We start from the raw sequence: 230,686 nt of genomic DNA on the forward strand, positions 1-230,686 counted from the left end.
GCCTATGCGCTGGACGAGTCAAAGACGAAGCCGTTGTTCCTCTGCGAATACAGCCATGCGATGGGCAACGGTCCCGGCGATCTGCGGGATTACTGGAACGTCATCTACGCTCAGCCAAAGCTGATGGGCGGCTGTGTATGGGAATGGTGCGATCACGGCATTGCGGTCAAAACGCCGGACGGAGAAAATTATTTCGCCTACGGCGGCGATTTCGGCGACAAGCCGAACGACGGCAACTTCTGCATCGACGGCTTGGTGTCGCCGGACCGCAAGCCGCATGTCGGCCTGCTGGAGCTGAAGCAAATTATCGCGCCGGTCGTCTTAGAGGCGGACGATGTGAACGAGGGCATCGTGCGGGTTACGAATCGCTACGACTTTATCGATCTGTCGCATCTGTCGTTGCGCTGGAAGCTGGAGCGCCTCGGCGCATTGATCGACCAGGGTTCGGCGGGGGCTTTGGAAGCGGCGGCAGGAGAGACGCAAACGCTGAAGCTCGGTTATCGCCAGCCGATTGCCGAGGGAGACGGCTGCGTGCTGACGTTATCGATCTGGCAGCATGGCGAGACGGTCTGGGCGGCTCCGGGGCACGAGATCGCGTTCGCGCAGTTCGAGACGCCGGCGGCTGAGGTTGCTGTTAGCGGCGGCGAGACTGGAGCGGGGGGAGAGGAGACGGCTGGCGCAGCGGCTTCCTACCGCTCGGAATTTATGAAAGCCGTAGAAAGCGGCGGCGTTCTGACGGTAAGCGGGTTCGATTTCGAATACAAATTCGACCTCGGCAAAGGTGTGATCGCATCCATTAGGCGTCACGGCGTCCGCATGATCGACGAGCCCGTCCGCTTTAATGTGTGGCGAGCGCCTACCGACAACGACATGTATATCCGCAAGGAGTGGGAGAGCGAAGGGTTCGATCGCGCCGTCATGAAAGTATACGGCTGTTCGTGGGAGTCGTTATCCGACTCGTCCGTGCAAGTGAAGGTTGAATTCTCGCTCGGGAGCTATATCCGCAGTCCGTTCTTGCGGGGAGAGGCTGTATGGTCGTTCTTGCCGAGCGGCGAAGCGAAGGTGTCCTTCGCGGCGGACGTACGGGAGGATCTGCCTTATTTGCCGCGCATCGGGCTGGAGCTGGTTATGCCGAAAGGGACAGAAGAGGTCGAATACTACGGCTATGGTCCGCATGAGAGCTATATCGACAAACGAGCGAGCGTGCGCAAGGGCCATTATCTGCTGACGGTGGACGAGATGGCGCAGAAGTACGTCATGCCGCAGGAAAACGGCTCGCGTTACGGAACGGAATGGGCGATGGTGACCAGCGAGCTCGGCATGGGACTGCGCTTCGACGCGCCGGAGCCGTTCTCGTTCCAGGCGCTTCATGTTACGTCTGCCGATCTGGCGGCCGCGAAGCATACGCCGGAGCTGGCCCGCCGAGATCAGACGATCGTGAACATCGACTACAAGATGAGCGGGGTCGGCTCGAACTCCTGCGGCGCGCAGCTGCTCGATCAATATCGATTGGATGAGAAGCGGATCGCTTTCGAGTTGTCGCTGAGTCCGGTATTCAAAGAAGAATAAAGCGCCCTTCGGGGCGTTTTTTTCTTATTTATAGAATTTATCAACGTTTCCATCCCTTTGAAAGCGGCGACTGGATGTCAAACTTCCGGTGAGCTTCAAAACGGGCAAGTGCGTCGGCGGAGAGGTCGGAATATAAAGGACATTCTCGACTCTTAGCCGTCTGTTTTTCTTTAATCGCGATTGTAACGGACAAACGCGACTCTTAGAAGCCCGAGTTGGGAGAATTGCCCTTGATTTGAAGCTGTAAGAGTCGCCAATGTCCATTAGAATTTCAATTCGTTCGATTTCTCGCTCTAAGAGTCGCTGGTGTCCATTACAATTTCGGCAGCCGCAACCGGGCGTGGACTTCGTACGGGGCAAACAAGATCGCTGACAGGCATTTTTCTCGAAATATAGACGGCGACAGCCGTTTCACCTTCGGCTTTAATATATGTACATATTTCATCACTATGCCTTCATTCCTCTTATTTCTTGTGCTATAATGCTCGAAAATACGGAAGGCGGTAGAAGAGTGGAGGACCTCGTTTATGAGAATGCTGCCGGCACATTCATAGTCTCTCATCGCAAAGCATTAAGTCATCATATGCCGGTCAGCCATTTCCACAGCACCTACGAAATTTATTGTTTGCTCTCAGGCATGCGAGAGTTTTTTATTCGGGATCGGACGATCACGCTGAGCGAGGGCGATGTAGTCATCATTGCGCCGAATGTTCTGCATCGTACGACCAATGCGCAGAAGCCGAAGCATGAACGGCTTATAATCAATGTGCACGAGGGGATGTTATCGCCGGACGGCTCCCATAAGGAAGCGCTTCAGCTTCTGCTCGAACGGGATTTTTTGCTTATAAGAGGCTCCTTGCGCGCAAGAATGGCGATCGAGCCGCTCTCCAGGGCAATCCTGCAGGAGGTGCAAGAGCAGGGAAACGGATTCGGGTTATTCGTTCAAACGCTTGCCGTACAACTGCTCATTACATGCTGCAGACAGATGAAACAGAACGATATGGGGCTGCTGGAGGCGTCAAGTCCTATGCACGAGCGGATATCGGAGATTGTCCGTCACATCAATACTCATTATATGGAGGAGTTATCGCTGCATGTGCTGGCGGACAAGTTTTATATCAGTCCGTATTATCTGAGTCGTTCTTTCAAAGAAGCGACGGGTTTTGTTTTTGTGGAGTATGTGAACAGCGTTCGTGTCAAGGAAGCGAAGAAGCTGCTTGAGCACTCATCCATGAAGGTGAATCAGATCGCCAGGAAGGTCGGCTTCGGGAGCGTGACACACTTTGGCCGCGTGTTCAAGATGGTTACGGGGCAGGTTCCATTATATTATAGGAAAAGTCATTAACTTGCGGTTTCGGAGCTGATTTTTCCGGCGGCTCCATTAGCTAGCGAAGCATGTTACGATGTTTACAAACGAGAGGAAACGGCGGGGGATATTCATGCACTATGAATTTTTTGAAGGCTTTATGCCGCGAATAAGCGAAGTGACGAATCGCAGCCTTCCGCTTTGGGAGCAGACGAATTATCAGATCAAGCGTGATCGGACGGCGCTTCATTCTCTCGGATACGTCTATAGCGGGGAGGGAGTGCTGGAGTATGCAGGGACGAGCCGGCTTCTTGTCCCGGGCGAACTGTTCCAGCTTTGGCCGGGACATCCGATGAGAGTTGTTTCGAGCAGGGAGAAGCCGCTGGCTTTCTATTCCTACTTATTCCGTTATCGTGTCGCGAACTGGGAGCAGGGCACTTTGTCGAGCGAGGAGAGCAGTGGTCCTTTGCCGCTCAAACTTGGTTCGGCAGGGGGGAGGAAACAAGAGGTGGAGGCCGAATTTCGCAAAACCTATGAGTTTTGGTCAGCCAAGGAAAGCGGCTACGACTGGCATGTCAAGCTGCAATTGCTGAATACGCTCAGGCTGCTGCAGTCGCTTGAGACGAGTCGCGACACGGATTCGAGCGGCAAGCAAGCCGTGCAGCGGGCAATTGAGCGCATGAAGGCGGATTTCGCACAGCCTCTGACACGAAGTGATCTAGCTGAAGCGGCGGCCGTATCGCCCGGCTACTTCTCCTCTTTGTTCAAGGCGCACACCGGTATTAGCCCGATTCCATATTTGAACAAAATTCGAATTGACTATGCGAAGCAGTTGCTTCGCGACACTTCCGTTCCCGTTAAAGAGATTGCGGAGCAATGCGGCTTCGAGGACTCCTTCTATTTCTCTAGATTATTTCATTTGGATACAGGAATGTCGCCTAGAGACTATCGAAATTCAATCTGATAATTATCCAGAATTCTATTCTTTTTCTTCATGTACCGCAAAGAGCGCAGCGTTGTAAAGTAAAGCTAAGCAAGCGGTCATCCCAGTTGAAGAAGAGGAGATGTGAACAATGGCCAAACCTCGTATTATTGATGCGGACGTGCACAATGCCATCGCAAACCCCCAAGAACTGCTGCCTTTCCTGCCTCGCTCTTGGCATGAATATTGGCTGTCGGCAGGACCGGCTTATGGCGGAGGGTGGGTGTCTCCGATCAACGTCCTGCGTTCGGACGCCCGGACGGATGAAGGAGGTACGCCGGGAAGCGATCCCTGGTTTATGCTCAAGCATCATTTTGAGAAATACGGCATCGATTACGGCATTTTGACCGGCTCGAATATTCTCGGCATATCTATCAATCCGAACCCGGATTATGCCAATGTCGTTGCAAGCGCTTATAACGATTGGTTGGTCGAGAAATGGCTGAAGGCAAGCACGGTGTACAAGGGCTCCATCCTGATTAATCATTCCGATCCGCAGGCTGCTGCGAAGGAGATCGACCGGATGGCGAAGTTCAAGGATATGGTGCAGGTCATTATGTGCAGCGCGTCGCGGATGCTCTACGGACAACGGTTCTTCCATCCGATCTATGAGGCGGCGGAGCGCAACGGATTGCCGGTCGCCTTCCATCCCGGCACAGAAGGACGGGGCATATCGGGGCAGCCGACGCCGTCCGGTTATCCAACCACCTATTTCGAGTGGCATAACATTCTGCCGATCAATTATATGGCGCATGTCAACTCGCTTGTATGCGAAGGCGTGTTCGAGAAATATCCGAAGCTGAAAGTTGTTGCCATTGAAGGCGGCATTGGTTGGCTTCCCCATCTGATGTGGCGGATGGATAAAAATTATAAAGGCTTGCGCGATCAGGTGCCTTGGCTGAAGCGGCTGCCTTCCGAATATATTCTGGAGCATGTCCGGCTGACGACCCAGCCGATTGAGGAGCCGGCGAATAACGAGCACCTTAATCAAATTCTGGATATGGTCGATGCGGGCCGCACCGTCATGTTTTCATCCGATTATCCGCATTGGGACTTCGATAATCCGCGCATGGCGCTGGCACCGATACGCAGAGACTTGCGGGGACGCATTCTCGCGGACAACGCGATCGAGCTGTACGGCCTGCAGGACGCTCCGGCATCGGAAGACGCGACTGTCACAAGCGCCGAAGGAGGCGTTCAGGCATGAGCAAACCGGCCATTCGGCACCACGTCTGCGCGGCGGAGGAGTTGAAGTTGCAAGGCCGTCGAATTGCAACGGTCAAGGGACAGGAGATCGGCATATTCGTCGTGGGAGACCGCTATTACGCCTGGCGGAATATGTGTCCCCATGGGGGCGCTCCAGTGTGTGAAGGCGTCGTATGCGGCACAAGGCTCCCGTCACTCGTATATGAATACGAATATGGGAAGGAACGCGAAATTTTAAGATGTCCGTGGCATGGCTGGGAATTCGATCTGCTGACGGGCATGCATCTGGTGGACGAGAGCGTCAAGCTTCGGGAGTATCGGGTGGAAGAAGAAGACGGCGAGCTGTATCTGATTATGTAAACGCAATACCATTATATGCGGCATCGGAGGCAATCCATTGTGACCAGCACGATTGAAGCGACGACTGATTTCGTCAATGAAGCTATTCATGAGACGGCAGACTTTATCATTATCGGAGGAGGGCCGGCCGGTCTGTTCGCGGCCTACTACGGGGGCATGCGCCAGGCATCGGTGAAGCTTATAGAAAGCATGCCGCAGCTTGGGGGACAGCTGGCGGCGCTGTATCCAGAGAAATTTATTTACGATGTGGCGGGTTTCCCCAAGGTTACGGCAGGGGAACTGATAGACCGATTGAAGGAGCAGCTGTCCGAATTCGAGACGCAGATCGTATTAGGGGAGAAGGCGCTGTCCGTATCCAAGCTTGCGGAGCGGCTGTTCCGAGTCGAGACGGACAAGGCGATCCATTACGCGAAGGCTGTCATTATTACGGGCGGCGTAGGCGCATTCGAGCCGAGAAGACTGGAACTTCCGGAGGCCGCCGGACACGAGGGGCGCGATCTGCATTATTTTGTGGGCGATCTCGGGAAGTTTAAGGGAAGGAGCGTGCTCATCGCCGGCGGCGGAGATTCGGCGGTCGACTGGGCGCTGATGCTGGAGCCGGTGGCAAAGTCTGTTACCTTGATTCATCGAAGAGACAAGTTCCGCGCTCATGAGCATAGTGTGGAAACCTTGAAGCGATCCTCCATTCGGGTTATGACTCCCGTAGAACTGATCAAACTGCATGGAGAAGAGAGAATAGAAGCGGTGACGCTCAAGGATATCAAGTCAGGCGCGGAGAGCAGTCTCGATGTCGATGACGTTATCGTCAATTACGGTTTTGTGTCCTTGCTCGGGCCGATCGCCGAGTGGGGGCTGGACATTGAAGGGGGATCCATCGCGGTCGATACCCGGATGCAGACAAACATACCCGGCATCTTCGCCGCCGGAGACATTACGACATATCCAGGCAAGCTCAAGCTGATTGCTGTCGGATTCGGCGAGGCGCCTACCGCGATCAACAACGCGAAGGTGTACGTCGACCCGGAGGCGAAGCTGTCGCCCGGGCACAGCAGTCATCGCAAGCATGGCTAGTTGCATGAATTCGAACGAAAGCGAGGCGGATTGTCTGTCATTGCAGTCGAGCTATCCATTCGTCAGACCGTTTCCCGTACAGAACCGCTGGTGCGTGCACAGCTATTATACGATTAGCCCTTATGCTCCCGACGGCTCGGGCCGACTGCTCCTGGCAGGCGCGTATCGTGCGCAGGGAACTCGCCTGAGGCGAGGAACGGTCTATGGAAGGAGATATGGAAGGCGCTCCACCGTTCGGCGAGCCTATTCTCTCCGGCCTGCTAGGCATGTTGTATGCGGTTGGTTATGGAGACGGCTTCTTCAGGCCGGAGGAAGCTCCCGTTCCCTTCATGCAGAGAGAACGACATGGCTTATTCAGGCATTCGCCGGATCGCGGGGAGAGCGATCTTGTTCTTAGCACAGCCGATATTCTGGCGATCATCCGCCAGCTGCATCTGCCGCGGGTGCTTGGCGACACTGAGGCGCCGGGACGCAACCGTTACCGGGTCTGTCATCATCCGGTGTTCTCTCGCGATGGCGGCAAGCTGCTCGTCAATACGCTTGAAGGCAGGGATGCCGTCGTGTGCGAGATAGACATGGCGGCGGCTCTTGGAGACTAGATATATGCGCTGTAAATCAGGGGAAGGCTGTCCGCGGTTCAAACCGTGGACAGCCTTCTTCACGAATAATTTAGTGCTCCACTGCGCACTCTGTTGCCTGAACGAAACATACTGCGGGAATTTCGGCCCTAGTAAACCTTGAATTCGTCGAAATGGAAGATGCCCGTATCCGGCGTCGCGGAATTCACATAGAGGTCGTCCAACGAAGCTACGGCGTTCCTAAAACTTTGATTAAAAACAACTTGCGTATTATTAATGTAAAGATCGAACGTATCGTTCGACGGGCGCGCAACAATTTTGAAGTCGTACAATGTATTTGCAGCGTGGGCTGCCGAGGAGTTCTCCAGCACTGTAATGTCGGGATGGCTTGCATAGCTGGCGACCTGTGTACTTGTAGTCCCCGGCAGAAGCACATAGGAGTATGTCTGGCCGGTTGGGTTGGTGCCGTGATCGAACACGATTGATAGCTCCTGGTATGATTGGCGGTCGATTCGCTGCTGTTGATGGCGTTCCATTTTACCAAGAAACGGTTTCTTTTTGTTTTACAAAATGAAGAAGGGGAGTCCCTCAGTCATCTATGACTTTCGGACAGCCCCCTCTCACAGAACCAAGACGTGCGGGTCATCGTATCAATTCGCCTAACATCCAACTTATCCGTCTCTTTAAAATTAAGACAAATACTTCCTCGTCAATAACCTTAATCTCATAGCCTCGCAGCCGCATGCGGGCATACGTTGCGCCACGCAAACCACTTTCCCCTGATATGGAAAACCCCGAGTTCCATCCCCTTGACTTCCACAATTTTACGAGCACCTTCCGGTATCTCATGAACAGCGCACACTGGATACAAGGTTTACTTTTTGCTTTGCCGTCTCCATCGCTCTGCTTCCCTTACGATACCAGTTGACAATGTTGTCTGCTTGCGCTCAAACAGTCGGTACAAGTTCATTGCATTCTCACTTAAAATCTTCTGACGCAGCTCTTTACGAATAGGCTGTAAGACAACTCTAGGATTATCAAAATCCCAATGCGGGTAATCCGATGAGAACATGATGTTATTATCTGCCCCCCATGCTCCGCGATATGTACAACGCGTCTTATCAGCGCACATACGGCGGCTAAGGTGCAGCAGCGTAGAATTATTCGTGCAACCAAGCAAGGGGCTGTCCGTGAAGTCATCCTTTTGTCCTGATAGCCCAACCGCAAACCCCGAGAATGCTGCATGATTGACATTCTCGGGGTTTTAGCATTGGCGTCAAACAAACGAAGCGCTAACACCACGACGGTTGACAGCAGCCGTCCACACTAGGGGAAAGGAAATGAGTAAATGATACATGATGGAATTTTGTTTTATAACGTAGAGCAATTGGAGGAATCGCCCCTGCTGCCAGGTTTACGTTTGAACCGTTTCCCTAGTGAAGTGAGGGAAAGTCTGGAGGGAGGAGGCTACGAACGGGGGAGACTGGTCGGCCGGGCATCGACCGGCTGCGAGCTTCGGTTTGTTTCCGAATCGCCCTGTATACGGATTGGTTTGTCGGCGGTAGATCAGGACGGAGACTTACTGGTCTACCGCGGCGATTATTTTCATTCCGTTATTAGACTAAAGCCGGCATCATCCGATTCATACAATTAGAGCGCCGCCGGAATTTGTTAAGGTACGGAGAGCGGAGCTAGCGGCTGGAAGGAGGTTTTCACCGGATGTGTGGCTGCTCCAGTTCAGCAGGAGCGCTGATGGAACCACTTTGTATCAAGCGGCCTATCACGGCATCGATGCATTCGGACATGAGGTGAGACCGCCGACCTCGGACGAGCTCCCCAAGGAAGCGATTATCGCATATGGCTCCTCCATTACCCAGGGAGCGGGAGCGACCGTGCATTCCTCTTCCTATATTCAGCAGCTAGGCCGAAGAACGGGAATGGACATCATGAATAAAGGACTAAGCGGCTCTTGCTTTTGCGAGCGGGGAATGGCGAATTACTTGCGACGAGCGGAAGGCTGGGGGACGGCGCTGCTGGAGTTGGGGGTCAACATGAGGGGCCGCGTCCCGCTTGATGAATGCGAGAAGTGAATCCGATACTTGCTGGAAGCTCTTGCCGAAGACCATTATTGTCCTGTCCATTTTGACTAATGGCGGCTACGTAAGGGCAGAGAAGGAGGAAATGGCTGCACCGACAAATGAAGACATGTCGGAATTGGTAGAAAAGCTGTGTCTTGCTTCTCGTCATCCTCGGCTTGTTTACATAGACGGGAGGAGTGTCTTAAACGATCTTTGCGGACTTACGACCGATCTGCTGCACCCCTCCGATTACGGTCATATGCTCATTGCCGATCATATAGCGGCGAGACTGGCAGCCGGCAATGGTATAAACGTTCGCGTTGACACTTTGCCGGGCGTGGAAAGCCCCATAGCTAGCTACAGTGGCGTCCACGCCAGCCATAACCCGAAAAAAGTCGGGTTATGAAGCCAGTAGCGGCGCTTTGGCCAGCGATAGCCCGAGAAAATCGGGCTAAAGAGCCGCGCGGAGCGGCTTTGTTTGCGATAGCCCGAGAAAATCGGGCTAAAGAGCCGCGCGGAGCGGCTTTGTTTGCGATAGCCCGAGAAAATCGGGCTAAAGAGCCGCGCGGAGCGGCTTTGTTTGCGATAGCCCGAGAAAATCGGGCTAAAGAGCCGCGCGGAGCGGCTTTGTTTGCGATAGCCCGAGAAAATCGGGCTAAAGAGCCGCGTGGACCGGCTTTGTTTGCGATAGCCCGAGAAAATCGGGCTAAAGAGCCGCGCGGGGCGGCTTTGTTTGCGATAGCCCGAGAAAATCGGGCTAAAGAGCCGCGCGGGGCGATTATGTACTCGAGCCCGAAAATTCGGGCTATCGGTCGTCCCGAGCAGCAGAGCCGCCACTCTCTCCAAAGTATGTGCATTTCTACGATACCCGCCTCGCCTTACCTGCAAGCCCATAGAATCGGCTACACTGAAAGCGCTGTATCCATGCTATAGTACAGAGAGAGCGGGAGGTGCGACAGGTGGGCAGATCCGTCATGAATCCACTAACGAAATTAAATATGAAGCAGCAGCTTATTTTGTTGTTCCTGCTTATGGTGAGTCCCGTCTTCCTGTTGCATTGGTACGGCAATCTCAAAGCGGAGGATTTGCTCAAAAATCAGGTGACGAACGCCTACGCCGAGCTGATCAAGCAGAATCACGCGCTGATTAACCGCGATATCGATACGATCGACAAAGTGACGGCGACGATTATCCAGCATCCTTCTACGCAGAAACTCGTGCCGAGCGGAGCAGAAGCGGTCATCGAGCGCGTACGCAAATACGATGCCGTCGACAAGCTGCTGGCGAGCCTGTCCATCCCGGTCAACGGCGGCGAAGCCGTCTACTATTCGTTGTACGTGTACGATCCGGAGGACTATTACTTCTTCGCTCCGAAGCGGCAGGTGTTGCAGACGGGCGTCTACTTCTTTAACGACAGCACGAAGCCGGAGTGGTTCGACGAGGCGGTAAGCCATAAGGGCAGCGGCTACATGGAACTCATCGACGGAAACAAAAATTTGTCTCGCGTCCAGACGCTGGCCTTCATTCGAGCGGTCAATAACACGGGAAACGGAGATCGGATTATCGGCGTACTTGTCGCGACAAACATGGAGAAGAAGGTGAGAGAAGCGCTGCATTCCGTGTCCCTGCCACAAGGACATCTTATGATGTTTACCGATTGGACCGGCCGGATTCTGACCTCAACGCAGCCTGAATTGGCAGGTACGATTGCCGAGATGCCTCCGGAAGCGAGCGTGGATATCGACCATGCGTCCTCCGGCACGATCGAAGCAATGACCAAGGATTCCATCTATATCGTCAACTATAGCCGGGTGATGAACCAGCGACTTATTTATCAAATTCCGGTGGGTTCGCTGCTCAAGCAGCAGAACGAGCTTAAGCGCGTCATTCAGTTCATTACCATTGCATATATGCTGTTGGGCAGCATATTCCTGCTCTACTTCTGGCGTTCGCTTATGACGCCGCTTCAGAAACTCGCGCAGTTCGTGCGCAAGTACGAGCCGGGAAGGCTCGTGCCGGAGACGCCAAGCCGGCGCAGGCACGACGAAGTCGGCGTCCTGATGGCCGCCATGTACGATATGGCCAGACGGCTAAATGCTCTTATTCATTATAAGTATCATATGGATCTCAAGCAGAAGGAGTCGCAGCTGCAACTGCTCTATCAGCAGATCAATCCGCATCTCCTTTACAATACGCTGGAAAGCATCTATTGGAAGAGCACGCTGGAAGGGAATACGGAGTCGGCGGAGATGATCAAGGAGCTGTCGAAGCTGATGAAGATCGGCCTCAGCCGCGGCCGCGAGCTAATTCGGCTCGAGGAGGAGCTGGAGCATGCCGGAGCCTACGTCAACCTGCAGCAGAAGCGGTATTCTTACGAGTTCAAGGTGATCTGGAGGGTGCAGGATGCGGCGAAGGGTATCCGTATTCCGAAAATTACGCTGCAGCCGCTGATCGAAAACGCCATAATCCATGGCGTCAAGCTGATGGGCGATGACGGGGAAATCATGATCACGGCCGCCGTCGAAGGGGAGCGCGTAACGATCAAGGTAGAGGATAACGGCTACAAGCAAGCCGACATTGAGAACATGGAGCGGCTGTTGTACGAGGAAGAAGCCGACCACACGCTGGGGTACGGCATCCGCAACATTCATCAGCGCATTCAGCTGCATTTTGGCCATTCATACGGATTGAGCTACCGAAGACGTGAGGAAGTCGGGACGGCTGCCATTCTTGTCTTGCCCGCCACGTACGAGGACCCGCTGCCCGGCACGGAATCATAAATAGAGTGAAAGGATGATTGCGGATGTACAATATTCTCATCGTGGACGACGAACCTCTTATCTGCGAAGGATTAACCCAGCTGCTCTCGACTTCGGGCATTGCGATCAAAGGGCTCTTTAACGCGCACAGCGGGTACGAGGCGCTGGATTATATTCGCATGGAGGATATCGATCTGCTCGTTACGGATATTCAGATGGGGTCGATGAGCGGCATCGAGCTGATGCAGCAGGCCAAGATCATTAAACCATGGGTACAGGTCATCATCATTTCGGCGCATGAAACCTTTCAGTACGCGCAGCTTGCCATCAGGTTCGGCGCCAAAGACTATCTCATTAAGCCGCTGAATAGCGAGCAGTTTCTAAGCTCCGTGCGGCATGTGCTGCTGCATATGGACAAAACGGCAAGAGATTCGGAGCGGATGCTGTCCGATCTTAACGACGGTTTTCGCATGCGGGAGCCCCTGCCCGTCCGAATGGAGCTGCTCAAGTCGCTGTTGGAGCCTCATACGGGCAATCGGGAAGCCATCATTGCCGAGCTTGCAAAAGGACACGGCATCGATCTGTCCGGGCCCTATTATGCCGTCATTAAGGCAAGGCTCGACTTGGAATCCGGCGGACGGACGTTGACGAAGAAGGATGACGAGCTGCTGCAATACGCGGTGCTCAACATAGCCGGGGAGCTGCTGGGCAAGGAGTGGGACTATCAGTCGTTCTACGATTCCGGCGGCACCGTCTGCATCATCATTCAGTGGACGGAAGCAAAGTACGGCGATTCCAGCGTCGACAAGGTCAATCAGCTGGAAATGATCGGGCGGAGCCTTCATTTTAACGTCGACAAGTTTCTCGGGTTCGGCTGCGTCGTCGGCATCAGCCAGATTCTCAAGGGGGCGGACTTTCTTGGCGTTACGAACGAACAGGGAGACAAGGCGATGCGCTGGAGCCGCCAGTTCAAGGATCATTACGTCTTTTATTATGGAGACTTCAAGTGGGGCGTCTATTCGGAGGAGGAGCCGACGGAGGAAGAGATCAACGCCCACAATAATCTGATCGTGGAGCGGGCAACCAGGTATATTAACGCGAACTACGCGCAGAAGGGGCTTACTTTGAACGAGGTCGCGCTCAAGAACCATGTCAGCCCGAATTATCTCAGCTATCTGTTCAAAAAAAACACGGGCTGCAACCTGTGGGAATACGTCATCAAGCTGCGGATGGAGGAGAGCAAGCGGCTTATTCAGACTACGGATTTAAGGCGCTATGAAATTTCCGAGCTAGTCGGGTATGAATCTCCGGAGCATTTCAGCAAAATTTTCAAAAAGTATTTCGGGGTGAGTCCGAGCGAGATGAAGAAGTAAGATCGCCTATCATACGCATAGATACGCACATGTGCAGGGGGACCGGGTTTCTCTACAATGGGGGTAGATTACCTATAGGAATGAGGGACCACTGCACATGGAGCAAACAACGGCAGTTCCAATGAACGGGCAGCACCAGCCTAAGACAAGGCAGGGGACGCAGCGTACGGGCAAGTATAAACGGTACTTATGGGGGTATCTGTTCCTTCTCCCGGCCGTTATCACCTTTACGCTGTTCCTGTGGCTGCCAATCTTCAAGGGCGTATTAAACAGCTTCTACATCGTCGATTTCGTCAAAGGCAATTCCTTTGCGGGCTTCGACAACTACAAGACGATCTTCGCCGACCGGGATGTCACGACAGCCGTAAAAAATACGCTCTATTATATGGGGCTCGCGCTTGCCATCGGTTTCTGGGTGCCGATCTTTATCGCGATCGCGATCTCCGAGATGCGAAGATTCCAGGGTTTCGCGCGCGTAGCGGCTTACTTGCCGTATGTCGTGCCGTTCGTCGTCCTGTACGGCGTATGGCGATGGCTGTACGATCCCGTCGGACCGATCAACGCCGTACTTAAGGCAGTCGGGATCGGGGGAATCAGTTTTATGGTCGACCGCAGCTGGTCGATGATCTCTATCGTCATTATGGAGACTTGGCAAAGCTTCGGCTCCGCGATGCTGATCTATCTGGCGGCTATTCTCAGCGTCCCCCGAGACTGGTACGAAGCGGCCGAGATCGACGGGGCCGGCATCTGGAGCCGCATACGCCATATTACGCTGCCCGCGATCAAGGGCCAGATCCTTCTGCTGCTCATGCTGCAACTGATCGCGACCTCGCAAGGGTTCCAGACGCAGTACGCGATGCTGGACGGCGGTCCCAACAACGCAACGTTGACTTACGCGCTTCTCATTGTCAAATATGCCTTCGTCAGGCTGGATTACGGCGTTGCCTCCGCTCTCGGAGTGCTCATGTTCCTCGCTCTCAGCATTCTGGCCATCCTTCAATACCGCATCAACAACAGAGGGGGCGTCGGCCAATGAAATCTTTTGATCGGGGCATAGTGTCCTCCTACGACCTCAAGAAGGGGAAGGTCAAAGTCGCTTACGCGGGCATGAATCTCCTAATCATCGCCATGATGTGCTGCATGGTCTATCCCATCCTGATTTCCTTGTTCAATGGTCTTAAGCTGAACACCGAAGTGAATTCGTTCCCGCCGACCTTCCTGCCGGAGGAATGGCATTTCGAGAACTACGCGAAGGCGTGGAACTACATCGATCTCCCGTTCTATTTTAAAAATTCGATGCTTCTTTTCGCCGGCAACATGGTCGTAACGATTCTGGTTCTTGGACTTGCCTCTTATGCGCTATCGAAGATGAACATGCCCTTCAAGTCGGGCATTCAATATTATTTCCTGATGACGCTGTTCATTCCGGCGACGACCTATATGATTCCGAACTTCATTAACCTGAAGGATCTGGGGCTGATGGGCTCGTTTGCCGCGGTATGGCTGCCGGCAGGCGCCAACGCGTTTTTCCTTCTTCTGCTCAAGACGTTCATGGATGGCATCCATATGGAAATATTCGAGTCGGCGCGCATCGACGGAGCTTCGGAGCTAAGGTGCTTTTTCCAGATCGCCTTCCCGCTGTCGATTCCCATCTTTGCGACATTGTCGATCTTCGTCTTCGCGACGGCATGGAACGACTGGTTCTGGCCAAGCTTTATTCTGAGCCAGGAGAACAAGCCGTTGTCCGCGGCCATTCGGGACTTCGTCCTGAACGCGCGCCGTCTGGATTTGAATATCCGGTTCGCTATATTGTCGATCGTAATGGTTCCTCCGGTTATTATCTTCTTATTCTTCCAGAAATTTATATTAAGAGGATTATATCTCGGAGGAGTTAAAGGGTGAATTTCATCAAATTACATGATGTGGTGGAATTATCAATGCGTAAATCTGCACATGATCGCAATAGGAATGCACATCGCCGACACGAACCTGCCTCCATTATGATGAGCATGTAGCCACAACAATCCAAATGAAGAGGGGATACACAACATGCGTAAATTGCAATTAACGCTTGCCACGCTCCTTACGCTCAGCTTCGCGCTGGTCGCTTGCAGCGGCAACGGCGGCGGAGGCGCCAAGCCTGCCACTGACCCGACAACCAAGCCTACCGATTCCGCCAGTACGAAAACGCCGGAAGAAGATATCAAATCGAAGAAGGTATCCATCAGCATCTACTACCCGACGCCGGATCGCGTGGAGGACCGCGCGCTGGAGGATGACAAGATCAGAAGGTTCAACGAGGTTTATCCCAATGTCGAGATCATCAAAAGCGATTGGCAGTACAACCCGAACGAAATCGGCATCAAGATGGGCGCGAACGAGGCGCCGACGTTGTTCAATACGTACGCTTCCGAGGGCAAATTTCTGGCGGAGAAAGGTTGGGCGGCCGACATTACAGAGCTGTTCAACAACTACCCATTCAAGGATCAGATGAATCCGGCGCTGCAGGATTTATTTACGGTGAACGGCAAAGTGTACGGAATCGCGCAGCGCGGTTATCCGACGGGCGTGGCCGTCAACAAAAAAATGCTGGAAGCGAAAGGCGTGACGCTGCCGGGCTTCGACTGGACCTGGGACGACATGCTAAACGCGGCTAAAGCCGTATCGGATCCCGCCGCAGGCATCTCCGGCATCGCGCCGATGGGCAAAGGCAACGAAGCGGGCTGGAACTGGACGAATTTCCTGTTCACGGCTGGCGGAGACATTCAAACGGCGCAAGACGGCAAAATAACGGCGATCTTCAACTCCGACGCGGGCGTCAAGGCGCTGGAATACTATAACAAGCTCAAGTGGGAAGCCGATGCGATTCCGCAGGACTGGGCGCTTGGCTGGGCCGATGCTGTAGGGGCGTTCGCGCAAGGCAGAACGGCGATGGTTATCGCGGGCCCCGACGGTCCGGTCGACCAAGGACTCAACCAAGGCGGCATGGCTCCGGAGGACATTCTCGTCTATCCGATTCCGGCTTACGAGAAAGGCGGCAAACATTACGGCGTATTGGGCGGAGACTACCTCGTCATTAATCCGAACGCTTCGAAAGACGAGCAGGAGATCGCGTTCTATTATGCAACATTCGACTATTTCTCCGACAAAGGATTGGAGTCGCTGGAGAAGAACATTCAAGAGCGCAAAACGGATAACAAGTACTATGTGCCAGCCGTGCTGCAATACTTCAAAACGGATTCCGAATACGGACAGAAGGTTAACGATCTGTTCAACAAATACGACAACGTCTACCAATACGGCCGGGAAACGCTTGATCTGATCGACGGCAAGCCGGAATCCCCGTACAACACGCAAGACTACTACGCGCAGATGACGAACGTCATTCAGGAGGTCTTCTCCAAGAAGGGCGTCGACATGAAAGCGCAGCTGGATCTGACGGCGAAATACGTGCAGGAGAAATATTACGATACGATCCAGCAGTAACACAACTATAAAGACAGCGGCAGCCCGGGGCTTTATTTCTTCCTAGGCTGCCGTTTTTTCATAAATTCGAAGGAGTTATTGCGGGCGGATGCCGCTCCAGCCGCTTACATCGCATTGCCCATATTTTTTGTCGCCCACAGCAACCACCGTGCCGTCGGATTTAAGGCCAACGGCATGACGACGGCCTGCCGCTATAAAAGCTTTGGGAATTGTCCAATTGACATTACTTATTAGAATCAACTCCATTTCGTTTCTGGATTCATTCGGACTAGGTTCAAACGTTTCTCGACATATCTTATGGCACTAGACATGCACCAATCCCTTGCGCATGCGCCCCGCGACGAAATATGATTTAATTATACTAAAGGAGCGTGATGCAATGGACATCAAATCGTTTTTATATCCCAAAAATGAGGTCTCTTACCTTATGACATCCTCTAATATGAAAGAAGCCATGGATAAATTGGAGGCGAGCCACTATACAGCTATTCCGATCTTGGACGAGAAGGGCTTATATTTCGGAACGTTATCCGAGGGAGATTTATTATGGAAGCTAAAAGACACACCGGGTCTCGACTTCGATACGATGCACGAAATTCCTGTCATCTCCATCAAAAAACGAATGAAAGTCGAATGCGTTGAAATCAACGCCGACTTGGACGATATGCTGGCGCTGGCGGCCGATCAGAACTTCGTTCCGGTCGTTGACGCCGATCGCGTTTTCCTCGGTATTATTCGCCGCAAAGATATAATCGCATACTATACCAGGAATATTGTGGATTAGTAGTGAAAAACTGAACTTGCGAATAAAAAGGCTGCTGTTCGACCGGCAGTCTTATTTTTGTTCTTAGTAGCGCGGATAAAACTCAGGGGATGTTCAACCATATTCGGACGGAAACGACTCCATGCGGACTTCCGTACAAGCAGCTCGCCAGGACGATGCATTAACTGATAGGGGGAATTACGGGGTTTAGTATGTGATCGGAATCGAGAGGGGGTTTGGAAGAATATGTCAACATTGTACATCAAGGACAGTCCGTTCATGGAGGGGTTCTCTGCGTATTTAGCCTCGCAAACGGTTTCCACAAGCGCGCAGCTTACGAACTGGGACTTGACGGCACCGTTTTTCGGCAGCCCTGACTTCAACGCAACTAGCGGCAATTATACAGTTCCCGTGACGGGCCGCTATTGGATTGCCGCTACGGTGAACTACTCGCTTAACAACCCCGTTACGCTGGGTATCGGCGGCTCAGTATACCCGAATTTTCAGGTCAGACGTTCTTTGCCGGTCTCTACTATATTGGTCAGCAGCCTTCTTCCGGTGCTTAATCTTAATGTTACGCTTTTGAATATTAGGGCGGTGTTGGGCAACGCCGGCGTTACGCTGGCGGGAGAGGCCGATCTGACAGCCGGAGACGTCATCGGATTATATTACGCGGCCAACGGCTTGACGCTTACGCTGAGTATCGGCTTGGGAGCCGTTAACGGAGTGATGTGGATCGTTCAGCGATTGACGTAGTCATTCTTTTGAGAGCGACTGTAAGTACAGGATCGGCGGTAGAAGGTGCAAAAAAAAACGAAAGCTTGTCGTTAGACAAACCTTCGCTGTACAGGAATATATAGGTTAGGCTCCAGCGGCAAGCTCCGACTTTGCTTTCTCCAGCATGGATGGCCAGTCCGCGAACTTCGTCTCGCGAGCAACATGGCGATTAAGCAGCTCCTCGGGGATCAACGACATATCTTCCGTCGACCAAGCCTGAAAGTTGCCTTTCTCCAGAAACTCTTGTATCGTTTTGCAATTCGAATATTGACTCATGAATGTTTCATTGAACAGCTTCCCCAGCGAGGCTTGTTCCTCCGGGTTTGCACGCTGGTCTTGCAGTTCCTTCAGCAGATCGTCGAACGACATAGGGGCTTTTCTTCTCAAATATGACCACTCCAATCTTCAATTATTTTCCGTCCGTATTGTCGGTTTTTTTCGTGCCTTTACTCTTGTATGGTTTGGGGGCGCCTGCGGCTCTGCGCTCGCCTGCCTGCCACCTGTTCCAGCCCTTCTTGCCGGTGCCTCGTCCGGTACCGCCTTTTCCCTTAGCTTTGCTCAGACCAATCACTCCGTATTCTGGCTGCCTTGACCAATCATTCGCTTCATTATATGTTATTGCTTCGAAATTAGCTATGTATACGTTGAGAACCTTCCTATCGGCGCCTAATATCAAAAAACTCGCAGCCTGCCCGCTCATGATACATAAGATCGCTGACGCTGGATTGCGTTACGACGGTTGTATCGTCAAACCGGACGATGACAGAGCTTCCGTCGACGATAAGATTGTCGCGGAAGACGCGAATGCGAGTGCCCTTCTCCAGTGCCTCGTCGAAGTCGGCATCGGTCAACAATTTACGGTTTAGCGACATGTTATCTCCTCCTCCAATCGCTGTCAATGTTCCGTTGTCCGCCGTGATCCGTTACACAGCTCCGTTCTGCCTCTAGTTTAATAGTGTACATGATCCGGCTTGATGGAACAACCTGTTTGTCATAGGTTCTGTCATTGCTTCTTTTTGTTTCGTTGGTGTTCGGAGGAAACGTCGTAAGGGCGGGTAAGGGACAATCCGTTTCTTTTTTGGGCGGGTTTTGCATAAGCTTGGGTATGGAGAAGGACAGGACGGGGGGATGGCGATGGCAAGATGGGGAAGAAGGAGTTGGTGGCAGCGATTCGGAGACGGGCTGTCAGGGCTTGGTACGGGCAGTTCATTCCGGCGCACGAAGACGGTAAGCTGGGGAAACGGGAAGGGCAGAATCGGGACGACCAAGCCGGGCCCAGGGAGCGGCGGCATCAAGTGGGGAGCAAGACCCGCAGCCGGGAAGCCGGCCTCAAGCTGGAAGCGGCGGAGGTCAATCTTTACATTCAGCTTGGGCGGTGCTGCAGGATCCAAGCGCCCCTCGCAGCCAACCGTATGGGGGACAAGGCCCAAAGAACCGCGGAGTCGCCCGCGTCTTCGCAAAAGGATGATTCTGTTATGGCTCCTTCTGTTCATGATCGTCTTCTCGATACCTTCGTTCGTGTTCATAGAACGCAATCTGCGACCTCCGCTTATGAACATCGCGAAGGTCAGGGTGAAGCAGGTAGCCACACAGGCGATTAACAAAGCAATCACGGACCAGGTGGCGCACAAGTCAGAGGCCGATAAACTTATCGATTGGAAGATGAACGCGGACGGCAAAGTATCCGGCTTCATGCTGAATTATGCGGAGCATATCAGCATTACGTCGGAGACGGTGCAGACGGTTCAGGCGGCGCTTAGCGAGATCAAGCATATTCCGGAACATATCCCGATCGGCCATGCCCTCGGCAGTGCGATCATCTCGTCGTTCGGTCCTACGGTCCCCGTTAAATTCGAGCCGGTCGGAGCGACGAAGGTGGAGCTAAATACCCGCGAACGGGGCGCCGGCATCAATATGGTTTTGGTGGAGGTGTATATTAGAGTCGTCGCCGAGGTATCCATTATTATTCCGTTCGATACTGAACCCGAGGTGGTCGAAACCGAAATTCCGATCTCGTATCTGCTCGTCGTTGGCGATGTGCCGATGTATTATTACGACGGTACGGGCAAGCCGGTTGGCGAATCCGCCGCTCAAGCGCCCAACATATCTGTCCCTCTGCAGCAAGGAGCGGGGGGCGTTACGGCCAAGCCGGGTGAAAGTGAAGGGGGTGCGGCAGATGAAGGAGCATTGCCAGGAGAACCTTCGGCTCCGGGAGGCCATAGCAACGGCGACTCTTCCCAAGGAAGTTCGTCGATTCAGCTGCAGTCGGAATAAGGGCGCTACCCGAAGGCATTGAACGCGAAAGGGCTTCCCATCAAATCATTATTGACTTTGATGGGAAGCTTGTTTGCGTGTGAAATATGAGCGACGTGAAGCCACTGTTGCTGCTTGCCTCACCACTGTTTCGGCTATCCGGCTTTTAAGCATTATCGTCAATCTGTAATGCCAGCGAGAAATTACTTCCCGCTCCGACGTCGTTGCCATTCCGCTTGTTCCCAGCGCTTAAGCATCGGATAAGGGTCGAAAGCCCATTCCAGAAGGCCGCGATCGCTGTAGACGCCGTAATGGAGGTGGGGCGGGAACTTGCCGGACGTACCTGGCTTGCCATAGCCGGAGCTGCCGACCCAGCCAACCACTTGACCGGCTTCGACGATGTCGCCGACATTAAGCTTTTTGTCGAAGCCGGAGAGATGCGCGTAATAATGGTAATGGTTGTTCAGATCACGAATGCCGATTCGCCAGCCGCCGTACTTGTTCCAGCCCTTGATCTCGATAATGCCGTAGCAGGTGCTTCGCACCGGGGTGCCGTGGCCCGCGAACAAGTCCGTTCCTTCATGGCTCCGTCTGCCGCCCCAGCCTCTGCGATCGCCCCATGTATCCCTGTAGGAATACGAAGTTCCGAGCGGAAGAGGGAAGGCGTGCTCGAATAGATCAAGCTTGCCGTAATGCTTGTAGATGGCAGCGAATTGCTCCACCCGTTGAACGGCGCGGTTATTATGGTAATAATCCCATACGCCAGCCGGAAATCGCATATCGACCGTGCCTTTTGCTCCCATAAAGGTAATGAGCGAATACAGCAGGTCGATGTCGCTCGTCCGTTCCGCGAGACCGTTGCCGTCTCCGTCCTTGCCGATCCCTTCGAAGAAACGAATGGAAGCAGGGGAGCTGTCATCGGAGTCAGGATTAAGCGGTCCTGCCCATCGCTGGGGCTCCACAAAAACTCCGGCTATTTGTCCTAACAGGGGGCGTGCCTTTGGCTTCGCTTTGGACATGGATCGTTCGTATTGATCAACCGCAGCAATCCAATACCATTCGACGCCGGTAACGTTGCTTAGTTGATCGTAGAGCTCCCTGCGTTGGTCGAAGAGATTGGCAGCGAGTTGTCCTTCCGCCGCCGCGCCTGCTGCCTGAGATTGGATGACAGCAGTGCCGGAGGGTTGTGTTTGTTTTACTGGGGCTGCCGCCGCGGCTCCCGTCGCGGGCACAGCCTGCAGCAATGCGGCCGCAATCAGCGCTGAGAGCGGGATGATGGCTTTCAATTGCGTCTCACCCTTTCGATAAGCATGAGGTCATAACGATAGTTTTTGCAGAACTGCCGTTTTTATCCCCCAACCCCAGCCTTCCGGATGGTTTGTTGCTGGAAATTACGAACATATGTGTGGTATAATGGCGAAAAATGACTTGGGAGGCTGATGGATCATATATGGCGAGCCGAAGGATAAACCGCTGCTCTGGAAGGAATCCGGCTGGACGGTCGAGGATTATTACAAGCTGCCGGAGGACGGCAATCAGTACGAAATCGTCGGGGGCATTTTAGAGCTTAAGCCTTCCCCAACAACGACCCATCAGCGGATCAGTCATCAATTAGAGCGTGTCATAACAGACTCTTGCGAGCTGGAGTATATCATATTGGACTCCCCTATCGACGTTATTTTATCGGAGAGCGAGACCAGACAGCCGGATATTCTTATGATTCACAGAAGCAGGGAACATATTATTGAAGAACACGCCATTGTAGGTCAGCCAGATCTTGTGGTCGAGATTCTGTCGCCGAACAGCGCGAAGCGCGACCGGACGATGAAGAAGGAATCCTACGCAAGATTCGGCGTCCCGGAATACGGGATTGCCGATCCAGCCAATTTGACGATCGAGCAATACGTGCTGAAAGAGCCGGGCAAGCCTTACGTTCTGCAGCAAGTATTTGGACACGATGATACCGTGACTTCGGAGCGGATCCCATGCGTGTCATTTTCTGTAGATCATGTGCTGAAGCTGGACAAGGGCAGACCTTAACGATATACAAAACGGAAGGAATCGCCGCCGACTTATATCGTTTTGCGATGGATCGCATTCGTATTAACTATGAATCAACGATCAATCTTGGAATGCTTGTCATTACTTTTTGCCAGCAGAGCGTGTTATAATAATGGCAATGCCGTAAACTTATAACGTAACGTGAAAGCAGGGAATGGATATGAGCGAACGCAACAAACGCGAGAAATTGCCAAAGCCGGACTGGCTTCGCATAAAATTAACGACCGATGGCAACTATGCCGAAATTAAAAATATGATGCGGAACAAGACGCTGCATACCGTGTGCGAAGAAGCGCGTTGCCCGAATATTTACGAATGCTGGTCGAACAGGACCGCTACGTTTATGATTCTTGGCGATATTTGCACGCGTGCATGCCGATTCTGCGCGGTCAAGACGGGTATGCCGACTGAGCTGGATCTGCAAGAGCCTGAGCGCGTTGCGGAAGCGGCGGAGCAGATGGGGCTGATGCACTGTGTCGTAACATCCGTAGCACGCGACGATCTAGCCGATGGCGGCGCGTCCATCTTTGCGGCCACAATTTCGGCTATCCGCAAGCGGCTGCCGTTCTGCCGGGTTGAAGTGCTTATTCCGGATTTTATGGGCAATTGGGATGCCCTGCAAGTTGTTATGGATGCCAATCCGGATATCTTGAATCATAATATCGAAACCGTAGCAAGGCTGTCGGATCGCGTCCGCGCGAAGGCGAAATACAAACGTTCTCTGGAGTTGCTGCGCCGGGCCAAAGAGATGAAGCCGAAGATTCCGACGAAGTCCAGCATCATGCTGGGCGTTGGAGAGCAGTATGACGAGATTATTCAGGCGATGGACGATCTCCGCGCCGTGGATTGCAATATTCTGACGCTGGGCCAATACCTGCAGCCTACGCCTAAGCATATGCCAATCGAACGTTATGTTCATCCAGACGAATTCGCCCAGCTTAAGATCGAGGGCAAAAATCGCGGTTTCCGCCATGTCGAATCGGGACCGCTCGTACGCAGCTCGTATCATGCGCACGAACAGACGGATTCCGCTCATGCGGCAATCGCCGCAGAAGAGAAGGGCCAGGCTTTGGAAGACAATATGGGACTGGGTCTGGATTCCTCATCGGGTTCCTGCGCAAGCGCAGCTTCGGGAGCGCTGGCCTGAGCCAATTAATCGTTAATCGACGCTGAAGCGGGGGGTAACAATGGCATTGATTCATATCGGGGGCAAATCGTACGAGCTCATGCACGAAAATCGCAATGGGTGGAATCCCGAGGCGTTTCGTAACAGGTATAGCGAAGTATTAGAGCGTTACGATTATATTATCGGCGACTGGGGTTACAACCAGCTCCGATTAAAGGGTTTCTTCCGCGATGGCCATCAGAAGGCGGCCAAGGAGAGCAGCTTTTCGGGCGTATCCGATTACATTAATGAATATTGCAATTTCGGCTGCGCGTATTTCGTTCTGGAGAAGAAGCAAGGGGGTAATCACGAGCCGGATGCGGATGATCTGGATCTTAACGTGGATCCCGAGGCTCCAAGGCTGGCGGGCTACGATCTTCGTGCAGCGGTGGAATCCGCAGCTGCTTCTTCTACTTCGGAGGCCGATCAGAGTCATGAGATGGACAGACAGGTCCCTGTGAGAAAGGATCAGCATGGCGGAGCCCGGCATCGGAGTCATAATGGCCACAACAATCACCATGGCCAAGGCGGCAAGGGACAGCCTTCATCCCGCGGAGGACAAGGGCAGGAGAAGGATTCTTCTACCGAGCCGGGAGAGAACAAGCGCCGTGACCGCGATCAGTCCTTTAGGAAAAACAATCGCAATCGGCCTAACGATCACCGCGGCAAGAAGCCGGTTAAGGTTGCTGGGAGCGAATCAGCCGTTATATCGGAAGGCCAGAACCACAAGCCGCAGCAGCCATAGAATAAAAAGATAAAAAGACGCCGGGTATCTCCTCGAAGGAGAGTACCCGGCGTCTTTTTAAGTCATGTCTATAAACGCTTCGCGTACGCGGTTCCAGAAGGTGAAGGCGCGGTATCGCGGGAACGTCACCTTGCGAGTCGATACGCTGCAACGGATGGAGCGAATGTCGCTGTGCATCATGTTGACGTGGTCCACGCTGAGTTGAATTCGCTGCTCCTTCTTGGATATGATGTCGCAATGATGGTGCTTGGGCAGCATGACGGAGGAGCCGAGCGTCCGGAATACCCGATTATTGATGGAAGCAATCTCCGCAATCTGAAGCGATTCGATGGACGGATGGACGATGGCGCCGCCCAAGCTCTTGTTATAAGCAGTGCTGCCGGATGGGGTTGAGATGACGATGCCATCGCCCCGGAACATCTCGAACAGCTCGTCGTTAATATTGATTTGCGCGACGAGGGTGCCGTCTACGCCCTTCAAGGTAAATTCGTTAAGCGCTACGTAATGAAGCGTCTCGGTGTTTGTTTCCACCTCGATCTGAGCAAGGGGATAACGAACGAGCCTGGGAGTCTCCTCCGCCATTAATCTGACGAGCTCCTCGATTTCATCCGCGTTCCAGTCTGCGTAGAAGCCGAGGTGCCCTGTATGTATGCCGATGAAGGCGACGTCCGCGATATGATCCACGTGCTTGTGGAAAGCCTGGAGCAGAGTGCCGTCTCCGCCGATGGAGATGACGAATTCGGGTCTCTCTTCATCCAGGACGAACCCTCTTGCGGCGGCAAGTGCATGGAATTGTTGGACCAGCGATTTGGATAAAGGGTCCCCTCTGTCGATTACGGCGTATTTCAAGTCGCGTTCTCCTTCCGAACTGTCAGTACTTTGATGATAGCGGAAATCGCCCTTTATTTCAACGATATGACAGGTTATTCGAGATGATTCGCCGCGTTAAAGCGAGGGGCCGAGGAAACCCCAAAGCAGATAGACCATAATGGCCGCCAGGAATGCATGGAGCAATCGCGCTATAAGGAACGGCCGGTACCTCATGGTTGTCCGGCTTACGAGGCTGGCAACCTGTGCATGAACCGATAGTCCCGCCCAGGATAACACCCAGGCCGCGATCGCGGCCTGATGCAGCAGACCGGTTCCGGCCATGCCTGCCGCACGCGCGCCGAGCGTCACTTCGAATAAACCGTAGACGACTGCGTCCGCGAGGGCGGGAGGCAGACCTGCCAGTCCCAGGACAAGTCGGAGCCCTTCGGACAGCGCGGAGACAAGTCCCGCATGCGTAAGCATCTCCATCACAACCGAAAAAAACACGACGAGTCCGCCTACGACGATCATCAGCTTGAGCGCGGATTGCACGGCATCCTGCAGCAGTCTGCCCATGTCGCGGCCGTCGAGCAGACGAGCCTCATGCATAGCGTGAAGGGCAGAATAGAATCGGCTTCTTTGCCTTGTCTTCCCTCCTGCGACAGAAACAGAGGGCGACGGATCTGAATCTCCCCTTGCGGATGAAGAGGACGTAGAAGCGGAGACGATGGGTTTCTCGGCGTAGGGCTCGGATGACCCATGGCGCTTGCTGCCGATCTCCTCGCTCCTGCCGTGAAACCGCATGAGCAAGCCGACCGCGAAGCCGCTGCCGTAATGCGCGGCCGCAAGCACCGGCGCCAAGGCGACATTATGGAAGAAGCCGACCGATACGGCCCCTATGAGGAAGATGGGATCCGAGGTCGTCGTGAATGCGACAAGACGCTCGCCTTCGATGCGCGTAATAAGTCTCTGTTCCCAAAGTTGGGAGGTTAATCTTGCTCCGACCGGGTAGCCTGACATATACCCCATCGCAACGACGAATCCCCCAATGCCGGGAAGTCGGAACAAAGGGCGCATCAGCGGATCCAGCAGCTTGCCAAGAAAGTGAACGATACCCAGTCCAAGCAGCACCTCGGAAATCACGAAGAAGGGGAAAAGGGCAGGGAACAGCACTTGCCACCAAATCGACAAGCCACGCAGGGAGGCATATATAGTTTCGTTGGGAAAGACGGCCATGAGCAACGCGATGAACAAGGCTGACATCGCGGTCAAGGACAGCGGGTGGATCATTGAGCGCAGCATCGTGTGTCTCCTTCCGACGGGAGAGCCTGTACGGACTCCATACCTACATATATGTTAGGAGTGGGACATCCATAACTATTGCAGAATGTTACAGGAATATTACAGTTTGTAAACGCTTGCGATTTTGGTTTTAAACAGCGTTTTTTATGGTACAATAGAATCATCCTGACACGCTTGGAGTGATGATCATGAGTATTATCGCCGGCATTCTCGTCTGCGCTTTTGTCTACGTCATCAGGGAGTCCATTGCGGCACCGGCAGAAGAAGAGTACGAATCGTATCAATGAGATGCTGATCCACATAAGTCTTAAGTCCCGCGGACGCGGGCTTTTTTTTGTCCTTTTTTATTTTTGATGTGTTATAATACTAATTACCTACAGTTTGGAGATGGTTTTGACGATGAAGAGGAATATTAGCCTCTATGAGGCGGTAGGCGAAGCAGAAGGTATTAGGACTATAGTCGAGTTGTTTTACCCCAAGGTGCAGGCCCATCCACTGATAGGACCGCTATTTCCGGAGGATATTAATCCCGTCATAGACAAGCAGTATATGTTTTTATCCCAATTTCTCGGGGGCCCAAGCCTGTATTCCGATGAGCACGGCCATCCGATGATGCGAGCAAGGCATATGCCATTTCCTATTACACGTCGCCATGCGGAAGCGTGGCTGAGCTGCATGCGCAGCGCGCTGGAAGAAGCCGGACATACGCAAGAGCTGCGGGATTTACTGATCGAGAGGCTGTCGGGACCCGCGTATCATTTTGTAAACACATCAGAAGAGGAGACGTGAATTCTCATGGAACCGCTATATGAATCCAAGGTAACTTGCATTTGCTGTGAAACGACTTATACAACATCCAGAGTTCGACCGAGTTTCAAGAGGGCATCTCGCATGGATTCAGATTTCTGCGGTTATTACGAGAAGGGCGTCAACCCGGACTTTTATGTCGTAAAAGTATGTCCGAGCTGTGGTTATGCATCGACGGATAATGGCTTTGAGCGTCTAAGCGACAAGCAGAGGAAAAGCTATTACGATGTAATCGGATCGAACTGGAAGGGACTTCAATACAGCGGTGAACGGACCGGCAGACAAGCGATGGAGACGTACAAGCTGGCTTTGCTGGCTGCGCAGGCTACAGGAGCTCCTGACCGTATTCTGTCGGGCTTGCTGCATCACATCGCGTGGTTATACCGTTACGAGGGGAACGTCGCGCAGGAGAAGAGGTTCCTCGCATTCGCGCTGGAATCCTACATCAAGGTGTACGAGTTGGAAGGCAACAGCCTGAACAATGCCAGACTGATGTTTCTAATCGGAGAGCTGAACCGGAGAATCGGAGAGTGGAACGAAGCGGTTAAGTGGTTCTCGCGCGTCGTCAGCGACAAACGAATTATGGACGCTGCCATGATTCGGGCATGCCGGGAGCAATGGCAGCTTATTCGCGAGGAGATGGGGCAGCATGACGGAATCAAATCCGAGGCGGTTGTATAGACAACCACGGCAGCGGCTTCATCGCCTTAGCTGCGGAGACAGCCTTGCGCCGTCAGGACCCTGATCGGCGCAAGGGACTGTCCGCGAGCAAGTAGTCTCTGTCCGCGTCAATAATGGTCATGCTGCCATGGCAGCAAGGAAGGATCATCAGCCTTTTTTTGCCGTCGCGTATGAGCGGCAGTTCGCTTGGCTTAAGCAGCAGCAGCACGTTCTCGGCGTCGCAGAACGGACATTCGGCAACATACAGGTCGCCCATCATGTTCTCGTAGGGCCATGTGTTCTCAAACGGAATCATCACTGCGGCTTGGTCTCTCCTTTGTCCGCTTCGGACTTGGCCAGCTCGGCAAGCTTCTGCAGCAAGATATGCCTTGGCATATGCATCAGATTCTCGATCGGGACATTTAGCTCCTTGGATAGCTTTATCGCCGTGTCAGGTGATATTTGCAATGGTTTAGACATAGTTTTATTTATCCTCCAATTTGATATATTACTGTTATACACCGACGGGCATGCTTCTAGCAAATGAATTGCAGAGGCCGCCCGTTTTTTTTGTGTTCAATAGGATGATCCTGCGAACGGGGTGTCATCGTTTTTGTCATGCCTGTCATGGAATGTTGGAATCCTCTATACGATTTCCCATGTGTTTGCTACACTTTTGAGAATAGCATCGAACAAGGAAACGATAAGAGGTGACTGAGCCCGTGATATCCATTATGATCGTCGACGACCAGCGTTTGCTGAGAGAAGGGCTGCAGACGATACTTCAATCGGAAGAAGATTTGGACATCGTCGGCTTATGCGAGAACGGAATGCAAGCAGTGGAGCTGGCGTCGCGGCAGCAGCCGGATGTTGTGCTTATGGATATTAAGATGCCCGTCATGGACGGCATCGAAGCGATGAAAAGATTGAAGCGCGAACATCCTTCCATAGTGGTGCTTATGCTGACGACCTTCGCCGAAGACCGCTTCATCATCGACGCGATGGCCGGCGGAGCGGATGGCTTTCTCCTCAAGGACATGCCGTCCAAAAAAATCGTGCAGACGATACACGAGGCAATGAGCGGCGCCGTTATGCTTCCGGCGCCTATCGCCTCGAAGCTGGCCGCCAAGCTGTCCGTCTTGTCGGACAGCAGAGCGGACTCATTCGACGAAGACAAGCTCAAGGCGAGCGGATATTCGTTCACGGAGCGAGAACGCAAGATCATTATGCTTATGATCGACGGGTACAGCAATAAGCAGATATCCTCCGGCTTGTTCATGAGCGAAGGAACCGTAAGAAACTATATTAGCGTCATCTACAACAAGCTCGGTACGAGCGATCGTCAGGCAGCCGTTGCGCTGCTAAGGAAAATGCTGCTTGAGGATTCGTACTGAATGTTGACGCAAAGCGACAAGCAAACCGTTTATTGCGGCTGCGCGCCCAATCGCAACTCGCTCAGGTCAAGAAGGGCGGCAAAAAACGCCGCATAAGGAGCTAACTTTGCATGCAATTACTAAGGCAACGTCTATCCTTTCTGCCATGGCTGCTTGTTTGCGCCGTTGTCATAGGCACATTCCTGCCCATGGTGCTATTGAGCCAGTCGAGCCGGATTGATGGGGGAAGAGAACCTTTCACTGTACTGTCTCTGCACTGGGAGGTCGCTTTCGGGGAGTCATCGCCGGAGAAGGCCGAGTGGGTGCCATTTGATGAAGCCGCCAAAGCCAAGCTCGACAATTATGAAGGCACGGTGCTGTTGCAGCGGCCCTTGCCCGATCTGCATTGGAACAATCCCTATCTGTACTTCTCGATGATGAATAGATTCGAAGCATTCCTGGATGGCGAATCTATCTACCGGTTCAATATGGATGGCAAACTTCGTTATATGAGTCCCACGCGAATGATACATGCGGCAAGCATACCATCGGATACTCCCGGCAGGCATCTGCTTATTCGGGCGGAATGGGAAAAGGCAGGGTTGCTGGGACACGACCTCGTCATGATGGGCGAGCTGGATCAAATTTTATTCATCTCCATTGTGTCGGAGCTCGCATTCATCGTATATTCCATGCTGGGAACTGCGGCCGGAGTTACGGGACTCGTGCTGTTTCTCAGAAGGAGGGAGCGTATCTACGGGTGGTTCTCGCTCTTCTGCCTGGCTTCCAGCTGGGGGCTGCTGCTAACTTGCCGTACTCTGCAATGGTTCGTTCCTATGAGCAGTGCCTACCATTGGGGGCTGCTGCTCACTCCATTAGCGATTTGGGCGTGCATGGGGTTCTATACGAATGCGCTTAACGCTGGAAGCTTCCGTTATGTCAAGTTCGCGCATTATGCGATGGGTTTTTATTCGGCTGCAGCGATCTTGATCGCGGCTGCTGCACCAAGCATCTTCCACCAATGGGTCGGGATGGGCGAACTCTTTATTGCGCTCGTCGGCTTCGGCACGGTGACTTATGCACTGGCGCGTCATGCTTACGGATCGCGAGGGGAAACGACACGGCTGGAGAAACGCTGGCTGCTGCGCGGGTATTGGACGTTTACGATGGGGTCGATCGTCAGTATTATTGCGTTTATCTTCCCCCTGCCGCTAACGAGACTTATGATGGAGTTCCCCTATCTGTACAGGGTGGTGGAGGGCATGCTGCCCAATGTATTTTTTTTGTTTCTGATCTGTACGGTCATGGTCATCGTGGTCCGCGTGCGTCAGGTGCATTTGGAGTCGGAGTGCAACGCGGCTGAGCTGCTGGTGAAGAACAGGGAGTTGGAGCAATTCCATCGTAATCTGGAGAAGCTGGTGGATACCCGAACCTCCGAGCTGGAGCGGGCGAACCGGACGCTTGCCGTTACATTGCGGGAGAAGGCGGAGACGCTCGCGGAGATCTCGGTGCTTGAGGAGCGCAATCGTATCGCTTATGAAATGCACGACGTCGTTGGTCATACGTTAACCGCCGCAATCGTTCAGTTGGAGGCGACCCGCAAGCTGACCGACCGGCAAGGCGGAGTTCCTCAAGAAAAGCTGGATTTGCTTGATGAGTTGGTGCGCAAAGGGTTAAACGATATCCGCAAGACGGTTCGGCTGATGAAGTCGGACGAAGAACAGCCGCTGTCGCTGGAGGCTTCTCTTCGCGAACTCATTCAGTATGCGGAGGACACGATGGAGGTTAAGGTGGAGAGCGATATTTCGCTGCCTCGCGAGCTGTCGCTGGGCAAAGTAACGGAAGGAGTTTTATGCCATGCGCTGCAAGAGGGACTGACGAACGGCATTCGCCATGGCCGAAGCTATCGCTTCCGCTTCCGTATCGCGTGCGAGGAGAACGAGCTCCGGTTCTGCCTCTCCAACGATGGCGAGCCTTACGAACAGAGCACCCCGGGCTTCGGGCTCAGCTCCATGATGGAACGGGTGGAGCTGCTCGGGGGCAGCGTGTCTGTACGGGCATCCGCTGGTGCGGACCGCTTGCCTGCAGGATGCGAACTCGTCATTACCATTCCTCTGAGCTGATTTTGGGCTGGTTGGAGCATGTTAAATAATGTTTGATGTTGACGACAGCCGCTGGCTGGCTTCCCGGGATGGGATGCCGACCGGCGGCTGTTGCGCGTTTAGGAGAGTGATCGAGACTCGGCATAGCAAGCCACTTCGTGACACGTATGACAAAAACGATGACGGATTGTAACTACTGGGATTCCGGCGATTCTTTTACACTGTGATTGATCAATCCAAGACTTGCCAGTGAAAAGGAGAATGAACATGGAAAGAGGCATAAGAACCAAAGGGATCAGGGCCATCGCGCTTGCGTTAATGGCGGCGCTGCTGCTGGCGCAGATGGCTATACCGGGAAGTCGAACCTTCGGCTCGGGGAAGGCCTTAACCGTATTTGACGATCGTTTGGGAGAGGGATTTAGCAATAACAGCTGGTCTGGCGTCAATCTGGAAGAGACGGGAACGGTACGGGAAGGGTCTAGATCGATCCGGTTTTCGGCTGGCCATGGAGAGGCGGTCTACCTTTACAAGGATCGAATCATGAATGCCAGCGAATTCGAGGAATTTAGCTTCTGGGTGCATGGCGGCGGAAGCGAGGGGGCGGCGTTCAAGCTCGTATTTACTCTGGGCGGCGGAAGCATCGCCGAGATGGATTCCGCCAATTTGCTGCCGGAAGGTGTGCCAGGGAACGAATGGGCCAAGGTTACTGTGCCGCTCGCGGCTTCGGGCGTAACAGGCTGGATGGACGGCATTTTGATCTGGGGCGGGGGAGCGCAGAGTCCGATTTACTTGGACAGCATGGCTTTCACCGGCACGGGCACTGGCGGCGGAGGACAACAGACGGGTCAAGAACCCGGCGGCGGAACTGGAGGTGGAGAACCTGGCGGGGAAGAGCCGGGGCCGGTGGAGCCTGTCGAGCCCATTCAGGGGGTCTATCTCTATGATGATAGGCTGGCCGACTTCATGGTGAACTACAGCTGGGGCGAGGTTGTACTGGAGCAGCAAAAGGTCAGACGCACGGGCGAAAACGCTATTCGGTTTGTCCCGGACGGAGATCGGGCTCTGTACCTGTACAGCGGCAATTTGCTGACGGTCAACGAATATGAGAAGCTGCGCTTCTATGTTAACGGCGGCGCGGAGGGCGGCCAGTCCGTTAAGCTGGCGCTAACGGCAGGAGGAGTGGCGGCGGCCGAATATCCTCTGGAACGCTGGATTCCGGAGGGCATTCCGGCGAATGCCTGGACAGCGGTGGAGATTGATCTGGCGGAATTGCAGCTGGAGCACCGCCTGTTCGACGGCTTCCGTCTGACAGGAGGAATTGCAGGGGGGCAGCCGGCCGTGTATATCGACGACATTGGCGTCACGTCAAGGCAAGCGGCGCAGGCCGTTGTGGCCGAACTGCGGCTGAGTCATCCTCAAGTCGTGATGATGCCTGGCGAAGAACGCCAAATCCATGCCGAGACCTTCTCCATTTCCGGCGACACGTCGATCGTGACGGATGACGCGGAATGGTCCGTTGATCGACCGGATCTCATGACAATCGACAATGGCAAGCTGACGGCGCTGGGTGAAGGCATTGTAAAGGTGAGCGCAAACTATCGGACTTTTACGGCCGAAGGTTATGTGCAGATTACCGAAGTCGAGTCGCGGCCCTTGTATACAGATGGATTGGCAGAGGGATACCGCAACTACAGCTGGCATGAAAAGGACTTCGCCAATACGGAGCAAACGCATAGCGGCAGCCGTTCGATCAAATTCGAGCCGGACGGCTGGGACGGCGTCTGGATCAATCGCGAGCAGAAGCTGAACATGGAGCAGTATTACGGCTTCGAATTTTGGCTGCATGGCGGCGAAGAAGGCGGGCAGGCGCTTATGTTCCATGTATACGACGGCGGACAGTCGCGAGGCGTCGTACATCTGGGAGAATTGCTGCCGGACGGCGTTCTGACAGCGGGGCAATGGACGAAGGTGACGGTGAACCTGGCAGATCTGGGACTGGATTCCGGCACGTTTGACGGTCTTATCCTGCAAGCGGCCACCGAAGCCGACCAAGGAACGGTTTATATCGATGATATCGCGCTGCTGGCCAATCCGAATCCGGGACAATTGCCGGAGCCGGAATTGCCGCGCATCTCGATAGACATCGACCAGTCCTCGGAGCGCAAGCCGATCAGCAACGATATCTACGGCATTAATTTTGATGATAATTATCCAACGGACTCTGCGCTGTCCTTCCCGATCGAACGGTGGGGCGGCAACCAAACGACGCGATACAACTGGCAGCTTGATACGGCTAACCGCGCGGACGACTGGTTCTATATCAACTACCCTTATGACAACGACGAACCAGAACTGCTGCCTCATGGCTCGACCTCGGACAAATTTATCGATCGGGTGCTGGGACGAGGCGATAATGTGCTCATTACCGTACCTACCATCGGCTGGACGCCGAAAGACAGGACGGTGAGCTATGGGTTCTCGCAGCATCTGTACGGCAATCAGATTCGCTGGTCTCCCGATCTGCGGGATGCGGGCAATGGCGTGTTGGCAAGCGGAGAGCATGTCACGGGCAACGATCCTGGCGATACGTCCGTTCAGGTAGGACCGGAATTCGCGACAGGCTGGATTAACCACATCGCGGGCCGCACGGATGACAAAGTGCGCATGTATGCCCTCGACAACGAACCGGAAATTTGGCATGTGACGCATCGCGACGTGCATCCCGAGGCTCCGACCTATGACGAGCTGTGGGACAAAACGGTGCAATACGGCTCGGCGATCAAGGCAGCCGATCCCGATTCGTTGTTGTTCGGCCCGGTAGCATGGGGCTGGTGCGGCTACTTCTATTCCTCCGCGGATATGTGCGCGGACGGTCCGGACCGTCAGGCTCACGGCGGCAAGCCGTTCCTGGAGTGGTATCTCGATCAGGTTAAGCAGCACGAAGCGGATACAGGGACAAGATTGATCGATTATCTCGACATTCACTACTATTCGCAGGAGCAGGCCGTGCCTTCCGAGGACGAAAGCCCTCTTGCGGCCAAACGGCGCTTCCAGGCGCTTAAGACGCTGTACGACGATAATTTCGTGGATCAATCCTGGATCCAGCAGCCCGTTCGCCTTATACCGCGGATGAAGGAGATTATTGCGGGAAGCATGCCGGACTTGAAGCTGGCGATTACGGAATACAACTTCGGCAATGGAGTGGGCATCACGGCCGGTCTCGCGCAGGCAGAGGCGCTTGCCATCTTCGGCAGGGAAGGCGTTGATCTGGCTACGCGCTTTGGCAACTTCCGCGCAGGCACGCCGATCGAAGATGCGTTCAAGCTGTATTTGGACTACGACGGCAAAGGCTCCTCCATTCAAGGCAGCAGCGTAAAGACAGGTTCTTCTTTGTACGATGCCGTAGGCGCGTACACGATTGAAGGGGAGGATGGCAAAACCTATATGCTGCTTTTTAACAAAGACACCTTGTCGAGAGATATCGAGCTGAATACCGGCATCAGCACAGGAGCCCAGGGCGAAATCTATTCCTTCAGCGCTTCTCAGAGGCTCGGCAAAACGGGAGATATTGTGATCGGCGGAGAAGGCATGCTGTCTCTGAAGCTGCCAAAGCGGTCCGCCACGCTGATTGTCATTGAACCATCCTGATCAGAAGGAGAGCGATATCATGCAAGCATACGATGTCATTATTGCGGGGGCCCGAGTAGCGGGCTCCACGCTCGCCTACGAGCTGTCCAAGTCAGGTTATAGCGTTCTGTTGCTCGACAAGGCGACGTTTCCGAGCGATACGTTGTCCACGCATAATTTTCTGACGCACGGCATGGCGATGCTGGAGGAGATGGGGGTGCTGGATTCGTTGCTCGCATCGGGCACGCCGACCTACAGCCGAGCTGTCATTCAGTTCGATGATGCCGTTATCGACGGCCAGTTCCCGGAGGTGAAGGGACGTCACGACTGTCTTTGTATCAGAAGGACGGTACTGGACGATGTTTTGTTCCGCCATGCTTCGAACAGGCCGCGAGTATCCACGCTGGAGGGTTTCCGAGTGACGGGGCTTCTGTGGGAAGGCGGTGCGGTTGCCGGCGTGGAAGGAGTTACTCGCGCAGGAGAGCGCATGAAGTTTCCCGCCAAGCTGGTGGTCGGAGCCGACGGACGCAACTCCGCGGTCAGAAAGCTGGCAGGAGCCGAGACGCTGATCTCCGTGCCCACCGATTTCGCTTCATACATCGGCTATTACGAGAACTATCGGCAGGAAGGCGAATTACACACCGAGCTGTACAAGGTCGGCGACAAGCTGGGAATCGTGTTCCCGACCGGCGACGGTCTGCATGTGGTGGGGATCATGTTCCCGCTTGCCGACGAATACTGGATGTCACGATTTAGGCAAGCGCCCGGGGAAGCGATGAGCGCAATCGTTCTCGACAGCTTCCAGGGCACGGCGATAGGGGGCAGGCTTCCTAAAGCATCGCTTCACGGACACGTGAAGGGGCTGCTGGGTTATGACAATGACTGGCATCGAGGCATGGGAGAAGGATGGGCGCTTGTCGGAGATGCGCTCACTTTTAAGGATCCCGCCGTTGGGCAAGGGATGCCGGATGCCATGCTCAGCGCGCGCCTTTTGGCGGGAGTGCTAAATGGGTATGAGGGCCGCTGGGAGGGACATTGGGACGTTATGTCGGAAGCTTACCAGAAGCAGACGGAGGAGGCCATGATGTCCCGCTTCCGTATGGCGTGCCAATTCACCAAAAACGTGCCGTTTACGCCGGAGGAGCATGATGTGAACGGGCTGATCGCTGCCAATCCCGATGCGACCGCGGCATTCCTCGGCATTTATAATCATGCGGTGGAGCCGGAACAGTTCCAGGGACATGTGATGCGGTTAATAGAGCAGAATCGATGAAACGCAAGTGGGTTTATATTTTGAAGATAAGCGTAGACATTACGATAGTTGAATTTGCATAGTGCTGGGCGTTTACGCCTCTGGAGCTGCTCGATTGAGAGCGGGGCCGGGGGCGTTTTTGTGTTTCAACCATAGGAAAACATCCTTCACATTGAAAAATCTAACAGACACCATCGACGCTATTTGTCCGATTTTCGACCTCTCCCCAATCTAAAGGACAGGAACGACGTTATTTGATCATTATGGAGCCAACTTGCTCAATGATAATTCCAATAAGGTCGTATAGGAGGACGTCGATTCATTGTGTGCAAAACTGGAAATTAAGCTGCAATCAATCGCCGGCAACCTGTTAACGGAAATGAGGGCCCTTATATCGAGCGATTGGCGTGATTTTAAAATCCAACGGAACTCTGCGACGTTATTCGTGAGAAATCCAGGCAAATCGCGAGCTTTTGCCCATCATAAGGGCTGTCAGTTCCATTAGATTTGCGAAGTGCGGCTTTTTGCTGAAATAACGCCTCTCATTTCCGTTGCAGTTCAGTTGCTCCCGTTCATTTCTTTCCGGACACTCGCCCACAATTTCACCTTTGCACAATTAAATAGATAACCTCTTTATGTCCTTTAGATTTTCGAAAACCTAAATAATCGAAGAAAAACGTCATTTATGTCCAATAGGCGGTGAGTGATGGGACGTTTTTGGGGTTTTTGAATCACCTTCAGGTGATTTTGTTCCTCGTATTGTGCGGTAAAAGAATATATGATATATTATTTCAAGTTAATTAAGACACAAATATAGTTAATGTGACTCATAATAGGGAAGAAGGGGAGAACGATTCAGCTTACTTCCAGACAGTTAGAGCTTCTGGATCTCGTCAAAAAACATTCGCCTGTTACAGGCGAACAGCTTGCGGAATATTTGGGCGTGAGCCGGCCGACGCTTCGATCGGACTTGTCGCTGCTTGTCATGCTGGGCATGCTGGACGCGAAGCCCAAGGTTGGTTATTTCCTCGGAAATACGTTAAGGACGGCCGGAGAACCGCTGCCGAGATTCAACTCGATGAAGGTGAAGGACGTGCAAGGGGTGCCGGTAAATATTCCGGATACGTTATCCGTTCACGATGCCGTCATTATGTTGTTCACGGAGAATGCGGACACGCTTCTCGTTGTTACGGAGAACAAGCGGTTTGCGGGCATCATTACCCCCAAGGATCTGCTAAAGATCACGCTTGGCAATGCCGGTGCGGCCTCTATTCCCGTCAGCATGGTCATGACGCGATATCCAAATATCGTGACGCTGTCGCCGGACGATTCTGTGCTCGACGCCATTCGCAAAATGTCGCTTCATCAAGTGGACTGCCTGCCCGTTACCGTCGAATCGGATGATGGCGCAGGACAACCAATCGTAACGGGCTGGGTGTCCAAATCGAATATTATTCGCTTGATGGCGGAACACGCGACATCTCAGGAATTGGGGGAGCCTGGTTTATGAAGCAACCATACATCTATGTCTGTTCGGACGCGGTGGGGGAGACGGCGGAAGCTGTTGCCAAGGCGACGCTCAGACAATTTTCGACCGAACATGTCAAAATAAAACGTTACGCACATATTCGCACGGAAGACGAAATATTGCGTATTATTGCGGAAGCCTCGCTGACGGGCGGCTTTATCAGCTACACGCTCGTGCAGCCGGAGCTGCGGGAGCTGATGCGGGAGGAAGCGGTGAAGGTGGGCATCCGCGCGGTCGATGTCATGGGCCCTATGATGCAGGCGTATGTCGACACCTTCAACGATCTTCCGCGCAGGCAGCCTGGGCTGCTCCACTCGATCGACGCAGAATATCATAAGCGGATGGAAGCCATTGAATTTGCAGTCAAATACGACGACGGCAAGGACGTATTCGGTCTGACGCAAGCGCAGGTTATTCTCATCGGAGTGTCGCGTACCTCGAAGACGCCGCTTAGCGTATTCCTGTCGCACAAAGGCATCAAAGTGGCAAACCTGCCCCTTATGCCGGAGGTGACGCCGCCCGAGGAGCTGAGGCAGGGGCCGGGGAGAATCATTGTGGGGCTTACCATGCAGCCGGATCATCTGCTGCATATTCGCACAGAGCGGCTAAAGGCGCTGGGCTTGCCGTCTACGGCGCAATATGCCTCGCCGGATCGGATTCGGGAGGAACTGGATTATGCGGCTGGCGTTATGGAGTCGCTGGATTGCCCGATCATCGATGTGACGAACAGAGCCATCGAAGAGACGGCCGGCATTATTTATGAATGGCTTGCGAAATAAATGTCAATACCTATGAATAAAGATGGAGGGGTAGCAATGGATCGAACATTTGTGATGGTAAAGCCGGATGGAGTTGCCCGTGGATTGACGGGTCATATTGTTTCGAGATTCGAGGAGAAAGGGTTCAAGCTGGCCGCGGCGAAGCTTATGCAACTGGATCGTATGGTGGCCGAAGAGCATTACGATCATCTGCGCTCGAAAGTATTTTTCGATGAGCTGGTAGATTTTATTACATCCGGTCCCGTATTCGCGATGGTGCTCGAAGGGAAGGACGCGGTTAAAAACGCGCGGTCGCTTATCGGCGCCACCAATCCTTCCGATGCGCTGCCGGGCACGATCCGCGGCGATTACGCTATTGATGTGGCCAGCAATATTGTCCATGGCTCCGATAGCGAGGATAACGCGGAAAGAGAGATCAGCCTCTATTTTCATTGATCATAAAAATGAAAATAGTTGACGTATCACACTAGTATATGGTAGATTCTTAATCAAAGTTCAATACCACCAGCGGAAGCACCGCAATGTTGCAGCAATAGGCTGCATGCATTGCGGTGCTTTTTGTGTTGCAGCGGAGTTTTGGCGGTGATAGCGCTGGAGAAGAGGAGAGGATGGGATGAACAAGCTGCAATTGGCCGTTGCGGTCAAGGAGAAGGAGTATCTCAGAAGGCTCGCTGACTACATCAGAGGGAGCGTCTATGCGGCGAGATGGCAGATAACGGCATTCACGAGCGTTAACTCGTGCAAGCGGTATATGAAGCAGGGCTTCAGTATCGACATCATCGTCGCGGAGCGGGAGTTCGCGGATGAGTTGCGTCGCTCAGCGCAAGGCGTGCCGGTTGTTTTGCTGAGCGATCGACCGGCTTCTGGCGAAGGAGAACTGGAACTGTATCGTTACCAAGCGCTTCCGCAGTTGATGAATGCACTGGAGAGAATATGTATCGACGGTGCAGGAATAGAGCGTTCAGTTAGTCTGGCAGCTAATGGCTTGAGGGGCTTGGCGGGAACGGAGCGAACGCTTGTCGCAGCCGTGCATTCGGCAGCAGGCGGCGTTGGCAAGACGACGGTTGCGCTCCATCTTGCGGCTGCGGCCGGAGCCGCTGGCATGCGTGCTTGTTATGTCAATCTGGAATGCTGGGACACCACACGGGTCTGGTTTGGAGACGGCAGACGGGAGGAAGCTGGCGCGGGTCTATCCGATCTTCTTTATCTTGTGAAGTCGGGCAATGCCGTGACACGCGAACAGTTGGAGAGCTCTCGCAGGTACAACGCCGTGCTGAAGTGCGATTATATGCCCGGTTTCGCCAATCCGGAGGACAGGCTGACGCTAGGCGGCGAGGATTATGCCGGGCTTGCTGCGGCAATATCATCGAGCGGAGGCTATGATCTGCTTGTTCTGGATATGGATGCCGGATGGTCGGAAGCGCAAGTTTCATTGTTGCGGAAGGTCGATCTCGTCTACGAAGTCGTAAGGAATGATCGTTCTGTTATCGACAAGCAGCGGCAGGCCATGTCCTACTTTCGGCAAGATTCAGAGGGACGTTGCGGAGACCTGTGGAAGAGATGTCTTCTCGTATGCAATGGCGGCTCGCGAGCAGTAGAAGCCGACGCGTTCGGGGGAATGACAGGACTGCTAAAGGAATCTTCCGCATGGCTGCCAGAGGTGCCGGAATGGCGCTCACAGGGCTGCTCGCCCCTTGCATCCTCGTCTTATCTGGCCGCAGCCAGTCTGCTGGTAAAACGATTGATGTCAGAGGGAGATCGCAGACGTGCCGCCGGATGAAAGTATTGCGGAGCTGCGCAGCCGTATTAGAGCATCGATCGACTTCACCGCTTCCATTACGGATGAAGAATTGCTTCGCAAAACCGAAAGCGTCGTTTTTGAGTGGCCTGAGAGCCGATTCCTTTCCGCGGCGGACAAGGTCAAGCTGGTCAAGCGGCTCTACCATTCCTTTCGCGGACTTGATCTGCTGCAGCCGCTGATGGAGGATCCGCTCGTCAACGAAATCATGATCAATGGCCATAAGGATATTTTCGTAGAGCGGCAAGGGGAGATGACGAAGCTGCGGGAGAGCTTCGAAAGCGAGGAGCGGCTTCAGGATCTCATTCAGCGTATCGTGGCAGGGGTCAATCGGATCGTAAACGAATCCTCGCCCATAGTAGACGCAAGGCTGCCCGACGGCTCGCGTGTTCATGTCGTGCTGCCGCCAGTCTCGCTCAGCGGTCCATGTGTGACGATCCGAAAGTTCCCGGAACGCCCCATGAGCATGAAGGAACTGGTAGAGAAGGAGTCTCTTACGACGGAAGCGGCTTTTTTCCTGCAAGAGCTGGTAGAGGCCAAATACAACATCTTTATTAGCGGAGGCACCGGCACGGGCAAGACCACATTCCTTAACGCCTTGTCGCAACATATTCCGAGCGAGGAGCGGATCATCACAATCGAGGATTCCGCCGAGCTGCAGATCGCTTCGGTGCCTAATCTGGTCTCGATGGAGACAAAAAATTCGAATACGGAAGGGAAAGGAAGCGTCACGATTAGGGAGCTTATACGCGCATCGCTGCGCATGAGGCCGAACCGAATCATTGTAGGCGAGGTTCGCGGCGAGGAGGCCATCGATATGCTGCAGGCACTCAACACCGGGCATGAGGGTTCTATCTCCACCGGTCACGGAAACAGCGCGCTGGATATGATGGGACGCTTGGAGACGATGGTGCTTGGCGCCGCCGAGCTGCCTCTGCCCGTCATTCGGGGGCAAATCGCTTCCGCGATTGACATCGTCATTCATCTAAGCCGCGGCAGAGACCGCAGACGCCGCGTGATGGAAATTTGCGAGATGGGTGGCGTCGAGGAGGGCAGAATTACATTAAATCCACTATTCGTAAGAGGGGAACCTGAGGAAGGCGCATCTGCCGGACATTTGTTGCGGACGGAAGTTCCGCTTGCGAGGACGAATAAGCTCAGGGCCGCAGGGAAGGAGGCGGGTCTGATCTGAGTATATCGGCGAGAAGCAAACCCCGGAATCTAGTTAATAAGATCATGAGCTGGTGCGGATGGAGGGACGCCAGCGCGCGCGAACAAGAATGGAATCAACACGATAGAAGGACGATTATGACGGATTATACGGAATACGAGATGAACAGAAGGGAGGTAGTAACGTCCGTCCTTGGAGGTTCGGCTATGCTGTTCGTCGCTTTATATTTGTTTTATCATTCCGTACTTTTATCCCTGATAGGAGCTTTGGCTGGTGCCGCGGCTCCAAGATGGCGGCGCGGCTTCCTGCTTCGCAGGCGGAGAGAACGGTTGAAGATGCAATTCAAGGAGCTGTTGTTTTCCTTAACGTCTTCGCTCGCCGCGGGACGTTCGGCAGAGAATGCGTTCCGGGCTGCTTGGGAGGATTTAAGTCTGCTTTATACCGAGCCGAACGCGGATATTCTGAGAGAGCTGCGAGTAATCGGCCATCTGTTGGATCAATCGATTCCGCTTGACGAAGCTGTCCGAGACTTCGCGAGGCGTGCCGGCATCGACGAAATAACGATGTTCGGCGATACGCTGAACGCATGCAAACGATCCGGCGGCGATCTGCTGGAGGTTATGAGACGAACGTCGTCGATGATTGGCGAGAAGATGAGCGTCGACGGAGAGATTGCCGTGCTGCTGGCGCAGAAGCGATTCGAGGCGCGGATCATGATGGCGGTTCCTTTTGTTTTTCTCGGTTTTCTGGGATGGGCTGCTCCTGATTATATGGCCCCGCTGTACAGCGGCTTCGGGTATGTTCTCTTAACGATTGCATTGCTGCTGTTAGGCGGATGCTTCTGGCTTATACATCGTATTATGTCTATCGAAATGTAAGGAGTGGATGGCATGCTGGCAGCATCAGCGACAGGTATGGTCGCGATATGGTTATATCTGATCGGTGCGGCGGCGATAAAGCAACTTTTGAGTGCGATCCGATTGAGAAGAGATCCCTCCGGGGGGTGGCAGGAGGTCCTGCTGGCAAGACCCTTCCTTCGTGTTCTTGCATTGGCGGAGCGTCCCGAGGTGGCGAGACTCCGCGTCGAGACGCTTCATCGCCAGCTGATGGTGCTAAAGGGTGTCTCGTGGTCGGTAGAGCAGACAAGATCAGCGGCGGCGCAGTCGCTTGGACAGGCATATGGAGCTTTGACGGCAAGTTTGATCCTGGCAGGGTTCACGGGCGAACCGGTAATGTCCATGATGGGAGCCGTCGTGGCCATTGTGCTGGTGCTGCGTCGATTTGTGGAAGCGGATCGCGAAGTAGAGCGCAGGAGGCGAGCCATCATAGCGGCGCTTCCGGATATGCTGGCCAAGCTGACGCTGCTCGTCGGCGCGGGGGAGACTGTGCAGGGCGCATTCGCGAAATGCCTTAATGGCGGGCCTGGATACGGGGACAGTCCGTTGCATAGGGAATGGCGGCATGCCGTCCTCTCGCTCCAAAACGGGCAGTCGTTCGGCATAGCGATCGAAAGGCTGGGCAGAAGCTGCGGCGTTCAGGAGGTTGCCATATTTTCGACGGTTATCCTGCTGAATTACCGCAGAGGAGGCGATCGCTTCGTGCTGGCGTTGAGAGAATTCTCGTATTCATTATGGGAGAAGCGTAAGACTGCTGCGCGTACAAGCGGCGAGGAGGCTTCGTCGAAGCTGGTATTTCCGCTGGTCGGCATCCTGTTTATTATGATGGTGGTGGTCGCTGCGCCTGCGTTTCTACTCATGTCCTGAGATCGAAATAGGGGTTGTTCAAAAAGTCCGCTTTTGATCACGAAGTATGCCACGAAGTGTACTCGACATCGAATATTGAATTCAGGCGAAACTTCCGGTGCTCACGTAGCTTCCACTACGCTCCGCTCCTCAGTTTCTACCTTCAATCAATCTTCTCGGTGCTGAAAACCGAACTTTTTGAACACGGTCTAAGGGGTTTTACATTTAATCAAGATAAGAGAGGGATGAGATCGAATGAAAAAGCTGACAGCGGGATGGAGATCGTTCTGGAGGAATGATCAGGGGCTGGGTACGCTCGAGATCATATTGATTATAGCCGTCGTCATTATTATCGCACTGTTGTTCAAGGACTGGATTATCGAGCTGATCGAGAACCTGATGGGCAAAGCGGACGATGAAGCCAATCGCATCTTCGAGAATTAACAGGCTATGGCGACGTGAGGAGGGAAGCTTCAGCTTGGAGTCGGCGATGGTGTTTCCCATGCTGTTCATTCTGATTTTCCTATTCCTCTTTATGGGCATGTTCGTCTACCAGAATGTCGTTGTGAGTTATACGTCCGCCGTTACGTCGGAACGGGCTGCTTTCGCTTGGGACAACAGTCATCGGGATCCGAGATCGGGAATATTGACGGAGGCAGCCTATGACGGGTTGTATACCGAGCTTGGAAGCGATGGCGTAACGGGGAGCCTGTTCGGATTGATCGGTCATTCGGAGACGGTATCCGTGTCGTTGCCATCCGGGCGAACGGAGGGAGCAGGGAGTGCCCTTGCCGTAACCAAGCTGTACCTGGCTTCGGATTGGATTGCTGCAGCAGGGCTTTCGTATTCGGGCGAGGTGACGCGGGTCAACGACGGACTGTTTAGGCTGGTGCGTACGAAGTTGGAGAAGCCGATCGGTTCCAACGTATTTCGTTCATGGGGCAAAGGCGAATTTGTTGATCCGACGGGACAATCGAACGCTCTGATTACGGCTCCTGTCGATTTCGTACGTCATGTCGATTTGGCGCGTTATTATGCGAAAAAATTTTCTGGCTCGTCAGCAGGCAAGGCGACTTCGAAGAAACAGGCAGGGAAAGTGCTGTCATCCTATGGGGGAGGCAGCCAGCCTTAAGAGAATAGGAAGCGGTTGGAGGATGGAAGCGGGTATGCGACATACGATATGGCGATATTTAATTGACAGGGAAGATGGCACGATCACGATATTTGCCGTTATTGTCCTATCATCGCTGTTGTTGTTCTTCGGCACTTTGATCGATTACGCGCGAATTGCGGCAATGGGGCTTATGTCCGAGAACGCGGCCAGAACAGGCGTCCGTTCCGTTTTGTCGGCATACGATTCCTGGTTATACGAACGATATGGATTGTTCGGACGTGGCGGCAGCGAAGGCGAGGAAATATTCCGGGAGGTTCTCGAAGGCAGTCGCGGAGAGGAGGCGGCTGCTGGAGGTTTTGGCCTGGTCCGTACTCGGCTTGAGGATGCCAAGCTTCATACGTCGCATGTGCTGGGAGATCATGACGTATTCGCAAGACAAGTGCTGGAAGAGATGAAATATAAGGCTCCAGTCGATATGACGCTGGAAGTTGTGGCCAAGCTTGTTCCGCTGGGAGATTCGCTGCGGGAGAGCGGCGAGACGTTCCATACGCTCGACGAGCTGCGCAAGCTGTACGAGAAGCGAGAGAAGCTGCTGGAAGATGTACTGCTGTTGCAGGAGCAGGCGGCGGACATCGTAGCTGGAAGCGAGGTTCTTCCGCTTGTGCCTGCCGGGAAGGCTGCTTTGAAGCTAGGCAGTAACTCCGTCCATAAAGGAACGGTCCAGTCGCTGCTGGAGCGATTTGCCGCTTATGCCGGACAGGTTGGACAGGATGACGGAGCAGATGAGCCGGAGAATGGGGACGAGATCGCCTCATTCGAGGAAGAGGCTGCTTCGTTGGCTGGGCGGCTTCGCTCGGCAAGCGCGGCATTGGAGCAAAAGCACGCGGAGCTGTTATCCCGTGCGCGACGACAGCTGGAGCAGTCGGAGGCCGTCAACGACGAGATGATCCGCATAAATAGCCGTACTGTTTCTCCAAGCGGGTATGACGGAGTTCGCGGGAAGGATGTGCCCGGCGCAGAGCCATACCCAGACGCAGGGACGGCCGCTTCCGAGCTGGAGGAGGTACGCAGCAGCGGCGATAAACTCATACGGAATGAAGGCTGGTGGAGTTCGTACCGGCAGGAGCTGGTTGATCAAGAGACGAGCGGCAAGGGGATCGCAAGCCAGGTCGAGCAACTGCTGTCCAGGCTGTCCAGTGCGATGGCTTCGCCGGGATCTGCCGCAGCGACAAGGCTGCTGAATGAAGGCGTGACGGAGATACAGTTGGCCGTTAAGCACTATGAATCGGTCTATGCCGGACAAGCTTCGTTATTGGCAAAACGGAAGACGGAGCTTGCGGATGCGGATATGAAGAAGCAACTGAAGGAAACGGAAGCCAAGACCGCTGCAGCTTGGCAGAATGCAGGCAGGCTGTTGAACGGTCTGGCCGGCATGCGGGATTTGCCGGAGCATCGGGAGCTGTTCCAATCGGTGAAGTCGCGTTACGAGGACAGTCTGCTCTTTAATCAGAAGCAGCAAGAGGACGGGAATAACGACGGAACCGGATGGTCGCAAGCCAAGGATGCGAATCAAGCGGTGGAGCGCTCGACAGGGCAAATGGAAGGATTGTTTGCAGGGATGTCTGACTTGCTGGCAAAGAGCCGCGATATGTTCTACTACGGGGAATACGCTTCGGACAGATTCAGCCACTTTGCCCCTCAACAGCTGCTGGATCTAATGGAGGATCGGGACATCGAAGGGATCGCGGAAGCAGCCTCCTTCCACAATCAAGAGATGGAATATTGGCTGTATGGATTCCATGATCCTATAGGCAATCTGATTGCCGCATATGGAGAGCTGTTCGGCGTCAGACTGGCTGTTCGTACGATGGAAGGCTTGATCGTGAGCAAAAATCTGGGGCACCCGCTGTTAATATTGTCCGGGGCCATACTCTATGGGTTGGAGAAGACGGCGGAGGATATGCTGAGCTTCGCCCGCAAAGGAAGCGCGCCATTATCGAAATATGCGAAGGTAGAGCTCGGCTATCTGGATTATTTGCGATTGTTTGCTCTTCTGCATGGAGGCAAGGAGGAGGAAAGGCTGTCCCGAATGATCGCCGTCATCGAGCAAAATAGCGATCTGGTGCTGGCGCAGGTACCGTCAGGCGTTACAGGCGAAGCGTCGATCTCTATAAAGCTATGGTTTTTACCCGGAGCAACGAAGCTGATTGGCAGGCTTGGTTTGTTGAAGGGGAGGGTGAACGATGGTCGCTTCGAAAGCTCCGAGACGGTGGGTTGGTCGTACTGAACAAGCGAAGATTTTGAAGCTGTTTCTCGAATTGAGGGGCAGAACGAATGGCTCCATCGTTGTCGAGGCGGCGATCGTGCTGCCGCTTCTGATCTTTTTATTGATGGCTTTCGCGCTGCCCATCATGCTTTGCACGGCACAGATGGCGTTGCATGAGACGGCTTCGCAGACAGCCCGCAGTCTGGCTTCGCATATATATCCGGCTGAGCTTGCCGTAGATGGAATCGCCGGCAGCGTAACGGGAGCAGAACCGTCGCATCCGGCGCCGGCTGCTTCTAAGGATGAGCTGCCGAAGTGGAACGAAGTCGCGGCCGAGGCGGCGGAATGGCTGCCTGGGCCGGCTGGCGAGCTGGCAAGCTCGGCGCTTCGCGGCGATTGGGGACCGCTTGTAGATCTTGCTGCGACAGAGCTGGGACGCGGCACCATCGAGCCGCTTGCCCGAAGGTTTGCGGCGGAGACGGTCCTTCGTCCGGAACGACTGAGATTGGCCAAGCTTATGCTTCCCGATCTGGTTAACAAGGATGACGCTTATCTAACCGTTGTTATTCAATATGAATTCCCTGTCAGGATGCCATTGCTGGGGAAGAAAATCGTACTGAAGGAACAGGTTCGCGAGCGGGTTTGGATTAGCGATGCGGTGGCGGCTGCCTATGGCTCGAAGATCGGTGGAGACGGTAATGAAAGCCCACATCTGCAAATCGTCTCCATTACGCCGACTCCGCTTCGCCCCGGTCAGAAGGCGACCGTGACCGTACTGACGAATCCCGGCCAACCGGTGTCATTAGGCGTTATGTACAAAAGCGGCGCCAGCAAGGCGAAGCATCTTGGAGATGCCACCGCGGATGGAGAAGGTTTTGTGTCCTGGACTTGGCATGTGTCGGGCAATACAACGCCAGGCATTTGGAAATTGACCGTGACTGCGGAAGGGGAGCATGCGGCATCCAATGTGTCGAAACATTTTCTGGTCGAGAAACGAAACCTGGGCGATTAGTTTCATTTCCTTCGTTGTACAAGAAAGGAGGGCCGACATGAGCACAAGCTTTGCTTTAGCAGCCTTTTTGTTGCTGCTGCTTGCGGCGTTTATAACCGACATGAAGTGGAGAAGGATTCCGAATTGGCTCACGTTTACCTTCTTCGTTGCAGGCTTGTTGTATCATGTTTCGATAAACGGTGTTGCAGGGCTCGCTGCCGCGAGCTGGGGGGCAACGGCGGGATTTTTGCCTTTGCTGCTGCTATATGCACTTGGAGGCATAGGAGCAGGAGATGTCAAGCTGTTTGGCGCGGCAGGCGCTTGGATTGGCGTCGGGACCGTTCTGCAGCTTATGATGGCCTCCATAGTGTGCGCAGGGATCATTGGTCTTCTGTTGCTCGCAGGACGAATGCTCCCTTCGGTTGCGATAAAAAAAGCGATCCGTTATTTGACCGAGTCGGATGCTGTTGAGTCAGGCGTTGGCGTTGATGATTCAGGTACTGATTCAGGCGTTGCCGAGAAAGCCGGAGCAGTTCGAATTGGCGAATCGGCCATTGCCTTAAGTCATGAGAAGAGCTCCAGGAAAGTCCGCTCACGCCTGCGGATGCCCTTCATGCTTGCCGTTCTGCCAGCTGTTGCGCTGGTCTGGCCTTCGCTTGCGTAACATCATGTTATTGAAGAAAGGGGGGATCGTGTTGAAGCCGTATCGCATTGATTTCGTCAACGGGCGAGGCCACGAGATGACGCTCGACAAGGATGGTGGCATTCGCAGATCCGAGCTGGACGAGCTGGAAATCAACATGCTGAGATCGCAAAACGTGCCTTGCCTGCTGCCAATGGAATGGATGGAGATGGACGGGAACGTCACGTTCCGTTATGCGCTGAACGGCAAGAAGATGCTGATCCACAGGCTGCAGCAGCAGCCCCTCGCGATGGATCAATTCTATGGTTTGCTGCACAAAGTCGTTTCCGGATTGTTGGAATGCAGAGATTATATGCTTCGGCCGGAAGGATGCATGCTTGGCGATACCTTTCTATTTGTCGGGGAGAATATTGAAGACGTTTCGTTTGTTTATGTGCCGCTGCATGCCCGCGAGGAAGAGAGTGCGGCTGGTGATGATTTATTAGCGATGGTAGCCAGATGGTCTGCTTACATCGAGCATGTGGACGGAGAAGGCTTGCAGGAAGTGCTGAAGATGTTCGGCGGCAATCGATGGCCGCTCGAAGAGCTTAGGGAGCTGATGATGGAGAAGCTCGGCAGCAAGCATCTGTTGCCAGAGGCGGCGTCCGGCAATGATGGGATAACAAGAGGACATGAATTTAAACAACACTTGGATGATATGGGCGGCAGCACCCGTAACCGAATGCAAGCTTCCCGTATATTCGAGGACAGCGCTCCTGAACGGGAGGATTCAATGCACGGGCGGGGACGCGGCTATTCATCCATTACAACTAATGAATCTATTGAATCTTGCGATCAAGGCGAGGAGAGTTTTATTGAAAGCAGCGAAGCGGCCGCCAAGAAATCAGGAAGCCAGCGCTGGCTGATTGCATCGGGCGGGGTACTGGGCACGGCATGTATTTGGCGATTCGTTTATCTTGGTTATAGCACAACGCAGACGATGCTCGTAAGCCTTGGCCTGACCGTCCTGCTATTGGCCGCCGTGGTATGGATGTGGAGAAGGGGAGCCGGCATGCTGCTGGAACCGTCTGCACCTGTGCCGGAAGGGGAGGACATGTCAGCCTCGTTCGAGCTGCATTCTGGTCCTTTGCGTACGGGAGAACGTTGGCGGACAGGCGACTCGCCTCGCGAGTCATGGAGCATGCAAGACGAAAGCGATCGCAAGGACGGCGTGACGACCAGTTCGCTGGGAAGCTATGCATTGCCTCCTCAAGTGAAAAAAGCGGAGGACGAGCAGCGGAAAATGGACGATCTGCTTGCCCCGACGACTGTCCTGGGCGGAAAGGATGCCGACCAAGCGAATGATGGCGGAGGCTACGCTGCGGAAGATGTGCTGCTAAGACGGCGGTGGAATGGCAAGGAAGAGGTGATTCCGATCTCGTCGGAAGTGTTTCGAATCGGGCGAGGCAGCGGAGGCGATGGCTACGAAGAGAAGGCGGACGGGGTATCGCGCTTGCATCTGGAGATTGTGAAAGAGCAAGGCTGTCATGTTGCCAAGGATTTGGGGTCAAGGAATGGGAGCCTGCTTAATGGGACGATGATGGTGCCTTACAAATCCTATCCGTTAGCTGTCGGAGATACGATACAGTTAACGGGAAACAAAGGACCTGCCTATCAGTTCGGCAAGGGCTAGAAAAAGCCAGCCCAGGGAGGGCTGGCTTATTGGGAAACGAGAAGCTGCGTGAGCGCCTGTTCCAGCTTGGGATACCGAAAGCGGAAGCCCAGCTTGGTCGACTTGACGGGAAGCGCGCGTTGTCCGTCAAGCAGAAGCGTAGACATCTCGCCGAGCCCGACTCGCATCAGTCCTGCCGGAAGCGGAAACCAATGCGGCCGTCCGATCGTTTTTCCGACTGCCCTGCCGAATTCGTCGTTGCTGACGGGTTCGGGAGCAGAGGCATTGACAGGACCTTTTATGTCGTCATTATCCAGGCAGAACAGGATGAGCCCGATCATATCGTCGATATGAATCCAGGAGAGGCCTTGTTTGCCGGAACCGACGCGGCCTCCAACGAACAATCGGTAAGGAAGAAGCATCAACGGGAAGGCGCCTCCCTTGCGGGCGAGAACCAACCCTATTCGCAGCTTTACGAGACGTTTCGCGGGAATGGCGTCTGCCGCCTCTTCCCAACTGCGCACGACCTCCGATAAGTAGTCGGTCACGGCCGTCGGGCTGTCTTCCTCGAAAACTAACGTTTCCGAGCTGCCGTAGGCGGATATGCCGGAAGCATTAACGACGACGGAGGGGCCATCTTGGAGCGAACGGACGAGACGTCCGACTCGCGCCGCAGCCCATTTTCGGGAATCCATGATACGGGCTTTGGCCGACTTCGTCCAACGTTGGTTAATACTCTCTCCTGCCAGGTTAACGATGGCGTCTATTCCTTCCAGGATGGAAGGGTCCCGCTCCAGCATATCCCAGGTTGCGTAACTCGGTCCGGAGTCGGCGGGTTGCTTCGCGGCAGCACGCCGTGTAATAATCCATACCGTATCGCCACGCCCAATCAGAGCATTGGTCAAACCTTGTCCGATAAACCCCGTCCCGCCCGTTATTGCAACCTTCATCCCCCGTCACTCCCCGGCCGTTATTTGGCTTCGATCTTCGTCAGCCACAGCTGCTTGATGCCTTGTTCGCTGTCAATGACCTTCTCCGTATATTCGAATGCGACGGGCGCTTCCGATTCAAGCTCATTGATCGCGGGAGAAAGCTCTTCCGTAATGCGGTAAGCTGCAGCTCCCTCATCGGTTCTGATTTCAATGGAATTGGAATCGATCAGGCCGGTATAGATTCCCTCGTTGCTAATAATGATATCGGCCGGAGCGTCCGGATCCGTGCCGGCCCCTGTAGTAGGAGCGGACTCTTCGGGCTGCTTCGTCTCATCGTCGTCGCCGATAGAGCCTGGATCCTGAATCCCGCTCTCCTCAGGCAATTGGTCATTAATACCGGGCTCGGGCGAGCCGTTCACGTTTTGACCTGCGTTGCTATTGTTGGCGCCGCAAGCCGATGCAGTAAGCATGACGGCCATTAATAATGCGGCTGCTCCAGCGGTCTTTGTTCTGCGTTTGTTCTTCATGGTTGAACCACCTCCTACGATAGTAAGACGAACGAGCGGGTGGCGGGGTTGCATAAATATGTCTAACCGGACATGACGACACTGAAACAATACATCTATTGGCGGTTAGTCGCCAAGTGCGTCAGCACTATTTGTTAATCAAATGTTCGTAAGGTCTGTAGTCGATGCCTTTGCGTTCCATGAACGACATAAGGATCCGATAATCGCGCTTGGGCGTTGCGCGTATGTAGCCCTCAATACAATGCTCGCGCGTAACGGTCTTCGCTCCGTGTTCGATTGCGACTTGACCGATCTTGGCCGCGATGGAATGTTTGGCAATGTCGCGGAAGGCATTAGGCACCGGCGATACCAGCTCATCGAGGAACTGCTTCGACTCTTCGCCCCACATGCTGCGGCTGCGCTCGACCCAATAATTCTGCCAATCCAGCTTGGACTTTCCGTCCCTCATCGGGAGCACCTTCAGGAACTTCCGGAACATGAAGAAGCCGCCAACGGACATGGCTATAACCATCACGATCGCCCAGAAAACGATAAAATACATAAACCAGCTTGGCGTTCCGTTCATACCTTATGTCACCTCAATAATGAATTATAGCGTATTCGTAGATTTATTTCGACATTCCTTGTAAAATAAGGTTTGATCAACCGAAAGGGGCGTTCAAGCCAATGTTGAAAATAGGTTCTCACGTTTCATTCTCGGACAAGGGTCTGTTGACTGCAGCCGAAGAGGCAATCTCGTACGGTTCCAGCACGTTCATGATTTACACGGGGGCGCCGCAGAATACGCGCCGCAAACCCATCGACACATTATACATCGAAGAAGGCAAGGCACGGATGGAATCAGCCGGGATCGGCGAGATCGTCGTGCACGCGCCGTATATTATCAATCTAGGCTCCTACAAGGATGATACGTTCGAGCTCGCCGTAAACTTCCTGCAAGAAGAGATTCGCCGTACGGACGCGATCGGCGTCCGCAATATCGTCCTTCATCCAGGTGCTTACACAGACAAGGATGCGGAGTTTGGCATCAACAGGATTGCCGAGGGATTAAACGAAGTACTCGCGGGAACAAGCGGCACGGCTGTCAATATCGCGCTCGAGACCATGGCCGGCAAAGGAACGGAGATCGGCAGAAGCTTCGAGGAGATTGCCGCCATTATCGAGAAGGTAAAGGACAACCATCGTCTGACCGTCTGCATGGATACTTGCCATATGCACGACGCAGGCTACGACCTCGTCCATGATCTGGACGGCGTTCTGGAGACGTTCGATCGAATCGTGGGACTGGATCGCGTCGCCGTCGTACACGTTAACGACAGCAAAAATCCGCGGGGAGCGTCCAAAGACCGCCATGCTCCCATCGGCGCAGGCTGGCTGGGGCACGAAGCGATCTCGAACATTATCCGCCACGACGCTCTGAAGGGACGGCCGTTTATTTTGGAGACGCCGTGGATTGGCAAAGTCGACAAGAAGGAACGGCCGATGTACGAAGCCGAGATTGCGCTTTTGCGCGGTGATGTGAAGGCGCGCTTTGGCGAAGGTTTTCTTGAAGACGTCGAAAAGCTACATCATTATTTCGGCAAGCACGAGATCGATCCCAGATCGTATATCATCGATACGTGGACGCTGCTCAAAAATGACGCAAAGGCGAAAAAAGCCGATCCGCGCGAGCCGATGGAGCGCTTGTACGACATGCTGGAAGTAGACGGTCCATTATCTTCCGAGCTGTCGGAGGAGCAAGTGAACCAGCGCTTGACGGCATGGTTTGCAGGGAAAGATCTGCTCGTAAAGGCTTAAAGAGGTTGTTCAAAAAGTCCGATTCCCATTACGAAGCATGTCTAGAAGCTTACTCGACATCGAATATTGAACGCAACCGAACCTAAGCATATGCTTACGAAGTATGTTTCCTTCGGAAACATTGCAGGTGCTCACGTAGCTCTGCTACGCTCCGCTCCTCAGTTTCTAGTTGCCTTCAATCTTCTCGGTACTGATAACCGAACTTTTTGAACACGCATTTAAGGTTTGGAAACAAAATTCATTGTAGAAAAGGAAGATTTATCCGATGTCATCTCAAGTAACCAAACTATCGAAAGGACAAGGAGGACGAGCCCGGATGCTGATCTCCTGTCCGGACCGTCCGGGCATCGTCGCGGCGGTGTCTCATTTTCTCTATGAGCATGGCGCGAATATCGTCTCCTCGGACCAATATACGATGGACCCCGAAGGCGGCATGTTCTTTATCCGCTTCGAATTCGACTTAAACGACATGGACCGGGAGCTTCCCGTTCTTGTGGAAGATTTCGCGAGGGTCGCCGACCGCTTCCAGATGAAGTGGCACACGTTTCGAGCCAGCCGCAAGAAACGGATGGCGGTCTTTGTATCCAAGGAAGATCATTGTTTGATGGAGCTGCTGTGGCAGTGGCGCGCAGGAGAGCTGGATGCCGAGATCGCCATGGTTATCAGCAACCATCCCGATTTGCGGGAGCTTGTGGAATCGTTCGGCATCCCGTACCATCATGTCCCGGTTACCGCGGAGACGAAGGCGGAAGCGGAGCGCAAGCAGATGGAGATCGTCGCGGACAAAGCGGACATTATCGTGCTTGCCCGCTATATGCAGATTATTTCGCCGAAGTTTATCGAGCAGTTCCCGAACCGCATCATAAATATCCACCACTCGTTCCTTCCTGCTTTCGTAGGGGGCAAGCCGTATGCGCAAGCCTACAACCGGGGCGTCAAAATCATCGGAGCAACGGGGCATTACGTTACGGAAGAGCTGGATGGCGGTCCTATCATCGAGCAGGACGTTCAGCGCGTCACGCATCGCGATAACGTCGAGGATTTAAAGCGAATCGGCCGGACGATCGAACGCGTCGTGCTTGCGCGCGCCGTGAAGTGGCATATCGAGGACAGGGTTATCGTACACGGGAACAAGACGGTTGTATTCAATTAATGCCGGGTGATACAATATTCAAAGCTTTTAACCTGGCTTTGGATAGGTACAGAGAATGACAAATTAGGAGGAACACAAATGTCTGTCACGCAAAAATCTATCGATCAGCTGTCGATCGACACGATCCGTACGCTGGCGATCGACGCCATCGAAAAAGCAAAATCCGGTCATCCGGGCATGCCTATGGGCGCGGCTCCGATGGGTTACCAATTATTCGCCAAGGACATGGTCCATAACCCTTCCAATCCGGAGTGGGTCAACCGCGACCGCTTCGTATTATCCGCGGGCCACGGTTCCATGCTGCTGTACAGCTTGCTTCATCTGTCGGGTTACGCGCTTCCGCTGGAAGAACTGCAGAACTTCCGCCAGTGGGGCTCGCTAACGCCGGGTCACCCTGAGTTCGGCCATACGGCTGGCGTAGACGCCACAACGGGTCCGCTTGGCCAAGGCATCGCGATGGCGGTAGGCATGGCAATGGCAGAAGCGCATCTGGGAGCCGTTTACAATAAAGAAGGTTTCAACGTCATCGATCACTATACGTATTCCATCTGCGGCGACGGCGACCTCATGGAGGGCATCTCGCATGAAGCGGCTTCCCTGGCCGGTCACCTGCAGCTGGGCAAGCTGGTCGTGCTGTACGATTCCAACGATATTTCCCTGGACGGCGAGCTAAGCCTGTCTTACTCCGAGACGGTACAAAAACGTTTCGAAGGTTATGGCTGGCAGGTGCTACGCGTTTCCGACGGCAACGATCTCGGCGCGCTGACGAAAGCGATCGAGGAAGCCAAAGCGGACGCCTCCAAACCAACTTTGATTGAAGTGAAAACGGTCATCGGCTTCGGCAGCCCGAACAAAGGCGGCAAAGGCGGACATGCCGGTCCTCACGGATCGCCGCTTGGCGCAGACGAGACGAAGCTCACGAAGCAAGTATACGGCTGGGATGAGAACCATCAGTTCCACGTGCCGGACGAAGTGCGCGCGCATTTCGCAGAGGCAAAAGCCAAAGGCGAACAAGCCAACGCGGCTTGGAATGAGCTGTTCGCAGCTTACAAGGACGCCTATCCGGAGCTTGCCAATCAATTCGAGCTGGCAACGGCTGGCGACCTGCCCGAGGGCTGGGACGCGGAGCTTCCAGCGTACACGACCGAGGACAAGCCTTTGTCGACGCGCGTTGCTTCCGGCAACGCCCTGAACGGTCTAGCGAATCGCGTGCCGAACCTGGCCGGCGGCTCCGCCGACCTGGAAAGCTCCACGATGACCCACCTGAAGGGCCTGACGCAATTCAAACCGGGCAGCTACGACGGACGCAACATCTACTTCGGCGTTCGCGAGTTCGGCATGGCGGCGGCGATGAACGGAATCGCGCTGCATTCGGGCATCAAAGTTTTCGGCGGCACGTTCTTCGTCTTTACGGATTATCTGCGTCCGGCAATCCGTCTGGCCGCGCTGATGAATCTGCCTGTCGTCTACGTCTTGACGCATGATTCCATCGCTGTAGGCGAAGACGGTCCAACGCATGAGCCGATCGAGCAACTGGCTTCCATCCGCATTATCCCGGGCTTGACGGTTATCCGTCCTGCAGACGGCAACGAAACTTCCGCAGCATGGGCTTACGCGGCAGAGAACAAGGGCAATCCGATCGCGCTTGTGCTGACTCGCCAGAACCTGCCGATTCTCGAAGGCACCGTAACGGGCGCCCGCGAGAACTTGAGCAAAGGCGCTTACGTAGTCTCCGACGCTGCCGGCGAGCCGCAAGCGCAGCTGATCGCAACGGGCTCCGAGGTGCAGCTGGCGGTAGCCGCTCAGAAAGCGCTGGCGGAAGAAGGCATCCAGGTTCGGGTCATCAGCATGCCGAGCATGGATCTGTTCGAGCGCCAGCCTAAGGCTTACAAAGACTCGGTTATTCTGCCAGGCGTGAAAGCTCGTCTCGCGATCGAGATGGCGCATCCGTTCGGCTGGGAGCGTTACACAGGCGATCAAGGCGACATTTTGGGCATCGACCGCTTCGGCGCATCCGCTCCCGGCGACCGCGTGATCAAGGAATACGGCTTCACGGTCGAGAATGTTGTAAGCAAGGTAAAAGCATTGCTGTAATAGCCATATGAGAGGCTGGGAAGGGCTTCGTTCGTTGGAACGAATTCCTCCCCGGCCTACTTGGATTGTATGAAAACGCGCTGCATCTAAGGAGAACGGCGTCGACCGCTTCGCTTTGCCATTATTCAAATACTACGCCTGCTGAGGACTAAAGGAGATTGGATCAATCATGTCGCAATTCGAGAACGTAACCGTAATCAAAAAAGCAAACGTCTATTTCGACGGCAAAGTAACAAGCCGCGCGGTTGTATTCGCAGACGGAACAAAGAAAACGCTTGGCGTCATGCTGCCCGGCGACTATGAATTCGGCACGGACTGCCTTGAAATTATGGAAATTCTGGGCGGCGATCTTAAGGTGCTCCTGCCAGGCGAAACGGAATGGATCCATATCCAAGGCGAGGGCGAATTCAAAGTTCCCGCCAACACGAAGTTCAAGCTTCAGGTTGCCGAAGTGACGGACTACTGTTGTTCGTACATTTACGAGTAATCGCGTCAGCCGATGAGGCCGCATCGTTATAGCGATGCGGCCTTTCGCGTTGTCGGAGCAACGCCACCGAACAAGCCAGGCCGCTTGTGTACGGAATTTCAGCTACAATGGCCCGTCCATCCGAGCATAAACAAGCCCCCTCTAATTGTGGCGCCGCAATTTCACATAAACGTCAACACTCCGACATTGTATTCCCTTATGAAAATGGGCTAAAGTTAAAACAATCACTACCAACTTGCAATAGGGGGATTCCAATCCATGAAGGAAAGAAATTACACGCCGCTGGTGGCGGTATTAACGGTCGTCATAGTGGCGTTGGTCGCGATCCTGTTCTTTTTGCCGGCCTACGACGGCGAAGTCGGTTTCGACGTTAAAATGCTGCCGCTGCTGAACGCGATTTTCAACTGCTTCACGTTTCTGACGCTTGTCGTAGCGCTGGTAGCCATCAAGCGCAAAAATATTAAAATGCACAGGGCGTTTATCGGTCTGGCCTTCTTGTCCACAACGCTGTTCCTCGTCTCTTACGTAACCTATCACTACTTGACGGAGTCGACCAAATACGGCGGCGAAGGCATACTTCGGGGGATTTATTTCTTCGTGCTGCTTACTCATATCGTGCTTGCGGTAGTCGTTGTGCCACTTGCGCTGATGTCGGCCGTTCGCGGCATGACGAATCAAGTGGAGAAGCACCGCAGAATCGCGAAATGGACGATGCCGATCTGGCTTTATGTCAGCTTCACTGGCGTCGTCGTATACCTCATGATTTCTCCCTACTATTAAGCAGAGAAGCGGATGGCAGGCCCCCTCCAAACAGGGGGTTATGCTTGTATTCGGGGCTTTAATCCGATATTCTAAAGGAATAGTTACATAGAGGAGGAATTAGCAAACATGAGCAAAACCGTTCAATTCGATTATAGCAAGGCACTGGCTTTTATCGGTCAACACGAGATCGACAACCTGACAGAGCAGGTCAAAGCGGCACATGGCCAATTACATAACGGCACGGGAGCCGGCTCGGACTATCTGGGCTGGATCGATCTGCCAACGAATTACGATAAGGAAGAGTTCGCTAGAATCAAAGAGGCCGCTTCCAAAATTCAATCCGATTCCGAAGTGCTGATCGTCATCGGCATTGGCGGTTCTTACCTGGGCGCGCGCGCCGCGATCGAGATGCTGTCGAATTCGTTCTACAACATCCAGTCGAAGGAACAGCGCAAGACCCCTCAAGTGTTGTTTGCTGGCAACAACATCAGCTCGACTTACGTAACTCATCTGCTGGGGCTGCTGGAAGGCAGAGACTGGTCCATCAACGTTATCTCGAAGTCCGGCACGACGACGGAACCGGCAATTGCTTTCCGTTTCTTCCGTGCGGAGCTGGAGAAAAAATACGGCAAGGAAGAAGCTCGCAAACGTATCTATGCAACGACGGATCAGGAGAAGGGCGCTCTCAAAAAGCTGTCTAACGAAGAAGGCTACGAGTCGTTTGTCATTCCGGATGATGTAGGCGGCCGATATTCCGTACTGACGGCTGTAGGTTTGCTGCCGATCGCGGTAGCGGGTATCGACATCGATGCCATGATGCAAGGCGCGGCTGACGCATCCAAGGAATACGGCAACCCGAACCTGGCGGAGAATGAGGCGTATCAGTACGCGGCTGCCCGCAACGCTTTGTACCGCAAGGGTAAAGTGACGGAAATTCTCGTCAACTATGAGCCTAACCTGCACTTCGTTTCGGAATGGTGGAAGCAGCTGTTCGGCGAGAGCGAAGGCAAGGATTACAAAGGCATCTACCCGGCATCCGTCGACTTCTCGACCGATCTGCACTCCATGGGCCAATTTATCCAAGAAGGCAACCGGAACATCTTCGAGACGGTTATTCAAGTGAAGGAAGTTGCGGAGCACATCACGATCGGCCATGACGACGATAACCTCGACGGACTTAATTTCCTGACGGGCAAAACGATGGACTTCGTCAACAAAAAGGCATTCGAAGGTACGCTTCTTGCGCATACGGACGGCCAAGTGCCGAACCTGATCGTGAACATCGCGGACATGACGCCGTACACGTTCGGCTACCTGGTGTATTTCTTCGAGAAGGCTTGCGGCATCAGCGGTTACTTGCTGGGCGTGAATCCGTTTGATCAGCCGGGCGTTGAAGCCTACAAACGCAATATGTTCGCGCTGCTTGGCAAACCGGGCTTCGAGAAGGAAAAAGCCGAGCTGGAAGCGCGTCTGTAGTTCCCGGGGACGGGAGGCGAAACAAATGAACTTAACCAGCTATAAAACGGTCAGGCAAGAAGCCGGCAAAGAAATCGTCATCAAAAAATCGCGGTTCATCGGCTACGCGAAACCTGTGGAAACCGAAGAGGAAGCCGTCGCTTTCATCGATGAGATCAAGCGGCTGCATCGTCAGGCTACGCATAATTGCTCCGCCTACGTGGTCGGAGAGCGCGATCAGCACCAGAAGGCGTCCGATGACGGAGAGCCCAGCGGCACGGCAGGCAAACCAATTCTCGAGGTGATCAAAAACAAAGGCCTTAAAAACGTCGTTGTAGTGGTCACCCGCTATTTTGGCGGCATTATGCTGGGCGCTGGCGGACTCGTGCGGGCTTATACGGACGGTGCGGTAGCGGGTATCGAGGCTGCTGAGGAGATCCAACTGGTGCTACATCGCGAGGTGTTCGTTGACGTGGACTACACGTGGTACGGCAAGCTGGAGAACGAGCTGCACGGCCGCGGTACGCGAGTAGGGGGCACGGAATTCACCGACCGTGTCACTGTCCTTTGTCTGCCGGAGGAGCCGGGCAAGGACGCGTTCATCGCGTGGATGACGGATTTGACGCAAGGCCAGTCGGTCATCATGGAAGGCGAGAGCCGCTATTATATCGAAGGCGAATAGACTTGAAGCCGGCGCGTTGAGCGCCGGCTTTTCGGCGTTTTTAGGCGCCAGAAAGTAAATCGTCCGCTTTTCGAATGTGTAAGTCGCTCACGTCGACTTAAGTCCGCTAACTACCGCTTTTCGAGCGATTATGCGCAGTGGTACCAGAGGGCGTGTCCGCCGCCGACACGCGAGAGTAATTGTTCGAGTTATCGGGTCTACGGATGAGTCGACGTACTTATATATAAGAATAGGCTATTAAACCGATCAGTTTTTCGTAATTAACCATTGACTTCCTTTAGTGGTGGATGCTAAATTTATAATACCTAGTAAGCTAATAGGAATTATGTAATTATGAAGTGGTTAACACACCTGCGGCTCGAGCCGATGGTTTGGAGGGTTATGTCACAGTGAACGAAATATTCCGGGGGAAAGCCTGGAGCTTCGGATTCAGAAGCGCCATCATGATCTACTTTTTATGTCTTATTGTACTGCCGATTGTCGGGATATATACCCAATCCTTCTCGCTCGGCTGGACGCCATTTTGGGAAAGCGTCTCGGATCCGCTGGCCTGGAAGGCCGTACTGTTGACCCTCAAGCTGGCTCTGATTGCCACAGTGCTCAATATGTTGATCGGTACGATGATAGGCTGGGTCCTGATCCGTTACCGCTTCCCGGGCCGGAGCATACTGAACAGTCTCGTCGATCTGCCTTTTGCACTGCCTACCGCGGTAGGAGGTCTACTTATCCTTCTGTTGCTGGGGCCTAACAGCCTGGTTGGCATGCTGGCCGGAAAGATTGGAATCGAGATCGTGTTCCACGAGCCGGCTATCGTCATCGCGATGCTGTTCGTGACGTTCCCCTTTGTCATTCGGGCCATTCAGCCGCTGCTGGAGGAGCTGGACCGTTCCGAGGAAGAAGCGGCTTACACGCTCGGCGCCTCCAAGGCGAAGACGTTCTTTAGCGTCATCTTTCCGACGATGCTGCCCGGTATTTTGAGCGGCGCAATGCTTGCCTTCTCCCGAGGGCTGGCGGAATTCGGGGCCGTCGTGCTGGTTGCGGGCAATATTCCCGGCAAGACGCTTGTTGCGTCCGTCTTTATATTCGGAGAGATCGAGAGCAATAACCCGCAAGGCGCTGCAGCCGTATCCGTTATGTTATTGACGTTGTCCTTCCTGATTCTGTGGCTCGTGAACCAGCTGCAAGCAAGGAGGTCGACACCGTGAGAAGACTGTGGATCATCCTGACTTATGTCATATTTACGCTTCTGCTGATCGTGCCGCTGGTTAAAATTTTTACGGGTGCATGGGAGGAAGGAATTGATGGTTTCTGGGACGCGCTGTCGCGTCCGCAATCCATCCATGCATTGATGATGACGGGCATTATCGTCGTTCTCGTTACGATCATCAACACGCTGTTCGGCGTCATGCTGGCGTTGTACCTTGTAAGAGCGCAATGGCTGGGACCACGGCTTAAGCGACTGCTTAATAGCATCGTAGATCTTCCGTTTGCGGTATCGCCCGTAATCGGCGGTCTCATGATCGTCCTTATACTGGGACCAAGCACCGTCATTGGAGCATTGTTCGCCGACATGGGCGTCAATATCGTCTACGCGCTGCCGGGCATGATTCTGGCGACGCTGTTTGTCACATTTCCGATTATGGTCCGCGAGGTCATGCCGGTGCTGCAGGAAATCGGAGCTCAGCAGGAAGAGGCGGCTTCTACCTTGGGGGCGTACTCCTGGTACACCTTCTGGAAGGTTACCTGGCCGTCCATCCGCTGGGGCGTCATCTATGGCGTCGTACTAACGGTGGCGCGCTCCATGGGCGAATTCGGAGCGGTGCTGGTCGTCTCGGGCAACATTATGAACAAAACGCAGACAGCAACGACCCTGGTCTACCAGGACGTGGAAAACTTTAACGTTGTAGCAGCGAACGGCATCGCGCTGGTGCTGGCCGCGGTATCCGTCGGATTGCTGCTGCTGATGGAATGGTCGAAGAAAAGAAGGGAAGTGCATTAGCCATGCATATTGAGGTTCGCGGCTTAAACAAAAGCTTCGGCGATTTCAACGCCGTCAAAGACGTCAGCTTCGACATCGAGAAGGGCAAGCTGATCGGGCTCTTGGGACCGAGCGGCGGCGGCAAAACGTCCATTTTGCGCATGCTGGCGGGACTCGAGACGCCGACCAGCGGCGATATTGTGTTCCATGGCCAACGCGTTAACGATCTGCCTCCGCAAGAGCGGGGCATCGGCTTTGTCTTTCAGAACTATGCGCTGTTTAAGCATATGACGGTATACGATAACGTTGCTTTCGGTCTTAAGGTCAAGAAGCTTTCCAAAGAGAAGATACGCGAGCGCGTCATGTATCTCATCGAGCTTACGGGGCTCAAGGGCTTCGAGCATCGTTACCCGCATCAGTTGTCAGGCGGTCAGCGTCAGAGGGTCGCGTTCGCGAGGGCGCTGGCGCCCGAACCGCAACTGCTGCTGCTTGACGAACCGTTCGCGGCGATCGACGCCAAGATCCGGACGGAGCTGCGGACTTGGCTAAAGGAAATGATCGAGCGCGTCGGCATTACATCGATCTTCGTTACGCATGACCAAGAGGAAGCCATCGAGGTAGCCGACGAAATCATGATCATCAGCAAGGGACGTCTGGAGCAGAAGGGCAGCCCTTGGGACATCTACAAAAATCCGGAGACGCCGTTCGTTGCGAGCTTTATCGGAGAGTCCACGATCGTTGAGGATATATCCATTTTAAAGGGCTTCGAGTCATTATCCAGTCAACCCGGCACCAAAGCACTCATTCGTCCTGAATATATCGAGCACGGCAAGCCGGGCGAGATCAAGCTCGCATCGGCGGCAACGACGGCAACCGTCCGTCAGTTGCACTTTCGCGGAAGCGAATGGATGGTAGAGCTTGCGATCGGCGATACGAAGCTGATTACCTACCGATCCCTGGAACGCGAGGTGCTCCAAGTGGGAGGGCAAGTACAGGTACTCGTGCATCGCGCCTATATGTTCAACGACAACGACAGCTGGATTATGGAGAATCCGCTAAAGGTTGATCCGATGCCCATTCATATCTAGCTATAAGCCGACTTTCACGAGAAAGAGTTGTTGCATGGATGAAACGCAAATCATCAATATACAGAAAGCTTCTGGCATCTCTTCTGATTGCCTCGGCATTGCTGGCCACGGCGGGCTGCGGGGAGCAAGAGGCTGAGCCGGGCTCTCCGCAAGGCGACGTGACGCTTGTTATCGGCGCCTATTCCGTCGTGAAGGACGCTTTCGCGGAGTTGCTGCCGGCCTTCAAGGAGAAGTGGCGACAGGAAACGGGCCAAAGCCTCGTGTTCCAAGAGTCCTATGAAGCCTCGGGTACCCAGGCAAGGGCTATCGCGGGCGGCTTCGAAGCCGATGTCGCCGTCCTGGCGATGGAAGGTGATCTGGACAAAATCGAAGACGCCGGCTTCATCAGTCATGATTGGCGCGTCGGCAGCGATGGCGGCATGATTACGGAATCCATCGTCGTTTTGGGAACGCGCGAAGGCAATCCGCTGGGCATTCGGGACTGGGATGATCTCGCGAAGGATGGCGTTAAGGTGCTGTATCCGAACCCCAAGACGTCCGGCGGCGCGCAGTGGGATATCAACGCGATCTACGGCGCAGGTTTGAAGCGCTCCGAAGAACTTGAAGGAGAAAAGTCGGAGACGTATGCCAAGTCGTTCCTGAAATCCATTCACGCCAACGTGGAATCGCTCGACAAGAGCGGACGGGCGTCGATGGCCGCCTTCGAATACGGCGTGGGCGACGTCATCGTAACGTACGAGAATGAGCTCAAGGCGCGTATCCAGCAAGGGGTGCCGTACGAGATCGTTGTGCCGAAGGATACCATTCTCATTCAAAATCCGGCGGCCGTAGTCGATCGCAACGTCGACAAACACGGTACCAGAGAAGTGGCGGAAGCGTTTATCGCCTTTCTGCATGCCGAGGAAGCGCAGCGCGTGTTCGTGAAGCACGGCTTCCGGCCGGCTCGGGAAAACGTCAAGCAGGAGCTGAGCGGACAATTTGTCGTACCGGAAGGATTGTTCGATATCTCTTATCTGGGCGGCTGGGATGAGGTGCGCTCCAAGCTTTATTCCAAACGAGGCATCTGGTACCAGGTGTTAGCCGATATTTGAGGAAACAATCGATGCCCTATATTGATTCGAAGTAAGCCGGCCGAGAGGTCGGCTTTTTGGTGTAGCAGAAACAACGTATCCCATTACAAACATTTTGTTTGAGTCGAAGACGTTAATGCTATAAAATAAATAGACGCGCGAACCATATATGTCATATTGATGAATATGGCGACAATGTTCGCAACTTGAGATTGCATTATTAGCGAAAATCGACTACCATTAGTTTAGAATAATTCTAAATAATTGGACTGCCAGGTTAGGATTCCTCATACACACAAGGAAAGCCCATAATAACCTCTAAATAGATAACGAGCTGGAAGGGAGCAGGGCGGAATGAACGTTTCGGCTGAGATCGACAAAATTAAACGAGCATTAATGGAGAATGGCTCCAAGTTAACCACGCAGCGCGAGATCATCGTGCGCGTATTGCTTGAAAACGAGCAGGATCACTTGAGCGCGGAGGACGTGTACATGCTCGTCAAGGAGAAATTCCCGGAGATCGGTCTTGCGACTGTTTACCGGACGCTTGAGCTGCTAGCCGACCTGCAGGTTGTCGCCAAGATGAACTTCGGCGACGGGGTTGCGAGGTACGATCTTCGCGGCGAAGGCCAGGAGCATATGCATCATCATCTTATCTGCCAGAGATGCGGCGCTTTGGATGAGATCAAGGAGGATTGGCTGACGGATCTGGAGGAGCGGCTGGAGCGGGAATACGGCTTCAAGGTGCTGGATCATCGACTGGACTTTATTGGTAATTACCACGAGTGCAAGAACACGGACTGCAAACGGAATAATAAAGCCGTTTCTTGATCCCGCTCATACCAAGGGAGATATGGAACCTGACGGAAGATCGAGAGACTTCCTTCGGGTTCTTTGGCGTTCGGACGGTCGGAGAGTGAGAAGGTTCTAAAAAAAGTGCTGAAATCCCTTAAAAAAAGCCCATACGCCCTCTGTTAACCTGTGCTAAACTACCTTTGCATCCCATCGATCGCTTAGTTCGAAGAGTATCTTGAAATCCGTTTGGTATACTAGCTTGTATAGATGAATGAACGAGGAAGGAGTGTCGCCGAATGGCAATATCCGTCGTGCTGGCCGACGATGAACCGATCATATTGAAAGGGCTCACCAAGCTGATTCCATGGGATCAACACGGCATGGAAATTGCGGGTTATGCTTACGACGGCAAAGAGCTGTTCGAGGCCATCGAGACCTATAAGCCCGATGTGGTCATCAGCGACATTAATATGCCTTATTTCAGCGGCATTGACATTATTAGAGAAATCAAGCGGCGCCAGCTGCCGATCAAAGTTGTATTTATCAGCGCGTATCAGGAATTCGCTTATGCCAGAGACGCCGTCGCTTACGGCGCGGTCGATTATTTGGTCAAGCCCGTTAAAAAAACGGAATTGGAGGCCGTCATCAAGAAGACGCTGGGCCAGATTTCGGAGGAAAACGAGGAAGGGCGGATCCGGGACAAGCTGAACTTGCTGGAGCGCAAAAACAGAGACGACGAAGTGGGCGGATGGCTGGCCCAGCTTGCCGAAGGAACGTTTTCGGAGCAGTCGGAGGGTTACCCGTATTTGCTCGAGAAGCTGGATGATTCGTTATATACGATCGGTATTCTCGGCATCGACCCTCTGGGCAACGACAGCGAGCGCTGGCCGGCGCAAACGCAGAAGCTTGTGGAGTTCGCCATTCATAACATTGTGCAAGAAAGTCTTGGCTTATACGGCAAAGGATACTCCTTCATTCAGAACGGAGCCCATATTTTCGTGCTTAACCATACCTCGGAGGATGTGCCGCTTCGGTTGGCCGATGCCATCCGCCGCAATATAGCGGACTATTTGAAACTCAAGGTTTCCGTCGGCGTGGGCGAACCGGCAGAAACCCTGTTTGGGCTCAAGCAATCCGGCGATCAGGCAAAAAGGGCGTTGGAGATGACCTATTACGAAGGTCTGAACCGTGTCATCCCGTACCGCAAGCTGGAGCAACGCAAGGACAGCGAAAACGAATGGTTTACGCTCCAGTCCGGCATAATCAAGTCGCTGACCGGGGGAGACTGGTCCGGTGCGAAAGCTTCGATGCAAACGCTGCTGCGATTAATCGAAAGCGCGACGATCGGTAACCGGCAGCTTGCCGTATCCACTTGCTTTTCGTCGATGCTCTTTATCGTGCAAGAGGTCAAGAAAGCGGATGTCCCCATGTCGGACCTCGGCTTCGACATCCAGCATTTGCAGGGTCGGCTGGAAACCTATGTCACTTATAAGGATTTATGCGACGGGATATACGATATGCTGCTGGAGCTGTACAATCGGATCGGCGACAAGCCGGGGATCAAGGAACAAACGTTAATAGCCCGTATAGCGGCCTATATCGATGAGCATTATAGAGAAGATATTTCCCTGGAATCGGTGGCGGGCATCGCGTTTATGAACCCGTATTACTTCAGCAGCTTTTTCAAGAAACATATGAAACGCAATTTCAAACAATACGTTACGGATCTGCGAATGAAGCAGGCAATGGAGCTGCTGACGCACACAGATATGATGATCTACGAAATCGCGGAGCAGGTGGGCTACAATAACGCCCGCCACTTCAGCGATATGTTCAAGAAGCAGACAGGCAAGCTGCCGCAAGAGTACAAGCAAGCATTAAGGCAATAAAAGGATAGGAACGTTCGATGAAAGCATGCTTCGCTTTGCGCATATGGAACATGCGCGGATGGCGGGACATGCTTTCTTGCTTATTATTCGGGGGAGTGGGAGGCGTTGGCGATCTTGAGGAAGTGGTGGAACAGTATTTTTGTAAAATTTTCGGCTGCGTTTTTGCTGGTCGGTTTGATACCGCTTATTGCGCTTAGCATCTTTTCGCTGCAGGCATTCAGCGGTCATGTTCAGCAGTTTACGATCAACAATTTAAAGCAGATGTCCTTATATTTGAGCTATAATATCAACAACTTTTTTTCGGATTACGACGAAATAACGAGACTAATGTACACAGGCAGATATGAGGGTTATTCGCCTACGCTGTCCGTCGATCAGACGGCTAACGTAAACGAGTTCGAGCAAATCAACAGCGTTCCTATCGGCGCGTTTTTAAGAACAGTGTTATATAGCGACAAGCATATTCGAAGCGTCTACTTCGTAAGAGCGCTGGATCAAAAGATTTATTACCAGACGAAGCAAAGCAAACCTCTTCTCGCGGATAAATTGCCCATCGATCAATGGCTGAAGCCGCTTGAGGAGCGTCCCAACTACTTGTCGATCTATCCGACCCATGGCGAATATTATTACAACGCGCCGAATCAGAAGGTGATAACGTTCGCGCGCAACCTGATCGATATTTCCGGCACGCTGACTCCGGACCCTAAAGTAGTAGGAAGTCTTTTTATCGACGTAGACGCGGGGGTGCTGGATAGTCTGCTGCAGGAAACGAACTTGTCCGGAGATGATGAGCTCTACGTGCTCGACAGCGACAATCAAGTCTACTACAGCAGCAAGGAAGCGGCAGACGGAGAAGCGATCTCCGTATTGGATCGTTCCGACGACAGCGGTTATCTGACGTTTAGCGATGAGGTTCCCTATCTAAAGGGAGAGGTTTTTATGCGGGTATCCAAAAATGGGCTGTTCGAGCAATTGACATCCACTCAATCGACCGTCTATATCGCCATTATCGTCTGTTCGATCGTGCTGCTGGCAATGGGTACCTGGTTCTCCAAGCGGCTCGCGGCCCCTATTCGCAATGTGCTGCTGCATATGAATAAGGTCGAAATGGGGAATCTGGACACGCACATCGAGAGATACGGCAAGGACGAGCTTGGCAGGCTGGCCTTTGGCTTTAATCGAATGGTGGATCGGCTCAAAATATTTATCAATGATGCGTACGTCGCGGAAATCAAGCAAAAGCAAGCCGAGCTCAGCGCGTTGAAAAGCCAGATACGTCCCCATTACTTGTACAATACGCTGGAAGTCATTCGGATGAATGCCGTCTACAACGATGACGAGGAAGTGGCCGATATGATTTTGGCGTTGTCCAATCAGTTGAAATACGTGATCGACTACGGAGAGGATTGGGTATCCATTCAGGAAGAGTTGAATCATCTGGAGGACTATTTCTATATTATTCGCGTTCGTTACGAAAACCGAATCGAGCTCCGGCTGCAAATCGCCGACGAGGTGAGAAGAGACTCCCCCATTCTAAAGCTGTCGCTGCAGCCCATCGTCGAAAACGCGATCCAGCATGGCATTCGCCCCAAGGGCGGGAAGGGCAGCGTGCTTGTATCGCTGGAGGTTGCCGGCAGCAAGCTGGTCGTAACGGTCTACGACGACGGTGCGGGCATCGGAGAGGACAGGCTGCTGGAACTGCAGCAGCTGCTTGCGGAATCCAAGGCGCCAAGCAAAAACATCGGCATGAAAAATGTCCACGATCGCATCAAAACGATATGCGGAGAGGATTATGGCTTAACGATCAACAGCATGGAGCATGTGGGAACCTCGGTGCAACTCATATTGCCGATCCTCGACAAACATCTTAAATAAGCCGCATAAGCGGCTTAAAAAACTTCATTCATAACGACTTTGGCGGATGATACTCTTAGATCAAGGAAAACAACATCCTTACAACCTGGTACTCAATAAAGGGAGGCTTACAGAAAGATGGCCAAAAAAACATTATTTCAGTTATTTTCCATTGTTACGGCTGCTTCATTAGTACTGACCGCTTGCGGCGGGAACAACAACAATTCCGGTGCGAATAACGGTTCGCCAAGCGCTTCGCCGGCAGGAACGGATGCTGCCGAAAGCAATAAGCCCGTGACGATTTCCGTTGCGTACGCAACGGGCGATCCGGCTACGAAACAAGCGATTGAAACAACGATTGACGCTTTTACGACGGCTAACCCGCACATTACGGTTAAAAACATCAGCGAAACGACAAGCGACTCCTATCTGGACTGGCTGAAAACAAAAGACGCGGTCGGAGAATTCCCGGACCTGGTGGAAATGCGCGATACGAAAGTTTTCGCGGATGCGGGCAAGCTGGCCGAGCTGCCGGAAGGGCTGCACAGCCTGTTTACCTTCCTGCCGGAATATGATGGCAAAAAATATAACGCTCCGCTTACGGGCAATGCGCCAAACGGCATTATTTACAGTAAAAAAGCATACGCCGATGCCGGAGTTACAGAGCTTCCGAAGACATACGACGAGTTTATCGCGATACAGGATAAGCTGCTCGACAGCGGAATTTCCCCAATTGTAGCCGGCGGCAAAGATATTTTCCATATGGGCTTCTGGGTCAATTACTTCCTGATCAACAACGTGTACAAGGAAGATCCGGATTGGAACTCCAAACGCACAGCCAAGACGGCGAGCTTTACCGATGCCCCTATGGTACAAGCGATTAGCGACTATAAGGAGCTGTTCACGAAATATGTGGACAAAGGCTGGCTGAGCACGGGCGACAACCAGACGGCTTCCATGCTCGTAACGGGCAAGGCTGCGCAGCTATATTCGGGTCCCTGGATGTTCGGACAAATTACGGAGGCTGATCCCGGCTTCGAATACGGCTTCTATGCATTGCCGAACAAAGACGGCTCCGTAATCGTCAACGGCTTGCCTACCCTTGCCGGATGGTCCCTTTCCGCAGAAGCGGCCAAGGATGCCGACAAAGTAGAAGCGATCTCGGCGTTTGTCAAATTTTTCTTTGATCCGGCGCAATACAGCCCTTACCTGGCGACCGTCAACGGCATTCCAACGACGGCTGCCGAAGTAACCTACGAGACGAACGAGCATATGCAAGAAGTGCTTCGGCTTATGGCGGACTCTTCGGTCGAGAAGTCCATGATGATCAATCAGTGGTTCGGCGAGAACGCAATTCCGCCGCAATTCCGCAACTGGTTCTACAAGTTGTTGCAAGACCTCGTCGTAAACAACGCCGATGTTCTGCAATATATGCAGCAATCCGATACGGAATACGACAACAACGTGAAAGCAAACCAACAATAAAGCCAACAGCTTAGGCGATCAACATGCGGGATAACCTCTGCCGGGCGGCAGAGGTTATCTTTCAGAAGAGGCAGGAGGAGAGCGTTATGAATGCCACGGCAGTAATCAGAAAAAAGAAAAAATGGTGGCAGAGCTACGCGATATGGTTTATATTGCCGGCGTTTGTACTATATACCTTGTTTGTCATGATCCCCACATTCAACAGTATCTATCTTAGTTTTACGTCCTGGGACGGCATTAGCGAAAACGTTCGTTACATCGGCTTCGACAACTTTAAGGAAATATGGGAAAGTCCGAGGGTTCATAACGCGCTGACCAATACGATTATCGTTGCTGTCTCGCTTGTTCTGCTGGAAAATGCGGTGGCGCTTGTGCTGGCTATCCTTGTGGATCAAGTACGCTGGTTCCGCAATTTGTTCCGCAGCATCTTTTATTTCCCGGTACTGATGAGCGGTATTATTATGGGTTTTATCTGGATGATTATTTTGAATTACAATTTCGGCGTTGTAAACCAACTGCTGGATATGACGGGCCTAAGCGCTATTAAGACAGACTGGCTCGGCAACCCGGATTTTGCGCTGCTATCGATTATATTGTCAACGGTTTGGAAAGCATCGGGCTACTACATGATTATTTATCTGGCGGGCCTGCAGGGCATTCCGCAAGAGCTTCTGGAGGCGGCAAGCATCGATGGAGCGGGCAAGTGGAAGCAATTCCGGCATGTTACGTTCCCTCTGCTGGCAGGGGCAACGACCGTATGCGTCATGTTGTCGATGATCAACTCCCTGAAGCTGTTCGATCAAATTGCGGTTATGACCAACGGCGGGCCGGGCTTTGCCACGGAAACGTTGACTTACATTATATACAAGGTTGCGTTCGGCGAAGGACGACAAGGTTTCGGCACCGCGCTTGCAATCGTATTGTTTATTCTGATTCTTATTATTTCGCTTATCCAGATTCGAGTGCTTCGCAAACGGGAGGTGGAGATGTAAGATGGGCCAAAAAGCGAAAAAGCCGATTACATCCGGCCAAATCATTTTGTTCGTGGTTACGCTGCTCATTGCGATCCTATTCGCATTTCCTATCTTCTTTAATATCATGTCGGCGTTTAAATCCAACTCCGAAATTCTTCGCGACGCCATTGCGTTCCCGGAAGGTTTTTATACGGAGAGCTTTAAATATTTGCTTACCAAAACGGAATATCCGAAAGCGATGCTAAACAGCGCGGTTCTAACGCTTGGCTCGATCGCAGCCATGATTGTCATCATCCCGATGGCGGCGTATGCGATCGAACGGACGAACCGCAAGTGGACGAATGCCGTCTACATCTTTTTCCTGTTCGGCATGATGATTCCGTTCCAGGTATACATGATTCCGCTGTTCAAACAGCTCAAGACGATGGGGCTGTTCGGCAATCTGGGCGGACCGATTCTGATCTACATCGCGGGTTCGGTAGGTTTCGGCGTCCTGCTGTATACGAGCTTTCTCAAGGGTGTTCCGAGAGAAATAGAGGAATCCGCAGAGATCGATGGCTGTACGCGGATAGGCATATTTTGGCGAATCGTCTTCCCTTTGCTTGGCCCGGTTACGGCCAGCATGGTCGTGCTGCAAGGTCTTGGAATCTGGAATGACTTCCTGATGCCGATGCTTGTTCTGCCATCCGGCCAGACAAAGACGATGATCGTGGAGCTGTTCTATTATGTCGGAGAATTTTCATCTCGCTGGGATATGATTTTTGCGGGCACGACGATGTCGCTGGTGCCGGTATTAATCGCCTTCTTGTCCTTGCAGAAGTACTTCGTAAAAGGCGTGTCGTCGGGAGCGGTTAAAGGCTAGCGCACAGGCGGGCAACCCAATAGCAATGAACCAGGGACCGGAAATTCCAACAGGATTTTCGGTTTTTGGTTTTGGATCGCTTTATAAGCCATGATCTTAAAAAACACCGGTTTCCTGTTAAAAAAGCTGCATTGTGAAGGTAGGCTTGCCGTGGTAAATTTTTGTAAAACTATGAAAGGATGTTGTACAGATGAAACGCAAGCTGATGATTTGGCTCGTGTCGCTGTTGTTGTGTGTAACGATGCCCGGCATGGCGGGAGCGGCGGACAAGCCTCAATTCCGGATGTCGGTAACGACGGAAGGAGATGAAGTTATTGCGATTATTTCGGCTTCGGGTCTGACGGATTTGTACGGATTCGAGCTGCAGGTGTCGTACGATCCGCTGCGGATGAAATTTTTAAAATCGGAAAGTTCTTTCACGGGGTTTTCGGTGCCCCCGCTGGTTAAGGGAGGCAATTTGACACTGGCTCATACAAAGATAGGTCCAGTGACCGGAGTAAGCGGCGAAGCGGAGCTTGCGACGCTGAGGTTCGATAGGGTCGGCGGCGGTGAGGCCGTATTCCGGTTGGAGGAGGCTTCGCTTGTCGATTCGCAGGTGCAGATGCTGAGTTATAAGCCGGGGATTGCCGAGATCGCGGAGGGAGGCGAGCGGGGGGTCAAGCTTGTCGACATTGGAGGCCATTGGGGAGAAAACGACATTGCCGAAGCGGTGGAGCTAGGCTGGGTGACCGGTTACAGCGATGGAACATTTCGACCGGATAAGTCGATTAATCGCGCGGAGTATGCAGTCATGCTTGCCCGGGCGCTGGGGCTGACTTCCGCAGAAGAACAAGTTTTCTCCGATTCGGGACAATTGCCGTCATGGTCCAGACCGTATATATCCGGAGTTGCCGCAGCTGGAATTGTAAACGGATACAGCGATGGTTTGTTCCGGCCGGAGCGCCTCGTTACCCGTGAGGAGATGACGGCCATGATCGTGCGTGCCGCCGCGCCAAAAGTTGAAGTCGGAGGCGAGCCGACATTTGCCGATTCCGCCCAAATTGCCGCTTGGGCAAAACCATATGTCCAGGCCGCTGCCGACGCGGGATTGGTCAAAGGCAAGGGCGGCAACCGATTTATGCCGGCCGACTCCGCTACACGTGCCGAAGCGGCAACGATGATTCTGAATTTGCTGCGGCTGTTGCGCGTTTGATTATCTTTCATTGGTGGATAAGAACTGATCGACAGGAAGGAGACATAAGAAACAATGCGATATTGGTCAAGATTGCTTATCACATGTCTAATTGCCGCTCTGATTGCGCCTATGCTTCCGGCTGCGAAGCCGGCGGCGGAAGCGGCGCCCGCGGCGCCGCATAGCAGCTTGCTGGATCGGATTATTTTCGGCGATGCCGAATCGGAGGAGAAGCATCGTTTCCAAGGGACGGCAACCCGCGCTATTGTTGGCGGACTGGAGCAGACGGCGAGGGTGGCGGATCCGCTTAATCCCGCGCTTGCACGCGGCGGCGAACTTATTTTTACGATGAAGGTCGACCCGTTCAAGCAAAACTATTTCACGATGAAATTTTGGGGCGACGATGTTTCGTCCTACAAAAGCATCGTATATATCAACGGCGAGCAAATCGGCTATCGCCGCGAGGGCGATTACGAAGCGATCAACATCGGCAATCAAAATTACAGAGCGGGTGGAAGCACTGGCGTAACGGCAGAGGCGCTGCCCAACCGATTCTATTACAATACGATCATGCTGCCGCTGGAGTTGACGTACGGTCAAGCGGAGGCGGAAATTACCGTTCGTACATACAGTCAGGATTTCCTGGCGAACGTGACGGAGCCGTCGCGGGGGTATTACATCGGTTATACGCATACCCAGGCGTATCTGGACGTGTCGGGCGAGACGCAAGGCAGCCTGTTCGGCGGTCCCGTCGACACGGCCGATATCGTGGCTGAGGATACAAGAACGGCTGCGGACAAGCAAGCGTTGATCGACGGGTATACGGACGGCCAACGCACGTTGTTCAACAATTTGTCGGCCAAGGTCGACGCAAGCGGCACCGCCAAGCTGTCCATCGTCAGATATGAGGACGAATTGAAGTTTTACGCGGGTTGCTTGATCTACGACTGGTGCCCCGCCGCCGCGTCGCCTGCTTTGAAAAAAGCGGCCGTCGAGCGGATTTTCAAAACGATCGACAATCATGTCAAAGATTATTATGCCAATACAAGAAACGTGCAGCGCGGAGGACATCAGGGCGATTGGGGCGGCTACTACGGAGCGCTCGGCGAAGCGTTGTATTTGATCGAAAACGTTATCGCCGACGATGCCGTCTACGGCCTTGAGGCGTTCGAGACATTTTTGGAGCAGCCGTTCGCGACCGGCACGGCCGAAGGACGTTATTCGCTGGCCGGCGTTGACTGGGACGGCGGAGCGTTAAGCCGCAAGGAAGCGTGGGAGCGGGCGCTGAAGGCCAATTTCGATTTTGCGAGAGCAAGGCTGTCCTACATTTACAATCAGGTGTTCTACACGTACGAAGGGGCATGGGAGGCGCACGAGGGGCTGCGGATGATCGGCTCCGAATTTTTCGAAGGCAAGGAGCGCAGCCATCAGATTTTGCTGGAGTCGATCGGCGCAAGGCCGTTCCTGGGCGAGGAGGTGCTGGTCGGGCCGAACGGGGAAGAGCTGGATCTGTATCATTCCTTGTTCTTGCATGACTCCACGGCCGTGTTTACGGAAGATTTCGAGCAAATCGTCGCCAAAGGACTGGCCCGAAGCAAGCTGGACGATAACGGGAAGCTGGTCAGACGTCTGCCGTTCGGCGAGCATTTTACGACGATTACCGAAGCGGGGTTGACAAGGGAAAACGGCTATGTCGCCAATTACGGCGAAGCGACCAACTATTTGCCGGAATACTTCTACAAGACGCTGGGCAAAGCGGGCGACGAAGCGCTGAATGATGAAATTTTGAAAATGGCGCTGAAAAATCTGCATGCTCGCGGCTACACCCGAAATACGACGCTTGACGACAACGGCTACCGCATTATGCGGATGAATCAGGTGCTCGACGAGCGGAATCCGGCATATCCCGGCAACTACGGCTACGCTACCCGCATTACCGAAGGCAAGCAGCTTCATTACGCCTCGCTGGAGCTGGCGATGGCGCGCGACGAGGAGCGCTACAGCGGGCCGGAGTGGGATGAATATTGGGCGTACGCGGCCGAAGCCGTCGGTTATGCCCAGCAACAAATCGCCGACAACCAATATTTCAATTATTTCAACAGCGTCATGGGCAAAAACAAATACGACTACCATCTGGCCGAAACCTATCATTATATTTCCGAAGGAAGAGCCGAGTTTGAGCGATTCGACAGCGTGCAGGCGGGCGTCGTGCATCCGCTGACCGATTTTGCTTATTATTCGGAGCAGGAGCTTGACGCAATGGGCGTTGCCCCCGCTGATTACGAGCAGTTCACTTGGACCGACGTGGATAATTTCTTCTTCTCGATGCGCGACGGAGACACGCGGATACTGGGGCAGCTCAATATGCGCAACCGCGGCTTCGCTGGCAACGGGCGGCTGCATGTGATGACGCCGGAATACGATTCCATCGTGCAGATCGCAACAAACGGCGTATTTCGATACGACGACTATTATTTGCGCATGGACAATATTCAGGCCGACTTTTTTGAGGATCAACACCGCAATGACGGGGACCGGCCACAAGCTTTGGCCGGCGAGATCGCGCCTATCACGTATCAGCCGGGCGTCGGCACGGTATCGCGCGACAACTTCGAAGCGGATCACGCTTACGCCGCGCATCCCGATCTGCTGACCGCCAGATACGGCGAATACTTCCTGTTGTTTAATTCCACTCGCGAAGCATACGGCAACAAACAATCCTTTGAGGTGGAGCTGCCTGCGGATTACGGCGGCAATGAGGTATTGGATCTGGTATCCGGGGCTAGGGTGCAGGCGACAAACGGCAAGGTGACGGTACCGGCCCAAAGCGTCATGATTTTGAAGTTGAACGAAACGTTCGATCCCGCGCCGAAGCCGGGCCATGTCGACTTCGTGCAGGCGCTGGCCGGCAACAATGAAGCGGGACTGACATGGAAAACGGCCGCCGGCGCGGAAAGCTATACGATCAAACGCGCCTCAAACGAAAACGGTCCGTATACCGTCATCGCGTCGGGCGTAACCGGCAACGACTACAGGGACTCCGGCGTTCTGAACGGCAAGGTTTATTATTACAAAGTGGCGGCGGTAAACGGCAACGGCATGGGTCGCGATTCGTGGCGGGCCGAGCTGGAGCTTTCCGTTCCGGCAAGCGCGGGGCTTGCGGCGCCGTGGCGGGCCGACGCCATCGGAGACATCTCCGCCGGGCAGTCCCCAGCCGCGGACGGCGTCGTGGCCATCTCGGGCGGCAACGGCTCCGGGTTTGGCGAAGGAGACGACTACAATATCTATGACCGGGACATTCACGATTCGCTCCATTTCGTGCATCAGTTGCTGGCGGGCAACGGCTCGGTGGAAGCCCGGATCGACAGCCATTCGGGAGCGGCTTCGGGCATCATGCTGCGCGACAAGCTGGATGCTAGCTCGCGATATATTTATTTCGGGGCGGACAAAGAGGGCAATCTCGTATTGCAGAACCGCACACGCGATTCCAGGCATATGTGGACGAACGTGAAAGCAAGTCCGTTCGATGCGGGGTTGCTGGGCTTGCGCGCCGAGGAATACCCGTATATCCGACTGGTGAGAGAATACGACTCCCATTACGTCAACGCTTACGTTTCGCGCGACGGCAATAGCTGGATTGCGGTTCACAAGCTGTTTACGCCGTTCCCTTATGCGATATATGGGGGCGTAACGGCAGCGGAGGCGGCGCAGTTCGGCGATGTCCGCGTAGAGGAAAGCGAGCGGGGCAGCCTCTATCCGGCAGCGAAGCTGGAGGGCGAAAGCTTAACAATAAGCTGGAACAAACCGAAGCAGGCTGTCGGCTTCAGCCTTTACCGTACTTACGATGCGGCGGCGAGCGGCACGAATCCGGAGCTGCGGCCGGGTACATCCGAACCGGCAGCGGACTCTCCATGGACCAGAATCGCGGCGGACGCGATGATCTTGTCCTATACCGATACGGCGACTCCATCGCAAGGGACGCCTTATTACAAGGTAGCTCCGATTGCGCTGGACGGCGCGGTCGGTCCGTTCTCGGACACCGTTTCGCCACCCGCCTTGTCGAGCGCTCCGGAGCCGGGAGACATTGCGGTATCCAACCGTCCGGAAGGCATTGACGATGTCGTTAAGGTGGAGGGGCTTGCGGATGGCAGCGTGGCGAAGGTTTACCGAACGGCAACGGCTCTGCAGCCGCTTGGCATGGCGATTGCGGAGGGCGGCTCGGCTTCGGTGCGGATTGCGCAAATCGGTTCGCTTTCGGGATCGCTGTATGTGTCGGCGGCCGAACCCGGCAAGCTGGAGAGCGCACGAACGCTCAAGAGCTATGTGGGCGAAGACGGCATCATTCAATTGAAGGTGGAAAAGGATACGACCTTGCGATTTAGCAACGATAACGCCTCCGGCATTGGGCCGGAGCTGACGATTTTAAACAGCGGAGCCAATGTCGAAACGCAGCGCCGATACGGACTCATAACGTTTAACGGCGTTCCCGACCTGAGCGACTCCGCTATCGAATCGGTTAACCTGACCATGTACCGGGGCAATCAGCGGTCGGCCGTCATTCAGGCGCGTTTGCTCGAGTGGGATGACTGGGCGGAGCCGGGCGCTTCGGGCCGGCTTGGCCTTGAGCTCAAAAACGATTATTTCGGGGGCAGCACGGATCAAATTGTTGCGTTTTTGAACAGTCCTTCGGCATCCGCTCCCGTAGCCGCGAACAGCGATTATCCGGATCACGGCATTTCCGGAGTTTGGAGCATGGATGTTATGGCTATGGTGCAAGCCAATACGGGCGACAAGCTGACATTGTTCCTGGCGTCCGCCGGCGCCGAAGGCAACCCGCTGACGAAGGAATATACATCCGGCGGCAGCGCCCCGGGTCAATTTGCTCCAACGCTCACCATTGTTTATAAGCTGGACAGAAGCTTTCTGTTCGAGCTGATCGGCGATGTGGAGGCTTTGGATGAAGAAGCCTATACGCAAGCCAGTTGGATGGCGCTGCTAACGAAGCTGGAGGCGGCGCAGTCGGTTGCCGCAAACGACTCTGCCGATCGCACGGAGGTGTACGAGGCCGCGCTGCAATTACAGGCGGCGATGAATGAGCTCGTCGGGCTGCCGAAGGCATGGCTAGACGGACCGGCATTGCTAAGCGTTAAGAGCGACTTCAGCATATCTGCAGGTTTGTCCGATCATGGGGAAAGCTTTACGGCGCTTGATCTTGTTATGCGCTACAATCCTCAGCAAGTGGAATTTGCCGCAACGGCCGACCAATTGGGCAACAACTGGCTAGATGCGGGAGCAATCGTTTCGACGCATGAAGGCTTGCGGATCGCCGGGGCGGCGCTTAAGCCCGAGCAAGGCGAAATCCGGATTATTCTTGTCGCCGCTCAAGGCGGTGAAGCCGTTGCGGCGAGCGGACCATTGCTGACGTTGCACGGCAAAGTAAAAGATACGGTGCTGCCAGGGACGGTCGGGATGGAGATTGCCGAATTTACGGGTGCGTTATCAGGCAGCTCCATGTCGTTTGATGTTGCGGACGCAAGCTGGGAAGCTGTGCTAAACGAATCGGATAAAGCGGTATTGAACACGCTGCTTGCCGAAGCTCGGGAGCTCCAAAGGGGGGCGCAAGTCGGAAGCTTGCCGGGCCAATATCCGCAAGCGGCCATAGATGCCCTCGGAGCGGCTATCGATGCCGCGGAAGCGGTGCAGGACGACATATTGGCGGGCGCAGATGCCGTAGCCCAGGCGATAAACGCTTTGGCGCAAGCGATGGAAACCTTCCGCGAGGCAGTCATCAAGCCGACGGTTCCCGTTACGCCGAGCGGTCCGAACAAGCAGGCGCTGCAGCAAGCTATCGCGGCAGCGGAGCTTCTCTACGATCGGGCCGTGGAAGGCGTTAAAATCGGCCATTACAAGAGCGGCGCGAAGGCGGGGCTTGCGGCGGCAATCGCCGATGCGAAAAGGATTTACGGCAGCGGCTCCCCTACTCAGCAGCAGGTAAACGAGGCCGTTCAGAACCTGAATCGGAAGGCGGACGAGTTCCGCAAGCAACTGGTATCGCTTGCGGGCGACGCAACCCGGTTGACAGTCGCGGATTTGTCCGTGCTTGCCCGTTATTACGGCATTGCATTAGGGCAGGCAGGATGGAGCGAGGTAGCGGCAGCAGACTTGTACGAGGAAGGCAAAATCACGATCCGGACGCTTGTCGCCTTGGCGAGAATGGTGCTGGAGGAGTGGACCAACGAATAACGCAAGAAAGGGCTGTTCCCGGTGCCGATCGGCTCGGGAACAGCCCCGTTTCATCGCAACTTATCTCTTGCTAACCAATTTCGGAGAGGAGATCGACAATGAGCAAACATTTAAGACAGGTACTGGCATTGCTGTTGTGCGTACCCATCATCATGATGCCGATGTTTGGGCTTGCCCCGAATGCGGCGGCAAACGCTGCGGCCGAGGCCGAGACAGCGCCGGAGGTTCGGGTATTCAGCTTCGCGGCAACGGATGAGGGCAGCGCGTATGTGGACAAGTTGTCGCCGGGTTCCGTAAGGAAAACGGCCAGCACAACCGACAACAATATTCAGTTTAAGATGATGGTTGGCAAAGGACGGCACGGCTATCTCCGGTTCGATTTATCTTCCTTTGACGCCAGCTTGTACAACATCGATGAAATGACCATGGAGCTGGCGTTTCGAAAATCGCATGACCCCAATACCCTTACATTTGTCGAAAGCGAATCCGTTTGGTCGACCGACAGCGGCGTCAAATGGACCTCCGGCAATATTACCTATAACAACCGCCCGAACGATATAGCGGGTTCGCCGACGGCGCAGATTACGTTTGCGTCAGCCGGAGAAGGCAACGTACCAGCCGGTCAGCCAAACGCAACAGTGGATGTGACCGACTTGTTCCGGAACGCGCTAAAGGCGGGCAGAAAAGAGATCAATCTTCATATTTACACCGATTCTTCGGAAAATACGGCTGCCGGGAGCGTGACTCAGCTGTATATCGACAGACCGCATCCATCGGGACAAATCCCGGTCGTGGTAAACGTAACGACGGGGGAGCCTGTCGTGCCGCTCGATCCCGAAGGTTTCGCCGCAAGGGTAGAAGCGGAGGATTTCTATCGATCGGCAGGCAACATCTATGTCAGGGATAACGGAGACACCGTACCGGGTTCGATGCCCGGCGACGAGGTTGTCCTGACGGGAGCCTCGGGCAACAAATTTGTCGATTTCAGCGACCCGGTCGCGGACTATAAAACGGGCAGCGGCGCAAGCAACAACTCTATTCCGTCAGGACAGGACCAGGCCAGTTGGAAGGTCGTTGTACCGGCGGCGGGTTTCTACCAATTGGCGTTCAGCTACAACAATCCGGCAACCAAGACGGACGGTTACCGCAATGTCCGCGACGAACGAAATACCCGAATCGTGATCAACGACGATGAGCCGGACTTTACGAATACGATGGATCCGCATTGGGCGGGCTGGATGATTTTTAATATTTCGGGATACAACGACAGCTATAATCCTGCGGCCAACACATCCTTGACGCCGCAATCGGATAACGGTTACGCCAACGTAAGGGGCAATACGGCCTGGAATACCAACTTTATGAACGTCTGGCTGGAGAAAGGGGAAAATACAGTCACTCTGGGCATGGAGGCGCCTCCGGGACAAGGCGTTTACGACGGCCCCAACCTCGATTATTTCGACGTGGTTTATATCGGAGATCAAATGGTCGGCGAAGATGAAATTCCTTATCTGAACGACGATTTCGTTTTCCAGCATCCGGGCATCGCGTTTACGCTGGAGGATCTGGATCATATCAAGGCTAATAAAGACAATGCGGATACCGTGTACGGCAAAGGTTATCAGGAGCTGGCAAGCGCTACGGCCTGGTTCGACAGCAATGCCGTCAATCCGGAGCCGGTGCTTGACGTGGGGCCTTACAACAGCCCCAATATCGGCGGCACGGCATATACGCGAGGCGGCAGCAAGGCGCTTTATTATGCTTTGCGATATTACCTGGACGGTGATGCCGCTTACGGGCGCAAAGCGAAAGAGGTGCTGAACGAGTGGGCCGCCACGCTTAAGACGCTGGGCTCCGGAAACGATGTCAAACTTCGAATAGCCATTGTCGCGACGGATTTCGTAAACGCTGCCGAAATCATCAGGCATGTCTATAATGGCGATCCGGATGTTGCGGCAGCGGACCTGTGGCAGGAGGCGGACATGGCCGAATTCGACAGCTTCCTGCGCCTGCTGCTGACCAAGACATACGACTTCTATCCACAGGCCAACGGCAACTGGGACGCGATTCTCGGCGGCTTCAACATGGCTGCGGCGGTTTATCTGGAGGATATCGATTTATTTAACGACGTGCTGAAGCAGCGGTATCTCGGAACTTACAGGGCAGGCAACGCCGTGTCCATGGGTAGTCTGCCGAGCTACATTTACCCGAGCGGCGAGCAACAGGAAAGCAGCCGCGATCAGCCGCATGCCAGGATGGGCATTACGGGGCTTGCGACGCAAGCGGATATTGCCTGGAATCAGGGGGTTGATATTTACGGAGCCTACGACAATCGTTTACTCTCGGGCACGGTGTACAATGCCAAATATGCCATCGGCGAGGAAGTGGCGTCGGAAACATTTATTTCCGACAGAAACAGAACGCAAAGCGGCATCTGGGCTGTCGGATACGAGATTGTCGGCAACCATTATTTAAACGAGGCGGCGGGCGTGTCCACGGGCGGAGAAACGGATGTTATCTATGAAGCGGCGGAGACGCGCTTGCGCGCAGGCACGGTCAATAACGAAGCCGGGCGGAAGGCGAACTACTACGGCGCCATGATGTTTACGGACAAACCTTATGATGTTTCCATGTCGCTGAGCGCGGGGAAATCTGCGTTAACCTCTATCGGCGATGAAATCGTATTGACGGCCAATGTGCAGACGGATTCCGTCCTCAAGCGCGTAAACTGGCATATTCCGCAGGCGCTTAAGCCGTATGTCGATGTTGAGCATCTCGGCGATACGTCGCTGAAGCTGAAGCTGAGGGAGATGCCGGAGGTAAGCGGGATAACCGGCGTCGTCAGGGCCACTTCCGTCAAAAAGGCCACCGTCAGCGATACCGTATCCATCTCCATCGTCAACGACGGCATCGACAAGACGGCGCTAGGCGCGCTGATCGCCGAAGCGGAGGGGCTTATCGGGTCGGAATATACGACGGATAGTTGGGCCGCATTGGCGATAGCGCTCGAGCAAGCCAAAGCGGCAAGCGGAGACAACACAACGCAAGAGGCGGTCGATCAGGCTCAGGCAGCGCTGCAGGCGGCGATGTACGGCCTGGCGGAAGCACCGATCCGGATTCCGGGACCGGACATGGGCAATTATTTTGACAACAGCAAAACCGCGTCCATGATTTTCAAAATGAAAAACGAAGCGGGCGAATATGTTAAAGTGGACCCCGTCACGGAAAAGCTGTCGCTTACGGGAAGTGCCGCCGAAGCTTCGGCATTTGCGTTGTACATCCTTGACTACTTCGCCACCGTGGATCACGCGGAGCCGGAGGCGGGCGCCACAAGAACGGCGTATTCCATCCGATCTCTGGTTAATAACAAATACTTGACGATCCAGCATTATTTTACGGCCGAAGAGTTTCTGAGCAACACCCATCGTTACTTCAACATCCTGAGCGGCGATCCAAGCGGCACAAGCACGGACAGGACGTTCGAGGTCAAAGCGTCGGCGAACCTCCCGAATTGGAACGAACGATTTTATATCGACCACTACGCCCAATCGGGTTATTACCGGATCTGGTCGCATTTGTCCACGATGAGGGACGATTCGAACTTCAAACGATTTAATGTAACAATGACGGATGACGCCATGCAAAGCAGCGGTGCGGCCGCTCAAAATACCGAATACCGTTTTTATTTGGAAGAGGTGACGGGCAACGATCTGCTGGAGGTTAGCCAGCGGGTATCCGGAGACGACGCCGAGCTGCTCTGGCTTCCCGTAAACGGCGATACGAATCCGGCGCATTACAATGTCGCAGGAACGGACGCGGCTGTCGTGCTGGCTGGCGGCCGGATGAGCGCGACGTTGTCGAACCTGAGCATCGGCGTTCACGAGTACACTGTCGAATACAACGGCAGCGGGTATGAAACTTCGGCGGATGTAAAGGTTCGAATCTTTAACCATCCCGGTATTTTGCAGACGGCGGAAGACCTGGAGAGAATGAAGCAACGCGTTCAGGAAAAGGCCGAGCCTTGGTACTCCGATTATCAGCGGCTGCTGCACAGCGTTCCTTACGATCTGTCCAGCTTTGATTTCGAAACGACCGTTTTTGCCAATGTCGGACGCGGGGGAGCGCCGTCGGATTCCGCCAACATCGGCCATTTCGAGAAAGCCGGCAATGCGGCCTATTTCAACGCTCTGCAATGGGTCATTACGGGGGAAGACAAGTATGCGGCCAATGCCGCCGACATTCTGGGCAAATGGGCGCATGCCTTAAAAGTGATCGACGGTCGGGACCGGATCCTGGGTGCCGGCATCAACGCTTACAAATATGCCAGCGCGGCGGAAATTATCCGTTACTACAATGGAGGTTATAGCGGATACGGCGACGCCGACTTCAAGGCGCTGCAGGATATGATGATCAATGTCGTGTATCCCGTCATTCAGGATGCGGCTGCTCCTATGCTCGCGAACGGAAATTGGGATGCGGCGGCTATCGTCAGCATGATGGCGATCGGCGTACTCTGCGACAATACGGAAATATTCGACCGGGCGATGGTCTTGTATCAGGATATTCATGTAAACGGCTCTATCTTCGCTTATATACACGAATCGGGCCAAAATATGGAGACGGGCCGCGACCAGGCTCATGCCTTGCTGGCGATCGGCTATATGGCCGAAATCAGTCTGATCGCGTTCCATCAGCAAGAGGATCTGTATTCGCTTTATGACAACAGGCTGGCCAAAGCCTTCGAATATACGGCGAAATATAACTTGTTTTCTAAGGAGCTATACGAGGAGGACATCCCTTTTGTTGCGATGCCGAACGTTTTTGGCGATACAAGCCGAGGGTATTACGGCGCCGGATTCGACAGGGAAAACAACGGGTTGAACAGAGGAGAGCTGAGACCGGTGTTCGAACAAGTTCTTGCCCTCTACGGCAAGGCGAACAGCGGCGTTGATCTGGCATGGACGGAAAAGGCGGCTGCGGCCGCGCGCCCGCAGGGGATGGTTCATTTTGACAATCTGAACTTCGGCACCTTGACGTACTACAACGGCGAGCCGCTAAACGCGAGCGGGCCATACTTTCAGATGCGCACAAGGTGGGAGCCGCTGTATCAGAGAAACTGGAGCGTCGTGGACGGCGAGAGAGTCGCCGAAACGCTCAACTCTTATTATGATATGGATGCGAGCGGCGAGCTCGTAACGAAGGGCATGAAGAAGGATGCGCCATTTTACCAATTAATCGCTAACGACGACGGCACTTATTCGATCCGTCTGGTTCGGACCCATACCTATTTGTCGGTAAAAGATGATCAGGCGGGCGATTACAATCTAATAAAAGCCGATGCCGCGACCATAGGAGAAAACGAAAAGTTTGTGCTGCAGTCCAGCGGGGTAGGACCGTTTTTTCTGGTTTCTCCCAAATACGACAATCGAATCGTCTATCAGCATGCGGCCGGATCGGGCAGTAACGCCGTCCTGACGCTTCGGCTCGGAACCAAAAAGCTGTCGGACATAAAGGACATACCGGATATTACAACAAACGAAAGATTGATATTTATGTACAATGCCGAAGATATTGCGCTCAGCGGAACGGATGCCCCTGGAGGCGGCGAGACCGGCGGGGCGGTGAACAAAGAGGAACTGGCAGCGGCCATTGCCAAGACGCAATCGTTGCTTGGCCGTGCCAAAGAAGGCGGAAAGGTCGGTCAATACCCGGCGGCGGCGGTTACGGCGCTGAGAGACGCCATCCTTGAGGCGGAAGCGGTCAGAGGCGGCGCGGGCTCTACGCAGGCGCAGGTGAATGAGGCTGTGGAAGCATTAAATGAAGCGACGGCAAGCTTTGGAGCACAGCTCATTACGCTGGTTCCGGGAGCGGGCCGGGTAACGATTGCCGATCTGTCTCTAATGGCAAGTTACTACGGTGTCGGGAGTGGAGACGACGGCTGGGAAGCAATTGAGAAAGCGGATTTGACGGGCGAAGGAGCCATCACGATTGCCAATCTTGCGGCTGTAGCCCGATTGATATTGGAAAACTGGTTAGCCGAAGACAAATAACGGTTCAAGGTTGGGAGAGGCTGTCCCTTAGGTCATCATTGGCTTAAGGGGGGCCTTTTTTTGTCGCCGGCATGCTTAACAGCGTTACACCCGGTACAAATGCCGCCAATAGGAGGACGGGGCTTCGCCCGTCACCTTCTTGAACACTCTGCTGAAGTAATAGGGACTGTTGAAGCCTAGCCGTTCGCTAATTTCAGAAACGTTAAGCGAGGTGTTGCGCATCAGATCGATCGCTTTGTCGATCCGCAGCTTCGTATGCATCTCGATCACCGTCCGGCCGGTATGTTTGCGAAATGCGGTCGATATATAGTTGTAATTCAAATCGAGCCGGCGCGCCAGTTCCTCCGCCTGAAATTCTTTGCTCGCATGATCGACGAGATAAGCCATCACTTTGCCTGTCAGCGCCGATATTTTGCCTGCCGGAACCTGGGCATCCTCGTCGGATAAGGTTGCCTCGTGCATATCGAGAAACAGCTCGTACGCCCGGACGCTCGCTCTTGTCATGCCGTGCAGCCGGGGCTGCCTGTATTCGTCGAGCATCGCCATCAGCCTGTCGCCGAGCGAAGGTTGAAGGGGCAATCCGCCATGCTTGGGCAGCTCGAACCGGTATTCGTAATGGCCTGGCGTATAGTAGCCCGTCTCGGGCATCGGCAAGCGGCCGCTATAGCCGTCCTGCTCTTCCGCCGCAGCATCGAAGTGAATCCAATACCATGCGGTGCCCGCTTCGCTTTCGGGCAGGCCCCAGTGACGAAGCCCCTTTTTCAAAAACAAATGCTCGCCTTGCCGCACCCGATATTCCGTTCCTTCCTCGATCACATGCATGCAGCCTTTCGTCACAAACAAAAATACATCGTAGTCCAGCACCCGGTCGGGATGGGTATAGACGGCAGCCGTCTGATTCCATCCCATGTCTCGCACCAGCGGCATCCGGTCCGCGGTTAACCGTACTGCAGCTAACATAGCCGGTCTCCTCCTTGAACTTAAAGCTCTTTAACTCCATTTTAAAGATGAAAAAAGTATATGCAATTATATATTCCGTCTATTCTTAGTCTTTATTATAAATATTAAAATAATAATATGATATGAAAAAAGTGAGGGTGTTGCCATGATGGCGCAGTTTTATAACTTAGAGCCGGGACGGGCGAAGCTTGGCGAGGGTCCTCTGGCCGCACGCTTTCGGATAAACAAGGATTATGTCATGAGTTTGACCAATGCCAACCTCCTCCGCGGCTTCTATATGGAAGCGGGCTTGTGGAGCTATAGCGGCAACGGGGGCACGACGACGGCCTCCACAATCAGTATGGAGGGACCCGAACAGTGGCATTGGGGCTGGGAAGCCGTCACTTGCGAGCTGCGGGGACATTTCATGGGGCATTGGCTGTCGGCGGCGGCTCGTATTTACGCGCAGACTAACGATGTCATGGTCAAGGCGAAGGCCGATACGATCGTGTCGGAGCTGGCGCGTTGCCAGGAGGCGAACGGAGGCGGGTGGCTCGCCGCGTTCCCGGAAACCTTTATGCATCGGCTCTTAAACGGCAAGTGGGTATGGGCGCCGCATTATACCGTGCACAAGCTGCTGATGGGGCTCCTCGAAATGTATCAGCTGGCGAGCAACAGGCAAGCGCTGTCCATCGCGAAGGGCATGGCGGGCTGGTTTTACCGCTGGACGTCGGCTTTGTCGCAGGAGCAGCTGGACGAGCTGCTGGATATGGAGACGGGCGGCATGCTGGAAACCTGGGCCGAGTTGTACGGTATTACGAGGGCGGATGAACACGGGAAGCTGATGGAGCGTTATGTCCGCAACCGTTTCTTTGATCTGCTGCTGCGAGGCGAGGATGTCCTGACGAACAAACATGCCAATACGCAAATCCCGGAAATATTAGGCGCCGCAAGGGTGTACGAAGTGACCGGGGACGAGCGTTTTCGCCGCATTGCGGAATCCTTCTGGGCATGCGCCGTTACAAAGCGGGGGTATTTATGCACGGGCGCCGGCGACGACGGAGAGCTCTGGATGCCGCATCATGATATGGAAGCGAGACTAGGCGTCGGACAGGAGCATTGCGTCAACTACAATATGATGCGGCTTTCGCATACGCTGCTGCGCTGGACGGGAAATCCCGCTTACGCCGATTATTGGGAGAGGCGGTTCGTCAACGGCGTATTGGCGCATCAGCATGGAGATACGGGCATGATCTCCTATTTCCTCGGGGTTGCCCCGGGCAGCCGCAAGACATGGGGATCGGAGACGGGACATTTCTGGTGCTGTCACGGAACGCTGATTCAAGCCAACGCGGCCTACGAATCCCAAATCTATCTGAGAGATGGCGATGGCGTCGCGATTGCGCAATGGATTCCGTCCGTCGCTTCGATTGAGCTGGAAGGAGTCCGGATCGGCTTCGCCATCGAGCAGGATAGCCAGCAGGGGCTGTATCCGATGAACAAGTGGAATGTGACTGGCATGAAAGCGATTACCGAGGTGCATCGACCTGCCATACCCGTTACTAGGCCCGACCGGTTTCTGTTCAGCGTAAAGGTGAGCTGCGACCGGGCAGCGCAGTTCGCGCTTAAGCTGAGGATACCATGGTGGGTTAAGGAGAGAGCCTTGATCACGGTTAATGGCATTCTACAGCAGGATGTTCCGGAAGGCGCGGGTTTCTATAAGCTGAACCGAATGTGGAGCGATGGAGATCTCGTTAAGGTGGAGCTGCCCAAGGCGCTGGCGGCCGAGCCGCTGCCAGGCTCGCCGGATCGGTACGCGTTTGTAGACGGTCCCGTCGTGCTGGCCGGCTTGACGGACGAAGATCGTCTCCTCGTTGGCGACGCCGAATGCCCGGAGAGTTTGCTGACGTCGGATCGGGAGCGCAACCATAGCTGGTGGAATGCCGGCTATTACAGAACCAAAGGTCAGAGCGTTAACATCCGTTTGATCCCGCTGCACGAGATTAAGGACGAAAGCTATACGGTTTATTTTCAGGTGAAGGCAGCGGAGCAAACAGCGCAATAAATCAACATTTTCGGACGAATGGCGGCAACTTTGCCCCTAGCGCGCAAGCTATAATTGGCTTATGACATCAACAGAAAGAAGGGTTAAGAGGATGCTGCAGGATAAGGACAAGGCGTGGCTGGATGAGGTTATCGGCAAAATAACGGAGAAGATGGACTGGGTAAGCGAAAAAACGCGGAATAAAATTCCGTACACGACCATCGACGGCACTTTTGACGACCGCTCCATCGACAATCCCACCGGCGACGAGGCGGACGGCATCTGCTGGTGGACCAACGGTTTCTGGGGCGGCATGATGTGGCTGATGCACCACGAGACGGGGCTGGACAAATATAAAGAAATCGCGCAAATTTCCGAGGATAAGCTGGATCTCTGCTTCGAGCAGTTCTACGGCTTGCATCACGATGTCGGTTTTATGTGGCTGCCGACGAGCGTGGCGAATTATAGAGTAACGGGCAACCCGGAGTCGCGCAAACGGGCGCTGCATGCCGCCAATCTGCTGGCGGGCAGGTTTAATCTGGCCGGCGGCTTCATCCGTGCCTGGAACGATCTGGAGGAAGGCGATACGCGCGGCTGGGCGATCATCGACTGCATGCTCAACATTCCGCTGTTGTACTGGGCATCCCAAGAGACCGGAGATCCGCGTTTCAAGCAGATCGCGATGAAGCATGCCGACACGGCGATGGATGCTTTCGTCAGGCCGGACGGCTCCGTCAATCATATCGTGGAATTCGATCCCTTTGAGGGCGGCGTCGTAAAAACGTATGGCGGTCAAGGTTATGAGCAAGGCTCCTCCTGGACGCGGGGACAGGCATGGGGGCTGTACGGCTTTATGATGAGTTACATCCATACCGGCAAAGATAAATATTTGCAGACGGCAAAGCGGATCGCGCATTACTTCATGGCCAACGTCCCGGACAGCGGGATCATCCCCGTGGACTTCCGCCAGCCGGCCGAGCCGCGGCGCGAGGACGATACGGCTGCTGCGATCGCGGCCTGCGGATTGTTGGAGATCGCCAAGGCCGTCGTTCCGAACGAGAAGGACGTTTACGTCAAGGCGGCGCTCCGGATGCTGAAGGCGCTGGACGCTTCGCGCAGCGACTGGTCGCGCGGGACGGATGCGATATTGCAGAACGGGACGGGCGCTTACCATTCCAAGACGCATCACCATGCCATAATTTACGGCGATTATTATTTCATGGAAGCCATTTTTAAGCTGAAAGGCAACGACTTGTACCTTTGGTAGACGCATGAAGAAGCGGGGCGGTTAAGGCGCGGCAAGGAAATATGCGCCTTTTTACTGCCCCGTTTTCCGTGCCGCGGCCCGATATTGCCGCGGCGTCGTGCCCATAGCGGTTTTAAAGCTGCGGATAAAATAAGATACATTGGGGTAACCGACCTCAGCGGATATAAGCTCGACAGAGTACGGGGTCGTGTGGAGCAGCCTGCACGCCTGCTTGATTCTTCGCGCGATCAGATAATCGGACAGGCTGCCGCCAGTCTCGCGCCGGAACAACCGGGACAGATAAAATTTGGACAGATGCAGCGCCTCCGCGATATGCTCCAGCCCGATATCTTCGGCATAATGCTCTTCGATCCATTGCATGGCCTGCTCGGAATAGGTAAAGGGGCGGTATTCGGCCGTTTCCGCCACGGATCCCTGAAGGGAGATCGCCTCCAGATAATGGATGAGCAGCATCGTCATGTCCTCTTCTTCGGCAACGGGATTCGATGCGAAGGGACGATTGTTGTACCGCTCGATGATATGCTCCAAATAACTTAGCTCCCCCTGCAAGTCGATGGCCGATTCTCCCTCCCCGCTCCGCCATAAGCGATCCAGCAGAGCATGTCGGGACGGGAATGGACGCAGCGCCTGCTCGAACATATGCGGCTGGAAGAACATAATCGTTCGCACATAAGGCGTTTCCTCGCTTACGCTTGCGAATACCTTGTGCAACTGATAGGGCTGAAAGATAAACAGCCGGCCCGGCTTCATCTCATAGGTTTTCTGACCGACGATGACGCTGCCCGTGCCTTCGCGGACGAGCAACAGCTCGCAGCAGGGATGCCAATGGTAGAAGCCGGCGAAGACATCGGTCGTCCGGGTGGGAGAACCGAGCAGCAAAGGTTTGCCATGAAACGCGACGGGTTCGAATAAGTAGTTCATGCCTCTATTGTAATCAAAATTCCGACGAAAAACAGACGCCGCTGGCAAACGATGAAAAAGTCTGACTTTTATCTGAAAAAAGTTCATTTCACGCGATGCCTCCCCATGATACGTTGTAATCGTACAAGACAGAGGAGGAGTGGAACGATGACTTTGATAACGAATCCCGTGCTAAGGGGCTTTAATCCCGATGCGTCCATGCTGCGCGTGGGCGACGACTATTATATCGCGACATCAACCTTCGAGTGGTTTCCCGGCGTGCAGATCCATCATTCGCGCGATCTGGTGAACTGGCAGGTGATCGCTCGCCCGCTTTGCGATGCCTCCTTGCTCGATCTGCGGGGCGTTCCGAGCTCCGGCGGCATCTGGGCGCCGGCGCTGACGTACGACAACGGCATGTTTTATCTCATGATTACAAACGTGATGGCGCGTCGCGGCGTCTTTAAGGATTTGCATAATTATTTGCTTACGGCGACCGATATTAACGGTCCGTGGTCGGCGCCGCTTCACTTGAACAGCAGCGGCTTCGATCCTTTTCTGTTCCACGACGACGACGGAACCAAATGGCTGCTCAATATGCGCTGGGACTTCCGAAAGGGGCGGGATCGTTTTGCGGGAGTAGTCATGCAGCAATTTTCGCCGGAGGAGAGAAAGCTTGTCGGACCGGTAAAGACGATTGCGACAGGCACCTCGATCGGCGTGACGGAAGGGCCGTTTATGTTCAAACGGGACGGATGGTATTACTTGCTGCTCGCCGAGGGCGGCACGGGCTGGAACCACGCAGCGACATTGGCCCGTTCGCGCCGGATCGAAGGTCCGTACGAATACGATCCGGAGTCCCCGCTCATCACGACGATCGACGCGCCTGAGCATCCGCTTCAGAAAGCGGGACACGGGGCGGTCGTGGAGACGCAGAACGGCGAGTGGTACCTGTCCTTTATATGCGCGCGTGCGCTGCCCGGCAGACGGCTGTCTCCGCTGGGCAGGGAGACGGGGCTTGCGCGCGTCGTATGGACGGCAGACGGCTGGCTGCGGCTGGAAGGCGGCGGCAAGGCTCCCGGGCTCCGGTTTGCTGCGCCGGATCTTGCGCCCCATCCGATCCCGAAGCTCCCGGATCAAGATGACTTCGACGGAGCTGCGCTCGGGAATGCGTATTTCACGCTGCGAGTGCCGGCGGACGACGAGTGGCTCAGCTTGTCGGAGCGCAAGGGCTTCTTGCGGCTGCGCGGCCGCGAGTCGCTATACTCCTGGTTCCGCCAGAGCATGGTGGCGAGAAGGCTGGCGCATTTCCGCTGCGTTGCCGAGACCTGCGTGGAATTCGAGCCGGAGCACTTTAACCAGATGGCGGGATTGACGCTGTATTATGACGAGAGCGACCACTTTTACTTGCTGGTAACCCGCGACGAGGAACGGGGCAAGCATATCCGGCTGATGACCACGAAGCAAGGGCAATACGACGAGCCGGATGACGCCTTCGTCTCCGCCGAAGGCTGGGAACGTTGCTATCTAAAGGTAATCGTCGATGGCGAGCGCGTGCAATTCCACTGCTCGCCGGACGGCTCGGAGTGGCAAGCGGTGGGTCCCGCGCTGGATCTTGGGCAACTGTCCGACGAATACGAAGGCAAGCTTGGATTTACCGGCACGTTCGTCGGCTTATGCGCGCAAGACTTGTCGGGCACGATGAAACACGCGGACTTCGATTATTTCAAGTACTTGGGGGAAGACATCGAATAAGCGATAGAAACATTTAAAGCGGGAAATGAGGTCAGCCGAAGGGCTGGCCTTTTTGCTTCGACGTCGGCTATAACAATAGTCCGCTAAAGCTGGCGGGCATAATATTGCGAAGCAGGCTTGCGCGATAATGATGAGAACGATTATCATAAGAAGACATGCCACAATGGAGATGGGGGAAGTCCTAAGAGATGAAACGGATATTGTTAATCGAGGACGAGGCGCATTTTGCGGCGTTTATGGAGCCGGAACTGAAGCATGAGGGTTTCTCAGTGACGGTTGCGCGCGACGGCAGATCCGGTCTGGAGCTCGCGCTGGGCGAAGCCTGGGATCTCGTGCTGCTGGATCTGATGCTCCCGGAAATGGACGGCGCCGATGTGTGCCGGGAAATACTTAAATACAAAAAAACGCCGATTATTATGATTACGGCGAGAGATAGCGTGTCGGACCGCGTATCCGGTCTGGATAGCGGGGCCGACGACTACATCCCGAAGCCGTTCGCCATCGAGGAGCTGCTCGCTCGCATTCGGGTTGTATTTCGGAGGCAAGGGGAGTCGGCGGATCCCGGATCCCTTCTTGCCGGCGGCAATCTGACGTTGGAGCGGGAATCGCGAATCGTCAAGAAAGCCGGCACGGTCATTGCGCTAACGAAACGGGAGTTCGCGCTGCTGGAAGCGCTGATGAAAAATGTTAATCGCGTGATGTCGAGGGAAACGCTGCTGAATACGGTATGGGGCTACGAGGCGGTTGTGGACGCCAACGTCGTCGATGTGTACATTCGTTACCTGCGGAACAAAATCGACGAGCCCGGGTCGCCCAGCGTTATTGAAGCCGTCCGAGGAATCGGCTACGTGATGCGCAGATGACGGCGGTATTCGGCAAGCGACGCAAGCCGTCACTTAGGAAGTCTTCCGGCAAGCTGCCGTTTCATTGGCGAATGACCTTGCTTGCAGCCATTCTGCTGAGCGTGCTCGTGACGGTCAGCAATTTGACGCAATACTTCTTTGTAGAGCGATGGATGGTGCGTCAGGAGGAAGCCAAAATAAGGCAGGACATGCGGGAGCTGCTCAACGAGCTGCTGGCCAAGGAAATTCAAATAACGCCGGGCAACGAAACGTTGCTTCGGCTTTATTTGGAGCGGGCCAACGTGCATGGAGGCATGATTCGGCTGCTTGATTCCAATGGGGATACGGCGATTATTGCGGGGAATACGATATCAGCCGAAAGGATTCCATTGCGCTCGTTGACAGACCTAAGCCCTGGCTCTGTGCTTTACGAGGACGGTGTGCTTGCGATGCGCAGTCCTATAACGATTTTCAACTTCCAAGGCACAATTGAAATGGTGCGCAGCATGGAGGAATTGGAACGTTTGATCGCCCGGTTTTTTCGGATTATGATTATCTGCTGCGGAGCTGCTCTTTTGCTCAGCATCGCGGGCGGCAGACTGCTGGCCGTCGGTCTCATCCGGCCGTTGCGTGCCATGAATGCGACGATGAAGAAGGTCAGGCAGAATGGCTTGCAGGAGCGCATGCCGGTTACGGGAGCCAAGGACGAAATTACGGCGCTGCAGACGATGTTTAACGGCATGATGGATGAAGTGGAGGCGTCGTTCGGCAGGCAGCGGCGGTTCGTGGAGGATGCGTCGCATGAACTGCGAACGCCAATCGCCATTATGGACGGGCATCTCCGAATGCTAAGCCGATGGGGCAAACACGATCCGGACGTAACGGAAAATTCGCTGCGAATAGCGACGGAGGAGCTTGAGCGTCTGAAAGGGCTTGTCGATAATCTGCTGCTGTTATCGCGTGCGGAACGTACGGAAGAGCTGGAGCCTCGCGGCATCTGCGAGCAGCCGTTAACTGTCCTTAAGGATGCGGCGGATAAACAAATGATGATGACCCCCGAGTATGTCGTAAACGTAGAAGCTGGCATGCTGGAGGAGGTATCCATAGCGATCGGCGAACATGAGCTGGCCCAATTGCTCCGCATCCTTTTGGATAACGCCGTCAAATATTCCGGAGAGGGCAGAGTCATCGCTATTATCGCCGAATTGGACGTCGATCAGGTGCGGCTGTCGGTAGAAGATCGGGGAGTAGGCATATCGGAAGAAGATATTCCCCACGTATGGGATCGGTTCTACCGGGCGGACAAGGCGAGAAGCGGCGGGCAAGGAGGATACGGGCTGGGACTGCCCATTGCAAAATCGCTCGTTCGCAGGCACGGGGGCGACATCGTATTGACCAGCGAGCTCGGCGTAGGGACAAAAGTGACGGTTTCTCTGCCCCTGGCTTAGTGAAATTCTCCCGCTCCAACATAAGGTAGCAATAGTCCCCGTATAAATTCGTTCAATAAAATTATCGTTTTCACAGCGTTTTCTCATTATTATTCGCTACAATTGGCGGTAATGATATTCATTATCACGAATGAACGATATGGACATGAGAGGAACGAAGGAAATGAATAAAAAGTACGTAACAAGCACGGCTGCGATTATTTTGGGAGCATCGATGATGCTGGCGGCCTGCGGGGGCAACAATGAATCGAATGCAAATGGCAAGCAAGAAGGAGCGGGAGCCGTTAAGACGGAGAGCGACTCTGGCGTCGTAAACGTGTTTACGGCCCGCCATTACGATATCGACTTCGCGATGTTCGACGAATTCGAGAAGGCGACGGGCATTACGGTCAACGAAATCAAAGGAACGGCAGAAGAATTGGTGGAGCGCATGAAGCGGGAAGGCGAAAGCACGGAAGCCGACTTGTTCATCACGGTCGACGGCGGCATCCTGAACTATGCAAAGGAGAATGGCGTGCTGCAGCCGATCGACTCGGACGCTATTTTGGCCAACGTGCCGGAGAGTCTTAGGGACACGGATAACCAGTGGGTGGGCCTGGCTACTCGTGCCCGGGTCATCGTATACGACAAAGAGCTCGTGAAGCCCGAGCAGCTGTCTACATACGAAGATCTGGCGGGCGAGCAGTGGAAAGGCAAAGTGCTCGTACGGTCCTCCAGCAACCTTTACAACCAGTCTCTCGTCGCTTCCATGATTGATTTAAATGGCGAAGCGGAAACGGAGAAGTGGGCGCAAGGGCTGGTCGGCAATTTCGCGCGCGACCCGGAAGGCGGAGACCGCGACCAAGCCAAGGGCATTGCGGCCGGCGTCGGAGAAGTGGCGATTATGAATACGTACTACATCGGACAGATGCTTAACTCCAAGGAAGCCGAGGAAGTGAAGGTCGCAGAGAGCGTCGGCGTGTTCTTCCCGAACCAGGAGACGACAGGCACGCATCTCAACATTAGCGGCATCGGCCTCGCGGCTCACGCAAAAAACAAGGACAACGCGCTTAAGCTGGTGGAATATATGACAAGCAAGGAAGGCCAGGAAATGCTGACGAACGGCAGCTTCGAATTCCCGGTCAACAAGAATGCCGAGCTTCCGGCGCTGCTCAAGGAATGGGGCGAATTCAAGACGCAAACCATCGACTTCGCGAAGCTGGGCGAGAACAACAAAGCGGCAACGGCTCTTATGACCAAGGTTGGCTGGAAATAAGATGTTCCTATCCTTGCTGCAGGGGTTTAGACAGAGATGGAACGGATGGATCGCGATCAGCGGAATAGGGGCTCTTGCAGCCCTTCTTCCGTCTCTTTATATTTTGGCGGGATTATGGGGAGAGGCAGGGGAGAACTGGACGCATATCCGGACCTATATTCTCCCTTCCCATTTGATGGAGTCCTTGCAGCTTGTATTTGGCACAGTAGCGGCTTCCGTTGCGATCGGAGTGTCGCTGGCATGGCTTGTCGCCGCGTATGACTTCCCGCTTCGAAGGATGTTCTCCGCCTTATTGGTGCTCCCGCTGGCGATCCCGCCTTACATAGCGGCCTATACGTACGGCGATATGCTCAGTTATACCGGCACCGTGCAGAAGCTGCTGCGAAATGGGCTTGGCTTGACGCCGAACCAGCGTTATTTCGATATCATGTCGATGCAGGGCGCCGTTTTTATTTTTGCCATGTTCCTGTTTCCGTACGTCTACCTGATGACCAAATCGTTTCTGGAGCGGCACAGCGCCGCCTATATCGAAAATGCCAGGCTGCTGGGGCACAGGCCGCTTTCCGTTTTCCTTCGGGTCGTCCTGCCGCTGTCTCAGGGAGCCATTGTGGGCGGAGCGAGTCTTGTCGCGTTCGAGGTGCTGGGCGATTACGGGGTGGCCAAACATTTCGGCATCCAGACCTTTACGGTCGCGATCTTTAAAACATGGTTCGGCATGTATGATCTGGAATCGGCGATACGGCTCGCTGGGGCGCTTATGGGCGTATTAATCGGAATCTTTGTCATAGAAAGGCTGCTGAGGAGCCGCAAGCGGTTCAACGCCTCTGTAAGCGGAGGTGCGGTGCTAAAGCGAAAAAGGCTGCGGGGGATCCCGGCTGCGCTAACGGTTGGCTTTTGTTCCATCGTGGTTTTGTTGTCCTTTATTATCCCGGTCGCGCAATTGACGGTATGGGCAACATGGACGTACGACGACATCTGGAACGACAGGTTCCCGACGATGATTCGAAACACGGTGTCGGTTTCTGCAGCCGCGGTGTGCATCATCATGCTGATGTCCGTCATTGCGGCCAATTCGCTGAGAATGTGGCGAAGCGGCTTCACGCTGGCAGGGAGCAAGCTGCTCTTGATGGGATATTCCATCCCGGGAGCCGTAATGGCGATCGGAGTGCTGGCCCTGTTTCTGTCGCTGGATCAGGCGCTATCCGGCTTGTACGGCATGATGGGCTTGGGAGAAGGAAAGCTGGTGCTTAGCATGTCGTTAGCCATGCTCGTATTCGCCTTCGTCGCCCGTTTTTTGTCGGTCGGCTTTAATGCCGTCGACGCCGGTTACGACCGAATCGGGACCAAATACGCGGAGGCTTCCAGGCTTCTTGGCTACGGAGCGACGAGTACCTTCTTCCGTATCGATTGGCCGCTCCTAAAGGGCTCCATTTTGACAGGAGCCATTATGACCTTTATGGAGGTTGTAAAGGAGCTTCCGCTTACGTTGCTGCTTCGGCCATTCAACTTCGATACGCTGGCGACCAAGGCTTACCAGTATGCGAGCGACGAGCAGATTCATCAAGCTTCCTTGCCTTCGCTTCTTATCATTACGCTTGGCGTTGCGTCAGTCTGCTTGTATCATTTTATCGGTAGGGGGGAGAAGGCGTGACATACGTCGGCCTTAAGGGAATTGCTTATGCTTATGCTGGAGCCGGGAGCGATGTTCTTTCGGAATTTTCATTAACGCTTGCACGGGGAGAGACGGTTGGTCTGCTTGGAGGTAGCGGAAGCGGCAAGAGTACGCTGCTCCGTCTGATCGCCGGCCTTGAGAATCCGAAAAGCGGCGAGATAACCATTGACGGCATCGTCATGGCAGGGGGAGGGCGCTTCGTTCAACCCGAGCATCGAGGCGTAGGCATGGTGTTCCAGGATTACGCCTTGTTCCCGCATATGACCGTCGCCAGAAATATCGCTTTCGGATTGCGGGGGTTGTCGCGTTCGGAACAGGCGGCGCGCACGGAGAACATGCTGGAGCTCATCCAGCTGCAGGGCTTTGGCGGACGGTACCCCCACGAACTGAGCGGGGGGCAGCAGCAGCGCGTCGCGTTCGCCCGCGCGCTGGCGCCGCAGCCGAAGCTTCTGCTCATGGATGAACCGTTCAGCAATCTCGATGCGGCGCTTAAGGGAGAGATTCGTCTGGAGCTCAAGGAGCTGCTGAAGAAGTCCGGCATGACCTCTATTCTTGTTACGCATGATCTGGCGGATGCGGAGGCGATCTGCGACCGGATCGTAAATATGCCAGAGCAGGTCTTAAGTCTCGTTTGAGCTTTTAGTGTCAGGGTCTTTCTGGAATTGCTCCACGCAGTGACGGCAAATGCAACTGACGCCAAGGAAAGGCTCGGGAACTCGCTTAAGAAGCTCCGCCGGAATGGAGGCGCGGAAGCACCAGCAATCCAGTTCTGCCTCTGCGCTCTCCGCCGCGCAGTCGTTTTCTCCTCCGCAGAGCGGACAGATAGGATTCATCGAAAAATACAGCTCCTTTCGAAGAGAAGCCCTGCAGCGTTAGTCGCCGCAGGGCTGCATTTGTTTAACGGCTAAAGGTCAATGCTGCTTCGCCGGCTCCAAAATAAACTTTTCGATCACATGGCGAACGCCTTCTTCGTTATTGGAGAGCGTGACGTAGTCCGCAATCTCCTTGAGGGCATCAATACCATTGGCCATGGCGACGCCAAGACCGGCAGCCTGAATCATCTCGCGATCGTTCCATGCGTCGCCCATCGCGATCGTTTGCTCCATCGAGCAGCCGAGATGCTCCGCCATAAATCGCAGCGCATGTCCTTTTGTCCCTTCCTTGTGCATAAACTCCAAGTAGTGGGCCTTGGACTTCGTAATATGGACCCGATCCCCGATCAGCGGATCCAGTTCCAGCGCGATGGCGTCGAGACGGGCGGGATCGTCGATAATGAGCATTTTGTTAAGCGGCTTCGTAATGAGCTTGTCAAAGTCGGGTTCGATCCTGTAAGGGATGTTCGACAGCCTGGAATAGGCTTTGATCCGGTCGTTATCTTCCGTGCCGTACAGCTCGTCGTCTACGTAAAGCTGCAGATGGAGGCCATGCTTTACGCAATATTCGTGCAACGCCAGGGCGGCGTCCGTCGGCACATTGCGCTCGTAGAGCACTTGGCCGTCCAGCAGTGTTTTGACTAGCGCTCCCTGATACGTAATAATAGGTACATTAAGTTCAATCTGACGGGCAATTTGCTGCGCCGATGCGAACATGCGGCCGGTGGCAAGCGTCACTGTCACTCCGGCGGCGATCGCAGCCTCCATCGCCCTGCGGGTTCCATCCGTCACAGTCAGTTCATCTGTCAGAAGCGTGTCGTCCACATCAATGGCAATCAGCTTATACATAATTACGGTAAGGCTCCTCTCGGCGTCCAATCTGTATCGTGTAGCGTCATAATAAGGTTGATTGTAGCGAAAATCGAGCCTACATACAAGGAGATCCTCACATGCACAACTATGAATCAAGGCCGGCGAAGCAGCGCTCAGGCGCCATCTATGCGATAGGAGCGGTGCTGCTTCTTGCTGCGGGCTTCGCACTCGGCATGTTTTTCATGAGTACCCGGTACCCCATGATCAAGGAACCGTTGTTCAAGCAAGTTAATGACTCGTATGTTCACGTTCTTAACGATTATCTAAATGACACGACGCCAGAGCAGCTCATTCAGGGAGCGGCGGTCGGCATGGTGGACGCGCTCAAAGACCCTTATTCGCATTACTTGCCCGGAGAAAAGGGGAAGGCGTATACGGACTCCTATGAAGGGCAATTTTACGGCATCGGCGCCGAGATGAGGCAGGAGGACGGCAAGGTTATGGTCAGTCATGTCATCAAAGAAACGCCTGCCGAGAGGTCGGGGATGCAGCCGGGCGACGTAATAATCGCAGTAGACGACGTTGACGTAACCGGCAAGTCGCTGCAGGATCTGCTGGGCATTGTAAGAGGCGAAGAAGGCACGAAGATCAAGATCCGGGTCCAGCGAGCCGCTGAGAAGGATCCCCTTGACTTTACGATGAAACGGGCGGCTATCCCCGTGCATACCGTTACCTCCGAGAGACTTGAGGATGGCATCGGCCTTATCACGATCAGCCGTTTCGCCGAGGAAACCGGGAAGGAATTCAAGGCGGAGCTGGATAAGCTTAAGGCGGAGGGCGAGCTGAAGGGGCTGCTGCTGGATCTGCGTTCCAATCCCGGCGGACTGCTGCAATCCACGACCGAGATCGCCAATATTCTTATTCCAAAGGACAAAAAAATTCTCGACATCGTCTACAAGGACGAACGAAGAATCGTATCGCTGACGTCGAAGCAGAAGGAGAAGTGGACGGTGCCGATCGTCGCGCTTGTCAACGGACGTTCCGCCAGCGCGAGCGAGGTGCTCGCCTCGGCGCTCAAGGAATCGGCAGGCGCGACGCTTGTCGGCGAGAAAACGTACGGCAAAGGCGTGGTTCAGGGCTACAAGCAATACAAGGACGGTTCCGTAATCAGCTTGACGGAAGCGCAGTGGAAGACGCCTGGCGGCACATGGATCAACAAGCAAGGCGTGACCCCGGACCACGTTGTGGAGCTGCCGGAATATGCGTCTCTGCATCAGCCGCCGCTGGGTACCGAGCTAGCCAAGGGCAGCTATGGGGACGAAGTAAAGCTGCTGCAGGGGATGCTGAATACGCTGGGCTACGGTCCTTCGGGTCAAGACGGATTGTTTGACGCTCAGACCGAGGCAGCGCTCCGCAAGTTCCAGAGCGAAAACGGCTTGACGTCGAACGGGAAGTTTGCCGACGCGACCAGCCATAAGCTGGTCGAAATGCTGCGCGAGAAGCTGGGCAGAGAGGATACCCAGGAGCAGAAGGCGATCGAGTTGTTGAAGCAGGCGCAGCAGTAATAATGATAAAAAACAGGAAGAGATACCCGATCCCATTGGGCGTCTCTTCCTGTTTCTTTGCCATGATAGATGAGTTCTCGTTCCCCGGTCAGTTCTTCCTCGTTCAGCCCTTCGGCGTCAGATCGATCTGGACGTCGTCCAGGTACCACGTCGTCAGACCTTCATAACCGGAGTCGCTGCCGATGATGACGAAAAGCTCGCCCTTGTCGTTCGACTTCAGCGTCGTTTGATGACTCATCGGCTTCGCCTGGAAACCTTCGACGGAGTCGTCCGGCACGACCATGTTGCCGACGTTTTTGAGATCGGCACCGTCCTGCGACTGGTTGCCCTTGTCCGCGTTCAGGATGAAGTAAGGTTCTTCTCCATGCACATGATCCAGGCGGAGCGCTTCGGGCTTCGTTGCGACGAAACCCGCTTTGATATAGACCGATTCGCCAGGGGAACCGCCTACGCCCATCATGCCGCCAGGCACGTCTGTATACAGCTTAAAAGCAACGGAGGCATCGTAAGTCCTATTCGGCTCAAGGCCGCTGATCTTCTTCGTTACGAACATAAAGAGATCATCGCTGCGGTTCATGCCGACCATCTTTAGACCGTAGTTGCTTTTGTTATCCGACAAATCGATCAGCCCGCGCCTGAACTCCAGGTTGTAGATGTTGGGATTGTAGGCTACAGGCAAATCGGCGAAGCCGCCTTCCCAGCCGTCCTGGCCTTGGTCGAACGAAAATTGATGCGACACCGTCTCGGCCTTTGCCTGGATAATAACCTTGCGGCCAGCGTTCTCCCAGGTTGTGGTTGCGGCGAGAAGGTCGGCTACGCTCTTTGCCGGGATGAAAGCCTGTCCTTGCTTAATAACGACTTTGGCCGGGAGCTTGATGCCCTTGACGTACGTTCCCGTCACGCTATCCTGGCCTACCGTCAACAGAACGGTCAGACCGGCTCTCTCCAGTTGGATGGTCCGATCCGTATCGTTCCAAGTGAGCTTGGCGTCCAGTCCTTCCGCGAATGCGCGGGCGGGAACCATGGCTACGCCTTTCTCGATATATGGAGCTTGCTTTAATTCGATCGTCCCATCGTTGTCAACGGCGTTTAGACTTCCTATTTGGAATTGTACGGATGGAGCAGCATTGCCGGCACCAAATGCCATCGTTGCATGCAACGATGCCGTCATTGTAAGCGCCGCGAACATTGCCACAGCTTTTTTGCGTTTGTTCTGCTTCATGAGGTGCACCTGCCTTTAAAATATTGGAAATTATATGATTTCTGATGGCGCAGCCGTTTCACCTTGACCGGTTTAGTTGTTTGCTTTCGCGTACTCATAAACGGGGGCGGGCCCATAAAGGTTGCTACATGAAGTCGAAAAAATAGCGAATGACATGAAAAAAGACCGGCGAAGCGTAAGTCAGACTATCGACGCGGCTCAAAAAGCTTTTTTTCGAACTCTTGAATTTGTTGTCGTCGCCAAGCAATAAATCCCGCTTTAAAACGGACACGGTCAAGCTGCCGAAAAAGCCGCTTAAACTGATGAGCATGCCCGATAACACGCCAAACAGCTGGTCGAGCGGCGTCAAATACGGATAAATGAACGTCGAGACGGCGGTCGTCACGACGAATCCGCAGGCGAAACCCTCCCAGGTAATATAGGGGTTTGCGGTCGGAATCACCTTTCGTTTGCCTCCGTAAATCGATACGAGATAATTTACGACATCGTTGATTTGCGTCAGCAGCACCAGAAACAGGACGATTCCCGCGCCATACTCCGGCGTCGCGAATTGGAAATAAGCAAGATGGCTGAGCCCGAACACCATCAGCATAAGTCCCCATTGCGTCGAACTTACGCTGCGCAGAAAGCCTGCGGTTCCTTTGTTAATGAGCCTGGGCATGGGAAGAAGCAGGAACACGTAGACGGGAATAAACACGATAAACATCCCGTACCACTCGATGTAGATCCAGTAGAACTGCACGGGAATGGACAAGTACGCCCAGAGAAACAATCTGCGGTCCGCCTTTCTCGTCTTGATCATGGAGAAATATTCCTTCAGCGAGAAAAACGACAGCACCATTAGAGAGAGAAGGGAAACGACCGGATTGATGATCGTGGCCAGGCAAAAGACAAAGAACATGCCCCACCACGTCTTGATTCGGAAAGCGATGACTTCATGATCCTTGCGGGACAACATGCGATCGGCCACCAAGTAAATTAAATTCACAATTAATAACCCTGCAAATACGACAACCAGCGCCGTTATGGAATCGTTCATACGGAATCACCATCTTGATCCAGGATAGATTACTATAAGGCAACACTATGTTATTATGGAGGAAGATCGATGATTTGATAAGGGGATAACGTAAAAAATGGAACGCGACGTATCGGTTTTTATTTTGCTTACGAATACCGGGACGCTTTTTACGAAGGTTATACAAAGCTATACGAAAGCACCTTATAACCACGCTTCCATCTCGTTCGACCGGGAGCTGTCGGAGCTGTACAGCTTCGGGCGCAAACATCCCAGCAACCCGTTCGACGGCGGCTTCGTCAAGGAAGACATCAAAACGGGGACGTTCAGCAAATATCCCGGTACGACCTGCGTCCTCTACGAGCTCGCTATTACGCGGCGCGAGGAAGAGAAAATGAAACGGGTGCTGCGGTTTTTTATCCGGAGCCGCGGGAAATTTCTGTACAACCTGCTCGGCGTAATCGGCGTCGCCTTAAAGGAGCCGGTCGAGTTCAGCAACTCCTACTTCTGCTCGCAGTTCGTCGCCGAGATTTTGTCCCGTTCGGGAATCAAGCTGTGGAACAAGCTGCCCGCGTTGGTCACGCCGGACGACTTTCGCCAGAATGATCGACTGGAGCTGATCTACGAAGGAAAGCTGAGTCAATACGATCCACATGCCATCCATCGTTTTCGTTAAGCGAATTGGAGCTTGTCGCTTGACAACGGGAATGATAATTACTATCATCTTAAATGAGAGGAATTATCATAGTTTGTTTACTTGGCGACGAGGTGGAACATGAAGAAGGTCAAATATTGCAAACGCAACTTCAAACTGGGCTCCAAGTCGGTCTATAAGGCGATGAAGGAGAAGTACCCCGAGATCAAGGGGAAAAAAAGCGACTGTTTGGGCAATTGCAGAACCTGCAAGATGGAATGTTTTGTCGTCGTCAAATCGAAGGCAGTCACTGCGCCAACGCCGGAACAACTCTACAAACGATTGAAAAAAATGATTGGTTAACTCTATAATTGGGAAATATAGGAGGGGCGTCCATTTGCCGCCTCTCATTTTTATGTTAGAATAAATACAAATAAGAAGGCGAGGTGCACATTATTATGAAAGACTCTTTGGCTCAAGCGTTAAACGAACAAATGAACTTCGAGTTCTACTCCGCACACGTGTATCTTGCGATGGCTGCATACTGCTCCGGCGACAGCCTGGACGGTTTCGCTAATTTCTTCATCGTACAGGCGGAAGAAGAACGATTTCACGCCATGAAAATTTATAAGTTCCTGAACGACCGCGGCCGCCGAGCGACCCTTGATGCGCTGCCGGAACCGAACAATGAATACGACTCCGTGCTGCATGCCTTCGAGCAAGGCTACAAACATGAGCAGCAAAATACGGAACGCTTCTACAAGCTGTCCGACCTCGCGATGAACGATCGCGAGCACGCGACGATCAACTTCCTGAAGTGGTTCATCGATGAACAGGTCGAAGAAGAAGCGTTGTTCGACAGCATCATCAACAAGCTGAAGCGGATCGACAAGGACAGCAACGCGTTCTACATGCTGGACAACGAGTTCGCCGGACGTTCCTTCACTCCGCCAGCCGGAGAGTAACGAAAGCTTGACGGCAGGGACATAACCTATAATAGAGCTTCTCCTATGCATGGATGGACATGCTCGGGAGGGCTCTATTTTTGTAAAAATACGGCTATTCAGTGGAGGAGAGGTATATTATGATAGATTCAGCTACGGTCAAAGACGCGGATGCATTACTGCCGCTACTGTTATCCGCGATCGGCCCTATTGCGCATACGCTGTCGGGCACGACCGACGATGGAGAGACATGGGATGTGCTGCGCGATTTCCTGTCTTCGGAGCATAACCGTCTCAGCTTCCGCAATATTTTGGTGGAACGAAGAGACGGTGCGGTCGCAGGGATGCTGATCGCTTATTCCGGAGATGCGGCAGAGGAACTGGATCGTCCCATCCGAGAAAGGCTTGAGTCTCTGCATGGGGAGGAAGCGGCAAGCGCGGTCGTGACGGAATGCAAACCCGGCGACTATTACCTGGACTCTATTGCTGTGGATGAGCGGTTTCAGGGACAGGGCATCGCCAAAAGCCTTATCGCCGCATTTGAGGAACGGGGACGATTACAAGGTTACGATAAGTTATCTCTTATTGTAGAGCCATACAATGAAGGCGCGTACGCGCTATACCGCAAGCTGGGATACAAGGATGACGGCTTGTGGCAGGTGAGCGACGGCGCGTACAAACGAATGATTAAACAGTTGTAGCCCTTCGCGTGCCGGATGGCTGCCATCGGGGGAATCTGGGTGAAGGTTGTCCGAAACAAAACATGGCTGTGGATACGGAGCAATCCGCTCCTTATTTTGATCTTTGCGGTTGGAGCTTTCATACGCTTGTGGTATGGGGGTTCGCTGCCACCCGGGCTTAATCAGGACGAAGCGTCAATCGGGTATGACGCGTACGCCATTCTGCATCATGGCGTCGATCGTAACGGGGTGTCGCTGCCCGTGCACTTGATCGCTTGGGGAAGCGGTCAGAATGCGCTGTATGCGTACCTGTCCATGCCGTTTATTTATGTATTCGGGTTAAACGAATGGTCCGTTCGCGCCGTCAGCATGCTGATGGGTCTTATTGGCATGGGGACGATGTACGGCATAGGGCGCAAGCTGTTCGACTCCCGCCGAGGCGCGTTGATCGTGCTGTTCCTCACAGCGATATGCCCATGGCATGTCATGATGTCCAGATGGGCGCTGGAATCGAATTTGTTCCCGACGCTGGCGCTGCTGGCAGTCTACTTCTTGCTGCTCGGCCTGGAGAGGCCGAGGTGGCTGTTCGGCTTCACCGTCATGCTGGCGTTGTCGATGTATGCTTACGGAACGGCCTATTTTTTTGTTCCCGTATTCGCGCTTGCCGCCGCGATTTATCTGTGGGTATCGGGGCGGATAAAGCCGCCGCTTCTGCTGGCGCACGGAGCGCTCCTGGCTCTGCTGTCGCTGCCGATTCTATTATTCCTCTATATTAATAGAGCGGATAAGTCGGAGATTGTTACGCCGTTTTTTACGATTCCCAAGTTGACGGTGCCGCGCGTGGAGCAGGTATCCTCCGTGTTCTCGGGTAAGGTTGCCGAAGGAATAGCGGCACGCTTGAGAAGTTTGCTGGAGCTTCTGATCTCGGGGACCGATGGACTGCCCTGGAATGCCATGCCCGACTTCGGCTACCTTTATCCTATCGCGATCCCTTTCCTCGTTATTGGAATCGGCGTTATTGCGGGAAAGGCATTTGTTGCCAAAAGCGCGCCCCATGTCATTGTGGGATTGTGGTTGATAACGGCCATGCTTATGGGGCTGATTATCGATATAAACATGAACCGAATGAATATAGTATTTTATCCTTTGATATTGCTTGCGTCGGCGGGAGTTGTCTGGAGCGGAGAGCAGATCCGCCACTCTCTTAAACTGTCGATCGCCGCGTTCACGATTTTTTTCGCCATGTTCGGCTGGCAGTACTTCACGAAGTATCCGGAGGAGATCGGCCCGTCCTTCTACGAATCGTTCGGAGACGCGATCCGTTACGCATCGGATGCAACCGACGGTCCCATCTACGTGACCGACAAAGTCAATATGCCCTACATATACGTTTTATTCTACGAAAAGATCCATCCCGAGGCGTTCGCAAGCTCCGTCGTGTATGCCAATCCGGGGTCGCCATTCCAGCAAGTGGCCTCCTTCGGCCGATACATCTTCGGCCCTTCTGTTGCCGAGTCTGGCAGTCCCGCCGTATACATAGTGCCTAATTACGAGCTGCCGCCTGCCGCTACTCTGGAGGGCTTTAACGTGCGCTCGTTTAAGAACTATTCCGTTCTGACGGGAGCCTCGTCCAATTAAAGGTCAGGCGGGCCGCTAATCCCTGTGCTGCATCCGGAAATGATAGACATGCCAAAATAAGGATGATAGGATTAATAGAGAAATAGTACATATAGTGCGAGTTCAAAAAGTTCGGTTTTCAGCACAATTGCTTATGCTTCCGATGCTGCGTTTTTTTCAAAAACGCTGTAGAAGAGTGGATGAAGGTAGAAACTGAGGAGCGGAGCGTAGTGGAAGCTACGTGAGCACCTGCAATGTTTCCGGAGGAAACATACTTCGAAAGCATATGCTTAGTTTCGCCTGAATTCAATATTCGATGTCGAGTAGGCTTCATGGCATACTTCGTGATCAAAAGCGGACTTTTTGAACAACCTCTAGTAATGACATGGGAGATTGAGAGGAGCCGGAGATGAAACATTACACTTGGTATAAGGCCGCGGTCTGCACGATGCTTGCCGCGGGGCTGCTGTTCGCCCCTCTTGCCGGAACGGGAAGTCACGCCCATGCGGCAACGGCGAAGGCGACAGCGGGCGAGTCGCAGCAGCAGCTGTCCATCTGGGTGGACGGGAAGAAGCTGCCTGCTCCCGTGGTGAAAGTAAACGGGGTGGCGCTTGCGCCGATGAAGGAGCTGGCCGAAGCTCTGATGGCCGTGTCGGTGCTTGAGCCGAAGACGGGCGCGATGATCGTGAGAGCAGGCGGTTTGACCGTAACGATGTCGCCTGGCAAGAAGGAAGCTATCGTGAACGGCACGACGGTATTCATGGCGACGCCGGCGTTGCTGAAGGATGGCGTTCCGTATGTTCCCGTGCGATTTCTGGCCGAACTGCTCGAGGCAACCGTAAAGTGGGATGCCGCAGGCAATGCGATTAAGATCGAGACATGGGACTATTATGGCGAAGAAGAGCCGTTCGAAGAGGAATGGGAGCTTCCCGAACTGCCGAAGCTGTCGGCCAAGGATATCGTGAATCAATATGACGGCAGCGTCGTCATGATTATGACGAATAAGGCGCAAGGCAGCGGTATCGCGGTCGGCGAAGACCTGATTTTGACCAACTATCACGTCATGGAGGATGCTACCTCGGCCACCGTATACGATATTTATTCCGACGAGATGAAGGTCAAGGGAGTCGTGGCCTACAATGAGGTCGCGGATCTCGCCATTATTCGTACGGAGCAGCCGCATGAGCTTCTTCCTGTCGAGATCAGTTATGACTACTATGCGGACAAAGGCGACCGCGTCGTGGCGATCGGAAGCCCGCTAGGCCTTCAGAATACCGTCTCCGACGGATTGATCAGCAATCTGAGCTTCCAAGCCGGCGTCAGCTGGATTCAGTTCAACGCGCCGACCGATCATGGCAGCTCCGGAGGAGCGTTGTTTAATGAATACGGTCAATTCATCGGCATTACGTCGGCAGGTTATGATAACAGTCTGGCCGATCTTAACTTCGCCGTCTCTGCCTTTCATGCGGCCATGCTGCTGGACGAGGTGACGGAAGATAAGGTGAAGAAAGCGAAGTTCCTGGATCCGTCTCTGCCTGAGACGCTTGCAGGCGCACCGTTATCCAAGATCCAGAATCTGTTGAAGGAGGAATTTTCCTCGGTTGTCACCTCCGTCGGCGAAGCGGAATTTACGAAGTGGGAAGCGACGAGGGATGCGGAAGGCTGGCTCGTGCTGACGGCCAATATCGATCCTCTCTTCTACCTTTATTCCGCGAATCAGGTAGAGGACCAGCTTAAGTTGTGGACGATTCTGCTGGGTCAGGAATTCCACCGGATGCTGCCGGACGAGAAAATTCAGGTATTGATCAACTTCGAGCGGGATTACGGCTTCCAGCCGCGAGGCTTCGAGCAGGGAGAAGTAACGTTCCTCGGCGAAGGCAAGTGGCGGGTCAAGCATACCGTCATCGATATGCAGCTTAAGGATCAAATGTACATTCGGACAAGAATGTAGACGGCTCGGCGCCGATCACCGCGGAATGCGGAGGATCGGCGCCGCTTCTATTTTGCCGGGAAGTCCGGTACAATAGGAGTCAGCTTGTAATGCGAGAGAGGGATTGCTTATGAAAGTCGTGTTGTCCACGCTTAATGCCAAATTCATTCATACATCGCTCGCCCTGCGCTGTCTCAAAGCGTTTAGCGGCGACCGGTTCGATATCGATATCGCGGAATATACGATCAAGGATCCGGCGATGAACATCGCCTCGGATCTGTACGGACGGAATCCGGACGTTGTCGGGTTCTCGTGCTACATCTGGAATATCGAAGAGACGATTACGGTTGTCAATATGCTGCGCAAGATCAAACCGGAGCTGAAGATCGTGCTTGGCGGCCCCGAGGTGAGCTATGATACGGAGCAGTGGATGGAACGGCTGCCGGATGTCGACTTCATCGTCGTCGGCGAAGGAGAAGAGACGTTTGACCATCTGCTTACGGAGATACAAGGGGCAGGCAAATATCATATGGTGTTCGGCCTCGCCTATCGCAAAGTCAGAGAGAGCGGCACGGAGATTCTGATTACGCCGCCGCGGCCTAAGCTGAACTTGAACGAATTGCCGTCGCCGCATCGATTCCCCGAGGATATCCCCAACCTGGGGAGCCGCGTCGTGTATTTCGAGACGAGCAGGGGTTGTCCGTTCAGCTGCCAGTTCTGCTTGTCCAGCATCGAGGTCGGCGTCCGTTACTTCGATATGGAGCGGACGAAGTCCGATATCCTTTATCTGATCGACAACGGGGCAAAGCTGATCAAGTTCGTCGACCGAACCTTCAATATTAAGCGCGACTACGCGCTTGAGATGTTCCGCTTCCTGATCGAGAATCATCGCGGCACGGTCTTTCAGTTCGAGATTACGGCCGATATTATGCGGCCAGAAGTGCTGGATTATTTGGCCGAGCATGCGCCTCCAGGCGTCTTTCGCTTTGAGATCGGCGTCCAATCGACGAACGATCCTACGAATCTCGCCGTGCAGCGCCGGCAGAACTGGTCGAAGCTCGTCCGTACGGTCACGAAGGTGCGGGATTCCGGCAAGATCGATCAGCATCTGGACTTGATCGCGGGATTGCCGCTAGAAAATTACGACACGTTCAGAGGCACGTTCAACGACGTGTTCGCGCTGCGTCCCGAGGAGCTGCAGCTCGGCTTCCTCAAGATGCTGAGGGGCACCGGCTTAAGGCTGGACGCGGAGAAGTGGGGCTACATCTATATGGACCGCGCGCCTTACGAGATGCTGGGCAACGATCTGATGCCGTTCGGCGACATCGTCCGGATCAAGCGCGTGGAGGACGTGCTGGAAAAATACTGGAACGCGCACCGGATGGACCATACGCTACTCTATCTGGTCGATCGGGTATTCCCTTCGCCGTTCGACTTCTTCCAGCTGTTCGGCGACTATTGGGAGGGGCAGGGCTGGAGCAAAATCGGCCACCAGCTGGAGGATTTGTTTTCGCGGCTGTGGAGCTTCCTGACAGCTCTGCCGGCGGATACGCCGTTGGGGGAAGGAGAGACGGTCGGCTCGAAGCTGCGGCTGGACGTTGTGCTGGGACTGATGAAATACGATTATTTCCTCGGCCACAACTATAAGCCGCGCAAGACGTGGTGGGAGCATTCCATGGACAAGTCCGAATGGAGCCGCTGGATGAGGGCGCTGCTGGAGCGTCCGGAAGCCGTTTCCGACTCGTTCGCGGACCTGGGCATGCATGAGCGCGACCTGCATAAGCACGCGATGTTGGAGAAGCTGCCGTTCGATCTGGAGGCTTATCTGGCGACCGGCGAAATGTCCCAGAATCAGCACACGCTTCTCATCATGCTGTACGCGCTGGACAAAACGAGCAGCAAGCCGAAACCGCGCGCGTTCACGCTGCGCGTGGAGCCCGCCGCGGTCGTGTAGGCAAGGCAAGTAAGTCGTCCCCGCCGACTAACTGCCTCCAATCGCTCGGCCTAGCAAAACCTATTAAAAAGGTCGGAAGTCGCATCATCGCCGCGACTCCCGACCTTTTTTTTTCGCCCCCACATCATGGGACAACTTCCGTTGATAAAATTTCCCCTGAGGCTGTCGATTTATTGTGAGTAACTGAGCTGAAACGTTCTACTTTCGCTAACGGACCTCAGAGCCTCTATTTGCAGCATTTTCGCGATATTGAAAATCTAACGGACTCAGATGAAGCTATTTGGTGCATTTCCGCCCATTCTATGCGGTTTTGACGGAAGTAAGGTCGTCTGTGTCCGTTACAATTTGAACAGGCCCCATTTTTGCGAAATAGCGACCGTGATGTCCGTTACGATCAGCCTTTACTTAACTGCGCTGCCGTCCACAATGATTCGACAGCCTCCCCCTGTCCGACAGAAGAAACAGAAGGAAAGAGCAAACTCGTCAACTTGCTAGTTGTTACGTTCGTAACCCTCGCCGTCAGCTCGCCGCCCGCCTTAAGCCGGCACAACGCTGCGAAGAACGGTCATGCTGCCCGACAGCTCGTAATCGCCTAGCGTGGCGGGCAACAGGAAGCATTGGCCGGCTTTTGCCGCCAACTCGCCGCCGCTGTAACGCACTTGGCCTTCGCCGTCCGCGATTACGAGGATGACGAAGCTCTCCGGCGATGTGGACAGCGCAAGCGGTCCTTCGACGATGCCCTTCTCGACTTGGAAGTAAGGGGAAGAAGCGATCGACAGCCACTCGCCGGCGCTCACGCCGTCCGTCTTCATGCGTTGCGCGCCTGCTCCTTCGTAGGCGATGACGTTAAGAGAGTCCTCGACATGCAGCTCGCGGAGCTTGCCGTCCAGACCGGGACGGTCATAGTCGTACAGACGGTATGTCGTGTCCGAGTTCTGCTGTATTTCGGCGACAACGACGCCGGAGCAGAGCGCGTGAACCGTTCCCGCAGGGATATAGAAGGCTTCGCCGGCCTCGACAGATACCTCTTGCAGCGTATCCATGATGCGGCCTTCGTTAATGGCCGATTCCATGGCGGAACGATCGATGCCTTCCTTCAGGCCGTAGATGATCTTGGCGCCGGGTTTCGCGCTCAAAATATACCACATCTCCGTCTTGCCCAGCTCGCCTGCAGGCAGGCGGTCATAGACGTCGGTTGGATGCACTTGCACGGACAGATCGTCGTTGCAATCCAGCAGCTTGATGAGCAGCGGGAAACGACCGTTTTTCTCGGAGAAGCCGCGCGTTCCGAACCACTCCCGACCGTATTGCTCGCGGATTTCGTCCAAGCCGAGTCCGGCAAGCTCGCCGTTGACGACCTTGGTCGTGCCGTTAGGGTGATCGCCGATCATCCAGCCTTCCCCGATCGCGCCATCCGGCAGCTCCAGGCCGAATTGCTCCAGCGCTCTGCCGCCCCAAACTCTTTCTTTCATCTCTGCTTTGAATTGCAGTGGGTATGGTTGTACTGCCATAATAAATTCCTCCATTCTTGTAGTCGCGCTATGATGTAATGTCAGTTTTGCTTCGCAGGCTGGAACAGCTCCACCAGTTCGCCGTCTGGTCCGTACAGGAAGAAGTAGCGGGCTCCGTTCGGCAGCGTCGTGATCCCGGTGTCGCGTAGCGGAATGCCAAGCGCCTTTACGCGTTCGAATTCGGCTTCGACATCGTCAACCGTATAAGCGGTGTGGTGGGTTTTGCCCTCGGCGGGAAATTCGCTTTTATTGCCTTCGATGAGCTCGATCTCGGTATCCTCATGCCCGGGGAAGGACAGAAAGGCGAGACGGATGACGCCGTTCGTATGAAGCAACGTATACCGATGCTCAAGACCGAGCACGGATGTGTAAAATTCCAGAGAACGTTCGATACTGCCCACCATTATGCCAATATGTTCGATTTTTCTAACTGCCATTTCAATTTCTCCTCTCAAAATAGGTAGTGCCGGATTAGCCCCTGCGGCGCTCAATCGCGATCAGGTACGGAGCCGTGGTCCGCTGCGGTTGGCGGTACAGGACGGCTTGCGCGACGTTCTGCGGGAGCTTCGCCGCCCATGCTTCGACGGCTGCGGCTTCCGCGTCCCCGCCGGGGTGGCCGGGATAGAGCACGCAGGTCATAATGCCGCCCGGACGAATCAGAGAAAGTGCGGCATCAAGAGCGCGAATCGTCGATTCGGGCTTCGTGATGACGGTGGTGTCCCCGCCTGGCAAATATCCAAGATTAAACATGACGGCGGCGATCCGGCCAGCGTCGCTTGCGTCCACGGAGCTCGCCATCTCCGCATGGTCGGCTAATATAAGCTTGAGCCCGGGCAGACGGTCATCCGCTGCTAGCGGCGCGAGCCGCAGACGGGTTCGCTCCAGCGCTTCTTGCTGAATGTCGAACGCATAGACCATCCCCTTGGGACCGACAAGCTCGGCCAGAGCAAATGTGTCGACGCCGCCTCCTGCGGTTGCGTCGACGACGATGTCGCCTGCTCCGGCGCGCTCCGCAATCCACTTGTGGGCCGTGCTGAGCACGGACAGAAATCCCATATTGTCAAGCCTCCTTCCGCCAAAGCTTGCTTTGCCAGGAGTTCCGGCGACGAAGCTCGGCGTCGATGCCGTTGAGAACGGGCCATTTGTCCATGCTCCACAGGGGACCGATCAACAAATCGCGGGGCGCATCCCCCGTGAGCCGATGCACGATCATTTCCGGAGGGAGGAATTCCAGCGTATCGACGACAAGCCCGATATATTCGTCCCTTTCGAGGAAACGAAGGAGGCCGGCCTCGTATTGCTTGACCATTGGCGTTTTGCGCATAAGATGCAGCAAATGGATTTTGATGCCCTGCACATCCATTCGGGCAACGGCTCGTCCGGTGTCCAGCATCATCTCATGGCTCTCCTGAGGCAAACCGTAAATAATATGGGCACAGACGCGAATGCCGCGTTCGCGCAAGCGGCGGACGGCATCCAGGTAACATGCGGTATCGTGGGCGCGATTAATAAGAACCGACGTAGATTCATGTACCGTCTGCAGCCCCATCTCCACCCACAGATAAGTTCGCTCGTTCAGTTCGGCAAGGTAATCGACGACATCATCAGGCAGACAGTCGGGACGGGTCGCAATGGACAAGCCGACGACGCCGGGCTGCTGCAGCACGACCTCATAATATTCGCGGAGCTCTTCGACGGGCGCGTATGTATTGGTGTAAGCCTGGAAGTAGCCGATATAAGCTGCCTCCGGCCACTTCCGGTGCTGCCTGTCGCGAATCGTGGCAAATTGCGTGACAAGATCGTCGCGCCGGCTGCCGGCGAAGTCGCCGGAGCCTCTCGCGCTGCAGAACGTACAGCCGCCTTTGGCGATGGAGCCGTCCCGGTTTGGACATGTGAATCCGGCATCAAGCGTCACCTTGAACACTTTGCAGCCGAAGCTTTCGCGCATTTCGTAATTCCATGTATGAAATCTTTTTTCCCCCCACATGATTGGCTGCGAGGGCGGAGGTTCGTGCAGATTCATGGAAATCTCCTTTTCTTCTCGTGTACCTCCTATATTTTAACGAAAATACGAACGAAAAGCCATGCCTATTCCATATCGGAGAGCGGAACGTTCGGAATTTGGCAATTGGAAAACCAGCTGGGAATTCAGCAAAACAGGCTTGTGTAACCTGACATGATGTGTTATATTAAAAGTGCGACAAATCAACAAATGTATCTGACATAGCCTAAATGTAACCGTACACATGATAAGTCGATAAATTGGAAATAATGAAGAGAAATAAATCGATGAGGTGATGTGAGATGACAACGGCAAAAATTTCTTACGGCGACAAGAAAGTAACGGTTGAGCTTACGATTAAGGAACTGCAGGCGCTTGCGGGCATTCGCTTCCATGCAAACCATGAAGTTGAAGTCTCGGCACGCAAGAAGCTGAACATGGTCCTCGAAGGCACGTACGAGCGCGAATCCAGAGACAACGCTCCGATCCCGTATCAGCTGCTGAGTTAATAGATAGCCAATAGATAACGCCGTACATCGGCGACGTAACATAAGTTGGAAGCCGCTAGCCGGAAGGCAGCGGCTTTTTTCGCGCAGTCGGAGGGAGAGGGCTTTACAACCGTGGCGCAGTTGGGCACAATAAGGACGAATTGTTTATTTTATTTTGATAAGAAGATGAGATCATGGAGTTCAAAAATTCGGTTTTCAGGACCAAGAAGATTGAATGAAACTAGAACCTGAGGAGCGGAGCGTAGCAGCGCTACGTGGGCACCGGAAGGTTCGGTTGAATTCAATATTCGAAGTCGAACGAATGCCTCTTGGCATTCTTCGTACTGGGAAGCGAACTTTTTGAACAACCATTTGCAGAGGGGATTTGAACAATATGCGTTTGAGAGGCAGAAAAGGCATTCGGGAAAATCTGGAGGGCCAGCCGGAGCTGGTCGTGCTGGATGCGGCGCCGCATCGCGGCAATTGGAAGGCGTTCTTCGGGAACGACAATCCTATTCATGTGGAGCTCGGTATGGGCAAAGGGCGTTTTATTAGCCAAATGAGCGTTCGCAATCCGCATATCAATTACATCGGCGTGGATATGTATGACGAGCTGCTGCGCAGAGCCAGCGAAAAAGCAAGGACGGCATGGGGGGAGAAGGGCGAAGAGACACCGCCGAACCTGGCGCTGCTGCGAGCGAATATTGAAGGGATCGAGTCTATGTTTGCTCCGGGCGAGCTGGAGCGCATCTACTTGAACTTCAGCGACCCATGGCCAAAGAGCAAGCATGCCCGCCGCAGGCTGACCCACGAACGGTTTGTGGAGAAGTATATCGAGATTCTGAACGAGCGGGGCGAGATCCATTTTAAGACGGATTCCATGACGTTGTTCGAATTCTCGCTTAACAGCTTCGCAAACATGGAGCTTGTGATGCGCAACATCTCGCTGCATCTGCATCGGGACGAGCCTAGAGAGGATCTTGTGTTTACGGAATACGAGATGAAGTTTATGGAGAAAGGCCAGCCGATCCATCGCGTCGAGGTCGTAATCGGCGAGGAGGCGCTGCGCGAGCATCGCTCGGCAAAAAAGGAAGCGGCCAAGCTTGAGCTTGAGTCGGCCGCTTTGCAAGAGGAGTCCGAGAAAGAGTAAATCCTTGCTGCTTATCGTTCAGCTGATCGCAGGGACGATCCAGAAATATTGGACGGCGAACGCGGTTGCCGTGCCGATAATGGCTCCGGCCGCCACGTCGGAAGGATAGTGCAGCCCGAGGTGCATCCTTGACCAGCCGACGGAAAAAGCGATTACGAGCATAACAGGCAGTAATAAGTAGCTAAGCGGTGTACCCGTCAACATCAGGGGGACGCTCCAAGCAAAAACGGCCGTCGTATGCCCGGAAGGAAAAGACGAGTCCTGCAGCGGCTTCGGCACCGTGTAAACGCCCTCTATGGCTTGGTACGGACGAAGCCGCTTGAACTTTCGCTTGACGATTGCCACGGGGAGATGGCTAATGATAACGGCGAGCAGGCTTTGCCAGCCTGCCGTCCCCCAGGGCTGCGGCGCCAGCAGCGCGCACAGCAGGGATGCCAGCAACGTGAAGGTAGCGCCTCCCATATGCGTGACCGTACTGAACCAACGATCCGCGATGGCATGAAGTCTGTTCTCCGTGCGTCTCCGGTTCGCCCAGATCAGCATTTTTTGTTCGTGCGATCTCATCCAGTCGATCATCCGCTCCATACCCTATCATCCTCTCCGCATACATCATTGCTCCCATTGTACCATGAATTCATTGCCGCTCTGTTAACGGAGCATGAAGTCTGTATTAACGAATGCTACACAAGCGGTTAACGCAAGGAAAACAATCGTCTGTTACGATTGCCTCCAAACCATATTCGGCCTGCCGTGCCAACCAAGGAATGCGGCATGCGCAGCTTACCGGATTGACGGAGGCGATAAATGGATGAAAGTAGCGATTTTCACCGACACGTATGCTCCGGAAATTAACGGCGTGGCGCGTACGCTGGGCCGCTGGACGGAGTATCTCGAGCGGCAGGGCGTTCCATGCCGGATATTCGCTCCCGAGCCGCATGCATCGACAGTCCCCGACCCTGGAAGCGGCAGCCCCGTCGAACGTTTTGCAAGCCTGCCCTTTTTTCTCTATCCCGAATGCAGGTTGGCCTTTCCCAGCTTGTCTTATGTAAGCAAAGCCATTCGCGACTTCCGGCCTGACCTCGTGCACGTAGCCACCCCCTTTAACCTCGGACTATGCGGCATCCATTACGCCCGAAAATTCGCCATTCCTCTCGTCGCATCCTACCATACCAACTTTGATCATTATTTGTCGTTTTACAATTTGCAATGGATGGAAAAGCTGTTACGGAGGTACATGGAATGGTTCCACCGGGACTGCAGCTCCATATTCGTGCCTTCTCCCGCAACGATGTCGTCTTTGAAGAATCGCGGCTGGGACGACTCGCGCTTGAAGCTTTGGAGCAGGGGCGTTGATCCCGAGGCTTTTCATCCCGAATTAGATCGTGAATTGTTCCTGGCGCGCCATGGGCTTTCCGATTGCGGATTCCTGGCGCTTTATGTCGGAAGATTGGCGCCCGAGAAGGATGTCGAGGTTGCTTTGGAAGCTTTCGAGCGCTTGCAGCAGCAGGAGCCGTCCTCGCGTTTCGTGCTTGCCGGAGACGGTCCGTCCGCTCCGGACTTGAAGGAGATGTGCAGACAGAGGGGCATAAAGGCGTTATTTGTCGGATTCGCGGATCTGCCCGTGCTGCAGCAATGGTATGCGGCTGCCGACGTGCTGCTGTTTCCGTCGCCGACGGAAACGTTCGGCAACGTCGTGCTGGAGGCGATGGCCTGCGGCACTGCCGTCATTGGCGCCGATGCAGGCGGAGTTCGGGATACCGTGCGTCAGGGAGAGACGGGAATTCTGTGCGAGCCGGGCAACGTGAAGGCCTTCGCGGAAGCGTTGTCGATCCTGCGAAAAAACTCGGAACTTCGAAGCTTGATGGGACGTAATGCTTACGCGTACAGCTTAACCCAATCCTGGGACGGCATATTCGGCAGGCTGCTTGACGAATACAGATTAATTAAATCTCATAACCGCACCGATAACGGGGACATTTGTGCTAAAAACGCAGGAAATGGTTGAGAATAAGACTGCGGAGCAGGAAATGGAGGGGAATGGATCGCCGAGTGCTCATGCAAGCGTTTTTCTGACTGAATTAAACGCAATTAAGGCAAATTCCCATTTTGACAAAGAAGGGGTTTCAGTGGAAAATCAGTAAATCAAATAGGACATCCAAATGTTAGAAGAGAGAGCTTGCCTCCTCCAGGAGGACGAAGAAAAGCAAGCCGTAAAGAAAGTGTATGTTCATGAAGTTCTGGCGGACTTGCATGAACGGCACTATTAAAGGGTCAAGGGGGCCTCACGTCATGTTCTTTAGTACCGTGTTTATTGGTTTACAGGTTATTTTGGCTACGATCGCGGTTTATCAGTTCTCGCTGTCGCTGTTCGGCTTCCTTAAGAACAAAAGCCGCAAGCGCCATGCGCCTCGGAAGTCGTTCGCCGTCCTGGTGGCCGCGCATAACGAGGAGCAAGTCGTCGGCGCACTTATCGACAATCTCAAGAAGCTGGATTATCCCAAGGAGCTTTACGACATCTTCGTCATCTGCGACAACTGCTCCGACAATACGGCCGATATCGCCAGGGAGATGGGCGTTCATGCTTGTGTTCGCACGAATACGCATCTTCGCGGCAAGGGTTATGCCATAGAATGGATGCTGAAGGAACTGTGGGCAATGCCGCGCCAGTATGACGCGGTCGTCATGTTTGACGCGGACAATCTCGTAAACCCGGACTTCCTGCAGCTAATGAATGACGATCTATGCGAAGGTCATCAAGTCATCCAGGGATACCTGGATACGAAGAATCCGGCGGATTCGTGGGTCACGGCAGCCTATGCCATTACGTACTGGTATTGCAACCGTTTATGGCAGCTGTCCAGAACCAATCTCAAGATGAGCAATTTCCTCGGAGGCACGGGCATGTGTTTCGAATCGAAGCTGCTGAAGGATATGGGATGGGGCGCGACGAGTCTTGTTGAGGATTTGGAGTTCTCCATGCGCTGCGTAAAGCGCGGCATCTATCCCGTACTGAACTATGACGCCAAGGTGTACGACGAGAAGCCGGTAACGTTCCGGGCATCCGCCCGTCAGCGACTGCGCTGGATGCAGGGCCACTTCAACGTGGCGCGCAACTACTTCTTCCCGCTGCTCTGGGCGAGCATCAAGGAGAGAAGTCTCGTGAAATTCGATGCGGCGATCTACTCGTTCTCGGTGTACAACACGCTGCTGGGCTTGCTGCTGACCGTCATCCTGTGGATTGACATGGTCATCCCGGCAAACGACGTGATCCACTCGATGTACAGCTACTTTCCTTGGTGGCTGATAGTTATTGTCATTTCGGCTACCGTTCTGCAGTTCCCTGCGGCTATGATGATGGAGAAGGTGCGAAGCTGGAAAATGTACGCTCATCTGCTGACGCTGCCGTTCTTCCTGATCACTTGGTTGCCCATTACGTTCTATGCCTTCTTTACGCAAAATAACAAAACGTGGAGCCACACGCAACATACGCGCGTGGTACGGATCGAAGAAGTGCAAGGAAAGTAGACAAAGGGCTTGCTTGCATTACGTCGTCGCGTCTGCTTGTTCCAGTTGGAGCCGCTTTGACGCAGAGGGCTTTGCAGGCTCGAATCGGGCGGTCAGGCTCATCCATCTTCCGCTTACGGGTTGACGGGGGCATTTGCCTGTGATATAGTAATTCAGTATTGTGTTTCACACTGATACGCACAAGAAGAAGCACCCGCTTCTCACCTTCCGGCATTGGCTGACAGGTTCGCGATGATCCCAATGGGCAAGCTGCCATTCATTCTACATATAGAATGGTCTCGGCAATTTCCACGGACATTTATGAGATGCGGGTTCTTATGAACCTGCATTTTTATTTTTTTTTAAAGCAGTATACCATTTTGGAGGTGGCACGTTATTAGCAGAGAACATCAAATCAACGATGAGATCCGGGCCAGGGAAGTACGTTTGGTAGGCGCGGACGGAGAACAGATCGGCATCAAGTCGATTCGCGATGCATTGCAGCTTGCTACGGAAGCAAATCTGGATCTGGTGAACGTTGCGCCGACGGCCAAACCGCCGGTATGCCGCATCATGGATTACGGCAAGTTCCGCTACGAGCAGCAGAAGAAGGAGAAGGAAGCGCGCAAGAACCAAAAGATCGTTGATCTCAAGGAAGTATGGTTCCGTGCCAACATCGAGGAGCATGACTACCAGGTCAAGTTCCGCAACGTGGTGAAATTCCTGAACGAAGGCGACAAGGTGAAGGCATCCGTCCGTTTCCGCGGCCGCGAGATCACGCACGCTTCGATCGGCCAGAAGATTCTGGAACGTCTGTCCAAAGAGGTTGCCGAAATATGCAATGTCGAGCGCGCTCCCAAGCTGGAAGGCCGGAGCATGATTATGATTTTGGCACCAAAAACAAACAGCTAGCAGCTGGAACATCATTAAGGAGGAATAACTGTCATGCCAAAGATGAAAACGCACAGCAGTCTGAAGGACCGCTTCAAAATTACCGGTACTGGTAAAGTGAAACGTTACAAAGCTTACAGAAACCACCTGCTTTCGCACAAATCGGGACGCCAGAAGCGCGTTCTTGCCGGCCAGCCGCTTATGGCTGCAGGCGACGTTCGTCGTCTTCAACAAGGTCTTTCCCAACTGAAATAGTAGTCCTTAAAGCGAAGCGGCTGTCGCCGTCCTTGGCGGCTCGGCGCGCTTCATTCGAAATAAACCAAGCGCAAATCAACTTACAGGAGGTTTCCACTCATGGCAAGAGTTAAAGGCGGCTTCGTCCGCACTCGTCGTCGTAAAAAAATTCTGAAACTGGCTAAAGGCTACTTCGGTTCCAAACACCGTCTGTTTAAAACCGCGAAGGAGCAAGTAAGCAAGTCCCTGACATACGCTTACCGCGACCGTCGCAACAAAAAACGCGACATCCGCAGACTGTGGATCGTTCGTATCAACGCGGCAGCTCGCATCAACGGCCTGTCCTACAGCAAGTTCATGCACGGCCTGAAACTTGCGGGCGTTGAAGTTAACCGCAAAATCCTGGCTGACCTGGCCGTTAACGACATCGCGTCGTTCAACTCCCTTGCTGGCGTTGCCAAACAAAAAATTAACGCTTAAGATCACTTAAGCTGACAAAAGAGGCTTGCTCCGGTATTCACTGGCGCGGGCCTTTTTTTTGGCCGCATAAGAAATGATAAGTTTTAGGCTTGCCGAAAAACAAAGTCTTATTGGCGATAAAAACTACCTGATACCGCAGTTGCTCATCTCGGAAGTACTGAAGTACTTCACTACGGCCGTTTCGCCTTGATTATTCGTTTAGGTGGAAAGGACAGGGATTGGGGGGAGCCTTTTCGGCTACCTATGTCTAAGTGATGATTGTGCATATATACACAAATAATAGAATCTCCATGCCGGATAAAGGCCAATTTGTGCATATACTCCTAGGCCCCCTAATTAAACTGGAGTCCTCCCACCCAATAATTTAATATTGAGATAAGGGAGTGATTCGGTGTGGGGAAAAGAATGAACAGGGACGCACAGATTAAAGTAGTTAAAGAAGCGATGGCTGGTGTTAAGGTCGGGGTTTTAGCGCGTATGTACGACCTACATCCTGAAACGATACGAAACTGGATACGGGATCTTCGGGATACCATACCCGTCGAGGAGATTCCCGTTGCCGATGAACATTTGCAAGAATTACAGAGATTGCAGGATGTTGAACAGCAGTTTGAGAAAGCCGTCAAAATGATTGGCGAAAAAGAGCTCGAAATCGAAATGCTGCGTGAGTTGCTAAAAAAGAGAGACCCCGCTTATCTGAAAAAATTGAAGTAGCAGAGCCATTTATTAAGCGGGGAGTGCCAGTGGCCACAGTTCTGCGTATTCTGGGCATTTCAGAATCTACTTATTACGACCGAAAGAGAAGAGTAACCACTCCATCTACGAGCCCCGCGGCAGGCCGACCAGGCCGTCCTGTACCTGGTTACTCCTATACGTTTGACGGCGAGTCTGTAAGCGACGAGCAAATCAAGGAATGGCTCCTCGAACTCATTGAGGGCGAAGAGACTGTCTATGGCTACAAGCTTTTAGCACAATGCATCCGTGATCAGCACAACGTGAGACTGGACAAGAAGAAGTCATACCGCCTGTGTACCGAGCTAGGTATCCTTCAAAAGCCGCGCCAGCGTGTACATACGCATCCACGGAGGCTACCCAAAAACCGCGTCGTGACGGGCGTTAACCAGCTGTGGCAAATGGATATTAAGTATGGTTACGTTACAAAGCTAAACCGTTTCTTTTTCATTCTCAGCATCATCGATGTGTTTGATCGTGTCGTCGTCAAACAATACCGAGGACCCGTGTGCGAGTCCAAGCATGCCGTTCAGACCCTTTGTTATGCCTTACAGGATCGTGTAAGACTAGGAGAGGCCATGCCTGTTATTCGTACCGACAATGGTCCGCAATTCGTCAGCCAGCTATTCGGGGACATGTGTGAGTGCCTCGAGGTTGAGCATGAGCGAATTCCACCTCGCACACCAGATATGAATGCCTACATCGAGTCATTCCATAGCATTCTGGAGCGCAATTTGTTGAGGCAAAGAGAATTTACGACCTTTCATGAAGCTTATGAAGCACTCGATACTTACATGGACTTCTATAATAACCGCAGGATGCATGGTAGCTTAAAGAGGATGCCTCCTGCCGTTTTTTCAGAGTGGGTGCAGACGTTAGAGGATACTTCTGCATTCCATAAAGCAATGTAAAGACATGAAAAAGAGAGAGACTCTACGAAAACAGCATTTTTGGTGGACAAGACTCCGGAATTAGGGGGCCTAGCCGTATATACATAAATTTTGTTGCGAATAGGGCGAAAACTGGTTTGCAAGGCGGAGATTTGTGTATTTTTTGCACAATTCGCTGCTCCGAGGCATTTGGAGCATATGAATTTGATTAAAATTGCACAATTTCAAGAGAGCAACCAAATCAGCCGCATTTCGATTCCCGCGCTAGACGAAGTGCAGCTGCCTGGCCCATTAGAAAAAGCACAGGAGAGGTTGATCAGCTAGAGTGTTTGGAGATTATGCGTCGCCTCGCCTCGCATAGGCGGTCTAGCCGGACGGCGGGATCTGCCCATTGTTCACTTTGGGCAGCCATTAACGTTCGGCAGGGAACATCTCCTGCTCCTGCCGAGCGCCGGATATGGGCGCCGATTGCGGTAATGGCTGAAGCGGCTTAGCCAGCTCGAAGACATGCCAGTCCGGGATGTACCGGATGCATCCGTAGCCAAGCTTGCCATAGAAGCGCTGAGCACCACCGTTGCTCGCGTCGACGTACAGCCGGCTGACACGGCAGCCGTTCGAGGAACCGTACGCCTCCGCATATGCCATAAGCAAGGTGCCTAATCCCAGGCCGCGGTGCCCGGAATGGGTAGCCAGCATGTCGACAAGCAGTTCTTCCCCGGCATTGAGAAAGTGGACGAAAGCAACGGGCGGGCCTTGTTTCGTTCTTGTGGCTACATAAGTTGTGCCCCAGCGGAAACGGTGGGGCAGCTCGCGGATCATGCGGGCGTCAAGCGGTCTTGCGGTCGCGGATAAGGGAATCAGCTCCGAGCGGATGAGACGGACGAGCTCGGGATCGTCCTGCGGCTTGCGAGCTCTTATCATGGACAGATAACCTCCTTCGGTTAAAGGCCGGAGTTTGAGGATAATGATGTTTTGCGATTGTAATCGCCGGCCGCATGGAATTGTAAAACACTGGTTACAATACTATATGTAGAGCGCCCAATATTGGCGAATGGACGTTGCGAAGCCGATGACCGGAACAAACTTTTTGAGCTTCTGCAGGAACGGTTCTTGACGTACTGGTCCAATCGGCATATAATAGTGAAAAGTCATATCAATCGGCAATGATGAGGACGAAGTGATAAGGGCCCTTTTGTTCAGAGAGCGTGCGGATCAGCTGCAACCGACGCCAAAATCCCTTTTCTACGAGCTCACCTCGGAGCTATTCTCCTGAAAAGCGTCAAGCGTATTAGGGAGCATCGCAGGGCAAGCGTTACAGTGCCATGGTAGAACGTCGAAATGTGCACAGCGTTCTAACCAATGAAGGTTATGTTTCGAGAGAAACATAACGAATTTGGGTGGTACCACGGAAGCTAAACCTTTCGTCCCTTTCAGCATAAGCATGCTGGAGGACGAGAGGTTTTTTTGGTTTTTCGAGAGGAGGAGAATGACTGATGGCAACGCCAAGCGCAACGCTGAAGTCGAAGGAAGAATTGATGGAGAAATTCTCTAAGCCCGAGGTGATCTCGGGATCGGAAATATTGCTTCGCAGTCTGCTGCTTGAGGGCGTGGATTGTGTATTCGGTTATCCAGGCGGCGCCGTCTTGTACATCTATGACGCGATGCACGGCAACCCGGACTTTAACCACGTCCTGACCCGTCACGAGCAGGGTGCGATTCATGCAGCGGATGGCTATGCCCGGGCAAGCGGCAAAGTCGGCGTATGTATCGCTACTTCAGGTCCAGGCGCTACGAATCTGGTGACAGGCATCGCGACGGCTTATATGGACTCCGTGCCGCTCGTCGTTATTACGGGCAACGTCATTTCGTCGCTGATCGGCTCCGATGCTTTCCAGGAAGCGGACATTACGGGCATTACAATGCCAATTACGAAGCACAGCTATCTGGTACGCGAGGTTGAGGATCTGCCGAGAGTCATTCACGAGGCGTTCCACATCGCGAACACGGGGCGCAAAGGCCCGGTGCTGATCGATATTCCAAAGGACGTTTCCGCGGCGAAGACGTTGTTTAAGCCGGTAACGGAGGTCAACGTTCGCGGGTATAACCCGACCGTTAATCCGAACAAGCTGCAAGTGGACAAAATGATCAAGGCGATCCAGGAAGCGGAGCGTCCGGTTATTTTGGCAGGCGGCGGGGTTGTCTACTCCGGAGCGCATGAGGAACTGCTGGAATTCGTGACGAAGACCGGAATTCCGATCACGACAACGCTGCTCGGACTTGGCGGCTTCCCTAGCGGGAACGAACTGTGGATGGGGATGCCGGGCATGCATGGCACCTATACGGCGAATACGTCCATCCAGAGCGCGGATCTGCTCATTAATATCGGAGCCCGCTTTGACGACCGGGTAACCGGCAAGCTGTCCGGCTTTGCGCCGAAAGCGAAGATCGTCCATATCGATATCGATCCGGCGGAGATTGGCAAAAACGTGCCTACGGACATTCCGATCGTAGGAGATGTCAAGACGGTACTGACCGTGGCGAACCGGACGGCGGTACGCGCCGAGAAGGCGGATGCGTGGAGAGCCCAAATCCAGGCGTCCAAAAAACAATATCCATTCAGCTACAAGGATTCGGATACGGAGCTCAAGCCGCAATGGGTCGTTGAAATGATCCATCAGACGACAAACGGCGATGCGATCGTAACTACTGACGTTGGCCAGCACCAGATGTGGGCGGCGCAATATTACAATTTCAACAAACCGCGTTCCTGGGTAACGTCCGGCGGTCTCGGTACGATGGGCTTCGGCTTCCCTTCGGCGATCGGCGCCCAGATGGCAAGTCCGGATCGCGTAGTCGTATCCATCAATGGCGACGGCGGCATGCAGATGTGCGCGCAGGAGCTTGCGATTTGCGCTATCAACAATATTCCGGTCAAAGTCGTTATTCTGAATAACCAAGTGCTTGGCATGGTACGCCAATGGCAAGAGCTCATCCACGAGAACCGCTTTAGCCATATCGATCTGGCCGGCAGCCCTGACTTCGTCAAACTGGCCGAAGCTTACGGCGTAAAGGGACTGCGCGCCTCTAACAAAGAGGAAGCACGCGCCGCTTGGGAAGAAGCGCTCCGCCATCCTGGCCCGGCTGTCGTGGAGTTCGTCGTCCGCAGAGACGAGAACGTCTATCCGATGGTTGCGCAAGGCAGTACCATTGACCAAATGATCATGGGGGATGCGGAATGAAGAAACATACCATCGCAGTTATCGTGAATGACCAGCCCGGCGTTCTGCAGCGCGTATCCGGCTTGTTCGGACGCCGCGGCTTCAATATCGAGAGCATTACAGTAGGCACCAGCGAAGAAGTCGGCTTGTCCCGCATGGTCATCGTCACGACAGGCGATGACCACACGCTGGAGCAGATCACGAAGCAATTGTATAAGCTGATCGATGTTATCAAAGTCATTGATCTCAGCGCCAACGCGATGGTCGGACGCGAGCTGGCCTTGATCAAGGTTCATGCGGAGCCGGCCAGCAGACCGGAAATCATGGGCGTCGTCGAGACGTTCCGGGCAGCGGTCGTTGATATTGGCACGCACTCATTGATGGTTCAAGTTGTGGGCGACACCGAAAAGATCGACGCTATGATCGAGCTTATGAAGCCTTATGGCATCCGTGAACTTTCACGCACTGGTGTCACTGCGCTTAACCGCGGTAACGTAAAGCAATAAGAAACCTTTCTATCAACTTATACAACATCATGGTTCAGATCCCGCTTTGAGCGGGAGTTTAAGAGAGGAACCGGCCTGAGGGAAGACCGTGTTTCTTCGCTTAAACACCCGCTCAAAAGGGTTAAATTAAAGGAGGCAATTATTAACATGGCAGTTACATTGTATTATGAGAAAGACGCCGATCAAGGCGTTCTGCAAGGCAAAACAATCGCAGTTATCGGTTACGGAAGCCAAGGCCACGCGCAAGCGCAAAATCTTCGCGACAGCGGCTTGAAGGTTGTTATCGGTCTTCGCCCAGGCAAATCCGCAGACGTTGCCAAAAAAGACGGCTTCGAAGTACTTACAGTAGCAGAAGCTACTAAAATTGCCGACGTTGTTCAAATCCTTCTGCCGGACGAAACGCAAGCTCGCGTCTACCAAGAAGAAATCGAACCGAACCTGAAGCAAGGCGCGGCTCTGATGTTCTCCCACGGCTTCAATATTCACTACGGCCAAATCGTGCCAAGCGCAGACAAGGACGTATTCCTGGTCGCTCCCAAGTCGCCGGGCCACATGGTTCGCCGTACTTACCAAGAAGGCTTCGGCGTTCCTGGTCTGATCGCAATCCATCAAGACGCTTCTGGCAACGCCAAGAACATCGGTCTTGCTTATGCCAAGGGCATTGGCTGTACGCGTGCCGGCGTAATCGAAACTTCCTTTAAGGAAGAGACGGAAACGGATCTGTTCGGCGAGCAAGCCGTATTGTGCGGCGGCGCTTCCGCGCTGGTTAAAGCAGGTTTCGAGACGTTGGTTGAAGCCGGCTACGCTCCCGAGATGGCTTACTTCGAGTGCTTGCACGAGCTTAAGCTGATCGTTGACCTGATGTATGAAGGCGGCCTCGCGACAATGCGCGACTCCATCTCCAACACAGCGGAATACGGCGACTACGTTACGGGTCCTCGTATCGTAACAGAAGAGACAAAGAAAGAAATGAAACGCGTACTGGAAGATATCCAATCCGGACGTTTCGCGCGCGACTTCATTCTTGAGAACCAATCCGGCCGCGCTATGCTGACGGCTACCCGCCGCAACGAAGCCGCTCATCCGATCGAGCAAACAGGCGCGCAACTTCGCGAACTGATGCATTGGATCAAGAAGTAAGTTAGCTTTAAATCTACATTAAGACTTTTTAGTCCCGGTTCACCGGCGATCCGGTCGACGCGCACAAGCCCGTCGACCGGAGATGCGGCCGCGTGCGATCGGGATCATTCTGTTCACGGAGGTGTAAATGCAGATATGCGGAAAATTTATATTTTCGATACAACGCTTCGTGACGGCGAGCAATCTCCAGGCGTAAACCTGAATACGAAGGAGAAGGTCGAGATCGCGCTGCAACTGGAGAAGCTTGGCGTGGACCGGATCGAAGCCGGTTTCCCTGCGGCGTCCCCAGGCGACCTGGCGGCGGTCAATGCCGTCGCTCGCGCGGTCAAGAACGCGACGATCATTGGACTGTCACGTTCCCGTGAGCAGGACATCGATGCGGTCCGCGAAGCGTTGAAGGGCGCGCAGGATCCTTGCATTCACCTATTCCTGGCAACGAGTCCGATCCACCGCAAGCACAAGCTTCGGATGGAGAAGGAACAGGTTCTGGAGGCTGCCGAACGTGCGATCCGCTACGCCAAACAATATTTTGACAAAATCGAGTTCTCGCCGGAGGATGCGGGCCGCACGGAGCTGGACTTTCTCTGCCAGGTTACGGATATGGCGATCAAAGCGGGAGCGACCGTGGTTAACATTCCGGATACGGTCGGCTACATGAATCCTCAGGAGTTCGGCAACATCTTCAAGACGCTGAAGGAGAATGTACCGAATATCGAGACCATTCAACTCAGCGCCCACTGTCACGACGATCTCGGCATGGCGACGGCAAATGCGCTGGCAGCCATCCTTAACGGCGCCGACCAAGTGGAAGGCACGATCAACGGCATCGGCGAACGCGCAGGCAATACGGCAATCGAAGAGGTTGCCATGGCGCTTGCCACGCGTCCGGACTTCTTCGGCGCACAGACGACGCTGAACCTGAAGGAAATCGCCAAGACGAGCCGCCTGGTCAGCAAGCTGACGGGCATGGTCGTACCTGGCAACAAAGCTATCGTAGGCGCCAACGCCTTCGCGCACGAGTCCGGCATCCATCAGGACGGCATGCTGAAGGAAAAGACGACTTACGAAATTATTTCGCCGGACACGATCGGTCTGCGCGAATCCAAGCTGGTTCTCGGCAAACATTCAGGACGTCACGCGTTCCGCGAGAAGCTGATCGATCTCGGTTATGAGCTGGACGACGATGCGGTAAACGCGGCGTTTGCGAAGTTCAAGGATCTTGCCGATAAGAAAAAGAATGTCATGGACGAAGACATCCGCGCCATGCTGGAGGAGAAGCTGACCGATACGCCGGAAGTGTTTGCGCTGGAGACGATCCAGGTGAGCTACGGCAACGAGTCGACGCCTAACGCGACGGTGAAGGTGAAGCTGGCCGAAGGCGAGACGCGGATAGAGACAGCGGAGGGCAATGGCTCCGTCGATGCCATCTACAATGCAATAGACAAAGCGACAGCCGAGGTTGTCGAGCTTGAGGATTATTCCATCAAGTCTGTCTCGCAAGGGAAGGACGCGCTTGGCGAGGTGCACGTTGTGCTTAAGCAAGAGGATGTTTCGGCTCAAGGCAGAGGCCTTAGTACGGATATTCTCGAAGCGAGCGCACGGGCGTATATCGATGCGGTTAATCGCCTGATCGAGAAACGCAAGTCGCCGGGTCGTCGCGACAAGATGAGCTTGATCTAATAGCAATTGACCACGACAAAGCGCGTAACGGATACGATCATCCGTTACGCGTTTTTTTGTCGTTAAGGAGAGGATGCAAAACATGAGGAGCGGAATCTCAGACGTATTATACGGCTGCAGGATGCCCATACATCGTTTCATCCAACTGGGAGGTCTTGATGAAAACGATGAAAGGCTCGACGAGCGATGGATCGAATTGCGTTCCGCTGCCTCTGCGAAGCTCGTTCACGGAATCCTCCAAAGATAATCTGCTGCGATAACAGCGATTGGACATCATGCTGTCGAAGGTATCGATGATTGCGCATATTCTTGCCAAGTAAGGAATGTCATGGCGGGAACGGCCTTCCGGATAGCCGCCGCCATCCCAGCGTTCGTGATGATATCTTACAATTTCGACGATTCGGGAAGATATGCCGGGATACAGCTCGGCGGCAGAGCCGCCACAGGAGGGATGTTGCCTCATGATCCTCCACTCCCGGTCAGACAGCTTTCCTTTCCGATTGAGGATGTTGTTCGGGATAAACAGCTTGCCGAGGTCATGCAGATAACAGCCGCTCACGAGAATTCCCTTCTCCGCTCCGCCGATTCCCAATACGTTGGCAAATTGCTGCGCGATCGCGGACACGCGCAGACAATGCCGGTAAGAAGAAGGGCTCTTCCGTTTCAATTGCTTCATGCCTGCGTCAGCCGATAACTTATACATCTTGATTCCTCCTGAAATTAAGCGACTATCACAATTAAGCCTGTGACGCGGCATGAAGCACTGTAATCGTGCTGCTGCGGGATAGATCGAGCTCATAGGGCGTCCCGACCGACTGACCGCTGGCCTCCGTAATAATTCGCACGACGGGACGGTGCGCGATGGACGAACGATAGGACGTGACGATGCCGGTCTGACCGCTGCTCAGCGTCAATACGCTGGATAGGGGGAAGGCCTTCAGTCGCTGAAGGAAAAGTTTGACGAGGCTGGCGTCAAAATAATAATTGCCCGCCCCGTACAAAAACTCAACGACGTCGTCGGCCCGGTAGGAGCTGCGGTATCTGCGCGGCGATGTCAGCGCATCGTAACTGTCGGCCAGCGCGACGATGCGCGCGTATTCCGGGATGTCGTTGCCTTTGGTCCCGAAGGGATAACCGGAGCCGTCGAATCGTTCGTGATGCGCCAGAGAGACAACCGCGGACTGCCAAGGCATCCCTTTGATGTCCGCAAGCAGCCGATAACCGAGCTCGGCATGCTGATTCAGCAGGTGACGGTCGGTGTCGGACAACGTGCCATGACCCGTTACGAGTTCCCGGGGCATAATCGTCATGCCGACGTCGAACAATAGCGAACCCAGCAACAGCTCCAACAACTGGGCTTCCGTATATCCGTATTCGTCTCCGATCATCGTAGACAAGATGGAAACGTTGACAGCATGTCCGAAGATCAACTCGTCGAACTGCTCCAGCTTGTTCATCCAATCCGCGACGGAGGGATGGGCAAGCGCGTCCGCAAGAGCTCTTCTATATCTGCGCTTGAATCTTCTGTCCTTGACGGAATCTCCGTGTTCCGAGCAGAAGACATGGCGGTTCAGCCGATTCACGAGTTCTCCGTACAGGTCATTCCTCTGTTTGGCCGTAGTAGGCGGAAGAACGACGGAAGGAGCAGGCTGAGTTTGGACGTTGAACGGACAGTGCTTCACAAGCACGCGATTTACGCCCATCTCCTTCAAACGCTTGATATAGAACGTGGTCAACTCCGTGCCTTCGCAGAGGATAATCATTCCGTTTTTGCCTATTACCGCTTTGGCGAGCCGGTCGCCTTCCTTGAGTTTATCGATTTGGCATTCCAACATCTTGAACTTGCTCCTTCCGAACAGAGTCATTGCCGGTGACTCGTGCTGCTATCAAAGAATTTTAAGCTTATGGAATAAGATTATCATCATGCCATCCGGTCAACTATTATCCTAGTGGATCCATTAGGGTATCCTTTGGGTTACTTTTTTGGCAAAATAGGCATGGCATCTAGGTTTATAGTTCTCGCCTATAGAGTCCATAGATTTTATATCTTGGAATGGAAGAGCTAAATGTGGTTAAATGATAATAGATTGAGAATGATAAAGAGGAGTGTATTTACATTATGTCAGAAGTGAAAAAAATCGCCGTCCTCGGCGGAGACGGTATCGGCCCCGAGGTTGTTGGAGAAGCATTAAAAATACTCAAAAGAACCGAAGAGCTGTACGGTTATCAATTCGAGACGGAACACGGCTTGTTCGGCGGTATCGCCATCGACGAGAAGGGCACGCCTCTTCCGCAAGAAACGCTTGAGCTATGCCAGGGCGCTGACGCTGTATTGCTGGGCGCGGTTGGCGGGCCCAAATGGGACAACAACTCCAAGGAGCTTCGTCCGGAGACTGGCCTGCTCGGTATTCGCAAAGCGTTGGGACTGTTCTCGAACATCCGTCCGGCTAACGTATTCGATTGCTTGAAAGAAGCTTCCACGCTGAAGCCGGAAGTGCTGGAAGGCACAGACCTTATCGTCGTGCGCGAGCTGACAGGCGGCATCTACTTCGGCGAGAAGTTCCGCCGGGAAGGCGCGAACGGCGAAGAAGCCGTTGATACATGCGTATATAATGTGCAAGAGATCGAGCGTATCGTTCGTCAGGCGTTCGATATCGCGATGACGCGGAGCAAACGTCTTGCTTCCGTCGACAAAGCGAACGTGCTTGAGACTTCCCGCTTGTGGCGCGAAGTCGTTAACCGCATAGCCGTGGAGTATCCTGAGGTTGAACTGGAGCATGTGCTCGTCGATAACTGCGCGATGCAATTGCTTCGCCGTCCTTCCAGCTTCGACGTAATCGTAACCGAGAACATGTTCGGCGACATTTTGAGCGACGAAGCAGCCATGTTGACAGGTTCTATCGGCATGTTGTCCTCCGCTTCGCTGGGAGAAGGCAGCTTCGGCCTCTACGAGCCGGTACACGGTTCTGCTCCTGACATCGCGGGCCAAGGCATCTCCAATCCAATCGCGACCATTCTTTCCGTTGCGCTGATGTTCCGCCTGACGTTCGGCTACCACGATGCGGCGAAGTCCATCGAGGACGCGGTTAAGGACGTGTTGGATGCTGGTCACCGCACAGGAGACATCGCGGTTGACAAGAGCTCGGCGATTGGAACTACGGCAATGGGCGATTTGATTGCAGCTGCAATGAAGTAGTTCGAGATTGTTGATAATTCTTCACAGTTTATAATTATTATAAAGAAATACTGTCTATAATATTGACTTTATTATTGTGTGATGATACTATTTTTAAAGAAGAGACACGCACCAATGAAGAGGCTAGCACTTATTGTGCGTGAAATACCTCTAAATAAATTATGGATAGGTCAAGGAGGAGTTTTCATCATGGCAGAACGTTTGGTAGGACGCCCGGCACCGGATTTTGCAATGGAGACAGCAACAGGCAATGGACAAGATTTCGGTACTGCTTCCCTCGCCGATTACAAAGGCAAGTGGCTGGTACTGTTCTTCTACCCACTGGACTTCACGTTCGTGTGCCCGACAGAAATTACGGCGCTTAGCTCGGCAGCCGAAGAGTTCAAAAAGCTTGACACTGAAATTCTTGGCGTCAGCGTAGACAGCAAGCACAGCCACCGCGCTTGGATTAACACTCCGGTTAACGATAATGGCCTTGGCCAACTGAACTTCCCACTCGCGGCTGATATCACGAAGAGCGTTGCTCGTGACTACGGCGTACTGATCGAAGAAGAAGGCATAGCGCTTCGCGGCCTGTTCATCATCGATCCGGAAGGCGAGATCAAATATCAAGTGGTTAACCACAACAATGTCGGCCGCAGCGTAGAAGAGACGCTTCGCGTATTGCAAGCTCTGCAATCCGGCGGACTTTGCCCAATCAACTGGAAACCAGGCCAAAGCCACCTGGTAGCGAAGTAATATTCGCTGAAATCTTGGCAATGACAAGGACAGGCCCTTATCCGTTACGGATAAGGGCCTGTCCTTTGCGCGCTTGGCATTACATCGTCCCGGCCCATATCCCAGGGAGCTACCCGTTTGGTGGTTACTATCAAGCGTCAAGTGTCCGCTTTCTATGCCGTTTCCTAAGGGGATATTTATGGTACACTGGAAGTGTTTTGATGATTGGAGTCTGGCTATCGTCGCCCAGAACTTTAATAGATGAAAGCAGAGGTGGATAGATTGGATCCTTATGTTGCGCAAAGATTTACGAATCCAAAGACCTTTACTAATGGTATAGAAGGGCCGGCCTGTGACCGCGAGGGCAATATTTATGCAGTTAATTATGAGAAACAGGGTACGATCGGCAAGGTGACACCGCTAGGGGAAGCGAGTATTTTCGTTGAGCTTCCGAATGGCAGTGTAGGGAATGGAATCCGGTTCAACCAGGCTGGCGACATGTTGATTGCCGATTATGTAAACCATAATATTATCAAGGTTGACATGAATACGCGGGAGATCGGAATCCATGCTCATGAACCGAGGATGCATCAGCCGAATGATATTTGTATAACCAGAGATGATGTCCTATTTGCAAGCGATCCGGATTGGGATAACAGCAGAGGAAAGCTATGGCGCGTGAACGTTGACGGAACTACGGATTTGCTCGAGGACGATATGGGTACGACCAACGGAATTGAGGTGAGCCCGGATGAGAAGGTGTTGTACGTCAATGAATCTGTTCAGCGCCGGATTTGGGCTTACGCTTTAAATAAGAACAAAGAAATAAGCGACAAACGTCTGCTGATCGAATTTCCGGACTACTCGTTGGATGGCATGCGCTGCGATATCGAAGGAAATCTGTATGTTACCCGTATTGGCAAAGGCGTTGTGGCGAAGATTTCACCTGAAGGGGAAGTGCTGGCCGAGATTCTGCTTGAAGGAAAGGATTGTACGAACCTTGCTTTCGGCGGCCCGGAAGGCAAACACTGTTATGTTACTGTAGCCGATATTGGCAATATTCAGGTGTTTCAAACGGATGTTCAAGGTCGTTGCTTTGCAATGTGGCGATAAATTCACTATCAAGAATGAATAAATACTAATGTGTGGGCAGCGGGAACGGGCAGGAATTTGTCGATAACGTGGCGAATAAAATTAAATTAGCTATCATGTAAGGGTTATTATTGGCGAGCAACAAGTAATCACCTTGATTAGCGTGAGGAGGCTGCCGCGGATGAGTTTCTGCTGTGGAGCAAGTATGATTGGTACGAAAGGCACGTTAAAACATTTGACGACGCATATCCACAACGTTCCGATTACATTTTGCCCAGTCTGCCATGGGATCGATGTTCATTACAAGGCGCAAAGCGAATACGACATTCTGGCAGAATACGCGTACGGCGATGGAGCGGCCGAAGTGGATTTTGAGGATTACGTCGATCAAGATCAAGCTTCGCTGCTGGAGAATTGCGTGAATCACGAGAACGAGGAGCCCATGGACGTCGTACGCAGCCAGATTGACATGGCGCTTGATTTGCTCAGCTTCGCCAAACATTTGGAAGATAAAGAATGGCAATACATGCTCAAGAAGCGGCTTCAGGTGCTGGGAAGCAGGCGGAATAAGCTGCTGCAGCGGAAGTCATCGGTCTAAGGTTTCCATCGTATCCCGTTTAAAGACCTCCATTGGGAGGTCTTTTGTTTGAAATGGAGAAAAAATGAGTATTTTTTAATAAGTACCCCCCCAATCGTCGAAACCAAGACGAAATGATAAGTAGTGAGGTGGAGCGGTTGTTGCTGATCCTGTTTAAGCGATTCACGCGTAAAACGGCTCTTGCTTCGTCTGCGACATTACAGCCTAAGCTGGAGCCAGAGCAATATGTATTGCACATTCGACAAGGCGATGATAAGTTGCGTGAGCAATTCATCGCCGAGTATTCACCATACATAGCTAAAGTAACGAGCAGATTCAGCAAGCGGTATATTAATCCGGAACGGGATGATGAATTCAGTATCGCCCTGCTGGCGTTTAATGAAGCCATCGACGGCTTCGACAGCGAAGCGGGGAGATCGTTCCTAGGATTTGCCAAAACCGTCATGCAGCGTCGGCTTATTGATTATGCGCGAAAAGAACAAAGACATCTTCAATCCGTGCCCTACAGTGCGTTCGATTCGGAGGGAGAGGATCAATCGCCATATAACGTCCTCGAGACGAAGCAGGCTCTGGAGGCTCACGAGACAAGCAGAACCGACCTGGAGCGTCGTGCGGAGATCCTCGAGCTAAGCAGCGAGCTTGAGCCGTACGGCATTACGTTTATGGAGCTTGTCGATCAGTCTCCAAAGCATTCCGATTCACGAGCAATGCTGATTGATATTGCATGCCTTCTGGCAGGAAACGCCGATTGGATGGGAATGCTGAAGGCCACTCAGCGGCTGCCTATTAAGGAATTGATGGAAGCCTGCCGCGTATCGCGCAAGACCATCGAACGTAACCGCAAATATATTATTGCAATTGCTATTATCCGATCGGGTGGATACCCGTACATGAACGATTATATGCGTATTCCGAGTTCGAACGAATGGATGAGTAAGGAGGTGAGCCGATGAAACGTGGAATCGTAATGAGCATTCACGAGCAGCATGCCGTCGTGATGACACAGGATGGCCAATTCCTGAGGGCACCGCTTGCCGGCTCACCCCAAATCGGTCAAGAGCTCCTCTTTGAGGAAGAAGCGGCTCCCCTGCCAAGACGAAGGCTCGCGGGACGGAGCAGGCTTCTGACTTATGCAGGCTCTGCAGCAGCTCTTCTTCTATTAATAACGGTTTGCTTCCTCTATGCAGCTATTGAAAGCAATCCCGTAGTAGCCTACGTGACGATGGATATTAATCCGAGCATCGAGATCGGCATCGACAACAAGGAGAAGGTGCGCGAGCTCAGGGCGATGAACGAAGCCGGCAGCAGGCTAATTGCAGATCTCGACTATAAAGGGCAGCCGGTGGAGAACGTAGCAACCCTGATTCTCGAGAAGGCCAGTCTTGCTCATTATTTGGATGCTCCTCATAAGGACATCCTGATCGCCAGCATTCTAATGAACGGCTCCAAGGAGCAGAACGAGGAATTCGAGCGATTGCTTGCTCAAAGTCTGGATAATGAGCTGCGGGCTTGGCTGACCGAACATGATAAACCGGCCGGCAGCGTGACGATTACGACGTTGTTCTTGCCTACTGAGCTGAGAAGCGAGGCAGATTCCATTGGAATATCTTCGGGCAAGCTGGCGCTTTATCTGATGGCCAAAAACGAAGGGTACACGCTCGAGATTGATTCGCTTAAGAAGCAGTCCATCGATAATGCCACCGCATCTATTGGCGGTATTGAAGGGATCGTGGGAGCGGCGGAAGAAGCTGCATCCAAAGAACAGCTCGAGAAGCTGCTGCAGCAGGAGCGGGCCGAAAATGCGAACGCGGCCTCCAAACCTTCGCCGACAGCGACGGCTAAGCCAACTGTTAAACCGACCGCGAAGCCGGCTGATCAACCTGCGACGAAGCCAGCTTCCAAACCAACTTCCAAACCAACTTCCAAACCAACTTCCAAACCGACCGTCAAACCCGCAGGCAAACCTTCGGGCAAACCGACCGCTACGGCCAAGCCAGGGCGCGGGGATTGGGAGAAGTTATGGGGCAGCCATTGGGACAAGGAGCAGCTAGAGAAGCTTCGGAAGGAATGGGAGAAAGCAGCGAAGGAATGGGAGAAATCCGGCAAGGATTGGAGCAATCAGTGGGAGAAATGGTTGGAGGAGCAGGCTGAGGCTATTAAGGATAGTAATAGGAAGAACGGAAACGGTTCAGGCAAGGAACATAGATGGAATCAGGATGACCGGGACGACGATGATGACCGGGACGAAGACGATGATCGTGACGACGATGATTGGAAGCAGAAGGGGCGCGGAGATCAGGCAAGCTGGAATAATGGAGCAGGAGGCGGGATGTTTTCGGGAAGTTCGGGCGGTAAGCGGGATGAAGATAAACGGGACGAAAAACATGAACGGAGAGAAGAGAGGGATCGTGATAAGCGGGGCGACGACGGGAATAAACGCGATGGGAAATAATGGGCGATAAGCCGCAGGACCTAGACGAATCTAATAAAATACACGATTATCCGACTCCTCAAAACGAGTCTTTTCGACTAGGTAGAGGTGTTTATTCGACAGTATTTCCCGTTGACAGCGTTTGTAAAGTAATCCTATGATTAGGTGAGATCGAACTTGATCATTTCTTAGTCTATAGCTTTGTCGGGGAGGCAGATATGATGCAAGCCATTCGAAAGCGTTATTTCCCCGCGCTTGCCGAGTATATCCGTGGTGGTAAAGATGCATCGCTGCAGCACGCGAATGCGCTTGGACAGCAATTGTATGGTTTCCAGCCAGAGGAGATTATCGCCGTACACGAGGATTGTATCCAAGCACTTGCCGCTAACGTGGATTCCAAGGACGCCGTTCAAATCTATCATCGCTCCTTTCTGTTCCTGATGGAGCTTATGGTTGCCTGCCGCTTCCGAATGGAGATCAATTCGGAGGGCGATATCGTGGAGCCGACGGCCGAGCAAAAGATTGTGGCTATGCGCGAAAGATTGCTGAGTTCGAACCGTTCATTCGAGAAGGTCAAAAACAAGTACGAAAACGTCCTGCAACATATGGATAGCGGCATTGCCTTATTCGACGGGGATGGGATTCTATCGTTCGTTAATGTCCAAATGGCGAAATTGCTCGACATTCCCCGAAAGACTCTGGTCGGCTGCAATATCCGCGAAATTCTGCTTCATCCCAAGCTGAACATACATACGAAACGAACCATTTTACGCCTGTACCGGGAGATGATACTCAAGCGCCACCGGTACTATGAGTTTCAGCAGAAAGACGGCAAACATCTGCTTGCGACGGTTACATACGGGGATCAGCTGGACGGGGATTTTTTGTTCAGCGTTAAGGACGTATCGGAGTACAAACATATTGAACAGAGCGCCCTGCAGAACGACAAGCTTGCCATGCTGGGCAAGATCGCGGCGGCGATTGCCCATGAGATCCGCAACCCGTTAACGAGTATACGGGGCTTTATACAATTGCTCCGTCCTTACTTGCTGGAGGTTGGCAAAGAGGAGTATGCCCGCATTATCCTGACGGAGATCGACAGGGCTAACGACATTATCTACGAATTTCTAAATTCGTCCAAGCCGTCCGCGCCGGTAAAGCAAGCCAAGTCGATCGAGAATCTTATTCGCGAGGTGGTCATGCTGACGGAGAGCGAGTCGCTCATGCGAAATTGCGAGATTGGCATCGAATCGCATCTGGAGGATGCTATCGTCTCCATCGATATTAAGCAAGTGAAGCAGGTGATTCTTAATCTCGTGAAAAACTCGCTGGACGCCGTGGAAGAAACCCAAAGCGAGCGGAGGGGCAGAATCGACATCGTGCTTAACAGCGATGGCCAATATGTCGAGATTATGATCAAGGACAATGGCAAAGGGATGGACAAGCTGACGATGAGCAAGCTGTTCGATCCATTCTTCACGACTAAGGAAGAAGGGACGGGGCTTGGACTGTCCGTCAGCTACCGGATAATTCGCAATCACGGGGGCACAATCCGCGTGAACAGCAAGATGGGCAGCGGAACGGAATTTATCATTTATTTGCCATTGGTTGGATAAACCATTAAAATCGAGATCGGGGCTCGGACGAGCCTTGTTTCGATTTTTTTGTTCTTGAAGAGGTTGTTCACGCACTTGAAGGGAAGCGAGGAGATTAGAATGTCGACAACGTTTACATATGGTGTTAGAAATGAAGGAGCAGCGCCGGAAGCGCTGATTCGCTTCGTAACGGAAGAAGAATTGCAAGGAACGGCGACGATCCTCCACGAGAAGCTGGACGAACGGCTGAGAGCGAGGTACGCCAAAGGATTGTTTCAAGGCAAGCCCGAGCAAGTAGAATCTATGGCCGCATTAGGGTTCATAGAGGCTGACACGGTTATCGTGGCCGGGTATCGTCCCGGCTCCGGCACGGACGGACTGCGATTGGCGGCAGCGGCGGCGGCCAAAGCGGCAAGGGCGGCGCGTGCGGCGCATGTCGAGCTGTCTATTGGCGAGGCAGCATTCTCACAAGATGTGGAGGATTGGGGTGCTGGCGCCGCGGCACAGGCTCTAACGGAGGGATTGCTGCTGGCGCTTCACGATCGCCAGCCCTTGAAGCGAGACGGAAGCGAGCGCTTCGGCTTGACGCAAGTCGATTTTGTGCCGGGAGAAGCCGCTTCTCTGGGGACGAAGGAAGAGTGGGAGCAAGGCATTATGCACGGACGGATTATAGGCGGGGGCGTCATCTATGCCCGTGATTTGACGAATCTGCCCGGCAACGATCTGACGCCTGAGCGGCTGGCGTTCCATGCGGAGGAGCTTGCGGGAGACTTCGACCTGGATATCGAGGTCATCGACGAGTGGTCTGCGGCCGAGCAAGAGATGGGGGCGCTGTTGGCCGTCGGCCAAGGCAGCGTCAATCCACCGCGCATGATTGTGCTTCATTACAATGGGGCGCCGGATTCCAAGGAAATATGGGGGCTGATCGGCAAAGGCGTAACGTTCGATACGGGCGGCATATCCCTCAAACGGGCCCCGGGCATGGAAGAGATGATATCCGATATGGGCGGAGCTGCGGCAGTGCTTGGCGCCGTTCGGGCGATCGCGGAATTAAAGGCGGAAGTTAATGTAGTCGCGGTTATCCCGGCAGCGGAGAATATGCCGTCCGATCGGGCGTTTAAGCCCGGTGATGTGCTGCGTACGATGAGCGGCTATACCGTGGAGGTCGTCAATACGGATGCCGAGGGACGGCTCGTGCTGGCAGACGGCATGACGACGGCGATCCGCCGAGGCGCGACCAGGCTTATCGACGTTGCAACGCTGACGGGGGCCATCATGGTGGCGCTCGGTTACGAGGCTACCGGAGCCGTTACGAACAATGAATCGCTGATGAATGAAGTGAAGGCGGCCTCCAAGCGGTCCGGAGAACGCATCTGGGAGATGCCGGCCTACCCGGAATTTCGTCAAGCGCTGAGAAGCGACGCCGCGGATCTAAAGAACGGCGGGGTGAAGTACGGGGCAGCCAGCGCCGGAGGACTGTTTATCGGTCACTTTGCAGAAGGACTCCCTTGGGTGCATCTCGACATCGGGGGATCGGCATGGCTTGATAGGGCGCGAGGCTGGGAGCCGAAGGGCGCGACGGGAGTTATGGTGCGAACGCTGGTTGAAATGCTGACGGCGCGAGCTTAGGCGCGTTTAATGAGGCGCCTGGATGGACATGACTGATAGCATGGTTGTTTGCATAAACAAAAAGACGCCGCCATGCCCGCGCGGCATGCCAAGAATCTTTATCCATGCCCGAAATGGATGAAACCGATGCCAATATGGTTATGGATGACAGGCCCGTAATGTACTAAAATATGAAGAAGCTACGCTATTGCATTTGGTGTGCGATTGATAGGCTTCTTCTTTTGATTTATGGTGTATGGCGTATTGAAACGCCCGCCATAGAAAATAATAGGACGGTTATGATTAGAGAGGGTGGAATTTTCTGCAATGAGCATCCATGATGACCACAATTCATCACCTTGGAAAAGCTACTACGGACCAAACCTTGGTTATGTCCAGGAGCAATACGAGCAGTTTCTTCAGGATCCGAATTCCGTAGAGACGTCGGTTCGAGAGCAGTTCGTACTCTGGGGGGCGCCGCCGAGCGACACAGTCGCAGCGCAGGCATCGGCAGGCGCGTCGGCTCGGACGTCTTCCGCAGCCGTTGTTCCCGGCCCGGTCGACAGCAATATGTTGAAGAAGGTCGTTGCCGCGCATCAGCTAATGCTGAACATTCGCAGGTACGGCCACTTGGGCGCGGACATCAATCCGCTGGGTATCAGCCGGGCAGCGGATACGAAGCTGCTGGAGCCGGAGACTTTCGGACTTACGCAGCAGGATCTTGCTTCCATCCCTGCATCGCTGATCTGGGATAACGCGCCGGCATCGGTATCGAACGGTTGGGATGCCATTGTCAGATTAAGAGAAATCTACACCCGCTCGGCTGCATACGAATTCACTCATATTCATGACGAGAACGAGAGAATCTGGCTGAACAAGCAAGCGGAATCCGGCGACTTCCCGGCTCCTCTCTCCAAGCGAGAAAAGGAGACGCTGCTGGAGCGTCTTTTGCAGGTGGAGCAGTTCGAGAGTTTTATCCACAAGACGTTCGTCGGGCAGAAACGGTTCTCTATCGAAGGCGTCGACATGCTGGTTCCGGTACTGGACGAGATCGTACGCGCGGTTGCGCATGACGGCGCTCACGATATTCTTATCGGCATGGCTCACCGCGGACGCTTGAACGTGCTTACGCATGTGCTGGGCAAGCCGTATGAAAAGATTTTTTCGGAGTTCCATCACTCTCCGAACAAGGAATTGGTTCCGTCGGAAGGGTCGATCGGCATCAACTACGGCTGGTCGGGCGACGTAAAATACCATTTGGGCGCCGATCGGGCGTTTACGGAAGGCGAGACGGTACGCGCAAGAGTAACGCTTGCGAACAACCCGAGCCATCTGGAGTTCGTAAATCCAATCGTGGAAGGTTATACGCGCGCGGCACAGGAAGATCGCAGCAAGCCAGGCTTCCCCGTACAGGATCAACACAAAGCGGTTACGGTTTGCGTACACGGCGACGCGGCGTTTATCGGCGAAGGCATCGTGGCCGAGACGCTCAATTTCAATAATTTGCAAGGTTACCGCAACGGCGGCACGATTCATATTATTGCGAACAATCGACTGGGCTTTACGACGAATAGCGTGGATTCCCGTTCCACTCATTATGCCAGCGATCTGGCCAAGGGCTTCGACATTCCGATCATCCACGTCAACGCTGACGATCCGGAAGCATGTCTGGCTGCCGTGCGCCTGGCTTGCGAATATCGCCTGATCTACAACAAAGGCTTCGTTATCGATCTTATCGGTTATCGCCGTTACGGTCATAACGAGATGGACGATCCCGATGCAACCCAGCCGCTCGTCTACAGCAAAGTGCGGAGTCATCCTACAGTTGCGAACATTTATGCCGAGCAGCTTAAGTCGGAGAAGACGATTACGGTCGAGCAAGCGGATCAGCTTCGCGCGAAGACGCTTGCCGCGCTTCAAGCCGGATATGATGCCATGAAGGCGAACGAAGGCAAGGCGCATGTACAAGTTACGCAAGAGTCCGGCGTCATCGTGCCGGAAGATGTTCCGACAGCCGTGCCGATGGAGACGCTGAAGGAAATCAATCTGGAATTGCTCAACCGTCCGGAAGGCTTTACGGAGTACTCCAAGCTTCAGCGTATTCTGCAGCGCCGCGCGACAAGCCTTAACGACGGCGAGAAGCTCGACTGGGCGCATGCCGAGACGCTGGCCTTCGCGACGATTTTGGCGGATGGAACGCCGATTCGTCTGAGCGGTCAAGATTCCGAACGAGGCACATTCGCGCATCGCCATATTATGCTTAACGATAACGCAACGGCCGAGAAGTTTACGCCGCTGCATATGTTCCCTCAGGCGAAGGCATCGTTCGCCGTGCATAACAGCCCGTTGTCCGAGACGGCGGTACTGGCCTTCGAATACGGCTACAACGTATTCGCGCCGGAATCGTTTGTCATCTGGGAAGCCCAGTTCGGCGACTTTGCGAACGTAGCTCAAGTTATTTTCGACCAATTTATGTCCGCTGGCCGGGCGAAGTGGTCGCAGAAATCCGGCGTTGCCGTCCTTCTGCCGCATGGCTACGAAGGTCAGGGACCGGAGCATTCCAGCGCGCGTCTGGAGAGATTCCTGCAGCTGTCCGCCGATAACAACTGGACGGTGGCGAATCTGACGACGTCGGCGCAATACTTCCACTTGCTGCGCAAGCAAGCGGCTATGCTGGGAAGCGACAGCGTCCGTCCGCTCATCCTGATGGCGCCGAAGAGCTTGCTCCGCAACCCGCGCGTCGCGTCGCACGGTGTGGAATTCAGCGAAGGCTCCTTTAAGCCGGTGCTGCCGCAATTCAGCTTTACGGAATCGAAGGCGGCCAAGGAGAAGGTGAAACGCCTCCTGCTGGGAACGGGCAAAGTAATGGTCGATCTGGACGAAGCGCTTTCGTCGAAGGACGAAGGAGAGTTCGGATGGCTGCGCGTAGCTCGCGTAGAGCAGCTGTATCCGCTGCCTCAGGCCGAGTTGGAGCGCATTATTGCTCAGTTCCCTAAGCTGGAAGAGATCGTATGGGTACAAGAAGAACCGAAGAACCAAGGCTCGTGGTCATACATGGAACCGCGTCTGCGTGAGCTTGCGTCTGGCAAGGCGGTCGTACGTTATATCGGACGTCCGGATCGTGCCAGCACGGCAACCGGACATCAGGAAATTCACGCGGCCGAGCAGCAATCGATCATTTCATCCGCATTGAATGGGCAGCCATTTCAATCGAGTCTGGTAAGGGGGTAACATAAACATGGCAGAAATTATCGTTCCAGAATTGGGAGAATCGATCACAGAAGGTACGATTACGAAGTGGTTCGTTAAAGAAGGGGACTCCGTCAACCAAGGCGACGTCCTCCTCGAGCTTGAGACGGATAAAGTTAACATTGAGATTAGCGCAGACAGCAACGGCGTCGTATCGAGTATCGCGAAGGCGGACGGCGAAGTCGTTCAAGTAGGCGAAGCGATTGGAGCTATAGGCAATTCTACGGGCGCTGCTCCATCCGCGCCTGCACCGGCAGCGGAGCCGACGGCTCCCGCACCAGCTCCGGCAGTAGCTGCACCTGCAACTCCGGCTGCAGCTCCGGTATTGTCGTCTTCGGCGGCATCGGTTAACGCGTCGCCGGCAGCCCGCAAGCTTGCCCGCGAGCAAGGCATCGACCTGACGCAAGTACAAGGCAAAGACGGCATCGGCCGTATTTTCCCGGACGATGTTCGTGCGCATGGGGTACAGGCATCGGCTCCCGCACAGGTGGCTCCAAAGGCACCCGCTGCAGCGCCTGCGCCTGCAGCTTCGGCAGCGACGCAAGGCGGCAAGCCGGTTGAGCGCAAGCGCATGTCGCGCCGCCGCGCCACAATCGCCAACCGACTGGTAGAGGCTCAACGCACGGCAGCTATGCTGACGACGTTTAACGAAGTCGACATGACGGCGATCCTCGACCTGCGCAAGCGCCGCAAACAATCGTTCTTCGACAAGAACGAAGTGAACCTCGGCTTCATGTCCTTCTTCACGAAGGCGGTTGTCGGAGCGCTTAAGCAGTTCCCGCTGCTGAACGCGGAGATCGACGGCGAAGACATTATCATGAAAAAATATTTCGATATCGGTATCGCGGTAGCGGCGAAAGAAGGTTTGGTCGTGCCAGTCGTACGCGACGCCGACCGTCTGGGCTTCGCAGAGATCGAGCGTAACATCGTCGAACTGGCGAAGAAAGCACGCTCGAACACGCTTGCGCTCAGCGATCTGCAAGGCGGAAGCTTTACCATTACAAACGGCGGCGTATTCGGCTCCTTGTTGTCCACGCCGATCTTGAACGCGCCGCAAGTAGGTATTCTGGGGATGCACAAGATCCAGCTTCGCCCGGTAGCCATCGACGAAACCCGTATGGAGAACCGCCCGATGATGTATCTCGCTCTTTCGTACGATCACCGTATCGTAGACGGCAGCGAAGCGGTTCGCTTCCTGGTAGCCATCAAAGAAATGCTGGAAGATCCGGAGCAATTGCTGCTGCAAGGTTAATCGTCGGATAAATGTTATAGGATATACCAAAAACCGATCCACTCCCTTAGGAAGTGGATCGGTTTTTTGCACCTTAAGCTCAAGCTCTCGCATGCACGAGTTGATTTTTTTTGCGATATTGCTCCGGCGTCATGCCGGTATGTTCCTTAAATACTCGGCTGAAGTGGGACGGATGCTTGAATCCGACATCGTAGCCGACATCAGTGATGCTGCTATGACTTTGGATAAGTCGCAGCTTGGCCTGATACACCCTTCGGTGCATCAAATATTGGAAGATGGTCATGCCGGTCACCTGCTTAAACGTCTTGGCCAAATAAAACTTGCTGAGATGCAGCCTTTCGCCGATGTCTTCCAGTGTAATTTCTTCGTTATATTGGTTTTCCAGAAACGAAATTATAGTTTGCACATGCTCCTCCTTCGAGGAAGGATAGCTGTTTTTCGCCTTTAGAGGTTGATCGCATAGCTCGCCAAGAAAAATGAAGAAGTCCAGCAAACGCGCCTGGAATCGTTGATAGGAGTGAGGAGTCCCGCGAGCGTACATCTCGTTCATAACGGCGAGCGCCTCCTCGGCTTCCGCTTTGGCTTCGCCGCGGAGCTGCAGCCTAACATTTTGCAGCTTGCTGAACGGCGCCAGCAGATCGTCCGTAAAGGCAGGCTGAATATGCTGTTGAAAGTAGCCGGGATCGAGATGGATGGTCGTCCGATGATAGGCGATGGCCGGGTCTACATGGGCTTTATGCAAGGTCATTCCATGCATGAGAAACATATCGCCGGGCTCAAGGACGTAGATTTTGTCATTGATAAGGTAATTTGCTTTGCCGCCGTGGAAATAATAGACCTCGTAATGAGGATGCGTATGGTAATTATGCATGGATTCATAATTGATCGATGTTCCGATCGTAATCGGAGCGGCTATAAGGTGTTTGTTGACCATGTGTCTCCCCCCTTCGCGACTACTCCAATTATACACCAATCAGAGTCAAATGAAATGCAAAAACGGTTAACGCGGAAGAAGAACGGAAGTGTTGCTCATGATAAGATTAGCGCAAGAACAAGTCATTATGGAGACTTTTATCAGGTCCCATTAAAGGAGCGTATTATTGATGAGCATTGTACGGTTGGGTGTAATCGGGCTTGGCAATATGGGCAAAGGACATATCGGCTATATGCAGCGTGGCGAAGTAAAGGGCGTCAAGCTGACGGCCGTCAGCGATAGCGCGGAGCCTGGACAGCTCTGGGCCAAAGAAAATCTGGGCGACGATGTAACTCTGTTCGCCGATCCGTTCGTGATGATGGATTCCGGTCTTATCGATGCCGTTCTAATCGCAACGCCTCACTATTCGCACCCGGAGCTGGCGATCGCGGCTTTCCAGCGAAACCTGCATGTGCTGTGCGAGAAGCCGGCGGGCGTCTATACGAAGCAAGTGCGCGAGATGAACGATGCGGCTGCCCGTACGGATGTGAAATTCAGCATGATGTACAATCAGCGGACGAATCCGCTCTATCAAAAGCTCAAGGATTTGGTCGACAGCGGCGAGCTTGGTGAGATCAGAAGAACGAATTGGATTATTACGAACTGGTACCGTTCCCAGAGCTATTACGATTCCGGCACATGGCGGGCGACTTGGGAAGGCGAAGGCGGCGGCGTGCTCATTAACCAGGACCCCCATCAGCTCGACTTGTGGCAATGGACGATCAACATGATGCCTAAGCGGGTTCGCGCGTTCTGCTACTTCGGCAAACACCGCAATATCGAGGTGGAAGACGACGTAACCGCGTTCGTCGAATACGAAAATGGCGCCACGGGCGTATTCGTAACGACAACGGGCGAGGCGCCGGGAACGAACCGCCTGGAAATCAGCGGCGATCGCGGCAAGGTCGTTATCGAGGACAATAAGCTGACGTTCTGGCGTCTGCGTGTTTCCGAACGCGAGTTTAATGCAACTTTTACAGGCGGCTTCGGCGCTCCGGAATGCTGGAAATGCGAAGTTCCCGTTCATGGCACGAATCCCGACCATAAAGGCATTATGCAAAATTTCGTAAATGCCATTCTGCATGACGAAGCTCTTATTGCTCCGGGAGAAGAAGGCATTAAAGGTTTGATGATCTCCAATGCGATGCATCTGTCCACTTGGACGGATAACTGGGTTGATCTTCCGATCGACGAAGAGCTCTATTATTCTTACTTGCAGAAGAAAATTGAAGAATCGCGCAATCGCAAAGGGGTGAAGGCATGAGTAAAGACGGTATGAATTATGCGCCTAAGGGCGACGTAAAGCGCGTCGTGGAGCCAGGCCAATTCTTTTTTGCGGCCACGAACCTGGATCACGGCCATATTTACGGCATGTGCAACGGTCTCGTTGAGGCAGGGGGCGAGCTTCGATGGGTATATGATGGCGATCCGGCAAGAGCGGAAGCGTTCGCGCAGAAATATCCGGGCGTCAAGATTGCTTCCTCCCTGGAGACGATTCTGGAGGATGCCGAGGTGCAGCTAGTCGCTGCAGCGGCAATCACGTCGCTGCGCGGTCCGCTCGGCGTGCGCGTCATGCGCAGCGGCAAACATTATTTCACGGACAAGGCGCCGTTTACAACGCTGGAGCAGTTGGAAGAAGCTCGAGTTACCGCAAGCGAGACCGGCAAAAAATATGCCGTCTACTATAGCGAGCGTCTGCATGTAGAAAGCGCTATTCATGCAGGGGAGCTTATCCGCCAAGGGGCGATCGGCCGAGTCGTACAAGTCATGGGTCTTGGACCGCATCGACTAAATGCGCCGTCGCGCCCCGACTGGTTCTTTAAGAAAGAGCAGTATGGCGGCATCCTGTGCGACATTGGCTCCCATCAGGTCGAGCAGTTCTTGTATTTTACGGGGAACACGGAGGCCAAAGTCGTAAACAGCAAGGTCGCGAATTACGCGGCCAAGGACTATCCCGAGCTGGAAGACTTCGGCGATATGACCCTTGTAGGCGAAAATGGCGCAACGGGTTACTTCCGCGTGGACTGGCTGACGCCGAACGGACTAGGCACATGGGGCGACGGCAGAACGCTTATTCTCGGCACGGAAGGATACATCGAGCTTCGCAAGTACATCGACGTGGGCAGAGAAGCGGAAGGCGACCAATTGTACCTGGTAAACGGGGAAGGCGAGCAGCATATGCGCCTCCGCGGCAAGGTTGGATTCCCGTACTTTGGGGAGCTTATTCTCGATATTCTTAACGGCACGGAAAACGCGATGTCGCAAGAACACACGTTCAAGGCGGCGGAACTGTCGCTGATTGCGCAACGGGATGCGGTAAGAGTGGAAGGTTAATGAGGAGGGAGCCGGGCGTAAATAACGCTCGGCTTTTTTATGCGTTCCGTTGACAGGCAGAAGAGGTTGTGATAACTTAAATAGTAATAATTACGATTAATCACATAACGAACATACATACTTCTCATACATACATCCTTTTGGATATCAGGGGAGGTATCTTTTTTAGAGTGCTATCGTAATTGTTACGAATAATTAGGAGGGAACCAATGATGCCACAATCCAAAATTCCAGTGACGGTATTAAGCGGCTATCTGGGAGCCGGGAAAACGACGATTCTCAATCATGTATTAAACAATAAGGAAGGTCTGAAGGTTGCGGTCATCGTCAACGATCTCGGCGAGGTGAACATCGATGCGGACTTGATTCAGAACGGCGGCGGCTTGTCGCGCACGGAAGAGAAGCTGGTAGAGCTGTCGAATGGCTGCATCTGCTGCACTTTGCGGGAGGATTTGCTTCGGGAAGTGGAACGATTGGCCGAGGACGGCCGCTTCGATTACATCTTGATCGAGTCGACGGGAATCGGGGAGCCCGTGCCGGTCGCGCAGACGTTTACCTACATCGACGAAGAGCTTGGCATCGACCTGTCCCGTATCTGCAAGCTGGATTGCATGGTTACGGTCGTCGACGCCTACCGATTCTGGCATGATTACTCGTCAGGCGAGTCGCTGCTGGATCGGAGTCAGGCCGTCGGCGAAGCCGACACTCGCGAGGTGGTGGATCTGCTTATTGATCAAATCGAATTTTGCGATGTGCTGATTCTTAACAAATGCGACATGGTTGAGGCAGATAAGCTCGGGGAGCTGGAGATCGTGCTTCGGACGCTGCAGCCGCGAGCGAAGTTTATTCGGGCGGAACAAGGCGTAGTAGATCCCAAGGAAATCCTTCATACGGGACTGTTCGATTTCGAAGCGGCAAGCCGTTCGGCGGGCTGGATCAAAGAGCTGGAGTCGCCGCACCATACGCCGGAGACGGAGGAATACGGAATCAGTTCCTTTGTCTACGAACGAAGGAAACCGTTCCATCCGGAGCGTCTGATGGCCTGGATGGAGCGTTGGCCCGAAGAAGTCGTTCGCGCCAAAGGGTTCGTATGGCTGGCTACCCGCGATCGTATGGCGCAAAGTCTGAGCCAAGCGGGACCGTCCATCCAATTCGGTCCTGCCGGCCTCTGGGCGGCATCGCTTCCTCAGGCGGAGCTTGAGACGTTGCTCCGCGAGGAAGAAGGACTCCAAGAGAGTTGGGATCCCGTTTATGGGGATCGCGCTACGAAGATGGTGATGATTGGCGTATCGTTGGATCGGGAGCCTTTGACCGCATCGCTGGATCAATGCCTGCTGACCGATTCGGAGATGACACTGGATTGGTCGGAGTTATCTGACCGCTTCCCGCAGTAAGTAGAGTTCCGCTGTGCAGCTATAAAGTGCGATTTCTGCGAACCCAAGAGGATCAAGCCCTGAAGCTGCTTCCGCTTATACGACCGAACAACGCGTTGTCACCGTCCCATTGGTGGTGCAGCGCGTTTTTGCATTGTTAGAGGCAGCCTGGTGGGACGATACATCTTTTGGCCGTATATGGTTGCAAGCGATTGCAATTGCCATTATGATGAAATGGCGGACAATTCGATCCCCCCCCAACACAAAGGATGCGTTGATGTGTGCCCGCCGATAGGTTGCTTCCGTCGTTGGTGTACGCGCGTGCATTAAGTAATCTGTTGATTCTTGATGGGAACGAGGCTCAACGAGAAGATGGGGTTTGCGAGCAGTCAAGATGCTGGAGTTGCTGGAGAACGATAAATAAGGAGTGTCATCATGAAAAATATCGTCATTACAGGAGCGAATCGCGGTCTTGGATACGAATTAGCCGCCGAAGCGGCGGCGAGAGGTTATCAAGTATGGGCTGGCGTGCGGGGACCGGGCTCCTCGGCCGAGAAGCTGCTTTCGCTGGCGGAACAATATCCGGAGCAAGTACATGTTCTGCCGCTGGACGTTACGGATGAATCGTCGGTTCGATACGCATTCGGGAAGCTCGCCGCCCGCATCGATTCGCTGGATATCGTCATCAACAGCGCGGCGATCCTGCTTGGTCGGGACCAGAAGCTTGAAGGGCTTGAGATGGAATTGGTCGAGCAATCCTTCCAGACGAACTTGTACGGTCCCATGTTGGTCATGAAGCATGCGCTCCCGCTGCTGAAAAAAGGGTCGGACCAAGCCATCATCAATGTGAGCTCGGAAGCGGGCAGCATGGCCGGGGCTTACGGCGGCGATTACGGTTATGCGTTGTCCAAAAGCGCGCTGAATATGTTTACCGCGCAGCTGCGCAAACAATTCTCACCGCTTGGATATGCGGTATACGCGGTGCATCCCGGTTGGATCCGCACGGATATGGGCGGAGAGAAGGCGCCTGGGGATGCCGGGGAATCAGCTGCCGGCATCTTGGATCTGGCGGAGCGTAAGCAAGGAGATGCGGATGGCGCCTTCTTCGTAAATCAACGAGGCGAACCTATGAAGTTGTAATCTTACGAATAACGGATTCGGCAATATTACGAAAATAAAGGAGGAACAAACAAATGGAATATCGCAGATTAGGAAGAACGGGTCTCAAGGTTAGCGAGATCAGCTTAGGGAGCTGGTTGACCTACGGCAACTCGGTGGATGACGGCACCGCGGCCCGTACGATCGAACAAGCGTATGAGCTCGGCATCAATTTTTTCGATACGGCCAACGTATACATGCGCGGCGCGGCCGAGGAGGTCGTCGGCAAGGCTCTCCGAGCCTATCCTCGCGAATCTTACGTGCTCGCGACCAAGGTATTTTGGCCGATGGGCGACGGTGTAAACGACCGCGGTTTGTCCCGCAAGCACGTCCTGGAGCAGGCGAATGCGAGCTTGAAACGTCTGGGACTGGATTACGTCGACATCTATTACTGCCATCGCTATGACAAGGAGACGCCGCTGGACGAGACGCTGCGCACGATCGAGGATCTTGTGCGGTCCGGCAAGGTGCTGTACGTGGGCGTGAGCGAGTGGACGGCGGCCCAAATCCAGGAGGGACTCGGCGTGGCGGATAAATATCTGCTCGACCGGATCGTCGTCAATCAGCCGCAATACCATATGCTGAACCGGCAGATCGAGAAGGAGATCATTCCGCTCAGCGACAGCAACGGCATCAGCCAGGTCGTATTTTCTCCGCTTGCGCAAGGCGTGCTGACGGGTAAATACCGTCGGGGCGAAGACGGAACGCCATCAGGCAGCCGTGCGACCGATAGCAGCTCCAACATGTTCATCGGCGGTCTTCTAAGCGACGGCAACCTGGAGAAGGTGGAGAGTCTCACCAGCATCGCAGACGAGCTCGGCATCTCCATGGCTCAGCTTGCGATCGCATGGATTCTCAGGCTGCCGGGCATAGCCAGCGCTCTCGTCGGCGCGAGCCGTCCGGAGCAGATCGTCGAGAACGCGAAGGCGAGCGGCGTGAAGCTGCCGGAGGATATTCTGGCGCGGATCGAGGATATTCTGGCGTAAAAAAAGCGGCAGTGCAACCGGGAGACGCGTCCCCCGCCGCACTGCCGTTTCTTTGTGACAGCCGAAAAATATACGGCTTAGAAATAGATCGCTTTGCCCGTCTTCGAGGACTCGTAGATCGCTTCGAGGATCTGGGAAACCACGTAAGCTTGCTCCGGCGTGACGACAGGCTCCGTATCTTCGTCGATCGCCTTGATCCACAGTCTCATCTCCAGATCGGAATCCTTCTCGGACTTGCCCTCGTAGAAGGCTACGCCGCCCGCGTTCAGGTCGATCTCCTTCGTGAACAAGCGGCTGTGCTGTTCGCCGTTGATGCGAAGACCGCCCTTCATGTCGGCTCCGCCTTCGGTACCGCTCAGCGTACATTTCGCTTCGTCAACTTCCAGCGTGTTCAGCGCCCAGCTGGATTCCAGGACGATGGTAGCGCCGTTCTCCATGACGATCATACCGAATGCGGAGTCTTCTACCGTAAAGAGCGCCGGATCCCATGGACCCCAGGCATTAGCGGAATTAGCGCGGCCGGACAGCTTGTGATAAGCCTGGCCAAGCACGACCTTCGGCTTGTAGTTGTCCATCATCCACAGCGTAAGGTCAAGCGCGTGCGTGCCGATATCGATAAGCGGGCCGCCGCCTTGTTTCTCTTCGTCCAAGAATACGCCCCATGTCGGAACGGCGCGGCGACGAATCGCGTGCGCCTTGGCGTAATACACTTCGCCGAGCTCGCCTGCTTCGCAGATTTGCTTGAGGATTTGGCTGTCGGGACGGAAGCGGTTGTTGTAGCCGACCGTCAGCTTTTTGCCTGTACGTTTGGCAGCTTCCAGCATGCGGCCAGCGTCGTGAGCCGTCTTAGCCATCGGCTTCTCGCTCATAACATGTTTGCCGGCTTCCAGCGCGGCGATCGCGATATCGGCATGGGAGTCGTTCGGCGTGCAGACATGAACGATATCGATGGACTCGTCCTTCAGAAGCTCCGTGTAATCCGTGTATACTTTGGCGCCTTCCGCGCCGTATTTGGCCGCTGCTTCAATAGCGCGATGCTCCACGATATCGCAGAATGCGACCATTGCCACATTGTTTAATCTCTTCAAGCTTGGCATATGCTTGCCGTTTGCGATGCCTCCGCAGCCAATAATGGCAATGTTGTACGTTTTGGACATAAAAATTAGCCTCCCGTAATGGTTTGTTTCCGATAATCGGATGGAGTCATGCCGTACCGCTTGCGGAATACGGCATGCAAGTAATTGCTTGTGGAGAAACCCGTCATCGTTGCGATCTCCTCAATCGACTTGACGCCCTCGGACAATTCCCGGCAGACGGCCGAGAGCCTTATATCTTCCAGCACGCGGCTGAACGTATGCTCTCCGTCCCGGTTCATTTCCTTGAACAGCCTTTGCATTTGACGAGCGCTTAGACGTTGCTTCTCCGCAACTTCCTCGAGTGACAGCGGGCCGCCGTAGTTGGCTTGCATAAATTCCACCGCAAGCTGGTACCGGTAAGCCTTCATATCTTTCGTAGGAAGAAGTCTTGTCTCATTTACTGTATCATAGGCGCGGACGGAGCGCAGTAAAATTTGAATAACATTCTGCTTGATCGTCGTATAGCTGCCCGCATAATATTCGTTGCAGGCTTCGTACGCGTTCAGGAAACAGCGCATCGCATCATGTGTATCCAGCGCAGGGAACAAGGGGAGAGCCTTCAGCTTGCCTATGCAAGAACGAGCCTCGGCCCACTCCAAGTCTTCATCCTCGCCGTCGGCGGCAATTCGTTCCACGATGTCGATATGCAGACACAACTCATCCATTCCCTCGCGTTCGCCCGCCTCTTGATAATGCATGACGCCAGGACCTGTCAAGTAGAATAAGCCAGGCTTTAGCGAATACTCTTGATCGACCAGAATCACCTTGCCCTTGCCCCTGGGAATAAAATGAAACTCATATTCCGCATGCTTGTGAAACGCGACAGAGCGTCCCGCTGGAAAATAGGTCAAATGAAATCGGAGCACGTGGATATCGTACGGTCCCCACTGAAATCGAAGATCGAGACGTTCCAGCGCATCGGGCCGCTCGCTCATGACGGAGTAGGGGAATACCGTTGCCACGGGGAGTTACCCTTCCAACTCGTCCAGACGCACGGCGCGTCCCTCGGAATTGGAGCGTCCCGCCGCTTCCATCAGCATCGTCAGCTCGCGTGCGTAGGCGATGTTTTCGTCCGCCGTCGTGCCGTTCTGAACATGCCCGACCCACTGCTCGAAGGCGCTTTCGCGGTTGGCAGGAATCTCGACCGACTGCCAGGCCTGATCGTCGCCTGTGCGAACCAACAGCTTGTTCTCCGGCGTGCCGTAGAACAGGGAACCCTTCGTTCCATGCACTTCGATGGAGAACGGCGAATGCGGATTGACGAATCCGGCTTCCACGATGCCGATCGCGCCGCCTGCTCCACGTACCAGAGCAACCGCGTTGTCCTCTACTTCGCGACCCGTCACATAACCGAATTGGGCCGACACCTCGGATGGCAATTCGCCAAGGAAGAGTCGGGTTAGATACATCGGGTGGCAGCCCAGATCGATCAGCGCGCCGCCGGCGCATTGCTCCAGACTATAGAAGTGTTCCGGCAGCCAATTAGCAAGCGCGCCGTTATGGGATAGTCTGACGCGAACTTGCGTAATTTGCCCCAAGGCTTCCTCCTCCAGAAGCTCGCGAATGGCCAGCGTGTAACCATCGTTCAGACGAGGCAGAGATACGGTCAGCTTCAAGCCGTTGTCGTCAACCGCTTTCAGAATCCGATTTACTTCTTTAAGCGTAGGCGCGACAACCTTCTCCGTGAAAATATGTTTGCCGGCCGCAGCCGCGGCGAGCATAACCTCCGTATGGCGATTCGTCGGCGCGTCAACGATGACGGCGTCGATTTCTCCGCTCGTCAGCATATCGTCCAGATTGGCATAAAACGGTACGCCTAGCTTCTCGGCAGCGGCACGACCGCGCTCCTCGTTCTCGTCCCACACAGCGGCCATGACCGTGTCCGGATGTTTTAAAGCCTGATTTGTATAATCCCAGGCATGTACGTGCCAGTAGCTAATTTTACCGATTCTCAACATTTCATCGTCTCCTTTGGGTCGCCTGACCACAGACTGATACATGCAAATTTATGACAACAAAACAAATTTACCATATTTATTATCCCAATATAAGTGTGAAAAAACGACTGTTTGAGTTTAAAATTGCGACATTGATTTTCGATACTCTCTTGGCGATACGGAGGAGATCTTTTTGAACGTCTTGCCAAAGTGAGAGAAATTATCGAAGCCGACACGCTCCGCCACCGCGGAGACGGTAAGCTCCGACTCGCGGAGCAGGCGCTGAGCCTCCTTTACCCGCGTCAGCACAACGTAATCCGTAAATGCGAAACCCGTCACTTCCTTGAACATGCGGCTAAGATAATGCGGGCTGATGAAGAAGCGCTCGGACAGATCAGCAAGCCGCAGCGACTCGTCGTAATGTCCGTTAATGTAACGGACGATCTCCGATATTTTGGCATGGAGAGGGGAGACGTGCTGGAACGGCTCCGGCTGATGGCTTGCCGAGTAGCGTCCGCACAGAAGCAGCAGACTTGCCGCGGCATTGCGGATCGCCAGGTGGTAGCCCGTCTCGCGAACGTCTGCCTCAAGACGCATGGCCCGGACGGACGCCTCGGCGGCAAGGCTCTCTTGCCGGGGCAGCCTCAGCACGCGGATCTCCGGGGAGAATAACGCGCCGAACATCCCGGACAGCTCGGCGCCAAGACCGCGCAGCCATTCATCCGAGAAGTGAAGAATCAGCCGTTCGTGACGGGCGTCCCCGGTCTGCATCGTTCGATGAAGCATCTCTTTGCCGATAAAGACAAGGTCGCCTTGCTCCACGAAATAGGAGCGGTCCTCAATGAAATAGATTCGGCTGCCGGACAGCAAGTAATACACCTCGTAATAAGGATGGAAGTGATCGATTGTCATCGTGTACGGTTCGGTTCGTTTCATATATTCGATATAAAGTTTGGCGGGATCGCCGAAGCTGACGTAATCGGATAGAGCGGCCATAAGAGATCTCCTCTTTTCGCAAGATTTGCGTGGTTTGATGCAATTTGAGCATTAATTGACAAGTATTATAGCATTTCCTTGCTGTAAGATGAAGATGAGAATGCATATGCGATAACTAGGAGGATAATCATATGACGAAAAAAAGATATGTACTGGTCGGAACAGGCGGACGCGCGGAGTTTTTTTACGGCGCAATTGCCAAGGACTTTAAGGAAACTTCCCAGCTTGTCGCGTTCTGTGATCTGAACTTGACGCGTATGGAATACGCCAACAAAATGCTCGTGACCAAATACGATTACGAGCCGGTGCGCACGTATGCCGCCGACCGCTTCGACGAGATGATTGAAGCAGAGAAGCCGGACGCCGTTATTGTGACAAGCGTTGACCGCACGCATCATACGTATATCATCCGCGCATTGGAGCTCGGCTGCGACGTCATCACCGAAAAGCCGATGACCGTGGACGAGAAAAAATGCCAGGAGATTCTGGACGCGGTAGAGCGTACGGGCCGGAACGTCCGCGTGACGTTCAACTATCGATATGCGCCGCATCATACAAAAGCGCGCGAGCTTATTGACAGCGGAGTCATCGGCAAAGTGACCTCCGTACACTTCGAATGGCTGCTCAACACGCAGCACGGCGCGGACTACTTCCGCAGATGGCACCGCAACAAAAACAACAGCGGCGGCCTGCTCGTCCACAAGTCGACGCATCACTTCGATCTCGTCAACTTCTGGATCGGTTCGGAGCCTGAATCCGTATTCGCCTACGGCGACTTGTTGTTCTACGGCAGGGAGAACGCGGAAGGCCGCGGCGAGACGAAGTTCTATGAGCGCGCCACGGGCAACGCCAATGCGAAGGAAGATCCTTTCGCGCTGCATCTGGACAGCAACGACCATCTGAAAGCCATGTACCTTGACGCCGAGCACGAAGACGGCTACCGTCGCGATCAGAGCGTATTCGGCGACGGAATCAACATCGAAGATACGATGGGCGTGCTCGTCAAATATAAAAACAACGCTATTCTTACTTATTCTTTAAATGCCTATATGCCTTGGGAAGGTTACCGTATCGCGTTTAACGGTACGAAAGGCCGCATCGAGATGAGCATTATTGAACAGTCTTACGTCAACTCCGGCGGCGACAAGGCGCTTGAAGGGGCTGTCATCGGCAAGACGCTGAACGTATTCCCGATGTTCGGAACGCCTTACACCGTTGAAGTCGAAGAAGGCAAGGGCGGCCATGGCGGCGGCGACCCCGTGCTGCTTAACGATCTGTTCGGCGTGCCGAAGGAAGATCGCTTCCGCCGCGCGGCGAACCATGTGGACGGCGCAAGATCGATTCTGACCGGCATCGCCGCAAACCGTTCCATTCAGACGGGGCAAGCCGTACAGGTTGATACTTTGGTGAAATTCCACCAGTCCTAATGAAACGATAAAAGGAGGGATACGTTTGAAGCCATTTTTGGACGATAACTTTCTGCTAAATAACGAGACGGCGGTGCAGTTGTACCATAACCGGGTAAAGAATCTTCCTATCATCGATTATCATTGCCATCTTAGTCCGCAGCAAATCTACGAGAACACAAGCTTCTCCACCATTACGGAGGCTTGGCTCTACGGCGATCATTACAAGTGGCGGTCGATGCGCGCGAACGGCGTGGAGGAGCGTCTGGTAACGGGGGGCGAAGGCGCTTCCGATTACGATCGGTTCCTCGCCTGGGCGAAGACGGTGCCGCAGACGATCGGCAATCCGCTCTACCATTGGTCGCATCTGGAACTGCGCCGGTTCTTTGGCTTGGAGGAGCTCCTTAACGAAGAAAATGCTCCCGTCATCTGGGAGAAAGTGAACGCGCAGCTGGCGACGGGAGAATTTAAAGCACGCGATCTGATCAGGAAGTCCGGCGTCGAGGTCATCTGTACGACCGACGATCCAGTCGATTCGCTGGAATATCATAAGCTGATCAAGGAGCTCGACGGCTTCGATACGCTTGTCCTGCCATCGTTCCGACCCGACAAGGCGCTGGAGATCAACCGGCCGACGTTCCTCGGCTGGATCGGGCAGCTCGGAGAAGCCGCGGGGGTTACGATCAAGGATTATTCCGAACTTCTGGCGGCGTTGGAGTCCCGAATCCGCTTCTTCCACGAAGTCGGCTGCCGCGTGTCTGATCACGCCTTCGATTACGTTCCTTACGCGGAGACGACGGCCGAAGAGGCCGCAGCAATCTTTGCGAAAGCGCTGAACGGAGAAGCCGTTACGCTCGAGGAAGAGAAGCAATACAAAACGTTCACGTTCCTGTTCATGGGCCGCTTGTACGCGGAGCTGGGCTGGGCGATGCAGCTTCATATCAATGCTTCGCGCAACAACAATCGCCGCATGTTCGGCAAGCTGGGGCCGGATACGGGCTTCGACTCCATCGGAGATGCCCCGGTCGCAGGGCCGCTTACGCGACTCTTGGACGAGCTTGACGGAGACGACGCGCTGCCGAAAACGATTCTGTATTCCTTGAACGCGCGGGACAACGAAGTGCTTGCGGCGCTGATGGGCAGCTTCCAAGGCGGAGGCGTGCCGGGCAAGATTCAGCTGGGTTCGGCCTGGTGGTTCAACGATACGAAAAACGGCATGTTGGATCAGATGAATTCGCTCGCGAACTTTGGTTTGCTGAGCCGGTTCGTCGGCATGCTGACGGATTCCCGCAGCTTCCTCTCCTATACGCGGCACGAATATTTCCGTCGTCTGCTCTGCAATCTGCTCGGCGAATGGGTAGAAAGCGGAGAAGCGCCGAACGATCCAGAGCTTTTGGGATCTATCGCGGAAAACGTCTCTTACCGCAACGCGAAAGCGTATTTCGGCTTCTAGATCGACAGGCGGTCAATGCCTAAGCTCTTCGACTAAGACGGCAATCTTAAAGTACATGTTCAAAAAGTTCGATTATCAGTATCGAGAAGATCGAATGAAGCTAGAACCTGAGGAGCGGAGCGTAGTGGAAGCTACGTGAGCACCGGAAGGTTCGGCTGAATTCGATATTCGACGTCGAGTAGGCTACTAGGATTACTTCGTAATGGAAAGCGGACTTTTTGAACAACCTCTTAAATAGATACGAAACAGCGTCTTTCAGGAACGCCCATCAGGACGGTCCGCGAAAGACGCTGTTTGTGTATTTGAGCATTTGAGGTCCTGCTACATTGGCGGCGATGCAGAACCATTCGGCTTGAGCCATAACTTTGCCCACAAGATAAAAGGCAAGTCCCCCTAAAAGCTCGAACGCAAAAAATTCCTTCCATTGCCATGCTTGCACCACCACAATGACATAACCCTTGTTTCTCGCCGACGGTATTCGTCCAATCATCCGTCATTCGCCCCTTCGCCTTCTCGAAATAACCGTAACTAAGGTATGCGAAGGGGCTTTTCCAACATGCTAAGAAATATCAAGCAGGGCGGCGGTTAGAATATCCGCCATCTCGTCGATATGCCGCTGCTCCGCGATCAGAGGCGGCATGAGCCGAATCGTCGATTCGCCCGTCACGTTAACGAGCAGTCCCAGCTCCATGCAGCGCGCGGCCAGCTTAGCCGCCAATCCGTTCGGCATGTCGAAGGCGGCCAGCAGCCCAAGCCCGCGCGGATTACGGACGAGATTATGCGACTCCAGCAGGCGGAGCTTCCCGAGCAGGTAGCCGCCTTGCCGCTGCGCGTTCTCCGTCAGACGGCGATCCAGCAGCTCGTGTACGACGGCATAGCCCACAGCCATGCCAAGCGGCTGGCCGATATACGTACCGCCTTGGTCGCCCGGCTCGAAGAGGTTGAACTTGTCGACGGCGAGCGTAGCCGACAGGGGGTAGCCGCCGCCGATTCCTTTGCCCAGCGTCATGATATCCGGCTTGATGCCGTAATGCTCCCAGGCGAACAGCTTGCCCGTCCGGCCGAGTCCCGTTTGCACCTCGTCGAAGATCAGCGCGATGCCGTACATGTCGCATATTTTGCGAAGTCCGAACAAGTACGCTTCGTCGACGGCATGCACGCCGCCTTCGCCTTGCACGAGCTCCAGCATGATGGCGCACGTCCGGTTGGACACGGCGGAGAAGCAGGCGTCGAGGTCTCCCATAGGCACATGGATAAACCCGGGAACCTTCGGCTCGAACAAGCTTTCCCACTGCTGCTTGCCGGTTGCGGACATCATGGCAAGCGTCCGGCCATGGAAGCTGTTCCGCATCGTGATGATTTCGTGCGCGCCGTCCAGATGGAGAGCGCCATGCTTACGCGCAAGCTTCACGGCGCATTCGTTTGCTTCCGCTCCGGTGCTGCCGAAGAATACTTTGTCCATGCCGCTGATGTCCGTCAGCAGCTCTGCGAACCGAATCATCGGCTCGTTGAAGTAGGCGGGACTGGCCAGCACGAGCCGGGAAGCCTGTTCCGTCAGCGCCTCGCGAAGAACAGCCGGGGAATGGCCCAGCGCGTTGACTGCCCAACCGCCGACAAAGTCTATATAGGATCGTCCTTCCGTATCTTGTATATACATGCCTTGACCGGAAGCCATGACGATTTCGGGCCGATTGGCGGTAAATAATAGATGCTTGCGGGCTGCCTGAAGCAGTTCGGCGGTCGTGCTTGCGGCCGTCGAGGGTTGCCCGGATAATACTTGTTCCATTGCCGATCCCTCCGTTTATTCAGTATTACTGTATAAATATACAGTATTACTAATAAATATTCAATAATTTATTTATTATGTTTTCATAAACGGATTAAAGGAAAAAGCGGATATAAGAATAAATGGAGCACAATCGCCATTGGCTGGCGATCGGAGATCTCAAATGCTCGTGGTCCCACGTCCTCACGTTCCCACACCTCCGCACCCCGGTTCACGTACCACGTCCCACGGTTCACGCTCACACGTCCCACGGCTAACGGACAAAAAAGACACTATTCTTCGATTTTGTTTGCTGTCGATTCATTGTGTGCAAAGCCGGAAATGAAGCTGCAATCCATCATCGCCAACGTGCTAACGGAAATAAGGGCCCTTATATGGATCTTTTGGCGTGATTTTAAAATTTAACGGAACTCGGCGACGTTATTCGTGAGAAATCCAGGCAAACCGCGGACTTTTGCCCATCATAAGAGCTGTCAGTTCCGTTAGATTTGCAAAGTGCGGCTTTTTGCTGTAATAACGCCTTTCATTTCCGTTACAGTTGCTCCCGTCCATTTCTTACCGGGCTCTTGCCCGCAATTTCACCTTTGCACAATTAATAGACAGCCTCATAGACGACCTTATCTGCATCTTCAGCCCGCCAAATTGCTTGATTGCGATTCCATAACGTCATTCCTGTCTGTTAGAATTTGTTTTGGACAAAAAACGGGCAAATAGCGTCGCTGATGTCCGATAGATTCTGATCCCTTGGTGTTTGGACAAAAACCAGGCAATTAGCCCCGGTGATGTCCGTTAGATTCCGCTTACCCGGCGTCCTTTTCTAAACGAGAACGAACAAAGCCGATCCGGCCCTCCAAGGGCGCGAATCGGCTTTGAAGATTGAAAAAGGAAGGATTAGTTGTCGAGCGTCACGGTAACTTGTTCGGAGACGGACCAGCTGCCGACCGGCACAACTTCGTACGCTACACCAGCCGTAAGTTTGCCATCATTCTGGATCTCGAACGTGCCTGTGGCGCCCTTGCGCGTCTGAACTTTGTACTGCGCGGATAAAACGGAGCTGTTGGCACCCTTTAATTGGACGGATCGGTAAGCGAACAGTTCATCGCCGGGATCTTCCGACAAGTAACGAGGAGCGTCTTCTCGTCCTGCGCTTCTGCGGATGCGATCGTCAACGGCTGGAATTCGGAGGCCACGAACTCGTTTTCCTTTAGCTCGAACCAGTCGGACGTCAACGTGTACCGGACACCGGATTTCAGCGTTTGGCCTTGCGGCAGTCGGAATTTAGGCTCCTGCTTGCCATCCGTTGATTGCGTGAAACCTACATAGCTCACTTCGATCGGCTCGCCGGCTTCCGGCGTGAGAGTAGCCTTCCGCGTCGCCAGCGAGGAGATGATGGACATCGGCTTGCCGTTTAGTCGGTTTTCCTCATCCAGTATCGCCGCATTGGCCCCTCTGCCTCCCGCATAGGCCGAAATAATGTAGCCGTAGTCGATGATGCCGTCCTCGCGGGATGATACTGCCTCGATCGTATCGGCCGTTACCTGGCGAACATTGTTCAGGACGAGCAGGTCGTGATTGGAGTCGATTTCGAATGATTGTTTGCCCTTGTAGCTAAGGGAATACACCATTTTGAGCGTCATGTCGTAGCTCTCGAGAAGCTCCGGGTCGCGCAGTTGTCCGGGATCGTGCTTGGCCAAATATTTGAGTTCCAGGAAAATGTTCTCTTCTTCGCCGGACAGCGGATGAAGCGAATAATGGATGCGGTAGAAGCTGCCGATGCTCCGGAAGTCTCCCGTGACGGCTACCGAGAGCAGGTAGGCGGCCGCGACGAACAAAACGACGGACAAGAGGACGACGGACGAGAAAGAGAGCAGCAATCGGAATCGGATGGACATGGCTGGCGGAAACCTCCTGCGCGGAGCGTGCGTGCAAAACATGCAAGTCCCGCGGTTTCTGTTGTTCGCCATTGTCGCACAGAAGCACGACCGATGCAACAGGGTAGAAAGAGGGGCTGCAACGAAGGGCTAGAAGTGCGTGCGGTACCTGTCGCGGAATCTGGTGGGAGCAAGGCCGTGGGCCCTTGTAAAGCGGGTCGTGAAATAAGGGACATGCTCGAAGCCGACGCTGGCGGAGATCTCGGAGACGGGCCAGTCCGTCTTTAGCAGCAAAAGCCTTGCTTGCTCCAGCCGGAGTTCCATTAGATATTCCATGGGCGTCTGGCCGAATACGCTTTTCATGCAGCGCGTGATGTAATTGTAATGAAAGTTGAGCGCGGCAGATAGCATCTCCCCCGTTACGGGAGAACGGTAGTGGGCTTTCAGGTAAGCTTCCGCGTTCTCGGCGACCATGACGGCAGGGCTCGCGTAACCTTCGTGCTGCCGCAAATCCAGCAGGCGCAGCAGCTCCTCGAACGTCTGCTGGCGAGTCCAGAAAGAACGGGACTGCTTCTCCGACGCTGCCTCGTTCAGCTTGGACATTAGCCGAAATGCCTGCTCCGGATACGGCAACGTCCAGCTTTGACGGATTTGGAGAAAATACGGCGCCGTCAAATATTGTTGCTTGTGCGGCTCGTGACTTGGCATGGGGGCCTGCGCATCCTCCGATAAGGACCAAGAAGCCGGCACGTGGAAATGAACCCAATAGAACACGGTCCGCTCTTCCGCGCCTTTCACGGAGTAATGGGTCCGATCCGGCAGGAGCAACACGCACTGGCCTTCCGTCAGGCTCCATTGCTGCTCTTCCTCTCCGATAAATAACGTGCCGGATTCCACCGCGATGAAATCGAATACGCCGAGGGCGGTTCGGTTGGGATGGGCATCTCCAGGCTGATAGATCGTTTTGCCGCTCTCCAGACAATAGGGCAACGGGGGGACGGCAATACTGATGATGGATGACATGACCGCGGCAGCCTCCTCTAGCTTTTAATTTTATTCATTGGAGTGTGAAATCGAGTAAGCGAATGGTTGCTTTTATTGATTTTATTACGCAGTAACCGTCATTACAATATAACTAAGAAGGATGAAAACGATTAAATCACAAAGTGCGCGAAAGGGTGGATTGAAATGGTTGGTACGAATAGAATTTTTACGCCCATTGGAAATAACGTGAAGGTGGACGATGTTTTCTGGAACGGATATCGCGATCTTGTACGCAACGTGGTCGTTCCTTATCAATGGGAAGCGCTGAACGACAGGGTGGAAGGAGCCGAGCCAAGCCGCGCTGTACGAAATATGAAGGCTGCAGCAGGAGAACTGGAAGCGGAATTCAGCGGGTTTGTGTTCCAGGACAGCGATTTGTACAAGTGGCTGGAGGCGGTCGGATACTTGCTGCGGGAGAGACGGGAGCCGGAGCTTGAGGCCGTTGCGGACGAGCTGATCGCCACAATAGAGAGGGCGCAGGAAGCGGACGGTTATCTGAACACGTTCTACGCGCTGAAGGAGCCGGGCAAACGATTTACGAATTTGACGGAATGCCACGAGCTGTATTGCGCGGGCCATCTGATGGAAGCGGCGGTGTCTTATTACGAGGCTACGGGCAAGACCGCGCTGCTGGACATCGCATGCCGATTCGCCGACCTGATCGGCGAGACGTTCGGGAACGGTCCGGGCCAAATACCGGGCTACGACGGCCATCAGGAGGTCGAGCTGGCGCTGGCAAAGCTGGCCCGCGCGACCGGCAACGACGGCTATATGGCGCTTGCGCGGTATTTCATCGACGAGCGGGGCAATTCGCCGAGTTTCTTCGAAGCGGAAGCGGAACGCCGCGGCCGGACAACGCATTGGCATAAAGGCGAGATCGGCAAGATCAACCATGCGTACTTTCAGGCGCATCTTCCCGTTCGGGAGCAGTCGGTCGCCGTCGGCCACGCGGTGCGCGTCGTCTATATGTGCGCCGGGATGGCGGACGTGGCGAAGGCGACGGGGGATGTTGCGCTCGCGGAAGCGTGCGAGAGGCTATGGCGCAACATCACGGAACGCCAAATGTACGTAACGGGCGGCATCGGCGCGACGGCTGCAGGAGAGGCGTTTTCCGTAGATTATGACTTGCCTAACGATACCGCCTATGCGGAGACATGCGCATCGATTGGCTTGATTTTTTTTGCCAAACGAATGATGGATCTGAAGCCCAGGGGTGAGTTCGCCGACGTCATGGAGCGCGCGCTCTACAACACGGTGCTTGCGGGCATGGCGCAGGATGGGCGCAGCTTTTTCTACGTCAATCCGTTGGAGGCAGCCCCTCATGTGTGCGAAGGAGGGAATCCTGGCTTCAACCATGTGAAGCCGGTACGTCAAGAATGGTTCGGATGTGCATGCTGCCCGCCGAACATCGCGCGGCTGCTGGCTTCGCTTGGCGATTATGTCTATACCGTTCATGGCGATGTCATCTATTCCAATCTGTTTATTGGCGGGGAAGCTGCCTTCGATCTGAGCGGCGGCTCGCTTGGTCTCAAGCAGCGTTCCAGTTTACCCTGGAGCGGCGAGACCGGCTATGAAATCAAGCTGGACGGATCGCTTGAATTCGAGCTGGCAATACGCATGCCAGGTTGGAGTCCGTCTGTATCCGTGAGGCTGAATGGCGAGACGTTATCGGGACTGCCGGTCGAGAACGGCTTTATCCGGCTTCGCCGGCACTGGCAGGACGGCGATGTGTTGGATATCGTCTTCGAGATACCGGTACAGCGCATTAGAAGTCATCCGCTTGTGCGTTACAATGTCGGCAAGATTGCGCTGCAGCGCGGCCCGCTTGTTTATTGTCTGGAGGAGGCGGACAACGGCTCTCAGCTTGGCGGTATCATGTTGGCAGCCGGTACTGCTCTAGAAGCCCAGTGGCGTGCTGATCTGCTAGGCGGCATCATGACGGTGCAAGGAGCTGCATGCCGACTGGCCGATGACGACAGCGGGCAACAGGGCTGGGGTTCGGCGTTGTACAGAGCGGACGAGGCAAGGACGACGGTGCCGGCTTCCGTCACGTTTATCCCCTATTATGCCTGGGCGAACAGGGGCAAAGGCGAGATGGCCGTATGGATCAAGGAGCTTGCTGCTCAAGCCTGATCATCAGTCTTTATCAAGATAGCGATGGAAGCGGGATAGGTCTCTTCGAAGGCCATTCCGCTTCCATTTATTTTTTGGAAGTGAATTTCTTTTAAAGAGGATGTTCAAAAGATTCGATTCCCACTACGAAGTACGCCTTGTATCTTAGTCGACAAAAAGGGGTCTATTTAAGTTCGAAAATGTGTGTTATGATTATAAATGAACAAAAACAAACGTTTTCGGTATGTTTAGCGCCAGATCGTGCGAAGATGCCGGACAAAATCCTAAGGAGGCTATTCATTCATGGATATTCGTCATACGACCAACCCAACCGATGTAAAACAATACGATACGGAGAGACTGCGCCAGGAGTTTCTGATCGAAAGCCTGTTCGAGCCGAACAAGCTCAACATGACTTACACGCATTATGACCGCATGGTAGTAGGCGGCGCTCAGCCAGTTGGCGAAGAGATTGCTCTGGATGCCGGCGACGCGCTTCGCACGGAATATTTCCTGGAACGCCGCGAGATCGGCTTTCTCAGCATTGGCGGTCCTGCCATTATTACGGTGGACGGCGAAGCGTACGAGCTGGACAAGCTGGACGTGCTGTACGTTGGCAAAGGCAAACGCGATGTGAAGCTGGCGAGCAAGGATTCCGCGAATCCGGCCAAGCTGTACTTCTGTTCTGCGTTGGCTCATGCCGAGCTGCCTACCCGCAAGATGACGCGCGAAGAAGCGAACCCGCTTAATTTGGGTGCGCAAGAGACATCCAACGAGCGCGTCCTGTACAAATACATTCATGCCGACGGCATTCAAAGCTGCCAGCTGATGCTGGGCGTAACAAGCCTGCAGACGGGCAGCGTATGGAACACGATGCCTTCCCACGTGCATGACCGCCGCATGGAAGCCTATCTCTACTTCGATATGGCCGAAGAGACTCGCGTCTTCCACATGATGGGCGAGCCTTCGCAAACGCGTCATCTGGTCGTGGGCAACGAGCAGGCGATCATCTCGCCTCCATGGTCGATCCACTCCGGCGTAGGCACGAGCAACTACACGTTCTGCTGGTCGATGGCCGGCGAGAACTACACATTTACGGACATGGATGTTGTTCCGGCAAGCGGCCTGAAGTAAAAAAATTCGATCGAAGTTCTTCCCAGGTAACTTATAAATTCCTATGTGGTAGAATAGCTCCATGAAGCTTTAATGGAGGAGGGGCGCCATGCTTGCTGCAGAACGCCATCGGAGAATCATCGAGAAGCTGGGCGAGAGCGGCGCGGTTAAAGTGTCGGAGCTGAGCGAGTTATTTTTGGTAACGGAGAAGACGGTCCGCGAGGATCTGGAGAAGCTTGAGGAGAAAGGCCTGCTCAAACGGACGCATGGCGGCGCGGTACTGGAGCAGGGAGGCGAGGACAGCTTCCTGCCGCTTCAGATTCCGAATGCCAAACATCAGGCGGAGAAGGCGGCTATCGCAACCCTGGCGCTTAGCTGCATCGAACCGAACGACATCATCGCGCTCGATGCGGGCAGCTCCACGCTGGAGCTGGCGAGGCAATTGCCCAATATGCCGCTTACGGTGCTGACGAACGATCTGCTCATTATTCGAGAGCTGACGATGAAGGATGCGATACGGCTCGTCGTTCCCGGCGGGTATCGCCATAACAACTTGCTCATCGGCGGAGAATCGCAGGAGTGGATCAACCGGCTTAACGTACACAAGCTGTTTCTGTCGACGACGGGCATTCATCCGGAATACGGACTTACGATCTTTACCGAAGAGCTGGCCAAGCTCAAGCGGCTTTATATCGACAACGCCAGGCGGACGTATGTCGTCGCGGACCATAGCAAATTCGACAGGGGCGCGCTTATTACGTATGCGGCGTTAAACGATGTTCATTGCATCATAACGGATGGCGGCATTTCGCCCGAAGTGGAGGAGCGTTACGAAGCGCTGGGACTGACGATTATGAAGGCGGAGGTTCCGGCTAGCGGAAAACGAACGAGAGGAAAGGTGTAGGCAAATGGCTTTATTTGATCTGACGGGCAAAAAAGCGATCGTGACCGGAGCGGGCCGAGGGCTAGGCGAGGCTATCGCATTAGGACTTGCCCAGGCGGGCGCCGATGTGGCGCTGGTCACGAACCGGACGCCGGCGGACAAGTCCGCTGCAAAAATCGCGGAGATGGGACGCAAAGCGATTACGATTCAGGCGGACGTAGGCGATCGCACCAAGCTTCCGGGCATAGTTGAACGTACGGTAGACGAGCTTGGAGGCGTAGACATCCTGGTCAACAACGCGGGCATTATTCGCCGTACCCCTGCCGTAGAGCACAGCTATGAGGACTGGCAGGACGTAATGGACGTCAACCTGAATTCGGTGTTCGTCCTTTGCCAACTCGCGGGCAAACATATGATTGCCCAAGGCTCCGGCAAAATTATCAATATCGCGTCGATGCTCTCGTACCAAGGCGGCATTACGGTGCCGGGCTACGCGTCGAGCAAACATGCGGTTGCCGGCCTCACGAAGGCGCTGGCAAACGAGTGGGCAGCCAAGGGACTTCAAGTGAACGCGATCGCGCCGGGCTACATGAGCACGGACAACACGGAAGCGCTGCGCGAAGATCCTGTCCGCAGCACGCAGATCCTGCAGCGCATCCCGGCCGGCCGTTGGGGCACGTCCGAGGATCTGATCGGCCCGGCCGTCTTCCTCGCTTCGTCTGCATCCGACTACATGAACGGCCACATCCTAGCTGTTGATGGCGGATGGCTGGTTAGATAATAGATTGCAGGTAATATCTCCGAGCGGATAATGACTCCGCTTGGAGATTTTTTGTTTTTAGGAAAGTATACGACATACTTGACTGTGGATAATGAGCTTCAGCAGGAAGTAACACTTTTTAGCAGCCATAGGCGTTAGTAACGCTTATGGCTCCAAAAAGGAGGCGAACGAGCAGCTGTAGGCGTTAATAACGCCGATGGACCGTAAAGTTCCTCAAATCAGCGTCTATAGGCGATAAAAACGTCTATGGCTCCAAAAAGTAGGCGGACGAGCAGCTGTAGGCGTTAAAAACGCCGATGGACCAGAAAGTAACTCAGATTAGCGTCCATAAGCGTCAGAAACGCTAATGGCACCAAAAAGTAGGCGAACGAGCAGTTGTAGGCGTTAAAAACGCCGATGGACCGGAAAGTAACTCAAATTAGCAGCCATAGGCGTTAGTAACGCTTATGGCTCCAAAAAGTAGGCGTACGAGCCGCTGTAGGCGTTAAAAACGCCGATGGACCGTAAAGTAACTCAGATTATTGTGTATAGGCGTTAGTAACGCTTTTGGCACCAAAAAGTAGGTAAACGAGCCGCTGTAGGCGTTAAAAACGGCGATGGACCGTAAAGTAACTCTGATTAGCGTCCAAAGGCGAATTATAGCGTCTATGAAGCCACCATTGTGCCGGCAAAGCCAGTGAAACGCAAATGAATGGTGGAGAAAAGGAAATGAAGAATGGAAGAAGAGAGCGAGTTTGGAGCCAGATCGAAAACTTGTGCTTGCCAATCTCCCCATCAGGGCGATCTTGTTCCGCAGCAGTAGACTTTAAATTAGCGAAGTGGAGTTTGTCTTCAGTCTGCAGTGCATGAGCTCGAAAACTCGGTATGCAGCCAGGTGGGAAGGTCGATCTGGACGCTGCAAGCCGAAAAAATCGGGTAGCAGAGAGCTGAGAAGTCCCATAATCCGCCGCGCGAAGCAAATGTCGCGAGACGGATCCGAAAATCGATGAAATTGGATAAAATTCCATCGTTCACGAAACTTTTTGAAATTACCCCTTTACAACCTCCGTCGTATGAGATATATTCTTCTTCCGACTCTAACAGGAGGATAACGCTTACAACTATGGAAAAAGGTATTATTCAGTTAACTGGCATCGGCAAAAGCTTCAAGGTAGCAGAGCGCACCGCGGGGCTGCGTCAGGCGGCGAAGGCGCTGTTTGTTCGCAAGCATCGTATCGTGGAAGCATTAAAAGACATCTCCTTCACGGTCAACGAAGGAGAGATCGTCGGTTATATCGGGCCAAACGGCGCCGGGAAGTCGACGACGATCAAGGTGATGAGCGGCATTCTTGTGCCGGACGGCGGCACCTGCTCCATCATGGGGTACACGCCGTGGAAGGAAAGAACGGATTATGTACGGCATATCGGCGTCGTATTCGGCCAGCGCTCGCAGCTCTGGTGGGATGTCCCGGTCATCGACTCCTTCGAGCTGCTGCGCGACATCTATCGGATTCCGGATGAGATGTACAGGGAAAACCTGGCCGTATTGACGGAAATGCTTGCGCTCGCAGATCTGCTCGGCGTTCCGGTCAGGCAGCTTAGCCTCGGACAGCGGATGCGCTGCGAGATTGCGGCATCGCTGCTCCACAGCCCCAAGATTCTGTTCCTCGACGAACCGACGATCGGGCTGGATGCCGTCAGCAAGCTTGCGGTCAGAAGCTTTATTCGCAGGATCAATCAGGAGCGGGGCGTCACCGTCATCCTGACGACGCATGACATGAGCGATATCGAGGCGCTCGCGGACCGGATTCTCATGATCGGCAAAGGAACGTTGCTTTATGATGGTTCGTTGGAAGAGCTGCGAAGCCGCTTCGGCACAGGACGTACGATTACGGCAGACTACCGCGAATACGCGGGGGAGCCGGTCGATATTCCTGGCGCGACGAGACTGCAATGGTCGACAGAGCGTGCCGTATACAGTTTCGATACGGAATCCGTCGTACTGGCGGACGTCATTGCGCAGCTGTCGGGATCGGTCGAGCTGTTGGATATCAGCGTCGACTCCAAGGACATTGACGAGATGATCGTGCAGCTGTATGAGGAGCATCAAATATGAGAGCCTACGTTTCGATCTGGCGGCTGCGCTTTATCAACGGCATGCAATACCGCGCGGCGGCGCTTGCCGGCATGGCCACTCAGCTGTTTTTCGGATTTGTCTTCATTATGATCTTCGCGGCCTTCTACAGAAGCGGCGGCGGGGATTCCACTGCTTTTCCCCTTCAGGACTTAATTACTTACGTATGGCTCCAACAAATTTTTCTTTCCTTAATTATGTTGTGGATCAGGGATAACGAAATATTCGCCATGGTTACGAGCGGCAATATCGCATACGAGTTGTGCAGGCCGATGGGGCTGTACCCGTTCTGGTTTTCCAAGCTGCTTGCCCAGAGGGTGGCGGGCGCCGTGCTTCGCTGCTTTCCCATTACGACGGTTGTGTTTCTGCTGCCGGAGCCTTACGGGCTAAGCGCTCCTCCAAGCTGGACGGCGCTGCTGCTGTTTGTCGTGTCGCTGCTGCTTGGCTTGATTCTCGTCGTGGCGATTTCCATGCTGATTTACATCTCGGTATTCTGGACGATGTCGCCGACGGGATCCATGCTTATGATCTCGGTGGCGGGAGAGTTTCTGGCGGGCATGGTCATCCCTGTGCCGCTTATGCCGGAGTGGCTGCAGCGAATCACGTATGCGCTGCCGTTTCGCTGGACGACAGACTTCCCGTTCCGCGTCTATTCGGGACATATCCCGCAGCAAGAAGCGCTAATCGGCATCGGCGTACAGTTTGGTTGGATAGCGGCATTGGCTGCGTTCGGCATGTGGCTGATGCGCAAGGCGCTTCGCAACGTCGTTGTGCAAGGAGGGTGAGGAGAACGCGATGTCATTATATTTCCGTTATTTGAATATTCAACTCAAGTCGCAACTGCAGTACAGAGCCTCGTTCTTGCTGCTAAGCATAGGTCAATTTTTTATCCCGTTTATGGTGTTCGGGGGGCTGTATTTCATGTTCGAGCGATTCGGGCAGTTGGAGGGCTGGAGTTTCTTCGAGGTGACGCTTTGCTTCGCGGTCATTCACTTGTCGTTTTCTCTTAGCGAATGCTTCGCCAGAGGATTCGACGCCTTCTCCAGCCTGGTCGCAAGCGGAGACTTCGACCGTTTGTTGGTAAGGCCGCGCGGCACTGTCGTCCAGGTGCTGGGTTCGAAGTTCGAATTCACGCGTATCGGACGTTTGCTGCAGAGCACGATTGTGCTGATCTGGTCCATCGCGAATCTGCCTCAAGTATGGAGCTTTCCCAAGGCGATTACGCTGTTCTTTATGGTATTTAACGGCGTGATGATCTTTACGGGCATCTTTATCCTGGCGGCTACTTTCTGCTTCTGGACCATACAAGCGATTGAGATCGCGAACGTGTTCACCGACGGAGGCCGCGAGATGGCGCAATATCCGCTGACGATCTATGAGAAGTGGGTGACCCGGTTCTTTACGTTTATCGTCCCGTTCGGGTGCGTGACGTATTTGCCCCTTATGTATTTGCTGGACAAAGAGGAGGGGAACTGGGTAACAGGAATGCTGGTGCCTTTCGGAGGTCTGTTTTTTCTGCTCCCATGCTTGCTGGTATGGAGGATCGGTGTCAGGCATTACCGCTCAACCGGTTCTTAACGGCAAGAAGTACAGACCAAGAGCCCGAACAACATCCACCGTGGATGGTGCCCGGGCTCTTTTTCATTACGCGGCTCCATGAATTAAGGAGTCCGAAAATTCAACTTGCAGCGATCCCTAATCCAGCGACAGGTAGGCGACGGCGCGTTGTTGCAGCACGGATTCCTCGGCCTGGAAGGCAGTGACAGAACCGATGCCTGGCATCATGCCCATCTCCCGAATCTGCTCCATGCCGGTGATGAACATCTGACACACCCGCTTGTCGGATTCCCCTCTGCTCATAATAATTTCGGTCAAACGTTCGGTTACCGAAGTAAGCGGGAAGCGGCCAATGAACGATTGAAGAAGCTCTCTCCAATGCTCCAGATCGAAGCTGGCGTCGTTCTCGCAGATGAATTGTTCGCTCCAGCCGATGCCAAGATCGCTGGTCAGCCTGAGACATACACGAAATCCGGTCGAGTCGACGGCGAGAGCGGGAATGACGAATAGTTCGATGCGGCTGATGTTGACATGCTGAGGCAGCTCGATGGGGAATGAAGAATTTTCCAGGAATAAAGACATGTTCATCTCTCCTTCTTCCGCTGACGAGGTTAGCTGTCGGATTCGGGTTAGAGAGAAAACCCTACCGGGGGCACAAATCCCCGGATTCACCCCCTGCGTGCGGTCCATGCAGGCATGCGACCGGTTCGCGTTGGTTCCCCCGTTTTCTCCCTGGAAGGAGAAATTAAGCGTTATTGTTTACATAATATTTTAGCGTTAAAATATCCATTTGTAAATGAGGAGTTATTCGGACAAGAGGAGCGTAAAAATCGCAAAAAGCGACATATTTTCTTTGCGTTCCCGCGGCTTATCAAGTATGATGGTAGATAAAAATGAACTCATGTTCAATTCAAAGGAGCAGTACGTATGCAATCGAAAACAAGTCACTGCAAAATCGTAGACTGTACTATTCGCGATGGCGGACTCGTCAACAACTGGGATTTCAGCATCGAGTTTGTCCAGCACCTTTATAATAGCCTTAACGAAGCCGGAGTCGATTGTATGGAGATTGGCTACAAAAACTCTCCGAAGCTGCTCAAAGGCGCCGAGAACGCCGGGCCATGGCGTTTCCTTAACGACGACTTCCTAAAGAAGGTTATTCCAAACAAAGGCAATACGAAGCTGTCCGCGCTTGTTGACATCGGGCGCGTCGACGAAAACGATATCCTTCCCCGCAGCGAGAGCCTGCTGGACCTGATCCGCGTTGCCTGCTACATTCAAGACGTAGACAAGGCGCTTGAGCTGGTAAAAGTGTTCCACGACCGCGGCTACGAGACGACGCTTAACATTATGGCATTGTCCAATGTCATGGAGAACCAATTGATCGAAGCGTTCCAGGCGATTAACGAGAGCGTAGTTGACGTAGTTTACATCGTAGACTCTTACGGCAGCCTGAAGCCTGAGGACTTCACCTACCTGGTGGACAAATTCCAGCAGCATCTCCCGAACAAACGTCTTGGCATTCACGCCCACAACAACTTGCAGCTGGCATTCGCCAATACGCTTCTTGCTGCTGGCAAAGGCGTAGAGCTTTTGGATGCTTCCGTATACGGCATGGGCCGCGCTGCGGGCAACTGCAACACGGAACTGCTCGTCTCCCAGCTTCAAAATACGCGCTACAACGTGCGTCCAGTGCTGGACATGATCGAGAAATACATGATTCCGCTTCGCGAGAAGGAAGAATGGGGTTACATTATTCCTTACATGATCACGGGCATTCTCGACGAGCATCCGCGTTCCGCGATGGCGCTTCGCGCTTCCGAGAACAAGGACAATGGCGTGGATTTCTACGATCAACTGACTACTCCGGAAATTTCCAAATAAGAGGAGTCAGGAAAGTCACTCTCAAGTTAATCTTGTAAGATAGCTAAGCTCGTACAATGAAACACATAGACGCCACAACAAAAGCGCCGTTCTGGTAAGCTGCTCAGCTTCCGGAACGGCGCTTTTGTTGTTTTCAATATAGGAAGGCAATTCGTCATGGAGTAGCATACAGATGCAGTTATTCGTCTTCCGACAAGGGATCCTGCTGCGCCGTCTTAGACCGCGAATGTGAGGCTGGTATGTCGGAGTCCGAGCCATAACCCGTGTCGCCTTGGCTCAACCTTTCATTGACGGTACTCCATTCCTCTCTGGCCAGCAGTCTCGACGCTTCCTTGCGAAGATGATTCTGGAGCTTGACGAGTCGATCAACTAGAGCGTTAATCTCCGCAGGAGCAAGAAGATCCTCCATCAGTGTTCGCAGATCGTCCGGCTTGAGAGCCAAGATGCGTTTCGCCAGTTCTCTGTCTACGAACTTGCTTATGCCAGGGTATTCCTGATGATTGGAATCCAGATCAGTCTGCGCGCCGATTGCCATATCGTTGCCTAGTCCCTTCACTCCAAGCACATTGCCGTCATCATCCCGTTCAATCATGAAGTTTCCGCCTTGGAGGTCAGCTTGCATGGCGAGCGTATCGATTAACTGCAAGCGCGATATAGCCCGTTGGAAGACGGGGTCATCCACGTTAAACGATTCTTTGCGGCTCGCTTCGATATCATCGTTTAAAGGCTTCAGTGATTTATATCTTCCGCCGGATCCGCTGATTCCCGAGTTGTATAAAGCCATCTCCGCGCCGGCGATGACGCCTGCGTTTAGCAGCTTGTCCAATCGGGACATAGCTGCCAGGCGAGCGCCCGCCCGATCGATTCTGCTATCCATTGTCGCGTTGCCGTTTTCATCGTCTGCCGAATCCTTTTTATTCTCGGACGCCATCTCGGACATCTCCTCATAGGATCGCAGCGCGAGCTTTGTTTCCTTGAACATCCCTTTCTTGTCCGGCCCGATTTCAAATAACGCGATCGTATTGCTGCCGCCCGTGCCCGTAACTCCGTTTAAATCTTCTGCAAGCCCCGGCAGGCCTTTGCTCGTGAGGAGTGCCCATAACGGGCGATCCTTCGCCGGATCCAGCTTGTATTCGGCCGCGGAGGAGCGAACGGCTCTTTTCTCAAGAGGCAAAGCTTTCTTTAATCTGCGGATATAGTCAGCCCTTGAGTCCTTGTCGTCATTCTTATTGTGACTGATGCAGGCATCGCTTACGTTCTCGACTTCGTTGTAGAGCGACATAATCACACTGAGCTGATCGTCGATTTCCTCAGGCGTGTTCCCAACGACCTCTTGGTCTACGTAACGGTCGAAGAGCTCCAGCTTCTGCAGGAGAGCGCGATAATGCGTGTTGTTCTTCGAAAGCGTCTCGCCCATGCCGAACTTCTTGTCCGGCTGATTCGTGGCACGCTCCTTCGGTTCGCCAAGCTGCTTTTTCGCTTCGGAAGGTCGGGGCATACGCTGGATGGGCGAATCGGCATAAGAGGATGAGCTCCGTCCGCCTGTATCCGCGGTTTGGCGCTGAACGACATCCTGGAATTCCTCACTCTCGGACTCCGCTTGTTTTTGATGCTCCGGTTCTGGGGCATTCGCCGCCTTGGCTCCCATTCGATCGGCTTCTTGTTCGAGCGCAGGACTATCGTTAAGCGCATGTCCGGTAGAGAGCTGGGCGGTAGGTGCGACGCGTCCTTCGCGCTGCTGGATAACGTGGGACAGCTCATGTCCGAGCAGCTGCTGACCGTCGCGGCTATCGGGTTTATACTGTCCCGGGGCGAAATGGATATCCGAACCTTGCGTATAAGCGAGCGCCCCGACTTGACTTGCTTGGGATCCGACATGGATGCGCACATTGGAGAAATCTGCTCCGAACGATTGTTCCATCTTGGCCTGCAAATCCTCGGGCATGCCCTTCCCCCCTCCGGAAGGGGAAGATGATGACGGCGATGCGGCATGCAGCTCCTTAGATTCGTCCTTCAGTCTCTGCAGAACCGCTTGATTGCCCGCAGATGCCTGGAGCCGAGCTAACTGGCCCGTCGGACTTCCATCCTTTCGGCGCTGAATGGCAGCCGAGTCCGGCTGGGACGATCGCGGCTGCCTTGATGATAATTTAGGCTCATGTCGCGTAAGAGCGCGTCGTCGTCGTTCAGCAGATTCCTTCATGGATTCACCATCTTCCTGGAGAATAAGCGCAAGATTCTTTTAACTACGTTCATTTAAACTCTTGTAAACCGATTATATCCCATTGCCGCGGGAGCTGTCATACCCTTTTGCAAAATATGCCAAGCGCTCTATCGATTCAGCCCTTGCATTCTCTTATTCCACTCCCACGTATTTGGCAATCCTGTGATATAATGCAGAAATATAGGTTATTATCGCACGGGTTGACGGACTGTGCCGAATGCGGGGGAACGCTGGAAATGAATGCTGCGGACGAGACGATTGGCGACTATGGAGCGGTTGATCATATTAGGGACGAACTAATCTGGCTGGATGCTGGCCTGCGCGCGCTGCTTGATCTCGGAGGCAACGATCCGTTCGTGGATCCGCTTGCAGCCTTTAGAGGACTGGTCGTGAGCAGGGAAGAGCTGCTGGAAGAGGAATCTGCGGAGATGGCCGAGAGCAAGGCTCGGGCTTGGCAGGATTATGCGGTGTTTCGGAGGGAATCGGAGGAACGAACCTCCGAACGGGCACGGGAGGTCTTCGGACTGCCGCTATACGCTCTGGCATCGTCACTCCGGCTTACGGTATGGGAATATCGCTGCGTCGTGCTTTGCCTAGCCGTAGAGGTAGATCGCAACTATGAGAAGTGGTATGGCTACCTTAACGACGATGCAACTGCAAAAACGGCAACGGTTGATTTGGCCTTGAGGCTGTTGGGAGATTCGGAGGATGACAGGAAGCTGGGCAGAGTCCTGCTAGGAAGAGACGGCAAACTCCGCCGCTGGCTGCTTCAGCCGCCAGGGGACGAATCCTCCGCTCAGGCGCTCAAGTCGCCGCTTCGGCTGGACGAACGTGTCGTAACCTTCCTGCTGGATACGGAGAAGCTTGACGGAAGGCTGGGCGAATGTGTGGAATCGCTCGATCCGGAGCAATACCCCGAGCTTGCCTGGGAGGGAGCGGGGGAAGTCGAAGACGTGCTTCGACAGGTGATCGACAGCTGGCCGGCGGACAGTCTGCCTGTTGTCATGCTGTGGGGGGCGCGAGGCGGAGGCAAGCGGGCGCTGATGCACCGTCTTGCCGCCCGTCGGAGGCAGCGGCTGCTGGTCGTGTCGCTTGCTTCGCTACCATCCGAACCGGAGAGACTTCGCACCGTCATGGATCACCTTATCCGCGAAGCGCTGATGACGGACTCCATAATCGCTTTCGAGGAAGAGAACGGCGGATGGAAGGAACGTTTGTCGCAGGGACAGCTGCGAGACTCTCTGCGAGATTACGCAGATCATGCGGGCCGTCCGCTTGTCGCCTGGATCGCTCGCGATCGAAGCGCCGTCGGCGAATTGCCGTTGCCGGAAGGATCCGCCTTCTGGAGCACGGAGCTGCCGCCGCCCGTTGCCAGGGTTCGCGCGGAGCTGTGGCAAAAGCAGGCGGCTGAGCTTGGAGAAGCTGCCAGCTCACCGGGCGCTCCCGACTATGGGACTTTGGCCGTTGAGCTCGCGGATCGTTTTCATTTCACTCCTGGACAGATCGCGACGGCATGGCGGCAAGCGCTGGTACTTGCAGCAGGGCGGGGGGACGTGCTGCCGAGCCGGGCCGATCTGGCCGCGGCGGCCAGAGGCCAGTTCCGACATCGGCTCGCGCAGCATGCCGTTGCCATCGAGCCGCGCCGAAGCTGGGAAGATCTCATCATTCCGGATGAATCGCTTGACCTCATTCGGGAGGCGTGCAAGCGTTACATGCTGAGAGAGCAGGTGCTTGGAGGATGGGGACTGGGCGGCAGATTGACTTATGGAACAGGAGTCCATCTCCTGTTCGCGGGGCCGCCGGGCACGGGCAAGACGATGGCTGCCGAAGTTGTGGCGGGAGAGCTCGGCCTGGAGCTGTACAGGGTCGACCTGTCGCGGATCGTAAGCAAGTATATCGGGGAGACGGAGCAGCGGCTGCGAGAGCTGTTCGAGGAAGCTCGGCAGAGCGGCGCCATCCTGTTCTTCGACGAAGGCGATGCGCTGTTCGGCAAACGGACAGAGGTGAAGGATGCACACGATCGTTACGCCAATATGGAAGCGGCTTATTTGCTTCAACTAATCGAGGCCTACGACGGGGTAACGATTCTGGCCACCAATCTTATGCAAAATTTGGACGAGGCGCTGCTGCGGCGCATGAGCGTCATCGTTAAATTCCCATTTCCCAGCGCAGAAGATCGTGCGAGAATATTCGCGTCTCTCCTTCCCGTCGGCGTTCCCCGGGACGAGGATCTGGATCTGCCGTTCCTGGCTCAACGCGTAGAGGTATCGGGCGGTCATATCAAAAATATTGTGCTCGCCGCCGCATTCCTTGCCGCATCCGGACATCAGCCTATCGGGATGACGCATATGGTACGTTCGGCACGCGCCGAGCTTCAGAAACTTGGCAAAATTCCGATGCGGGGAGCTTTCGCGCCTTACAGCGAATGATAATGAAACGAAGGTGCAGGACGGAAAAAGAGTAGAGTAGTCCGGTCGTAGTATTCGTAGTGTACGGTTGTATTCGCAAGGCCAATCATCATTATTTTTCCGGCCCGTACTTCGGCATGAAACCGATTGCCGGGCAGGTGGAGGAGAGAAAACAATGGGAAGCTACACGGTAATTGCCGACGCCGGCGCCAGCCTGCTCAAGCTGCTGCGCGAGGAAATGACGCCGGATCCGGTATCCCGTCCGGAGCTGATCGGGATGGCGAGTCCGGCGGACAAGGGAGACTTGAACATATCGGTATACATATGCGCGGTGAGGGAGAACAACGAATCGCGCCGAACGGAAATGCTGATCGAAGGCGATATGCTCCGTTATCCGCCGCGTTCCATTGATCTGGAATGTCTAATAACCGCACATTCCAGTGCGGATATATTGACTCGCACGCTTGACGAGCACCGACTGCTGGGCAAGGTTGCGCAGATTCTTCATGACAATAGCGTATTGCGTGGGCCCATGCTGGAGGGAACGCTGGCCGATTCCGATGCCGGGCTCAAAATATCGCCATTGCCTTACGGAACGGAGGATCTGACGCGTCTGTGGCAATTCGGGGATGCGCCTTACAAGCTTTCGCTGGCGTATCGGATCGGTCCCGTGCATCTGGATTCCAATCGCGTCAAGCCGGCCGCCCGCGTTGTGGAGAGACGCATCACGCTGCGCGAGAAGGAGCGGGGATAAGTCATGCACTCCTCTCAATCCACTACCGTATCCCGTTGCTCGCTTGTCATTCGGACGACTGATGTATGGACCGGCCGACCGGCCGCTGCTTCTGCGGTCAGGGTGAGACTCGAGGATGTCCGGGCGACTCCGCTTCGCACGTCGGAAGGCAGCTGGGCGTTTCTGGACATCCACGGTAATTTTTGCACAATAATCGTGGAGTCCGACATGTATCTGCCATGTGCCAGACAAGTCGATCTGTCGACGTTGAAGCAAGGTCATCCCGTCGTCGAGCTCTTTTTAATGCCAAATAGAAGATACACTCCTCCGGCATCCGCCTCCGGTATTATTCGCAGATTGACGGACGGTGCAGGGAAACCGTTGTCGGACGTGGAGGTTTTCGCTTATGTGGAGGACGACAGCATGGCTAGAGGACGAATTCTGGACGAGGAGGTTGCCCCGGGCAGCACGAAGCTTCGTTGCTTGCCCGGCGCGACGAAGCTTAAAAACGGCGACGCGCTTGCCGTGCGCGGCAAAGACGGCAAGGGGGCCGAATGCTTCCGCGTGCTGCCGACCGAGGACGGGGAGGAGCTGCGGCTTGAGCTGGACAGACCAACAGCAGGCCGGTGGAAGCGTCATACGCTGCTGCTACCGGCAGCCGCTGCGGTGAGTGATCGGGACGGCTGGGTATTGCTGCCGTTCCGTGGACGCGTATCGCCAGTCGGTGGCGTCGCCGTCCGGCTAAAGCACGAAGATCGTACGCTGGAGGAACGCTGGCCGCTGGAGCAAGGGAAGACGAACGTGCTGCCTGACTACGTCTGGGCGAAGTGAGTGGCTGGCGGCTGCCGAAGCGAAGCTCGCATTATCATAAAGGTACCAATGGTGCTTTTGAGTCGCGGCAGGTATGGATGTGTATGGAAAAACATACACAATACATCGCTGAAGCGCCTGAAGAGGCAATGTGTATGAAATTCCGAGTACAATGGTGCCGCGGAGACGCAACTGATGCGAATGTGTATGAAATATCGAGTACAATGGTGTCTTGGAGACGCGGCAGGTGCAAATGTGTATGAAATTTCGAGTACAATGGTGCCGTAGAGGCGGAACCTGTGCGAATATGTATGAAATTTCGAGTACAATGGTCCCGTAGAGGCGCAACTGGTGCGAATGTGTATGAAATTACGAGTACGATCATGCGCCAGGGTGACTGTAAATCCTATCTGAGCAACAAAAAGGCCCGCGTCGTTCGCTAACGATAACGGGCCTTTTTCGTATTGGCGATAAAACCTGCTTTTATGTTACCGCAGCGAACGTCAACGCGTTTCGGCGAGCGAAGCTCGCCCTCGCTGCGGATAGCGAGTCCGCGATGAGCGGCCAGCAACGCAACGTCAACGCGTTACGGCCGGCGAAGCTCGCCCTCGCCGCGGATAGCGAGTCCGCGATGAGCGGCGTTGGGATGCGCGTAGGCAGCACCCTGCAGCCGCTCGCCGTTATCGGCGACGGCGTCGAATGTGACCCGAATGTTTTCGTTTTGCGAAAGCCAGTCCAGCACTTCCGCATCGTCCAATTCTGCCACGTCGACGTACCAGAGCTTATCTCCGTATTGAGTGACCAGCATCAGCTTGGCATCTTTGAAGCGGAGCTCGCGGTTCTCCCACTCGTTATTGCCGATTGTGATGCTGATTAAGTTAAATTCTTCTACTTCCATAATTACCTTCCACCCCCAGCCGCCTGAAGCGATTGTTTCGCCGTTAAGTTACACCTGCCTCAGGCCGCAGCCGACTCAACTCTTAATACAGCTTGCCTTGCCTGAACAAGATCGAGGACAGCTTCATGACCGCATGCACGTAACAGCTCTGGCGAAGCGTCATCGAATCTCCGAAGTAGGCGGGAAGGATGCTGTTCATCGTCTTTTGCATCTTCGCGAACAGCAGTTTAAATATTTCGGTTTCTGTATAAAATTGCGTCTCCCGTCCCTGCAGCCATTCGAAGTAAGAGACGATTACGCCTCCGGCATTCGCCAAAATGTCGGGGATAATGATGGTTCCTTTCCCGGACAGGATAGCGTCCGCCTCGCCGGTAATCGGGGCGTTCGCTCCCTCCACGATAATGCGGGCTTGCACTTGCGATACGTTGTCCTCGCGGATCTGATCCTCCAAAGCGGCAAGGAAAAGCACGTCTACGTTTAAGGAAAGCACATCCTCGCGTCCGAGCACCTGCGCTTTGAGCCCAATCCCGTCCAGCGCTTCCGTTGTTCCGGGAAGATCGCCTTTGTTTGTGGAAGCATATTCGATCAAAGCGGGAATGTCCAGCCCTTCTTCATTGTACAAGGTGACGTTGCGATCGCTGACCGCTACGACACGGTTTCGCAATGCGGAGCACTTGTACGCTTCCAGCGCCGCGACCGAACCGACGTTGCCGAAGCCTTGTACGGCGACGGACAGCGGTCTGCCCGCGTGTTCCCGCGCCGTTTTTGCGAACGGGTTATCGCTGCCTGACAGCCAGCCGCCATGTTCGTTCAAGTAATCATGCAGCATGTAGCGGAACGTGAAGTAGACGCCTTTGCCCGTTGCTTCGCGCCGGCCGAGAGATCCGCCGCTGACGATGCTTTTGCCTGTGAAGCTGCCAAGATAGGGATGGCCGGGATGAATGTTTTTGTATTCGGCCATCATCCAGTCCATCTCGCGTTCGCCCGTGCCCATATCGGGAGCGGGGATGTCCTTGTCGGGACCCAGTACGTCACTGAAGTATTGCACGTATTTTTTGCAGATGAGATATAAATCTTTATCCGAGAAGTTGCGGGGGTTGATGACCACGCCGCCCTTGCCGCCGCCGAACGGCACTTCGTGAAGCGCGTTTTTAAGCGTCATTAACGCCGCAAGATTGGTGACTTCCTCTTCGTTTACCGTCTCGTGAAACCGAATTCCGCCTTTGTAGGGTCCGAGCGCGTCATTGTGCTGAATCCGGAATGCGGGAATTCGGACGACGTTTCCATCCCCGAGCGCGATACGAAGAAATGCCTTATGTACTTTGTTCGGCGTGGACAGAATGGCGGCAAGCGACTGGAACGAACGTTCGCGGAGCTCGCCTTGCAGCTGTGATAGGAATTTGGGATCATCCATTAGAGCGGATAACGATTGTTGTACGATTGCGCCTGTCTGGCTAGCCATTAGTGATGTCCTCCTAGCAAGCGTATTGGTGTTAGCGACCCCATTGTACCATATGTTGCCTGCTACATTGAAATCGCTTCTGTTTTGCCGAACAGGGCAATCGCGTTCACAATATTGTCATGTCAATGCGATCCGTTATCCGAACCGTCGAACCCGGACTGCTCTTTTTTCTCTTCGGCCGAATAGGCGACCAGCGCGATTGGACTGCCGTTCTGCTTCGACAGCCTGTTTTCCAACTGTCGAATGGCGTCCAGCGCATCTTCTTGGTGACGAAGCTCCGCCACACGGTACTGATTGTCCACTACGATTCCTCCTTTCCGCCAATGGTCAACCCTCTACATGATGGGCGTTTTCCATCGCCGTTATGCACGAGTAGCCCTTCCGGGCCAATTGTCCTTTTCTCCGCGGTCTAGTACACTAGATGCTGACTTGGCAGGAAGGACTGGTGGTTTCATTGCCCAACAAACAGAACTATCGTTCTAAAATAATATCCGGTACGGTTTTCGCCGCGCTGTTAATAGCGGGCATGGCGCTGCTGCCCCAGACTGCAGGCGCCGGCAGCGGCTTCGGTCCGGGGACGGCTCTGCATGCGCACGGAGAAGGCGGCGGTACCGCCTACTGGTTGAAGGAAAGCGCGGTATACGCTCTTCGCGCGCTCTATTATGGCATGTTGCTCGTCACGACGGGCCATATGTTGACATTCCTTGCCGTATCGCCGGGCGAGAGAGGCGCGCGGCAGCGGGAGTGGATGGGGAAGTGGTCCGGGCCGATGGCAAAGGCGTTGCTTCTGGTCGTTCTGCTTCATGTGTTCGTTCAGTCGAACCGGGTGGCTGCGGGGCTTCAAGGCGGCTTTGAAGACTGGCTGCGGGTTTTCACGCTGACATCGTCGGGACAAGCCTGGCTTGTCATGGTTGGACTTGCGGCTTTTGGTTTGATCGTAGCTCGCCTTCCGGATGCCATCAAGGCCGTTTGGGCATTGCTGCTGATTGCAACGGAGAGTTTGATCGGGCATCCGGCGGCATCGGACGAGCTAACGGTCGCGGTTTTATCTGATTTCATTCACTTGGCGTGTTCGTCTATGTGGGTATCCGGCGTTGTGCTGTTGCTTCTGTTCTGGAGGTACGACCGGAAGGAAGCTGGACGTTTCGCCGAGACGTTCTCGGGTATCGCCTGGCTAATGATCGCCATCTTGGTTATTACGGGCGCTATAATGGCATGGCTGTTGCTGCCGGACTTGTCGGCGCTCTGGCGCGGCGTTTGGGGGAGATGGCTCATGGGGAAAACGGCGGTCGTGCTGCTGGTTATCGGGATCGGCGCCGCGTTGCGAAGGAGCGCGCGGCACGGCGAGCTGCCGCGCGGCAGCTTGCTTAAGCTTGACGGGATCCTGATGGGGGCGCTGCTCATTATCGTGGCGGTGTTTACGACAATCAGCCCAGCTCCGGCCAGCCATCCCGTAAATTATCACAGAATGGGCAACGATCTGCATTATACCTTAAAGATCGAACCCAATGCGCCGGGACCGAACGACGTCGAACTCCAGATCTGGCTGCCGGAGGACAAAGGCGAGCCAGCGAGCATCGGCATGGTTATCATTCCGCAGAAGAAGCCGTCCGCTGCCGTTAATATAGAACTGGAATCCCGACCGCCGGGCATCGATATCCCGTTCCCGGGTTATAACGAATTCCGATTCGTGGCGAAGAAAACGGAGCTGTCCGGCGCGGGGAACTGGAAAGCGCGGTTCACAGTACGGCTTGGAGACGGGACGGAGTTGGAACGGGAATTCGATTTAAAGCTGGGCTACTAGAATTCGGACAGGGAAGGCAGGAGGACGCGATCATGACTTACAATTGGCTTCGGGGACTTATATTGTGGGTGCCTACGGCCGTTATCGGCATCTGGGAGTATGTCCGGCATGCGTTCCTGCTGCCTTACGTATCCATGGAGCTGGGCAACTGGCTGGCTCCCGTTATCGTGTTGCTGGTGACGCTTACGCTGCTCCGGCCCTTGTTCGGCAAGCTGGAACATATGCAGCAGGCGCTGCAGCGGGAACAGGTGGGCAAGGCGGCGCTCGAAGAACGCGAGCAGCTGGCGAAGGAGCTTCACGACGGAATTTCGCAGTCGTTATTCCTGTTGTCGGTGAAGCTGGACAGCCTGGACCGGTCTCGAAGCAAGGAAGAGTCCGGCCGGACCATGGAAGCGATTCGCGGAACGATCCGTCATGTACACGACAGCGTAAGACAATTTATCGCGAGTCTGCACGAGCCTCCGGCAGCCGCGGATACGGCTTGGCTGCAGAGCGCGCAAGCGCTCGCGGACGAGCTGGAGGATGCAAGCGGGACGGCGACTATTGTAGAGTGGGACATTCCCGACGGCTTGTTCGGACGCAAGGAGAAGGTGGAGCTGCTGGCGATTTTGCGGGAAGCGACAATGAATATTCGCAAGCATGCGGGTGCGGGAAGAGCTTCCATCCGTGCTGCGATTCTTAATCGAACAGGGCATGAGGAGACGTCATTCCGCTGTATCGTGGAAGATGACGGAATCGGCTTCAATCGGGAGGATTTGACCGGGAAGGGCAAGTACGGCGTTCGGATGATGTCCGAACGGGCGGTATCGATGGGCTGGAGCCTGCGGATCGACAAGGCGGAGCGAAGCGGAACGATCATTACCATTGAGGGCAGGTGCAAGGAAACATGATGGAGAATGGACCGGTTGGTCAAGTGAGCGTGCTGATCGTAGACGATCATCCGCATGGCAGGGAGGGGATGCGGGATCTGCTCGGCGCGGATCCGTCCTTTCGCGTCGTCGGCGAAGCCGTGAGCGGCGAGGAAGCGATCGCGAAGGCAGCCGACCTGATTCCCGACCTTGTGCTGATGGACATCCGCATGCCCGGCATGGGCGGGCTGGATGCGACCTTCAAGCTTAAGCAGTTGCTTCCCTCCGTCAAAATCGTCATGGTGACCGTATCCGACGATATTACGCATCTGTTCGAGGCGATTAAGCGAGGCGCGCAGGGATACCTGCTCAAAAATGTATCGCCCGCGTCCTGGCTGAGTTATTTGCGATCGGTAGCAATGGACGAAGCGCCGCTCTCCAAGGAGCTGGCGCTGCGCATGCTGCGGGAATTCGCGGCGAAGGCCGACGGAGGCGAAATCGACGATTCTGCCGGCACCGTTCCCGAAGCGGGGAGGGGCGAGGGCGTCGGCGTTCCGTCTAACGGGCTTACTCCAAGGGAGAAGGAAGTGCTGGAGCATATATCGACGGGCGCTTCCAATCGCGAGATCGCCTCCACGTTGTGCCTGTCGGAACACACGGTCAAAAATCATTTAAAAAATATTCTTCAGAAACTTCATCTGAACAATCGCGTGCAGTTGGCCAGATATGCAATGGAGAACGGTTTGCAGCGCAGAGAGTAGCAACTATGACAAAAACTTCAAAAATACGACGGCATCCGGCAGGAAAGCGGACGCAAGTGGAGAACTACAATTAAGGTTAACAGAGCTTACGCCGGGACGAGTCTGCGTCATTGAGATGTCTCCCGGAGAAATCGGAGGTTCGTGAATGTCCAATGAACCGCATTATACGGTTGACCGCTCGCTCCAATTGCGCAACGATATGCAGGAGCTCATGCGATTAAACGAAGAACTTGAAGCAATCGGCGCAGAGCTCGACTGGTCTCCGCGTGCCGTGCTGGATCTGTCGCTTGCATGCGAGGAACTGGTTGTAAACATCGTCAACTATGGCTATCCTGTTGGCAGCGAAGGTTTTATCGAGGTTGGTCTCAGAGCCTCCAAGGATGAGGTGGAGATTACGCTGGCCGATCGAGGCAATCCGTTTGACCCGTTTAAGGATCCTGATCCGCTTGATCTGTTGGAGATGGATGTCGATGACAGGCCGATCGGCGGACTCGGCATTTTTTTTGTAAAGCGGTTGATGGATGAAGTGCATTACGAATTCGCGGACGGGATGAATCAGGTACGACTTCGCAAGAGATGGTCGAAGCAATAAATCGGGAGGTATGACATCATGAATATTCAAGTAGAAGAGATTGGCGGAGTAACGATTATTCCGCTTGAGGGAAGGCTGGACGGGAACAACGCGGGCGTGGCGGAGGGCGTATTTCTAGGGCTGTTCGCGGAAGGCAAGGGGACATTCGTCTTTGACTTCTCGGAATTGCAGTACATCAGCAGCGCCGGGCTGCGGGTCGTTTTGGTAGCGGCCAAGAAGCTGAGGGCCTCCAAGGGGCGCATGATCTGCGCGAATCTGGCGGAGCAGGTGTACGACGTGTTCGAGATGTCGGGCTTTACGAGCATTCTGGAAATCGCGGGGACGAAGGAAGAAGCGCTGGCGAAGCTGCAGGCCGGTGCGTAACGGGACCGCGTCAATGCGACAGCACGAAAGGCGGAACTTATCTTGTCAGTAATTTATTTGGTCATCGGGGCGGCCGGAGTCGGCGCAGCCATCTGTGCAGCCATTGTCAATCGCCGTCTTGCCGCGAGATTAAAGGCTGCCGAGAAGCTGTTCGAGCTTAGCTCGGGACTCCATTCGTCGCTGCGAAGATCCGAGCTGCTGCAAACGGCGGAAGCGGCTGCCCGCGAGCTGGCGGGAGCCGGAGAGTCGGCGGTATCGGTCACGTATGGCGATACGACTGCTGATACACATGCGAATGTACGCATGGAGGGCGGTGGCGCGATCCCGATCGAAGCGGACGGCAAACGTATCGGGTCGCTGCAATGGACTGGCGGAAGGGATGCCGGGGCAGGGGCAAGAGGTGAGTTGTTGTCCCGGTTCGCGAGGCCGCTTGCGCTGGCCATGGACAATGCCAATCGGTACGAGGCGTTGGAGGAATCCGTGGGCGAGCTCCAGACGGTATCCTCCTTAAGGGAACGACTGGAGAGCGAGCTGCAGATTGCGGGCAGCATACAACTCAGCTTCTTGCCGACTACAATGCCTTCTTCCAATGAGCCGTTCGATGTATGCGCCTTGCTGAAGTCGGCCAAGGAAGTCGGAGGGGACTTCTATAACTTCTACAAAATCGACGACCGCCACCTGTTCTTCACGCTTGGCGACGTATCGGACAAAGGGATTCCCGCAGCCCTGTTTATGGCGATGACGTTGTCGCTGATCAAGGGAAGCATGCGGGCGGGACTGACCCCGGGCGAATTGCTCGGAAAGGTAAATGACATGCTCTGCGCCGACGACGCCCAGTTGTTCGCTACGATCGTATGCGGCGTGCTCCAGATCGATACGGGTGAAATCGTTTTATGCGACGGCGGGCATTGCACGCCTTATATCGTCAAAGCAGACGGCACTGTTATGCCGGTCAAGCTTAAGAAGGGGATTCCTCTCGGCTCATTTCCCGAGTTCGAATATACCAACGTGTCGCTTCAGCTTGACAAGGGTGATCGTCTGGTCGTCTATACGGACGGGATAACGGAAGCGGAGAACGGAGCCCAGGAGCAATACTCGACGAACAGGCTGGAGCGATTCCTGTCTCTCACGAAGGATTATTCCAGCGCGGAAATCATAGACGCCCTGCTCATGGACGTCTTTATGTTTGCCGACGGCGCACCGCAATCGGACGATATCGCCGTGCTTTGCCTGTCGCGGAGATGACGAAATCCCGAGACGGTTCATCTATCATTCGCAAGGAACTGACAGAACTCTCTACGATGTGACAACTTTAGTTGTTTTCTCGCAAAATATGATCAAATTTACGTAGTCATATGGACGTATTACAAGTATAATATGAGATGGACTTGCTAGAAATGACGACATTCGTAATAGGATGCAAGACGCATGGGCGCTGCCAGGCCTGGCAGACCTATGCTTGTTCGTCTGCTACTATTCTACAAATGCCTGCACGCATCACGTTCAGTCAGACGCCTGTGGGACCAATGGTCCCTGCATTCAGGCCATCTTCGGTCTTGGGGTGGCAGAGGACCTAAAGTCCCCGCCGAATGCCAATACATATATCGTTTGAGAGGAGATCACACATGGCTGAGTATTTATCGCCAGGCGTTTACGTGGAAGAATTCGAAAGCGGCGCTAAACCGCTCGAAGGAGTAAGCACCAGCACGGCCGGCTTTATCGGACTAGCGGCACGGGGGCCGGTATCCGGACTTCCGCTGCTAATTACAAGTCCTGCCGACTTTGCAAGAGCGTTCGGCTCTTACCTGTCGGAGAGCGCTTTCGGCACTTACCGTTACCTGGCGTACGCTGTCAATCAATTCTTCATGAATGGGGGTTCCCGTTGTTACGTGATGCGGGTTGCTCCAGAGGACGCGAAATCCGCTTCGGGAGGCGGAGAGGTTTTGTCCGTAACGGCCAAAAATCCAGGCGCATGGGGCAATCAGATTCGCCTGTCGTTCGTTCCTGCCAGCAAAGCGAAGACTCAAATCTATGAAGAGCTGGACGGCAACCGCTACCGCGTGAAAAACGCATCCGCCTTCTATCCGGGCGATGTAGTCGTTTTTACGGACGGCGCATCCAAGCAAGGCAATACGGTCGTATCGGTTCACGACGGCGTGATTGAGCTGGCGTCCGCCCTGAGCGGAGACGTAACGGACACTTCGCTCGTCCCTTCCAAAGTCATCGCGACTTCGGAATTCACCCTTCAAGTAGCCTACGGCACGGAAAGCGAGACTTACGAAAAAGCGTCTCTTAATCCTGAAGCTCCGAACTACGTCGAAAAGCTTGTTGGACGCTCCAATCTGGTAGACCTCAGCGTTGTTGCGGCTTCCTCCGCAGATGCTCCTTACGCGCTGATCGCGGGCTCCGCAGGCGGCGAATCGTATTCGTTCGCGCTCGCGGGCGGCAGCGACGGCTCCGCATCCAGCTTGTCCCCGGCCGACTTCATTGGCGTGGACGAAGGTCCTGGCCGCCGAACGGGCATTCAATCGTTTATCGACAATGACGTAGTCAGCATCATGGCTATTCCCGGCGTTACGGATCCTAACGTGCAGCTGTCGCTCGTTGCGCACTGCGAATCGCTGGGCAGCCGCTTTGCCATTCTGGATCTTCCGCGCGAAGCGACGAAAGTTCAAGACGTGCTGGCTCACCGCGATCTGTTCGACTCCAGCTACTGCGCCTTGTACAACCCGTGGCTGCAAGTGTTCGATCCGCTCGACAAGCGCAACATCTTTATTCCTCCATCCGGCACGATCGCCGGCGTCTACTCCCGTTCCGATTCGACTCGAGGCGTGCAGAAAGCTCCTGCCAACGAGACGCTTCGCGGCGTAGTGGGATTGGATGTTCAATACAATAACGGCGAGCAGGATGTTCTGAATCCGGCCGGCGTTAACTTGATCCGCGCTTTTACGGGCCAAGGCATCCGCGTATGGGGAGCCCGTACTTGCTCTTCCAACCCGATCTGGAAATATATTAACGTTCGCCGTCTCTTTATCTTCCTGGAGAGCTCCATCAAAAACGGCTCGAACTGGGTCGTCTTCGAACCGAACACCGAGCAGCTGTGGGCTCGCGTTCAACGTACGATCGACGCGTTCCTGACGCGTGTATGGCGCGACGGCGCGCTGGCGGGCACAAGCCCATCGGAAGCGTTTTACATCAACATCGGACGCGACACGATGACGCAGGATGACATCGACAGCGGCAGACTGATCTGCGTAATCGGCGTAGCTCCCGTTAAACCTGCGGAGTTTGTCGTGTTCCGCATGACTCAGAAGACGGGATCGGAATAATAGATTCATTTTTAATACCGAATAACGGAAGGGGATTCCCATGGCAGGAGATCGCACGGATCCATATCGCAATTTTAGATACCGGGTCGAGGTAGAAGGCCTGGAGCAGGCCGGCTTTAACGAGGTAACGGGATTCGACGCGTCGCTGGACGTCATCGAATACCGCGAAGGCAACGAATTGACGACGCCTCGCAAGCTGCCGGGTCTGACCAAGTATGGCAACATTACGCTGAAGTGGGGCACGACGGAATCCATGGAGCTGTACGAATGGATCCAGGAATGTATGGAAGGCACCATCGAACGCAAGACGATCACCATCATCGCGCTTGACGAAGAAGGCAACGACGTTGCGACTTGGCAAGTTATCGAAGCTTGGCCAATGCGCTACACCGCACCATCGTTTAACGGTCTTGGCGCCGAAGTCGCTATCGAGGCGCTGGAGTTCGCGCACGAGGGCTTGCTGAGAACGGCTTAGATCCTATAATGCGGCTCCCCCTGTCATTAAGTTTGAGGTGGGCGGAGCCTACACCGGACAAACAAGGGCCGGCCTCCGGCGTCACGACGTCTGGGCGCCCCTTGTTTTCCGCATTTTACATTGAAATCAAATTCAAAAAGTTCGGTTTTCAGTACCGAGAAGATTGGATGAAACTAGAACTTGAGGAGCGGAGCATAGCAGCGCTATGTGAGCACCTGCAATGTACTTAGGTTCGGCAACCTCGGGCCCCGCGAAAGTAATCGGAATTGGCATCGAAGCTTCCCTTCACTTTCGTGGGTATCAGGAAATATTCGACGTCGAGTAAGCTTCCTGAGATACTTCGTAATGGAAAGCGGACTTTTTGAATTACCTTAAAAAATGGAGAGATGAAGAGATGGCGTTTCAGACGGAGTACGACTTTGAATTGCCGCGCGGTTACGTGGACGATCAAGGCAACCTGCACAGACGCGGTACGATGCGTCTCGCGACGGCTGCCGACGAAATCTTGCCGATGAAGGATCCCAGGGTTCAATCCAATCCCAGTTATTTGACCGTCATTCTTATGGCGCGGGTCGTAACAAGGCTTGGCGACGTGAAACACGTGGATACAAGGTTGATCGAGAAGCTGTTTACGGCCGATCTCGCGTACTTGCAAAACCTGTATCGTCAGATCAATGATCTGGAAAGCCCGAAGGTGCTTGCGGTATGTCCGAAGTGTGATCACGAGCATGAGGTCGCGATCGATTTTTTGTCCTTAACGGAAGCCCTCTCCTAGCCTATCCTGTTGAACGGCTGTATGAGGAGGTCGGCTTCATCGCCTACTACTTCCACTGGACGCATGACGACATCATGAATATGGAGCATGCGGAGCGGCGAAGATGGTGTGACGAGATATCCAGAATTAACCGCAAGATGAACGACGACGGCGATAAAAAGAACGTCTTCGACGTGTTCGGGAAGAGGTGAAAGCGTTATGGCAGCATACAAGGTGCCCGGAGTAAACCGGATCCACCGGCTCGCGAGCACGTTTCATTTTTGGGTGGAGCTGGATGGCATATTTGTTGCCGGATTCTCGGAGGTATCCGGTCTCGAGGCGGAGACGGAAGTCGAGGAATACCGGGAAGGCGGATTAAACGGTTACGTGCATAAGCTGCCCAAGGGCATTCGATATCCCAATCTCGTTCTTAAGCGAGGCATTACGAAGTCGCCCGTGCTCTGGAACTGGTATGAGAGCACCAAGAACGGTAAAGCAGTCCGCAAGTCGGGTTCGGTCGTTCTGCAGCAGCCGGATGGCAAGGAGTTCGGACGCTGGAATTTCTACGACGCCTATCCGGTTCGATGGAGCGGACCGCAGCTCAATGCAGCTTCAAGCGATGTGGCCGTGGAGTCGCTCGAGATTATTCATTCGGGGCTTCAGGGTGAATTCGGCAGATAACTATCATTAATATCCTGAATTGAAGGAGGATGCGCCACATGGATAGGAGCAAGGCGCCTAAGCAACGCAAGGCAGCCGATACCGCGGCTTCCGTCCAGGCATTCGCCGGGAGTATTCTGAACAAGCATCGTCCGGGTGGCGGCCGAAGCCGCTATGCCAGCATCCCGATGCTGCATGCCAAGCCCAAGGGCGAGCAAGCGGCGGTGCAACAGCGGATTCATATTCATGTGACGCCTCCTCGAGCAGAGGATCCGAGAACAAGACGCAAGCCGGAGGAAAGAAAGACCGACCGGATTATAGAACGCGAGAAAGTCAAGGTAGAGCACAAAACGATCATTGTCCGCGAAATCGTAAAAATCATAGATAATCAACGGACGGTTAGAGCGCAAGCCATGACCGCGCCGTTCCGATTGGAAGCATCCCCTCATGATCGACAATCCCCTGGCGCCGCAACTTCGATGAAGCAGCCTGCTTCCGGCTCGCGGCGTGAGGATCCATATAGCGGCACCCAGCCCGCAGCAACAATGCTGGCGACAGGATTACATAAGAGAACGGGCAAGCTCGTACGACAAAGCTCGTTCTTAGAGCGGCTCCGGGGCATGATCGCTTCCGTAGAAGCGGGTATCACTCACACTTCCGGACGGCAAGCGCAGCTTGGGAAGAAAGAGGGCAGCATGGCGGCTGCATCTTATGTAGCCGCCAAGAAAGCCCCGTTGATGCATGCCAAGCGCGAAGAAACAACCAAGCGGGAAACTCGCGCCGAGCTGTCTCCGAAGCGCCGAATCTCTGATGCTGACCAGTCTGTTCGTCGAGCAAATACAACTGCGCAAGCTGCAGCGAACAAGGCAAAACGAGCGAAACAAAAAGCTGAGCGAGCGGAAGAAAACTTGAAACGCCGAACGGCCGAAGCCGCCGATTCGGTACGCAAGTCTTTACAATCTGCAAAGGCTGCCGAGGACAAGGTCAAGGAGACGGAACAACTGGCTGGACGCAGAGAAGCTGCTGCGAAACGCCGTGCGACGGAAGCTGTGGAAGCCGCCAATCAAGCCGCCAATCAAGCTGCCCAGTCGTCGCAAGTCGCAACGTCCAAGGCCAAGGAAGCGGAGCGGCGCGCCGACCATGCGGAGCAAGTGTTACAGACAAAAAAGACCGGCACGAAGCGCCGCAAATCGGATTCTGCCGTTCCGGAATGGCAGCCCGTTCAATCCGAGGAGCTGACCGGGGACAAAAAGCAGACAGCGAAACGGCAACAGAAACGGTTGGATCGCAATCCGCAGAACAACGAGGCAGTCAGTGATCGTGGAGAGAAGTTTCACTCCAGCGGCAACTCCTCAACGAAGACCAAGGGGCGTCGTCAAACGCCGAATTTGGTGCACAAACAACCTAACTCAGCTGCAGCACCGGGTCAGGCATTGGTGCCAAGCGTGCACCGACAACCGGTACGTGAATCGAAAGCTGAACTTCAGAATCCTGCGAATAAAGGCGGCGAGGGACCGCAGCAACAAGGAATGGCCGCCTCAGATGCCCGCAGTGGCCATTCGAAGAAAGTTGCCAACCCAAATCAAAATACGGTATTTGCACAACGTGTTTTTCTTACGGCGGGAACCAGCCCGATTCGGCTGCTGTCCATGAGTCCAAGCTGGCTGACGACCTCCTCCGTCAATAACAGCAAAAGTCATCGCAACAGTCGTCTAATCAGAGATTGGAATCCGACGAATTCGCCGGATTCGTTACCGGAGCGGGCACATTCAGCTGCTGGATCTGCGAAGCCTCCAATTCAGGCCAAGAAGCTCTTTTATCGTCAAGTTGAAGGTGCAGATGCGGCAGGTACAGAGAGCTCGCCTCGCAAGAGGAGCTCTCCAGCTTCCTCTACTGTTGAAGAATCGTCAAGAACTCGTCTGAAAGCTCTGACCGGAACTGAATTCCGAATGGACAATGCTGCTCCTATATTGCTATCGGCGCTTAAACATCATAGAACGTCTGCAGGCGTAAATGCCGGGCGACGCTTCTCCGAGCTGCTAAATGCGAGACGTCGGAATGCTGAGTCAGGAGCGCTTCCTGACTCAGGGACCGGATCCCAGAAACGGCCGGGCTCTGTAAGCAGCCAGGAGCGGGAGGCTGCACCGGTGAATTCGCACGGGAGCGCATCCTATGAAGCAAGACGAGACAGGATCGACGATCAGAAGCAAGCGAACTTATCCAGCCAGCTGGTAACCGGAAGGTCCAGAAATAACACGGCGCAGCCATCGTCGCCGCTGTTGGTAAGACGGGCGCTGAAGGCGGGGACCTCGGCGGAGCTCATGGAAGAAGGACTTAAGAATCCTCTTACGACGGGGCGAATCCATCGCCTTTTCTGGAACCGGGATTCGGCGGTACGTCGCATCCAGCGACAGCAACCTTCGGCGTTGGAGAACAAGCCGCAAGCGCAAGCGGGCTTGCCGCGGCGAAGCGGATCGCTCGTTCTGCGGCGCAACATAGCAAATCGCGATACAGAAAAAAAAGCTTCGGCTGTAAGTAGTCCGGCCGTTGCCTCCAACAGGCAAAATGCCAATCGCAGCCATCGGACAACGGAGACTACGGTTGCACAGGCGAGTAGAAGCAACGATCATGAGACTTCGCCCCTGCATGCTCCTGAAAATGCGGCTCCCTCACGGAGGGCGAACGTTCAACAGCGGAGCGGAACCGACTCTCGCAGACATATGCCGGGGCAAGCTGCGGCATATGGGCCCTCCGGCTTAGTTCTCCGCCAACTGCCGGAAACGTTTGGTGCTCGAATGATGCGTTTGGCTGAACAAGGCCATACAGGGCAGACGGCTTCATCAACCAGCCCAATGGCGAGGGGGATGCTTATAGGCAGAAGACGACCGTCCCTTGCCCCTTCGGTAGAAAAACGTTCACCAATAACTTCTGCGGCACAACGATCATTGGCTGCGGGGAAGCACGCGGAGCTTAATAAGCAGGGAGCTTCCCCCTCCTTGCCGAAGCAGGGGGCATTGGTTCAGCGCAGTGCGGAAAGCTCTCGGGAGGACGGTCGGCAGCATACGGCCAGCGTTGTGCGTCCCGGGAAAACGGCCCTCGCGGAAAGTACACGCGAGCAAGGGAGAACCATTGCCCGTGTTGGGCCTGTAATTTCCCAGCCGCTAACCGTCGCACAGCGAACAAGCCAGAAGGAATCTGCGCGCAATTCGGCTCCCGCGACGTCCGGATTGACAATCAGGGAATCTGCGACGATATCAAATTCGGCTTTGGGCTCGGCGGCAATCGTACAAAGGGCCGGGAGCACGGGACAGGATTCGGTTTCAGCATCGATGAGCAGCAGAGGCAGATTATCCTTGACCCCTGCAATAGCACGACGTACTGCCGAGAGTAAACGTTCTCCGTTGATTGGCAGACAATTTACGGCGTCGGCAATACGCGGCGATCATGATCGAACGGTTCGGCAGATTTCGAGCACCAATCCGGGGACATTTTCTTCTTTGGCCTATAATCGGCCGGCACTCAACGATGCTGGTCTGGAATCCCAGCAGCCAGCCTTCGGAGCGAGCGCGTACAATGGTTCTCCGCTTGGGCTGACGCATCGCTCAGCGCCCCAGCAGCCCGCCGAGGCGCCCAGACAGATCAAGGTGGATGCCCCGCGCGAGCTGGAGCCGGAGAAGCTGCAACGGATGATTATGAAGCTGCCTCAATTAAATCCCGAAGCCATCGCAGACCGCGTGTACAAGGCGCTCGAGAGGAAGATGAAGCTGGAGCAGCGTCGAAACGGATATTAATGAAGGAAACCGAACCGAGAGTTATCGGATGCGGTAACGTATTTAAATGACGGATGAGGAGGACGGAAGATGGCTTTAACCAAAGCGCAGTTCATGATCTATAAGAGCAACGATACTGAAACCGTTGACGTGCTGTTTAACCCGACGGGATACGAGTTGACTGCAAGTAACAAATATCCTGATAATGATGTGCCCGGTTTGCAGTCTCCAACTACTCAATTCGTCGGAGGAAATGCGTCGACACTGAGTTTAAGCCTGTTCTTCGATACCTATGAGCTGGGGACGGATGTGCGTGAGCATACGTCCAAGATTGTAAGCATTCTCGATGTGGATTCCGACCTGCACGCCCCTCCGGAATGCCGATTTGTTTGGGGCTCGCTTAATTTCAAGGGAGTAATCGTATCCATTACTCAGCGTTTCACCATGTTTTTGGAATCGGGAAAGCCGGTTCGGGCTACGCTTGACGTCGAGATGCGGAGCACTCAAACGATGAAGGAGCAATACAAAGAAATTCCGAGGCAATCGGCGGATCGAACGAAACGAAAGACGGTTAAGCAAGGCGATCAGCTGTGGAGCATCGCGGCCGAGGAATACGAGGATCCGGGTCAGTGGAGGCATATCGCCGAGGCGAATGGCATTGACAATCCGAGGTTGCTGGCGGCAGGCAGAAACTTGACGATTCCCAGACTGGAGTGAGTGGTATGCCTACGCATAAAATGAGCGATCTAGAGAGCAAATACCGGAGCTTCAGATCGCCGGAGGCCGACCTGTTGATTGAAGGTCAGGCCGCGCGGCTTGATGATATGGCAATCGGTTGGGTAGAGGTCGATCTGTCTACGGATGCGAAGGCAGACATCGTCCGCTTCAGCATTACCAATGCCTACGAGTGGAGCACGAGCAATCTGCAATGGGTAAATACCAAGATTGCTCCAGGCAAAACATTGATTGTAAAGCTAGGGTACGCGGACAAGAAGGGCCAGGTATTCGATGGTATCATCACCGGCTATACGGTCGATTATCCGGCCAGCGGCAGCCCGATTGTGACGGTGACCGCGATGGACCGTTCGTTCCTCATGATGAAATCGTCCAAATCCAAGGTGTGGAAGGAAATGAAGGACAGCGACGTCGTCCAAACAATTGCTTCCGAATATGGACTTACAGCCGATGTTGATGCGCTTACCGTCAAAAAAACGACGATCGAACAGATTGGCATCAGCGACTACCATTTTGTCCAGTCGCTCGCGCAGGATAACGACTATCTCTTCCATGTAACGGGGAGCAAGCTGCACTTCCGCAAACGAAAGACGAGCGGTACGCCGCTCATCGAGTTGAAGTACGGCCAAAGCTTGCGTGAATTTACCTTCACGGCAGATGTCAGCGGACAGACCTCCGAGGTAAAGGTGAGAGGATTCGATACGAAGACGAAGCAGTCGGTGGAAGGGAAGTCCACGCCGATTACGGTAATCAGCGGCGCAAAGAGCGGTCCCAGTCTTGCCAAGACATTGTCTTCACAGAAGGCGGAGACGGTCTATACGGGCGTAACGACGCTCGATGAGGCGAGACATCTTGCAACGGCGTTGTTGAACAGGCTGTCACGTGATTTGATCCGCGGGCAAGGCAGCTGCATCGGCTTTCCGGAGCTTATACCCGGCGAATTGATTGCAATTTCGGGGATCGGCTCCGCTTTAAATCGCAATCTCATGTTGACCAGAGTCGTTCATCGGTTGGACTCATTGGACGGTTATGCCATTCAATTCGAAGCGGAGGGGAACGCATTATGAGATCGATGTATCCCGGTTTCTTCGATCTTCAGCAGCGATCGATGCCTTCCGAGCAATTATCCGGCGTATGGAATGCAATCGTGACGAATAACAAGGATCCGGATAAGCTCGGCCGCGTCAAGCTGAAATTCCCGCATCGCGAAGGCGAATTGGAGACGGATTGGGTTAGAGTCGCTTCTATGTCAGGCGGGAATGGCAAAGGATCTTATTTCATCCCGGAAGTAGATGACGAGGTGCTTGTCGCTTTCTTGATGGGACGTCTCGACCAGCCCGTCGTGGTGGGCTCATTGTGGAACGGCAAGGACAAGCCGCCGCCAGGCGACGATAACAACGACATCAGCATGATCAAAACAAAAACCGGCCATGTGATCGAGTTCAACGACAAGTCGGGCGAGGGCACAATCACGATCAAAACCAAAAAGGGCCATACCGTTCTGCTGTCTGACAAGGACGGCAGCGTCAAGGCCGAAACGGCGGATAAACAAAATTCGCTGGTGCTGGACGAAAAAGGAAAGAAGGTAACCGTAAAGTCGGGCACATCGAAGGTAGAAATAACGTCGAGCGGAAACGTGACAATAAGCGGCACCTCAACACTGGAGGTCAAGGCGGCGCAGGTGAAGGTCGAAGCGTCGGCAACCTTGTCTCTCAAAGCATCCGGCATGCTCGACATCAAGTCGGATGGGATGATCAACATCAAAGGCTCCATGGTCAAAATCAATTAGAGGTAGCTCAAAAAGTCCGCTTTCCATTACGAGGCATCCCAAGAAGCTTACTCGACGTCGAATATTTCCTGATACCCACGAAAGTGAAGGGAAGCTTCGATGCCAATTCCGATTACTTTCGCGGGGCCCGAGGTTTCCGAACCTAAGCATCGCTGTTTCCTCCGGAAACATTGCAGGTGCTCACATAGCGCTGCTATGCTCCGCTCCTCAGGTTCTAGTTTCATCCAATCTTCTCGGTACTGGAAACCGGACTTTTTGAACGATATTTTATTTCCAAACTTTATTTAATATTCGAAGGGGGAGTTCGTCATGTCTGCGCCATTTCTGGGGAAAGGCTGGAAGTTCCCCGTTCAGGTGGACAAAACGACGGGGCGGATTATGATGTCGGAAGGCGAAGAGGACATCAAGGAAGCCATCCGCATCATCATTCGCACTTCGAAGGGCGAGCGGCTTATGCGCCCCGACTTCGGCTGCGGACTCAAGGACTTCGTGTTCGGCACGATGGACGATATGTCGATGCAGCTCATCGCAAGCGATGTAAAGGAAGCCATCCGCGATTGGGAGCCGCGCATAAAGGATATCGAAGTGAAGGCGCAGCCCGATCCATCCATGAACGGCCGCGTGCTGCTCGAGGTTAGCTATACAGTAAGATCGACGAACAATCTCTTTAACCAGGTCTATCCTTTTTATCTGGAGGAAGGCACGAAATAACGGGAGCGGGCATCGGACATGAAACATGCGGGAACGGGCGGCAATCGTCGTCCTCCGATAATCAATACAAATAACTTGTCCACCTATTTGGAGAAGTTCAAAGAGATGGCGCCGCACTATACGCCAGAATGGCGGTTTTCGCTTGATGGCAGCGATCCGGGAGCCGGTCTTGCCTATATCGTGGGCGAGATGCTGGAGGAGACGGTACAGAGGCTGAACAAGGCGCCGATGAACCATCTGCTCTCCTTCCTTGACCTGCTGGATGTAAAGCTGGAGCCGCCGCGGCCTGCCAGGGCCAGGGTAACGTTTCGGCTAAGCGAGGGCTCAACAGAGTCTGTTTATGTGCCTGCAGGACTTAAGCTGACGGCGAATAACCCGCAAGGCGGAGAGCCGCTTGTTTTCGAGACGGAGGGGGCCCTGGCGGCAACGCCGGCCAAGCTGACCGAGATCGTGAACGTCAACCCTGCCAGGGATGAGATCGTGACGGTCGCTACCGGCTACGACGAGAAGCTGGAGGCCGGGACGGCAGAAGCCGTACCGCTGTTCGATACGCGCTCTGCTCCGAACGAACAGGGGCATGCCTTGTTCATCCGGCATGACGAGCAGTTTCTGGTGGATCGCCCTTGCCGCATCTACATAAATGTTTTCCACGGAGAGAAGCGATACGCCGAACCCGAATTGGCGGCTGCGCTTTCTTCCGATCTGGTGGAGTGGAGCTACCGCAGCGATGGCGAGTGGAAGCCGTTCCGGTCGGCGATAGCCGCTGGCAACCTTATCATTCTTCATAAGAGCGAACCCGGCAAGCTGGAGCCCATGGAGCATCAAGGCGTCGAAGGCAGATGGATCAAGTGTGCGGTGAAGCCGCTGGAAGGAACGGCTTCCCCCATCTTGGATAAAAATCTGGAGATGGACAAGCTCCGGCTTCGCGTATCTCATGATGTTGCAGGCGATACGGAGCGGATTGCGCCAGATTCTATCTACTTCAACGACATGGCTTTGGCCGATGACGGCTGTTATCCTTTCGGCGAACATTTTGTTCCCTACTCCGTCTTCTACATTTCCAGCGAGGAAGCGTTTAGCAAGCGGGGGAGCAAGCTGGAGTTGACTTGTTCGGCGATGGCGAAGCCCAATCGGCTGCGCATGGCGCCGGATCCCGAGGTCAAGTGGAAGATGGTCATGCGCACGTATGATTTCGAGGAAAAGGATCCCCCGCGCATTCGAATTCGCCAGGTTGTATGGGAATATTGGAACGGCAGCAATTGGAACGTCTTGCCCGGCAACGAACGGCATGCCGCTTTCTTCGAGGATTTGCCCGAGGGAGACGGCAAGCCGTTTACGCTAACCTTCGATTGCCCGGAGGACATGGACCGGACATTCGTAAACGGCGTGTTCCAGTACTGGATTCGTGCCAGGGTGCTGCAGACGGACCCCGTTATCGCGCCTATCATGCAATACATGTCGCCTTGGGTGGAAGCGCCGAGATTATCCTATTCCACCGGTTCCCAGACCGTATTTGCGCCTCATAACGTCTATACAAGAAACAACGCGGACGATCGGGATCGCAGTTTGTCGGCGGTACAAGGAACAGAAGCCTATAAGCCGTTCGAGCCGATCCCGTCCCCCGCTCCCTCTCTCTATCTGGCGTTTAACGGGCCTCCGCTCAAGGGACCGCTTCGACTGCATCTGGAGCTGTCCCGGCGATTTGCCGCAGGAAACGAGAGACCATGGCTGGATTGGGAAGCGCTCTGCCGGGAGAACGGTAGGCTGGCCTGGAAGCCGATTAAGGTCGAGGATGGCACGGACGGACTGGGCATAAGCGGAGAATGGTTATGGGCCGGCCCGCCTACGATGGCGGCTGCAAGGTTGTACGGTCATGATCGCTACTGGATCCGGTCCATTAACCGGGACAGCCGGATCAGCGATGCGTATCCGGATATTCCCGTTGCGGACAGCGTCCGGATTAACACGGTTGCGGTTACCCAACAGATCAGCCAGGAGCGCGAGATGAGTATTCCTGCTGACGGACTGGTCCACTTGACCCCTACCGCGTTCGTTAACGAGCAGGTATGGCTGGATGAGCTGGATGAGCTTGCGCCTTCGGATCGGGCGGACATGCTGGAAGGCGAACCGGATCGATGTTACGAACAGCTCGACGGCGAAGGACAACCCATCCGATTTTGGGTGAAATGGCAGCCCGTTGCCTCTCTGGCCGACTCCGGTCCCGATGATCGGCACTATTCGCCGGATCGTGCCGGAGGCTTGCTTCGTTTCGGCGACGGGATGAAAGGAAGATCGCCTTCCGCCGAGCACGATCGGCTAGCGCGAATCTCGTTCCGGACTACGGCCGGCGCCGCCGGAAGAGTAGAAGCCAATCAAATTACGGGCATGCAGGTACCCATCGCTTACATCGACAACGTCACCAATCCGTTGCCGGCTATTGGCGGCAGCCATACGGAGGCGATGGAGGAAGTGCTGCTTCGCGGTCCTCAGCGGCTTAAAAACCGCAACAGAGCCGTTACGGCGAGAGATGTGGAATGGCTTGCGCGGGAGGCCTACCCGGGAATTGCGAAGGTGAAATGCTTGAGCAATCGCAATGCCTTGCTCGAGCGGGCGCCTGGTTATGCGACCGTGGTCGCTTGCACGGACGGAGGCGTTGCGGATACGGCGCAATTCCCGGAGCTTCGCAGATCGGTCGAAAGCGAGCTGCTGCGCCGCGCGGCAGGCGTCCTGACTGTAGGAGGCGGTATTCGCGTCATCGAACCGGCTTATCTGGAAGTATCCGTGAACGCGACGGTAGCGGCGGAATCGGTTGGGAGCCTGCTGCCGCTGGAGCGAGCATGCCATGACAAATTATCGACGTTCTTGAGCTTTATGAGCGGCAACACCGACGGACAGGGATGGAATATAGGAGAATCGCTCCACTTGTCGCTGCTGTATTCTCTGCTTCACTCGGTTAGAGGTTTGCTGTATATAGACAGATTATACGTGCATGTAGTTAAGATCGAAGGGGGAGTCCGCACCGAATGGGATCCCGCGAGAATGAATGAAGTGATGCATGGCCTCGTCACGAACGGCACGCACCGAATAACGGCCGTGCCTGCCGAAGGGGCTTCGCGCTAAAAGTGCGTGTTCAAAAAGTTCGGTTTTTCAGTACCGGAAGAATCGGTTGAATTCAATATTCGACGCCGAGTAGGCCTCTAGGATTACTTCGTAATGGGAATCGGACTTTTTGAACTACCTTTAAAAGGGAAGGAGGGACAATGATGCTGCCAAGGCTGCCGCTTGATGATCTTTCGTACGCGGAGATCGTCCAGCAATCCAGAAAGCTGATACCGAAGCGATTGCCGGAATGGACCGACGAAAATGCGCATGATCCAGGCATCACGATGATGGAGCTCTTTGCATGGCTGACGGAAATGCAGCGCTATTACATCGGCCGGGTACCTGACCGGAATCGGAGAAAGTTTCTTGATCTGCTCGGCGCGGAAGCTCGCGATACGTTATCCGCCGAGGCGCTTGTCGCCTTCTCGGATGTGCGCGAGCCGGTCCTGCTGCCGGCAGGAACAAAGCTTTTGGCGGAGGATCAAGTGTTCGAGACGGTGAGCGAGACCGAGCTGAGACCGCTTAAGCTGGAACGCATTTTGTGCCGGACGGAGAAGGAGAGCAGCGATGTGACGGCGTCCAACGACCATCACCATGTATCCTTCTATCCATTTGGAATAGACGCGAGGGCAGGGGCCAAGCTGTATGTGTCCTTCGACAGGGAGCTGCATCCAGGTGTTCCTGTACCGCTGACATTTAAAATGCTAAAGTCTGACGCAGCGCTGAGAGACATTTACGATTCCGCGAGTGAAGAAGAACTTGCCATGTTGATTCCTTCGGCCAGATTGTCGTGGAAAGCATACGGTTGGGATGAGGCCGCCGGCAAGGCTTCATGGCTGCCGCTTACGGTCATCGCGGATGAAACCGGGCATTTGACGGTCAGCGGCACCATTACCGTCACTCCGGCGTCTCCGATGAGAGCCGTTACGGTCCATCCGGCTGGAGACCGACCCAGGTATTGGTTTTGTTGCACGATAGAGGAGGACGGGTACGAGATGCCGCCGAGAATCGGCAGCATCCTCCTCCATACGGCCCATGCCGCACAGCGCGATACGCTGAGCGAATATGTCGAGCTCGAGGCTAGCGGAGAAGAGAACGAAAGCTTCTCTATGCATACTTATCTGGCTGCGTACGGCGATGTGCGCCTGCAATTGGAAGCCGCTCCGGGCGGCGGCTGGATGGAATTGTCCGCAGAGTCGTACAAGGTGGAGCGACATGCGGGAGGGGCGACCGTCGCTTTGATCCGCAAGGATTCCGTAAACCAGGGCGGCATGCTCCATAAAGGCCGAAGAGTTCGGATCATCGCCAGTACGCCGGATTTTTATCGATACCGCATGGTCGGCAGGAGCAACGGATTGCCCAATCAGCGGTTCGAGGTGTATGAGCTGCCTTGCAGGAAACGCGGCGCCATCGGCTTGCAGGCAGGGCGCTGGAATGTCGCATCCGGGGCGATGATATGGGAGGATTGGAGTGTTGTCGACAGCTTCGATCGATCGGGACCTGAAGATCGCCATTACGTCTATCTTCCCGAAGAGCGAATAATCGCGTTCGGCAACGGAGAACGGGGTGCGATACCCGACGCAAGTTCAGACGGCAATATAAGCTTGATTTCCTGCGAGCTTGGCGGAGGCGAGCGCGGCAATGTAAAGCCGGGGCTTATCCGGGAATGGGCGCACGAGGAGCAGCGAAGACTGGGGATCGAAGTGTCCAATCCCTTTTATGCTTCCGGCGGGGGCGAAGCCGAGACTCTGCATGATGCGCTTGCAAGAGCCGCTTCGGAGCTGAAGCGGGCCTTCCGCGCCGTCACGGACGAGGATTACGAGGACATCGCGAGATCGACGCCAGGCGTCGAGGTAGCCAGAGCCAAGGCGATTCCGCTCTACAAGCCCGGCCTTTCCGACTACCCCAGAGAGAAGGCGCATGGTCAGCTGTCGCTGGTCGTCGTTCCGCAGGGCTTGTCACCGACTCCGCTGCCAAGCCCAGGATTTTTGCAGACGGTAAGCCGATATCTGGATTCACGGAGACTCATTACAACGGAGCTGCATGTCATCCCTCCCGTGTACGTCCAGGTGACGGTTCATGCGGTTATCGTCGTGGAGGCGCCGTTTGCGGACGAGAGGGAACGTTATGCGGATCTGCTAAAGGGACTGCTCAGGCCGCTTGACGGAAATCAAGGGGAGCGCGGCTGGACTTTCGGCAGAACGGTATACAAGGGCGATATTTATGGATCCCTTACCAAAGGAAGCGGAGTCGTATTCGTCCAGGATCTGTGGCTGGACGCGGACGGGCCGCATGTGACCAAGACGGCGGGCGGCGACATTGTTCTGCCGCCGCACGGCTTGATCTATTCCGGAGAGCACGAGATCGAACTCATCAGCAGAACACGCTTGTAGGCTGCAGCACAGCCACCGGGCGATCGGCGGGAAGGGAGGAATTTCACTGAAGGAGCATAATCAATATTTCTCCGTCAACCGTCAGCAGGATTGGTTGAAGGGAACCGCCTATAATCTGGAGAATGGAATGGCGGGGCTTGGCATTCGACGCGACAAGCGATATGGCATTGCAGGCACGCTGCGGCTGGATGCGCTGGAAGGGTTGTCGGCTGTCAAGGATATGGCAGTCGGCGAGCATGAACGCATCTATCTGCTGGATGATCGGGCCGATCTCTGGAGCTACGATTGGCGGATTGGCGATCATAAGCGCTTATTCCCGCAAGGACATGGATTATTCGGCGAAGATGCCAGAATAGCGGCTTCGGGACCGTTCCTGTTCGCCGCTGACCCCGGTAGCGATTGTTCATTGTCGGCCTTTCATACAGGCAACGGCCAGACGATGTGGTCGCGGCAAGGAGAGCGCATCGAGGACGCCGTCTTCCATCCGTTAGCCATTGGTGCGGACGCGAATCATGTCTATGTATTGTCCCCTCTGGATACGGACACTGGGGGAGACGAACCGGCGGTTCCTGAAGGCGGCAAGCTGTCCATTCTTGTATTTACCCATGGCGGAATGCTGGTCGATGTAATCGCTAATCCTTCATTGCGTCAACCCGTTAGGGCGAAGCTGAAACATCTGCGCGGCGCCTATTATCTTGCTGTCAAGCCTGATGGAGGCCTGGCCGTATTAGATACGATTTTCGCAACGGTCACGATTGTGGAACAAGGCGGAGCTGCTTGCGTCGAGTCTCTTCCAACACGCACCTATGCGGGGCTGGCCTGCGACCGCAGCGGCATGATGTACGTCGGTGACGCGAGAGGTCTTGCTGGCGACGACGAGGATGACCGCTTTATTGTGACACTCGGAGCCCGCGGGGAGGTTAACGGAGCTGTTACGAGCTACCGCGGGCGCGCAGCGGTGCTTCTCGCGGATGCATCCGATCGACTATACGTGCTCGGCAACAGCGACGATACAACGATTACGATGCTTCATCTGCAGCCGCAGACTCTTGCCATGTCCGAGACTGGCGTGCCAGAGGGCGTATGGCTTTCCAGCGGGTTCGACAGTACGGAGAGCGGCACGGTGTGGCATAAGCTGACAGCCGATGCATTCGTTCCCGGAGGGACGCAGCTGCATTTATCCTACTTCTGTCTGGATGATGAACGAGCCGTTATCGCGGGCGCATATCGTTCTGTGGACGATTGGATTCATGATCCGTTTATTCCGTACAAGGAAAAGCTGGAGGGGCTCGCGCCGTTTTGGTCGCCGCCGATACCGAATCCGAAGGATGCTCTCTTTATGGAGGCGCAAGGCCGCTATATGTGGCTTAAGCTGGAGTGGATCGGCAACGAGCGGCATACCCCAATGGTGGAGAAGCTAAGACTTTATTTCCCCCGGGAGACGTACCTGGAGTACTTGCCTGCAGTCTATCAGGAGGACGAGGAGAGCCGGGACTTTCTGGAGAGGTATTTGTCCATCTTCGGCACGGCTTTTATCGAGCTGGAAGAAGAGATCGGCGATCTGTCCCGCTATATCGATCCCTATCGGGCGAAAGGCGAGCATCTACGCTGGCTGGCTACGTGGATCGGACTGGAGACCGACGATTATTGGACAGATGAGCAGGTTCGGTCGTTTATCCTGGCGGCGCCCGAGCTGTATCGCTATCGAGGGACGAAGCGGGGGATCAGCGCCGTCATCGAGATGTATACGGGCGTGGAGCCGATCATCGTGGAGCAGTTCCAGACCAAGATTATGCGTGACCACGCGGAGCTTCGCAGCTTGACGGATGCGCTGTATGACGACAATCCGTATTCCTTCACCGTGTTGCTCAGGCCGGAGCAGGCGCTGGGCGAGAAGCAGCTTGTCGTTATCGAGGGGCTGCTGGAGGAACAGAAGCCGGCTTATACGGAAGCGAAGCTGGTCCAGCTTCAGCCGTGGATGTACTTGGACCTGCATACGTACTTGGGCATTAATACCGTATTGACGGAGCCGTCGCTGCTCATGCTGGGACCGGAGCGCAGCATGCCGAACGATACGCTTATCGTCGAGATGGGCATGGAGAAACGAATGGACGTTCATACAAGGTTGGAGCTGGATTCCGAGCTTGAATAAACCGGACTAACGAGGAGTGGTTGGTGTGAAGAAGTCGAGGCTGTACCCGTTCGAGAGAAACCGTTATTTCTACGGCAAGCTGCTGACCGTAAGGGATTTCGAGTCGGAGCAAAAATATTTTAATGACAAAAGAAGGCTGCTCAACCGGCTAATGTTCGGCAGCGGCGTCCTGTCCGGCATGTCCGTAGTCGCCGTGGACGACAAAACGGTGTCCGTCGAGATGGGCGTGGCGATCGACTACATCGGTCGCGAAATCGTCATTCCGGCGCCTGTCACGATGAAGCTGTCCATGATCGAAGGCTTTACGAACAACGAATACAAAAAAAACGTCTACCTCTGCGTCGCATATGACGAAAAGGGCAAGGAGCCGGTGCATTCCGTAGGCAATGCCTCCGTCCGCTCCGGCGAGGTCAGCGAATATAACCGCGTGCTGGAATCGTACCGGCTTTTCATCAACGAGACGGCGCCGACGCCGTCATCCTTCGAGTTCGTCCAGCTGATGGAGAACATCGTCACGCTCTACGAGCGAGATAACGTACGCATTACGCAGCGCATGCCGAAATATGTGACGCCGGGCGAAGTGATAGAGGTGCGCCTCGTCGTCGAGAAGACGCTGCAGACTCCGCGCATCGCGTTCTCGTATGAGTACGAGCTGACAGGTTTTCAGAACGTTGGCGATTCCAATGGAGTCGTGTCCTTCCAAGAACCGGGCGATGCGCAGGATACGGAGTATACCATTACGTATCAGCTAAAGGCGCCGCATGAAGGCGGAGTGTTCGCAGAACTCGCGGTTCCAGCCCGAAATGCCAAGTTGACGATCGGCGACGAACCTGTTTCCGTCGACTCCAGCGTAAAACAGAAGATCGAAGTCGTTGACGTCCCCGTCGCGGAGAAGATTCTGGAGGACTGGCATAGCCGTAGTCTGGAGCATGCGGTAGAGGGATCGGCGGACAAGAGCATCTGCCTGGCGAAGATCAGCTTGTTGCAGATGGGGCCCACATACATGATCGAGAAGGTCGACCGCATGCCGTTCGACGAATATATAGAGAGCACAACGCTGACCCAACGCCTGTCGAGGAGCGGAGGCGGGGCGTCGCTTCATAAGTTTTTCGCGAGCGCGGAAACGCAGGACCTGGAATATGGGGCGAAGCCATCGCTCGACGTTAAGTATCATCCCGACCGCAACGAATTCGACTTCAAGCTCGGCATTCCGCGTCCGCAGCATCTCTATGATGAGATTGCAACAGGCACGATGGAGGTCGCGCTGGAGTCGATCGGCAAGACGGGAGGTTTCTTCTTCTCCAGGGGCAAGAAGAACTACGTCTCCGACGAATTGATTCACGGTCTGGGCGAGGGACCGGTAACCGTCGTCGTGGGCCTGGAGGAGATCGACGAATCCGGCCATGCCAACGGCTCCGCAGCGAAGAAACAGGTCTATTACGGCCAAAGCGATGTGTTTAAAGGGACGGAATTCGAGCCTTCCCTCCCAAATGTCTCGCTGGGCACGATTGTTTATCCCGATAAGGGGACATTCCGCATCGGCATGAAGCTGCAAGGCGATAACGAGTCATCCGCCTCCGTAATCGCCGTTCGCTGGTGGGCATTCAAGAGTCTCGGCACTTCCGCGAAGTCGGCCGCGGCTGAGATGACATCCGCATTGATGGAAGCGGCAGCGGACAAAGAATAATGCATTTGGACATCAAGTCGTGGCCTCTCGATTCTCCTTATACGGGAATCGGGAGGCCTTTTTGTTGTGCCGATGGACCGTAAAGTAACTCTGATTAGCGTCCATAGGCGTTAGTAACGCTTATGGCTCCAAAAAGTAGGCGAACGAGCAGCTGTAGGCGTTAAAAACGCCGATGGACCGTAAAGTAACTCTGATTAGCGTCCATAGGCGTTAGTAACGCTTATGGCCCCAAAAAGTAGGCGAACGAGCAGCTGTAGGCGTTAAAACCGCCGATGGACCGGAAAGTAACTCTGATTAGCGTCCATAGGCGTTATTAACGTTTATGGCTCCAAAAAGAAGGCGAACGAGCATCTGTAGGCGTTAAAAACGCCGATGGACTGTAAAGTAACTCTGATTAGCGTCCATAGGCGTTAGTACCGCCTATGTCTCCTAATAGTAGGCGAACGAGCAACTGTAGGCGTTAAAAACGCCGATGGACCTTAAAGTAACTCTGATTAGCGTCCATAGGCGTTAGTACCGCCTATGTCTCCAAAAAGTAGGCGTACGAGCAGCTGTAGGCGTTAAAAACGCCGATGGACCTTAAAGTAACTCTGATTAGCGTCCATAGGCGTTAGTAACGCTTATGGCTCCAAAAAGTAGGCGAACGAGCAACTGCCGGTGGGATCGACTTACAGGTTCACAGATACGCACATCACGAGTAATAAGTCGGCGAGGCCGACCTATTAGCTAGTAGTAGCGCACATTGCGAGGAATAAGTCGATGAGACCGACTTGGTTACTTTCGAGCCCGATACTTTAACGTGTCTATAAGCAATCTTTGGGCGATGAGATGCCACTTCGTTTGACTGAGAAAGAGCTGCCCGGAGTCGAACATTCGACTTCGGGCAGCTCTTTTCGTTGATGTGTATTGGCTTGGCGTACGATGGTCAATCAGGCTTCGGGCACCAACTGGTTGAGTTCCATACGGACAATCGTATCCTTGTTGAAAGTAAAGGTGTACAGAATCCCTCCCGATACGAAACGCACGTTAGTCCTGCCAGTCGGCAACGTCTCCTTGACAGAAACGACCTTGGCATCAACAAGCCGTTTGTAAGCAGGGTCCATGACAGCTTTATTCCAGGTCGACAATTTGGTTACTGTAAACAGCTCCGGGTTGTCCTCATCGGCCGTCAGTACGAACGACATGCCCATGGAAGCATAAGTCAGTGTCTGCGTCGCAGGCAAATCCGGCAAAAGATCGTCAATCTCAGGATCGGATGCGCCGGAAGCAGAGCTTGCTGCTGAATTGCCAGTTCCGGCTGTGCTGCCGCCGATTGCCCCTGTGTTACTCCCTGCAGTTGAACCGCCGCTCGATGCCGCATTACCGCTCCCGGCAGTTGAACCATTGCTCGATGCCGCATTACCGTTCCCGGCAGTCGAACCGCTGCTCGAGTCCGTGGTATTGCTGCCCGACAACGTGCTTACATTTCCGCTGGTGCCAGAGGGGGCGTCGCTTGCGTCAGCAGGATCGGCATCCGGGCCAACGCCGTTGCTCTCGCTTGCAGCCTCGCCGCCTTCTCCTGCGGAGTTCCCGCCGTTGCCACTTGAATTCGTATCGGCACCGCCGCCTGTCGTTGCATCTTCAGCGCCTTCCCCAGTCGAAGCTCCTTCGGCGGAAGCTTCTCCCAATTCGGCAGAGTCATCTCCAAGAGGAAGCTCCGGAAGAAGAGGCGTCTCCGAAGCAGGAGGAGGATCGGCTGCGCCGAGCGTCTCCTGGAGTTTCGTCAGCGTTATGCCGTGGAAGCCATCTGCCCAAGGGCTGCCGGCGCGGAAGAAACCTTTGTACAGGACGGCTCCGTCCGCATCGTACAAACTGCCTATGCCTTGATAGACACCTTCGGCGAATTGTCCTCCATATCGAAGTATGCCTGCATCGTCATAAGCTTCGCCGGTGCCGCTCTTCGCGCCTCCGAGGAATGTGCCGACATACAGCGGTTTGCCCGATTCGCTGTACAGCGTGCCAGCCCCATGGTAAGACCCTAGCAGGAACTCGCCTTCGTACTTGACGAAGCCGGAAGAATATAATTCTTTGCCCATCCCGGAAGCTTTGCCGCCGGCGAAGCTGCCTTCGTAGCTGATATTGCCAGCAGCATCGTACTGCTTGCCTGCTCCTTCATAGACGCCGGCGACGAAAGCTCCTTCGTAGACAGGCTTGCCTTCAGAATTCGAGAGCTTGCCCTCGCCTTCGTACATTCCTTGCAAATAGCTGCCGGCATATAGAATGCTGCCGTCTGCGTTGTAAGCGACCCCGGCTCCCTCGAACTTGCCGGAGAGGAAGGAGCCTTCGTAGCTCGGAGAACCATCAGCGTTGTAGAGTGTTCCCGTGCCGCTGTATACGTCATTAAGGAATTGACCGCGGTACAGGAGCAATCCATCCTCGGTGTACAGCTCTCCGTCTCCCGTCATCAATCCTTTGTCGAAGGCGCCTCTGTAGCGCAGGACGCCGTTCGGATAATAAAGCTTGCCTTCGCCGGAATACAGTCCGTCGACCAGAGCGCCCTCATAAAGCAGATTTCCATCTCCGTCCCGCACGGCCGCCGTTCCGTTGAAGCCGCTCCCCGCAAGCGCGGTTGCCTCCAATTGCGGGGTCTTGCCCATCCACTTGTTTAGGAAGGCGGGCGGATTGATAAAGCCGAAGTATACAATGACGAGAGAGATGATCACAATCAAAGCGATCATCTTCTTGGCGATGTAATAACTCCCAAGCCGCAAGTAATTGTCCAGCGAGCGAAGAGGTCCGAACAAGGCAGTGACAAGAAATCTGCGAAGCATGGCGAACAGCCGCTTGGGAAGCGTCTTGGCTCGTTTGATGGGACGGATGATGATCCGTTGAATAGGTTTGAATATGGGCTTGAGTATCGCTTCTATCATGTCAAGGCACCTGTATCGTCATTTGGCCCGGATTCGTTATCGAAATAACGCCGCCCCAATTGCACATGCACTTGGATGAGTTGTTTAATGCGGGCATATTGCCAATCAGCACGGTCGGAGAGCCGGGCGCCCATGGAGCGGCGGTGACTGGTATGCATGGCATAGGAGTCAACGCGCCCAGTGCGGCTGCCGTGGCAGAAGCGACGGTTGGATTGGCAAGAGATTGGCACATGCCGAAAGGCAATATGTTGACCATTGGTTTGTTGTCCATAATATTGGCTGCGGGCATAACATTAAGAACTCCGTTGGCCGGCAGCATGACCAAGCTGCTTGGCGCTACTCCGAAGCTGCATTGAAGCATGGCGCCGCCGCATACTAATTGACCCATGACGATCCTTTCCGTGAGCAGGAGGACCTTGAGGTCTTCCTCTCTCTTTTTTTCATTATTCGATGTCGAGTAGGAAAGCAGGCTTATTGAACAATCTCTATTAATAATAGTACTATAAGCCTCTTTCTTTCATCAACATAAACCTGCACAATCGGCTCTCATTCGTCACAAAAAATGAAAGGAAAGGGATGTCAATCTAACAAACATATAGTACTATAGAAATAGAAAATTCAAGCATTCGGAAAGCGATGGTGTTCATGCGAAAGTCCCCGGTCATTATTTTGCTGCTCCTGATCGCAATTGGTCTCTCCTGGCTCGTATACGCGAATCGGTCACAGATGGCAAATCTGCCGTTCGAAGGAGAACGTTCGCTTTCGTATCTATCCAAAACTTCGATAGGTCAGGGCGGTCTTGTTCACGTCATCGCGGATTCCCGCAAAGAGCTTATCCAGCTGGACGGAGAACGTGTCATTCTTCAAGATGTGAAGCTAGGAGATGAGGACGGCAAAAGCCACGGCTTCACGGAGGTTGAATCGGCGGCTGACGGGAGCATGATTGCCCTCGACACGGTGCTGGACGAATACGGACTGTACGTGCACGAAGAAAGACTCATGCGTTATGAGCCGGGCTCCAAGGAAGGTACGATACTCTATACCTACGATGGCGCGGTCGGCAATAAACGTCTCGGCAAGATCAAAGGCGTGCAGACGCAAGGCGATCATGTTTACTTCTATATCGACGAAGCCGAAGCCGGAATCGGGTTAATGCGCATTCCGTTGACGGGCGGAGCACCCGAAGAGATATACAGGTTCACGCTGCCTGGCGAACGTTATTTGTCGGAGGTCGCGGGCACCCAGCAAGGCGAGATTTATTACTCCACGCGGAGAGGCGCCATCTACCATGTGACGGCAGGAGGCGAAAGCGCCAAAATTTATCCGTTGCCGGAGACGGAGCGGACAAGCCGCAACTTCCCGGAATCTCTACAGCTGCATGACGGGCGCTTGTACTTTATCGACAGGCTTGTAAATGCTGTCTCAAGCATCAGCTTGTCGAATCCGGGCGAAATTCGTACGGAGCTGTCCGAAGAAGAGCTTGCGGTGCGTTCAGGCGGAGCCGAATTTCTGGAAATCATGGATGTTGAGGTCGATGACCAAGGCGGCTTGCAGCTGGCGATGGACGATCGCATCGTCTATATTGCCGCAAACAAGCAGGACTCGAGCGTCATAACGTCGCTGGCACAAGGCAAGTCGGAGATTCGCCAAACATGGATCTTCTGGACTGCAGCAGCTTTGCTAGCTCTTGCAGTCGTCGCACTGCTCCGAATGGTCTATATTCATTGGCTGAATCGCCGGGTATCGTTGTTTTTCAAGCAAGTATTCGCCATTGTTCCGATTTTGGTCGTTTCGATGTTCATGCTCTCCAACTTTATCTATGACAGCTTCTCGACTCGAATGGAGGATGAGATGCAGCGCCAGCTGTCGCTGCTGGCACGCAACGGGCAAACGCTTATCGACGGCGACCAGCTAAGCCGCCTCGCTTCTCCGAGCGATTACGGCAATGCCGATTATGTGGCGCTCCGCGACAAGATGGGTTTCCTGTATGAGAACGAAGACCCATCCATTCGTCAAGGCTTGTACAGCACGTTGTACAAATACGAGAACGGCCAATTTTTTGTCATCATGGACGATGACGACGGCGTGAACATGTTCAAACCGTTTGCGGTGACAGAGACAAACAAGCCGGTCGTCGAGAGCGGTGCCATCGTCTCCGAACGCTGGGAGGACGCAACGGGCAAGTTTATGTATGCCATTGGTCCCGTCTACGACTCGTCGGGCAATATCGTCGGCGTCTATGAGACGGGCAGCGACCTGAACGTGCTCTATCAATCCAACACTACCATCTACCAGAGCATTCTGCGCAACATCGGCTTAAGCAGTCTCGTTCTTATCGCGATGGTGCTTGGCGTTACATATTGGCTGCTTCGTTCTCTCCGCAAGCTTCGCAAAAGCGTGATGGAGATGGCGAGCGGCAACTGGGACGTTCATGTGAATATCCGCTCGCAAGACGAAGTTGGCGACCTCGGCGAGCAATTCAACCGGATGGCCCAGCATATTCGAACTTATATTAAGGACATTACGACCTTCAGTGAGGCTTCGCATCGATTCGTTCCTCAGCAGATCTTCAAGTATTTGGGCAAGAAGGGGATTACGGAGGTCCATCTCGGCGATCAGGTACAAGGCAACATGTCGGTGATGGTAGCCAATATCCGCTCCTTCAATCAGTTGTCCAAGCAGCTGTCTCCGAAGCAGAACTTCGACTTCATGAATGGTTTCCTCAAGCGCTTCAGCCCGTTCGTTCGGCAGGAGGAAGGACTAATCAGCAAATATCTCGGAGCCGGCTTTATGGCACTGTTCCCTGGAAGGTCGGAGGATGCGATTCGCGCAGCGATTGCGATCCGACGGGAGCTTGCGGCCTACAACGATAGCCTGATCGCATCAGGTTACCGTCCTGTCGACATGGGGATCGCCATCCATAAGGGACCGCTGATGCTCGGCATTGTCGGCGAGGAGCAGCGTATGGAGGGCAATGTCATCTCCGATGACGTTAACGTGACGACGGCGCTGGAACGGTTGTCCGATACGATGGGCTCATCCTTGCTAGTGACGAAGACGTTCTTCGATCAGCTGCGCGCGCCGGAACGGATCCGCTGCCGTTATCTGGGGCGAATCGGCATGGAAGGCAAAGACGAATCCGTGGAGCTGTTCGATGTTTACGAAGGCGACTCTGACAAGGAGCGTCAGCTAAAGGATCGGACCAAAACGACATTCGAAAAGGGCATTCGCCTCTGCCAAGAGGGACGTTTCTACGACGCTCGGGAGACGTTCGTTGAGGTCATTAAGTTGAACCGGTTCGACAAGGCGGCCAAACTTTATTTCTACCTGTGCGACGAATATTACCAGAAGGGCTCGTCCGAAGGCTGGAACGGTACGTTAGCCGTATAAACCACTGAGAAAATGATAGAGACTTATGGGGGCGGGAAGCATGCTGGTTCAATCTAGTCGGATTGAAAGGGTTGGCGACAAGCAGACGGCGGATGATATCAGTTCATTCCTGCTGTCTGACAGTTCGTTCGACGACACCAATTATACGCCGGGCGAACTAAAACATTTTCGCGAGCTGCCTTATCGGGCGTTGCTGGGAGACAGCATTTTCTGGTACGCCCGCAGCGAGGACGGAAGCATAGCAGGCATAAATTGCATGGCGCCGAATGAACAGGGTACTGGCGGATACAACTGGGATTATCTCGTCGTACACAGGGATTATCGTAGAAGCGGACTGGCCGCGGGCTTTATCGAAGAAATGTTTCGTTACCTGCGTGAACAGAACGCCCGATATCTATTGGCCTATACCTGTGATTTGCCGCAATATGACGCGATCAAGCTGATGTTCGCAAAGCTGAATTTTAATCTGATCGGACGTTGCCCCGATTATTATTACGAGGGCGAGGATCGCCTCGTCTATCATATCAAGATAGATTAGAGACAGTAGGAGTAGTGGGAATATGAACGGAATATTGCGAGCCGTCGGCGCCCGTCCGGAGGATCAGCGCAAGCTGCTTCTGATGGCGCCTGTTTTTTTTATTTGCGGCATCGCGGAGATGCTGAACTACAATAGTTTCATGACGCTTTTTAACCAGCGATTCGGCAGTGAGTTTTTGCCGTACGTGTACGCAGCGGAAGCCTTCATATTGCCTCTCGAAGCCTGGCTGCTCTCCTGGCTGGCATCCAGACTGCCGAAGCCGAAGCTGATGCGGGTCATGTATGCCATGATGGTTGGCATCGTTGGCGTAAATGCCGCAATCTTGATCACGTTAGAGGGGCTCGGCATGGATGCCCGTTGGTTCTATCCGGTGCTCTTTATCGCGTCGAGCTTCGTCGTGCGCCAGCAAACGCTGCTTCTTTGGAGTCTGGCGATCGATCTCTGTTCGACTCAGCAAGCGAAGCGGCTTATGCCGGTTTTCGTAGGCTCCGCTACGCTTGGCGGCGCGACGGCCGGCTTGCTGGCGCAGCTTATTAGTCTCGCGTTTGGGCCCGTTGTTATCTATACGGTCGGGGGTCTGTTGCTGCTGCTTGTTTGGAGAAGATACCGTAAAGTGATCTCCGACTTCCTGGTGCCGATATCGCTTCGGATGGAAGCCGCCTCGGTTGAAGAAGAGACGATCGGAGCAGGTGCGGTATTCAAGCATGCACTCCGGTCCCCGTTCTTGCTAATGGTTATCTTATTGATGACGATGATGCCGGCTCTGTATTTCCTAATGGAATATGAGTTCCTGAGCATTGCCCGATTGTCCTATGTCAATGAACAAGCATTTAGCCAGTTTTTTGGCATGATTACGATGATATTGTTCGTTCTGGCTTTCTTGCTTCAGCTTGTCTCTGGCAGGTTGATGGAGAAGCTTGGCGCGAGTCAAATGTTGACAATAATCTCGGGAGTGTACGTGCTCTCGTTCGCCGGAGCTGTAATCTTTGGAGGCGGAGCAGCGGCGATGCCCGTTATTTCTTTAGGCTACATGCTGCTTTATCTGCTGCTCTACTATTCGGCGGAGCCGTCCTATCAGCTGTTTTTCAAGACGCTTCCGCTGGCGCAGCGCGACAGCTATCGATTCGCCGCACAAGGAATAGCAGCCTCTGCCGGCATCCTGCTGGGCGCTGGCATGCAATTCCTTCATGCTGGGTTAGGTCTTTCGTGGCAGCTGCTGTCCGTGATCGGTCTGGCAGGTTCGGCGCTGCTGCTTGTGTTAGCCTGGTATGGACGAAAACTGTACATGCGCGAGCTTGTCCGGAGCGTCAGCTCCATGAGCGCCGCGGATATCGCGGATTCATTTGACGAGATCAGCATGAACCCTGCGGCAATGGAGGAAGCAAGGCGGCTCTTGGATCATCCAACGGATACGGCTCGCGAGATCGGCATTCAGCTCATCGGCAGGCTGCATGACCCCAAGGATCTGCCGCTGCTGTTACGACTGCTGGAGGAGGGGAACGACCGGATTCGTATTGCGGCAATCAGGGCGATGTCGCTCGCAGGCGCCGATCTGCCGGCCATGGCGCAAATCGCCAAGCTGCTGGAGGATCCGGACGACGCTCTTAGGACGGAGGGGGTACGCGCGATTGCCCGCATGAAGCAACTGAAGGAGCAAGCGTTTTTCTTCCTGCGGCAAAAGCTGCTGGATCGCCATCCTTCCGTCGTGGCGGAGGCCGTCAAGGCGATGTATTCGCTTGGCAAGGAACAGAGTTACGAGGCTTGCCGAGAGGTTATCGACCGCATACTGGAAGAGGGCGGCGAAGCTTCCGTATACATGTGCGGCGCGATCGCGGACTTGGAGCTTACCGCATTTGTTCCCGCGATCATCAAGTTGACGGAGGATCCGCATCCCGCTGCCAGAGTGTCCGCTATCCGCGCGTTAGGGAAGCTTCGCAGCGAGGATCTTATCCCCCTGCTCTTGCCCAAGCTGTCGCGGATGGATGAAGAGATGTTGTCCGCGTCCACAAAAGCATTCGTCGACATTGGCCAGCCTTCGGTGAAGCCGCTGCTGGCGAGCTTGCCGGATGCGCCTGCCAAACACTGGAGCTCGGCCGTAATGGCCTTGTCGGAGCTGCTAGGCGAAGAAGACATGCGCGGCGGATTGACGCAAGAGGCGTTAGGCCGGCTCTCGGAGCTTGGCAAAGCGGCGGACTATGGTGCCGCGCTGAGAGTATGCGGCAAGGAAAAGCTGGCCAGTCTCGCGGATATGCGTTGGCATGAGGTGCGGTTGCTCGTGTTCAAAGGCATATGGGCCATGCTTGCCAAGCTGACGGATGAACGCGCCGTTGAAGTTATCCGTACAGGCGTCACGCATGCCGAGGAGGAGTACCGCAGCAACGCGCTGGAGGTGCTGTCGGAAGGCTTCGGCGATCGAAGAATTTCGCAAGCCATGGTCATCTCATTGGAACTGGAAACGATGGCTCGTCCCAAGATGGAGCGGGATGAGGCGATGACACTGCTGGAAGCGGCACTGCACGGATCTGACGATTGGTGGAGGGAAATGGCGAACGAGGCGCTGGCCGAACGGAAAGGGGATAGGGCTGTGACAAACGAAGGTCAAATCATGAACCGCTTGAACAAAGTCGTATTCCTGAAGCAGGTTCCTTATTTCTCCGACCTGTCGCTCGAGGAATTGGGGCTTATCGCGGGCGTAGCCGAAGAGGAGACGATCTCCGACGAAGACATCCTGCTTAAGAGGGGGGAACCCCAGTCGGCTATGTATGTCATCGTCGAAGGCAATATCGAATTAACAAGCGTGTCCGCGGCGGGCTGGGAAGGCACCATCGGCGTGCTTGGACCGGGTGACGTGTGCGGCGTTACGTCGGCGCTTGACGGATCGCCCTCCACCGTGACGGCGCAGTCGCTGCTGGGCGATGCGCGCGTCCTTAAGCTCTCCGGCGACGATGTCTCGCGTCTGGTACGTTTGTATCCCGAGATCGGCATCGGTTTGCTGCGAGCTTCGTTCGCCCGGATCAGGCTACTGGAAGAGATGATGATGCGAATTGATTCGTAATCATAAATGAATCAAATTAACTATTTACAAAATACAATATTTATGATATAATAAAATATTTAATATTGATTAATATCTCCTCGTTTATTATGATAAGAATCCATAGGGACTATCATAATTGTATGAGGAGGTTTTTTATATGCATATGCCGCATGAAATACGTGTTCTCGAATTGACCGCGATCATTATGGGAGAAACCAATCGCATTTATCCGTCGCTTCTTGTGCTTGAAGATGGTTTGACGCTTGTCGATTGCGGTTACCCCGGGCAATTGCCGCTTATTTTGCAGGCTTTCGAGAAAGAGGGGTTCTCCATTGCCGATCTAAAACGAATCGTACTTACTCATCATGACATCGATCATATTGGAAGTTTACCTGACGTATTGGCGCTGTGTGCCGGGGAAATCGAGGTTTGCGCGCATCGGCTGGAACGCCCGCATATTGAAGGCGAGCTTCCGTTAGCCAAGGTGACTCCGGAATCGCTTGCCCGATTGGATCTGCTGCCAGAGCCGCATCGTTCAGCCCTAAAACGGGTATTGGAGCATCCCCCTAGCGCTCCAGTCGGACGTCTCGTCGGGAACAACGATATTCTCGATTCCAATGGCAACGTCGAAATTATCGAGACAGCGGGACATACGATGGGTCATATCAGCTTGTACCATCGTCCCAGCCGCACGTTAATAGCAGGAGACTCGCTGATTATTTCAAATGGCATATTGAAAGGGTCCATCCCCGAGCAATCAATAGATTCGCAGCTTGCTCTGCGTTCGCTTGAGCTTTTGCTGACATACGATATCGAACGGGTCGTCTGTTATCACGGAGGAATATACAGCGATACCGCCAAAGCGATTCGCGATCGCATATCGGTTATCGCTTCCCAAAGAGACGATCAAGAACCAGAAAAGGAATTTGACAACTGAAGGTTGCAACCCGGCGCCTCCTTGCATATAATATAGATTAATGTTTGGAAATGTTGGATATGAAGCTGCTTTGATGGAGAAGAGTACGCAGTGCCTCCGCACAGGGAGAGGACGCCATGGATTGAGAGCGTCCTTATGGAACAGGCTGCCGAAGTTCGCTCCGGAGCATGCGCTTGAACGGCCGGATATTGTTCCGCGTCAGTAGGGCTGCACGGTTCCCGCCGTTAACGGGACTAGAGCAATCACGAACTGCGGTTATAGTACGCAACGTGGTTGGAATTAGGGTGGTACCACGGTTCTTCCGTCCCTTCGGGGAGGAGGGACCTTTTTTTGTTGGAAAGGAACAGAGTTACACACCGCTTGATGCAGTCGAGTGCTTTAGGAGTTACAATGCTGACTGGTCGGTTCGCTCTTGGAGTAACGATGATAAGCTAACGGACATCAGGAACCTTATTTCTAAGAAAACGATGTGTTTTCAAACGTAAGGGACATAGGAAGCGCTATTAGGTGCGACAGGTGGCTGAAAGGCTCTCCGGAGGACGAATAAGGTTTCTTGTGTCCGTTAGATTCTCGAAAGCCGCTGTATGGGCGAAATAACGTCGCTGGTGTCCGTTAGGTTAGCGAGAACGGAGAAGCAAACAAACGACGACGCTCGCTGAGGAGTCCGGTCCATATTTCCAGTGCAGCTTTGGGGCACAGCAGCAAGCAGTTGATGTTGCCCGCCAAGACGGGCGAAGGCAGAGGGTTACAAACTTTTGGAGGCGATGAAGAATGAAGGCAAGGCTGGAGGAGCTGCGCGCCGAGGCGCTCGGCGAGCTGCAGGCCGTGGCGTCGCAGGGCGCCCTGAACGATCTGCGGGTTAAATATTTGGGCAAAAAAGGCGCTTTGACGGAAATATTGCGCGGCATGGGCGCGCTTAGCGCGGAAGAACGTCCCATCATCGGCGGCGTGGCCAATGAGGTGCGCGGCGCGATCGAAGCCGTCATCGAAGAGAAGCAGATTGCATTCCAACGCGAGGAGACGGAGGGACGCCTGCGCGAGGAAACAATCGATGTGACGCTGCCAGGCCGGAAGCTGCCGACGGGATCCGTACATCCGCTGAACAAAGTGGCGCAGGAGATCGAGGACGTGTTTATCGGTCTCGGCTATACGATCGCGGAAGGTCCTGAAGTGGAGACAGACTACTACAACTTCGAGGCGCTAAATCTGCCGAAGAATCACCCCGCGCGGGATATGCAGGATTCGTTTTATGTGACGGACGAGATCCTGATGCGTACGCACACTTCGCCGGTTCAGGTGCGCACCATGAAGGCGAGCGCCGGCATGACGCCGGTAAAAGTCATCTGCCCGGGCAAGGTATACCGCCGCGATGATGACGATGCTACGCATTCGTTCCAGTTCAATCAAATCGAAGGTCTTGTTATTGGCAAAGGCATTCGGATGAGCGACCTCAAAGGAACGCTGCTGCAATTCGTTCAGCAAATGTTCGGTTCGCAAGCGCAGATTCGCCTCCGCCCAAGCTTCTTCCCGTTCACGGAGCCAAGCGCCGAGGTAGACGTGACTTGCGTGCAATGCGCCGGAGACGGCTGCCGGATGTGCAAGCAGACGGGCTGGCTCGAAATACTGGGCTGCGGCATGGTTCATCCGCGCGTACTGGAGATGGGCGGTTACGATCCCGAGGAAGTGACCGGTTTCGCCTTCGGTATGGGCGTGGAGCGGATTGCGCTGCTGAAATACGGCATCGACGACATTCGCCATTTCTACAGCAACGATCTGCGGTTCTTGGGCCAATTCGCCCGCATGTGACGAGAGAAGGGACGGTATCTAAATGAAAGTATCCTATCAATGGTTAAATGAATATATCGATCTTTCCGGCCTAAGCGCCGAAGAGCTTGCTGAACGCATGACGCGCGGCGGCATTGAGATCGACGGCGTGGAATCCCACAACAAAGGCGTCACGGGTGTCGTTGTCGGCCATGTCGTGTCCAAGGAGAAACATCCCGACGCCGATAAGCTGAACGTGTGCAAGGTGGACGTGGGCACGGGCGAGGAGCTGCAGATTGTATGCGGCGCCAAAAACGTTGACGCGGGACAGCTTGTGCCCGTCGCCGTAATCGGCGCGGTGTTGCCTGGCGACTTCAAAATAAAGCGCGCGAAGCTGCGCGGCGTAGAATCGCAAGGCATGATCTGCTCCGCGAAGGAGCTGGGTCTGAATGACAAGCTGCTGCCGAAGGAGCAGCAGGAAGGCATTCTGGTGCTGCCGGAATCGACTCGCATCGGCGCGTCAATCGCAAGCGTGCTAGGCATCGACGACGAGGTGCTGGAGCTCGATCTGACGCCGAACCGCTCCGACTGCCTCAGCATGCTGGGCGTTGCTTACGAGGTCGGCGCATTGACCGGACGGGAGGTAAAGCTTCCGGACAACGCCGTGCATGATGCCGCCGCGAAGACGGAAGGGCTCGTATCTGTAGCTGTCGAAGCCGAGGAGCAATGTCCGCACTATACCGCGAGATACATTCAAGGCGTAACGATCGGTTCGTCGCCGTCCTGGCTGCAGAACCGTCTGATGGCTGCCGGCATTCGTCCTATCAACAACGTCGTGGACGTAACGAACTTCGTCATGCTGGAATACGGCCAGCCGCTTCATGCTTTCGACGCCGACAAAGTGCCGGGGGGCCGAATCGTAGTGCGGATGGCTCGCGAAGGCGAGACGCTGGTCACGCTTGACGATCAAGAGCGCCGTCTGGAGCCGCATATGCTGGTCATTACCGACGGCAATGAGCCGATCGCGCTTGCGGGCGTTATGGGCGGCGCAAGCACGGAGGTTGCGGCGGGCACGACGAATATTTTGCTGGAATCGGCCAGATTCGACGGGGGCATTGTTCGCAAGACGTCGCGCCAGCTCGGTCTTCGCTCGGAATCCAGCATCCGCTTCGAGAAGGAAGTGGATCCGGCCAGCGTCATTCCGGCATTGGATCGCGCCGCATCGCTGATCGCGCAGCTGGCATCCGGTCTCGTAACGGACGGCATCGTGCAAGCTGCTGCCAAGGCGCCGGAGAAAGCCGTAGTCGAAGTAACTCTCGCGCGGATCAACGGTTATCTGGGCACGGAGCTGTCGAGCCTCGAAGTCCGCTCCATCTTGGGCCGCCTGCGGTTCGACTATGATTTCGGCGCGGACGACGCGTTCCGGATTCAGGTGCCAGCACGCCGCGGCGATATTACGAGAGCGGTCGACATCATTGAGGAAGTCGCCCGTCTGCACGGCTACGATAATATCCCGACTACGCCGATTCACGGCGACGTGATTCCGGGCTCGTTGACGAAGCCGCAGGCCATTCGGCGCGAACTGCGCAAACGTCTGGCTGATTCCGGTCTAAACGAGGTCATCAGCTATTCGTTCACGAGCCCGGCCCGCACGGAGATGTTCCCGACATTGTCGGAAGGGGCGCGTCCGGTGCGTCTATCGATGCCCATGAGCGAAGAGCGCAGCGTGCTGCGTACATCGCTGTTGGCACAGTTGGTAGAGACAGCCGTCTACAACCGCAATCGCAAGAACGAATCCGCCGCGTTGTTCGAGATCGGCAGCGTGTTCCATTCGGACGAGGAGACGTTGACCCGTCTGCCTCGCGAAAAACATCGGTTCGCCGCGCTTCTGACAGGCAATCGGGTCCAAAGCAGCTGGAACGGCAAAGCGGAGGCTTACGACTTCTATGATGCCAAAGGCATTGTGGAGACCATTGCTTCCGTGCTTGGCATCGCCGGCAAGCTGACTTACGCGCCGGCACAGCCGGAGCACTTCCATCCGGGCCGTACGGCCGCGATTGTGCTGGATACGGAATCCGGACCTTCGATAATCGGCTACGTCGGACAGCTTCACCCGGCAAGCCAGCTGGAGTGGGAGCTCGCGGATACGTACGTTGTAGAGCTTGAGCTTGAACCCGTCTACGAATATGCGGACTTCGACATCGTCTATCGCACGCTGCCGCGTTATCCGGCGATGGAACGCGACATTGCTGTAGTTGTAAACGCGGACGTCGCTGCGGGCGATCTGACAGCCGCCGCGACACGCACGGCAGGCGCTTTGCTGGAGTCCATCTCCGTGTTCGACGTCTTTACGGGCGAGCGTCTGGGCGCCGGCAAAAAGAGCGTTGCCTTGTCGCTTGTATACCGTCATGCGGAGCGTACGCTCACGGACGAAGAGGTAACTGCGCTGCATGCAGAGGTCGTCGGACACCTCGCACAATCTTTTGGCGCAGAATTGCGGAAGTAGGCAGGAAACCACCTCAGCCGCATCGAATTAGTTCAAGCATGAACTTCGATGCGGCTTTCTTGCGCGCATCTGCGACATGGAGACGATAGGAGGATACGACACAGTGGATGCAGATCAAACCGTTGTAACCGTTGATATATATGGTGTTCAGTACAAGCTTAAAGGCCATTCCAATGTAGAATATATGAAGAGGGTTGCAAGCTCGATTGACGACAGCATGAAGAAGCTGGCGAAGACGTATCCTCGTTTAGATATGCAAAAGCTTGCCGTTCTCTGCGCCATGCAGATTACGGAGGATGTATTCCGGCTGCGGAAAGACAATGCGCGGCTGCAGGAGGAAGAAGCCAGGCTTGGCGTTATCAGCAAGCAATTGGAAGCGGAGACGCGCAAAACCTCCGAGCTGGAGGCTGGACTATCCGAGCTGAAGCAGGCTTCGGAAGCGAGGCTGCGGCAGGCGCAGGAAAAGGCGGAACAAGAGCTGGCGGAGCTGCTTGCGCTTGCGGACGAGCAAAAGCAGGCTGACGAGGCTGCCCACAGCGAAGCGTTGCGTTTGGCGGAGGAACGCTTGAAGCAGCTGCGGGAGGAGCATGAGGCCGAGCTGCAGCGCGTCAGCGACAGTCTGATTGCGGAGAGCAAAGCGGAGCTGCTGCAGCTTAAGAGTCGGCTGGAGACGGAGCTGGCCAAGCTGGAGGCGGACCGTGACGGAAAGATTGCCTCTTTGACATTGGAAAAGGAGCAAACGGTTGCAGGCTTGATGCAGGAGAAGGAGCAAGCGATCGTCGAGCTGAGGACGGAGCAGGAGCAGCTGCTGGCTGCCTTTATGCAGGATCATGAGCAGCTTGTGGAGGAGCTCAAGAACGAGCAGGCACGAGCGATCGAACAGGTACAGAGGGACAAGGCTGCCATTGTCGCCAAGCTGGTGGGCGAGAAGGATGCCGTCATGCTGGAGCTGGCCGACATCTCTGCAGCCAAGGAACGCGCGGCTATCGAGCTGGAGCAGCAACGGGAGCAGGCGCTTGCCGAACTCTCCATGGAAAAGGACGAGGAGCGGGAAAAGCTTCTGGCGGAATGGCAGCGGAAATGGGAGCTTCGTGAAGCGGAATGGACGTCGTCAGCCGATGCCGCCGCCGCAGAACAAAATCGGCAAGCGGAGGAACGCGAGACGTTTTGGAAAGCGGAGCTGGAGAAGGTCGAGCAAGAACGGCGTTCGGAGCTGGAGCGCAGGCGAAGCGGCTGGCTGGAGGATCGCGATAAGCTGCTGACCCGGATTGCCGAGCTGGAACAACAAAGCCTTGCGGATAAGGAAGCCGCTGAACAGCGCATACAGGCTGCGGACGAAGGAATAATGGCCGCGATGGAGCAGGAGGAAATTCTGCGTTCATCCCTATCGCAGCTCCAGCAGGAGCGGGAAGAATGGATCGAGCAAATGGAGGTTGCCGAGGAGCGGCTGGCAGAGCTTGCGTCTGAGAAGGCAGCCAGCGCGTCCGGCTACGAGGAGCAGTTGTCTTCCTTGAAGCTGGATTACGAGAGCAAGCTGGCGGCATTGTCCCAAGAGCATGAGAGCAAACTTTCTATCGCTCAGCAGGAAAGAGAAGCCGAGTTATTGGCGGAAAATCAAAGGAACGCGGAGATCGCGGGGCAGTTGGAGCGTAAATCGGCAGAAGAGCAAATGCTGTTGGCGATGGTCGAGGAGCTCGAAGCGAATGCGGCGGAACTGGCGGAGCAGTTGGAACGCAAGACTGCCAATGAACAAGCGCTTGCTGAGCAACTGGAACGCAAGGCTGTCAATGAACAAGCGCTGGCGGAGCAACTGGAACGCAAGGCTGCCAATGAACAAGCGCTGGCGGAGCAGTTGGCTTCAAAATCCGCCGGGGAGGAAGCGGTCGCGTCCAAGCTGGAGCAAGCGGAGCTTGAAGCATTGGAACTGCTGGAGCAGATGACGCAGCTGGAATCCAAGGAGCAGTCGCTGACGGAGGAACTCCAGCAGTTGCAGTCGCGTGAGCGCTCGTTGACTGAACAGGTCGAACAGCTGACGGCGAGAGGACACGCGTTAGCGGAGGAGATCGAACGGTCGCGTTCGCAGGAGCAACTGCTAGCAGCGCAGATCGAGCAGTCGCGTTCGCAGGAGCAATTGTTGACGGCGCAGATCGAGGAACTGTCGGCGAACGAGCAGTTGCTTACGGAGCGTATCGAGCAATTGACGGCGAAGGAACAATCGTTATCGGAGTCGATCCAGCAGTCGCGTTCGCAGGAGCAGTTCCTTGCGGAGCAAGTGGATGAGCTGACGATCAGGGAGCAGGCGCTAAGCGCGCGGATCGAGGAGATGTCGGCAAAAGAACAATCGCTCGTCGGGCAGTTGGCCGAGCTGACCGAGCAAGGGAACGCACTGTCCCTGCAGGTAAACGAGCTGGAAAACAGCGGACAATCGTTGAGCCAGCACAAAGCCGAGCTGGAAGCCGCCAGAAAAGCGCTGTCCGAGCAGTTGCTGGAAGCCGGTTCGAAGGTCAAGGAGCAAGCCGAGCTTTTGGCGCAATTGGCGGAGAAGGAGCTTACCCTGACGGGGCAGCTCCGCGAAGCGGAAGCCAAAGCCGATGCGTTGTCCCAGCAGCTGTCGCAGAAATCGGCAGACGAGAGCGAGCTCGCCGCGAAGCTGGATCAAGCGGAGTTCGAAGCGCTGGAGCTGTCGGAGCAAGTGGCGCAGCTGGAGGCAGCCGAACGGGCGTTGTCCGGCCAGCTGAGCGAAACGGATTCGGAGAAAAACGAGCTGTCCGAGAAGCTTGCCCAATTGACGGCGGGCGAACAATCTTTGCAGGAGCGGATCCTTGCTTTTATAGCGCTAGAAGAGTCCTTGTCAGAGCAGCTTCAGCAAGCTGCCGCCGGGGAGCAAGCGTTAAAAGAGCAGCTTGATCAGGTTACCGGAAAAGAACGATCGCTGACCGCTCGGCTTCAGGATGCGGAGACAAAAGCGGCCGAGCTGTCGCAGCAGCTTGCCCTTAAAGCCAAGGAAGAAACAGAACGCACGGCCAGATTGGACCAAGCGGAATTCGAAGCGCTAGAGCTGTCGGAGCTCGTCACGCAACTGGAAACCAAGGAGCAATCTTTGTCCGTTCAGCTTGCTCAATTGACTTCGCAGGAGCATACGCTGTCCGAGAAGCTGCAAGAGGCGGAGTCCAGATGGATCGAATTGTCGGAGCAGTTGGCGCGTCAGCAGAAGGAAGAACAGGTCTGGATGGATGAGCGGGATGCGCGCGAGCATGAGCTCAACGCCGAGCTGGCTGCCCGTTCCGCAAGCGAGCGGAAGCTGTCGGAGCAATTGTCCGCGCTGACTTCGCGGGAGCGGGAGCTTTCCGATCAATTGGCGGAGTTGAAGTCGAACGAGCAGGAGCAGCAACGGCAGCTGGCCGAACTTCAATCTCATGTTCGGGAGTTATCCGCGCATTTGGCGCAGCGCGAAGAGCGCGAACAGGAATTGGTCGATCAATTGGCCCTGCGCGGCCTTGCCGAACGCGAGCTCTCCGAGCGGCTTGCCGCAAGCGGCGAACGAATGGCCGAACTTGAGCGTCAGCTTGCGGAGCAACGAGGCCGCAACGAGTCGGAAGCCATGGAGCTTGCCGCGGAGCTGGAAGAGCAATGGAAAGCGGCGTCGGCCGAATCCAACCGGTTAAGCCAGCAATTGTCGGAGAACGAGACCGAGCTTGGACGTTTGACGGCCGAAGTCGCGGATCGCGATCAGAAAGAGCGGGAACTGATCGCTCAGTTGGAATTGCTGGCGGCGCGGGAGCGAATCGCTAGCGGTCAACTGGAAGCGGCAATGGAGCGTTCCGAGCAAGCCGAGAAGCAGTTGGCCGAGCAAGAACAGTCGATTCGCGAGCTTGAAGCGGAGCTGGCGCGCTTGGACAAGGCAGGCAAGGATTATGCCGCGATGGAAGAAGAATTGCGCGAGCGGATGGAGCTCGCCATGCGCGAAGCCGCCGCCTCCGTCGACGTGCAGGAGGATTGGCAGGAACGCCTGAACGAGCTTCAGCAGGAGCGGGATCAAGCGGCTCAATCCGCGGAAGCGTTGCTGAACGAACATTCCGCTTTGCTCGACGATCACAACAAGCTCAGCCGCGAATACTCGAAGCTGCAGTCGGAATTCAACGAATGGATCGAGATGATCGAGCAAAGCTGACGGCAGCGTTCGAATCTATTAGACGCAAAACATTTTGAACATCCTCTTAAAGGACGACTATTCCAGCTTGGTGCAGGTTGCATCGGGAGGGGATAGGCGTCTTTTTGTGCCCACAACCAGCCACTAAGAAGAAGGAGCATTGGGTCAATGAGCCAATATGAAACTGCAGAAATGTTACAAGCGGTTGCCAATCGATTGATTCCGAAAGACGAGTGGCCATCGGCGGCCGAAGCGGGAGTCCTGGCCTATCTGGAGCATTTCGCCAGGCAAGAACCCGTTGTTTGGACAGACGTCGTCGAGCCGGGACTTCGCGCGTTGAACGGGGAAGCATTAAAGCGGCACAAAGCCCCCTTTGTCAAGCTGACTGAGGATCAACAGGATGAGCTGCTGCGCGGAGCGGAGAGCGGTTCCTACCCGGGGTGGCCGGCTTCGGCCGAGCCGCGCTTATTATTCTCCACCGTGCTGGAGCTGGTCGTCGACGGTTATTATGGAAGTCCGGAGGCGGGCGGAAATCATGGAGGAAAGTCCTGGGAAATGATAGGATTCCGTTCCGGCACGGCTTCGGCGACTCGGACACCTCCCGATGAGCCCGAGTTCATCCTTACGCCGCTGGACCAGTTGAAAAACAGATACGACGCCGTAGTCGTCGGGGCGGGAGCGGGCGGTTCCGTGGCGGCGGCACTATTGGCCGAGGCCGGGCTTCAGGTGCTGGTCGTGGAGCGGGGAAGCTGGCTTCGTTACGAAGAGGTCGGCAGGGACCATTTGCGCAATCATCGGTTTAGCAAATACGGGCATAATACGGGACCGAATTCCGTCGGCTATCCGCGCACCTTTGCAACGACTAGCGGGGCAGAGCGTATAACAGCGCCGTTCGAAGGGGATTACCACAACAACGCGATGACGCTCGGGGGAGGCACGCGCGTCTATGGCGCGCAGGCGTGGCGGTTCCATCCCGAGGACTTTCGAATGGCGAGCCGGTATGGCATACCGGAGGGGAGCTCGCTCAGCGACTGGCCGATTACTTACGAGGATCTAGAGCCTTACTATAATCGGGCAGAGTGGGAAGTAGGCGTCTCGGGCGACGGTAATGCTCATCCGGGACGAGGCAAGCGTACGCGCGCTTATCCCATGCCCGCGCTGCCGTTTACGGCGGAGGCGGAAGCGCTCGCTCGGGGAGCGAACAAGCTGGGATGGGCAACCGGGGCGGTGCCGCTTCTGATCAACTCGGTTGAACGGGACGGCCGGCAACCATGCGGACGCTGCGGGGAATGCGTGGGCTTTGCCTGTCCGACCAACAGCAAAAATGGCGGGCATAATACGATGCTGGCAAGGGCGATGGCCACCGGCAACTGCGATCTCGTTTGCGACACGTTGGCGGAGCGCATCGATACGGAGGGAGGAAAACATGCGACGGGAGTTCGTCTTGCGCGTCTCGAGAAGGGCATCATCCAGCGAAGACAGGTGCGAGCGGGCCAGGTTGTCGTTGCGGCAGGGGCTATCGAAAGCGCGCGTCTCCTGCTCAATTCCGGCAGCGATTACGAGCCCGACGGAATCGGCAATCGGAACGGGCAAGTGGGAAGACATTTGCAAGGTCATGTCTACTCCGGCGCATACGGCTTGTTCGAAGAACCTTTGCAGGACGGATTAGGCCCGGGTGTCAGTATCGCTACTTTGCGATTCGACCATCATCCGGAGAACGGAATTATCGGCGGAGGACTGCTGGCTAACGACTTCACCAGGCTGCCGCTTGTTCATTGGTATCGAGCCTTGTCTCCGAACGCGATCCGATGGGGAAGGGCAGGCAAAGAACATATGCGGGAAGGCTATTCTCGCACCAGCCAGATCCAGGGGCCGATCCAGGAAATTCCGAGCGCCGAATCCAGAGTCCGTCTATCGCGGACGGTCAGAGATGCGTTTGGTCTTCCGGTAGCCGCGCTCTCAGGAGGCGTGCATCCCGAATCGTTGCGGGCAGCGGAAATGCTGGGCGCGCAAGCGGAGAAATGGCTGTGGGCATCGGGCGCGAGAGAGGTATGGAGAACCCGGCCGGGAGGCGGACTAAGCGGGGGGCAGCATCAAGCGGGCACTCTGCGGATGGGTAACGACCCTCTGACATCGGTCACCGATCCAACGGGACGCGTACACGGCTATGACAATCTGTGGGTGAGCGACGGCTCGCTGCATGTTACGAACGGGGGCGTTAACCCGGTGCTGACGATTATGGCGCTGGCCTTCCGTACGGCAGACCATATTATTAAAGAGGGATGATCCGGGGCGATTAGGTTTGGAAACGGCCACCCTCTTCAGCCCGGGAACAACCCTGATCCTCGCGTTCCATATTCCCAAGCTGAATCGGTTATTATTCTACCAGTCTTTGGGAAGGGCAGACGCTTGCGATCACCCGTAGGAATGGATCGTTCCCGTCGGTCCTCCGAAGGAGAGGCTCGCAAGACGGACGATATCGGGCGTCACGATGGCTGGATCCTTGCCCGTGGCGTGCATCTCCGTGCGGAGCGTGCCGGGGTTGTAAAGGTTGACCAGAATGCCGTGCTCATGCTCCTCGTCGGCGATGGAGCGCGTTAATGACTCCAGTCCGGCCTTTGCGGCGCTGTAAGCGGCATAACCGCCTGCGCCATTTCTCGACAAGCTGGATGTTATATTAATGATGCGTCCGTACTTCTGCTTGCGCATGGCCGGCAAAACGGCTTTCGTGAGCAGGAACGGCGCCGTCAGATTCGTGTCGATCTGCTTCTGCCAATCGTCTGCGGACAGCTCGGCAACGGAGCCCGACTCCAGGATAGCGGCATTGTTAAGCAACACGTCGATGCGATCGTAACGCTTAAGAGTTGTGCGAATAGCATCCGTGACTTGCGATTCTTCCGTGACATCCGTCTTTAACACGAGCGCCGTTTTACCCGTACGGTCCTGCACAAGGGCGGCCGTCTCCTCCAGCTTATCGCGGCGGCGTCCCAACAGCACGACCTCCGCTCCTTCCGCAGCGAAGGCGATTGCCGTCGCGCGCCCCAATCCCGTTCCGGCCCCGCTGATCAAGG

193 protein-coding genes, 1 pseudogene, 1 riboswitch and 1 other annotated feature (2 of these 196 running past the window's edge) are annotated in these 230,686 nt (G+C 54.4%); of the genes and pseudogenes, 146 read left to right on the plus strand and 48 right to left on the minus strand.

Annotation, left to right across the window (positions count from 1 at the left end):
- The 7 genes from KJW29_RS01470 to KJW29_RS01500 all read left to right on the plus strand — a co-directional run.
- A protein-coding gene (locus KJW29_RS01470; RefSeq protein ID WP_214628484.1) for a glycoside hydrolase family 2 TIM barrel-domain containing protein crosses the window boundary here: on the plus strand, positions 1-1,569 show its 3' portion. Its footprint begins 1,506 nt before the window's first position; the window shows 1,569 of its 3,075 coding nt (coding positions 1,507-3,075); its start codon lies beyond the left edge, outside the window; the stop codon is at positions 1,567-1,569.
- A gap of 511 nt (positions 1,570-2,080) precedes the next feature.
- Positions 2,081-2,914, plus strand: a complete 834-nt coding sequence (locus KJW29_RS01475) for an AraC family transcriptional regulator (RefSeq protein WP_214628485.1) — start codon at positions 2,081-2,083, stop codon at positions 2,912-2,914.
- Between the two features lie 94 nt (positions 2,915-3,008).
- Positions 3,009-3,839 carry a helix-turn-helix domain-containing protein gene (locus KJW29_RS01480; protein WP_214628486.1) on the plus strand — a complete coding sequence of 277 codons (831 nt, stop codon included), beginning with the start codon at positions 3,009-3,011 and terminating at the stop codon, positions 3,837-3,839.
- Between the two features lie 109 nt (positions 3,840-3,948).
- Positions 3,949-5,064, plus strand: a complete 1,116-nt coding sequence (locus KJW29_RS01485; protein ID WP_214628487.1) for an amidohydrolase family protein — start codon at positions 3,949-3,951, stop codon at positions 5,062-5,064.
- Positions 5,061-5,423, plus strand: a complete 363-nt coding sequence (locus tag KJW29_RS01490; protein WP_214628488.1) for a Rieske (2Fe-2S) protein — start codon at positions 5,061-5,063, stop codon at positions 5,421-5,423. The genes KJW29_RS01485 and KJW29_RS01490 overlap by 4 nt, the downstream gene beginning before the upstream one ends.
- A gap of 39 nt (positions 5,424-5,462) precedes the next feature.
- Positions 5,463-6,494 (plus strand): NAD(P)/FAD-dependent oxidoreductase, encoded by a 1,032-nt coding sequence (locus tag KJW29_RS01495; RefSeq protein WP_425517480.1) that lies wholly within the window; start codon positions 5,463-5,465, stop codon positions 6,492-6,494.
- A 203-nt stretch (positions 6,495-6,697) separates the two neighbouring features.
- Positions 6,698-7,093 carry a hypothetical protein gene (locus tag KJW29_RS01500; RefSeq protein WP_214628490.1) on the plus strand — a complete coding sequence of 132 codons (396 nt, stop codon included), beginning with the start codon at positions 6,698-6,700 and terminating at the stop codon, positions 7,091-7,093.
- Positions 7,094-7,221: 128 nt separating this feature from the next.
- On the opposite strand, the gene KJW29_RS01505 is transcribed toward KJW29_RS01500, so the two are convergent.
- The 3 genes from KJW29_RS01505 to KJW29_RS01515 all read right to left on the minus strand — a co-directional run bounded on the left by KJW29_RS01505 (position 7,222) and on the right by KJW29_RS01515 (position 8,204).
- Positions 7,222-7,551, minus strand: a complete 330-nt coding sequence (locus KJW29_RS01505) for a hypothetical protein (protein ID WP_214628491.1) — start codon at positions 7,549-7,551, stop codon at positions 7,222-7,224.
- Positions 7,552-7,796: 245 nt separating this feature from the next.
- Positions 7,797-7,934 carry a Rieske (2Fe-2S) protein gene (locus tag KJW29_RS35885; protein WP_281426368.1) on the minus strand — a complete coding sequence of 46 codons (138 nt, stop codon included), beginning with the start codon at positions 7,932-7,934 and terminating at the stop codon, positions 7,797-7,799.
- A 12-nt stretch (positions 7,935-7,946) separates the two neighbouring features.
- The gene (locus KJW29_RS01515) at positions 7,947-8,204 is read right to left on the minus strand and encodes an amidohydrolase family protein (protein WP_281426369.1); all 258 of its coding nucleotides are present in this window, start codon (positions 8,202-8,204) and stop codon (positions 7,947-7,949) included.
- A gap of 216 nt (positions 8,205-8,420) precedes the next feature.
- On the opposite strand from KJW29_RS01515, the gene KJW29_RS01520 reads away from it, so the two are divergent.
- The 3 genes from KJW29_RS01520 (at position 8,421) to KJW29_RS01530 (ending at position 9,556) form a co-directional block, all read left to right on the plus strand.
- Positions 8,421-8,726 (plus strand): hypothetical protein, encoded by a 306-nt coding sequence (locus KJW29_RS01520; protein WP_214628492.1) that lies wholly within the window; start codon positions 8,421-8,423, stop codon positions 8,724-8,726.
- A 67-nt stretch (positions 8,727-8,793) separates the two neighbouring features.
- The gene (locus KJW29_RS36405; RefSeq protein WP_214628493.1) at positions 8,794-9,162 is read left to right on the plus strand and encodes an SGNH/GDSL hydrolase family protein; all 369 of its coding nucleotides are present in this window, start codon (positions 8,794-8,796) and stop codon (positions 9,160-9,162) included.
- Positions 9,143-9,556 (plus strand): SGNH/GDSL hydrolase family protein, encoded by a 414-nt coding sequence (locus KJW29_RS01530; RefSeq protein ID WP_214628494.1) that lies wholly within the window; start codon positions 9,143-9,145, stop codon positions 9,554-9,556. Before KJW29_RS36405 ends, KJW29_RS01530 begins: the two co-directional genes overlap by 20 nt.
- On the opposite strand, the gene KJW29_RS01535 is transcribed toward KJW29_RS01530, so the two are convergent.
- Entirely contained in the window at positions 9,508-9,987 is a 480-nt protein-coding gene (locus tag KJW29_RS01535) for a hypothetical protein (RefSeq protein WP_214628495.1), read from the minus strand. The genes KJW29_RS01530 and KJW29_RS01535 overlap by 49 nt on opposite strands.
- Before the next feature lie 122 nt (positions 9,988-10,109).
- Here KJW29_RS01535 and KJW29_RS01540 point away from each other — a divergent pair, with 122 nt between their 5' ends.
- The 5 genes from KJW29_RS01540 to KJW29_RS01560 all read left to right on the plus strand — a co-directional run bounded on the left by KJW29_RS01540 (position 10,110) and on the right by KJW29_RS01560 (position 16,768).
- Entirely contained in the window at positions 10,110-11,930 is a 1,821-nt protein-coding gene (locus KJW29_RS01540) for a cache domain-containing sensor histidine kinase (protein ID WP_246608541.1), read from the plus strand.
- A 23-nt stretch (positions 11,931-11,953) separates the two neighbouring features.
- Positions 11,954-13,282 carry a response regulator transcription factor gene (locus KJW29_RS01545; RefSeq protein ID WP_214628496.1) on the plus strand — a complete coding sequence of 443 codons (1,329 nt, stop codon included), beginning with the start codon at positions 11,954-11,956 and terminating at the stop codon, positions 13,280-13,282.
- A gap of 97 nt (positions 13,283-13,379) precedes the next feature.
- Positions 13,380-14,318 (plus strand): carbohydrate ABC transporter permease, encoded by a 939-nt coding sequence (locus tag KJW29_RS01550; RefSeq protein ID WP_214628497.1) that lies wholly within the window; start codon positions 13,380-13,382, stop codon positions 14,316-14,318.
- On the plus strand, positions 14,315-15,184 hold the full coding sequence (locus KJW29_RS01555) for a carbohydrate ABC transporter permease (protein WP_214628498.1): 870 nt from the start codon (positions 14,315-14,317) through the stop codon (positions 15,182-15,184). Before KJW29_RS01550 ends, KJW29_RS01555 begins: the two co-directional genes overlap by 4 nt.
- 147 nt (positions 15,185-15,331) lie before the next feature.
- Positions 15,332-16,768 carry an ABC transporter substrate-binding protein gene (locus tag KJW29_RS01560; RefSeq protein ID WP_214628499.1) on the plus strand — a complete coding sequence of 479 codons (1,437 nt, stop codon included), beginning with the start codon at positions 15,332-15,334 and terminating at the stop codon, positions 16,766-16,768.
- Positions 16,769-16,855: 87 nt separating this feature from the next.
- On the opposite strand, the pseudogene KJW29_RS01565 reads toward KJW29_RS01560, so the two are convergent.
- Positions 16,856-17,014, minus strand: a pseudogene (locus tag KJW29_RS01565) (RCC1-like domain-containing protein); the annotation flags it as partial.
- A 133-nt stretch (positions 17,015-17,147) separates the two neighbouring features.
- On the opposite strand from KJW29_RS01565, the gene KJW29_RS01570 reads away from it, so the two are divergent.
- Positions 17,148-17,552: a CBS domain-containing protein gene (locus KJW29_RS01570; RefSeq protein WP_214628501.1), complete on the plus strand. Its 405-nt coding sequence runs from the start codon at positions 17,148-17,150 to the stop codon at positions 17,550-17,552.
- A 225-nt stretch (positions 17,553-17,777) separates the two neighbouring features.
- Positions 17,778-18,287, plus strand: a complete 510-nt coding sequence (locus KJW29_RS01575) for a hypothetical protein (protein ID WP_214631460.1) — start codon at positions 17,778-17,780, stop codon at positions 18,285-18,287.
- Positions 18,288-18,392: 105 nt separating this feature from the next.
- On the opposite strand, the gene KJW29_RS01580 is transcribed toward KJW29_RS01575, so the two are convergent.
- The 3 genes from KJW29_RS01580 to KJW29_RS01590 all read right to left on the minus strand — a co-directional run bounded on the left by KJW29_RS01580 (position 18,393) and on the right by KJW29_RS01590 (position 19,180).
- On the minus strand, positions 18,393-18,695 hold the full coding sequence (locus tag KJW29_RS01580) for a hypothetical protein (protein ID WP_425517481.1): 303 nt from the start codon (positions 18,693-18,695) through the stop codon (positions 18,393-18,395).
- 22 nt (positions 18,696-18,717) lie between these two features.
- Positions 18,718-18,870, minus strand: a complete 153-nt coding sequence (locus tag KJW29_RS01585; protein WP_087570874.1) for a DUF3934 family protein — start codon at positions 18,868-18,870, stop codon at positions 18,718-18,720.
- Positions 18,871-18,964: 94 nt separating this feature from the next.
- The gene (locus tag KJW29_RS01590; protein ID WP_214628502.1) at positions 18,965-19,180 is read right to left on the minus strand and encodes a hypothetical protein; all 216 of its coding nucleotides are present in this window, start codon (positions 19,178-19,180) and stop codon (positions 18,965-18,967) included.
- Between the two features lie 262 nt (positions 19,181-19,442).
- Here KJW29_RS01590 and yunB point away from each other — a divergent pair, with 262 nt between their 5' ends.
- Positions 19,443-20,582: a sporulation protein YunB gene (yunB, locus tag KJW29_RS01595; protein WP_214628503.1), complete on the plus strand. Its 1,140-nt coding sequence runs from the start codon at positions 19,443-19,445 to the stop codon at positions 20,580-20,582.
- Positions 20,583-20,764: 182 nt separating this feature from the next.
- On the opposite strand, the gene KJW29_RS01600 is transcribed toward yunB, so the two are convergent.
- On the minus strand, positions 20,765-21,847 hold the full coding sequence (locus KJW29_RS01600; protein ID WP_281426317.1) for a M23 family metallopeptidase: 1,083 nt from the start codon (positions 21,845-21,847) through the stop codon (positions 20,765-20,767).
- Between the two features lie 187 nt (positions 21,848-22,034).
- On the opposite strand from KJW29_RS01600, the gene KJW29_RS01605 reads away from it, so the two are divergent.
- From KJW29_RS01605 to KJW29_RS01615, 3 genes are all read left to right on the plus strand, one after another.
- Entirely contained in the window at positions 22,035-22,601 is a 567-nt protein-coding gene (locus tag KJW29_RS01605; protein ID WP_281426371.1) for a Uma2 family endonuclease, read from the plus strand.
- A gap of 181 nt (positions 22,602-22,782) precedes the next feature.
- The gene (gene lipA, locus KJW29_RS01610; RefSeq protein WP_214628504.1) at positions 22,783-23,769 is read left to right on the plus strand and encodes a lipoyl synthase; all 987 of its coding nucleotides are present in this window, start codon (positions 22,783-22,785) and stop codon (positions 23,767-23,769) included.
- Between the two features lie 40 nt (positions 23,770-23,809).
- The gene (locus KJW29_RS01615) at positions 23,810-24,532 is read left to right on the plus strand and encodes a YutD family protein (RefSeq protein ID WP_246608542.1); all 723 of its coding nucleotides are present in this window, start codon (positions 23,810-23,812) and stop codon (positions 24,530-24,532) included.
- A gap of 57 nt (positions 24,533-24,589) precedes the next feature.
- Here the strand turns inward: KJW29_RS01615 and KJW29_RS01620 are convergent, their stop codons facing one another.
- Positions 24,590-25,381: an NAD kinase gene (locus KJW29_RS01620; RefSeq protein WP_087570856.1), complete on the minus strand. Its 792-nt coding sequence runs from the start codon at positions 25,379-25,381 to the stop codon at positions 24,590-24,592.
- Between the two features lie 96 nt (positions 25,382-25,477).
- Entirely contained in the window at positions 25,478-26,644 is a 1,167-nt protein-coding gene (locus KJW29_RS01625) for a nucleoside recognition domain-containing protein (protein ID WP_214628505.1), read from the minus strand.
- Between the two features lie 399 nt (positions 26,645-27,043).
- Here KJW29_RS01625 and KJW29_RS01630 point away from each other — a divergent pair, with 399 nt between their 5' ends.
- Together KJW29_RS01630 and KJW29_RS01635 are read left to right on the plus strand one after the other, a co-directional pair.
- A complete protein-coding gene (locus KJW29_RS01630) occupies positions 27,044-27,433 on the plus strand; it encodes a globin domain-containing protein (RefSeq protein ID WP_214628506.1) in 390 nt (129 codons plus the stop codon).
- Positions 27,434-27,439: 6 nt separating this feature from the next.
- On the plus strand, positions 27,440-28,132 hold the full coding sequence (locus tag KJW29_RS01635) for a DUF2225 domain-containing protein (RefSeq protein WP_214628507.1): 693 nt from the start codon (positions 27,440-27,442) through the stop codon (positions 28,130-28,132).
- A gap of 52 nt (positions 28,133-28,184) precedes the next feature.
- On the opposite strand, the gene KJW29_RS01640 is transcribed toward KJW29_RS01635, so the two are convergent.
- Both KJW29_RS01640 and KJW29_RS01645 read right to left on the minus strand, forming a co-directional pair.
- Complete coding sequence (locus tag KJW29_RS01640; protein WP_214630949.1) at positions 28,185-28,427, minus strand: hypothetical protein; 243 nt, start codon at positions 28,425-28,427, stop codon at positions 28,185-28,187.
- Positions 28,427-28,591 carry a YycC family protein gene (locus KJW29_RS01645; RefSeq protein WP_108991911.1) on the minus strand — a complete coding sequence of 55 codons (165 nt, stop codon included), beginning with the start codon at positions 28,589-28,591 and terminating at the stop codon, positions 28,427-28,429. The genes KJW29_RS01640 and KJW29_RS01645 overlap by 1 nt, the downstream gene beginning before the upstream one ends.
- 242 nt (positions 28,592-28,833) lie before the next feature.
- On the opposite strand from KJW29_RS01645, the gene KJW29_RS01650 reads away from it, so the two are divergent.
- The 18 genes from KJW29_RS01650 to KJW29_RS01735 all read left to right on the plus strand — a co-directional run bounded on the left by KJW29_RS01650 (position 28,834) and on the right by KJW29_RS01735 (position 50,169).
- Complete coding sequence (locus tag KJW29_RS01650) at positions 28,834-29,505, plus strand: response regulator transcription factor (RefSeq protein ID WP_214628508.1); 672 nt, start codon at positions 28,834-28,836, stop codon at positions 29,503-29,505.
- 110 nt (positions 29,506-29,615) lie between these two features.
- Positions 29,616-31,607 (plus strand): sensor histidine kinase, encoded by a 1,992-nt coding sequence (locus tag KJW29_RS01655; protein ID WP_214628509.1) that lies wholly within the window; start codon positions 29,616-29,618, stop codon positions 31,605-31,607.
- Positions 31,608-31,635: 28 nt separating this feature from the next.
- Entirely contained in the window at positions 31,636-31,779 is a 144-nt protein-coding gene (locus KJW29_RS01660) for a hypothetical protein (protein WP_214628510.1), read from the plus strand.
- 74 nt (positions 31,780-31,853) lie between these two features.
- A complete protein-coding gene (locus KJW29_RS01665) occupies positions 31,854-35,234 on the plus strand; it encodes a glycoside hydrolase family 44 protein (protein ID WP_214628511.1) in 3,381 nt (1,126 codons plus the stop codon).
- Between the two features lie 19 nt (positions 35,235-35,253).
- Positions 35,254-36,486: an NAD(P)/FAD-dependent oxidoreductase gene (locus KJW29_RS01670; RefSeq protein WP_214628512.1), complete on the plus strand. Its 1,233-nt coding sequence runs from the start codon at positions 35,254-35,256 to the stop codon at positions 36,484-36,486.
- A gap of 832 nt (positions 36,487-37,318) precedes the next feature.
- On the plus strand, positions 37,319-37,975 hold the full coding sequence (locus tag KJW29_RS01675) for a helix-turn-helix transcriptional regulator (RefSeq protein WP_343222824.1): 657 nt from the start codon (positions 37,319-37,321) through the stop codon (positions 37,973-37,975).
- Positions 37,972-38,772, plus strand: coding sequence for a pyruvate, water dikinase regulatory protein (locus KJW29_RS01680; protein ID WP_214628513.1), 801 nt, complete (start codon positions 37,972-37,974; stop codon positions 38,770-38,772). The genes KJW29_RS01675 and KJW29_RS01680 overlap by 4 nt, the downstream gene beginning before the upstream one ends.
- A gap of 36 nt (positions 38,773-38,808) precedes the next feature.
- Positions 38,809-39,207, plus strand: coding sequence for a nucleoside-diphosphate kinase (ndk, locus tag KJW29_RS01685; RefSeq protein ID WP_214628514.1), 399 nt, complete (start codon positions 38,809-38,811; stop codon positions 39,205-39,207).
- Positions 39,208-39,385: 178 nt separating this feature from the next.
- A complete protein-coding gene (locus KJW29_RS01690) occupies positions 39,386-40,552 on the plus strand; it encodes a P-loop NTPase family protein (protein WP_214628515.1) in 1,167 nt (388 codons plus the stop codon).
- Complete coding sequence (locus tag KJW29_RS01695) at positions 40,539-41,762, plus strand: TadA family conjugal transfer-associated ATPase (RefSeq protein WP_214628516.1); 1,224 nt, start codon at positions 40,539-40,541, stop codon at positions 41,760-41,762. Before KJW29_RS01690 ends, KJW29_RS01695 begins: the two co-directional genes overlap by 14 nt.
- A 116-nt stretch (positions 41,763-41,878) precedes the next feature.
- Positions 41,879-42,619, plus strand: coding sequence for a type II secretion system F family protein (locus KJW29_RS01700; protein ID WP_214628517.1), 741 nt, complete (start codon positions 41,879-41,881; stop codon positions 42,617-42,619).
- A gap of 12 nt (positions 42,620-42,631) precedes the next feature.
- Positions 42,632-43,504, plus strand: coding sequence for a type II secretion system F family protein (locus KJW29_RS01705; protein WP_214628518.1), 873 nt, complete (start codon positions 42,632-42,634; stop codon positions 43,502-43,504).
- Between the two features lie 234 nt (positions 43,505-43,738).
- A complete protein-coding gene (locus tag KJW29_RS01710) occupies positions 43,739-43,927 on the plus strand; it encodes a Flp1 family type IVb pilin (protein WP_087570841.1) in 189 nt (62 codons plus the stop codon).
- A gap of 34 nt (positions 43,928-43,961) precedes the next feature.
- On the plus strand, positions 43,962-44,615 hold the full coding sequence (locus KJW29_RS01715) for a hypothetical protein (RefSeq protein WP_214628519.1): 654 nt from the start codon (positions 43,962-43,964) through the stop codon (positions 44,613-44,615).
- 34 nt (positions 44,616-44,649) lie between these two features.
- A complete protein-coding gene (locus tag KJW29_RS01720) occupies positions 44,650-46,884 on the plus strand; it encodes a TadE/TadG family type IV pilus assembly protein (RefSeq protein ID WP_214628520.1) in 2,235 nt (744 codons plus the stop codon).
- Positions 46,841-47,875: a TadE family protein gene (locus KJW29_RS01725; RefSeq protein WP_214628521.1), complete on the plus strand. Its 1,035-nt coding sequence runs from the start codon at positions 46,841-46,843 to the stop codon at positions 47,873-47,875. Before KJW29_RS01720 ends, KJW29_RS01725 begins: the two co-directional genes overlap by 44 nt.
- Positions 47,876-47,912: 37 nt before the next feature.
- Positions 47,913-48,518, plus strand: coding sequence for an A24 family peptidase (locus tag KJW29_RS01730; protein ID WP_214628522.1), 606 nt, complete (start codon positions 47,913-47,915; stop codon positions 48,516-48,518).
- 31 nt (positions 48,519-48,549) lie between these two features.
- Positions 48,550-50,169 carry a DUF6382 domain-containing protein gene (locus KJW29_RS01735; protein ID WP_214628523.1) on the plus strand — a complete coding sequence of 540 codons (1,620 nt, stop codon included), beginning with the start codon at positions 48,550-48,552 and terminating at the stop codon, positions 50,167-50,169.
- A 26-nt stretch (positions 50,170-50,195) separates the two neighbouring features.
- On the opposite strand, the gene KJW29_RS01740 is transcribed toward KJW29_RS01735, so the two are convergent.
- The 3 genes from KJW29_RS01740 to KJW29_RS01750 form a co-directional block, all read right to left on the minus strand.
- On the minus strand, positions 50,196-51,098 hold the full coding sequence (locus KJW29_RS01740) for a TIGR01777 family oxidoreductase (RefSeq protein WP_214628524.1): 903 nt from the start codon (positions 51,096-51,098) through the stop codon (positions 50,196-50,198).
- A 20-nt stretch (positions 51,099-51,118) separates the two neighbouring features.
- Positions 51,119-51,607, minus strand: a complete 489-nt coding sequence (locus tag KJW29_RS01745; protein ID WP_214628525.1) for a hypothetical protein — start codon at positions 51,605-51,607, stop codon at positions 51,119-51,121.
- A 127-nt stretch (positions 51,608-51,734) separates the two neighbouring features.
- Positions 51,735-52,172, minus strand: coding sequence for a DUF2621 domain-containing protein (locus tag KJW29_RS01750; RefSeq protein ID WP_087570833.1), 438 nt, complete (start codon positions 52,170-52,172; stop codon positions 51,735-51,737).
- A 101-nt stretch (positions 52,173-52,273) separates the two neighbouring features.
- Here KJW29_RS01750 and KJW29_RS01755 point away from each other — a divergent pair, with 101 nt between their 5' ends.
- The 20 genes from KJW29_RS01755 to KJW29_RS01850 all read left to right on the plus strand — a co-directional run bounded on the left by KJW29_RS01755 (position 52,274) and on the right by KJW29_RS01850 (position 85,496).
- On the plus strand, positions 52,274-53,404 hold the full coding sequence (locus tag KJW29_RS01755) for a deoxyribonuclease IV (protein WP_214628526.1): 1,131 nt from the start codon (positions 52,274-52,276) through the stop codon (positions 53,402-53,404).
- Between the two features lie 265 nt (positions 53,405-53,669).
- On the plus strand, positions 53,670-54,557 hold the full coding sequence (gene purU, locus KJW29_RS01760; RefSeq protein WP_087570830.1) for a formyltetrahydrofolate deformylase: 888 nt from the start codon (positions 53,670-53,672) through the stop codon (positions 54,555-54,557).
- Positions 54,558-54,635: 78 nt separating this feature from the next.
- Entirely contained in the window at positions 54,636-56,651 is a 2,016-nt protein-coding gene (gene tkt, locus KJW29_RS01765; protein WP_214628527.1) for a transketolase, read from the plus strand.
- Positions 56,652-56,820: 169 nt separating this feature from the next.
- Positions 56,821-57,138 carry a pyrimidine/purine nucleoside phosphorylase gene (gene ppnP, locus KJW29_RS01770; protein WP_087570828.1) on the plus strand — a complete coding sequence of 106 codons (318 nt, stop codon included), beginning with the start codon at positions 56,821-56,823 and terminating at the stop codon, positions 57,136-57,138.
- 258 nt (positions 57,139-57,396) lie between these two features.
- Positions 57,397-57,918, plus strand: coding sequence for a DUF420 domain-containing protein (locus KJW29_RS01775; RefSeq protein WP_214628528.1), 522 nt, complete (start codon positions 57,397-57,399; stop codon positions 57,916-57,918).
- A gap of 108 nt (positions 57,919-58,026) precedes the next feature.
- Positions 58,027-59,376: a glucose-6-phosphate isomerase gene (locus KJW29_RS01780; RefSeq protein ID WP_087570826.1), complete on the plus strand. Its 1,350-nt coding sequence runs from the start codon at positions 58,027-58,029 to the stop codon at positions 59,374-59,376.
- Between the two features lie 25 nt (positions 59,377-59,401).
- Complete coding sequence (locus KJW29_RS01785; RefSeq protein ID WP_214628529.1) at positions 59,402-60,037, plus strand: YigZ family protein; 636 nt, start codon at positions 59,402-59,404, stop codon at positions 60,035-60,037.
- A gap of 389 nt (positions 60,038-60,426) precedes the next feature.
- Complete coding sequence (cysT, locus tag KJW29_RS01790; protein ID WP_214628530.1) at positions 60,427-61,242, plus strand: sulfate ABC transporter permease subunit CysT; 816 nt, start codon at positions 60,427-60,429, stop codon at positions 61,240-61,242.
- Positions 61,239-62,036, plus strand: coding sequence for a sulfate ABC transporter permease subunit (locus KJW29_RS01795; RefSeq protein WP_087570823.1), 798 nt, complete (start codon positions 61,239-61,241; stop codon positions 62,034-62,036). Before cysT ends, KJW29_RS01795 begins: the two co-directional genes overlap by 4 nt.
- Before the next feature lie 2 nt (positions 62,037-62,038).
- On the plus strand, positions 62,039-63,103 hold the full coding sequence (locus tag KJW29_RS01800) for a sulfate/molybdate ABC transporter ATP-binding protein (protein ID WP_214628531.1): 1,065 nt from the start codon (positions 62,039-62,041) through the stop codon (positions 63,101-63,103).
- Positions 63,104-63,141: 38 nt separating this feature from the next.
- Positions 63,142-64,194: a sulfate ABC transporter substrate-binding protein gene (locus tag KJW29_RS01805; RefSeq protein ID WP_214628532.1), complete on the plus strand. Its 1,053-nt coding sequence runs from the start codon at positions 63,142-63,144 to the stop codon at positions 64,192-64,194.
- Positions 64,195-64,527: 333 nt separating this feature from the next.
- Complete coding sequence (fur, locus tag KJW29_RS01810; RefSeq protein WP_087570820.1) at positions 64,528-65,004, plus strand: ferric iron uptake transcriptional regulator; 477 nt, start codon at positions 64,528-64,530, stop codon at positions 65,002-65,004.
- Positions 65,005-65,264: 260 nt separating this feature from the next.
- The gene (locus KJW29_RS01815) at positions 65,265-66,857 is read left to right on the plus strand and encodes a response regulator (protein ID WP_214628533.1); all 1,593 of its coding nucleotides are present in this window, start codon (positions 65,265-65,267) and stop codon (positions 66,855-66,857) included.
- Between the two features lie 114 nt (positions 66,858-66,971).
- Positions 66,972-68,732: a cache domain-containing sensor histidine kinase gene (locus tag KJW29_RS01820; RefSeq protein ID WP_246608543.1), complete on the plus strand. Its 1,761-nt coding sequence runs from the start codon at positions 66,972-66,974 to the stop codon at positions 68,730-68,732.
- A 117-nt stretch (positions 68,733-68,849) separates the two neighbouring features.
- Complete coding sequence (locus KJW29_RS01825) at positions 68,850-70,196, plus strand: ABC transporter substrate-binding protein (protein WP_214628535.1); 1,347 nt, start codon at positions 68,850-68,852, stop codon at positions 70,194-70,196.
- A gap of 86 nt (positions 70,197-70,282) precedes the next feature.
- Complete coding sequence (locus tag KJW29_RS01830; RefSeq protein WP_187104550.1) at positions 70,283-71,188, plus strand: carbohydrate ABC transporter permease; 906 nt, start codon at positions 70,283-70,285, stop codon at positions 71,186-71,188.
- Position 71,189: 1 nt separating this feature from the next.
- Entirely contained in the window at positions 71,190-72,032 is an 843-nt protein-coding gene (locus KJW29_RS01835) for a carbohydrate ABC transporter permease (protein WP_087570816.1), read from the plus strand.
- Positions 72,033-72,222: 190 nt separating this feature from the next.
- Complete coding sequence (locus tag KJW29_RS01840; protein WP_214628536.1) at positions 72,223-73,224, plus strand: S-layer homology domain-containing protein; 1,002 nt, start codon at positions 72,223-72,225, stop codon at positions 73,222-73,224.
- 54 nt (positions 73,225-73,278) lie between these two features.
- Positions 73,279-79,446, plus strand: coding sequence for an FIVAR domain-containing protein (locus tag KJW29_RS01845; protein ID WP_214628537.1), 6,168 nt, complete (start codon positions 73,279-73,281; stop codon positions 79,444-79,446).
- Positions 79,447-79,544: 98 nt separating this feature from the next.
- A complete protein-coding gene (locus KJW29_RS01850; protein ID WP_214628538.1) occupies positions 79,545-85,496 on the plus strand; it encodes an alginate lyase family protein in 5,952 nt (1,983 codons plus the stop codon).
- 84 nt (positions 85,497-85,580) lie between these two features.
- Here the strand turns inward: KJW29_RS01850 and KJW29_RS01855 are convergent, their stop codons facing one another.
- Complete coding sequence (locus KJW29_RS01855; protein ID WP_214628539.1) at positions 85,581-86,456, minus strand: helix-turn-helix transcriptional regulator; 876 nt, start codon at positions 86,454-86,456, stop codon at positions 85,581-85,583.
- 145 nt (positions 86,457-86,601) lie between these two features.
- Between KJW29_RS01855 and KJW29_RS01860 the strand changes: the two genes are divergently transcribed.
- Both KJW29_RS01860 and KJW29_RS01865 read left to right on the plus strand, forming a co-directional pair.
- A complete protein-coding gene (locus tag KJW29_RS01860) occupies positions 86,602-88,500 on the plus strand; it encodes a beta-L-arabinofuranosidase domain-containing protein (protein ID WP_246608544.1) in 1,899 nt (632 codons plus the stop codon).
- Between the two features lie 91 nt (positions 88,501-88,591).
- On the plus strand, positions 88,592-89,746 hold the full coding sequence (locus KJW29_RS01865; RefSeq protein WP_214628540.1) for an AGE family epimerase/isomerase: 1,155 nt from the start codon (positions 88,592-88,594) through the stop codon (positions 89,744-89,746).
- Between the two features lie 51 nt (positions 89,747-89,797).
- On the opposite strand, the gene KJW29_RS01870 is transcribed toward KJW29_RS01865, so the two are convergent.
- A complete protein-coding gene (locus KJW29_RS01870; RefSeq protein WP_214628541.1) occupies positions 89,798-90,754 on the minus strand; it encodes an AraC family transcriptional regulator in 957 nt (318 codons plus the stop codon).
- 60 nt (positions 90,755-90,814) lie between these two features.
- Here KJW29_RS01870 and KJW29_RS01875 point away from each other — a divergent pair, with 60 nt between their 5' ends.
- The 6 genes from KJW29_RS01875 (at position 90,815) to KJW29_RS01900 (ending at position 98,253) form a co-directional block, all read left to right on the plus strand.
- Positions 90,815-92,401, plus strand: coding sequence for a glycoside hydrolase family 43 protein (locus tag KJW29_RS01875; RefSeq protein WP_214628542.1), 1,587 nt, complete (start codon positions 90,815-90,817; stop codon positions 92,399-92,401).
- A gap of 188 nt (positions 92,402-92,589) precedes the next feature.
- Positions 92,590-93,264 carry a response regulator transcription factor gene (locus tag KJW29_RS01880; RefSeq protein WP_214628543.1) on the plus strand — a complete coding sequence of 225 codons (675 nt, stop codon included), beginning with the start codon at positions 92,590-92,592 and terminating at the stop codon, positions 93,262-93,264.
- Positions 93,261-94,691, plus strand: coding sequence for a sensor histidine kinase (locus KJW29_RS01885; RefSeq protein ID WP_214628544.1), 1,431 nt, complete (start codon positions 93,261-93,263; stop codon positions 94,689-94,691). Before KJW29_RS01880 ends, KJW29_RS01885 begins: the two co-directional genes overlap by 4 nt.
- Positions 94,692-94,854: 163 nt before the next feature.
- On the plus strand, positions 94,855-95,946 hold the full coding sequence (locus tag KJW29_RS01890) for a Fe(3+) ABC transporter substrate-binding protein (RefSeq protein ID WP_214628545.1): 1,092 nt from the start codon (positions 94,855-94,857) through the stop codon (positions 95,944-95,946).
- A gap of 1 nt (position 95,947) precedes the next feature.
- A complete protein-coding gene (locus tag KJW29_RS01895; RefSeq protein ID WP_214628546.1) occupies positions 95,948-97,597 on the plus strand; it encodes an ABC transporter permease in 1,650 nt (549 codons plus the stop codon).
- On the plus strand, positions 97,594-98,253 hold the full coding sequence (locus tag KJW29_RS01900; RefSeq protein ID WP_214628547.1) for an ABC transporter ATP-binding protein: 660 nt from the start codon (positions 97,594-97,596) through the stop codon (positions 98,251-98,253). Before KJW29_RS01895 ends, KJW29_RS01900 begins: the two co-directional genes overlap by 4 nt.
- Here the strand turns inward: KJW29_RS01900 and KJW29_RS01905 are convergent.
- Both KJW29_RS01905 and KJW29_RS01910 read right to left on the minus strand, forming a co-directional pair.
- Positions 98,239-98,451 (minus strand): cysteine-rich CWC family protein, encoded by a 213-nt coding sequence (locus KJW29_RS01905; protein WP_214628548.1) that lies wholly within the window; start codon positions 98,449-98,451, stop codon positions 98,239-98,241. The two genes, KJW29_RS01900 and KJW29_RS01905, sit on opposite strands and share 15 nt — an antisense overlap.
- Before the next feature lie 78 nt (positions 98,452-98,529).
- Positions 98,530-99,339 carry a Cof-type HAD-IIB family hydrolase gene (locus KJW29_RS01910; protein ID WP_214628549.1) on the minus strand — a complete coding sequence of 270 codons (810 nt, stop codon included), beginning with the start codon at positions 99,337-99,339 and terminating at the stop codon, positions 98,530-98,532.
- Between the two features lie 101 nt (positions 99,340-99,440).
- Between KJW29_RS01910 and KJW29_RS01915 the strand changes: the two genes are divergently transcribed.
- Positions 99,441-100,868 (plus strand): S41 family peptidase, encoded by a 1,428-nt coding sequence (locus KJW29_RS01915; RefSeq protein ID WP_214628550.1) that lies wholly within the window; start codon positions 99,441-99,443, stop codon positions 100,866-100,868.
- A gap of 103 nt (positions 100,869-100,971) precedes the next feature.
- On the opposite strand, the gene KJW29_RS01920 is transcribed toward KJW29_RS01915, so the two are convergent.
- Positions 100,972-102,090 carry a copper amine oxidase N-terminal domain-containing protein gene (locus KJW29_RS01920; RefSeq protein ID WP_214628551.1) on the minus strand — a complete coding sequence of 373 codons (1,119 nt, stop codon included), beginning with the start codon at positions 102,088-102,090 and terminating at the stop codon, positions 100,972-100,974.
- A 124-nt stretch (positions 102,091-102,214) separates the two neighbouring features.
- Positions 102,215-103,129: a phosphatidate cytidylyltransferase gene (locus KJW29_RS01925; RefSeq protein WP_214628552.1), complete on the minus strand. Its 915-nt coding sequence runs from the start codon at positions 103,127-103,129 to the stop codon at positions 102,215-102,217.
- A gap of 97 nt (positions 103,130-103,226) precedes the next feature.
- On the opposite strand from KJW29_RS01925, the gene KJW29_RS01930 reads away from it, so the two are divergent.
- The 7 genes from KJW29_RS01930 to KJW29_RS01960 all read left to right on the plus strand — a co-directional run bounded on the left by KJW29_RS01930 (position 103,227) and on the right by KJW29_RS01960 (position 110,867).
- The gene (locus tag KJW29_RS01930; protein ID WP_087570797.1) at positions 103,227-103,784 is read left to right on the plus strand and encodes a hypothetical protein; all 558 of its coding nucleotides are present in this window, start codon (positions 103,227-103,229) and stop codon (positions 103,782-103,784) included.
- Between the two features lie 99 nt (positions 103,785-103,883).
- A complete protein-coding gene (locus KJW29_RS01935; protein ID WP_214628553.1) occupies positions 103,884-104,105 on the plus strand; it encodes a DUF1450 domain-containing protein in 222 nt (73 codons plus the stop codon).
- 95 nt (positions 104,106-104,200) lie between these two features.
- Positions 104,201-104,707 (plus strand): ferritin, encoded by a 507-nt coding sequence (locus KJW29_RS01940; protein WP_214628554.1) that lies wholly within the window; start codon positions 104,201-104,203, stop codon positions 104,705-104,707.
- A 119-nt stretch (positions 104,708-104,826) separates the two neighbouring features.
- Positions 104,827-105,387 carry a GNAT family N-acetyltransferase gene (locus tag KJW29_RS01945; RefSeq protein WP_214628555.1) on the plus strand — a complete coding sequence of 187 codons (561 nt, stop codon included), beginning with the start codon at positions 104,827-104,829 and terminating at the stop codon, positions 105,385-105,387.
- A gap of 39 nt (positions 105,388-105,426) precedes the next feature.
- Entirely contained in the window at positions 105,427-107,004 is a 1,578-nt protein-coding gene (locus tag KJW29_RS01950; protein WP_214628556.1) for an ArnT family glycosyltransferase, read from the plus strand.
- Between the two features lie 388 nt (positions 107,005-107,392).
- Positions 107,393-108,934, plus strand: a complete 1,542-nt coding sequence (locus tag KJW29_RS01955; protein WP_214628557.1) for a trypsin-like peptidase domain-containing protein — start codon at positions 107,393-107,395, stop codon at positions 108,932-108,934.
- A 109-nt stretch (positions 108,935-109,043) separates the two neighbouring features.
- On the plus strand, positions 109,044-110,867 hold the full coding sequence (locus KJW29_RS01960; RefSeq protein ID WP_214628558.1) for a B12-binding domain-containing radical SAM protein: 1,824 nt from the start codon (positions 109,044-109,046) through the stop codon (positions 110,865-110,867).
- 536 nt (positions 110,868-111,403) lie between these two features.
- Here the strand turns inward: KJW29_RS01960 and KJW29_RS01965 are convergent.
- From KJW29_RS01965 to mnmL, 4 genes are read right to left on the minus strand one after another with little or no spacing between them, the layout of a single operon-like run.
- On the minus strand, positions 111,404-112,378 hold the full coding sequence (locus tag KJW29_RS01965; RefSeq protein ID WP_214628559.1) for a type I phosphomannose isomerase catalytic subunit: 975 nt from the start codon (positions 112,376-112,378) through the stop codon (positions 111,404-111,406).
- Positions 112,379-112,419: 41 nt separating this feature from the next.
- Positions 112,420-112,815 (minus strand): VOC family protein, encoded by a 396-nt coding sequence (locus KJW29_RS01970; RefSeq protein WP_214628560.1) that lies wholly within the window; start codon positions 112,813-112,815, stop codon positions 112,420-112,422.
- A 34-nt stretch (positions 112,816-112,849) separates the two neighbouring features.
- A complete protein-coding gene (gene mnmM / locus KJW29_RS01975; protein ID WP_214628561.1) occupies positions 112,850-113,434 on the minus strand; it encodes a tRNA 5-(aminomethyl)-2-thiouridylate-methyltransferase MnmM in 585 nt (194 codons plus the stop codon).
- A gap of 4 nt (positions 113,435-113,438) precedes the next feature.
- Complete coding sequence (gene mnmL, locus KJW29_RS01980) at positions 113,439-114,401, minus strand: tRNA modification radical SAM protein MnmL/YtqA (protein ID WP_214628562.1); 963 nt, start codon at positions 114,399-114,401, stop codon at positions 113,439-113,441.
- A gap of 281 nt (positions 114,402-114,682) precedes the next feature.
- Here mnmL and KJW29_RS01985 point away from each other — a divergent pair, with 281 nt between their 5' ends.
- Together KJW29_RS01985 and trmB are read left to right on the plus strand one after the other, a co-directional pair.
- A complete protein-coding gene (locus tag KJW29_RS01985) occupies positions 114,683-114,889 on the plus strand; it encodes a hypothetical protein (protein WP_214628563.1) in 207 nt (68 codons plus the stop codon).
- 373 nt (positions 114,890-115,262) lie between these two features.
- Positions 115,263-116,018 carry a tRNA (guanosine(46)-N7)-methyltransferase TrmB gene (gene trmB, locus KJW29_RS01990; RefSeq protein WP_214628564.1) on the plus strand — a complete coding sequence of 252 codons (756 nt, stop codon included), beginning with the start codon at positions 115,263-115,265 and terminating at the stop codon, positions 116,016-116,018.
- A gap of 18 nt (positions 116,019-116,036) precedes the next feature.
- Here trmB and KJW29_RS01995 read toward each other — a convergent pair whose 3' ends face one another.
- Entirely contained in the window at positions 116,037-116,603 is a 567-nt protein-coding gene (locus tag KJW29_RS01995) for a phosphatase PAP2 family protein (RefSeq protein WP_214628565.1), read from the minus strand.
- A 223-nt stretch (positions 116,604-116,826) separates the two neighbouring features.
- Here KJW29_RS01995 and KJW29_RS02000 point away from each other — a divergent pair, with 223 nt between their 5' ends.
- The 7 genes from KJW29_RS02000 to KJW29_RS02030 all read left to right on the plus strand — a co-directional run bounded on the left by KJW29_RS02000 (position 116,827) and on the right by KJW29_RS02030 (position 122,770).
- Positions 116,827-118,023, plus strand: coding sequence for a glycosyltransferase family 4 protein (locus KJW29_RS02000; RefSeq protein WP_214628566.1), 1,197 nt, complete (start codon positions 116,827-116,829; stop codon positions 118,021-118,023).
- A gap of 284 nt (positions 118,024-118,307) precedes the next feature.
- On the plus strand, positions 118,308-119,543 hold the full coding sequence (locus KJW29_RS02005; RefSeq protein WP_087570782.1) for a glycosyltransferase family 2 protein: 1,236 nt from the start codon (positions 118,308-118,310) through the stop codon (positions 119,541-119,543).
- Positions 119,544-119,936: 393 nt separating this feature from the next.
- Positions 119,937-120,434 (plus strand): translation initiation factor IF-3, encoded by a 498-nt coding sequence (gene infC / locus KJW29_RS02010; protein WP_108991960.1) that lies wholly within the window; start codon positions 119,937-119,939, stop codon positions 120,432-120,434.
- Positions 120,435-120,467: 33 nt separating this feature from the next.
- Entirely contained in the window at positions 120,468-120,668 is a 201-nt protein-coding gene (gene rpmI, locus KJW29_RS02015; protein ID WP_087570780.1) for a 50S ribosomal protein L35, read from the plus strand.
- 99 nt (positions 120,669-120,767) lie between these two features.
- Positions 120,768-121,127: a 50S ribosomal protein L20 gene (gene rplT / locus KJW29_RS02020; RefSeq protein WP_087570779.1), complete on the plus strand. Its 360-nt coding sequence runs from the start codon at positions 120,768-120,770 to the stop codon at positions 121,125-121,127.
- A gap of 393 nt (positions 121,128-121,520) precedes the next feature.
- On the plus strand, positions 121,521-121,841 hold the full coding sequence (locus KJW29_RS02025; RefSeq protein ID WP_214626307.1) for a helix-turn-helix domain-containing protein: 321 nt from the start codon (positions 121,521-121,523) through the stop codon (positions 121,839-121,841).
- A 23-nt stretch (positions 121,842-121,864) separates the two neighbouring features.
- Entirely contained in the window at positions 121,865-122,770 is a 906-nt protein-coding gene (locus KJW29_RS02030; RefSeq protein ID WP_281426281.1) for an IS3 family transposase, read from the plus strand.
- 390 nt (positions 122,771-123,160) lie between these two features.
- Here KJW29_RS02030 and KJW29_RS02035 read toward each other — a convergent pair whose 3' ends face one another.
- The gene (locus KJW29_RS02035) at positions 123,161-123,670 is read right to left on the minus strand and encodes a GNAT family N-acetyltransferase (protein WP_214628567.1); all 510 of its coding nucleotides are present in this window, start codon (positions 123,668-123,670) and stop codon (positions 123,161-123,163) included.
- Positions 123,671-124,242: 572 nt separating this feature from the next.
- On the opposite strand from KJW29_RS02035, the gene ilvB reads away from it, so the two are divergent.
- The 4 genes from ilvB to KJW29_RS02055 all read left to right on the plus strand — a co-directional run bounded on the left by ilvB (position 124,243) and on the right by KJW29_RS02055 (position 129,293).
- Positions 124,243-125,988 (plus strand): biosynthetic-type acetolactate synthase large subunit, encoded by a 1,746-nt coding sequence (ilvB, locus tag KJW29_RS02040; protein WP_214628568.1) that lies wholly within the window; start codon positions 124,243-124,245, stop codon positions 125,986-125,988.
- Positions 125,985-126,473, plus strand: coding sequence for an acetolactate synthase small subunit (gene ilvN, locus KJW29_RS02045; RefSeq protein ID WP_087570776.1), 489 nt, complete (start codon positions 125,985-125,987; stop codon positions 126,471-126,473). The genes ilvB and ilvN overlap by 4 nt, the downstream gene beginning before the upstream one ends.
- A gap of 147 nt (positions 126,474-126,620) precedes the next feature.
- A complete protein-coding gene (gene ilvC, locus KJW29_RS02050; protein ID WP_087570775.1) occupies positions 126,621-127,613 on the plus strand; it encodes a ketol-acid reductoisomerase in 993 nt (330 codons plus the stop codon).
- A gap of 135 nt (positions 127,614-127,748) precedes the next feature.
- Positions 127,749-129,293 carry a 2-isopropylmalate synthase gene (locus KJW29_RS02055; protein ID WP_214628569.1) on the plus strand — a complete coding sequence of 515 codons (1,545 nt, stop codon included), beginning with the start codon at positions 127,749-127,751 and terminating at the stop codon, positions 129,291-129,293.
- A 106-nt stretch (positions 129,294-129,399) separates the two neighbouring features.
- Here KJW29_RS02055 and KJW29_RS02060 read toward each other — a convergent pair whose 3' ends face one another.
- Positions 129,400-129,996, minus strand: coding sequence for an HD-GYP domain-containing protein (locus KJW29_RS02060; RefSeq protein WP_214628570.1), 597 nt, complete (start codon positions 129,994-129,996; stop codon positions 129,400-129,402).
- A 34-nt stretch (positions 129,997-130,030) separates the two neighbouring features.
- Positions 130,031-131,128, minus strand: a complete 1,098-nt coding sequence (locus tag KJW29_RS36410) for an HD-GYP domain-containing protein (RefSeq protein WP_214628571.1) — start codon at positions 131,126-131,128, stop codon at positions 130,031-130,033.
- A 284-nt stretch (positions 131,129-131,412) separates the two neighbouring features.
- Between KJW29_RS36410 and leuB the strand changes: the two genes are divergently transcribed.
- From leuB to odhB, 10 genes are all read left to right on the plus strand, one after another.
- Positions 131,413-132,489: a 3-isopropylmalate dehydrogenase gene (leuB, locus tag KJW29_RS02070; protein ID WP_108991965.1), complete on the plus strand. Its 1,077-nt coding sequence runs from the start codon at positions 131,413-131,415 to the stop codon at positions 132,487-132,489.
- A 189-nt stretch (positions 132,490-132,678) separates the two neighbouring features.
- On the plus strand, positions 132,679-133,227 hold the full coding sequence (locus tag KJW29_RS02075) for a peroxiredoxin (RefSeq protein ID WP_108991966.1): 549 nt from the start codon (positions 132,679-132,681) through the stop codon (positions 133,225-133,227).
- A gap of 240 nt (positions 133,228-133,467) precedes the next feature.
- Positions 133,468-134,319, plus strand: coding sequence for an SMP-30/gluconolactonase/LRE family protein (locus KJW29_RS02080; protein ID WP_214628572.1), 852 nt, complete (start codon positions 133,468-133,470; stop codon positions 134,317-134,319).
- Between the two features lie 160 nt (positions 134,320-134,479).
- The gene (locus KJW29_RS02085; protein WP_087566879.1) at positions 134,480-134,896 is read left to right on the plus strand and encodes a hypothetical protein; all 417 of its coding nucleotides are present in this window, start codon (positions 134,480-134,482) and stop codon (positions 134,894-134,896) included.
- Positions 134,897-135,036: 140 nt separating this feature from the next.
- On the plus strand, positions 135,037-135,849 hold the full coding sequence (gene sigI / locus KJW29_RS02090) for an RNA polymerase sigma factor SigI (protein ID WP_307719156.1): 813 nt from the start codon (positions 135,037-135,039) through the stop codon (positions 135,847-135,849).
- On the plus strand, positions 135,846-137,348 hold the full coding sequence (locus KJW29_RS36415) for an anti-sigma-I factor RsgI family protein (RefSeq protein ID WP_214628573.1): 1,503 nt from the start codon (positions 135,846-135,848) through the stop codon (positions 137,346-137,348). The genes sigI and KJW29_RS36415 overlap by 4 nt, the downstream gene beginning before the upstream one ends.
- A 197-nt stretch (positions 137,349-137,545) precedes the next feature.
- Positions 137,546-138,943 carry an ATP-binding protein gene (locus tag KJW29_RS02100; protein ID WP_246608545.1) on the plus strand — a complete coding sequence of 466 codons (1,398 nt, stop codon included), beginning with the start codon at positions 137,546-137,548 and terminating at the stop codon, positions 138,941-138,943.
- A 99-nt stretch (positions 138,944-139,042) separates the two neighbouring features.
- Positions 139,043-140,551, plus strand: coding sequence for a leucyl aminopeptidase (locus KJW29_RS02105; RefSeq protein ID WP_214628574.1), 1,509 nt, complete (start codon positions 139,043-139,045; stop codon positions 140,549-140,551).
- 306 nt (positions 140,552-140,857) lie between these two features.
- Positions 140,858-143,761 carry a 2-oxoglutarate dehydrogenase E1 component gene (locus KJW29_RS02110; protein WP_214628575.1) on the plus strand — a complete coding sequence of 968 codons (2,904 nt, stop codon included), beginning with the start codon at positions 140,858-140,860 and terminating at the stop codon, positions 143,759-143,761.
- Positions 143,762-143,768: 7 nt separating this feature from the next.
- A complete protein-coding gene (odhB, locus tag KJW29_RS02115; protein ID WP_214628576.1) occupies positions 143,769-145,031 on the plus strand; it encodes a 2-oxoglutarate dehydrogenase complex dihydrolipoyllysine-residue succinyltransferase in 1,263 nt (420 codons plus the stop codon).
- 79 nt (positions 145,032-145,110) lie between these two features.
- Here odhB and KJW29_RS02120 read toward each other — a convergent pair whose 3' ends face one another.
- Positions 145,111-145,965, minus strand: a complete 855-nt coding sequence (locus KJW29_RS02120; RefSeq protein ID WP_246608546.1) for an AraC family transcriptional regulator — start codon at positions 145,963-145,965, stop codon at positions 145,111-145,113.
- Positions 145,966-146,134: 169 nt separating this feature from the next.
- Between KJW29_RS02120 and KJW29_RS02125 the strand changes: the two genes are divergently transcribed.
- The 5 genes from KJW29_RS02125 to KJW29_RS02145 all read left to right on the plus strand — a co-directional run bounded on the left by KJW29_RS02125 (position 146,135) and on the right by KJW29_RS02145 (position 151,855).
- Positions 146,135-147,268: a Gfo/Idh/MocA family protein gene (locus KJW29_RS02125; protein ID WP_214628577.1), complete on the plus strand. Its 1,134-nt coding sequence runs from the start codon at positions 146,135-146,137 to the stop codon at positions 147,266-147,268.
- Positions 147,265-148,338 (plus strand): Gfo/Idh/MocA family protein, encoded by a 1,074-nt coding sequence (locus tag KJW29_RS02130; RefSeq protein WP_214628578.1) that lies wholly within the window; start codon positions 147,265-147,267, stop codon positions 148,336-148,338. Before KJW29_RS02125 ends, KJW29_RS02130 begins: the two co-directional genes overlap by 4 nt.
- A 212-nt stretch (positions 148,339-148,550) precedes the next feature.
- Complete coding sequence (locus KJW29_RS02135; protein ID WP_214630953.1) at positions 148,551-149,732, plus strand: GTP-binding protein; 1,182 nt, start codon at positions 148,551-148,553, stop codon at positions 149,730-149,732.
- Positions 149,733-150,146: 414 nt separating this feature from the next.
- Positions 150,147-150,851: an SDR family oxidoreductase gene (locus tag KJW29_RS02140; protein ID WP_214628579.1), complete on the plus strand. Its 705-nt coding sequence runs from the start codon at positions 150,147-150,149 to the stop codon at positions 150,849-150,851.
- Positions 150,852-150,904: 53 nt separating this feature from the next.
- The gene (locus KJW29_RS02145; RefSeq protein ID WP_214628580.1) at positions 150,905-151,855 is read left to right on the plus strand and encodes an aldo/keto reductase family protein; all 951 of its coding nucleotides are present in this window, start codon (positions 150,905-150,907) and stop codon (positions 151,853-151,855) included.
- Between the two features lie 77 nt (positions 151,856-151,932).
- Here the strand turns inward: KJW29_RS02145 and KJW29_RS02150 are convergent, their stop codons facing one another.
- The 4 genes from KJW29_RS02150 to KJW29_RS02165 form a co-directional block, all read right to left on the minus strand.
- Positions 151,933-153,012: a Gfo/Idh/MocA family protein gene (locus KJW29_RS02150; protein ID WP_108991975.1), complete on the minus strand. Its 1,080-nt coding sequence runs from the start codon at positions 153,010-153,012 to the stop codon at positions 151,933-151,935.
- A 5-nt stretch (positions 153,013-153,017) separates the two neighbouring features.
- Positions 153,018-153,953 carry a helix-turn-helix domain-containing protein gene (locus tag KJW29_RS02155; RefSeq protein WP_246608547.1) on the minus strand — a complete coding sequence of 312 codons (936 nt, stop codon included), beginning with the start codon at positions 153,951-153,953 and terminating at the stop codon, positions 153,018-153,020.
- Positions 153,954-153,959: 6 nt separating this feature from the next.
- A complete protein-coding gene (locus KJW29_RS02160) occupies positions 153,960-154,949 on the minus strand; it encodes a Gfo/Idh/MocA family protein (RefSeq protein WP_214628581.1) in 990 nt (329 codons plus the stop codon).
- Positions 154,950-155,066: 117 nt separating this feature from the next.
- The gene (locus KJW29_RS02165; RefSeq protein WP_214628582.1) at positions 155,067-155,924 is read right to left on the minus strand and encodes a helix-turn-helix domain-containing protein; all 858 of its coding nucleotides are present in this window, start codon (positions 155,922-155,924) and stop codon (positions 155,067-155,069) included.
- A 131-nt stretch (positions 155,925-156,055) separates the two neighbouring features.
- On the opposite strand from KJW29_RS02165, the gene KJW29_RS02170 reads away from it, so the two are divergent.
- Positions 156,056-157,351, plus strand: a complete 1,296-nt coding sequence (locus KJW29_RS02170; protein ID WP_214628583.1) for a Gfo/Idh/MocA family oxidoreductase — start codon at positions 156,056-156,058, stop codon at positions 157,349-157,351.
- Between the two features lie 25 nt (positions 157,352-157,376).
- Complete coding sequence (gene uxaC / locus KJW29_RS02175) at positions 157,377-158,783, plus strand: glucuronate isomerase (protein WP_214628584.1); 1,407 nt, start codon at positions 157,377-157,379, stop codon at positions 158,781-158,783.
- Between the two features lie 268 nt (positions 158,784-159,051).
- Here the strand turns inward: uxaC and KJW29_RS02180 are convergent, their stop codons facing one another.
- From KJW29_RS02180 to KJW29_RS02200, 5 genes are all read right to left on the minus strand, one after another.
- Positions 159,052-159,273 (minus strand): hypothetical protein, encoded by a 222-nt coding sequence (locus tag KJW29_RS02180; RefSeq protein ID WP_214628585.1) that lies wholly within the window; start codon positions 159,271-159,273, stop codon positions 159,052-159,054.
- A gap of 69 nt (positions 159,274-159,342) precedes the next feature.
- Complete coding sequence (locus KJW29_RS02185) at positions 159,343-160,569, minus strand: aspartate aminotransferase family protein (RefSeq protein ID WP_214628586.1); 1,227 nt, start codon at positions 160,567-160,569, stop codon at positions 159,343-159,345.
- 891 nt (positions 160,570-161,460) lie between these two features.
- The gene (locus tag KJW29_RS02190; protein ID WP_214628587.1) at positions 161,461-161,688 is read right to left on the minus strand and encodes a hypothetical protein; all 228 of its coding nucleotides are present in this window, start codon (positions 161,686-161,688) and stop codon (positions 161,461-161,463) included.
- Positions 161,637-162,461 carry a hypothetical protein gene (locus KJW29_RS35905; protein WP_246608548.1) on the minus strand — a complete coding sequence of 275 codons (825 nt, stop codon included), beginning with the start codon at positions 162,459-162,461 and terminating at the stop codon, positions 161,637-161,639. Before KJW29_RS35905 ends, KJW29_RS02190 begins: the two co-directional genes overlap by 52 nt.
- A 129-nt stretch (positions 162,462-162,590) precedes the next feature.
- On the minus strand, positions 162,591-163,463 hold the full coding sequence (locus tag KJW29_RS02200; RefSeq protein WP_214628588.1) for an AraC family transcriptional regulator: 873 nt from the start codon (positions 163,461-163,463) through the stop codon (positions 162,591-162,593).
- Positions 163,464-163,628: 165 nt separating this feature from the next.
- On the opposite strand from KJW29_RS02200, the gene KJW29_RS02205 reads away from it, so the two are divergent.
- The 7 genes from KJW29_RS02205 to KJW29_RS02235 all read left to right on the plus strand — a co-directional run bounded on the left by KJW29_RS02205 (position 163,629) and on the right by KJW29_RS02235 (position 172,064).
- Complete coding sequence (locus tag KJW29_RS02205) at positions 163,629-165,617, plus strand: glycoside hydrolase family 127 protein (RefSeq protein WP_214628589.1); 1,989 nt, start codon at positions 163,629-163,631, stop codon at positions 165,615-165,617.
- Between the two features lie 282 nt (positions 165,618-165,899).
- Complete coding sequence (kduI, locus tag KJW29_RS02210) at positions 165,900-166,730, plus strand: 5-dehydro-4-deoxy-D-glucuronate isomerase (protein WP_087566854.1); 831 nt, start codon at positions 165,900-165,902, stop codon at positions 166,728-166,730.
- 88 nt (positions 166,731-166,818) lie between these two features.
- Entirely contained in the window at positions 166,819-167,613 is a 795-nt protein-coding gene (locus tag KJW29_RS02215; protein WP_214628590.1) for a DeoR/GlpR family DNA-binding transcription regulator, read from the plus strand.
- A gap of 4 nt (positions 167,614-167,617) precedes the next feature.
- Positions 167,618-168,373 (plus strand): 2-dehydro-3-deoxy-D-gluconate 5-dehydrogenase KduD, encoded by a 756-nt coding sequence (kduD, locus tag KJW29_RS02220; protein ID WP_108991983.1) that lies wholly within the window; start codon positions 167,618-167,620, stop codon positions 168,371-168,373.
- A gap of 1,102 nt (positions 168,374-169,475) precedes the next feature.
- Positions 169,476-170,468, plus strand: a complete 993-nt coding sequence (locus KJW29_RS02225) for an ABC transporter ATP-binding protein (protein ID WP_214628591.1) — start codon at positions 169,476-169,478, stop codon at positions 170,466-170,468.
- Entirely contained in the window at positions 170,465-171,271 is an 807-nt protein-coding gene (locus KJW29_RS02230; RefSeq protein ID WP_108991985.1) for an ABC transporter permease, read from the plus strand. The genes KJW29_RS02225 and KJW29_RS02230 overlap by 4 nt, the downstream gene beginning before the upstream one ends.
- Positions 171,272-171,281: 10 nt before the next feature.
- Positions 171,282-172,064: an ABC transporter permease gene (locus tag KJW29_RS02235; protein ID WP_214628592.1), complete on the plus strand. Its 783-nt coding sequence runs from the start codon at positions 171,282-171,284 to the stop codon at positions 172,062-172,064.
- A 117-nt stretch (positions 172,065-172,181) separates the two neighbouring features.
- On the opposite strand, the gene KJW29_RS02240 is transcribed toward KJW29_RS02235, so the two are convergent.
- On the minus strand, positions 172,182-172,625 hold the full coding sequence (locus KJW29_RS02240) for a hypothetical protein (RefSeq protein WP_087566848.1): 444 nt from the start codon (positions 172,623-172,625) through the stop codon (positions 172,182-172,184).
- A gap of 3 nt (positions 172,626-172,628) precedes the next feature.
- Positions 172,629-172,805, minus strand: a riboswitch (cyclic di-AMP (ydaO/yuaA leader).
- A 165-nt stretch (positions 172,806-172,970) separates the two neighbouring features.
- Between KJW29_RS02240 and KJW29_RS02245 the strand changes: the two genes are divergently transcribed.
- A complete protein-coding gene (locus tag KJW29_RS02245; RefSeq protein ID WP_214628593.1) occupies positions 172,971-173,927 on the plus strand; it encodes an aldolase catalytic domain-containing protein in 957 nt (318 codons plus the stop codon).
- Positions 173,928-174,105: 178 nt separating this feature from the next.
- Here the strand turns inward: KJW29_RS02245 and KJW29_RS02250 are convergent, their stop codons facing one another.
- Positions 174,106-176,127: an eCIS core domain-containing protein gene (locus KJW29_RS02250; protein WP_214628594.1), complete on the minus strand. Its 2,022-nt coding sequence runs from the start codon at positions 176,125-176,127 to the stop codon at positions 174,106-174,108.
- 257 nt (positions 176,128-176,384) lie between these two features.
- Here KJW29_RS02250 and KJW29_RS02255 point away from each other — a divergent pair, with 257 nt between their 5' ends.
- The 3 genes from KJW29_RS02255 to KJW29_RS02265 all read left to right on the plus strand — a co-directional run bounded on the left by KJW29_RS02255 (position 176,385) and on the right by KJW29_RS02265 (position 180,120).
- Positions 176,385-178,577 (plus strand): ATP-binding protein, encoded by a 2,193-nt coding sequence (locus KJW29_RS02255; protein ID WP_214628595.1) that lies wholly within the window; start codon positions 176,385-176,387, stop codon positions 178,575-178,577.
- A gap of 154 nt (positions 178,578-178,731) precedes the next feature.
- Positions 178,732-179,310, plus strand: a complete 579-nt coding sequence (locus KJW29_RS02260) for a Pvc16 family protein (protein WP_087566844.1) — start codon at positions 178,732-178,734, stop codon at positions 179,308-179,310.
- A gap of 3 nt (positions 179,311-179,313) precedes the next feature.
- On the plus strand, positions 179,314-180,120 hold the full coding sequence (locus KJW29_RS02265) for a hypothetical protein (protein WP_214628596.1): 807 nt from the start codon (positions 179,314-179,316) through the stop codon (positions 180,118-180,120).
- Positions 180,121-180,685: 565 nt separating this feature from the next.
- Here the strand turns inward: KJW29_RS02265 and KJW29_RS02270 are convergent.
- The 3 genes from KJW29_RS02270 to KJW29_RS02280 form a co-directional block, all read right to left on the minus strand.
- Entirely contained in the window at positions 180,686-180,997 is a 312-nt protein-coding gene (locus KJW29_RS02270) for a hypothetical protein (protein ID WP_214628597.1), read from the minus strand.
- Positions 180,998-181,079: 82 nt separating this feature from the next.
- A complete protein-coding gene (locus KJW29_RS02275; RefSeq protein WP_214628598.1) occupies positions 181,080-182,459 on the minus strand; it encodes a Glu/Leu/Phe/Val family dehydrogenase in 1,380 nt (459 codons plus the stop codon).
- Between the two features lie 122 nt (positions 182,460-182,581).
- Positions 182,582-182,761 (minus strand): hypothetical protein, encoded by a 180-nt coding sequence (locus KJW29_RS02280; RefSeq protein ID WP_214628599.1) that lies wholly within the window; start codon positions 182,759-182,761, stop codon positions 182,582-182,584.
- Between the two features lie 152 nt (positions 182,762-182,913).
- Between KJW29_RS02280 and KJW29_RS02285 the strand changes: the two genes are divergently transcribed.
- The 20 genes from KJW29_RS02285 (at position 182,914) to KJW29_RS02375 (ending at position 208,384) form a co-directional block, all read left to right on the plus strand.
- Entirely contained in the window at positions 182,914-184,263 is a 1,350-nt protein-coding gene (locus KJW29_RS02285) for a copper resistance D family protein (RefSeq protein ID WP_214628600.1), read from the plus strand.
- A 32-nt stretch (positions 184,264-184,295) separates the two neighbouring features.
- Positions 184,296-185,153, plus strand: coding sequence for a sensor histidine kinase (locus KJW29_RS02290; protein ID WP_214628601.1), 858 nt, complete (start codon positions 184,296-184,298; stop codon positions 185,151-185,153).
- The gene (locus KJW29_RS02295) at positions 185,153-185,872 is read left to right on the plus strand and encodes a response regulator (RefSeq protein WP_214630955.1); all 720 of its coding nucleotides are present in this window, start codon (positions 185,153-185,155) and stop codon (positions 185,870-185,872) included. The genes KJW29_RS02290 and KJW29_RS02295 overlap by 1 nt, the downstream gene beginning before the upstream one ends.
- Positions 185,873-186,017: 145 nt before the next feature.
- Positions 186,018-186,464, plus strand: coding sequence for an ATP-binding protein (locus KJW29_RS02300; protein ID WP_108991994.1), 447 nt, complete (start codon positions 186,018-186,020; stop codon positions 186,462-186,464).
- An 18-nt stretch (positions 186,465-186,482) separates the two neighbouring features.
- The gene (locus tag KJW29_RS02305; RefSeq protein WP_087566836.1) at positions 186,483-186,827 is read left to right on the plus strand and encodes an STAS domain-containing protein; all 345 of its coding nucleotides are present in this window, start codon (positions 186,483-186,485) and stop codon (positions 186,825-186,827) included.
- Positions 186,828-186,869: 42 nt separating this feature from the next.
- On the plus strand, positions 186,870-188,072 hold the full coding sequence (locus KJW29_RS02310) for a PP2C family protein-serine/threonine phosphatase (RefSeq protein ID WP_214628602.1): 1,203 nt from the start codon (positions 186,870-186,872) through the stop codon (positions 188,070-188,072).
- Positions 188,073-188,452: 380 nt separating this feature from the next.
- A complete protein-coding gene (locus tag KJW29_RS02315) occupies positions 188,453-190,156 on the plus strand; it encodes a phage tail sheath subtilisin-like domain-containing protein (RefSeq protein WP_214628603.1) in 1,704 nt (567 codons plus the stop codon).
- Positions 190,157-190,196: 40 nt separating this feature from the next.
- The gene (locus KJW29_RS02320; RefSeq protein ID WP_087566833.1) at positions 190,197-190,631 is read left to right on the plus strand and encodes a phage tail protein; all 435 of its coding nucleotides are present in this window, start codon (positions 190,197-190,199) and stop codon (positions 190,629-190,631) included.
- Positions 190,632-191,025: 394 nt separating this feature from the next.
- Positions 191,026-191,406, plus strand: a complete 381-nt coding sequence (locus KJW29_RS02325; RefSeq protein ID WP_108991997.1) for a hypothetical protein — start codon at positions 191,026-191,028, stop codon at positions 191,404-191,406.
- Between the two features lie 17 nt (positions 191,407-191,423).
- A complete protein-coding gene (locus KJW29_RS36595; protein ID WP_087566831.1) occupies positions 191,424-191,597 on the plus strand; it encodes a DUF6760 family protein in 174 nt (57 codons plus the stop codon).
- A 7-nt stretch (positions 191,598-191,604) separates the two neighbouring features.
- Positions 191,605-192,066 carry a phage tail protein gene (locus tag KJW29_RS02330; protein ID WP_214628604.1) on the plus strand — a complete coding sequence of 154 codons (462 nt, stop codon included), beginning with the start codon at positions 191,605-191,607 and terminating at the stop codon, positions 192,064-192,066.
- A gap of 38 nt (positions 192,067-192,104) precedes the next feature.
- Entirely contained in the window at positions 192,105-195,836 is a 3,732-nt protein-coding gene (locus tag KJW29_RS02335) for a hypothetical protein (RefSeq protein ID WP_214628605.1), read from the plus strand.
- A gap of 69 nt (positions 195,837-195,905) precedes the next feature.
- On the plus strand, positions 195,906-196,532 hold the full coding sequence (locus KJW29_RS02340; RefSeq protein ID WP_214628606.1) for a CIS tube protein: 627 nt from the start codon (positions 195,906-195,908) through the stop codon (positions 196,530-196,532).
- A gap of 5 nt (positions 196,533-196,537) precedes the next feature.
- Complete coding sequence (locus tag KJW29_RS02345) at positions 196,538-197,617, plus strand: phage late control D family protein (RefSeq protein WP_214628607.1); 1,080 nt, start codon at positions 196,538-196,540, stop codon at positions 197,615-197,617.
- On the plus strand, positions 197,614-198,339 hold the full coding sequence (locus tag KJW29_RS02350) for a phage baseplate assembly protein V (protein WP_214628608.1): 726 nt from the start codon (positions 197,614-197,616) through the stop codon (positions 198,337-198,339). The genes KJW29_RS02345 and KJW29_RS02350 overlap by 4 nt, the downstream gene beginning before the upstream one ends.
- Positions 198,340-198,648: 309 nt before the next feature.
- The gene (locus KJW29_RS02355; protein WP_108992001.1) at positions 198,649-199,050 is read left to right on the plus strand and encodes a GPW/gp25 family protein; all 402 of its coding nucleotides are present in this window, start codon (positions 198,649-198,651) and stop codon (positions 199,048-199,050) included.
- Between the two features lie 18 nt (positions 199,051-199,068).
- A complete protein-coding gene (locus KJW29_RS02360; RefSeq protein WP_214628609.1) occupies positions 199,069-202,170 on the plus strand; it encodes a baseplate J/gp47 family protein in 3,102 nt (1,033 codons plus the stop codon).
- 140 nt (positions 202,171-202,310) lie between these two features.
- The gene (locus KJW29_RS02365) at positions 202,311-204,545 is read left to right on the plus strand and encodes a putative baseplate assembly protein (RefSeq protein WP_214628610.1); all 2,235 of its coding nucleotides are present in this window, start codon (positions 202,311-202,313) and stop codon (positions 204,543-204,545) included.
- Positions 204,546-204,639: 94 nt separating this feature from the next.
- Complete coding sequence (locus KJW29_RS02370; protein ID WP_214628611.1) at positions 204,640-206,697, plus strand: phage tail protein; 2,058 nt, start codon at positions 204,640-204,642, stop codon at positions 206,695-206,697.
- 25 nt (positions 206,698-206,722) lie between these two features.
- Complete coding sequence (locus KJW29_RS02375; RefSeq protein ID WP_214628612.1) at positions 206,723-208,384, plus strand: hypothetical protein; 1,662 nt, start codon at positions 206,723-206,725, stop codon at positions 208,382-208,384.
- Between the two features lie 929 nt (positions 208,385-209,313).
- Here the strand turns inward: KJW29_RS02375 and KJW29_RS02380 are convergent.
- Positions 209,314-211,293 (minus strand): MORN repeat-containing protein, encoded by a 1,980-nt coding sequence (locus KJW29_RS02380; RefSeq protein WP_214628613.1) that lies wholly within the window; start codon positions 211,291-211,293, stop codon positions 209,314-209,316.
- Position 211,294: 1 nt separating this feature from the next.
- Positions 211,295-211,681 carry a DUF4280 domain-containing protein gene (locus KJW29_RS02385; protein WP_214628614.1) on the minus strand — a complete coding sequence of 129 codons (387 nt, stop codon included), beginning with the start codon at positions 211,679-211,681 and terminating at the stop codon, positions 211,295-211,297.
- Positions 211,682-211,938: 257 nt separating this feature from the next.
- Between KJW29_RS02385 and KJW29_RS02390 the strand changes: the two genes are divergently transcribed.
- The 8 genes from KJW29_RS02390 to KJW29_RS02425 all read left to right on the plus strand — a co-directional run bounded on the left by KJW29_RS02390 (position 211,939) and on the right by KJW29_RS02425 (position 229,901).
- On the plus strand, positions 211,939-214,683 hold the full coding sequence (locus KJW29_RS02390; protein WP_214628615.1) for a HAMP domain-containing protein: 2,745 nt from the start codon (positions 211,939-211,941) through the stop codon (positions 214,681-214,683).
- A gap of 40 nt (positions 214,684-214,723) precedes the next feature.
- Positions 214,724-215,221: a GNAT family N-acetyltransferase gene (locus KJW29_RS02395; protein WP_187104634.1), complete on the plus strand. Its 498-nt coding sequence runs from the start codon at positions 214,724-214,726 to the stop codon at positions 215,219-215,221.
- Between the two features lie 22 nt (positions 215,222-215,243).
- Entirely contained in the window at positions 215,244-218,276 is a 3,033-nt protein-coding gene (locus KJW29_RS02400; protein ID WP_214628616.1) for a HEAT repeat domain-containing protein, read from the plus strand.
- 139 nt (positions 218,277-218,415) lie between these two features.
- Positions 218,416-219,195 (plus strand): MBL fold metallo-hydrolase, encoded by a 780-nt coding sequence (locus KJW29_RS02405; RefSeq protein WP_214628617.1) that lies wholly within the window; start codon positions 218,416-218,418, stop codon positions 219,193-219,195.
- A 61-nt stretch (positions 219,196-219,256) separates the two neighbouring features.
- Positions 219,257-219,507, plus strand: a binding site (T-box leader).
- 459 nt (positions 219,508-219,966) lie between these two features.
- On the plus strand, positions 219,967-221,001 hold the full coding sequence (gene pheS / locus KJW29_RS02410; RefSeq protein WP_214628618.1) for a phenylalanine--tRNA ligase subunit alpha: 1,035 nt from the start codon (positions 219,967-219,969) through the stop codon (positions 220,999-221,001).
- Between the two features lie 22 nt (positions 221,002-221,023).
- Positions 221,024-223,465, plus strand: a complete 2,442-nt coding sequence (gene pheT, locus KJW29_RS02415) for a phenylalanine--tRNA ligase subunit beta (RefSeq protein WP_214628619.1) — start codon at positions 221,024-221,026, stop codon at positions 223,463-223,465.
- Positions 223,466-223,568: 103 nt separating this feature from the next.
- Positions 223,569-227,636, plus strand: a complete 4,068-nt coding sequence (zapA, locus tag KJW29_RS02420) for a cell division protein ZapA (RefSeq protein WP_214628620.1) — start codon at positions 223,569-223,571, stop codon at positions 227,634-227,636.
- A 147-nt stretch (positions 227,637-227,783) separates the two neighbouring features.
- Positions 227,784-229,901: a GMC family oxidoreductase gene (locus tag KJW29_RS02425; protein WP_214628621.1), complete on the plus strand. Its 2,118-nt coding sequence runs from the start codon at positions 227,784-227,786 to the stop codon at positions 229,899-229,901.
- A gap of 129 nt (positions 229,902-230,030) precedes the next feature.
- On the opposite strand, the gene KJW29_RS02430 is transcribed toward KJW29_RS02425, so the two are convergent.
- Positions 230,031-230,686, minus strand: the 3' portion of a protein-coding gene (locus KJW29_RS02430; RefSeq protein WP_246608790.1) for an SDR family NAD(P)-dependent oxidoreductase. It continues 16 nt past the right edge of the window; the window shows 656 of its 672 coding nt (coding positions 17-672); the start codon falls outside the window, past its right edge; the stop codon is at positions 230,031-230,033.

It is taken from the genome of Paenibacillus agaridevorans, from assembly GCF_018604145.1.
In the GTDB taxonomy this organism is placed as follows: Bacteria; Bacillota; Bacilli; order Paenibacillales; family Paenibacillaceae; genus Pristimantibacillus; species Pristimantibacillus agaridevorans.

What these genes read in the sequence shown, in the direction of transcription:
- KJW29_RS01940 (WP_214628554.1), top strand. Translation starts at nt 104,201, where the DNA reads ATGAAAGACTCTTTGGCTCAAGCGTTAAACGAACAAATGAACTTCGAG.
- KJW29_RS01815 (WP_214628533.1), top strand. Translation starts at nt 65,265, where the DNA reads ATGGCAATATCCGTCGTGCTGGCCGACGATGAACCGATCATATTGAAA.
- KJW29_RS01935 (WP_214628553.1), top strand. Translation starts at nt 103,884, where the DNA reads ATGAAGAAGGTCAAATATTGCAAACGCAACTTCAAACTGGGCTCCAAG.
- KJW29_RS36410 (WP_214628571.1), bottom strand. Translation starts at nt 131,128, where the DNA reads ATGTTGGAATGCCAAATCGATAAACTCAAGGAAGGCGACCGGCTCGCC.
- kduI (WP_087566854.1), top strand. Translation starts at nt 165,900, where the DNA reads ATGGATATTCGTCATACGACCAACCCAACCGATGTAAAACAATACGAT.
- KJW29_RS02110 (WP_214628575.1), top strand. Translation starts at nt 140,858, where the DNA reads ATGAGCATCCATGATGACCACAATTCATCACCTTGGAAAAGCTACTAC.
- KJW29_RS02145 (WP_214628580.1), top strand. Translation starts at nt 150,905, where the DNA reads ATGGAATATCGCAGATTAGGAAGAACGGGTCTCAAGGTTAGCGAGATC.
- ilvB (WP_214628568.1), top strand. Translation starts at nt 124,243, where the DNA reads ATGGCAACGCCAAGCGCAACGCTGAAGTCGAAGGAAGAATTGATGGAG.
- KJW29_RS02395 (WP_187104634.1), top strand. Translation starts at nt 214,724, where the DNA reads ATGCTGGTTCAATCTAGTCGGATTGAAAGGGTTGGCGACAAGCAGACG.
- KJW29_RS01630 (WP_214628506.1), top strand. Translation starts at nt 27,044, where the DNA reads ATGAAGAGGAATATTAGCCTCTATGAGGCGGTAGGCGAAGCAGAAGGT.
- KJW29_RS01905 (WP_214628548.1), bottom strand. Translation starts at nt 98,451, where the DNA reads ATGAATCCTATCTGTCCGCTCTGCGGAGGAGAAAACGACTGCGCGGCG.
- rplT (WP_087570779.1), top strand. Translation starts at nt 120,768, where the DNA reads ATGGCAAGAGTTAAAGGCGGCTTCGTCCGCACTCGTCGTCGTAAAAAA.
- KJW29_RS02405 (WP_214628617.1), top strand. Translation starts at nt 218,416, where the DNA reads ATGCATATGCCGCATGAAATACGTGTTCTCGAATTGACCGCGATCATT.
- KJW29_RS02120 (WP_246608546.1), bottom strand. Translation starts at nt 145,965, where the DNA reads ATGGTCAACAAACACCTTATAGCCGCTCCGATTACGATCGGAACATCG.
- KJW29_RS01910 (WP_214628549.1), bottom strand. Translation starts at nt 99,339, where the DNA reads ATGTATAAGCTGATTGCCATTGATGTGGACGACACGCTTCTGACAGAT.
- KJW29_RS02355 (WP_108992001.1), top strand. Translation starts at nt 198,649, where the DNA reads ATGTCTGCGCCATTTCTGGGGAAAGGCTGGAAGTTCCCCGTTCAGGTG.
- KJW29_RS01875 (WP_214628542.1), top strand. Translation starts at nt 90,815, where the DNA reads ATGACTTTGATAACGAATCCCGTGCTAAGGGGCTTTAATCCCGATGCG.
- KJW29_RS02225 (WP_214628591.1), top strand. Translation starts at nt 169,476, where the DNA reads ATGGAAAAAGGTATTATTCAGTTAACTGGCATCGGCAAAAGCTTCAAG.
- KJW29_RS02385 (WP_214628614.1), bottom strand. Translation starts at nt 211,681, where the DNA reads ATGGGTCAATTAGTATGCGGCGGCGCCATGCTTCAATGCAGCTTCGGA.
- KJW29_RS02235 (WP_214628592.1), top strand. Translation starts at nt 171,282, where the DNA reads ATGTCATTATATTTCCGTTATTTGAATATTCAACTCAAGTCGCAACTG.
- KJW29_RS01660 (WP_214628510.1), top strand. Translation starts at nt 31,636, where the DNA reads ATGTTTGATGTTGACGACAGCCGCTGGCTGGCTTCCCGGGATGGGATG.
- KJW29_RS02265 (WP_214628596.1), top strand. Translation starts at nt 179,314, where the DNA reads ATGCACTCCTCTCAATCCACTACCGTATCCCGTTGCTCGCTTGTCATT.
- KJW29_RS02360 (WP_214628609.1), top strand. Translation starts at nt 199,069, where the DNA reads ATGAAACATGCGGGAACGGGCGGCAATCGTCGTCCTCCGATAATCAAT.
- rpmI (WP_087570780.1), top strand. Translation starts at nt 120,468, where the DNA reads ATGCCAAAGATGAAAACGCACAGCAGTCTGAAGGACCGCTTCAAAATT.
- trmB (WP_214628564.1), top strand. Translation starts at nt 115,263, where the DNA reads ATGCGTTTGAGAGGCAGAAAAGGCATTCGGGAAAATCTGGAGGGCCAG.
- KJW29_RS02230 (WP_108991985.1), top strand. Translation starts at nt 170,465, where the DNA reads ATGAGAGCCTACGTTTCGATCTGGCGGCTGCGCTTTATCAACGGCATG.
- ilvN (WP_087570776.1), top strand. Translation starts at nt 125,985, where the DNA reads ATGAAGAAACATACCATCGCAGTTATCGTGAATGACCAGCCCGGCGTT.
- KJW29_RS01870 (WP_214628541.1), bottom strand. Translation starts at nt 90,754, where the DNA reads ATGAACTTTTTTCAGATAAAAGTCAGACTTTTTCATCGTTTGCCAGCG.
- KJW29_RS02150 (WP_108991975.1), bottom strand. Translation starts at nt 153,012, where the DNA reads ATGTCCAAAACGTACAACATTGCCATTATTGGCTGCGGAGGCATCGCA.
- KJW29_RS02135 (WP_214630953.1), top strand. Translation starts at nt 148,551, where the DNA reads ATGCCACAATCCAAAATTCCAGTGACGGTATTAAGCGGCTATCTGGGA.
- KJW29_RS01515 (WP_281426369.1), bottom strand. Translation starts at nt 8,204, where the DNA reads ATGTGCGCTGATAAGACGCGTTGTACATATCGCGGAGCATGGGGGGCA.
- KJW29_RS01865 (WP_214628540.1), top strand. Translation starts at nt 88,592, where the DNA reads ATGCTGCAGGATAAGGACAAGGCGTGGCTGGATGAGGTTATCGGCAAA.
- KJW29_RS01855 (WP_214628539.1), bottom strand. Translation starts at nt 86,456, where the DNA reads ATGTTAGCTGCAGTACGGTTAACCGCGGACCGGATGCCGCTGGTGCGA.
- KJW29_RS01970 (WP_214628560.1), bottom strand. Translation starts at nt 112,815, where the DNA reads ATGGCAGTTAGAAAAATCGAACATATTGGCATAATGGTGGGCAGTATC.
- KJW29_RS01755 (WP_214628526.1), top strand. Translation starts at nt 52,274, where the DNA reads ATGTTGAAAATAGGTTCTCACGTTTCATTCTCGGACAAGGGTCTGTTG.
- fur (WP_087570820.1), top strand. Translation starts at nt 64,528, where the DNA reads ATGAACGTTTCGGCTGAGATCGACAAAATTAAACGAGCATTAATGGAG.
- KJW29_RS02315 (WP_214628603.1), top strand. Translation starts at nt 188,453, where the DNA reads ATGGCTGAGTATTTATCGCCAGGCGTTTACGTGGAAGAATTCGAAAGC.
- KJW29_RS01625 (WP_214628505.1), bottom strand. Translation starts at nt 26,644, where the DNA reads ATGCTGCGCTCAATGATCCACCCGCTGTCCTTGACCGCGATGTCAGCC.
- yunB (WP_214628503.1), top strand. Translation starts at nt 19,443, where the DNA reads ATGGCAAGATGGGGAAGAAGGAGTTGGTGGCAGCGATTCGGAGACGGG.
- KJW29_RS02295 (WP_214630955.1), top strand. Translation starts at nt 185,153, where the DNA reads ATGGAGAATGGACCGGTTGGTCAAGTGAGCGTGCTGATCGTAGACGAT.
- KJW29_RS02055 (WP_214628569.1), top strand. Translation starts at nt 127,749, where the DNA reads ATGCGGAAAATTTATATTTTCGATACAACGCTTCGTGACGGCGAGCAA.
- KJW29_RS02165 (WP_214628582.1), bottom strand. Translation starts at nt 155,924, where the DNA reads ATGGCCGCTCTATCCGATTACGTCAGCTTCGGCGATCCCGCCAAACTT.
- KJW29_RS01880 (WP_214628543.1), top strand. Translation starts at nt 92,590, where the DNA reads ATGAAACGGATATTGTTAATCGAGGACGAGGCGCATTTTGCGGCGTTT.
- KJW29_RS02300 (WP_108991994.1), top strand. Translation starts at nt 186,018, where the DNA reads ATGTCCAATGAACCGCATTATACGGTTGACCGCTCGCTCCAATTGCGC.
- KJW29_RS01925 (WP_214628552.1), bottom strand. Translation starts at nt 103,129, where the DNA reads ATGAACGATTCCATAACGGCGCTGGTTGTCGTATTTGCAGGGTTATTA.
- mnmM (WP_214628561.1), bottom strand. Translation starts at nt 113,434, where the DNA reads ATGGGATTTCTGTCCGTGCTCAGCACGGCCCACAAGTGGATTGCGGAG.
- KJW29_RS01490 (WP_214628488.1), top strand. Translation starts at nt 5,061, where the DNA reads ATGAGCAAACCGGCCATTCGGCACCACGTCTGCGCGGCGGAGGAGTTG.
- KJW29_RS02140 (WP_214628579.1), top strand. Translation starts at nt 150,147, where the DNA reads ATGAAAAATATCGTCATTACAGGAGCGAATCGCGGTCTTGGATACGAA.
- KJW29_RS01640 (WP_214630949.1), bottom strand. Translation starts at nt 28,427, where the DNA reads ATGATTCCGTTTGAGAACACATGGCCCTACGAGAACATGATGGGCGAC.
- KJW29_RS02275 (WP_214628598.1), bottom strand. Translation starts at nt 182,459, where the DNA reads ATGGCTAGCCAGACAGGCGCAATCGTACAACAATCGTTATCCGCTCTA.
- KJW29_RS01550 (WP_214628497.1), top strand. Translation starts at nt 13,380, where the DNA reads ATGGAGCAAACAACGGCAGTTCCAATGAACGGGCAGCACCAGCCTAAG.
- KJW29_RS02245 (WP_214628593.1), top strand. Translation starts at nt 172,971, where the DNA reads ATGCAATCGAAAACAAGTCACTGCAAAATCGTAGACTGTACTATTCGC.
- lipA (WP_214628504.1), top strand. Translation starts at nt 22,783, where the DNA reads ATGAGCGAACGCAACAAACGCGAGAAATTGCCAAAGCCGGACTGGCTT.
- pheS (WP_214628618.1), top strand. Translation starts at nt 219,967, where the DNA reads ATGAAGGCAAGGCTGGAGGAGCTGCGCGCCGAGGCGCTCGGCGAGCTG.
- KJW29_RS01520 (WP_214628492.1), top strand. Translation starts at nt 8,421, where the DNA reads ATGATACATGATGGAATTTTGTTTTATAACGTAGAGCAATTGGAGGAA.
- KJW29_RS02160 (WP_214628581.1), bottom strand. Translation starts at nt 154,949, where the DNA reads ATGTTGAGAATCGGTAAAATTAGCTACTGGCACGTACATGCCTGGGAT.
- KJW29_RS02080 (WP_214628572.1), top strand. Translation starts at nt 133,468, where the DNA reads ATGAAAGCAGAGGTGGATAGATTGGATCCTTATGTTGCGCAAAGATTT.
- KJW29_RS01775 (WP_214628528.1), top strand. Translation starts at nt 57,397, where the DNA reads ATGAAGGAAAGAAATTACACGCCGCTGGTGGCGGTATTAACGGTCGTC.
- KJW29_RS02400 (WP_214628616.1), top strand. Translation starts at nt 215,244, where the DNA reads ATGAACGGAATATTGCGAGCCGTCGGCGCCCGTCCGGAGGATCAGCGC.
- KJW29_RS01725 (WP_214628521.1), top strand. Translation starts at nt 46,841, where the DNA reads ATGGTCGCTTCGAAAGCTCCGAGACGGTGGGTTGGTCGTACTGAACAA.
- KJW29_RS01720 (WP_214628520.1), top strand. Translation starts at nt 44,650, where the DNA reads ATGCGACATACGATATGGCGATATTTAATTGACAGGGAAGATGGCACG.
- KJW29_RS01635 (WP_214628507.1), top strand. Translation starts at nt 27,440, where the DNA reads ATGGAACCGCTATATGAATCCAAGGTAACTTGCATTTGCTGTGAAACG.
- KJW29_RS02075 (WP_108991966.1), top strand. Translation starts at nt 132,679, where the DNA reads ATGGCAGAACGTTTGGTAGGACGCCCGGCACCGGATTTTGCAATGGAG.
- KJW29_RS02335 (WP_214628605.1), top strand. Translation starts at nt 192,105, where the DNA reads ATGGATAGGAGCAAGGCGCCTAAGCAACGCAAGGCAGCCGATACCGCG.
- KJW29_RS02425 (WP_214628621.1), top strand. Translation starts at nt 227,784, where the DNA reads ATGAGCCAATATGAAACTGCAGAAATGTTACAAGCGGTTGCCAATCGA.
- KJW29_RS02200 (WP_214628588.1), bottom strand. Translation starts at nt 163,463, where the DNA reads ATGTCATCCATCATCAGTATTGCCGTCCCCCCGTTGCCCTATTGTCTG.
- ppnP (WP_087570828.1), top strand. Translation starts at nt 56,821, where the DNA reads ATGTCGCAATTCGAGAACGTAACCGTAATCAAAAAAGCAAACGTCTAT.
- KJW29_RS01805 (WP_214628532.1), top strand. Translation starts at nt 63,142, where the DNA reads ATGAAACGCAAATCATCAATATACAGAAAGCTTCTGGCATCTCTTCTG.
- KJW29_RS01830 (WP_187104550.1), top strand. Translation starts at nt 70,283, where the DNA reads ATGAATGCCACGGCAGTAATCAGAAAAAAGAAAAAATGGTGGCAGAGC.
- KJW29_RS01885 (WP_214628544.1), top strand. Translation starts at nt 93,261, where the DNA reads ATGACGGCGGTATTCGGCAAGCGACGCAAGCCGTCACTTAGGAAGTCT.
- KJW29_RS01850 (WP_214628538.1), top strand. Translation starts at nt 79,545, where the DNA reads ATGAGCAAACATTTAAGACAGGTACTGGCATTGCTGTTGTGCGTACCC.
- KJW29_RS02060 (WP_214628570.1), bottom strand. Translation starts at nt 129,996, where the DNA reads ATGTATAAGTTATCGGCTGACGCAGGCATGAAGCAATTGAAACGGAAG.
- KJW29_RS01835 (WP_087570816.1), top strand. Translation starts at nt 71,190, where the DNA reads ATGGGCCAAAAAGCGAAAAAGCCGATTACATCCGGCCAAATCATTTTG.
- KJW29_RS01895 (WP_214628546.1), top strand. Translation starts at nt 95,948, where the DNA reads ATGTTCCTATCCTTGCTGCAGGGGTTTAGACAGAGATGGAACGGATGG.
- KJW29_RS02325 (WP_108991997.1), top strand. Translation starts at nt 191,026, where the DNA reads ATGGCGTTTCAGACGGAGTACGACTTTGAATTGCCGCGCGGTTACGTG.
- KJW29_RS02290 (WP_214628601.1), top strand. Translation starts at nt 184,296, where the DNA reads ATGACTTACAATTGGCTTCGGGGACTTATATTGTGGGTGCCTACGGCC.
- KJW29_RS01860 (WP_246608544.1), top strand. Translation starts at nt 86,602, where the DNA reads ATGATGGCGCAGTTTTATAACTTAGAGCCGGGACGGGCGAAGCTTGGC.
- KJW29_RS02000 (WP_214628566.1), top strand. Translation starts at nt 116,827, where the DNA reads ATGAAAGTAGCGATTTTCACCGACACGTATGCTCCGGAAATTAACGGC.
- KJW29_RS01825 (WP_214628535.1), top strand. Translation starts at nt 68,850, where the DNA reads ATGGCCAAAAAAACATTATTTCAGTTATTTTCCATTGTTACGGCTGCT.
- KJW29_RS01960 (WP_214628558.1), top strand. Translation starts at nt 109,044, where the DNA reads ATGAAAGTCGTGTTGTCCACGCTTAATGCCAAATTCATTCATACATCG.
- kduD (WP_108991983.1), top strand. Translation starts at nt 167,618, where the DNA reads ATGGCTTTATTTGATCTGACGGGCAAAAAAGCGATCGTGACCGGAGCG.
- KJW29_RS02125 (WP_214628577.1), top strand. Translation starts at nt 146,135, where the DNA reads ATGAGCATTGTACGGTTGGGTGTAATCGGGCTTGGCAATATGGGCAAA.
- KJW29_RS01485 (WP_214628487.1), top strand. Translation starts at nt 3,949, where the DNA reads ATGGCCAAACCTCGTATTATTGATGCGGACGTGCACAATGCCATCGCA.
- mnmL (WP_214628562.1), bottom strand. Translation starts at nt 114,401, where the DNA reads ATGAATCTGCACGAACCTCCGCCCTCGCAGCCAATCATGTGGGGGGAA.
- KJW29_RS01575 (WP_214631460.1), top strand. Translation starts at nt 17,778, where the DNA reads ATGTCAACATTGTACATCAAGGACAGTCCGTTCATGGAGGGGTTCTCT.
- KJW29_RS01945 (WP_214628555.1), top strand. Translation starts at nt 104,827, where the DNA reads ATGATAGATTCAGCTACGGTCAAAGACGCGGATGCATTACTGCCGCTA.
- KJW29_RS02380 (WP_214628613.1), bottom strand. Translation starts at nt 211,293, where the DNA reads ATGATAGAAGCGATACTCAAGCCCATATTCAAACCTATTCAACGGATC.
- KJW29_RS02365 (WP_214628610.1), top strand. Translation starts at nt 202,311, where the DNA reads ATGATGCTGCCAAGGCTGCCGCTTGATGATCTTTCGTACGCGGAGATC.
- KJW29_RS01915 (WP_214628550.1), top strand. Translation starts at nt 99,441, where the DNA reads ATGCACAACTATGAATCAAGGCCGGCGAAGCAGCGCTCAGGCGCCATC.
- KJW29_RS02320 (WP_087566833.1), top strand. Translation starts at nt 190,197, where the DNA reads ATGGCAGGAGATCGCACGGATCCATATCGCAATTTTAGATACCGGGTC.
- KJW29_RS01705 (WP_214628518.1), top strand. Translation starts at nt 42,632, where the DNA reads ATGCTGGCAGCATCAGCGACAGGTATGGTCGCGATATGGTTATATCTG.
- KJW29_RS01555 (WP_214628498.1), top strand. Translation starts at nt 14,315, where the DNA reads ATGAAATCTTTTGATCGGGGCATAGTGTCCTCCTACGACCTCAAGAAG.
- KJW29_RS01800 (WP_214628531.1), top strand. Translation starts at nt 62,039, where the DNA reads ATGCATATTGAGGTTCGCGGCTTAAACAAAAGCTTCGGCGATTTCAAC.
- KJW29_RS02085 (WP_087566879.1), top strand. Translation starts at nt 134,480, where the DNA reads ATGAGTTTCTGCTGTGGAGCAAGTATGATTGGTACGAAAGGCACGTTA.
- KJW29_RS01615 (WP_246608542.1), top strand. Translation starts at nt 23,810, where the DNA reads ATGGCATTGATTCATATCGGGGGCAAATCGTACGAGCTCATGCACGAA.
- pheT (WP_214628619.1), top strand. Translation starts at nt 221,024, where the DNA reads ATGAAAGTATCCTATCAATGGTTAAATGAATATATCGATCTTTCCGGC.
- KJW29_RS02170 (WP_214628583.1), top strand. Translation starts at nt 156,056, where the DNA reads ATGACGAAAAAAAGATATGTACTGGTCGGAACAGGCGGACGCGCGGAG.
- KJW29_RS01955 (WP_214628557.1), top strand. Translation starts at nt 107,393, where the DNA reads ATGAAACATTACACTTGGTATAAGGCCGCGGTCTGCACGATGCTTGCC.
- KJW29_RS01745 (WP_214628525.1), bottom strand. Translation starts at nt 51,607, where the DNA reads ATGAAGAACAAACGCAGAACAAAGACCGCTGGAGCAGCCGCATTATTA.
- KJW29_RS02185 (WP_214628586.1), bottom strand. Translation starts at nt 160,569, where the DNA reads ATGGAACAAGTATTATCCGGGCAACCCTCGACGGCCGCAAGCACGACC.
- KJW29_RS02340 (WP_214628606.1), top strand. Translation starts at nt 195,906, where the DNA reads ATGGCTTTAACCAAAGCGCAGTTCATGATCTATAAGAGCAACGATACT.
- KJW29_RS01560 (WP_214628499.1), top strand. Translation starts at nt 15,332, where the DNA reads ATGCGTAAATTGCAATTAACGCTTGCCACGCTCCTTACGCTCAGCTTC.
- KJW29_RS01645 (WP_108991911.1), bottom strand. Translation starts at nt 28,591, where the DNA reads ATGTCTAAACCATTGCAAATATCACCTGACACGGCGATAAAGCTATCC.
- KJW29_RS02130 (WP_214628578.1), top strand. Translation starts at nt 147,265, where the DNA reads ATGAGTAAAGACGGTATGAATTATGCGCCTAAGGGCGACGTAAAGCGC.
- KJW29_RS36415 (WP_214628573.1), top strand. Translation starts at nt 135,846, where the DNA reads ATGAAACGTGGAATCGTAATGAGCATTCACGAGCAGCATGCCGTCGTG.
- KJW29_RS02390 (WP_214628615.1), top strand. Translation starts at nt 211,939, where the DNA reads ATGCGAAAGTCCCCGGTCATTATTTTGCTGCTCCTGATCGCAATTGGT.
- KJW29_RS01480 (WP_214628486.1), top strand. Translation starts at nt 3,009, where the DNA reads ATGCACTATGAATTTTTTGAAGGCTTTATGCCGCGAATAAGCGAAGTG.
- KJW29_RS02035 (WP_214628567.1), bottom strand. Translation starts at nt 123,670, where the DNA reads ATGATAAGAGCTCGCAAGCCGCAGGACGATCCCGAGCTCGTCCGTCTC.
- KJW29_RS01995 (WP_214628565.1), bottom strand. Translation starts at nt 116,603, where the DNA reads ATGGAGCGGATGATCGACTGGATGAGATCGCACGAACAAAAAATGCTG.
- KJW29_RS01785 (WP_214628529.1), top strand. Translation starts at nt 59,402, where the DNA reads ATGAACTTAACCAGCTATAAAACGGTCAGGCAAGAAGCCGGCAAAGAA.
- KJW29_RS02205 (WP_214628589.1), top strand. Translation starts at nt 163,629, where the DNA reads ATGGTTGGTACGAATAGAATTTTTACGCCCATTGGAAATAACGTGAAG.
- KJW29_RS01690 (WP_214628515.1), top strand. Translation starts at nt 39,386, where the DNA reads ATGAACAAGCTGCAATTGGCCGTTGCGGTCAAGGAGAAGGAGTATCTC.
- KJW29_RS01545 (WP_214628496.1), top strand. Translation starts at nt 11,954, where the DNA reads ATGTACAATATTCTCATCGTGGACGACGAACCTCTTATCTGCGAAGGA.
- purU (WP_087570830.1), top strand. Translation starts at nt 53,670, where the DNA reads ATGTCATCTCAAGTAACCAAACTATCGAAAGGACAAGGAGGACGAGCC.
- KJW29_RS01845 (WP_214628537.1), top strand. Translation starts at nt 73,279, where the DNA reads ATGCGATATTGGTCAAGATTGCTTATCACATGTCTAATTGCCGCTCTG.
- leuB (WP_108991965.1), top strand. Translation starts at nt 131,413, where the DNA reads ATGTCAGAAGTGAAAAAAATCGCCGTCCTCGGCGGAGACGGTATCGGC.
- KJW29_RS01890 (WP_214628545.1), top strand. Translation starts at nt 94,855, where the DNA reads ATGAATAAAAAGTACGTAACAAGCACGGCTGCGATTATTTTGGGAGCA.
- KJW29_RS02215 (WP_214628590.1), top strand. Translation starts at nt 166,819, where the DNA reads ATGCTTGCTGCAGAACGCCATCGGAGAATCATCGAGAAGCTGGGCGAG.
- KJW29_RS02005 (WP_087570782.1), top strand. Translation starts at nt 118,308, where the DNA reads ATGTTCTTTAGTACCGTGTTTATTGGTTTACAGGTTATTTTGGCTACG.
- KJW29_RS01700 (WP_214628517.1), top strand. Translation starts at nt 41,879, where the DNA reads ATGACGGATTATACGGAATACGAGATGAACAGAAGGGAGGTAGTAACG.
- KJW29_RS02180 (WP_214628585.1), bottom strand. Translation starts at nt 159,273, where the DNA reads ATGATTGGACGAATACCGTCGGCGAGAAACAAGGGTTATGTCATTGTG.
- KJW29_RS02255 (WP_214628595.1), top strand. Translation starts at nt 176,385, where the DNA reads ATGAATGCTGCGGACGAGACGATTGGCGACTATGGAGCGGTTGATCAT.
- KJW29_RS01920 (WP_214628551.1), bottom strand. Translation starts at nt 102,090, where the DNA reads ATGAAGCAGAACAAACGCAAAAAAGCTGTGGCAATGTTCGCGGCGCTT.
- ilvC (WP_087570775.1), top strand. Translation starts at nt 126,621, where the DNA reads ATGGCAGTTACATTGTATTATGAGAAAGACGCCGATCAAGGCGTTCTG.
- KJW29_RS02240 (WP_087566848.1), bottom strand. Translation starts at nt 172,625, where the DNA reads ATGTCTTTATTCCTGGAAAATTCTTCATTCCCCATCGAGCTGCCTCAG.
- KJW29_RS01965 (WP_214628559.1), bottom strand. Translation starts at nt 112,378, where the DNA reads ATGGCAGTACAACCATACCCACTGCAATTCAAAGCAGAGATGAAAGAA.
- KJW29_RS01590 (WP_214628502.1), bottom strand. Translation starts at nt 19,180, where the DNA reads ATGTCGCTAAACCGTAAATTGTTGACCGATGCCGACTTCGACGAGGCA.
- KJW29_RS01570 (WP_214628501.1), top strand. Translation starts at nt 17,148, where the DNA reads ATGGACATCAAATCGTTTTTATATCCCAAAAATGAGGTCTCTTACCTT.
- KJW29_RS02305 (WP_087566836.1), top strand. Translation starts at nt 186,483, where the DNA reads ATGAATATTCAAGTAGAAGAGATTGGCGGAGTAACGATTATTCCGCTT.
- odhB (WP_214628576.1), top strand. Translation starts at nt 143,769, where the DNA reads ATGGCAGAAATTATCGTTCCAGAATTGGGAGAATCGATCACAGAAGGT.
- KJW29_RS01840 (WP_214628536.1), top strand. Translation starts at nt 72,223, where the DNA reads ATGAAACGCAAGCTGATGATTTGGCTCGTGTCGCTGTTGTTGTGTGTA.
- tkt (WP_214628527.1), top strand. Translation starts at nt 54,636, where the DNA reads ATGTCTGTCACGCAAAAATCTATCGATCAGCTGTCGATCGACACGATC.
- KJW29_RS35905 (WP_246608548.1), bottom strand. Translation starts at nt 162,461, where the DNA reads ATGTCCATCCGATTCCGATTGCTGCTCTCTTTCTCGTCCGTCGTCCTC.
- KJW29_RS02260 (WP_087566844.1), top strand. Translation starts at nt 178,732, where the DNA reads ATGGGAAGCTACACGGTAATTGCCGACGCCGGCGCCAGCCTGCTCAAG.
- KJW29_RS01500 (WP_214628490.1), top strand. Translation starts at nt 6,698, where the DNA reads ATGGAAGGAGATATGGAAGGCGCTCCACCGTTCGGCGAGCCTATTCTC.
- KJW29_RS02330 (WP_214628604.1), top strand. Translation starts at nt 191,605, where the DNA reads ATGGCAGCATACAAGGTGCCCGGAGTAAACCGGATCCACCGGCTCGCG.
- KJW29_RS02350 (WP_214628608.1), top strand. Translation starts at nt 197,614, where the DNA reads ATGAGATCGATGTATCCCGGTTTCTTCGATCTTCAGCAGCGATCGATG.
- KJW29_RS01680 (WP_214628513.1), top strand. Translation starts at nt 37,972, where the DNA reads ATGAAGCAACCATACATCTATGTCTGTTCGGACGCGGTGGGGGAGACG.
- KJW29_RS02105 (WP_214628574.1), top strand. Translation starts at nt 139,043, where the DNA reads ATGTCGACAACGTTTACATATGGTGTTAGAAATGAAGGAGCAGCGCCG.
- KJW29_RS01670 (WP_214628512.1), top strand. Translation starts at nt 35,254, where the DNA reads ATGCAAGCATACGATGTCATTATTGCGGGGGCCCGAGTAGCGGGCTCC.
- KJW29_RS01655 (WP_214628509.1), top strand. Translation starts at nt 29,616, where the DNA reads ATGCAATTACTAAGGCAACGTCTATCCTTTCTGCCATGGCTGCTTGTT.
- KJW29_RS01780 (WP_087570826.1), top strand. Translation starts at nt 58,027, where the DNA reads ATGAGCAAAACCGTTCAATTCGATTATAGCAAGGCACTGGCTTTTATC.
- KJW29_RS01930 (WP_087570797.1), top strand. Translation starts at nt 103,227, where the DNA reads ATGGAACGCGACGTATCGGTTTTTATTTTGCTTACGAATACCGGGACG.
- KJW29_RS02345 (WP_214628607.1), top strand. Translation starts at nt 196,538, where the DNA reads ATGCCTACGCATAAAATGAGCGATCTAGAGAGCAAATACCGGAGCTTC.
- KJW29_RS01740 (WP_214628524.1), bottom strand. Translation starts at nt 51,098, where the DNA reads ATGAAGGTTGCAATAACGGGCGGGACGGGGTTTATCGGACAAGGTTTG.
- ndk (WP_214628514.1), top strand. Translation starts at nt 38,809, where the DNA reads ATGGATCGAACATTTGTGATGGTAAAGCCGGATGGAGTTGCCCGTGGA.
- KJW29_RS01665 (WP_214628511.1), top strand. Translation starts at nt 31,854, where the DNA reads ATGGAAAGAGGCATAAGAACCAAAGGGATCAGGGCCATCGCGCTTGCG.
- KJW29_RS01750 (WP_087570833.1), bottom strand. Translation starts at nt 52,172, where the DNA reads ATGAACGGAACGCCAAGCTGGTTTATGTATTTTATCGTTTTCTGGGCG.
- KJW29_RS02270 (WP_214628597.1), bottom strand. Translation starts at nt 180,997, where the DNA reads ATGGAAGTAGAAGAATTTAACTTAATCAGCATCACAATCGGCAATAAC.
- KJW29_RS01985 (WP_214628563.1), top strand. Translation starts at nt 114,683, where the DNA reads ATGACAACGGCAAAAATTTCTTACGGCGACAAGAAAGTAACGGTTGAG.
- KJW29_RS02100 (WP_246608545.1), top strand. Translation starts at nt 137,546, where the DNA reads ATGATGCAAGCCATTCGAAAGCGTTATTTCCCCGCGCTTGCCGAGTAT.
- KJW29_RS01730 (WP_214628522.1), top strand. Translation starts at nt 47,913, where the DNA reads ATGAGCACAAGCTTTGCTTTAGCAGCCTTTTTGTTGCTGCTGCTTGCG.
- KJW29_RS01710 (WP_087570841.1), top strand. Translation starts at nt 43,739, where the DNA reads ATGAAAAAGCTGACAGCGGGATGGAGATCGTTCTGGAGGAATGATCAG.
- KJW29_RS02250 (WP_214628594.1), bottom strand. Translation starts at nt 176,127, where the DNA reads ATGAAGGAATCTGCTGAACGACGACGACGCGCTCTTACGCGACATGAG.